We start from the raw sequence: 230,686 nt of genomic DNA, 5'->3' as shown, positions 1-230,686 counted from the left end.
TTATGAGAAATATTTAGAAACCGATGGCCGTCAAACCTTAACGATGCACAAGGATACAATTAAGGAATCTTTAGATGAGCTCGAGTTTTCTTCAAAGCGCTTTGAAACCATTGCAGCTTTCTTAAGCTTCATTGATTCACTGCGAAATAAATATGAACAATTAGCAAAAGCAAACGAACACACACTCTCAAATGCAGTATCACTCATGTCCATTCACCAAGCAAAAGGACTGGAATTCCCTGCTGTCTTCTTTATTGGCGCTTCAGAAACAATTATTCCTCATGGCTTCTCCTTATCAGCTGATGAGAAAAGTGATTTAATTTATGAAAAGGGCAAAGGAAAGCAAAAGGTTGCTGCAGCAATTGAAGAGGAGCGCCGCCTTTGTTATGTGGCTATGACAAGAGCAATAAATGAACTTTACGTAAGTTCACCTTGTGAATATCGCGGGAAAACGATAGGAGTTTCAAGGTTTATTTTAGAAGCCTTTCAAACAAAGCCAGTTATTTCTAAACAGGAAAATTTAAATGAAGTCCCGATATTAAGCTGTACAAATCAGCACTGCAACGGTTGGATGAAAATTACTTCTAATCATCACAGCATCCAAGAAAGAGCTTGTCCAATTTGCGGCGAAAAAATGGTGGAAAGTATAAAAAATGTGAAAGTTTAACCTTTATTTATGCTAAAAACAAAATAATCACAATAAAAATAAGCAGCTGAACATATTTTCAGCTGCTCTATCATTATCTATTTATGTATAGACTAAAATCCATTTTCTTTTAAACGATCAAATAACACCGATAATTTCTTTAATTTCTCCTCATCCATGACAGCCTGATTTTCAAGATCACTAATCATACTACTAATCACTTCAATCACATATTTTTGAGAAAACAATGAATCAATTAAAAGCTCTTTTTCTTCGTTTGATAGGCTAAAAGATTTTATAGATGACATTTTGCATTTCCCCTTCTCTTTAATTTCTTACTTCTATTGTACTGTCTATTATCACGAACGATAATAACTAAATTTTTTCCATTTTAACTTTCGATAATATTCAATTTGTGTATTGAAATGCATTGCAAATAAATCGGGATAGATGTCCAAACCAGTTTAGGCGGTCTGCATATTATAGTAAAAAAGGGGGTTAAGGCACATGAACATTATTCAGGAGGCAAAAAGGTGTTGGTTTTATATTTGCAAAGACTCTGATCAAAAAACACATATAAAACGCGTTATCTCCTTTCAAGTTGGCAAACACCCAGGAAAAATTACGATGCAAATTAGCGGCACATCAAATCAATTATCCTTTTCTGTCCCAGCCCTAGACTCTTATTTAATTATTTCAACAGAAGAACAAATAAAAAAACAAAATGTTCACTATTTATATGAAATCATTAAAATATTTGTTAAAAACACCCAAAAAGCATATACCCATACGAAAATAGTGAATAAATCACAAGATGAAGTCATTCAACAAATTGACCGGATTCTAGATCGTTATAATGATTATTTAATTTTATATGAATTATTTCATGATCAAAAGTATAAGCGTAAAGCAAACAAGCTGTTAAAACGAATTAAAGAAATTAACTTTTGTCTTCCATCATAAAAAATTGCGCTTAACCCTGAAATTTAATAATAAAAAGAGAAAATTCCGCGCGTGTCCATTTCGTTTTTAAATGATTATCATATTCTTTAGTGTAGGCATTTTTCTCACCATTTTTTAGAGGAGGAAAAACGTGTATAGACAACAAACTCATCATAATCATGACCCGCGGACTTTTTTCGGAGGCTTTGCTGGTGGTTTAGCAGGAGGATTGCTTGGTGATTTATTATTTCCAGGCTATGGGTATGGATATGGATATGGACCTGGATACGGCGGTTACGGCTACGGGTATGGACCTGGATATGGTTATGGACCTGGTTACGGTTATGGGCCTGGATATGGTTACGGGGGCTTTTACGGTCCTTTTGGTTACTAAGAAAAACAAGGCTGTGTTAATCAAGGCTGGTTAACTCAGCCTTGTTTTGTGAACCGTTAGTTTTTAATAAACATCCTATAAAAATTCGGCATCAAAACGATCGCTGTAAATTAAGTGAAAGCCGTCTACATAAATCAGCATTCTTCGTTTTCTTTGCTGTAAATTTCTGCTCATAACGTCTGCCTATGAATCATAAAAATGAAAATAAGGCTGTTAAAGGAGGAGAATTTCTTGTATTTTTTAAACCCTTCCTACGGTAAAGTCTCACTAGACGATATAAATGAGCATATTAAAGCCTATTTAAAAGAAGATCCTAAAGCAACTTATAAAGTTGTTATCGGAACAGATTCAAAAACAACGCAAAAATGCAGCATTATCGTAACAGCATTCATTATTCACCGCGTTGGGAAAGGAGCAAGATTCTACTATCAAAAAGTAAAAAGCAAACCTTTAATAGATTTACGCTACCGCATTTACAAAGAAACAGAGCTAAGCTTAACAGTGATGGATCAATTAAAACAGCACGGCATTACCGACCTTCTTGCCGATTGGCCTATTGAAATTCATCTTGATGTAGGTCAGCAGGGTGAAACGCGTAAACTTATTCAAGAAGTGGTGGGATGGGTAACCTCTGTTGGCTATGTCGCTAAAATTAAACCAAACGCATATGGTGCAAGTGCTGTTGCTGATAAATATACAAGGTAATAAAATATTTATTATAATCGAGGGAATTTCCTCGATTTTTGTTCGCTATAAGACTTTTTATCTAAATTTTCATAATAGTTCGACATAACAACCTTTATTTTGTATAATAAACAAGACAATTACTTATTTATAAAGGAGGAGCTTATGAACAACACCGAACTTCTGACTGATTATTTAAAGGAAGAATTTCCAATGTTGCAAGAAGGTTTACTCCATCTAAATTATTCTCCTCATCTTCTTAACATCCAAATAAAAGACGATGAACACTCTAATACCGCGTTACAAAGAGCCGATACGATTTTTAAAACGCTCCATACTAAAGCAGACGACATTTTTGTAGTCGTCAATTTTCATCTTCCCGTTCAAATGACAAAACAAGAACTATGCACAAAAGTTGATTGGGCTGATATCTTTAAAAACCAGCGCTGTCTAAATCGGCTTGAACTTATTGAAAAGCCCTACGATCATTCAGAAACATCCAACTTAAAGACATTTCAATACTGTGTAACCTGCCAAGTTTCTTCTATTCGTTATCAACGACTCATTGAACACATTGTAAATCAAAATCCCACTCTCCAGAAGGATGGGTATATGGAATGTTTCTTTATCCATCCTACAAAACATATCATTATGCATATATGGAATCCAGAAAAATTAACTGTGAGCGCCAATCAAAAGCGCTCCTTAAAAAAGCTTGAGAAAAATTACAACGATTGGATTGCTGCTGGCACAACTGATGAATTAAAAACAAAGCAAAAGATCGTCTAATTAATTGAAAGCGGTTAACTAGTTGGAAAATAACTAGTTAACCGCTTTTTTGATGGTAGAAAGTCTATATGCTAAAACTAAGTGCAAAAATGACATCTTCTTATCTTTTCACCAAAAAATCTGTATAATAAAGTTATATTTAAGTTAGTAAGGAGTCTATTTTATGCTTAACAATCGTACAGAAACTGAACAAGCACTTCATATGTTTCGCGTGTTTTCTCGTGCTTATCAAAGCATTAGTGAGTATATTCAACGTGATATAAAATCTCACGACCTGCACCCTACTGAATTTGCAGTGCTTGAGCTTCTTTATCACCAAGGGCCACAGCCCCTCCAAAAAATTGGTTCAGCGATTCTTTTAGCAAGTGGAAGCATTACTTATGTTGTAGATAAACTTGAAAAAAATGGACTGTTAAGACGACAGCCATGCCCTAAAGACCGCCGTGTTACACATGCTGTCTTAACGGAAAAAGGTCAAACATTGATGGATCGTATTTTTCCTTTGCATGCTGAAGCGATCCAAAAAGGGTTAAGTGGTTTAAATTCTGAAGAAAAACAGCAAATTATTCTCTTATTAAAGAAATTAGGATTAACAACAAAAGAACTATTAAAATAAGAAGCCAAAGGGACAGTCCCTTTGGCTTCTTATTTCCATTCATCCATACCAAAATAACCGCTTGGTTTACTGCCATTCTCTGCAAATCTTTGTTCTTTAAAAGGGTTCGCTGTCATTGAGTAGCCCCGCTCTTCCCAGTAGCCTGGGTGATCTTCTTTCATAAATTCGATACCTGAAGCCCATTTTGTTCCTTTCCATAAATAAAATGAAGCAGGCGGAATGAAACGAAGCGGAAACCCATGCTTCGGTCGTATATTTGCCCAATCATGAGAGGAATCTTTCCAACGATAAACAAACAATGAATCGTTCCCCATTAATTCTTTTAAAGGTAAATTTGCAGAATAGCCAAAGCGATTACCATTTAAGTAACCATAAATACGTACGTACTTAATATCATCACTCAACTCTACAAATTTTAAAAATTCACGAAATGCAATGCCCTCAAATGTTGTGTCAAACTTTGACCATGTTGTCACACAATGCATATCCACAGTTGAAATTGTTTTAGGAAGGTTCATGACTTCTTCATAAGATAATGTTACTTCCTTTTTAATATCACCAAACAACTTAAACGTCCATGCTTCTTCTTCAAATTTATAAACATCGCCTTCATGAAGAATTGGCCATTTATTTGTTTCAATTTGTCCTGGAGGTAAAACTTTTGACATTCTTCTTATTCACTCCTGTTTCAATTAAACTTTAAAAGGTTGCAATTCATGCTTATCAATCTTATCATAAAAGCATCTTTCAATCAGTTAATTATTTTTAAAGGAGCTTGATAACCATGCATCAACAATTTTCTGTCGCTTTTTTTGAAGAAAGCTTACGTCTTCATATTGAACGTAATAAAGATATTTTGTCCAAACTCGAGGCCATAAACGGCTATTATCGTTCAATTGTTTCTACACTTATTAGTGACAACTTAACGAAAAACTCAGAAATTGTAAAACGAATCCGCAATTTAGAAGAAGCTTATCATAATATTAAAAACAGCAGCGGTAATTAAAACTGCCAAAAAAATTATTTTATTATTTTTTTGTTAAGTATTGCAATTTCCCTATTAACTCCTTTATTCTTAAGCCAAGCCCTATTATAAAGGAGTAAACCTATGACTGAAATTCTTTTAATTTTATTATTGCAGCTAATTTATGTTCCTGTATATACACTTCGAATTATATTTGTCGTAAAAAATATGAGCGGCACTGCTTCATTACTTGGATTCGTAGAAGCTTTAATTTATGTTTTTGGGTTAGCGCTTGTTTTTAGCGGCGATCAAAGTATACTCGGTATGATTGTTTATGCAGGTGGATTTGCTGTTGGAATTATGATTGGTGGTTATATTGAAGGAAAACTTGCTATCGGCTATACAACATTAGTTGTAAATTTAGTAAGTAAAAATGAAGAACTCATTACCCGCCTAAGAAACGAAGGGTTTGGCGTTACCGTATTTGTAGGTGAAGGCAGAGACAGTGAGCGCTATCAGCTTGATATTTTAACAAAACGAAATCGGGAAGAAGAACTGTTTGAGATGATTGAGCAGTATGAACCACGCGCTTTCATTATTTCTTATGAAGCACGTAAATTTAAAGGCGGCTACTTAGTAAAAGCAATGAAAAAAAGAATGAAAAAACAAAAAGAATCAAATCCTCAATCCTCCTAAAATAATAAAAAAGATGAACCATTGAATGGTTCATCTTTTTTATTATTTTAATAAGCTGTCATAAAGTTTTTTATATTTCTCGGAAGAAGATTTCCAGCTAAAATCTTTATTCATTGCTCTCCACACAAGATCTGACCAAGCTGCTTTATCTTCGTGATATAATGCTACCGCCTGCTCAATTGTATAAAGCATGTCATGAGCGTTATAGTTTGCAAAACTAAAGCCTACACCTTCATTTGTATATTTATTATACGGCTGGACTGTATCTTTTAAACCGCCTGTTTCCCGAACGATCGGTAAACTGCCGTAGCGAAGTGCTAACAGTTGACTAATACCGCATGGCTCAAATTGGGATGGCATTAAAAACAGATCAGACGCCGCATAAAGTTTACGAGCTAAGCCTTCATCAAAGTAAATTTGTGCAGAACATTTATCAGCATGATGCCATGCCGCTTCTTTTAAGCGATCTTCATACTCCTTTTCTCCAGTACCAAGGACGACAAATTGTAAATCTAACTCTAATATTTCATGAAGAACATACAGAATTAAATCAATTCCTTTTTGGTCGGTTAATCGTGTAATTAATGCAACCATTGGCTTCGTTTCATCTACAGGAAGACCAATCCTTTCCTGAAGGGCACATTTATTCACAAGTTTTTCTTCATAAGAATATTTCGTATAATTGGAAAATAAATTAGCATCTGTTTCTGGACTATAAAGGTCATAATCAACACCATTTACAATTCCATGGAGTTCATGACTTCTTTTTCGCAATAAGCCATCAAGATTCTCTCCATAATACGGCATTTTAATTTCTTCTGCATAGGTTGGACTAACGGTCGTAATAATGTCTGAGTATACTAATCCTGCTTTCATAAAGCTTACATTTCCATGAAACTCAAGACCATCAGCATGGAAATAGAGCTCGCTTAAATCTAATAAATCATGAAGAATCTCCTTTGGAAAAACTCCTTGATAGCGGAGATTATGTACTGTAAACATCGTTTTAATGCCTTGATAATCCGGATGATTTCGATAGTGGGCTTTCATTAACACACTAATCATTCCAGTTTGCCAGTCATGACAATGAATAATATCGGGCTTTTCATTTAAATGAGGCAGTGCTTCAAGAACGGCTCGGCAGAAATATGCATAGCGCTCTCCATCATCATAAAATCCGTATACACCGTCTCCACGCTTGAAATAATATTCGTTATCAATAAAATAAAATGTAATTCCTTCATGCTCTAAATATTCAATTCCACAAAACTGTTCCCGCCATCCAACTGGAACCGTAATACTTGTTTTATGAATCATTTTTTCTTTAAATTGCTCTGGTATATTTTCATACTTAGGTAAAATAACTTGAGCCTTTACACCTTGTTTTTTTAATTCTTTTGGCAGTGCTCCGATTACATCAGCAAGTCCCCCGGTTTTTAGAAAGGGGACTGCTTCCGATGCTGCAAATAATACATTCATTCCAAACGCTCCTCTAATTTAAAGATGACTCGATTTTGCAATAACAGTTGGTGTCTCTTCTCCTTTTAAAATACGTTCTCTTGCTATTTTTACATCTTTATCAAGAATAACGTTTTCTAAAACAGCGCCCTCACCAATTTCTCCTTTTTGCATAATAATACTGTTTCGTACCACAGCGCCTTTGTGTACTTTTACTCCTCTAAATAAAATACTATTTTCAACTTTCCCCTCAATCATACAACCATTTGCAATAAGGGAGTTTACTACTTTTGAATCTTTTAAATATTTAGCAGGAGGCTCATGTTTGACTTTTGTATAAATAAAACCGCGATTATAAAATAATTGCTGAAGCACATTTGCATCTAATAAATCCATACTATGTTTATAGAAGCTATCAACAGAATAAATAAATGGCATATAGCCTTTAAAATGAAAACCGCGGACATTATAACGACTTAAATTGGCACGAATGGCATCTGTTACAAAATCGTATTTTCCTTGTTCAAATGTTTCTTTCATTAACTCAATAAACAATGATTTCTTCATTAAATATGTATGAAGAAAAACATTATCTCCTTGTTTAACGGTTTGATCAAGATGAATGTTTTGTACGCGTTCACTTTCATCAACATCAAGCGCATGATAAACAGCTGTCTCTTCTTGAGTATAATCTTTGTATACTAACGTTATATCTGCATTTTGTTCTTTATGTTCTTCCAACGCATGTCTAAAATCAATATTCCAAACAGTGCTTCCTTGTGTAACAAGCACATATTCTTCTTTACTGCGCTCAAAATACGGAAGATGTTCATGAAAATGCTGAATATCTCCCTTATAAGCTTCATTTGAATCATGAGGAGGCAAAATAAATAATCCATCTTTTTGACGATCTAAATCCCATTCCTTTCCTGATCCTAAATGATCAAGAAGGGAACGATATTTTTTTGTAGCAAACACCCCTACATTATGAACACCTGAATTCACAAAACTTGATAGGGTAAAATCAATTAAGCGATAACGTCCGCCAAACGGTACAGAAGCTGCACATCGATGTTTTGTTAAATCTTCCAGCAAATCTTTCTCATTTCCTAGATTAATAACTCCCATTAACTGATCCATCAAACGATCTCCTTTCCATCCTGTAAACATTCTCTATGTTAGTATTAATGGTTAATAACGTGCGCATCTGATCCAATTCGAAGATCTTCACCAATTAATGTGATTTCACCGGAATCATCCCCAATGACCGCTCCGTCTTCAATAACTGTTCCACTTGCAATAATCGCTTTCTTAATCGTTACATTTGCTCCAATTTTAACGTCTGGCATAATAATAGACTCTTGTATGTTTGAGCCAAGTCCAACATGTACACCATAAAACAGTACTGAATTTTCTACATCTCCATAAACAACGCATCCTTCGTTAATAAGAGAACGCTTAATATTTGCTTTTGATGCAATATATTGAGGTGGCTGATTTGGATTAACAGAGTAAATCTTCCAAAGAGGATCGTTAATGTCTAACTCTGGATTTTCACTTAAGAGATCCATATGGGCTTCCCATAAGCTTTTAACTGTTCCTACGTCTTTCCAATACCCTTCAAATTCATAAGCATACAGCTTTTTATCGTTGTTAAGCATCGCAGGAATAATGTCTTTTCCAAAGTCTTTTGAAGAAAGCTCATTCTGTTCATCTTCTAGTAAAAATTGCTTTAACACTTTCCAATTGAAAATATAAATACCCATTGATGCAAGATTTGATTTAGGATTTGCTGGCTTTTCTTCAAAATCCGTAATTTTTTTCGTATCATTTGTATGCATTAAACCAAAACGGCTCGCTTCATCCCACGGCACTTCTAATACTGCAATCGTCGCATCTGCGCCTTTTTCTTTATGATAATCAAGCATTTTAGAATAATCCATTTTATAAATATGGTCACCAGAAATAACAAGGACATATTCAGGATCATATTGATCGATGTAGTAGGCATTTTGATAGATTGCATTTGCTGTGCCTTTATACCATTCTCCGCCCTTTTGTCCTTGATATGGCGGCAATACGGAAACACCGCCATGTTTACGATCTAAATCCCAAGCGCTTCCAATACCAATATAAGAATTTAAAATATATGGTTGGTATTGTGTAAGCACGCCTACAGTATCTATTCCTGAATTGCTGCAGTTACTTAAAGTAAAATCAATAATTCGATACTTCCCTCCAAAAGGAACAGCTGGTTTGGCTAATTTTATTGTTAAGTCTTTTAATCTTGTACCTTGTCCTCCAGCTAATAACATTGCAATCATTTCTTTTTTAAACATTATGTCGACTCCTTTCTTGTGCGTTTCTTAGAAGTTTTTGTAACTTTTTTTAAAATCGTAACAGCAAGAGGAGGTATTTTTACGGAAGCGCTGTATGGTTGGTTATTATACGGCTCTTTTTCCACTTTAATTTTCCCTTCGTTTAACTGTCCAGATCCCCCAAATCTCTCAGCGTCACTATTAAATACTTCTTCATAAAAACCTTGTGTAGGAACACCAATGCGGTAATCATAATAAACCTGTGGTGAAAAGTTGCAAACGACCACACAATAATCGCCTTTTCGTTTTCCTCTTCTAATAAAGGTCACAACATTTTGTGAATGGTCGTCAGGATTAATCCATTCAAATCCTTCCGGCTCATGATCAAGGCGCCATAAACTTCTTGTTTCTTTATAAAACGCATTTAATTCCTTCACATAATCAAACATTTTCTTATGCATGTCATAATCAAAAAGCATCCAATCTAATTCTGTGAGGTCTTTCCATTCATCAAACTGACCAAACTCTCCGCCCATAAAAAGCAGCTTTTTACCTGGATGTGCCATCATATAACCGTACAATGCTCGTAAGTTAGCAAACTTTTGCCAATAGTCACCTGGCATTTTATTCAATAAAGAACGCTTTCCATGAACCACTTCATCATGTGAAAATGGCAAAATATAATTTTCTGAGAATGCGTATAAAAATGAAAAAGTTACTAAGTTGTGATGAGAACCGCGATGGATTGTATCTGTCTCCATATAGCGAAGCATGTCATTCATCCAGCCCATGTTCCATTTGTAATTAAATCCGAGTCCGCCAATGTCAGTAGGTGCACTAACATTCGGCCATGCCGTTGACTCTTCAGCAATCATTAAAGAATGAGGATGTTCAGCAAAAACAGCTTTGTTTAAATTTTTTATAAATTCAATAGCTTCTAAGTTCTCGAAACCACCAAACTTGTTTTTAACAACATATTGATTATTTGCTTCATGATTTAAATAAATCATAGAAGACACCGCATCTACACGTAAGCCGTCAATATGATAGACATCCATCCAAAAAAGCGCATTCGAAATTAAGAAACTAACAACTTCCGGTTTGCTGTAATCAAAACTGTACGTTCCCCAATTTACTCGTTCAGCAATGCGTTCATCAGTTGGTTCGTAAAGAGGCGTACCATCAAACTTTCCTAATCCATGAGCATCTTTACAAAAGTGTGCCGGTACCCAATCTAAAATAACCCCAATTTCTTTTTCATGGCATTTATCCACGAAATACATAAAATCTTGCGGTGTTCCATATCGACTTGTTACAGAATAAAATCCAGTCACTTGATATCCCCATGAACGGTCAAAAGGATGTTCAAGAATTGGCAGAATCTCAATATGTGTATAGCCTAAATCAGCTGCATAATCAACAAGTTCATCAGCGAGTTCTCGATACGTGTAAAACTCACCATCAGGCTTCTTTTTCCAAGAACCTAAATGCACTTCATAAACAAGCATTGGCTGATGATAAATGTCTTCTTTTTTCTTTTTGGCAAACCATTTTGAATCATTCCACTCATAACCTTCTAAGCTGCACACAACAGAAGCTGTGTTTGGGCGTAATTCAGAATAAAAAGCATATGGATCTGCTTTTAATGTTACCTCCCCATGCGGTGTATGAATTTCATACTTATACAGCTCTCCCTCTTGAAGCTCTGGAATAAACAATGTCCAAACCCCAGACTGTTCAACCGGTTTCATTGGATGGCTGTTTCCATTCCAATGATTAAAGTTTCCTACTACAGAAACTCGCTTCGCATGTGGAGCCCAAACAGAAAATCTTACACCTTTTCTTTCCTTTTCTTCCACTATATGAGCACCGAGCATTTTATAACTGTGAAAAAGATTTCCCTCATGAAAAAGGTAAATATCATGATCACTAGGAACTGATACTTGCACCATTTGTACCTCACTTCTATCTATTTTTGTATTTTTGAATATGACATATAATACATATTCTCTATAAGTCCCTTTCGACAAAAACTCTTTTAAAACCTTTATATTTTTAATATTACCACTATTTTTTCTTCGACATTTTCTTGCATTTTCACACAACAAAAAACCTTCCTCAGTTAATTTAAGGAAGGTTTTTTCCGCATCTAAACGAATAATCGTTTATTTTGTTTTATTTTGTCATATTATTTTTAGGGTTTAGGAAACAGAAAACTCAAGATCTTGCACACGTTCATGTAGTAAATAAGTCATTGCAACGGCCCAAGCAAGTGGAGTATTTCCATTTGGTTTATCCGTTCCCCCGATATAAAGCTCAGGAACTTCTCCATTTTCGGGTAATATCTGTTCTGTTTTCTTCCAATATTCAAGCACTTTATCGTTTGTACCTAATTCACTGTAGCATAATCCTAACCATGGAAAACCAAAACACCATTCTGCTTCACTGCCGTTATTGTAGTATTGATCATTTTCATAACGAATACAGCCGTATTTTCGTTCAAGCTTTGTTGTCACACGATTTAATATTTGCTGTGCTGTTTTTCTTGAAACAACATGATAAGGATATATTAATGAAAGAAGCGCTAAATCGGCATCTTTCGTTTGACTTTCTCTTGGCAGCAAGAATCGAAGCGTTTCTTCTCCTTTTCGAATAATATGCTGTGGAACCACTACAAGCATCTTTACTGCCTTTAATCCTGCGACACATGCTCCTACGCTTGATGCATGCAGTTCAAGGTTTTCTTCCCACATCCCATTATCTTCATCCTGCCAATACTGCACACATTCTAAATAGTACACAAGTTTTTGTACAATTTCTAAATCCTTTTGATCGCGGATCATTTTTTTTCCATGGCGGACGCCTTCCCCGACACCCCATAAAAAGATACCGATTGCATCATGCTGTGCATGACCCCACTCTACATGGATTTCTGTTAAGTTTTTAGAATAGCGGGCATGAATGTGTTCATAAAGATATTCCGGCTTTTGTTTTGTATGAATGTCTATTTTCCATTCATAACGCTTTAATAAATCAAATAAGGCGTAATACGCTTCTTCATAGCGGCCGCATGATGATGTTAAATAAGGAATAACTGTATAACAGACATCGCGAATCCATACATAATCATAATCTTTTGATCGACTAGCCGTATACGCTCCATTTGAAAGTCTCATTGTATCTAATACATTTAATAATTTTTCCCCATCCATTTACCTCACCTCTTCTGTTTTTAATTTTATACCCAGATTTTTAAGTTTTTAAGCCGTGAAGAATAAAAAAAGAAGAAATCATATATGGTATATATTTCCTATTTCTAACAATATATTGAAATTCCTCTTTTTTTGTAACTACTGAAAACTTTTTTCTACAAATAATATGATTTTATTAAGGTATTCTTCAGGATTTTCATTATAAGATCCAATATGCTCTGTTCCAGGAGTCATCCAAAGTTCTGTATGAGGTGAATTGGAAACTTTATAGATCTCTTCACTATTTGTGGACGGAATTTTATTATCGTCTTTTGTATGAATTAATAATAATGGTCTCTCTCCAAGGTTCTGAACTGCTTCAATAGGACGAACTTGATCCATATCAATTCCTGTTAATAAAGGCATTTCAGCCATAATAAGCGGTGTAAATGGAAATGCAGGGAGCCCGCTCCAAACAGGAAGATTATCTTCTAAATAGGAACGTAAATCTGAAAATGGTGAATCAGCCACTACCGCTTTTACTTCTGATACGTCAGGGGCAGTAATTAATGAAACAACAGCACCCATTGAATAACCAATGAAAATCACTTCTTCATAGCCTTCTGTTTTCAAAAAATTAACTGCAGCTAATAAATCCGCCTTTTCAAAATGACCAACACTCGTTACCGTTCCTTCTGATTCACCTGAATTTTGAAAGTCAAATAATAAAGATGGAATTCCCTTGTCATAGAGAGCCTTTGCAGTTGGAAGAGCCGCTTCAATATTTGAACGGTTATCCGCATAACCATGAGCAAAAATAACAATCTTCTTTTTATTTTCAGTAGGGATTAGCCATCCTTTTAGAAGAATATTATCACGCTCACTATGAAACTCAATTTCTTCATATGTAAGGTCAAATGACTCTGGACGTACCTCAATAAGTTCTCTTTCCGGATGTGTTAAAGACCACCCTACAACAGCTGCAATACTTGGAATGCTGACGAAAACTAGTACAGCAATTGTAAGCATGATCGCTTTAATTGGTAACCGCCGCTTTTGTTTTGTTACAATAGGTGTTTGATTAACCAATGAACATCTTCCTTTCTTCATAAAACTTTGTCTATTAATATATTAAGAAGTTCATAATTTTAGTATAACTTGATCCCTCTCACTAAACATCTAAAAATGATGAAAAAAAGAAGCATGCATCACGGCATCCTTCTTTTCGTTCCATATTAATCAGCAGTCATTTCAAGATCATCAATTCGTTTTTCAACATATTGCGTATCTTTGCGCGCATTAAATCTTTCTGCTTTTTCAATTTTTACAGCAATACTGTAATCCGGAATTCCCGCAAATTTTTCATATCTCCCTTTTGGCAGAAGAAAGTTTCCTTCTGGGAAATGCAGACCAAGATTTCCTTTTACAATGTCAGCAAATTTCGCTTTCCCTTGGAAGACGCCAAATTGGTTATAAACCACAACACTTTCTCCTTCTTGAATGCTTAACTTCTTAGCGTCTTCTGGATGCATTAAAACAGCATCTCTTTCAGCACCATTAAACGGATCAATTTCGTTATAAATCATTGAATTAAACTGTTTACCGCGTCTCGTTGTAAGATAAAAATCGCCATCTTTTTTATTTAAATCTGGAATTTCAACTGGAATTAAATTACCTTTTCCATCTGGAGTTGGACAAACGCCGTCTTCACATAACCACGCACCGCCCCACTGGAAGACATCTCCCTGTTTTTCAAGGTGCTGGACACCATCATAATCTGGGTTGGCTTTCCCTATTTCATCACGAATTGCTTGACCGTCTTTAAAATCAACTAAATGTGCGGTTTCTGGTTTTACACGCTTAGCAAGGTCAATGTAAATTTTCCATTCCGCACGTGCTTCTTCAATTCTATTTTTATTTCCTTCAATTTCAGGTGAGAAATACACCATACGCTCTGTTGACGTACTTGTTCCTCCACCATCCTGCTCATAGCGCGTTTGCGCCGGCAGAACGATCACAGCTTCCTTCGCATCGACTAATGTGGATGTATTAAAAATAATATCTTGGTGGACACGAATTTCTAATGCTGAAAGAGCTTTTTCAATGTAATCAGGATTTGGCATCGTTTCTAAGAAATTACCGCCGCTCATATAGTAAAGCTTTAATTTTCGTTCATGATCATCTGGCAGCATCGCATTTTCAATGGTTACTCCTACAATATCTCCCTGCCATTTTGGAAGCTTAAAGCCCCACAGCTTTTCGATGCGTTTCACATTTGCTTCATCCCAACCGCCGCCTGGTAGTACAAATGGATCAGCTCCCATTTCACCACTGCCCTGCACACTGGAGTGACCACGAAACGGCATTAACCCATTATGTTCCCTCCCAAGATAGCCGCGAAGTAAAGCAAGATTCGCTACTTGTGAAATGTTATCTGTTGCAAAGGAATGCATCGTTAACCCTAATGCCCATGCGAAAACAGCATTTTTACTGTTTGCAAGCAGTTCAGCTAACTCGATTATTCTTTCTTTTGCAATCCCTGATGACGTTATAATTTCATCCCAAGAATGCGCTTGAACTGCTGCTTTTAATTCCTCATAACCATTGACATGTTCTTGAACAAATTGATGATTAATAGCAGAACCGTGCTTTTTTTCTTCCATTTCAAACCAATACTTCATAATGCCGTGCATAAAGGCGATATCGCCGCCAATATTAATTTGATAGAAATCATCCGCAATTTTTGTACCAAATAAAGCTGATTCTGCATTAGACGGAATCCAATATTTATCCATTGCAGGTTCTCTATACGGATTAATAACAATAATTTTTGTACCTTTTTTCTTTGCCGCTAACATGTATTTTGTTGAAACAGGCGAAGCATTCGAAGCGACACTTCCCCAAAATAAAAGAACATCTGTCCCAATCCAATCTTTATAGTTTGCCGTAGAAGCGCCTACTCCAATCGAACGTTTAAGAGCTGTTTTACTTGGAGAGTGACAAATTCTTGAGGCATTATCAACATGATTCGTTCCAAGAAAACGGGACACCTTTCCTGCCACATAATACGACTCATTCGTAATTCCTCGTGATGTTAAATAAAAAGCATATTGTTTAGGATCTAACTTTTTCATCTTTTCAGCTATGATATCCATTGCATCGTCCCAGCTAATTCGAGAAAACTTTCTTTCGCCAGGTCTGCGAATGAGTGGATATGGAATACGTCCTAATTCACGTAGTTCAGAACTTGAATACTTGCGCAGTTTATCAATATCAGCGTGAACCACTTCTTCTTTCATAGCAGGCATTGTATTTAAACGAAGCACATTTAATCGGGTCGTACAAACGTGCGGTCCTGCTAATGTTTGATCATATAATCCTGAAACCCCTAGTGCACAGCCATCACAAACACCTTTTGTAATAATACGTGTCGCATATCCTAAATTATCACGGTTTTTCCAAGCAATCTTTGCGGTATCTCGAAAATGATGCGGCTTTATCTTTCCAAGACCAAATGGTACCTTGCTTACCCAATGTTCTGGAGACGGAACTTTTGATATTTTAATAGGTCCTGTATGCTTTGTTTTCCCCATTTTCATCACCTTTCTTTTATTAAAATTAGAAAAACCACCGAAGGCACATTTCTCCATAAAGAAATGCAGCCTGCGGTGGTTAGTCTTGAGCAGGGTCGCTGCTAAGTGCCAATCCACTATTTATTCTCTTACCTACAATCTTACTAATTTTTCTTGAATTTCTCTTCAAGATTCTCATCAAATATAAAAATTGACATTGCAAAATCTTTTTCAATATTAATATCTACATATAAGTCTAGAAATTTTGCACCGAGAAGCTCTTCCATTTCAACTGGATGATTTTTTTGGTAAATATTTTTAACCATTTCTGTACGCGCTGATCGGAGCATGTGTTTTCCATCATTTTCTGTTGCAATAAACTTCTCAACAGGAGATAAATTCCCTTCCATTTCGCATATTGCCCAATTTTTACAAAATGTTGTGCTTACTTTACTTGGCCCTTTCCCCATATACTGCTTTCGAAAGGAGCGAACTAAATTACTAAATTCTGCTTCATACTTATTCATCTTATAACAACCTTCTTCATTTTTGACCGGTAACAGGATCGCTATTCCGTATCAAAAAATATCAACAGTGTTTATTATTTAAAAAAATAATATCATGAAAGCGAATACACAACAATACTTTATATCTATTTCTTTAAATCCCCTTTTTCTTTCTACTTGTCTAATCTAGAAATATATGTTTAAGATAATATTAATCTATTAAGTATCAAAACGTAATTGCCATGATAATAAGAAAGGATGAACAGAATGGCAAAACCAATAACAAGCGAACAATCGATTATACGTTACGATGGTACGACACTCATTCATGGGAATGATCATATTGCCGTTGAATTTCCGCTTACGATTATGCTGAATGGTGAAGAATTTGCTACAATGGTTTGTACACCTGAAAATTTAGAAGACATGGTTATTGGTTTTCTCGCCTCTGAAGGAATCATCCGTTTTTATCATAAAGAAGTGAAATCATTAACTATTGATGAAAATCGTGGGTTTGCCTATGTAGAATTATATAAAAAACCAATGCTTAATGAACGATTGTACACAAAACGGTTTATCGGTTCATGCTGCGGAAAAAGCAGACAAGGATTTTATTTTCAAAATGACGTTCGCACCGCTAAAACATCGTCAGCAAAAACAATACTTTCAGCACAAAACTGTCTTGCGTTAATGAAGGAAATGCAAAACAACAGCACTGTATTTAAAGATACAGGCGGTGTTCATAATGCGGCCCTTTGTGACAGCGAAAAAATGCTGATCACCCGCACTGATATTGGTCGTCATAATGCGTTAGACAAATTGTACGGACACTGCCTGATCAAGCAAATTTCTGTTCGTGATAAAATTCTTGCCTTCAGCGGCAGAATTTCATCTGAAGTTTTATTAAAAGCTTCAAAAATCGGGGTTGGTATTATGCTGTCAAAATCTGCACCAACGGACCTCGCTTTAAAAATTGCTGATGAATTGAACATTACGACAGTTGGATTTATTCGTGATAATAAAATGAATATTTATACCCATCCCGAGAGAATTGTTTAAACCGAAATATAATTAGTGTTCTCTATTCTCTACTAATAGGAAGGAGATCCATTGATGGAAACTATGAATAATAAAGTCATTGATAAATTAAAAAGACCTCTCCGTGACTTAAGGATTTCTGTAACTGATCGATGTAATTTTCGCTGTCACTACTGCATGCCGGCAGAAATATTTGGACCAGACTTCGAGTTTTTAAAGAAAAGTAAACTGTTAACATTTGAAGAAATCACACGACTTGTTCAGCTGTTTGTTAAGCAAGTTGGAGTCAAAAAAATTCGTATTACCGGTGGAGAGCCGCTGATGCGTAAAGATTTGCATAAGTTAATCCAGCAAATGAATGACATTGAAGGTATTGAAGATATTGCGATGACAACAAATGGAGTATTGCTTCCAAAATATGCTACCCAATTAAAAGAGGCTGGGCTGCAGCGTGTGACAGTGAGCCTAGATAGCTTAGATGACGAAAAGTTCGGAAAGATTAATGGACGCGGTATCGGCATACAACCTGTTCTTGATGGCATTAATGCTGCGGAAAATGCAGGAATGAAAGTAAAAATTAATATGGTTGTCCAAAAGGGCGTTAATGAGCAAGATATTCTTCCAATGGCGCGCTTTTTTCGAGGAACAGGACATATTTTGCGATTTATTGAATATATGGATGTTGGAAACTCTAACGGCTGGAAGCTTGATGAAGTATTTCCGAAAAAAGAAATTATTACTCGCATTCATAAGGAAATGCCGCTTGAGCCAATTGATCCAAATTACCGCGGGGAAGTTGCAGCACGTTACCGTTATAAAGGAACAGACGAAGAAATTGGCATTATTTCTTCTGTAACGGACGCTTTTTGTTCAACATGCAACCGCGCTCGTCTGTCCGCGGAAGGAAAACTTTACACATGTTTATTTTCTGCAAAAGGTCATGATTTACGAGAACCTCTTCGCAGCGGAGCAAGTGATAAAGAAATGATCGACCTTATTCAAAACATTTGGCACACACGCGATGACCGCTATTCCGAAGAACGATTAAACAATACGAACATACAGCGTCCTAAAGTAGAAATGTCCCATATCGGTGGATAATCGTGCTGATGCTTGGATGTCATGTTCTATTTATAAACCAATAAAAGCGCCTAAGCATGAAAGAAGCTTAGGCGCTTTTATTGGCTTGTGTTTGCTGATAGGTTTCGTATTTCTCCTTATCAACATAACGATCAAACCCTTTTTGAACAAGTTCATCCCATGATAATTCAAATAAGTTGAATGTTATTACATCTCCATGTACACTCATTTTTCTTTCTCCTTTCCTTATTAAATTAAAGTATAATCTTTTTTAACTGACAGCATTCTTTGCATCGATGAACATGTACTTTATTGTGATTTGAACTGATATAAGCTCCTTGAAATTCATACTCATGCCCGCCTTCCAAATAACACATAAACTTTTCGATCCAATTCATTTATAACCACTCCTCTTTCAGTTAATTTTTGAAAAGCTCTGACTTGTTTAAAGAAATAATATCATTCATATTTTTTCTTTTCTATTTTTTGGTAAGGATTTCTACCATAAAAATTTTCTCTACGTTTCCCACATCCTAATTCTTTATGCTATAATATATCGAAAAAATTTTTTATTGAATTTGCGGAGGGAAACAAAACTAATGAGTCATTTTCGAGATCATCGTTTACAATTACATTTAGAAAAAAATAAAAATCGTGCACGTTTATTAATCAGCTGCGCAGACCAACCAGGAATCGTTGCTGCGGTCTCAAGCTACTTATCAGAGCAAGGAGCAAATATTGTAGAATCCAATCAATATACAACAGATCCAGAAGGCGGAATGTTTTTTTTACGTATCGAGTTTGAATGCGAGCATTTATCTTCTAAAAAAGAACAATTAGAAAATGAATTCACTTCTATTTCTAACAAGTTTGAAATGGATTGGAAAATCGCTTATGCAGATGAACTAAAACGCATGGCAATCTTCGTTTCAAAAGGTGAACACTGCTTACTTGAACTCTTATGGCAGTGGCAAGCAGGCGACTTAATTGCTGATATTCCACTTGTAATAAGTAACCACCCTGATTTACGGGAAACTGTTGAATCACTTGGCATTCCTTTCTATCATATTCCTGTTACAAAAGAAACGAAAAAAGAAGCAGAACAAAAACAAATTGAATTAGTAAAGAAATATAATATTGATGTGGTTGTTCTTGCTCGTTACATGCAAATTCTTTCTGCTGAATTTGTAAAGGAAATGCCCTATCGTATTATTAATATTCACCACTCATTCTTACCTGCCTTTATCGGGGCACGCCCGTATGAACGCGCTTATGAACGCGGCGTTAAACTAATTGGCGCAACTTCCCATTATGTGACAAACGATTTAGATGAAGGACCAATTATTGAACAAGACATTGAACGTGTCAACCATAAAGACAATGCTGAGGATTTAAAACGTATTGGTCGAACTATTGAACGTAATGTATTAGCTCGCGCTGTTTCTTGGCATCTTCAAGATCGCGTCCTTGTCTATTCCAATAAAACGGTTGTATTTGAATAAAAGCTAATTAGAAGGGGGCAAACCGCCTATCTACTTTTTATATTTTCAAAATGGCTATTTCCCTATTTTGAAAAGCTTAAAACTTGTTATTTCAAAAAAATTTATACTTAACAAAAATCCTCACCGTTCAGCTTGAACAGTGAGGATTTCTTCTTTATGATTCTTTTATATAGGTTGCGCCGTCTTTTTGAGACACTTTTCCTTCTTTCATCAATCGTCCCATGGCACGTTTAAAAGCAGCTTTACTCATATGAAACGTCTCTTTAATAGCTTCTGGCTCTGTTTTATCCCAATAAGGAATTTTTCCGCCATTCTCCTCTATAAACGCATAAATTCTTTCAGCATCATCCCCTAAACGTTCCTGTTTACGAGGAAGCAGTGATACGTTGACACTGCGATCTTCTTTGACTTCAATAATCCGTCCTTGAATTTTTCCACCTAAACGAGGTTCTTGATCCCACTCGCTTTTATGAACAAATCCCATAATACCATCTTCTGATATGAAAAAGGAACCTTCTCCCATCGCTTCATAAACAGTACCTGTTATATCTTTATTAAACATCTCTTCTTCAGCATCACGAGAAATTTCAATGATTTGCTCGTGACCAGCAAGCTTTGCAAACAATCTTCCTTTTTTATCAAGGATTAACGTACAATAAAGCCAGTCTCCTTCTTCCGGCCATAACCCATATACTTTGGGAAGTTCATCAAGCGATACTAACATATCTTTTTTAATCCCAATATCTACAAAAACACCAAGTTTTCTTTTTTTGCTTACAACTTGTACCCATTTATATATGTCAAGGCTAATTGTCGGTATGGTCATTGTTGCAGCAAGACGTCCTTGATGATCTTGATAAAGAAATACTTCAATTGTCTCTTCTTCGGCCAATGGACGTTCTATTTCAGATTTATGAAGTAAAACATCTTCTGTTCCATTTGTTAAAAAATAACCAAACTCCGCCTCACGATCTACCGTAAGTGAAACGACCGTCCCTGCTTGTAATTTCATGCTTTCCCTTCTTTCTCACTCAATACTAATTCTTCTTTATAATTTTTACTTTATCATATTTCCTCATTCAATATTGCCATAACTGGAAAAATGTTAATACACAGAAAACATTTCAATTTTTTTGAATCTTGACACTATTAAAGGGTCAAAAACACCAGAAATTGTTCCTATCCTGTAAATTGGCAAATAGTAATATTTTGATTGTAATTTACCAAACATACATTCATCCAATTATGAGAAAACTTCTTATTCAGGAAGGAGAGAGGATGTATGATTAATGAAAAACAATTAAAAGAACAATGGGTAAATGATTACCTTGATTTATATCGTTTTGCAAAAGAAATTGGTGATCAGGATTGGCAACAGGAACTTTCAACAAAATTATCGAACAGTGAGACATTTGTTACAAAAGAAACTCATGAAATTATTCAGGCTGACCTCCAGCAATCTTTTGATGAAATCGATAACGAAATTGCGGCTCTTTATTATCAGTTAAATGCGCTACACAGCCAACACGAAAAAGAAAAACTTCGAGAGCAGGTCTGGCATTTAAAGATTAAACGCGCTTCATTAATGCAGCAGCTTCGTGCAATGAGCTCTGATGCAAATGATCAGTTTTTTATTATTCGATTTTATTTATAAAAGTAAAATGTGCAGCTCTAAGACTGCACATTTTACTATTTCAAGCAAGATAAGATTCTTTAATTTGAGGATTGTGAAGCAAAGCATTCGCATCATCTGTTAGCGTAATCATTCCTGTTTGAATGACATATCCTCGATGAGCAATTTGCAGAGCTTGATAGGCGTTTTGTTCTACTAATAAAATCGTCATGCCTTCTTTGTTTAATGCTTGAATAATTTCAAAAATTTGTTCTACCAATATCGGAGCAAGACCCATCGAAGGCTCATCAAGCAGTAAAATTTTCGGATTCATCATTAACGCTCTGCCAATTGCGAGCATTTGTTGTTCTCCGCCGCTCATCGTACCGGCCTTTTGATCAAGCCGCTCTTTTAATCGAGGAAAATATTGAAAGGCCATTTCTATTCTGTCTTTTACTTTTTTTTTGCTTCGTAAAGAGAATCCTCCCATTTCTAAGTTTTCTTTAACAGTTAAACGCGGGAATATTTTCCTTCCTTCAGGTACATGTGCAAGTCCCCTGAGCGCTAATAGGTGGGGAGAATCATGGATAATTTCGTTTCCCTCATATAAAATAGAGCCTGCTTTTTTACCAACATGACCGCAAATTGTTTTTAATGCTGTGGATTTCCCAGCACCATTTGAACCAATTAAAGTGACGATTTCTCCTCGATTTACATGAAGAGAAATCCCCTTTAAAGCATGAATTCCATCATAATAAGTGTGGACATTAATAAGTTCAAGCAGATTCATTTACTTCTCACCTTCTTCAACAAAATGATGCCTTTCTTTTCCGAGGTAAGCTTCAATCACTTTTGCATTTGTCCGGATTTCTTCTGCTGTTCCTTCTGCAATCTTCTCGCCATGATCTAAAACGATAATATGTTCTGAAAGATTCATTACTAATTTCATGTCATGTTCAATTAACAAAATGGTTATATTAAGTTCATCACGCACTTTACGAATTAAATCCGTTAAGTCTCTCGTTTCTTTTGGATTCATCCCTGCTGCGGGTTCATCCAAAAGAAGAAGATCTGGTTTAGAAGCAAGTGCACGAGCAATCTCTAAACGTCTCTGTGCTCCGTAGGAAAGGTTTTGCGCTGTTTCATTTAAAAGAGAAGACAACCCTACATACTCAAGCAGTTGAAAAGCTTTAATTTGCGCCAGTTTTTCTTCCTTTTTTACGTATGGAAAGGAAAATAAAATGCCAAAAAGGTTTGCAGATAAATGAGGATGCATACCAATCATTACATTATCTAGTACGGTGAGGTTTTTAAATAAACGAATGTTTTGAAACGTTCTTGAAACACCAAGAGCCGCTATTCGATTTGTCCTTAAACCGCTGTACGATTTACCATCTAAGAGCATTGTTCCTTGATCAGGTTTATAAATTCCCGTAATCACATTAAAAAAGGTTGTTTTGCCACCACCATTAGGACCAATTACAGCGGTGATCGAATCCTTTTTCACAACGACATTAATATTTTTCACAGCAACAAGTCCACCAAATTTTTTCGTCAAATTGTTAATTTCAAGAAGAGAATTTTCTGTTTTCGGATCATTCTGATTTTTGTTCCCTGTTTCTAAGTTCTGAGTTTTATTACTTTGTTCCCTTAAATTCTTTTCATTCACAAAGTTCTTTTTGGCAGGAATTAACCCATATGGCTTGTATAGGGTGAAGCCGACTAAAATCATTCCGAAAATAAATCGCTGCATTTTGGCTGGAGCAAGCGCATTAGGAAAAGCGATACTTCCTTCCATGCTTAAATGATTCAACCAATTTGTTAGCTCCGTTAAGACTTGCAGATTTAAAGTCGTCACAACTGCCGCTCCTAAAATAACACCAGGGACGCTCCCCATTCCGCCTAAAAGCACCATAACAAGAATGGTAATTGATTCCAATAATGTAAAGCTTGTTGGATCAATGAATGTTTGTTTTGCAGCAAATACAACGCCCATCATGCCAGAAAATGAAGCCCCAATCGCGAATGCAGTTAGCTTTGTGAGCACTAAAGGAATTCCCATTGCTTGAGCTGCAATTTCATCTTCTCTTACCGCTTTAAACGATCTTCCTAAACGAGAATGCTCTACTCGGATAACAGAAAAAATAACAGCTGCCAAAATCATAAGCACAATATAGTAATATTGATTAGGATATAAAAACGTCATGCCAAATAAGGCAGGTGGTTGAATCGAAGAAAGTCCCATCGCACCATTTGTGATATTTACAGGTTTTTCTAAATTATTAAATACAATTCGAATAATCTCGCCAAAGCCAAGCGTAACAATTGCAAGATAATCTCCTTTTACTCTTAATACCGGTAACCCTAACAATACACCAAATAACGCAGCAGCAAAGCAGCCGATGATAATAAAAAACCAAAAGCTTCCCCCTGAAAGCGGATAGCTGCCAAACGGCATAAATTCCATTGCTTGACTTGTTGCAAAAATTCCATACGTATAAGCTCCAATCGCAAAAAACGCAACAAAACCTAAATCTAATAACCCCGCAAAGCCAACAACAATATTTAAACCAAGTCCCATTGCCACATAAATACCTACTTGTGAAGCTACTTCCATATAAGATTGATAGCCAGGTCCCCCGCTGGCTGAAGCGGGTAAAATAAACACAAGGATAGCGAGCGCTGTACTCCATTTCCATCGATTCGGTATGCTTGTATAATAAAGAAGCAGTAACGAGAACAGCATTAATAAAAAGGCAAGAACAGATTTTTGTGAAAAATAGAGAGTGCAGCTAGTTATAACAAGATAACCAATAAGAAGAAACCATTGGAAAACACCATTTTCTTTAATATTCTCCATTATCTTTTTCACATTTTCCACCTACACCTTCTCTATAGCCGCTTTTCCAAAAAGTCCTTCAGGTTTAAAAGTTAGCACGATAATAAGAATCGCAAATGCAAATACATCTTTATATTCAGCACCTACCATTCCATTTGTTAATAAACCTAAATTAGCTGCTGCAAACATTTCGATTAACCCGAGCAGAATTCCCCCAAACATCGCACCGCGTATATTGCCAATTCCACCTAATACAGCTGCTGTAAAAGCTTTTAAACCAAGAATAAACCCAACATAAGGATCAATGGTTCCATATTGCTGTGCAAACAACACACCTGTTGCTCCACCTAATGCCGAGCCGATAAAGAAGGTTAATGTAACTACTTTATTGACATTCACCCCCATTAAAGAAGCGGTCTCAGGATCCTGTGCAACAGCGCGCATCGCCATTCCCCATTTTGTCTTATTTACAAAAAAATCAAGACCAATCATCATCAACAGCGTACACCCTAATAAAATGATTGTTGTTGCTTTAAAATAGATATCCGTAAAACCGCTAAAAATAGATGACACAGTTAATGTTAGCTGCTCATCATATAAAGTCGGCCCTGTTAAGATATAGATGCCGCGCTTTAATTCCGTTATAAATCGAACAATATCTTGTAAAAGAAAAGAAATGCCGATTGCTGAAATTAACGGAATTAACCTCGGTAAATGACGAAGCGGGCGGTATGCAACACGCTCAATTGCTACTCCCATAATCCCGGTAGATAAACTGGCAATGACTAATACAGCGAACAAAGTAAACCAAACAGGAAACATCTGAAGCCATCCCCATGTTTGGCTTGTTATTAAAACAGCTGTTCCAATAAACGCCCCTGTCATAAATATTTCACCATGTGCAAAGTTAATAAGCTCTAAAATGCCGTATACCATCGTATAACCAAGAGCGACGACAGCATACACAGCTCCTAATGTTAAACCATCAAATAATACTTGCGGTAAGGTGTGCAGGATCGACTCTATCATAAATTCCTTGCCTCACTTTATTTAATAGGATAAGAAAAGCGCAAGCGCCTTGCTCACCCCCGACAAGCAAATGTTCTTACGACGAAAAGGTGCTTTTTTTCCTTTACGGCGTAAGGTTATTTGACTCGAGGAGGTAGACGCTGGAGCTAGACATCAAAACTTATACTTTCTTATTCTTTTAAAGAGAAAAAAGGTAATCCCTCTAGGTCATACCTTTTTCCTATACAGCAAGACTTTACTTTGTCACTTCTCCTACTTGTTCTCCTGGATATGTCGGTGTATCAAATTTAAAGATATATACTTTTGCATATTTGTTATCCCCTTTTTCATCAAAACCTACTTTTGTAACGACTCCTTCATAGTTTTGGGTTGCTCGTACTGTGCTGCTTACTTGTTCTCTTGTCGGTAAACTACCATTATTATCCTCGATTGCTTTTTCTATCCCTGCTAACATAACGCCCATTGCATCATATCCGTACGCAGAATATGACTCAACATTTTTACCAAACTTTTCTTTATAGCTTTCTGCAAAGTTCACCCCTGCTTCAATTTTTGATACATCTGCCGCCACAGACGTATAGTAAGTATTTGAAATCTTATCTCCTGCTATTTCTACCATTGTCGAGGAGTCAATGCCGTCCCCACCCATAAATGGGACACTAATATTTTTCTCACGAGCTTGTTTGACTAACAATCCACCTTCTGAGTACATACCTCCAAAATAAATAAGGTCTGGCTTTTTGGAAAGCACCTGATTCAACACACCATTAAAGTCTTTTTCACCAACCGTAATGCCTTCATAGCCAACAATTTCTGCACCCAACTCTTCTGCTGAACTTTTAAACGCTTCTGCCAGTCCTTGACCATATGCTGTTTTATCTTGAATGACAAAAATCTTCTTTGCACTTAATTCATTTACAGCAAAATCCGCCCCGGCTGGACCCTGAAAGTCATCACGTGCTACAATGCGATTTACAACAGCTAAACCGCGATCTGTAAAGTCGGTTGCTGTACTTGCTGGTGAAATCATTGCAATATTATACTTCTGATAGGTTTCTGATGAAGGAATAGATACACCTGAATTAAGATGACCAATTACACCAAGGATCGCCGTATCTGCTGCAATCATTTGGGCATTTGCTACCCCTTTTTTAGGATCTGCTTGATCATCATACGGAACGAGCTCAAGCTTATAGCCAAGTTCCTCAAATTTCTTCTTGTTTTCTTCTAATTTTAGCTGTGCACCAAGCTTAATCGCTTCCCCTAGCGTCGCAATACTACCTGATAATGGACTTGCTGCCGCAACTTTAATAACAGTTGGACTAGACGAAGAGGCAGAGTCCCCATCAGAAGAGGCTGGTTGATTACTCTTACTACTTGTACATCCTGCCAACACACCAAAAACTAAAACGACCAACATAAGAATGCAAAAAAGCTTTTTAGACATGAAATTCACGTCCCCCTTTTAAGATGAAATTTTTACAACAAAACTATAAATATCTCTCGGATGATCCAAGAAGTATTTATTAAAGGTAACGAGCTATGTAGTTTTAAATAAAAAGTTTTAAAAACCAATAATCCCTTTAAACACATTTAATATATTTATAGCTTTATTAAATAATTCCAACTTAATTAAAATTTAGTGGATAACCTAAAAATTATCTATATTATGGCTAGAAAACCTCTCATACTATCTTCCTACAAGCAATTTTTTTCTTTTAAATAAATAAAAAGCCGCTTAAAATCAAGCGGCTTTTATCAGCATTTACTTTTTCAAATTTCGATAGACACGATCTGCTTCAAATAAGATTCGCTCTTCATCGAGCGTTGTGCATTCTCCATTTTGCACGAGTGCTTTTCCTTTTACATACACATCACATACATCACTGCCTGACGCTGCATAAACGAGATGGGAAACAACATGCTCTTTCGGCTGAAGGTGTGGTTGATTTGTTGGATCAATTGTTATAAAGTCTGCCTGTTTGCCAACTTCAAGCGAACCCACTTCAGGAAGACGAATTGCTTGTGCCCCGTCTTTTGTCGCAAGTCTTAGCACAGTCTCAGCCGGCATTTTTGTTGAATCTTCTTTTGCCCCTTTTTGTAACAGTGCTGCAATGCGAAGCTCTTGAAACATGTCAAAATTATTATTTGACGCCACACTGTCTGTTGCAATTCCAACCATTATCCCATTAGTAAGCATCGCTGTAACATCGGCAATTCCTGAACCGAGCTTTAAATTACTAATTGGATTATGCGCTACCGCAACATTGTATTTTGCCAGTGTTTCCCGCTCTTCTTGAGTGAGATGAACACCATGTGCAATAATTGTCGGCTGATTAAATATACCCAATGATTCTAAGTGAGCAACTGGACGCTTTCCATAATCGTCAACATTTTTTTGAACTTCTTGTGCTGTTTCTGATAAGTGAATATGAACCGGAATTTGATAGTCTGCCGCAAGTTTTGCTGCTTCTTGAAGCATGTCTGGTGAACACGTATATGGACTGTGCGGGGCAGCCATTGTTGTCATGCGTCCATCAAATTCATTTCGCCACGTTTTCGCAAATTCTCTCGCTTTGCGCACATTTTCTTTTTGTTCTTCTTCTGTTCCAAAACTAAATAATGTTTGTGAAAAAATAGAACGAATACCAGCTTCACCAATAACACGCGCCACTTCATCTGCGTCAATGCCAATTGGATTGAACATATCTGAAAAAGTTGTTGTACCGGATTTTAACATTTCTACAAGTCCAAGCGCTGTACTCCATTTTGCTGTTTCGGTTGTATACTGCTGCTCCATTGGCCAAATTCTCGTTTCAAGCCAAGGCTTTAACTGCATATCGTCGCCAATGCCGCGCAAAATGGTCATTAAAATGTGACTGTGCGTATTTACCAGTCCTGGAAGAACCCATTTTCCTTTTAAATCAACAGTATGCTCTGCTGATTGTTGATCAAAATCTTCAACAGAACCTACATGAATAATTTTCCCATCTTCTACAACGAGAACACCATGATGAATAACTGTATTATGATCATCTATTGTTACAATTGTACCGTTAAGATAAGCTGTTTTCATATTTGACGTCCTTTCTCTCAATAATTATTTAATCTATCACGGTTTGAAACATGAAAGCAACTTAATTGCCAGTAGTGCTATTTTTCTTATAATTTAAACAATAAGCCATTTTTTTCTAATTGTGCTATACTTTTAAAAAATACATAATGACATGATGAGAAAGGAATGGAAAAGATGAATAAAGAAGTTCCTGAAAGTAAAAGTGTCAATGAATCACGCACGGTGAAATCAGGTTTTGTCCTTCCCTCTGCTACTAATAACTACCATACAATGTTTGGAGGAAAATTATTGGAAATGATTGATGAAGTTGCCGCTATTTCTGCAACACGACATGCGCGCATGGTTGCTGTGACAGCATCAATTGACTCAGTCGATTTTTTATATCCAATTAAAGAAGGAAACGGAATCTGCTTAGAGTCTTTTGTAAGTTGGACACATAATACATCAATGGAAGTATTCGTAAAAGTAATCTCAGAAGATCTTTTTAGCGGAGAACGAAAAGTTTGTACAACCGCATTTGTAACATTTGTAGCGTTAGGTGAAAATAAAAAACCGATTGCTGTTCCAAAGGTTATTCCAGAAACAGAAGAAGAAATTGCTCTTCATGAAAGCGCACCATTCCGTGCAAAAGCACGAAAAGAACGTCGAGAAAAAAGCCGACAGCTCGCTAACAACTCTGGTATTAAAAAACCGTGGGAATAAACGTTATTAATAAAAACTTTTATCGTAAAGTGCTGACTTTTCATTACGTGTCAGCACTTTTATTTTTATAAAAATACAATAAAATGATTATATATACATAAAAACAACGTGTTAAATATTTATAATTATATTATATCAGCTATTATCAGAATATTTGAATGAATAAAAATACGACCAACTCCATTGACGAGCGCCAAATTCTCCTATAATCTATTTAGTAGAGATTATTTTTATAGAACGGAGGAGACCATGTACAAGCTGATTAAACAACTGCTGTTCGTCTTTGTTGGCCTTGTTCTTACTTCGCTCGGCATTAAAATACTTGCTGTAAGCCATTTAACGTTTGGCGGCACAGCAGGGATTGCAACAATTTTAACGTTTGTTACCGAGTACTCGTGGGGAATATGGTTTTTTATCGCAAACCTACCTTTTTTCTTTATTTCCTTTCAAGAACTCGGAAAATGGTTTTCAATTTCAAGTTTATTGTCGATTACCGGCATTTCATTAGTTAGAGAAATTTTCGATCAATTTCTCATCTTCCCTGAATTAAATATGATTGTTTCATCTATTATTGCCGGCACATTAATTGGAATCGGTGTGACATTTGTTTTAAATAACGGTTCTTCACTCGGAGGCATTCATATTTTAGCGCTATACATGGACAAGAAATTTCAAATTAACCGTGGAGTAGTAATTTTCATCTGTGATGGACTAATTATTCTTGCCGCTGCAATGATGGTTGGCTGGCAGCGCGCGTTTATTTCGATTATTTGTATTACAATTGCTAGTACAATTATCGGTCGTTATAAAAAATCACCAATTAAAGAAATGGAAACAACAGATTCTTCTGTATCCCTTCAAAATGCGAGCAGCTCTTAAATTCTAAAGAGGATTCCCAAAAGGGTATCCTCTTTTTTATTAGGAAGTAAACAGCTTCACTAATGCTTGTGTCCCGCTGTTCTCCTCCCCAGTTTCTGCTAGTTTTTCATAAAGTGATTTTGAAAGTTCCAGTCCTGGTGTCATAAGGTCCATTTCTTTTGCAGCTTCTAAGGCAATCGTCATATCTTTAATAAAATGTTTTACATAAAAACCTGGTGAAAAATCTTCATTAAGCATTCGAGGTGCAAGATTGCTTAATGACCAGCTTCCCGCTGCACCAAATTCAATGCTTTTTAATACCATTCTAGGATCAAGTCCCGCTTTCTCTGCATACACAATCGCTTCACAAACACCAATCATATTAGAAGCGATCGCAATTTGATTACACATTTTTGTATGCTGACCAGAAGATGCTCCTCCCTGGAGGACAATATTTTCTCCCATTACCTCTAAAACTGGCTTTACATCTTCAAACGCTTCTTCATCGCCGCCAACCATAATTGTTAGACGGCCTTCTTTAGCACCAATATCCCCTCCTGAAACCGGAGCATCAAAAGCATGCAAGCCTTTCTCTTTTGCCTTCTCATAAATTTTCTTTGCAAGAGATGGCTTGGAAGTGGTCATGTCAATTAAATATGTACCGTTTTTTGCATTTTCAATAATTCCATTTTTATTAAAATACACTTCCTCAACATCTTTTGGATAACCAACCATCGTAATGATGACATTTGCCTTTTTGGCGGCACCTGCTGCTGTTTCAGCCCATTCTGCTCCTTCTTTTATAACCTCCTCTGCTTTTTCTTTTGTACGCGTATAAACAATAACATGATAACCTTTTTTCATTAAATTTCTTACCATACTTTTTCCCATTACACCGATACCTATAAAACTAATTGTTGTATGTTGAGTGTCCATCCCTTTTTCAATCCCTTCTATATAACGTTTACATGTTAAATTTTACTAACGTTTTTAGTAGAAGTCCATTGATAAGGTTTAATAGCAAACAACAAAAAAACGCGATGATGCTCACCGCGTTTTTTCACTTTAATAAAAATAAGGGAAGAAAAACCTTCTAAGTCTAAAGAATGGGAAACGAAACCTTCTAAACCGACGGAATCTGCGTGGGAAACCATGACCATAACCGCCGCCATAACCACCGCCGTAGCCGCCACCGTAGCCACCACCATAGCCACCACCGTAGCCGCCGTAACCACCGCCAGGACCATAACCTCCATAGCCACCACCATAGCCGCCATACTGTCTTACATCATCGTCTTCTCTCTCCATATCCCCAACCGGTATTAGTACATAAACATGGTCCTTTTCAACCTTGTCAATAATTCCGTCATAACGCTGTCCGTCTTTTGTTTCTAAAGTCATCATATAATACATATGCTTTTTGCACATATCATGCATATGCTCTGAGCTCATGTCCTGTGTTTGGTCATAAGGCATCCCCATTTGGCCTTGTGAATAGTCATTGTGATGCACAATATCGCCTCCTTTACACCTTTATGATATTCACCTAGACTTTTTTGGTTACTTATCCTTATAAATCATCTAAAAAACATAGAAACAATATTATTGTTCTATAATCACCTTTCAACAAAATTCACTTTATTTAAGTTCTTTTGTTAAATACATGTGGATTAAATGGAAAACTTCCAGTCGCAAATCTTCCCGCTCATTAAACAGCTGATGCCTTCCCTCTTTAAGAAGTGATAAAATTGTACCCGGGAACTTTTTTGCAATAAATTGAATGTTATATCTCCAATCAACTGTTTGATCTTTTTCTCCTTGAATAATGAATAATTGTGTATTTGATCGTGAGGCTATTTGTATTTTTTTATTCCATTTTATTAAGGCATCCAGCCACTTTAAAGGGATACCATCATATTGCAAGGGATCTTGTTTTATAAAAGTTTGATGATCTTTATTGCTTGAGTTTAACCGATATTTCCTTTTTACTTCTTTTAGAAAGGGTTTTATTATGTAGAAACCAACTTTTGTTAAGGGCCATAAGTGCGACCGAACAAGCGGTGCGGCTAAGATCACTTTGTTAAAAGAATGAGTATTTGACCTTAAAAGATAGTCTACTGCAACGGCGGCACCAGTACTGTGAGCAATGACAGAACAAGGCTCTGAATATAGTGCTTCCGTTTTATTTATAACCGCTTGAAATGTTTGGACATATTCTTCAAAAGACTGAATAACTGCTGTTGGACCGCTTGATAATCCATGCCCCTTTAAATCATAGGTTACAATGCGGTAATTTTTCTTTAGTAAAAACAAAATAAGGTGCTTTAATGTGCCAACATGATCAAAGTAACCGTGCAGTAAGTAAATGGTTCCTATACATTTTTCAGGTGCATATACTTGCATCATCGTCTCTGAGCCATTCACTTTCAGCACACCAAAATGATAATTGACGGTTTGAAAGGGAAGCTTATAATACTGTAAATAATATTTTAAATCCTCACTTAACAAGGATGGATTTTGTAAATCAATTTCCTCATTATATGTTGATAACCGTTTAATAACATTTTTTATCCTTTGTCTCTCTTTCACAGACCATACCCCTTATTTCAATTTCTTTCATTCATCTTTTTTCATAAACAGCTTCATATCCCAAAAGTTAATATTGGAATATTATAGAAAAACATACAAACAAACATTAACATACTTCCTTCATCACAAGACATACTAACTTGTAAAGTCTACTTGTTGGAGGTGAACTATTTGCCATATGCAGCGATCCATGGTGATATGCCCCTTTATTATGAGGTAAGAGGGAAAGGCATACCCATACTTTTTATCCATCCCCCTGCCATGGGCCATGTTACATTTAAAAAACAAGCACCACTAGCTGAACACTGTCAAGTTATTACATTTGACATGAGGGGACATGGCAGCAGCGGCACAACAAATGAGAAAATTACAATAAAGCTTCTCGCCGATGATATTCTCGCTTTATTAGATCATTTATCTATTGAAAAAGCTGTGCTGTTTGGTTATTCAAACGGCGGTTCAATCGCACAGGAGTTTGTTCTTTCGTATCCCGAACGGTCACAAGGATTAATTCTTTGCGGAGGCTTTTCTGAAGTAAACAGCTTTCTTCTCTATCAAGAATTTCTGCTTGGCATTGCCACTGCAAAACTAAAGGGCTTAACATTGCTCGGAAAAATTCTCTCAAAAGCCCATTGTGCAGAAAAAGATTTTAAAAAAGAGCTTGAATCCTCTGTTAAAAAAACAAATCCAGCTGTGCTTTATCAAATGTATACGAAAGGACTTTCTTATAATTGTACGAAACGCCTCTCACAAATAGATGTACCGCTTCTGTTAATTTATGGTGCCATGGATTTCTATGTTCACCATTATAAAAACCTTTTTTTGCAAGCAGTAAAAAAAACGGATGTTGTTTATGTTAGTAAAGCGAGACACCAAGTACCAACAAGACATTATCATGAATGCAACAAAATTATTGAAGGCTATATAAAATCCCATTTTAAAGGAGTTAATAATACTATGCATTCTAATCATTCAACACAACCTTTCCGTACTGAATCATCTGGACAAACACCGGACGGTCATCCAGCCTTTCGTGTATATATGAACGAAACACTTGTTGCTGAAGTTCGCGGAAAGGACCCTTTAAATCAAACTATTATCCCAATGAGGGAATTGAACGATCAACAAGAAGATCAATTTCATCAATTTCTCGTTTCCATTAGTTCAAGAAAAGGGAATTATAATGCTTAATTAATAACCTTAAAAGGCTTTTCATCAATGATGAAAAGCCTTTTAACTATACTTGCTCTTCTAACTCTGCAGCAGGCACTACTCTAATATTTCCAGGATTCGCCTTTTCATAAACGCTGACAGACTCATTTTGTTCATTACAGTTTTTCATCCAGATTGATACTCCATGATAGGTTACATCGATTTCTTTAGGTGAGGCAATAATTTGTTTGGCGCGATGAATATCCATAACGTTTTTTATGCTCCTTTTTACTGTTTTTCTTATTGTTCGTTATGAAATCACCCTTTATACCTCTCAAACTTCTAATTTTCCGATGAAGTTAACGCAGCAGTCGGAAGATGGACATCAATGGTTGTTCCTTCATTTACTTTACTCGTAATATGAATGGTTCCTTGATGGTCCTCAATAATTTTATAGCTCACCATTAAACCTAAACCTGTTCCATTTTCCTTTGTTGTGTAAAACGGTTCACCAAGTTTTTTTATTATATTTTCTGGTATCCCCTCACCTTGGTCGATTACTCTTATTAATATACGATTAGATGATGTTTCCTTAATATGTACAGAGATTTCACCACCGCTTGGCATTGCTTCAATTGCATTTTTTAACACATTAATAAAAACTTGCTTTATTTGGTTTTCTTCACATCTTACAGGTGGTAAACCGCTGTCCATTTTTGCCGTAATTTTAATATTATTCATAATGGCTTGTGTATCAAGAAGGGTAATCACTTCTTCGATAATGGGTGTAATCCGTTTCTCTTTAAAGCTTAATACTTGTGGCTTTGAAAGGATTAAAAGCTCACTAACAATAAAATTAATCCGATCAAGCTCAGAAAGCATAATTTGAAAATACCGATCATTGCCAACTTGATTTGCCTGCATCATTTGAATAAACCCTTTTATAGAAGTAAGTGGATTACGAATTTCATGAGCTACCCCTGCGGCGAGTTCGCCAACAACCGACAGTTTTTCTGAACGCCGAATCACTTCTTCATTTTTCTTTTGTGCCGTAATATCTTTTACAACCGCATATACTCCTTCGACACTGTTATTTACAACAATCGGGATATGTTCCACCTCAAGATCAATCACGTGACCTTCTTTATGGTTCATTTGTATTTCATAATGACTCGGCTGTCCCATCACTGCTTTATTAAAGTAATGCATGACCTTTTTAGCATAATGGTGCGGAAAAAGAGCCTTTGGAGTGATTTTTTGGAAATATTCTTGCGTATATCCTGTTACTTTTTCAATCGCTTTATTTACTTGAGTAATTCTTCCTTTTGTATCTATGGCACATACTAAATCAGGATGTTGTTCAAACAATGATTTATAACGCTGTTTGCTTTCTTCTAAATGCGCTTCTGCCTTTTTTCGGTCTGTAATATCCCTTCCTAGGACTAATAATCCCTTTCGCTCATGATTATCATAGTATAAGGGAACTTTAATCACATCAAATACTTTTGTTTGTCCATTTGGCTGCGGTACGGTCTCTTCACAGCGAGTAATTGCTCCATACCTCCATGTTTCTTCATCTGATATTTGACAATACAGAAGGGTTTCTTTATAAAATGATACATATTCACTTAATTCTGTATCTGTTTTTCCTTCATAATCTACACCTTCAAGTCCAAATACACTTAAACCAAAAGGATTTGCTGTGACCCATCTTCCTTTTCCATCTTTAAAACAAACAAAGTCAGGCATCGCATTAATTAATGTATGAAGCTGACTTTCTCGCTGCTCTAACGCTTCTTGGGCATTTCGGTGCTCTGTGATATCAATGGCAACACCACTTGTTTTCCAAAGCTTCCCTTCCTCATTGAAAAGAGGGGTACCAAAGTCTTGAATCCATCTTATTTGACCATCCTTGCGAACGATACGAAATTCCCCATAACTCGTTTTTCCTGATAACAAATTACGGCGAATGCTGTCAATAACATGTTGATCTTCGGGATACAGCACTTTTTTCCATAAGCTAGGATCTTCACTAAATTCCTTGCGTGTATAACCGTACAGTTCTTCAATTCCTGCTGAAACAGACATTGTTTTATTTTCTTTTTCATTCCAAGACCAAATCGCTACATTTTTATTATCTAGAATGAAATCAAGTTCTGATTTTGCTGCTTGCAGTTCTTTTATCTGTAAAGTTTTATTGTCATAACTCTTTCCAAATTGCCAAGCAATAACTAAAAAAAATAGTGACATGACAACTTGAGAAAGAGTAATGGTTTCCTCTCCTATGTAAATCGAATATGTATAAAATAGTTCAAGAACAAAAACAAATCCTGTTCCGAATACTCTCCCCATATATCTCATTTTAAATTCCCCTATATCTGCTTTTTAACAAGTATATAATGGAAAAGATTTATTTGAAAGGTTACTTTTAACAAGAATTTAATATTCTGCTGTCTATATAATAAAAAACCACTACTCTTATATAGATGAGCAGTGGTTAACCAAATAATTATTGAGGCTTTGGATAATTTAAATCCCAAATAACTCCATAAAAATCTTTTACTTTCGCAAATCTCGCACCCCAGAATGTATCCTGAAGTTCCATTAAGATCGTCCCTTTTTCTTTCAATCCATCATACAATTGTTGAATTTCTTCTTCACTTTCCATTTCGAGTGCTAATGAAATGTTATTTCCAACTGCAACAGATTGATTTAAAAACGCATCCGACACCATAAAAAATAGATCGTCTTTTTTAAACTGGGCATGCATGATTAACTCATCGGCTTCTGGAGGAGTTGGGTAATCAGCTTCACCAAACGTTTGAACAACCAACACTTCTCCTTTAAATACTTCCTTATAGAATTCTAATGCTTCTTTTGCATTCCCATTAAAAGTTAGATAAGGCGTTGCTTGGTTTTTCATTCTTAACACTCCTCTTCAATTTTTAGTTATTATGTAAATCATTAACAAAAAACAGCATTTAATAAAACGCTACCAGCAAATTTATTATATAATAGTTTTCCTCTTAATTCAAACATATGTTTGGTTTCAAGGACAAAAAATAAGATCTCTCATTCAGAGAAATCTTATTTTAAAAATGGAGCATAACGGGTTCGAACCGATGACCTCTTCACTGCCAGCGAAGCGCTCTCCCAGCTGAGCTAATGCCCCGTGTTATTAAGAATATTGTAATTGGAGATTTCATTTATGTCAACGATTTCATTATTGTTAATGTGTTTAACATTTTGACAAACTGGAAATATACAAAACAAGACACTTTTTAAAGGAGGCAATAGGCATGCCTTATGATTCCTTAGAAGACCTTCCTGATCGCGTAAAAGACGACCTTCCTCACCATGCTCAAGAAATTTATAAAGAAGCATTTAATTCCGCTTCAAAACAATATAACAAAGAAGCAACCGCCCATAAAGTAGCATGGAGCGCTGTAGAAAAGAAGTATACGAAAAACAACAATGATAATTGGGTTAAAAAGTAAATAAAAACAAGGAGGATGACTTATGTTCGTCACCCTCCTTATTATCATTATTGTTCTTTGTTCACAAGCAATTGTTCTCGTGTTTTTTCAGCTGCTTCAACCATGACGCGAAGTGCTGCAATTGTTTCTTCCTTACCTCGTGTTTTTAAACCGCAATCTGGATTAATCCAAAACTGTTTTGGATCAAGTACTTGAAGAGCGCGATCAATATTTCTTGTTAGTTCCTCAAGCTTCGGTACACGTGGGCTGTGAATATCATAAACGCCAAGACCAATTTCTTTATCATACGTGTTCTTTTCAAACGCATCAATCAATTCACCATGGCTTCTCGATGTTTCAATCGAAATCACATCGGCATCCAATGCTTTAATCGCATTAATAATGTCTTCAAAATTGGAATAACACATATGCGTATGAATTTGTGTATCATTTTTCACCGATGCTGTTGAAAGTTTAAAAGCATATACAGCAGCATTCAAATAAGCATCCCACTTTTCACGTTTTAAAGGCAGTCCTTCCCGAATAGCCGGCTCATCGACTTGGATCATCCGAATATTGTTTTCCTCAAGTGCTTCTACTTCTTTTCGAAGTGCCAGGGCAATTTGATTGGCTACATCCATTCGTTTCATATCGTCACGTACAAATGACCAATTTAAAATTGTAACAGGGCCTGTAAGCATTCCTTTAACAGGCTTATTCGTTAATGACTGGGCATAGACGGTTTCTTTTACTGTCATTGGTTCTTTAAATGAAACATCTCCGTAAATAAGCGGCGGCTTTACGCAGCGCGATCCGTATGATTGCACCCAACCAAACTTTGTGAATTGAAAGCCAGCTAGTTTTTCTCCAAAAAATTCAACCATATCTGTTCGTTCAAACTCTCCATGCACATAAACATCAAGACCAATTTCTTCTTGAATGGTAACCCATTCTTTCGTTTCTTCCTCAATATATTTCTCATATTGCCGATCGGTTAACTCACCTTTACGCCATTTTAAACGCTGTTGACGTACTTCTTTTGTCTGTGGAAAACTGCCAATTGTTGTTGTTGGAAGAAGCGGCAGTTGAAACGCTTCTGCTTGAAGCGGCTGACGTACGGCAAACGGCGCATTACGATCTGCTTTATATTCACGTAAGTTTTGAATTGCTTCCTGTACTTCAGCATTATTACGAAACGATGATTCGTTTAATGCCTGAACAGCCTCTTTGCTGGCTGTTAATGCTGCTTGGACTGTTTCTTTTCCATCATTTAATCCTTTTGTAAGAATCGCAATTTCATTTAATTTTTCATCAGCAAATGATAAAGCATCTTTTAAAACTGAATGCAGTGCTTCTTCACTTTTAACAGTTACCGGAACATGAAGTAAACTTGATGACGGTTGAACGATTAGACGCTCAGCTGAAACAATCTCCGTAATCTCCTCAAGAATAGAAAGCTTATTAGGAAGATTTGCACGCCATACATTACGCCCATCAATAATTCCTGCAGCAAGTACTTTATCTTGCGGAAAACCAAATTTTTTCACAGCTTCTAAATTTTCACCATTATCATGGACAAAATCTAGTCCAATACCAGCAGCAGGAAGGGAAATCACTTCTTCATAATGATCAATGCTTTCAAAATAAGTTTGGAGAAGAATTTTCACCTGTGGTGCAGCGTCATGTAATGATTGATAAACACTTTTAAATAATGCAATCTCTTCTGTTGAAAGCGTCGTTCCTAAAATCGGCTCATCAACTTGTACCCACTGAACACCTTCTTCTTGAAGTTCTTTTAAAATTCGTCCATAAAGTGGGACAAATTTAGAGACAATTTCTTTAAACTCGTTGTCTTGATAACCTTTTGATAGTTTAACAAATGTAATTGGTCCTAAAATAACAGGCTTTCCTTCAATGTTAAGCTTTGCTTTTGCTTCTTTATAAAACTGAAGCGGGCGATTTTCAACTAAATTTGGTACTGCCCCTTCTAGTTCTGGCACAATATAATGATAGTTTGTATTAAACCATTTTGTCATTTCAGAGGCTACTGCTTCTTTATTGCCTCTTGCCATATTAAAATATGTTTCAAGAGACACTGCTCCACCGCTGTAGTTAAAACGATTTGGCACTAAACCAAACATAACAGCTGTATCCAGGACATGATCATATAAACTAAAGTCACCAACTGGAATAAGATCAATCCCCTGTTCTTTCTGTTTTTTAAGGTGAGAAAGGCGAATTTCTTCAATTTGTGATAGAAACGCTTCTTTTTCTAATTTCCCTCCCCAAAATTGTTCAAGAGCCTTTTTCCACTCTCTCTTTTCACCAATTCTTGGGTATCCAATATTTGAACTTTTTACTTTACTCATTCTTTTTCACTCCTTATATCTTTTTAAATTATTTTTTATGCCCAACAAAAAAACCTCTCTTTTCATAGAAAAGAGAGGTTTATGCCCATAGTTAACTAGAGTTGAGACAGTCTTGTATCCTCAACATGCATTCCTCACTCCTCCCTATATCCCCGTAGGGTCAAAAGCGCATACAGCAGGCAGGTCTCCTGACTTAGGTTCAATGCCGCTTATTCCTTCCCATTTCAAAATGAAACAGTGGTTTCTTCATAAGCTGCTCCCCATTACAGTGGCGGGACCGTGCCGGATTTTCACCGAACTTCCCTTTTAAGCTGCGTAAAATAACGCACAGCACCTTGCTGCATTTCGTATAAAGTTTTAAAAAATCAAAAGCCTCTCTATTTAACAATAGAGAGGCATTCATTACCGAATGGATTCCTCTCTTATTTTCCAAAGCAAATCGCTTTTGCTGGAATTAGCACCTTTTCAAGACGTTCTGCTGAATGGTTGCCGGGCTTCATAGGGCCAGTCCCTCCGCCGCTCTTAATAAGAGTGTTTGATAGTTTCTAATGTTTTGAATTTAATAGCAATACTATCACCCCTTAAATAGATTGTCAAACAAATTTTTTTAAAAATTAGTTTTTTGTAACTCTTCGTTCAATGGAATAAGCAATATTTTCAATCGCTTTACTGATTGTAAAAGAATAATCAGGGAATAATAAGAGTAGTTACAGGGTATTATCGTACTTTGGAGGTATTTGTATATGCTTTATTTTAAAAAAGGATTTCCATCATATTTTCGTTTCCCTGTGTTAGTTCAGTTAATGTTCATTATTTCTTTTATTATTATTATTTCTGGAATTGCAATTTACTTTATTGAACCATCTACCTTTCCGACGATTTTTGATGGCATTTGGTGGGCACTTGTGACAGCTTCAACCGTTGGGTATGGTGATCTTGTCCCAGAATCAACAAAAGGCAGAATGTTAACCTTTGTGTTAATCTTATTAGGCGGCGGATTTGTAACTTTTTATATGGCAAAGCTCGCCTCAACTGCAGTCGAAAGTCAGTCTCAATTTATGCAGGGAACACTTGCTTTTAAGAAGGAAAAGCACTTAATTATTGTGGGATGGAATCAGCGGGCAAGAGAAATCATTCATCATTTAAATCAACTGCCAACAGCTTTATCTGTGGTACTTATTGATGAAACAGTTAAAAAGCATCCTACTACTCACGATATTCATTTTATTAAGGGAAATGCAAGTGAAGATAGGATTTTAGAGCTTGCCAATGCAAAAGAAGCGGCAATGATCCTCATTACCGCTGATCAGCACCATGATGAAAAGCAAGCAGATATGAAATCTATTTTAACACTTCTTGCGGTGAAAGGGATCAACCCTAACATATACAGTATTGTTGAAGTATTAACATCAGAACAAATTAACAACTGTCGACGCGCTGGTGCCAATGAAATTATTGAAACAACAAACCTTGCAAGCTTAGTAATGATGAACAGCTTATTTTCGCACGGCATTTCGAGTACATTATTTGATATTTTAAACTATTTAGAAGGCAACAAGCTTCATTATGTGCGTGTTAAAGAGAAAGAGCCATATAGCCTTTTTCAAGAAGCAAGTGCTGCTTTAGTAAAAAAAAATATTATTTTGCTCGGTATAAAGCGCGGCGAACAGCTTTATATCAATCCATCTCCTTCATTAAAAATTAAAGAAGGAGATCAATATATTGTTATCTCTAATTAAGTTAACAAAACATCTTCAAGCTCTTTTACAAGTGCTTGCCCATTATCAATCCATTCTTTTGGAAAGGTAGCATCTTTATCAACCGGCTCTGAAAACTGATCAATACTAGCAGTTACATTGCTAACATCTACATGATCGTCTAAGCCTCGGTTATATTTATGTGAAAGTAGAAACGGCTCTTTTAATTCAACCACAGCTCCATTTTTATCAAGCTGTCCGTCAACGGCCGTAAAGGGTACACGTAAAAACAAATAACTGCCTGTATCAGCCATTTTATAATCAAAATAGCCGTGATCATAATCCCAATTCGAGCCAATGTCATACCCAAGCGGCTTCAGTTTTTCTTCTAATTCTTGAAGCTGTCTTTGTAATCCAGTAACTTTTGATTCAATTGCAATCATTACAACTCCCCCTCAAATTATCTTACTGTTAGCTTTTCCAACTTAAAAAAAATTAAGCAAAAAAAGATCAGCGCAAGTGCGCTGATCTTTTCCAATTATTTCTCTAAACGTTTTTCTAGTTCTGCTTTTTTCTCTTCAAAGCCTGGTTTTCCTAAAAGAGCAAACATATTTACTTTATACGCTTCAACGCCTGGTTGATCAAACGGATTTACACCGAGTAAATAGCCGCTTACTGCGCATGCTTTTTCAAAGAAGTAAACAAGATAACCGAATTGATATTCAGAAAGCTCAGGAATGTTTACAATTAAGTTCGGCACACCGCCGTCTGTATGTGCAAGCATTGTTCCTTGGAACGCTTTTTTGTTTACAAAATCCATCGTTTCACCAGCTAAGTAATTCAGTGTATCAAGGTTTTGCTCATCTTCTTCGATTTTAATTTCTTCACGTACATTTTCTACGTTAAGAACCGTTTCGAATAAATCGCGGCGGCCTTCTTGTACGTATTGACCCATAGAGTGAAGATCGGTTGAAAAATCAACGGATGCAGGATAAAGCCCTTTGCCATCTTTCCCTTCACTTTCACCAAATAACTGCTTCCACCACTCTGAGAAATAGTGAAGTGCAGGCTCATAGTTCACAAGAAGTTCAATTGTTTTTCCTTTATTGTAAAGCACGTTTCGCACTGCTGCATATTGATAAGCAGGATTTTCAGCTAAATTAGGGTTGTTAAAATCATTCATTGCAGCGGCAGCACCCTGCATCATTGCTTCAATATCAATACCTGTTACGGCAATCGGAAGTAATCCTACTGCTGTTAGAACTGAATAACGACCCCCAACATCATCAGGAATAACAAACGACTCATAGCCTTCTTCATTTGCTAATGTTTTTAATGCACCTTTTTCTTGATCAGTTGTTGCAAAAATACGTTTTCTCGCTTCTTCGACGCCGTACTTTTCTTCTAAAAACTTGCGGAAAATACGAAACGCAATCGCAGGCTCTGTCGTTGTACCTGATTTTGAAATTACGTTAACAGACACATCTTTTCCTTCAAGTAATGCAAACAAATCTTTTACATAAGTAGAAGAGATATTTTGTCCTACAAAGAATACTTGCGGATTTTTACGCTCATCTTTGTTTAGTAAATTGTAGAAGTTATGATTTAACATTTCAATTGCAGCGCGTGCCCCTAAATAAGAGCCGCCAATTCCAACAACAAGTAACACATCAGAATCGGATTTAATTTTTTCCGCTGCTTTTTGAATGCGTGCAAATTCTTCTTTGTCATAGTTTTCCGGTAAATCAATCCAACCTAAGAAGTCATTTCCTGCACCAGTTTTGTTATGTAACGCTTCATGCGCCGCCTTTACAGCATCTTGAAGATATGTTACTTCATGCTCGCCGAAAAACGACAAGGCTTTTGAATAATCAAAGCTAACTTTTTGTGTCATGATTGTCCCTCCATTTTTACTTATAATCAGGCATCGCAATTAAGATGCTCTGACAATTAATTAATTAATTAATTAATTGTACCCCACTATTTACTTTAACGAATGCCTTTTCATTAATCAAGTGAGCAAACGCCATGTAAGCGAATACATTAAATATTTTTAAAATTTTTAATAAATTGTTCATAATAACGTATTAACAGTATTAATAAAAGAAACTGTCTCAGTAGGGTCTGTCCCCCTCAAGCCTGTCCAATATATAATGGTTCTTCCCAAATAGTAACCGATATATTGAGTGAGGAGGATCTGACCCTGTGCTTTTGAGACAGCTCCTTACAATTATTATAATGACATTTTTAAAATTTTAATCACATTGTCACGATTTAATGTTTTAAAATTACCAAATTCGCCACGAGCCATGGCACGATCTGCTATTACATCAAGCTTGGACTCATCAATATCATAGTCTGCTAAGCGGTTAGGCGCACCAAGGCTTGACCAAAATGCACTTAGTTTTTCAATTCCTTCAAGAGCGACTTCACGATCTGATTTCCCAGCTTCCTCAACATTAAATACACGGACTGCAAGCTGTTTAAATTTCGCTGGATTTTCATCAAGAGCATGCTTCATCCAGTTTGGATATAAAATTGCCAGTCCACCCGCATGCGGAATATCATATACAGCTGATACTGCATGCTCAATGTTATGACTTGCCCAGTCACCGCGTAAACCCATTTGTAAAAAACCATTTAAGGCAATTGTACCGCTGTAAAGGACCGTTTCACGAAGCTCATAATTCTCAAGATCATTAAGAAGCTTTGGCGCAGCTTCCATAACCGTTAACAAAACAGATTCAGCCATCCGTTCCTGCAGCGGTGTATTCGTCGTTTTATGAAAATATTGTTCCAAAACATGTGTCATCATATCAACAATACCATATACAGTATGATTTTTTGGAACTGTAAAGGTGTACACAGGATCTAATATTGAAAATTTCGGGAATAAAAGCGGATGTCCCCAACCATATTTTTCATTTGTTTCCCAATTTGTAATAACCGCTCCTGAATTCATCTCAGAGCCTGTCGCAGCAAGGGTGAGCACAGTTCCAATTAGAGCCGCATCCTTTGGAATTTCTTTCTTTGTAATAAGCTCCCATACATCGCCATCATACTTTGCCCCAGCTGCAATTGATTTCGTACAATCGATTACACTTCCGCCGCCAACAGCAAGAATAAAATCAATATTTTCTCTTTTGCAAATTTCTACACCTTTTCTTACAGTTGTTAAACGCGGATTTGGTTCTACTCCTGAAAGCTCAAACACATTTTTATTTAATTTATGTAAATGTTCCATAACCTCGTCATATAAACCATTTCGTTTAATGCTTCCGCCGCCGTAAACAACGAGAATGTTTTCTCCATAATGGACAAGTTCTTCTTGAAGCGATTCAAGCTGACCTTTTCCGAAAATTAATTTCGTTGGATTTTGAAATGTGAAATTTTCCACTTTTATCACCTTTCATTTTAAATATTCTGTTACAAACTATATTAAAGCTTTTATACAGTCGTTATTATCTCCCATTTATTTCGGAAAATAAAGCAATAAGACTTATAAAAAGTTTGAATAAAATGAGAAGGGGAATGAAAAAATAAGAACGTAATGATTTTCTACTATAAGGAGGGTTCTATCTATATGAGCACATTACAGCGAATTGCATTAGCACTCGTGATTATCGGTGCCATCAATTGGGGCTTAATTGGTTTTTTCCAATTTGACCTTGTTGCAGCTATATTCGGCGGACAAAATGCTGCGTTAGCACGAATTGTTTATGGATTAGTTGGATTAAGCGGTCTTTATTGTTTAACACTTCTTTTTAAACCATCCGTTGAACTTGAAGAAGGAACAGAGCCACGGGGAGTACGGTAATTAAAGCGATTGCTGCTGAAAATAAACGGATTCCCTTTAAATCAAGCTTACCTTTTAACACCATAAAAAAGAAGACAGCAAAGATGCTGCCTTCTTTTTTATGGTTATTTTTTCAAACGCTTGTTAATTTGTGCTTGACGTTCGTTTGATTCTTTTAACCAATCTTTTAATTTATCTTCAAGTGTATTAAAACCTTGCGGGGCAGCATTTGTGCTTGCTGCTTTAGGAGCAGGCTTTGGACGTCTTGGTTTTTCTTCACGTTTCGGCGCTTCTTGTGTTGCGCGAATAGATAAAGAAATTTTCCCTGAATCTTGGTTTACATCCAGAATTTTAACCTTTACTTCATCTCCTACAGATAAATGTTCGTTAATATCTTTAACGTAGCTATGTGAAATTTCGGAAATATGCACTAATCCTTGTTTTTGATCATCAAGTGCAACAAAAGCACCGAACGGCTTAATGCCTGTTACTTTACCTTCTACAATATTTCCAGCTTCATAATTACCCATCAAAACACTCCCAACTATTTTTTAACTTTGTTATTATAACATAGAAATGACTATTAGACAAAAAAGATCAAATTGTCAAGTATTGAAATTTATTACATGAGGCATTTTTCTTATATATCATTTCCCATTTCTTCATAAAAATAAAACACATCCCCTGTTTAAGAAATGTGTTTTATAAAATAATTATTCCTCCCAAACCATTTGATTGAGAATATAATTAGTACGCCCTTCTAATGCTTCCCCTACTTCCGGCACATACTGAACAGTAAGAATATAAATTTGATTATGGTGAGTAAAAAGCGAAATCCATCCGTTAATTACTTTGTTCGCCTGTCTTGTTGTAAATTCATATTCAATTTCTGATAAATAAAATTCATCATGCTGAGGCTTCTTTGTAAGCTGGCTGCTTCCATATGCTGCTTCAACGTAATTCGCCGCAGACTCAATAGACGGTTCTAGATGATTAGGTAAAAGCTGAAAACGAATAAAGGTATTTTTTTGAGACACTTCATTAAAATCAGCAAAAAACGTCACACTTTTTTCTTGTTCAGTACTTTCGACGCCTACTATCATGTCATCAGGATAATACGTTGAAAAACCAAGCTCTTCATTCTTATAGAGATGAAAAGTTTTCTGCTCTGGTATTCCTTCAATTTGAATGGTATCTACTTTTATTAGAGGGCGATCTGTTTCAGCAATATCATATTGATGTGCCTTAGGAGGGGCTAGTTCTGTTTGCATCGTATTTTCTTTTGCTTCATTTTTCTGAGATGCCGCTTCCTCTTCTGTCCATTCTAAACTTTCATTTGCAAATTGATCTGTGTTAGAAAACATGGTATTCATTATTAAAAGTACGCCTATACATATTGCCGCTGCAGTACCGCCAATCCTGAACCACTTTTTCTTGTGAGAGATTTTATGAATGCTTTCCATTGTTTCTTTTTCAGCTATTTCTTTTGTAATTTTATCTATTGAAGAAAAGGACGGCATTTCATGATAGGACGACTTTAACTTTTTCATGCGTTTTTCAAATTGTTGTTCATCAGACATCATGCTGCTCTCCTTCCCTTTTCTCAATTTTTTGCTTTAATTTCGCTTTTCCGCGCGAAATGCGTGTTTTTACAGTTGAAAGAGGAATATTTAATATTTCTGCTATTTCTTCCTGTTTTTTTTCATGAAAATAAAACAATACAATTGGTATTCTATACTTTTCGTCCATCTTTTGAATGATAGTATGTAGCATACGATCTTCTTCATCCTTTATAATTTCTGGTTCGATCGCTTCATAACCCTCCACTGGCTGTTTAAACAATTTAAACAGTTTTCTTTGAGTTGATTGTTTCTTTTTAAAGCTATCACGACACACATTTAACGTAATTTTATATAACCATGTTGTAAAGGTTGTTCCATTATATTGATGCAAAAAACGATAAATACGAATAAAGACTTCTTGCGCAATATCTTCAATATCGTTTGGAGAAGCACCAATTTGATAGGCAAATCTCTCTGTAACTGATGCATATTGTTCAACGAGAGCTCGAAATGCATCAGCATCCCCCTTTTTTGCCATTGCAATTAGCTCTTCCTCACTCATGAGTGTTCCGCCCCTTCCCTTTATATAACTTTACCTTCTAAAGAAGAGTTTCAATTCCCCCTAAAATATTGTATCACTGCCGTAAAGGACACGGCTTCATGACATACTATTCTTTCTACTTATACGTTATCCTCTTTATAAAAAACGTTAAGAAAATCTAAAGAAGTGATTGCTTTTAAAAGCAATCACTTCTTTAGATTCGTACACTACATTTACACTCATAACTTTTATTTTTTCTTTTTGCTATGTATAAAATTATAAATGAGGGGAATAATGCTAACAGCTGTTTAGCAAATTCCCCCTTTTTATTGTGTGAAGATAAAGTCCAGCGGGACTTTATCTTCCTTTTTTATTGCTTTACATACTTTTGTACAAATCGGCCCATTCGTTTAATCGCTTCTTGAAGTTCTTCAAGCGATCTTGCATACGAACACCTTATATGTCCTTCTCCGCCGCTTCCAAACACACTACCCGGTACAACTGCGACGCGTTCTTCTTCTAAAAGACGCTCTGCAAATTCATCGGATGTTAAACCTGTTGCCCGAATCGATGGAAAAGCATAAAAAGCTCCTCCTGGAGTATGGCATTCTAATCCTATTTCCCGACAAGCTTTTACAAAGTAGTTACGGCGCTGTCTATAGCTGCGAATCATTTTCTGTACATCATCAAGTCCATTCGTTAACGCTTCTAATGCCCCGTACTGAGCCATTGTCGGTGCACACATCATTGTATATTGATGAATTTTCAGCATGGCTTGCAAAAAGACTTGTGGACCCGCCACATAACCGAGACGCCATCCCGTCATTGCAAAAGCCTTTGAAAAACCAGAAATTAAAATCGTCCGCTCCCGCATCTCTGGAATACGCGCGATGCTGTAATGTTCGTGGTCATACGATAATTCTGCATAAATTTCATCAGATAACACAATTAAATCATGTTTCTCTATAATACGAGCAATTTGTTCAAGCTCTTCTTTTGTCATCGTTGCCCCTGTTGGGTTGCTTGGAAAACAAAGTAAAATGGCTTTCGTTTTATTTGTAATCGCTCTTTCAAGCATATCAGGCATTAACTTAAAATTGTTTTCATGAGAAGTTGGTACCGGAACAGGTACACCTCCTGCAAGTGAGACTGTTGGTGCATACGCTACAAAGCTTGGTTCCACGACCAATACCTCGTCGCCAGGGTTTAAAATCGCTCGAAAAGAAAGATCAATAGCTTGACTTGCTCCTACAGTTACAAGCAGTTCTGTTTTTGGGTCATAGGCAGTTTGAAACTTGCTTTCTAAGTACTGTGAGATTGCCTCACGCAGTTCAAGAAGTCCGGCGTTTGCTGTATAGGCCGTGTACCCCTGCTCCATTGATGCAAGACTTGCTTCGCACACATTCCAAGGTGTCACAAAGTCTGGTTCCCCTACCCCAAGTGAGATGACATTCTCCATTTGTGATGCTAAATCAAAAAACTTTCTTATTCCTGAAGGCTTAATTTCTTGTGCCACTTTTGATAAATAATTTTTTTGTGCTGTTTGTTCTGTTCTCATGGTGACACCACAATACGTTTATCTTTTTTAGTTGGCTCAAAAATAATGCCGTCATGCTTATATTTTTTCAATAAAAAGTGTGTTGTTGTAGAAAGCACAGAATCAAGCGTTGATAGCTTATCAGATACAAATGATGCAACCTCAGTCATTGTTTTTCCTTCAATTTGGACTGAAAGATCATATGCTCCTGACATTAAATAAACAGCTTTCACTTCAGGAAAACGATAAATCCGCTCTGCTACTTCATCAAAACCTACTCCTCGCTTCGGTGCTACTTTCACATCAATCATCGCTGTCACACCTTCTGCAATTGGGGCTTTACTCCAGTTTATAACCGCTGAATAGCCTAAAATAACATTTTTCTCTTCTAAAGATTGGATTAATTTTTGAACCTCTTCCACTGATAAATCAACCATCTTAGCAATAGTCTGAATATCAATACGTCCATTTCTTTCTAAAATTTCTAACACTTCAATCTCTTTTTCACCCATTCTTTTTCCTCCTTTTAGAAAATAAACAGTATCATTATGTTGAGTCATGATTTTATAAAGTTGTTTTTTATTATCTCTTTTTATTTTGTATTTTTAAAATAAAAAGCATTTTACAGTACATTATAGCAAAGATTGGCGGTTTCGTTAGTAGGAATTATCATTGATCTTTTCAATAATTTCTTGCTTTATCTTTTTTAAAAAAGGGAAAACTAACCGAAAACAGTTCAACGGAGTGACAGTTATGGTAATAAATGAAAAAGATCTTTATTCACAAGGCTTGCGAATAAATGTGCAAAATGTAGATGTTTATTATGAAAAATATGATCATCCCTATCAAAAAAACAAACCTACATTTTTAATGATACACGGTTTTCTTTCCTCAACATTTAGTTTTCGCAAACTGCTTCCATTTTTAATAAGCGAATACTCAGCTATCTCACTTGATTTACCTGGTTTTGGAAAGACAGAAAAATCAACAAAATTTATTTATTCTTATCAAAACTACGGTAAGCTTGTTGTCGATTTTATAAAACAGCTGAAGTTAAAAAACGTTATTATTGTAGGACATTCCATGGGCGGTCAAATTGCACTTCAAGTTGCTAAACAAGCACCTGAACTTGTAAAAAAGTGTATCTTAATCGGGGCTTCAAGTTATTTAAAACGAGCGAAACGTGTTGCTGTTTATTCCTCTTATATCCCATTTGTAACTTGGTTTATGAAGAGATGGTTTGAAAAAAAAGATGTAAAAGAAAATTTGCTTACTGTGGTGCATAATAAAAACCTTGTCGATGACGAGCTCATTCAAGGATACAGCAAGCCTTTTGAAGATAAACATTTTCTTGATTGTATGATTCGTCTGCTTCGTCATCGTGAAGGAGATCTTTCTTCAGAAGAATTACAAAAAATAAATACACCTTGTCTGCTTATATGGGGCAAAGAAGACAAGGTTGTCCCTGTAAACATTGGTCAAAAACTTGTTCATGATTTGCAGCATGCCGAACTTAAAATATATGAAAAAACGGGTCATCTCGTTTGTGAAGAAAAACCTGAACGCCTCTATAAAGACATCCTTTCCTTTATTTAATTTTCAACACGCAATGATCCAAGATAGAGAATATCTGCAGGCGGCTTTTCAATGTAATGAAATTGTGTTGGAAAGCCTGCTTCTTTTTGTTTCACGTACGTTCTTTCTGTAATCGGTCTTGGTCTTGACCAAGTAATGGATTCAGGGTTTTGCCAAGAGTCATGCGTAATAAGCTCTTGTTTAAAATAATAACGATTCCCGCTCGGATATTCTTCACAAATGTATCTTACAGTATGACGACTATGCATGTTCCCAACTCCTTTATAAAAAATAACTTCCACTATTTTCTCCGATTGCATATAAAATCATACCTTTTAACCTTTATTAAAGGAATACTCTATTAGCGAGCTCTGTTGATTACTTCTTTTTTGTATAAAAATAGCATTGTTGTCTCATCATAAAAATAGCAAAAAAGGAAGAACGGTGAGACAGGTTATGAAAAAAAAGCTTTTTTCTCGTTCAGCTGAACGAGAAAAAGAAACGATTCCTAATTTTATTGCAGAATTAAAGAAATCAGCTGACTTTCTTTGCTATCTCAATCATACAAGTTTAAACCCATATATGATTTGTTATTATCGCCCCCTTATAGATGGGGAGATTGTCCATCGTGATGTTCTTCCTCATTTTAATAGGGATTTATTAAAAACAATAAAAGAGCTTAAAAGTAAGCTTTCAATTGAAAATGTGAAAATTTCACAAGACCCTAATGAAATGAGAGAAAAACTGCTTCAAGGTTATATTCTCTTACAGCTTATAAGCGACGAGGAGAATTATTTACTAGTTCCTGCGCCGCTGCATAAAGAACGGCAAGTATCTCTTCCAGAAGTAGAATTTAGTGTTGTCGGGCCAAAAGAAGCGTTTGTAGAATCTCTGGATGCGAATTTAAATTTAATACGCAAACGACTTCCCACCCCTCAATTAAAAGTAAAAGAAATTGAAATCGGGAGTTTATCTAGTACAAAAGTAGCTATTTTGTACATGGAAGAGATTACAAACGATCAATATGTAGAAACACTTTCTCAACGGCTAGAAAGTGTTGAATTTGACCAAGTGATCGATAGTTCCTATTTAACGCAGATGATTGAAGACAACAGTCGTTCTCTTTTTCCGCAATTGATTGATACAGAACGTCCCGACCGTGTGGCTGCATCACTTGCTGAAGGGAAAGTTACTTTTCTTGTTGATGGCTCTCCCCACGCTGTAACAGGACCAACAACATTAGTGGAATTTTTTTCAGCGTTTGAAGATTATTTTTTATCATGGCATATTGCCTCTTTCTTTCGTCTTGTCAGAATATTTGCTGTATCATTTTCTATTTTTGCAACACCTGTTTATGTTGCCGTTATTACCTATCATTATGAACTCATTCCAAAAGATTTGTTAGGAACACTCGTGTCTTCAAGAAGTCAAATTCCTTTTCCGCCCGTATTAGAAGCAATCTTTCTCGAAATCACCATTGAGCTGCTGCGCGAGGCCGGAGCCCGCCTTCCAACAAAAGTCGGACAAACAATCGGGATCGTAGGCGGGATCGTTATTGGAACGGCTTCTGTAGAAGCTGGATTAACGAGCAATGTATTGCTCATTATTGTCGCATTATCAGCACTTGGGTCATTTACAACACCTGTCTATCGGATGGGTAATACGATTCGAATTTTACGGTTTCCATTTATAATATTTGCACAGTTTTGGGGCCTATTAGGAATTATGATTTGTACTTGTTTTGTATTAACGCATTTATTGCGGCTAACGTCTTTAGGAAGCCCTTATATGGCACCTATTTATCCGCCAAGAATACCTGATTTAAAAGATGCCTTATTTCGCCTGCCGTTTTCTAGACAATCATTACGACCAATGCAGCTTCGAACCAAAAATCCTGTGCGCTTTAACGTAAAGCGTGATAAACAAAATAAAGATATCGATGAATAAAGAGAGGTGAGACCGATGCCGACTGCAGTAAAAGAGGAACTCCTTATTTCCCCATTCCTTGCATTTTTTATTGTTCATTCCATTCAGCTCGGTGTCGGTATATTAGGGTTTCAACGTCATATTGCCGAAATAGCAGGATATGATGGATGGATTTCTGTTTTACTTGCAGGCATTACAATCCATCTTGTCGTTTGGATCATGTACCAACTTCTTAACGACCATCAAAATGATCTCATGCTCATTCATGAAAACATATTTGGTAAATGGATTGGTAAGCTGTTTAGCTTTGTATTTATGATTTATTTTATCTTTATTGCCCTTACCGTTTTGCGTACCTATCTTGAAGTGATTCAAGTTTGGCTTTTCCCTCAACTAAATATGTGGACATTTAGCTTGATCTTTCTCATCCTTGCCTATTACATTGTGTCATCCGGTTTTCGAGTCGTAGCTGGGATTTGTTTTCTCGGTGTCATTCTCCCGATGGGATTGCTCGTTACCCTTTTATTTCCATTACAGCACGGTCATTTCGCAAATCTTTTCCCGGTGTTGGATCATCCCTTTTCAGCGATCCTCGGCGCCACAAAAGAAATGGTCCTTAGTTATTTAGGATTTGAAGTATTGCTAATTGTTTATCCGTTTTTAAAAAATCCAGAGAAATCACGAAAGTGGACCCATTATGGAGCTGCCTTTACAACTTTTATCTACTTAGTTGTCACCCTCGTGACATACACATTTTACAGCGAAGGACAGCTAGCGCAAACCATTTGGCCAACCTTAACGCTTTGGAAAATTGTATCGTTTCCATTTTTAGAGCGTTTTGAATATATCGGGATTTCAATATGGGCGATTGTTGTTTTACCAAACATTTGTTTAGCATTATGGGGAGCTTCTAGAATTGGTAAAGTTATTTTTTCGATTAAACAGCGAACAATTGCATTAATTCTTCTTCCAATTATTTATGTTAGTAATAATTTATTAACATCAAGGGAAGCGATTGATATGGTCAACAGCAACTTTGCGAAAGTAAGCTTTTACTTAATTTACTGCTACATCCCTATATTATTAATATTGCAGTGGATTGTTAATAAAGTGAGGAAGAAAGCATGAAAAAGTTTCTTATTATGTTAGCTGCCTGCTTTTTATTAAGCGGTTGTGTAGAAGAAGAAATTATTGATGACATTCAATTAATGTTCGCTGTCGCCTATGACCCCGGGGAAGATGGAAAAATTAAAGGAACGGTCTCCACCCCAATCTTCACACCAGACCAAAAAGTGAAGACAGAAACATATTCAAACAGCGCTCATACAAGTAAAGGAATTAATTCAAAGATCAACTCAGAATCACCAGAACCAGTTGTAAGCGGCAAAGTAATGGTTGTTATTTTCAACAAGGAACTTGCTGCAAAAGGTCTGATCCATCTTGTTGACACCCTGCAGCGTGACCCGAGCATTGGCCGACATGTCCATCTCGCTGTATCTGAAGGAGAAGCGGCACCGCTGCTTGAATCAGAATATACGACAACAGACAGTACAGGCATGTATTTATCAAATATCATTGATCAAAATATTAAGTATCATCTCCTTCCAAAAACAAATTTACATACCTTTTTGTATCAATATTTTGGCAAAGGAATAGATCCTTATTTACCAATTATCAAAAAACACGGGGAGCACAATCACGCTCTTATTGAAGGACTTGCCTTATTCAACGATGAAAAATTTGTTGATAAACTTGAATATAAATACATGTTTACGTTCCAGGCATTGGCAGGTGAATTTAAAGATGGTTATTATGAATTAGTTTTGAAAAACGATCACGCCGCAACAATCTTTCCAATTGACTCTGATATTAATTACCATATTAACAACGTAAACAATATTCCTGAAATTGTAATTGATATTGAATTAAAAGGCATTATTTCAGAATATACAGAGGCCAAAATAACTAAAGAAACATTAAAAAAAATCGAAACAGAACTAGAGGAGAAACTCCAAAAGCAGTCTAAATTATTAATTGATAAATTTCAAAAATTAAATGTAGATCCGCTTGGATTAGGTCATATTGTTAAAAGTAAAACAAGGAATTGGAAAGAAGAGGATTGGAAAAACGTTTATCCTGAGGCAAGCATTAAAGTAAAAATAAAAACTAAAATAATTGAATCAGGTGTGGTGAGATAAAAATTATACAAAAGTGACTTTATCAGATCATTTCAATAATCATAAAAAAGGCTGTCTCATTCGGCACTACCCGCTTGAGACAGCCAGATTATTTTTTATGATAATTCACATTCTTGACCTTTAATTATGAGAAGCTCTCCTGCAATACGGCTGCATTCTTTCATTGGTATTAATTGTTCAAATGAATACTCATAGATACGCTGAATTGTTTCGGCAAGCTCTTTTACAGAATCGAGTTCATGAACGGCCTGCAGCACATCAACATGTTCTGTTTCATAAGTACCTTCTCCTAAATGAAACGGATCCCACTGATTTAATACGTCTAATAACTGCAAATTTGTTTTTTGAATAGGATTCACTTTCTTTCACCCTCTTTACACTAGACTGCTCGTTCTATTTTATCATGATTTTTTTAAAAACAGCATTTACAAAATACCAATTACATCTAAAAACACAATGACAATGATAACAGGAATCACATAACGAATTAACAAAAACCAGAGTGAAAACAAGCGAAGACGATTTGATGCACCCTTTGTAATTTCCTGCAGTAATGTTTTTTTAGAAATGCGGCGCGGCACAAAAATAGCGATTAACAATGCACCAATTGGCATTAAAATATTGCTTACTAAATAGTCAGCTAAATCAAAAATTGTTTTTTCGAACAATGTAATCTCACCTAATATACCAAACGAAAGGGCCGCTGGTATGCCTACAAGAAAGATAATGAACCCAGAAACCCAAGTTACTTTCACACGCTTTTCATTATTTCCACGAGCTAATGAGGAAACAATAATTTCAAGCATGGAAAACGCTGATGTTAAAGTTGCAAATAAAAATAAACCTAAAAAGATCATAAGAAATATAAAGCCAAACGGCATTTGTTGAAAAACAGCCGGAAGTACGATAAATAAAAGCCCCGGTCCACCCGCTGGTTCAAATCCGAATGAAAAAACAGCTGGAAAAATAGCAAGCCCTGCTAATAATGAAATAAATACATTCATGACAACGATTGAGAATGCAGATCGTGTTAAATCTTCTGTTTTTGATAAATAAGAGCTGTATGTGACCATCACAGATACGCCAACACTAAGCGCAAAAAATGATTGTCCCATTGCAAACAAAATACTTTCAGAAGATAACACGGAAAAATCAGGCTTTAAGAAAAACGACACACCCGCTAAGGCGTCCTCTAATGTTAATGAACGGACAATTAATATTATAAACGCAATAAATAAGGCAGGCATCATATAACGACTTGCTGTTTCAATTCCTCTTTGAATTCCTTTTGCCACAACAACCATCACAATGATCATAAAACTAAACTGCCCTATCACAGCATACACTGGGTGTGAAATTAGCATACCAAACAATGCTTCATAATCTTGCCCTGTTAAATTCCCAGTAATTCCGTAACCAATATATAATAAAATCCAACCGCCCACAACGCTGTAAAAAGATAATAGTATAAAACAAGTAACAACCCCAAGTCGTCCAATAAGATGCCAACTTGTACCGGGAGCGATGGCCTTATACGCAGAAATGGCTTCCTTTTGTGTGCTTCGTCCAATAATAAATTCAGCTAATAATAAAGGAAGTCCTACAAGAAGGGTAAATAAGATGAAAATAAGGAAAAAGGCTCCTCCTCCGCTGTTTCCTGCTACATAAGGAAACTTCCATATTGCTCCAAGTCCAATTGCTGAACCTGCAGCAGCTAATATAAATCCTATCTTTGATGTCCACTGCTCTCGTTGATCCATTATTTCTCTCCTTTATTTTTCACTTCATAAAAAATAACGCTGCTTTTGTACAGCATCTAAAAAATAAATGTACTAGGAACCTTGTTAAAAGTAAAGACAACTTTATAAAAAAAGAAGGAGCTTCGTGTGAAGTCCTTCTTTTTTGATGCTTAATTTACTTTTTCAACAACAATATGAGCCTCTGTTAAATCGACTTTAATTGTTTTTACATGTTCTTCATCTAAAATTAAGTCTGTAATACCATCTTCTACCTTTTCTTGGATCACACGGCGAAGTGGGCGGGCACCGAAGCGCTCATCATAGCCAAGTTCAGCAAGCTTTGCTTTAGCAGCTTCTGTGATTTCTAGTGTAATCTCTACTTCTTCAAGCTTTTCTTCTACTTCTGCAATCATCAAATCAACAATTTGAATGAGATCTTCTTGGACGAGATGATTAAATGAAACAATGGCATCAAAACGATTTAAAAACTCCGGCTTAAAGTAACTGCTTAATGATTCAAGTGTTGTCACTGCTTCCGTTTTTTCTTGACCGAAACCTACTTTTACTTTCTTTTCAGCAACACCTGCATTACTCGTCATAATAATCACCGTATCTTTAAAGCTAACGGTACGTCCTTGACTATCTGTTAAACGACCATCCTCCATAATTTGCAGGAACATGTGCTGTACGTCAGGGTGCGCCTTTTCAATTTCATCTAATAAAATAATGCTGTATGGGTTACGGCGCACTCTTTCTGTAAGCTGACCAGCTTCTTCATGACCTACATATCCTGGAGGTGACCCAATAATTTTTGAAACAGCATGCTTTTCCATATATTCACTCATATCAAGACGAACGAGTGAATCTTTACTACCAAATAGTTCTTCGGCAAGACATTTTGTGAGCTCTGTTTTACCAACACCAGTTGGTCCGACAAACAAGAATGAACCAATTGGACGTGTTTTCGCTTTTAGTCCTGCGCGGCTGCGGCGAATTGCTTTTGCCACCGTTTGAACCGCTTTTTCCTGACCAATCACATGAGCTGATAAGCGCTCCGCAAAATTTTTCATTTTTGCTTGTTCATCCTGCTGTAATTTACGAACAGGAATAGTTGTTTTTTCTTCAATAAGAAGCTGAATATCTTCTACTGTAACAACTGGCTTTTCAACGTTTGCTGCTTCTGTTAGCTTTTCTTCAAGCTGTAATTCTTTTTGTCTTAATTTAGCTGCTTTTTCATAGTCTTCCTGCTCAGCAGCTTTTTGCTTTTGCTTCTCAATTTCTGAAAGCTGCTTTTGAATTTCTTCTTCATCTGAATAAGATAGCGTTAAATTAAGTTTAGCGCCTGCTTCATCTAATAAATCAATCGCTTTATCTGGTAAGAAACGATCTTGAATGTAGCGCTGTGAAAGAGTAACACATGCTTTAATCGTTTCTTCGTCATACTGCACACCGTGATATTGTTCATATTTTTCCTTTAAACCATTTAAAATTTTAATCGCATCATTAGCAGTCGGCTCATGAACGATAATTGGCTGGAAGCGGCGCTCTAATGCGGCATCTTTTTCAATCATGCGGTACTCTTTTAATGTTGTTGCCCCAATGACTTGTAATTCTCCGCGTGCGAGAGCCGGCTTTAAAATATTTCCTGCATCCATTGATCCTTCAGCAGAACCTGCACCGACAAGCTGATGAATTTCGTCTACAAATAAAATGACATTTTTACGTTTTTGGAGCTCGCTAATTAACCCTTTCATGCGCTCTTCAAATTGACCGCGAACACCTGTATTCGCTACAAGTGAGGCCACATCAAGCAAATAAACTTCTTTGTTTACTAATTTTGAAGGTACGTTTCCTTCTGCAATTTTTAAGGCAAGTCCCTCTGCAATCGCTGTTTTACCAACACCAGGCTCACCTATTAAAACAGGGTTGTTTTTATTGCGGCGATTTAATGTCTCAATCACGCGCTTCACTTCTTTATCTCGACCAATAACAGGATCAATTAACCCCGCTTTTGCAGCATCCGTTAGGTTACGGCCAAGCTGATCTAACAGTCCGCTGTGACCATTTTTCCCTTTATGTTGACTTTGATTATTGACAGCATCTTGATTCATTTGATCAAAGAAAGAACCAAATGCTGAGTTAGAATCAAAGAAATTAAATCCTGCTGGGTGATTCATTTCTTGACGAATTTCATTATAACAATTCTCACAAAGATTTAGCTTTTGTTTATTATGATTAATTTGAATATTCATTTGAATAGAAGCAGGGTTGAGTTGACACTTTTGACATTGCATCATAAATTCCTCCCTTTATAAATCTATAATAAAAGTTCAGTCTTTATTTGACTTTGACTATCTTTGACTAACTTTGTCTTTATTATACTCTGACCTTATTTGACTTTCAAGTGTTTTGTTTAAAAAATTAAAAAAAGCCTGCTGACAATCATGTCAACAGACTTTCATTTAAATAAAATAGCCAAGCAGTAAGCCTACAGCAGCGAGAAAACCAAACGATGTATGAGTTTGTGCTGTTGCTTTCATCGCCGGCATCATTTCAATCGGCTTCTTTTTACCTACAAATCCTTTTACTGCTTCCACAGCCTTTGAGATGCTTAAAAAAGAAAGAAGTAAAAATGGTGTGGAAGAAACAAAAAGAATCATCCCAATAATCCAAAGGTAAGAAACGATAAACATTCCTGCTAAAAAGTGAATCGAGTGATGATGACCAAGTAAGATTGCAATCGTGCGTCGGCCGCTTCGTTTATCTCCTTCTAAATCACGAATATTATTTGCGGTTAAAATCGCCCCGCATAAGATCGAGATTGGTATCGAAATTAAAATACTTTCAAGCGTAATCGTCCCTGTTTGAATATAAAAAGCAATTAAAATAATAATAAGTCCCATAAACAGCCCTGCAACTAATTCACCAAATGGAGAATAAGCAATTGGATACGGTCCTCCTGTATAAAAGTAGCCTGCTGCCATGGAAATAATTCCGACAGCGCCAATCCACCAGCTGCTGTTTATACAAATATAAATTCCTAAAGCAAGTGCTGATGCAAAGAAAATAAAAGCAAGCTTTAAAATAAATTTTGCATCAATTCCTTCGCGAACAATAGCTCCTCCAATTCCTACAGATTCAGCTGTATCTAACCCTCTTTTATAATCGTAATACTCATTAAACATGTTTGTCGCTGATTGAATCAATAAAGAAGCAATTAACATCGCAGCAAAGAGCAGCCAATTAACTTCACCAAGCTCTAAGGCAAGTGCTGTCCCAATTACTACCGGAATAAATGCCGCTGTTAGTGTATGAGGGCGTAACAGCTTCCACCATACCTGCCAGCTTGTTTTTGGATATTTACTACCTTCCATAAGCTCCTGCATAACGGTACTCCTTTCCTATCATATAAAATTGTTACAATGTACCTGTTCACCTTACTGTATCTATTGTCGAAATTTGCATAAAATGAAGAAAAGCGCAAGTAAATTTTATAATTTTACGCAACTTCAAATAACATTACAAGTGTAAATAATAAAGCAAGACAGTTATACAGGTCGGATATTAGCTATTCTAAGTTTAGAAAAATAGCGATGTCATGTCAATCGTTTCCTAAGCTGAATGAAATTGTGAACGATAGAAAAACAAGCTTTTTTCAAACTGTTTTTAAAAATATCATTCACATGCTTGTTTATTGACAATTAAAGACATGAAGGTGTATCTTTGAATAGCTTAGGCTAATTTATGATGCCTATAGTGTATGGAATGAACGTGGGGGGAAATATTGTGGTTGGCATTCAACAACATGAGCTGCATAACCTGCTTGTTCAAGGAGTTGAACGAGCGTGCAAACAAAATACAACTGTCCTTGTCAGTCATACGATAGAAGTAAAAACACCTGTTCATCCATTCTCTTTTTTCACTTCGGGATCTCATTATAAAGGAAGTCGTTCTTTCTGGTCTGATCCTACAGGAGAATTTCAACTCGTTGGTCTTGGAACGTGCATCGCATTGAACTCAAACTTCAGCAAGCGTTTTCGAGGTGTTGAAAAAGAATGGAAGGAACTGCTTCAATCTAGTATTATTCATGCACCAAATAATGAACCAGGAACAGGACCGACATTAATTGGTGGTTTTTCATTTGATCCTTTAAAACCAAAAACTGAACTTTGGCGCTGTTTTCCTGATACACGCATGACATTGCCAACATTTATGCTAACAGTAAACAAAGAAAAAACATGGCTGACGATAAACGCCTTGCTTGACGAAGAAAATCATCCAAGTACGATCGCAAATCAGTTAATGAAAGAACAAGAAATGCTTTTAAAAAATACAGACATTACTCTTCCTGAACCTGCACCGTTTTATATAGAAGAAATTGTTCCTCAAGAATGGATGCGTACTGTTGAAAAGACAGCAAAGCAAATTCAAGAAGGAATCATCGAAAAACTTGTTCTAGCTCGAGAAGTAAGGATTCACTCAGAAGAAGTCCTATCTGCGGAAAGTATTTTATTTACTCTCTATCACCAGCAGCCACAAAGTTACTTATTTGCTTTTGAAAGTGAAAATGATTGCTTTTTAGGTGCCTCACCTGAACGATTAGTCAAACGAGAAGGTGATCGTTTTCTTTCTACATGCTTAGCAGGATCCATTCGCCGCGGTGTTTCAAAAGAAGAAGATATTCAATTAGGGGAATCGCTTTTAAACGATGAAAAAAACCGCCATGAACATCAATTAGTTGTTGATATGATTAAAGAAGCAATGGTTGCTGTTTGTGAAGAGGTGTATGCACCAACTGAGCCTATTTTATATAAAGCAAGAGATATTCAACATCTTTATACTCCTGTTACAGCTAAAGCAGACAACCACTCTCTGCTCGCGGTTGTCGAACAGCTCCATCCAACACCTGCGCTTGGCGGGTATCCGCAGAAAGAAGCTGTGAAAAAGTTACGAGAAATGGAAAAGTTAGACCGCGGCTGGTATGCAGGACCTATCGGATGGATCGATTATAGACAAGATGGAGAATTTGCTGTGGCAATACGCTCCGGTCTTCTCCAAGGCAAGGAAGCTTCTCTTTTTGCCGGATGTGGAATTGTCGGAGATTCCGATCCTCTCAGCGAATATAAAGAAACACAAATTAAACTTCAGCCAATGCTCTCTGCATTAAGGGGGAATCATTCATGACGATGCAAGACACACTTGCAGCTTACGGAGGCGCCTTTGTCGATGAACTCGTTCACAGCGGCATAACTCATGTCGTGATCAGCCCAGGATCACGTTCCACTCCACTTGCCTTATTAATGTCTGCTCATCCGTCTCTCAATGTATGGATGCATATTGATGAGCGTTCTGCAGGCTTTTTTGCGTTAGGAATCGCCAAAGCAAAAAATGAGGCTGTGGCTCTTTTATGTACATCAGGAACAGCGGCAGCAAATTATTATCCAGCTGTTATTGAAGCCCACTATGATCGAGTTCCACTGTTGGTCATAACGGCAGATCGCCCGCATGAACTGCGTGATGTTGGAGCACCGCAAGCAATTCATCAAGTTGATTTATTTGGTAAATACCCAAAATGGTTTGCAGATATGTCTCTTCCTGAAGAAAGCAGTCATATGATAATCTATGCACGAAAAATGGCAGCACGAGCAGCGGCAGCAACTTTAACAGCACCTGCTGGACCTGTTCATTTAAATTTTCCATTTCGCGAACCGTTAATACCAAACTTAGCGCTCCCCTCTTTATGGGAAAATGGCCGTCAAAAGAGGCAGCAATATACAACCGTTTTAGAAGGAAAAAATTCACTTTCCAACTATCAGTTTGACCAACTCATGAAAGAAATAAACGGAAAGTGCGGATTAATTGTATGCGGACCCGATTATAACAATCAATATATCCAGGCAGTCACAGCGCTTTCTGAAACACTAAAATTTCCGATTCTTGCTGACCCTCTTTCACAACTTCGAAGTGGATCGCATGATAAACGTTGGGTCATTGAGAGTTATGACGCCTTTTTAAAAGAAGAAACCGTATCAACAACTCTAAAACCAGAAGTGATTATACGCTTTGGTGCCATGCCTGTTTCAAAAGCATTTCTTTTATATATAAAGAAACACCCGGCATGTCGTCAAATTATTGTAGATGAAGGAAAAGGATGGAGAGAGCCGACTTTACTTGCTTCAGAGATGATTTATACAAATCCTGAAACATTTTGTGAGGGGTTAATTGAAAGTATCCATAAAAATGAAAATGGACAAGCACAAAGTACAAATTGGGGACAACAGTGGCTTTCGATAAATGAAAAAGCAAAAGAAGTCCTGGAGCTCAAAAGTGAAACTAACCTTTTTTTTGAAGGACAAGTATTTCCTGAGCTTACAAAACTTCTTCCACCTAACAGCACATTGTTTGTAGGAAACAGTATGCCTGTAAGAGATCTTGATACATTCTTTCTTACAAATGAGTTAAATGTCCGTACAATGGCAAACCGCGGCGCAAATGGCATTGATGGCATTATTTCAAGCGCTCTTGGAGCAAGCACAAATGGCGAGCCGCTCGTTCTTGTAATTGGCGATTTATCTTTTTATCATGATTTAAACGGCCTGTTAGCCGCCAAACTTCATGAATTAACTATTACGATTATTGTTCTTAACAATGATGGCGGCGGTATTTTTTCTTTCTTACCGCAATCAAAAGAAAGCGAGCACTTTGAAAAACTATTTGGCACACCAATTGGGCTTGATTTTGAACACACGGTTACGATGTATAACGGAAACTTCACTCGAGTTTCTTCGTGGGAAGATTTTAGAAGTGTTGTTAAAGAAAGCCTGAGCGGAAAAGGACTAAATGTCATTGAAGTACCAACAGATCGAAATGACAATGCCGTTAAACATCATGAAATTTGGGAAGCTGTAAAAAAAGCTGCAAAAAGCACTTTATTAGGAGCTGAAAATTCATGATTGTAACATTAAACGATGTTTCGTATTATGTTGAAATTGAAGGAGAGGGACCTCCTCTCCTTCTTCTTCATGGCTTTACCGGCAGTCTTCAAACATGGGCTCCTTTTCTTCCAATGCTGACGAAAAAACATAAAGTTATTACAATTGATATTATCGGTCATGGACTTTCTCAATCTCCAGAAAACGCAGCACGTTATACAATGGAAAATGTTTCAGCCGATCTTCTTTCATTATTAAATCAGCTTGAAATTGAAAAGATCAATATAGTTGGCTATTCAATGGGAGGACGTCTTGCTTTATATTTTGCGCACAAATACCCTGAACGTGTAAACAAATTGATCCTAGAAAGCAGCTCCCCTGGATTAGAAACAAAGGAAGAGCAGGAGACCCGTGTCAAACAGGATGAAACCTTAGCGAATTTTATTAAAGAAAACGGCATTAAAGCATTTGTGGAAAAATGGGAAAACATTCCCCTTTTTAACACTCAAAAAGCATTACCTGACAAAGTTCAGGACAAGCTAAGAAAAGAACGTTTAAACAATAATATAGTTGGACTTGCAAACAGCCTGCAGGGAATGGGTACAGGAATTCAGCCCTCTCTTTGGGACAAACTTTCTTCATTGGAGATACCTATTCTTCTCGTCGTGGGAGAAAAAGATGAAAAATTTTGTGTCATTGCAGAAAAAATGAAAAATCTGCTCCAAAATGCTCAAATTAAAAAAATTTCACAGGCAGGACATGCAATTCATCTAGAATCTCCACAAACTTTTGTTACAATAATAGTGGACTATTTACATACAGTGTCCTAGTTTTTAATGATTAAAAGGAGGAAATCAATATGGCAGTTGAATGGAAAGCAGAACGCCGCTATGATGAGATTTTATATGAAACATATAACGGCATTGCAAAAATTACAATTAATCGTCCGGAAGTGCATAATGCCTTCACCCCAAAAACAGTACACGAACTAATTGATGCATTTGCATATGCGCGTGACGATTCAGAAGTTGGCGTTATTATTTTAACAGGTGCAGGCGGAAAAGCATTCTGCTCCGGCGGCGACCAAAAAGTACGCGGTCACGGCGGATATGTAGGCGATGATCAAATCCCTCGCTTAAACGTACTTGATTTACAGCGTTTAATTCGTACGGTTCCAAAACCAGTTATCGCCATGGTTGCAGGTTACGCAATTGGCGGCGGTCATGTCCTTCATGTTATATGTGACTTAACGATTGCTGCTGATAACGCAGTATTCGGCCAAACTGGTCCTAAAGTAGGAAGCTTTGACGCAGGATATGGTGCAGGTTATTTAGCGCGTATCGTTGGCCATAAAAAGGCGCGTGAAATTTGGTTCTTATGCCGTCAATACAATGCCGAAGAAGCACTTAAGATGGGACTTGTTAACACAGTTGTACCGCTTGAAAAACTTGAAGAAGAAACCATTCAGTGGGCAGAAGAAATGCTTGAAAAAAGTCCAACAGCTCTTCGCTTCTTAAAAGCATCCTTTAATGCTGATACAGACGGTCTTGCTGGTCTTCAGCAGTTCGGTGGTGACGCAACACTTCTTTACTATACAACAGATGAAGCAAAAGAAGGCCGCGACGCGTTTAAAGAAAAGCGTAAACCGGATTTCAAACAGTTCCCGCGTTTTCCTTAAATCGAAATGATAGAATCTATAACCAGTCAGCTTGATGAACCATTCATCAAGCTGATTTTGTCTATAAGGAGAGATTTTTTATGCCAGAAACAATTCCTAATTGGCTTTATAAACGTGCATCGGCCACACCAAACCGAATTGCTCTTCGTACAGAGAATGAATCATGGACCTTTAAAAAACTCGATGAACGCGCTCAAACTTTCGCTAAACAATTTGCATCAATTGGTATTAAAAAAGGAGATTTTACGGCTCTTCTTGTTGAAAACAGCATTCAGACAGCAGCAATTATTCATGCCCTTCAATATCTCGGTGCTGTAATCGTACCGCTTAACAATCGATTAACACCTAATGAACTAATTTTTCAATTAAAAGATTGTCAGGCAGATCTTCTATTTTACGATCAATCATTTTCTGAATCAGTAAAAACAATTTCTAAAGATCTTCCTGAACTAAAACTCACAACTTATGAAACGTTAACAAGCTTAGTCCCTCTTGAAGTACCATTACAAACGGAAATTTTATTAGATGATCTTCATACGATTATGTATACATCAGGAACAACAGGTAAACCAAAAGGAGTCATGCTTACATACGGTAACCATTGGTGGAGCGCTGTTAACTCATCCTTAAACTTGGGTCTTCATGAAAATGATTGCTGGCTTTGTGCTGTCCCACTGTTTCATATGAGCGGATTGTCGATTTTAATTCGCGGTGTCATCTACGGCAGTTCGGTCATTATTCACGAACGCTTTGAAGCTCAAAAAGTAAATGCAGCGATTATTAATGAAAGAGTTACTATTGTTTCTGTTGTCAGCGCCATGCTTTCAAAGATGCTTTATACTCTCGATCAAAGCTATCCTAAAACATTTCGCTGTGCGCTGTTAGGTGGTGGTCCCGCTCCACTGCCGCTTCTTGAAGTTTGTAAAGAGAAAAATATACCTGTTTATCAAACATACGGGATGACCGAAACGGCTTCACAAGTTGTCACACTATCTTCTGAATATATGTTAGCAAAGCTCGGTTCTGCCGGAAAGCCGCTGTTTACAAATGAATTAAAAATTGAGAAAGATAAAAAAGCTGCTTCACCAAACGAAATTGGGGAGATTGTCGTAAAAGGCCCTACGATTACAAAAGGCTATTTAAATCGAGAAGGTGCTACAAAGGAAGCGATCCAAAACGGCTGGCTTTATACAGGGGATTTAGGCTATTTAGATGAAGAAGGCTTTTTATATGTAATTGATCGGAGAAGTGATTTAATTATTTCAGGCGGAGAAAATATTTATCCGGCTGAAATTGAAGCCGTTCTTTTATCACATCCACATGTTTTGGAAGCCGGTGTTACTGGATTGAAGGATGATCAATGGGGACAGGTTCCAATCGGATTTATTGTTTCAAAAACCAATACATTATCTGAAGAAGAGTTAATCTCATACTGCTCCGAAAGATTAGCGCGCTACAAAGTACCAAAAAAGATTTACTTTGTAAAAGAACTTCCTAGGAATGCTTCAAACAAATTGTTGCGACGAGAGCTGTTACCACTTCTTCCAATGACATAAGGCGGTGAAACATGGAAATTAAACAAATTATCCTGCATCATATTCAAATGCCGCTCGTCTCCCCTTTTACAACAAGTTACGGGGAAACAACGGACAGAGATTTTATTATCGTTGAAATGATTGATGAGAACGGAATTGTTGGCTGGGGAGAATGTGCTGCTTTCGCTTCGCCATGGTATACAGAAGAAACGGTTAAAACAGCTTGGCATATGATGGAAGACTTTTTAATTCCACTTTTATTTAAGACGAATATTGATCACCCTAATGAGTTAACAACACTCTTCTCACCCATTCGCCGCAACAACATGGCAAAAGCCGCGCTGGAAGAAGCTGTATGGGATTTATACGCCAAGCGCCGCAATATTACTCTTGCATCAGCACTTGGAGGAAACAAAGCTCAAATTGAAGTTGGTGCCGCAATTGGTATTCAGTCTTCTACAGATGCACTGATTGATAAAATTGAAGATTATCTTTCTGAAGGCTATAAACGTATTAAAATTAAAATTAAACCAAGTTATGATGTGGAACAAGTTGAGGTTATCCGAAAACATTTTCCTGACCTTCCGCTTATGGCTGACGCAAACTCTGCTTATACGTTAAACGATATAGACGCTTTAAAGGAACTTGATCACTATCATTTAATGATGATTGAACAACCTTTGAGCGTGGATGATATCGTTGATCACGCCAAACTTCAGAAGGCAATAAAAACACCTATCTGTTTAGATGAAAGCATTACATCGTTTGATGATGCGAGAAAAGCGATTGAGTTAAACAGCTGTAAAGTGATAAACCTTAAAATTGGCAGACTTGGCGGAATTAGTGAAACGATTAAAATTCATGATTACTGCCGCGATCACGATATTGCCGTGTGGTGCGGCGGCATGCTTGAGTCAGGAATTGGACGCGCACATAATATCGCTCTTACAACCCTTGAGCATTTTACACTGCCTGGAGATACGTCAGGTTCAGCACGCTACTGGCATAAAGATATTATTGAACCAGAAGTTGTAGTAAAGAATGGTCTGATTGATGTACCAACAGCTCCCGGGATTGGATTTGAAGTGAAGCGTAATGAATTAACAAGGGTAACACTTTATCAAAAAACATTTACAAATTAATTGTTATTATAAATACTCTTCCAACCGCTTCAATTGGGTTGGAAGAGTGTTTGTTTTTATTGTACGGAAATTTTCGATCTGTTACCTTCAAAACTTGGCAGCCAATCCCCATGCGCTTCCATTAAATCATCACACATTGCCACAATCTCATCTAACGATAATTCAGCAGCCGTATGCGGATCGAGCATCGCCGCTTGATAAACAGCCTCTTTTTTTCTCGTCACAGCAGCTTCGATTGTTAACAGCTGTGTATTAATATTAGTGCGGTTAAGGGCTGCAAGCTGCTCCGGAAGATCGCCAACATAACAAGGCGTAATTCCGCTTCTATCCGCTACACATGGTACTTCAACAACTGCTTTTTCTGGAAGATTGCTAATTAATCGGCCTGTATTTAAGACATTGCCGCCAAACTTAAATGGTGCATTTGTCTCAATTGCTTCGATAATTCTTGAACCGTATTCTTTTGAGCGTTCATGTGTTAATTGGTTATTATGAACAACTTGTTCTCTCATTTCCTCCCAATTGGCAATTTGCTCAATACAGCGGCGTGGATATTCATCAAGTGGAATATTGAACTTTTCAATAAGTTCTGGATACTTTGATTTAATGAAATAAGGATGATATTCAGCATTATGCTCAGAAGATTCCGTTACATAATAACCGAACTTATCCATTAATTCAAAACGAATCATGTCATTATGCTTTGATTGCTGCTTTTCTTTTGCCCGTCTTTTAATTTCCGGGTATAAGTCTTTGCCATCTCGTTTTACTTCTAAAAGCCATGCCATGTGATTAATTCCCGCGATTTTTTCCTCTATACCATCTGCGTTCATCCCAAGTGATGCAAATAAATCTTTCGTACAAACTTGTACACTATGACACAATCCAACTGTTTTTACATTCGTATGATGAAGCATTGATCCTGTTAAGACTGCCATTGGATTTGTATAATTTAAAAACCATGCATCAGGGCAAACCTCTTCTATATCTTTCGCAAAATCAAATAAGACAGGAATGGTTCGAAGTGAACGAAAAATGCCGCCAATCCCAACCGTATCGGCAATTGTTTGACGAAGACCATATTTTTTTGGAATTTCAAAATCAATTACCGTGCTTGGCTTATAGCCGCCTACTTGAATCGCATTGATAACATATTTAGCACCTCTTAATGCTTCTTTACGATCTCCATATGCTTTAATTTTTATACTGCTTTTAAAATTGTTTTTTAAATTAATTAACATATTTTCCGAGTCTTTCAAGCGCTGTTCATTAATGTCATAGAGTGCAAATTCAAAACCTTGTAATGCGGGCACCAGCATACAATCCCCAAGCACATTTTTTGCAAAGATCGTACTTCCTGCTCCAAGAAACGTAATTTTAGACATATCATTTCCTCCTTATAAGTAATAAATTGTTTTTGAGATCTAAGAATAAGATTATTCTATTTATTCATATTTCTCTGTTATAACTATAATAAATCGCTTACAATATAATAACAACGGTAATATAGTGTTATTGGAGGGTAATATATTGTCTTACACAAAAGGTGACATAAGTTTCGGAAACTACGGATTTCGTTTTTCAGAACAACCTGAAAACAATCTTGCAAATATATGGTCAATTGGCTTAGAAAAACAAACTTCTACTGCTTATAACTGGAATGGGTTAAAACGAAAAGAGTTAGGAGTGTGTGTCTTTCAATACACCCTCTCTGGAAAGGGAACGTTAGAAATCGAAGGTCAATCATATCCTTTAACAAAAGGACAAGCTTTTTTAGTAACAATTCCAAGCGAGCATCATTACTTTCTCCCTGAAGATAGTGAAGAATGGGAATTTATTTTTATTACACTTACCGGAAAAGAAGCTTTTAGATGTTGGGAGTTTATTAACAGAAAAGCAGGACCTGTCGTTACCTTGTCACCACATTCGACTGTTATTCAACTTCTTATCAATCTCTATAGAGAAACAAGTATGAAACAGCTTAAGGATGGTTATACAGCTTCAGCAAAAGCCTATGAATTTATTATGGAATGCTATCGGTTTGCTAAAAATATTGAAAAGGTTGAACATGCCATTCCTGACAATATAATGAGGGCGATTACTTATATGAATACACATTATCATGAGCAAATTACATTAAATGATATTGCAGAAAAAGTTGAACTGTCGAGGTTTTACTTTATAAAGCAATTTCGTAAACACTTTAATATGACCCCTCTTCACTATTTAACAAAAGTAAGAATGGAAAAAGCAGTTGAACTACTGCGACAAACTGATTTTTCTATTGAAGAAGTTGCTCTTAAAACCGGTTATTCTAACGGCAATTACTTTAATAAAGTTTTTCGAAAAGCTGTCGGAACTTCAGCAGGTCAATTTCGGGAAGGAAAAGATATTGTACCGATTGATCACTTAATCATTGATTAAGATATTTTTAAGGAAATCTAAAAAAGAGAGCAGTGATTTTAACTCATCATTGCTCTCTTGCATGTTATTGTTGATTTAAGGTATCCGTAAACTTCTCAAATGCTGCTATTCCGCTTTCATTACGTTTAAATACACCAGCATGTTCAAGCACCTGCGAGAACTTTAATCCTACTTCTTCTTTCACGATTTGCTCTGCATTTGAACCATTGAGATCAGCATATTTTCCTTTTATCTCTTTTGCCCACTCTAAATGCTTGACGATCTCTTCATGTTTTTCAATTTCTTCTGCAGCATTTTCTTTTACAAGCAGTTCTGAAAGCTTCTTTAATTCTTCTTTTAGGCGTCCAGGCAGTACTGCAAGTCCCATTACTTCAATTAAGCCGATATTTTCTTTCTTAATATGATGCACTTCATGATGCGGGTGGAAAATACCAAGCGGATGTTCATCATTTGTACGATTGTTTCTTAGAACAAGGTCAAATTCAAATTTACCATCGCGCTTTCTAGAAATCGGTGTTACCGTATTATGCGGCTCATCGCCTGAATAAGCGAGTACATTAACCCTTTCATCACTGTAGCCTTTCCATGTTTCATAGATAAAGTTTGCTGCTTCAACAAGTTCAGCGCGATCTTCGCTTTGCAGGCGGATCACAGACATCGGCCACTTTACAATGCCGCCTGTTACATGAGGAAAGGCATTAACTATAAACTCTTTTTCAATTTCAGCTTTTGCCATCGGAAAATCATGACTTCCGCCTTGGAAATGATCATGACTTAAAATCGAACCGCCAACAATCGGCAAATCAGCATTTGAACCAAGAAAATAGTGCGGAAATTTTTCAACAAACTCTAATAAACGCTCGAATGTTTGTTTTGAAATTTTCATCGGCTCATGCTCACCTAAAAAGACGATACAGTGCTCATTATAATAAACATATGGAGAGTATTGTAAAAACCATTGTCTATTTGTTAATTCTACAGGTATAATGCGGTGGTTTTGGCGGGCTGGATGATTGACTCTTCCCGCATATCCGACATTTTCTTTACAGAGTAAACATTTAGGGTAAGAGCTTTGTTTGGCTGTTTTTGCTGCCGCAATTTCTTTCGGATCTTTTTCAGGCTTTGATAAGTTAATCGTAATTTCTAAATCCCCATATTCAGTTGGCGCAACCCAATGTTCATTTTTGGCGATTCGATCTTGACGAATATAATGGGTGTTCTTAGAGAATTCATAAAAGTCTTTTGTCGCTTGTTCCGGTCCTGGGTTTTCATACGTTTCATAAAAGTTACGAATAATTTCCGATGGTTTTGAGACAAAACAACTCATAATCTTTGTATCCAGTAAATCTCGGTATGTGACCGTATTGTCTTCTAATCGACCGTTTTCAAAAGCCCATTCTAAAATATGTTCTAACGGTTCAACAGGAGAATCTAAACTTTCGTCTTTTATCTCAACTTTTTCATAATCATCTAAACGAAGCACTTCTAAAATTGCATTTCGTGTATAATCAACATCCCATTTGCCGATTAAATTGTTTTTTAATCCATATTGAAGCAAACGTTCAATTTCTGTATAAACACTTGCCATCCTTACTCACTCCCATCTCCTTTAAACATGGACAGAGCTGCCTATAAAAAACAGCTATTTTTACTTATTTATTAAGAGCTTTCATAATTTTATTGCAAGACATACAAACGATTAACAGAGGGCCCTTCTGCTGGTGAAGAGACGTGACAACTTTATGACTGCATGTATTCATTAAGATTTAATCTCACATTCTCTTTAGTTGTACTGCTTTGATTGATAACCGCTTGGATGATTAACGTGCCAATTCCATGCATGCGTTACGATTGTTTCTAAATCTGGATACTGCGGATTCCAACCAAGCTCATTTTTCGCTTTTTCCGATGAGGCAATTAAAACAGCCGGATCACCAGCACGTCTTGGTCCAATGACAGCTTTAATTTCTTTTTGTGTAACAGTGCGGCATGTTTCAATCACTTCTTTTACAGAAAAGCCTTTTTCATTTCCTAAGTTGTATACGCCGCTTTCATTCGTTTCTTCAAGCTTTTTAAGCGCTAAGTAATGTGCCTGCGCAAGATCTAAAACATGAATATAGTCACGAATACAAGAGCCGTCTTCTGTTTGATAGTCATCACCAAAAATACTTACATGCTCACGCTGACCGAGTGCAGCCTGGAGAACAATTGGGATAAGATGACTTTCTGGTGTATGATCTTCGCCAATTCGCCCTTGTGGATCTGCTCCGGCTGCATTAAAATAGCGTAAGCAAACGGATTTTAGTCCATACGCATCATTAGACCAGCGCAGCATTTTTTCAATTGCAAGCTTTGTTTCTCCATAAGGATTTGTTGGAAGCGTTGGATCACTTTCTTGAATTGGAATGGATGTCGGTTCACCGTACGTTGCCGCTGTTGAAGAAAAGACGATTTTCTTCACATTATTTTTCACCATGCTTTTAACGAGCTGATAGGAACCAAGTACATTATTATCATAATACTCAAGCGGTTTTTCAACGCTTTCGCCAACGAGAGAGTTTGCCGCAAAGTGAATGACTGCATCAATGGTATGCTTTGAAAAAATATTATCTAACAGCTTTTCATCGCGAAGATCTCCCTCATAAAGCGGCACACCTAACACAGCTTTCTTATGTCCTTTTTGAAGATTATCTAAAACAATAACGTCCTCACCTTGTTCTTTTAAATAAAGAACCGTATGACTTCCGATATAACCTGCTCCACCAGTTACAAGAATTGTCATTACACGATCACTCCTTTTAATTCTTTTACACCGTCACCGATATCACAAATATAAAATGTCGGTGTTAATCCTGTTTGTTTTTCATAGTCCTCTTTTACAGAATCTTTAAATGTTTTAACCGCATCCTCACGAACAATACTTACCGTACAGCCGCCAAACCCTGCACCTGTCATGCGTGTTCCAACACATCCTTCAACTTGGCGCTGCAGCATAAATAAAACATCTAATTCTTTGCCTGTTACTTCATAGTCAAATTGTAAAGATTCATGAGACGCTTTCATCAGTTCACCGAATTCACGAAGGTTGCTGTGGTTTAATGCTTCTTTTGCTTTTACAACGCGTTCGTTTTCAGTTACAATGTGACGAACGCGGCGTTTAATTATATCGCTTTCAAATTTAGACTCAATTTCATTAAACATTTCAACCGTTAGCTCACTTAAATTTTGAAGCGATGAATAAACAGTTTGCGCAGTTTTTAATCCTTCTTCACATTCATCGCGGCGTTCATTATACTTTGAATCGGCAAGACCGCGGCGTTTATTTGTGTTTGTAATGACAATTTTATAATTTGGGAGCGCCAAGCGAACTTTTTCCGTTTCTAATGTCGCACAGTTTAGGAAAAGCGCATGATCTTTCTCACCAAAACCAACGGCAAACTGATCCATAATCCCGCTGTTCACACCAATAAATGTATTTTCCATCCGCTGTACAGCAAGCGCTAAATCGACTCTTTTAATTGAATGATTAAAAAGCTCAGTTAATCCGTAAGCGGTTGTCATGCCAATTGAAGCTGATGATGATAAGCCAGCACCGTTTGGCAGTGTACCATGATAAAGAATATCTGCTCCTGTAAGGTTTACATTTAAAGCTGCCAGTTCTTTAATTATCCCTTTTGGATAATTGCCCCAATCATCTTCCTCTTTATATACTAACTCTTCTAATGAAAAGGAAACTTTTTGTTCAAAATTTGTGCTTCCAAGATAAAACATCTTGTCTTTACGCGGTCTTACTACCATATACGTTCCCATTGTTAGCGCGGCTGGAAATACATAGCCTCCATTGTAGTCTGTATGTTCACCAATTAAATTCACGCGGCCGGGCGCGAAGAAGATTCTTATTTTTTCAGCACTTTCTGAAAAACGAGCAAGAAATTCTTTAATTAATCGTTGTTCCATCTGATTCTCTCCCCTTTTTTAACGATCTTATTTACTTAATTAATTTAATTAATTTATTATTACTAGTTTACACCTTTCTATAAAAGGACTCAATAGAAAATTCTAAAAAATAATGGCATTTAAGTGGAGCTGCATGATCTCCTCGCTCCACTTAAACCCTCTTTATCCTATTAAACTTCTAATGCTTCTTCTGTTCGCTTATGAGAAATCACTTCTGTTTGAACAGCTTTAAGCTTAAATACTTGTGAAGTAAAATCACCCGTTTCCTCGTGTTCATGAGGTACAGAACCAGAAAACTCATTTTCCAGCTGAAGACCAGCATTCATAAGTTCGTCTCCAAAATTTGTTTGATTTCTACCTTCTATTTGATATTCATAGTTTGTATTCAGCCCTTTTAATAGCAAGCGCCTAAAACCTGGATTGGGTCTTGCTAATACTTGATAACAGCCGACTAGTGCTTCTGTTTGATCTTTAGAAACAACCATCCAGCTCGTTACATTACCGTCTCCTTCAAACGGGCTTTCAAGACGATAGAAGGTACCGTTTTGAATGACTTCTCGATTTTTCTTATAAAAGTCAATTTGTACTTTTACAGTTTTCTTTTCTTCTTCTGTCATTTTTGTTACATCAAGCTCATAACCAAACATTCCAAAGTAAGCAGTATTGCCGCGTGTTTCAAGACTTGTAATACGGCGCACTTGATGGTTCGGTACAGCTGATACGTGTGCTCCCATTGTGCTTAATGGATAAACGATTGATGTACCGTATTGAATTTTTAATCGTTCCACTGCATCGGTATCATCACTCGTCCACGTTTGCGGTGTATAATAGATCATACCAGGATCAAAGCGAGCTCCTCCACTTGCGCATGATTCAAACAAGATGTGTGGAAACTTACTTGTTAAACGCTCATATAAGTCATACACGCCAAGAATATAACGGTGTGCCACTTCACTTTGACGTTCTGCAGGAAGTGCTGCTGAGCCGATTTCTGTCATATAACGGTTCATATCCCATTTCACGTAAGAAATCGGCGCCTCTTCCAACACCTTTTCCATCATTTCGTAAATATAGTCCACCACTTCTTTTCGAGAAAAATCAAGAACATATTGATTTCGTCCATGTGATTGTCTGCGGTTTGGAACATGAATGAGCCAATCCGGATGCTCTTTATAAAGCTCACTTATTTTTGATACCATCTCAGGCTCAAACCATAGGCCAAATTGAAGTCCAAGTTCATTAATTTTCCTTGCAAGTGATCCAAGTCCATTTGAAAGCTTAATTTTATCAACAAACCAATCACCTAACGACGTTGTATCATCATCGCGCTTACCGAACCAGCCATCATCTAAAACAAATAATTCAACACCTAAATCTTTTGCTTCTTTTGCAATTTCAAGAATCTTTGCTTCATTAAAATCAAAGTATGTTGCTTCCCAGTTGTTAATTAATACGGGTCTTATTTTATCCCGCCATTCTCCTCTTGCAAGTCTTGTACGATATAATTGGTGATAGGTTTGACTCATTCCATTCAACCCTTGGTCAGAGTAAACCATTACAACTTCAGGTGTTTGAAAAGATTCACCGCTTTCGAGAAGCCAATTAAAATCAAAGGGGTTAATTCCCATCGTAACACGCGCTATATTATAATGGTCAACTTCAACTTGTGCTAAGAAATTACCGCTGTATACAAAACTAAAACTGTACACTTCTCCTTGATTTTCGGCTGCATCTTTTCGTTTTAAAGCAAGAAATGGGTTTTGCTGACTGCTGCTTGCTCCTCTTGCACTTGAAATACTTTGAATACCTGTTTCAAGTGCTCTTGTTTTCACATGACGCTCACGTGCCCATGCCCCCGAAAGATGGACCATATCAAAGTCGGCATCAGAGAAATCGACATTTGCACTCATTGCTCTTGTAAGATTTAATTTCTCTTGACCCTTATTCATAAATTTTGCACTTCGAGTAATAACGTTCATGTTTTCATAGACTGTATAATAAAGTGCGATTTCAGCATTCATAACAGAATCATATAATGTTACTTCTAATGTCACTGCTTCTTCATTGTTTTCAACATATGTCGCTGGAAGACCGGCTAATTTCGGTTTTCCGTTAAAGATACGATGGTTTCTATATTCAAAATTTGTCGTACGGCTGCCATTCTCTTGAAGAATTTGATAAGCCGGCTCACGGAAATCTGTCGTTCCATATGAAGGAAATTCCTGTTTTAATACATCAAGGGAAAATTCTAAATCCCCTTCATAAACACATGACGTCAATGATCTTGCCTGCATTTTTACAAGATGGGCAAACGACTCACGATGACGAATTTTCTTTCCGTAATAAAGATGACCTAACTGATTGTTCTTTAATACGGTAAAAATATAGCTTACATTCTTCGCCTGTAAATGAAACTCTTGGGTTTGTTCATTATAAAAAATCGCCATGTTCTACTTCCTCCCTATCCATTTCCTCTATTTCTGAAAACCAGATTTACTATATTTTTGTAAATGTTAATTAATTTAATTAACCTTTAACTGATCCAGAAGATAATCCAGCGATGAAATATTTCTGTAAAAACAGGAATAAAATCGTCATCGGCAGCATGGCCATTAATGCAGCAGCGGCAACCAAACTAAGGTTATTTTGATTCTGGCCAAAGAAACTTGCTAAAGCAACTGTAATAGTTTGCATCTCTTTATCTTGAAGGAAGAAAATTGCAAACTGATAATCATTCCAAATAAATACACAAGCAATAATTAAAACAGAGGCTGTCACAGGTTTTAATAGTGGAAAAACAATTTTGAAAAAGGTACCTAATGTACTTGCTCCATCAATTCGGGCTGCTTCCTCTAACTCTTTTGGGATGGTTGAACGGATAAAACCTGCATACAAAAAAATTGTCAGCGGCATGAATGCTGCCACATTATTAAGAATTGCAATGTCATAAGTATTCATCATTCCCATGTTTACAACCATTTTATATAAGGGAACTAATGCAGTTAATGGCGGAATAATCATTATGGCAATAAACAGGAAATAAACGAACTTATTTAACTTTGTTTGGCGGCGAGCCAATGGGTATGCTGCCATTGAACCTAACATGATTAATAACACGGCAGAAACAACAGTTATAATGATTGTGTTTATAAACGCACTGCCTAAGCTGGCTTTCTCCCAAGCCTCTGTAAAATTTGTTAAACTAAAATAATCTGGAAATGCCCATTTTGAACTAAAATCACCTTTTGCTTTTAAAGAAGTTGTAATTAAAATATAAAATGGTACGATATGAAATAATGTCACGACCGCAGCCAATATTGTTAACAATTGTTTTTTCTTTTTAGAAAGATGATCCATTAGGCTTCAATCTCCTTCCGCTTAAAGTAAACAAGAGCAGATAAACTAATTACTAGTATGATAAGTGCCATGAATATCCCCTGAGTTGCTGCATAGCCTGCATCCTGCCTTTTAAAATAAAGATCATACATAAATGTTGACATTGACTGAGAGGCATTACCTGGTCCTCCGCCAGTAAGGGCAAGAATAACATCAAATAATTTCAAACCGCCAATAATGTTTAATACCATATTGATTGTAATAGAAGGCATTAACAATGGAAATGTAATGTTTTTAAACTGCTGCACAGCACTTGCTCCATCAAGCTGTGCTGCTTCATAAAAATCTTTTGAAATACTTTGCAGTCCCGCTAAATAAATAATCATTGCAATTCCTACATATTGATACGTATTAACAAATACAATAATCCACGCATTAAACTCTGGATTGCCTAGTGCATTGATTTTATCAAATCCAAGGAAAAGTAAAAGATCATTTAATGCCCCTCCTTGATAGGCAAAGAAAAAGTACCAAATATACCCCATGATCAATGGACTAATAATAACTGGAAGATAAATGATTGTTCTTGTGAGGGCTTTCATTTTAATGCTTTGATTTAATAATAAAGCATAAAGTAATCCAACAATATTTTGAAAAATAGTACTTCCAATTCCGTAAAGAAGCGTATTTTTAACAACAAGCCAAGTAGTAGGGTCGGTAAACAATCTTTTATATTGGTCAAAGCCAATCCAATCATAAGATTGAGAAAAACCGTTCCAGTTTGTGAATGAAATTTTTATACCGTTAAGAAATGGATATAAAATGAATAATGAAACAACGACTAATCCCGGGAGATACATCCACCAAAGGGAAGATTCTTTTTTAGCTTTTAGCTTCGGACTCTTTTTTGAGAGGGAAAGCTTTTCTTTTCTTACTAACTCGCTCATATTTTCAACTCCTATATTTAGACATTGAGAGCTTTATGAAAGAAGGGCAGAGGCTAACCTACCTGCCCTTTTAGAGTATTTTAGTTACTTGAAATCATTGACTTCTTAATCGTTTGTACTCTTCTTCCATTTTCTTAGATAATTGTTCTGGTGTTAGAGTATCCGCTAACAATTCTTGGCCCGTTGTAGCCATCACATCCCACATACCGCTTGGTAGATAAACACGGTCAAAATATGGCTGTACTTTAACCTCTTCAAAATTTTCATAGTATTTAGAATAATAAGTGTCTGCTTCTGCATTTTTTAAACCTGTTGGTGATGATGTTCCTTCTGCAATCTCCTTTGCAACCTCCGGCTGTGCAAGGAATTCAATGAATTTTTTCGCTTCTTCAAGATGCTCTGAATCTTTCCAAGCAGCCAGCGTAAAGCGTTCTCCTCCAATCCAACTTGGCTGATCACCTTCATGAACAGCAGGTACCGGCATTGTTCCTACCTTAACTTCAGGATTTAATTCTGTCGCATCTGGACCAAGTGATCCACCTACAAATGTGAAACCGATCTTATTTTGTGCCATTAATTCTGGTGCTTGTGATAATTTTGCTGTTAATACATCTTCATTCAATAATCGTTTTTCCTGCATTTCTTTCATTTTCTCAGCTAGCAGCGTATAATTAGACCAATCAAATGAACCATCAAGCAGCTGCTCACCATGACTGTTTTCTTTATCAGTAATTAATAACGGTGTTGCCATCTCATCAAAAATTTGTGCAATTGTCCAGTTATCACCGCCTGGGATCCAAAGTGGAACAACGTCGCCATTACTTTTTTCTTTAATTGTTTCTAGTGCTGTCATCAATCCGTCTAACGTTGTTGGCGGTTCAATGCCGTATTCCTCTAGAAGATTCGCATTATAGCTAATACCGTCTTTTGCTTGATTTAATGGATAAGCATATACTTTACCCTGCTCATCTTTCAAAATAGCATCTAAGGCTGGATCAAGATTCTCTACCCAATCCATATCTTTTAAATCTGCTGTATATTCACCATATCGAAGCTGTGACCAACCATGTGTATCGAATAAATCCGGCATATCATTTGCAGCCATTTTTACACGCAGCATATCTTCATAGCCTCCACCAGGCAAGTTCGCTTCAATATTAATATCTGGATTCTCTTCTTCAAATTTAGCAATGGCACTTTCGAACGCTTTCTTTTCACCTTCATTAGACATTGTCGAAAAAAGTGATAGTGTAACTTGTCCATCTGCATTTCCAGCTCCATCTCCTGATGTCTTACTACGACTGCATCCTGCAGCAAATGCAGATATAATTAAAAGAAGCGTTAATAAACTAATTAATTTCTTCATACTGCTCCTCCTTTAATTTATTAATTTAATTTACTAATAGAAGGTATGATTAAAGCTCGAAAACAAACAGAAATAAACCTTTTTTCTTGTGAATAAAATAAGATTATTTTATAATATAATTTGAAATTTAGTTCCTTTTATCAAGGGAACTCTTTGAAACTTAAGAAGCTCTAGAGAAGTTTAGTGACCACCAATCACTATCTAACCTTTCCTATAAAGGGAAAACAATCTAGGGCTTTTTAAACTTTTTTAACTTCCCCTGTCTTTTCATACAACCTATCCAACCTGCTAAGTAATCCCCCCCTTACTAATACTTATGTAAAACCGCTGCGCTTTCTTGCCAGCTCATCACCTCCTTAAAGTGATACATATTATCAAGGGTTAAAATTGAAATTGCTAACATATTTAAGAAAGAATAAGTAATTCCTTAGGAGATCTCATTCTGTAAAGATGTTTTAACTTCTTTCTTATTTTTAACCCCACAGCTTTCCCGAATAACAAGCTCTGTAGGAACAGTAACTTTTAATGGAACTTTTCTACCATTAATTCTATCTAATAATAACTGCACACCCATTCTTCCCATTTGTTCTGTATGAACTTTTACCGTTGTTAATGGTGTAATTGAAAATTTCGCCATTTCAACATCATTAAAGCTTACAATCGCTACATCTTGAGGAACGCGAAAATCAGATTCTTGTAAAGCCCGCATAGCTCCGATTGCCATTGAATCACTACTAATAAAAAATGCTTCAGGAAGATCACCCTGCTCTATTGCTTTCTTCATCAGCTCATATCCTTGTGACATCGTATACTCACCAATAAATACATCATTTGAATCATAAATCTCTGCCTTTTCCATAACCATTTCAAATGTTGTTTGACGCTTATCTTCAATTAATAGAGTATTAGTTGGAAAGTGCTCCCTTTCTCTTCCACCGATATAACCGATACGTTTATATCCAAGTGTCAATAAATGTTCTAGAGCACGTTTTGTTGCTTTTTCAAAGTCAACTGTAACCGAATCGTATTTGTCCTCATCTGGTGAATAGTTCACAAAAACAACATTATCTAAGCACGTGCTAACCTTATTTAAAGTATCAATACTAATCCCGCCTACTACAATTAAACCGTCTAAATCATTAACCACTTGATCATAGTTAGTATTCGTTAATCGAATTACTTTATTTGTAAAAACTCCTCGATTTAAAAATTCATTCTCAATTCCCTGTCTAATCGATGAAAAATACGGATCATCTAATCCATCCACTTCCTCTTCTAATGACTGAACAAGAACAACCCCTACTCTTGGACTTTTAATGCTTGAAATTTTTTGTTCAACTCGGCGTTTTCGCACAGTTTTATATCTTAATTCTTGTGCAGCATTTAAAATACGCTGACGAGTTTCTCCGGTAACTGAAAGGGTGTGATCATTATTTAAAACTCTGGATACCGTGGCAGCTGAGACATTGGAACGAACAGCTATATCTTTAATTGTGGCCATCATCATTACCCCACTATTTTCAATTTATTTCAAAACAACTTAATTTCTTTTATTTACTAAATATTTACCTCTTAATTTGAATAATAACAAATAAATAAAGCGCTTGCAATAATTTTTAAATTTTTTAATAATTAAAAAATAACTTTATACTACTAATATTCCTTTAAACACTAACTGTTATGATACTTATGTATAGAGATTAAAAAAACACATAGGAAATGAAAACCAATCCTCTTAACTTTTTATCGTATTTTTTATTAAGTAAATATTTACTTGATTTTTACTTCGGATAGTATCTGCTGTTAACGTGAATACTTTAAAAGAAGAATCCTTATAATAATAAGCATGAAAAAAGATTTCGGTTGAAGTAGGTGGGGAAAATGGATTTTCTAGGCGCTACAACAGAATTGGTTATTGGATTTCTTGCATTGTTAGTGATGACAAAAGTGCTGGGTAAAACACAAATTACTCAAATTACACCATTCGATTTTATTTCTGCTCTCATTTTAGGAGAATTAGTCGGAAATGGCATCTACGATAAAGAAGTCTCAGTACTTATTATCCTCTACGCAATCGTTCTTTGGGGTTCAATGATTTATATTGTTGAAATGATTACACAAAAATTCCGCGGGGCTAGAGCAGCACTTGAAGGAAAGCCTTCTATCGTTATTCGTAATGGAAAAGTTGATCGTGAGCAATTAAAAAACAATAAACTTGATATTAATCAAATGCAGCATTTACTGCGACAAAAAGACATCTTCTCAGTCCGAGAAGTAGAATACGCCATTCTTGAAACAGATGGGACAATTAGTGTGTTAAGAAAATCAAAATATGAAAATCCTACAAATGAAGATTTAAAAATAGCTGAAAAGCCTGTTTACCTACCTGTTACATTAATTAGCGACGGAGAAATTGATTATGAAAACTTACAAAAAGCAGGGTTTAATGACACATGGCTTCATAAGAAATTAAAGGAACATAAAATTGACCATCCCGAAGAAGTTCTTTATGCGGAATGGAAAGAAGATGAAGGATTATACTTAACGAAAATCAAATCTTGAAAAAGCCGCAATGTTTTTCCTTAACATCGCGGCTTTTCTTTATTCAATGGATTTGTGAACGCCTAAATGATCCAATATTTCTCTGAGCTCCTCAGCGGCCCGTTCAATTCCTTTAAAATATGTTTCACTAGGGCACTCTTGTAAATAAGTGTATTTTTCGATAAAGTCATTTAATACCTTTCGCGCTTCAGGTGAGGCGTGTAAATAATAAGGTGATAAAGCTGCACAAATAACGGTAAAACCACCTCTTTGTTTTTGAATGTAATCAGCATCAATCACTCCGCCTAATCCACCGCTTTCTTTCATGTTAATTGCTCTTCTCGCTACAACTTCTAACTTTAAGGCAATCTGCTGACCAAACATGTTCACAACTCCCTCCTTTACAAATTTTTTCGTTAAAATGTCCCTATTCCCTTCCGTTAAAAATAAAAAACGTCCATTTCAATTAATTTTCCTTCTTTCGAAAAGGTGTACAGCAGGTACTAAATATATGTAACAGGCCAGGTTAACTGTCTTACACATTAAAAAAAGCTGCTTCACAAATAAGGAAGCAGCAAAAACCAAGTTTTTATTTAAATCATTATTTACATGATAGAAGGATAGAGCTTATGGAGATAATTGATCAGACTTTTTCATAAATTCATCTTCAAACTTCTCAATTTGTTTTGTTTCATTGTTCATTCCTCTTGCCATACTATATCCAGCTGCTGCACCAATTCCTACCCCTAATAGAGAAAGCATAGTGCCTGTTCCCCAATTATTATTTCGTTTTCGAAACATTTTTGTCATTCCATTTGCCACTTTTAACCCTCCCTTAGTACAAGAATTATTCAAAAGCTGTATAACGGTTTTATGCTCTGAACAGTAGTTAGTGTACGAAAAATTTATGTTTCTCATCCAAGTAAACTGCTTCCAAAAATTTTTTATGATTTTTTAAAAATTAATGATTATTCCTTCAAAAAATTGTCATACTAATTAAAGCAACGTTAAATTCCCAAATTTCGGAGGTAAAAAATGAATAAAAAGTTATTGCTTACTTTATTTGCAGCTCTCTTCTCTTTTAGTATTCTTACAGGATGTAACGGCGCTGAAGAAGATGATGATGTAAATAATGGTGTAGAAGAAGAAATGGAAGAAGAAACAGATGTCATTGAAGAAGAGCCTGCAATGGATGAAGAAGAGCCTGCAATGGATGAAGAAGAGCCTGATTTAACAGAGGAGCCTTCTGAGGAGATGCAAGAAGAAGAAAATATGGATGAACAAGAGCCTGATTTAACAGAAGAACCTTCTGAAGAACACCAAGATTATGAATAAAATCCTGCGAATTCGCAGGATTTTTTTTATTTTTCAAACAAATTCATTGCATTTTATGAGATAATATATTAAGATTGCTAAAAATTGTCTTTTTTCAAAAAAGGCATAGAGGGGGAGTCACTGGTGGAAGTTAACCCAAGAGATATTATTGAAACAAAAGATGGATTAATCGGAGAAGTTATTTCCGTGTTAAACAACACAGTCGTTGCAAACATATCCCTAACCCCAAACATTGAAAAATTAGGCATCGAGCATATGAATCAAGTTTTTCATCACAAAGAATTTAAGGTTATTAAAAAGTCGTCCTAATGTATAAGGGACTGTCTCAAAAGCATAGAGTCAGACCCTCCCCGCCTCATATATAGTATACGTTTTATAAAACGGATCTATATCTTGTATGAGGTTGTGGGGGGGCCAGACCCTAATGAGACACCCCCTTACGCTTTTTTATATTTGTCTTTAAAAAGTGAGATAATAATAGTAAAGAACACTTTTAAAATCAACATGTAAGGAGCGATCATCGTGAATAATTATATAAACGGGCAAATTCTTTCCGGAAAAATTGACTATAACAAAGAAGAGTTTATTGTTGATCAAATTAAAATGATTTCCACAGCATCCGTTATAAACGAATTTCAACTCCATAAAATTTACAATCAACTTTCTCATTTAGAAAATGAAGAATCGTTTGTATTAACAGTAAATGACCAATTCCCTCTAAAGCTAAATGCAGAAGAAATTGACCTTTTAAAATCAGAAATAGAACATATTCAATCATTGTTGGGGTAACGTTTATTTATACTTCCCAGCCATCACCCCACATCCATGCCCATTCAATAAATCGAACAGCACTAAGTTTTTCTTCTAAGTTCTCTAAACAGTAACTATGACCACAATACCATTTACCTAGATTCACCATATGAAGAATTTCATGTTCATTCATTACTTTTCCACAGCCATCACAGTGAATTTGCATAACAAATCTCCCCGTTATTTTAGTGTGGTACTATCTTATTTAATGGGGACGAGGATTATGCATCATGTTAGTCCCAGCTAAATCGCTCTTCTTTAAAAGGATCACCATACATATGATAACCATTTCTTTCCCAAAAACCCGGTGTATTTGATGCTGCAAATTCAATGCCGCGCAGCCATTTTGCACTTTTCCAAAAATAAAGATGCGGCACAACAGCCCTAAGCGGAAAGCCATGCTCAGGGGTTAACCGCTCTCCGCTGTGCGAATGAGCAAGAAGAGAAGTTTCTCTTAGAAAATCCTCGATCGGCAAATTTGTTGTCCACCCTTCTTCTGCATGAAGAATTACATAATTCGCTTCTGGCAAAAGACTCATGTCCTCTATAAGCGCTTTAACAGAGACCCCCTCCCATACATTATCGAACTTTGACCAACCTGTTACACAATGAATGTCATTTCGAACCTGAATTTGCGGATAATTCATTAATTCATTAAACGTTAGCTCTTTATTTTGTTGAACACAGCCAAAAATTTTAAGATCCCACTTCTCAAGTGATTTATAGTAAGGAACATTCCCGTGATGAAGAACAGGCCACCCTTCTGTTAAACGTTGATTTGGTGGAAGACGATCATTATTTTTCTCTTTTCTTTTACTGCCAAAAAACATAACTCTCACCTCTTTTCCCATCATCTATTTTTTCTTTTATATCTTTCCTGTTTTCACCATTATAAACCATAAAAAGAGGCTGATTCTATAAAACCAGCCTCTTTTTAATCACATTTATAATATAATAGCAGCAAGCCAACCAAAAAGAATAAGCGGAATATTGTAATGAATAAATGTTGGTACACACGTATCCCAAATATGATTGTGCTGTCCATCAGCATTTAATCCAGCAGTCGGACCTAGCGTACTATCTGATGCCGGGGAACCTGCATCACCAAGTGCTGCCGCTGTTCCGACAAGCGCAATAGTTGCCATTGGACTAAAGCCTATTTCCACTGCAAGCGGTACATAAATCGTTGCGATAATTGGAATTGTTGAAAATGAGGAACCAATCCCCATTGTAATAAACAGTCCAATAACAAGCATTAGGATGGCAGCAAGGCTTTTATTCTCTCCAATAATGGCCGCAGCCTGCTCAACTAATAAATCAACATGCCCTGTTTCACGAAGCACGGATGCAAATCCCGAAGCTGCAATCATGACAAAACCGATAAATGCCATCATCTTCATGCCGTCCGTTAAAATCTCTTCTGACTCACGAACTTTCATGGCCCCACTGAAATAAATAATAATAATACCTGCTAAAGCTCCAATAATCATTGAATCTGTCTGAAGCTGCACAACAAGTGTCGCAGCAACTGCAAGAAGAGCGAAAAGAATGGATCTTGGTGTATACGAAACCGTTTTTTGTTCTGTTGTTAACTCTATATTTTCATAGCTTCTTTCTTTACGATATGTAAAGAAAACGGCAACTAGTAAACCAACAACCATTCCAGCTGTCGGAAGCAGCATAGCTGTTGGAATTTGCGATAACTCAACGACTAGTCCGCTATCTGCCATATTCGATTGTAAGATTTCATGAAAAATCTTCCCAAAACCAACTGGAAGTAAAATATAAGGCGCAGTTAAACCAAACGTAATCACGGCTGCCACTGCACGACGATCCATTTTCAATTCATTTAACACTTTTAATAAAGGCGGAATTAAAATCGGAATAAAAGCAATATGCACGGGAATAACATTTTGTGAAAAACACGAAATGATTAATAATATAAATAAAAGCAGCACTTTTGATAATGTTTTTTTATGGGATTCACCTTTCTTTGTTAACATCTTAACAGCATAGTCAACCATTAAATTCGGTAATCCTGTTTTTGAAACAGCAACTGCAAACCCACCTAATAACGCATAACTTAGTGCAACGACAGCACCGCCTCCAAGCCCGCTGCTAAATACTTCAATGGTATTTGTTAAACTTAACTCACCTACAAGTCCGCCTACTATTGCTCCTACAACAAGAGCAAGAACGACATGTATACGCATTAAGCTTAAAATAAGCATTACTAATACGGCAATCAATACTGCATTCATTTTATTGAAACCTCCAAAATCCTTTAGTTTGATAAATTGATAAATTATTAAAGACTCAATAAAATTATCATGCAATAATAAAGGTGTCAATATAATAAGCAATAGTCAGAATTGCGCCTGTTTTAAGATAGTAAAAAAAGCGATCGACTCAACGAATGAATCGATCACTTTTATTGTCTAGGAGAAGGTTAGCGCTAATTCAGCTAGCGTTCGTACCATTACTCCTGTACCGCCTTTTGGATTTAAATCTGAAGATCGTTTTGTATAGGAAGGTCCTGCAATGTCTAGATGAACCCATGGGGTGACGCCGGCAAATTCACCTAAAAAGAGTCCTGCTGTAATGGCGCCTGCTGGTCGCCCTGGTGAATTGTTTAAATCAGCAATACTGCTTGACTTCACCATTTTTTTATAGAAATCAAAGCTTGGCAAAAGCCACATATATTCTCCTGCCACTTCAGCTGATTTTTCCACTTTTTCGTACCATTCTTTATTGTTTGTTAAGGCCCCTGTTGTTGATTCTCCAAGGGCAATAACAGCAGCTCCTGTAAGTGTTGCAACATCAACTAAATAATTCGCACCAAGCTGTTTTGCATATGTAATTCCGTCAGCTAAAATAAGTCGTCCTTCTGCATCAGTATTTAATACTTCAATGGTTTTGCCGCTTAACGATGTAATAACATCCCCCGGCTTTAAAGCGCTGCCGTTAATTAAATTTTCGGCAGTTGGAATAACCGCAAGAAGATTGATTTCCGGTTTTAACTTCCCAATCACATCCATTGCTCCGAGCACCGCTGCGGCCCCTCCCATATCACTTTTCATATCAATCATGCCTTCACGCGTTTTAATGCTTAGTCCACCGGAGTCATATGTAACACCTTTTCCGACAAAGCTGACAACTTGATTCCATTCTTTACGTCCTTGGTATTTCAAGACAATCATTTTTGGAGGCTGATCTGTTCCTTGATTAACAGCAAGAAGCGCCCCCATACCTAGCTTTTCCATCTCTTCTTTTTCAAGAATTTCAATTTCCATCTCATACTTTTCAGCAATTTCTTGTGCATAATCCGCTAAATCGGTTGGTGTTAATAAATTAGCGGGAATATTAACAAGGGTACGCGCAAAATTCGTTCCCTCTCCATACGCCGCTCCTTTTTTTAACCCTTGTTTAAGATCTTCTTTATTTTGCTTACTATAAATCGTTACTTGTTCAAGCTTTTTTATAAGACGATTATCTTTCTCTTTATAATCAGCAAACCGATAAGACGCTAATAAAATTGATTCCGCTATTGCTTTTGAAAGGTGTTTTGTACGATTGAGATGATTTTCTTGAAAAGAATCGAAGAGAAGAGACATTTCTTCTATTTCATCGTTATATAATACTTTTGTAAGCTTTCCAAATACTTGAGATATCCGTTCTGCTGTTAACTGCTGCTTCTTTCCTAATCCAACAAAATAAATTCGTTTTGCACCTATTTTTCCTAATGTATGCACTTTTGAAACAGTTTTAAATTCTGCTCGCACCTCTCCATCGCGTAAATATTCGGTCACATACCCATCAAGAAGCGCATCAATTTCTTCAGCAACGCCTGACAGTTTCTTTTGATCTTGATAGAGACCAATGACAAGTGCTTCCGTTTTCAGTGACCATTCAATACTTTCTTTGATTGTAAACAATTCAAACACCTCAATTTCTCTTTTCATTAGAATTTAAATAAAGAATAAGAGAAGGCAGCAAAGGAAGCTCCTTTACCTCTTCAAATGGAACCATTTCTATATGCTGTGGTATAATAAGAAGGCAATTTTCAATAAATTCTAAACAGTCGGCAACGTCTATTCCCCAAAAAGACGGTCGATAAGGAGCTAAATACCGATAAGCCGTATTCATCATTAAGCGAGCTCCTTTTACATTTCCATAACTATAATGATATAAGGCAACACTCATTTGCAGGAGACCTTTCAAAAATAGGTTACTTTTGTTTGTCATCCATATTTCTTCTAACAGATCATGACATGTATAATAATTTCCTTCATTAAATTGAACAAAAAATTCATAGTATTCGATGGGATACGGAAATTTACTCATGTTCATCTCCTCCGCTTTTATCATATCATATTTACGGTTAACAACGATAACAGCAGGGTAATCCATGGATATAGAGCAAATTCTAATAGAAAGGAAGAAGATACTGTATAATGGAGCTATTTACTAATTTCCCACTTTGGGCCGCATTAGCGGGGATTTTTTTAGCACAATTTTTAAAAGTACCAATTACGTTTATCGCAACAAGAAAAATGGACTGGTCGCTCTTAAACAGTACAGGAGGGATGCCAAGTTCTCACTCTGCTGCAGTAACTGGACTTGCAACAGGTGTAGCACTTGAAGAAGGATTAGCTTCTCCCATCTTCGCCGTAGCTGTTGTATTTGCCGTTATTGTAATGTTTGATTCAACAGGGGTACGCCGCCAAACAGGAGAACAAGCCATTGTCATTAATCGATTAATTGCTGATTTTAATTATTTTGTCGAAGAAGCAAAAGCTTGGCAAAAAAAAGAAGAACGCGAGAAACAAAAAGAATTAAAAGAACTACTCGGTCATCAACCCATTGAAGTATTGGTCGGGGGGTTACTCGGCATTATTTTCACACTGCTTCTTCATTATTTTTTCCGAATATAGATTTATATCCCCTGTGTTGATTGAAAGCATTTGAACAAAGCAGCACATCTCTCTATTCAGCAGTAAAAAATGATTCTATGGCAAACACCAGCTTAAGTATTACATAAGTTTGCACACTTCATTTATCCTGATTTTTTGCCTCTTTAATGAATGACAGAAGCTCAATGATCACCTGATCATTGAGCTTCTGTTTGTAAATATTGCTGGCGAAAGACCTGCATGGATTCCTCTTCATTTAAGGCAAGCAGTTCCTCTTCATTAAGCCTTCCTTCTCCTTGCTCAACAAGATAAACAGTTACTTCCCTTTTCCCCCAATTTGTATACACATCTTTTACAGTATTAAAATACAAATCAATTTTATTTCCTTTAATAGCAGAACCTGTATCAGCTACTACACCATACCCATAACCTGGAATAAACAAAATGGTTCCAATCGGAAAAATCGTCGGATCAGCAGCAATCGTTGAATACAAATCTCTTCGCACCTTAACACCAGAATAGGTGATGCCGTAAGCAGGGTGAGAAGGAGCTTTTCCTGTCGATTCCACACCTGCCGTATAGCCTGTTGCTATAACAGTATGTTTCGGGTACTGTTCCCAATCAACAGACTCTTCAAGTGTGACAGGTCCTACATTCACTTCTTCAGCATATACTTTGTTCTTCAAGCTTATGATGGATTGTTCTTTATTTAGCCGCTCACCTTGTTTAAAGGGTAATTGTTCTGAGACCCATTCTGATAAATCTCTTATTTCGACACCAGTAATAGCAGTATAAGTCGTTAATAGGGCAATGAAAAATAAGAAACTCATCAAGGTTCTGCGCATAATTGTTTTAACAATTTCCATCCTTTCACTCCCTTCATTGACTAATCCTTTCCTAAAAGAAAAAGATTTATTCAAAAAGGTCGTGAAAAGGAAAAAAGCGAAAAGTGCCTGGGTATTGGCAACAAGCGTTTTAATTTTTTACATAGAAGGCGCCTTTTGCCTTCGTAGTGGAAAATAAAATGACTCGAGCCAATGGCACTTGCAGCTGGACAATAAAAAAGCGCAAGCGACTTGTTCACCAAAATTTAGACTTTCTCAACTAAAAAAAGACCTCCTTATTCGGAAGTCTTTCTAAAACATTTGATATCCTCTCACGCGAAGTGCGCGAATAGCAATTCCAGCCACAACAGCACCTAATAAACCACAGCTTAAAATAAGAACATCAGCAGCAGCTAAAGCTAGAAAGCGTTCTCCAAGTGCCGAAAAAGATTGACCGGGATTTACAAAATATTCATAAAAGCGAATTTTATCAATAATCATAATGACAACGACCGGGTAAATAACAGCCATTATCCATGTTGAACGCAGCAGCATATTTAACAAGAAGCCGATTCCAAAAAATAATACAATGAACAAAAACATTGATATGATTAATTGTGGAAGCTGCATGTTTTCACCCCCATATCAATGTTAGTTTACTCGATTCCAAAAACCTCGTCAACGGCTTAAAGAGGACAATTCCTTCTATTTTGTGACCTTTTACCATTTGCTGCATATCATACATAAACTGCGCACTTCTCATGTAAAAAATATAAAAAGAAAAAAACAAACCCACTGGCATGTTTTATTAGATCAGTTTATACGTTTTTTCCAGTTCCTTCACAGTTGGCACATGTTTCTGATCCTCCTAAAATCAGCTGAAAATAACCTTTTCCTTCACAATATGGACAAGCCTCTGTTTTTAATTGTTTTTTCTCTTTTACCGTCAATCCAATCTCACCTCTATTTATATATTTTAAAATATTCTGAAAATATATTATCAAAATCGTCTGGAATTGAAAAGGATTAATAGGAATCATTATGGTTCATGTAAGCGAATACATATTATTTTTTCTTCTGTTTACTTACTTTTTAGAATTTTTAAACATTATTGGACAAAATAAAAGAGTAAAGGAAAAAACCTTTACTCTTTTACACATTAAAATAATTTTAATTTACCTTTTTTAAGCACTAAGCTAGGTCCGCCAAGAAGGAATAAATAGCGATTATCAATGATTTTCTTCATTGCTGACGCAGTACCACCATATAAGTGTTTGTTTCCTACTTTACCAATCGCTTCGCCTTTACCAAGAGATGCTACTGTACCTTTTGATGAGTAGTTGAACGACTCAAGGTGACCGCCGCGAATTAACGCAAGTAAGTTGTGTGAACATGTGTAAGACTGTTGAATTGCAATTTGCGCTGTTGGCGGATATGGACGATCGATTTCTTCATTAATAATTAACGCACAGTCTCCGACAACGAATACATTGTCAAAGCCAGGAGCACGAAGATCTTTTTCTACTTTGATACGTCCGCGCATTGCTTCAAATCCAGACTTTTCTAAGATAGAGTTCCCGCGTACTCCACCAGTCCAAACAACTGTATTTGCCTTAATTTCTTCAAGCTGATCATCTTTACTTAATACAACGCCATCTTCTTTACATTCTTTAATCATTGTACCAAGCTTAAATTCAATTCCTTTGCTTTCAAGCAATGTTTTTGCATAATCAACAAGCTCTTGATCAAAACCAGGAAGAATGGTTGGCGCTGCTTCAACATTAATAACGCGAACTTTTTCACGATCAATATCAAATTCATGACAAAGCTCAGGAACACGGTCAGCTAATTCACCAATAAATTCAATTCCAGAGAAACCTGCACCACCAACAATAAATGTTAAGCGCTCTTCTTGTTTTTCTTTATCGTTATTATAGCTTGCAAATTGATATTCAATATGCTCACGAATTTTACGAACAGAGTTAACACTGCGAATACTGAATGCATTTTCCTTTAACCCTTTGATACCAAAAGTTTCAGGCTCAAAACCAAGTCCAATTACTAAGTAATCGTATGTTAATTCGCCATTTTTAAGAATAACTTTTTGCTCATCCTTCTTAATTTCAACAACTGTATCCTGCACAAACTTCACTTTGTTTTTGTCGATTACATCTTCAATCGCGATACGTGTACGATCATGATGAAGCGTTCCTGCTGCTGGTTCATGCAGCCATGTTGTTTGATAATGATAATTGTGCTTGTTTACAAGCGTTACTTCCGCTTCGTTTGCCCCCATTTGTTTTTGGAGACGAGTAGCGGTCATCATTCCGCCATAACCTGCACCTAAGATAACAATTTTTGGAGTACTCACTACACTCACACCCACCTATTCATTTTTTTAAACATTAGTATTCCCCTAAGGCTGAAAGAAAACCTACAAAGATTGTTACGTTTTTCACGTTCTTTGCTAAAAAAAAACACACCTACACCAAAAGACGTTAGACAACAATAAATTATATAATAATGTACACACTCAATATTATTCCTTTTGCTCGTATTTTTCAACCCTCTTTTAAAAAAATTGCAGGGATAGGTAATGTAATGACGAATTTATTTAAAGGTATGGCATGCTGTCAGTGAAATTTTTCTGTTCTCTCTGTTATTTAAAGGATAAATATTCAGACACCCTTACTTATAATAGAAACAACTATAATTTGCAGATGGAGGTATAAGAACTGTGAATAAACAAGATGTATTTGATATTACCATTATCGGCGGAGGCCCAGTTGGTCTATTTACTGCTTTTTACGGCGGAATGCGCCAAATGAAAGTAAAAATTATTGAAAGTATGCCGCAGCTAGGAGGACAGCTCTCTGCATTATATCCTGAAAAATACATATATGATGTTGCCGGCTTTCCAAAAATACTTGCTCAAGAACTTGTTAACAACTTAAAAAAACAAGCGATGCAATTTAATCCAACAGTTGTACTAGAACAATCCGTTCAACTAGTTGAAAAAGGTGAAGGCGTTTTCAAATTAACATCAAATACAAATGATATTCACTATACAAAAGCTGTTATCATTACTGCGGGCGTTGGTGCTTTTCAACCTCGCCGCATTGAAACAGATAATGCCGGGCAATATGAAAATAAAAACCTTCATTATTTTGTAAATGATTTAAATGCATTTGCTGGTAAACGTGTCGTTGTACTCGGTGGAGGAGATTCTGCGGTTGACTGGGCACTAATGCTTGAACCGATCGCTAAGGAAGTCACACTCGTTCACCGCCGCGATAAATTTCGCGCCCATGAGCACAGCGTTGAAAACTTAATGAATTCTAAAGTGAACGTAAAAACTTCTTATAATGTAAAAGAAATTATTGGTAATAATCATAAAATAGAAAAAGTGGTTCTTCAGGAAGTAAAAGGAAAAGAGCAAGAAACAATGGAAATTGACGATTTACTCGTTAACTACGGCTTTGTTTCTTCGCTTGGACCTATTAAAGATTGGGGCTTAGATATTCAAAAAAATTGTATTGTGGTGAACTCCAAAATGGAAACAAATATAAAAGGCGTTTATGCAGCAGGAGATATTGCCACATATGAAGGAAAAGTTAAATTAATTGCCTCAGGCTTTGGGGAAGCGCCGACTGCTGTTAATAATGCGAAAGCACTCATTGATCCAAAAGCTCGCGTGCAGCCGCTTCATAGTACAAGCTTGTTTTAAAATTTCTTTCTTATCTAAATAAATAAGAGCTGTGGTAAAATTTCACCACAGCTCTTTCCTTCTACAAAAGGGCTGTTCTCTTTTACTTTAACACTCTTCAGGCGTACCTTCGTTCGTCGCTGTACGGAAAGATGAACCACAGCCGCAGTTTGCGATGGCGTTTGGATTTTCAATTGTAAATCCTCCACCCATCATATTTTGTTGATAATCAATAACAGTACCTTTTACAATTAATGCGCTGTCCGCATCAATAAGAACTTTTAACCCCTGCTGCTCAACTGTTGTATCATCTTCTTTTACTTCATTATCAAATCCCATTCCATAAGAAAGACCGCTGCACCCTCCGCCTTTAATGGAAAAGCGAAGATAAACATCACTTACACCTTCTGCTTGCATCATTTCTTTAATGCGGTTTCCCGCTGATTCCGTAATGGTGATCATACTATCTCACCCTCCAATTCAAAAAGTCACTTATCTATAGTATACAAATCTAGGCATCTTATCTCAAGGAAAACACTTAAAGCGCATAGGAGGTGCTGAATTAAGAAATACCTTCAAAAAGGAAACACTAGCTCTGCTCCTGAAGCTGTTTTTTCAATAATATATTATGCAGCTTATCAAGCTCTTGACTGTACTTTAATACATCTGGATGGTCCATACCTAAAAGCATTGCTGTACGGATCATTTTTTTACGCAAACGTTCAAATTCCTGAAGATTGATTTTAAAATTTTCACAGCTGTCTACGTTTTGCAAACAAATCATCTGATCCCTCCCTGCTTTAAGGTATAAGAACACTTTCATTTTACAGTTTTATGTAACCTTTTACAATTATTAACGCTTTATATACACTTCCATTATTTAGCTTATCTAAAAAAACGAGCCAATTTGACTCGTTTTATATATAGTATGTTCCTGTACAAATCGTTTCAGCAGCACCTGTCATTAACACATTGCCTTTTTCCGTCCAGCGAATGGTTAAATCTCCTCCTGCTAAATGGACAATGATATCTTCATCTCGTTTCGCTCTTTTATTTAATACTGCGGCAACTGCTGCGGCACAGGCACCCGTTCCGCATGCTTGAGTCACTCCAGAGCCGCGCTCCCATACACGAAAATGAAGTTCTGTCTCATTAACAACCTCAACAAATTCAACATTTACTCCTTCAGGAAAAAGCTCATGTTTCTCCAATTTTGGTCCGACACTTGTCACAGGAGCCTGTTCAATTTCTTCAACAAACGTAATAATATGAGGATTCCCCATCGAAACACCTGTAAATGCAAAACTTCCTTCATCAATTGTCAGCACTTCATTTAAAACCGTTTCCTCATCTCGATCCTTCATCGGCAGCTCTTTTCGCTTTAAACGCGGTTCCCCCATATCAATAAGGACATTGCTTACAATCCCATTTTCCACAAAAACTTGCGCGTAAACAAGACCGCCCAATGTTTCAATATGAAAACCTGTTTCCTTTACCATTCCATGTTCGTATACATATTTTGCCACACACCGTAAGCCGTTTCCACAGTTTTTCCCTTCAGAGCCGTCACTATTAAAAATACGCATTTTTACTGGTGCTGATTCAGAAGGACAAATTAAAATCATCCCATCAGAACCAATTCCTGTATTTCGATCTGATACTTTCTGTGCAAGCTCTGGCATTTCCTCTTCATGCAATGTTTCTTCAAACATATTTACGTAAATATAACAATTTCCTAATCCATGCATTTTCGTAAAACGCAGCTCTCTCATCTTTTTTCATCCTTTTTCCTATTATTTTGCAGCTCTAAGTGCTTCTGTTGTCCAAAAGTAATCATCATCAGCTTTTATAATTGTCATTTTCTGATGGCAGCAAGGCATAATTAAAATGGTTTTAATTTCTTCTTTTGCTTTTTCAAAGTCTCTTTCTTTCATTCCAGTTAGTACATTTTCTTCGCAACAATAAGGACATTGATGTAAATAAATATCCCCCATTACTTTTTCATATGGCCATGTATGATCAAATGAATACATCAAACAGCCCCCTTTTTTAGCAGTTACATTTTTAAATCCTAACGCTACTTTTTTAAATATAATAACATTTTTCTCTTATAACACAATAAAAAAAAAAGAGCCTTCCTATTTATCGGAAGACCCTTTATCCCTAACTTAACTTAAATTAACATACCAGCGATTGCTGCACTTAAAAGGTTTGCAAGCGTTCCTGCCAGAATGGCCCGTACTCCAAAACGTGCAATATCGTTACGTCTGTTCGGCGCAAGACCGCCAAGACCACCTAATAAAATCGCTAATGATGAAAGATTGGCAAATCCACAAAGCGCAAAACTAACGACTGCAACTGTTTTGTCAGATAAGTTAGCAATTTCAGGAGCAAATGATGAGTAAGCTACAAACTCATTTAGAACAAGTTTTTGACCAATAAAGTTACCTGCTTGTACAGCTTCTGCCCACGGAACACCAATTACGAATGCAAGTGGTGCAAACAAGTATCCAAGAATATCCTGAAGCGTAATCGCGAGACCGAACCAACCGCCAATTCCACCTAAAATACCGTTTAAAAGAGCGATTAAAGCAATAAATGCAAGTAACATTGCCCCAACGTTCAACGCTAGGCGCAAGCCATCGGAAGCACCACGTGCGGCTGCATCAATGACATTAACTGTTTCAGCATCTTTTTCCATTTTAATTTCATCAGATGTTTCAGATTTTTCCGTTTCCGGCATAATCATTTTTGCCATAATCAATCCTGCAGGCGCAGCCATAAAGCTTGCTGCAAGTAAATATGGAAGAGGTATGCCTAATAGAGAATAACCAACTAATACAGAACCGGCTACAGAAGCAAGTCCACCAGTCATAACCGCAAACAATTCAGAATTTGTCATTTTATCAATATAAGGACGTATAACAAGTGGTGCTTCTGTTTGACCCACGAAAATGTTTGCTGCTGCTGAAAGTGATTCCGATTTACTTGTACCAAGCATCCATGATAAGCCGCCGCCTAAAATGCGAATAATCCACTGCATAATGCCTAAATAATATAAAACCGAAATTAAAGAAGAAAAGAAAATAATAATCGTTAATACTTGAAAGGCAAATACAAATCCAATTCCTTCTGCTGCGAACAGTCCTCCAAATAAGAAGTTAACTCCTTCTCCGGCATAGTTAATAACGTTTTGAACGGCTAGAGATGCACTTTCTAACGCTTCTTTTCCTTTTTCCCATTTTAATACAATAAATCCAAATAAAAGTTGAATAACAAGGCCTACAAGAATTGTTCTTAAATTAATTGCTTTACGGTTTGTTGAAAATAAAAAGGCAATTGCAAAAATAACAAAAATACCTAATAGTCCCCAAATGATGTTCAAGATTAACACCCCTATTTCAAATGATTTCACAAGACAATCGACAGTAATTATACCCTTTCAAGCCTTATAGTAACCGCTTACTTTTATTTAAAAATGATGTCAGACGTCTGTCATAAGACCCGAGATTAATCATAACAGATTTCATTAAAAAAGCAAGAGATTTGTCGAAAGTTTTTTTAAAAAACATGAAAATTAACGAAAATCATGCTCTTCTTCCTTTAATATCACTCTTATTTTTTAAAACATACTTCCTAAAATACAATTGGATTTCATTTAAAAAATTATGCTTTTGCGCAGTCTATTAAACATGGAAGCACAAAAAATAGCGCTGCTTTTCAACAGCACTATTTGTGTATTTAAAACATTGGATTTTCTTCGAGATAATCAATAATGTTATCATAAAGTTCCTCGGGCGTTTCACCTGAGACTAGCTCACCATTTACAAGTGCATATGGATTTTGATAACATTCCCCGCAGCTTCCTAAACATCCATATTCAATGACATCTAAATTAGGATCCTTTTCAAGTTTTTCTCTTGTGCGCTGCGAGCCGCTCGCTAAGTTACTAATACAAAACTCAATAATTGGCCTCATTACTCTCACCTCTTATTCATCCTGTTCATATCCTATCGTTTTCTAGTACAACCGTCAACCAAATTAATTTTTTATAAAAGGCTCTCTTTCTTCCACCTTCCACAATCTCTATTAATTTTTGTTGTAAATTTAGAGGAGATCGTCTATACTTTAACTGACCACGGTCAGTTAAAGTATGATCAACTTTTAAAGTCGTAAAAGGAGATACATATATTGAAACGGGCAGATCGCAAGAAACAAACAAAACAAAAGATTTTAAAAGCCGCGCTTACCCTTTTTCGGGAAAAAGGGTTTAACAATACAACAGTGCAGGAAATTACTAAAAAAGCAAACGTCGCAAAAGGAACTTTTTTTAATCATTTTCCAACCAAAAAGTCAATTATGATTGAACTTGCTCAAGAGCGCATTGATACCGCGCTTGAGTTATTAGAAAAAGGGTTTATTGTGACCATGCCGATTCAAAAACAAATCGAATCCCTGCTTAATCATTTATTTGCATACTATCATATTGATTATTCATTAACAGAACAAATGTGGAAACAAGTTATTAAAAACGATGAAGCGTTCCACAAGCTTTGGGGTATTCTAATTCATAGAGGAATACAACGAGGCGAGTTTTATGACAATCTTGATTTTACAACATGGTGTGACATTTTAAATAGTCATGTTTATTATATTTTATCCACTTCAACAGAAGCGAAAACAAAGCAGCGCTTTATCAGTGAAATAACACGTTTAATTTCTTCTTCACTGGAAGCGATTGCAATCAAAAGGGGGAACAATTCAATGGAAAAACTCGTTTTACTCGGTGGCGGTTATGGAGGAATGCGTATTATGCAAAAGCTCCTTGATAAAAATCTTCCTGATCATGTTCAAATTACACTTATTGATCGTTTACCATATCATTGTTTAAAAACAGAATATTACGCTTTAGCAGCGGGAACTGCATCTGATCAACATATCCGAGTCTCATTCCCTGATGATCCGCGCTTGATGATCAAGTATGGAGAGATTACAAAAATTGATCTTAATCAAAAGCAAGTGCTGTTAAAAGAAGATGAACCTGTTGATTATGATAAGCTTATTATTGGACTGGGCTGTGAAGATAAGTATCATAATGTTCCTGGAGCAGATGAATATACACTCAGCATTCAAACAATTGATGCTTCAAGAGAAACATATCAAGCATTAAACAACGCTAAACCGGAAGCCATAATTGGCATTGTCGGCGGAGGATTAAGCGGCATTGAGCTTGCAAGTGAACTTCACGAAAGTCGTCCGGATTTAAAGATTAAATTATTTGATCGAGGCGAATCCATTTTATCGATGTTTCCAAGACGTCTTGGCAGCTATGTTCAAAATTGGTTTATTGAGCGTGGTGTTGAAATTTATAACCGTTCAAATATTACAAAAGTTGAAGAAAACACACTTTTCAATCATGACGAAGCCGTTTATTGCGATAAGATTGTATGGACAGCTGGTATTCAAGCCAATCGTATTGTTCGCGAAATGGATGTAGAAAAAGACAACAGCGGACGTGTTGTTTTAAATAAGCACCACCAAGTTCCGAAGTATGAAGACGTCTATGTTGTCGGTGACTGTGCCAGCCTGCCTCATGCACCAAGTGCACAATTAGCAGAGGAACAAGGAGAACAAATTGCGTTAGTTCTTCAAAAAACGTGGAATAATGAGGCGCTTCCTGAGCTTCCGGAAATTAAGTTAAAAGGCGTCCTCGGTTCACTTGGAAAAAAACATGGTTTTGGAGTAATGGCAAACCGCCCGCTGACAGGACGAGTGCCGCGTTTGTTAAAATCCGGAATTCTTTGGATGTACAAAAACCACAGCGGGTAAAAGAAAAGCAGAGGGGGAATAGGCCCCGCAGCTGGACATTAAGAAAAGCATCCTGTGCGTGAAACTAAACAATAAGAGATGTCACCCTTTAACGTGTACATCTCTTATTGTTTTCATTTATTCATTCTGTTGGTTTATAGCCGTATTGTTCCATCACCTTATAAATATCTTTTAACCGCGGATTGCCTTCTGCAATAATCTCTCCCTTTATAACAACAATTGGATAAAATAACTCTTCTTCAATAACGCGTTCTGCAAATACTTTTTCCACTTCATCAGTTGGATTAAAAATATCTACATACCGAACGACACAGGGCTGATCTTTATATTTTCTCTCTAAGGCAGCTGTTAGCCATTCTGTCGTTTCTTTTGAAGAAGGTAAATTGACACAACTTGCACAGCGCTGTTCCGCTCCATACACTAAAATTTCTACTTCTTGAATTCCCATGTTCCCTCTCCTTTACAATTTCAGCTGTACTACAGCAAATGCACATTTTTTACCATTTATTAAAAACATGAGCTTAACGGATAGATTTTTTATCTTATAACCATTATAATATAGAATAGAAAGGAGTCGATATACATGACTGAACAAGTACAAGATAATATGCATGAACAAGTACAAGAAGTGCTTGAAAAATTGCGTCCATTCTTACTTCGCGATGGCGGAGATGTTGAGTTAGTAGACATCGAAGACGGAATTGTAAAAGTTCGTCTAATGGGAGCTTGCGGAAGCTGCCCAAGCTCTACAATCACATTAAAAGCAGGTATTGAACGCGCACTTCTTGAAGAAGTACCTGGCGTAAAAGAAATTGAGCAAGTATTCTAATTTAAACCATTTCGTGTTTTAAACACGTTAAAAAGGGTGCCCTTTAAGGGTCACCCTTTTTTACTTTCCACAATCTTTTTATTCTGCTGCTGCACTCGTTACTACACCGTTCGAATCAGGAACAACCACATCACATAAGTATTCAGGAAATTCGTTTCTTAAGCTTTCGGCCGCTTTTTCTCCCTGCCCTTTTTCGACAAAACAAATGACTGTAGGACCAGCACCGCTTAATACAACACCATAGACACCAAGTTCTTTACTGTATGCTACAATGTCTTTTAAAGCGGGAACAAGCTTCATTCGGTAAGGCTGATGGAATAAATCACGTTCCATCATTTTACCAGCTGTTTTCCAATCATTTGTAAGCATTGCTGCAACAAGCACGTTACTAATCCCACTTCCTTCTACCGCTTCTTTATATGGAAGGGAATCTGGAAGTACACTGCGTGCTTCGCTTGTTTTTAATTCATGCGAAGGAATCATAACGACCATTTCAATGTCGGGCTGACCAACTGAAATAACATTCGTTTCTTCCTCGCTATGACTTGCAATAATGAGTCCTCCGTACACAGATGGTGAAACGTTATCTGGATGACCTTCAAACAGGCTGCCATAACGCGCTTTTTGCGTTTTTGTAAGATCAAGCTCTAACAAATAGTCAGCAAGCTCAATTCCTGCTATAATCGCTGCTGCACTGCTCCCAAGTCCACGCGCTACCGGGAGCTCGCTTGTCATGTGAATATGACAAGGAGGTAATTCTTTACCTGCATCTTTTGCAACAACTTCAGCTGCTTGGTAAATTAAATTTTCTTTCCCTTTTGGAAGATTTTCAAGTCCCGGTGTAGATGATTCAATGTGCCACTGCTCTGCTCTACTTACCTCTAATATTAAATAACGATTCACAGCTAAGCCGATTGAATCAAAGCCCGGTCCTAAATTGGATGTACTGCCGGGAACTTTAATTAAAATTTTTTCGCTGCTCATTGGCGTACACAACCTTTTAACTTTTCAAGAAAGACTGCTTCATCATTTGGAATAACAGTTGGCTTTGCTTCAATAATATCCATCGCTGTCGTCGGATCTTTTAAGCCGTTTCCAGTTAGAATCGCTACAACTTTTGAACCTTTTTTAATTTCACCAGATTCAATTTGCTTCTTCACACCTGCAATTGAAGCGGCTGATCCAGGCTCAGCAAAAATTCCTTCTTTTCCTGTTAACAGCTGATAAGCTTCTAAAATTTCTGCATCTGTTACCTCATCAATTTTACCACCGGATTCATTTGCTGCATTTACAGCTAAATTCCAGCTTGCAGGATTTCCAATTCGAATCGCAGTGGCAATCGTTTCTGGGTTTTCAATTACTTGATTGCGTACAATCGCCGCTGCTCCTTCTGCTTCAAATCCGCGCATTTCAGGAAGTTTTGTTCCTTTTTTCTCATGATATTCTTTGAAACCTTTCCAGTAAGCAGAAATGTTTCCAGCATTACCGACAGGAATTGCCAGCACATCCGGTGCCTCTCCTAATTGGTCACACACTTCAAATGCACCTGTTTTTTGTCCTTCTAATCGATAAGGGTTTACAGAATTCACAAGAGAAATGGGTTCTGTTTCACTGATTTTTCGCACCATCTGTAATGCTTGATCAAAGTTTCCTTCAATTGCATAAATTTCAGCACCTAAGATCATCGCCTGGGCAAGCTTACCTAAGGCAATTTTCCCATCAGGAATTACAATAATTGTTTTCATTCCAGCCCGTGTTCCATAAGCTGCTGCCGCCGCTGAAGTATTTCCTGTAGAAGCACAAATAATTGCTTCACTGCCCTCTTCTTTTGCTTTTGCAACAGCCATTACCATCCCACGGTCTTTGAATGATCCTGTTGGGTTGGCACCTTCATATTTTGCATATAATTCAACGCCCCACTCCTCAGATAATCTTACAAGAGGGATAAGCGGTGTGTTTCCTTCATTAAGGGATAACATAGGTGTTTGATCTGTAACAGGTAGAAAATCTTTATATTGGTGTAATAACCCTTTCCACAACATATCTTATTATTCTCCTTCCACACGGTAGTGGCTTTTTACTTCAAAGACTACATCAAGATCTCTTAAACGATTATATACTTGATTATAATCCTTTTTGCTTGCATTGTGTGTTACCATGACAACTTCTGCCATATCTTTATCTTTTACAGGCTGCTGAATAAGCTGTTCTAAGCTAATATTATGCTCTGCAAATAGAGATGAAATTTTTGTAAATGCTCCCGCTTCATCCTTTACATAGAAGCGCAAGAAGTATTTCGCTTGAATTTCTTCATCTGCTTTTAACTCACGCTCAAACTGCGGACTTACAATCGTCTTTCCATTTACGCCTAAACGCATGTTTCTTACTACCGCTACGAGATCCGAAACAACAGATGTTGCCGTTGGAAGCTGTCCTGCTCCCGGTCCGTAGAACATCGTTTCTCCCACTGCTTCCCCGTAAACATAAACAGCATTGTATTCATCGTTTACAGCAGCAAGCGGATGACTGTTTGGAAGAAGTGTCGGCTGTACGCTTAGTTCTACCCTTCCATTATCACGTTGTGCAATACCAATCAACTTAATTGTGTAACCAAGCTGTTTGCTGTATTCAATATCTTCAAGATCAACTTGTGAAATTCCTTTTACTGATACATCTTCTAATGTAAGCGGCATTGAAAAGCCTAACGTACCGAGAATCACCATTTTACGAGCTGCATCTAAGCCTTCTACATCAGATGTTGGATCTGCTTCTGCAAAACCGAGCTCTTGTGCTTCTTTTAATACATCATCATAAGCTCCTTCACCTTTACTCATTTTCGTTAAGATGAAGTTTGTTGTGCCGTTCACAATCCCCATCATTTTTGTAATGCGGTCAGAAGCTAGTCCGTCCACTAAACCGCGTAAAATTGGAATACCGCCAGCCACACTTGCTTCATAATAAATGTCACAACCATTTTCATTTGCTGCCGCTAAAAGTTCATGACCATGAAGAGCCATTAAATCTTTATTTGCAGTTACAACGTGCTTCTTATTGCTTAATGCTTTTAAAATATAACTTTTGGCAAGATCGATCCCGCCAATTACTTCAATTACAACATCAATATTTGGATTATCAACGATTTCTTCTGCATTTGTCGTTAATAATGATTCATCAACTTCAACTTGACGTGCTTTATCTAAACTTTTCACTAAAATTTTTTCAACATGCACCGGGCAGCCCACTTTATGCTGCAGTTCTTCTTGGTTTGCTTCAATCATTCGTACAACACCGCTGCCGACAGTTCCTAATCCTAATAATCCTACTGATACTTTTTCAATCATCTTCTCACACTCCTTGTGTTTCTCCTAAAAAAACATGTGTCTTTTTATAGTGGACATAATTGTTGTTACGAAACATTATAGTAAGCTTTCGCCCATATGACAAGAGATATTTTCATATAATTCATAATTATAATGTTTTTCATCGTATTAAAATAGCTTTAACCTTCTGAAAATTAATGATACTAGTTTATGCGGCGGTGTTGATAAGGTTTGTTTTCTGATCACTCATACCTTCTCATTTTCTCATAAACTACTCATTTACTCAATAACAGTAAAAATATTTTGAAGATTAAAAAACGCCATTTACTCCAATAGTTGTCAGCTTCTCTAATTTCCCTTTTGATCTTATTAACAAATAATTAGAATATTTTCACAAACTATCCAACAAAAAAGCAGCATTATGTTGCTGCTTTTTTTGTTAACCATTCAACTTTTGGAAGGGACGTTAACTGCGAGAAATGGTGCTGTAATTTTTTAAGTGCTTCCTCCATTTCACCCGTTCTTTCTAGTAATTCATTCATTTTTTTCGCATACCACTGCTTTTGTTTATCTTCCTTGCTTGAATAATACCCTTCTATATATTCCACATAATACAGCGGGAAAAGCAGCCGACTAAACAAGAGACGATACTCTTTTGAAGTTAACGGTGATCGCTTTGTATAGCGGTGGATCATTCTCATACTCTTGTCAAAAGAGTTAGCTTTCAAAAGGGTTGGTCGAATATATTCAGCAAGATCTCTCATTGGATGATCAATAAGCCAATGAAAAGGTAATTTAAGGCGTTGATTCAGCTGAGGAATGAAGAGCCAACTCTGTTCATGAAAGCGATGATGGGCAATTGTTAAGTCTTGGCCCTGAATCCACCCCTGTTCAATTTGAGTATCAACAAAATATTGAATCGCATTTTCAGCAAGTCCTTGAAAATAAGAAAAAGATTGCAAACATACCTCGTCAAACACTGCTTTCTTTTCCTGTTTTGATACTTCTTCTGTTAACCAGTGCTCTAATTGATCAATTCTTGTTTCCCATCGTTTATTCCATGGCAGGTAGCTGTTTTTTTCAATTCCTCTATATCCTTTTCCTCTCTCGTGAAAAAGTGCAAGCTGCTCAGCTAAGCTGTTATGCTGTCTAGCTTCTGAAAACTGACAGTGAAGCAGCACTGCTTTTTTTCCCTCAATTGTTGTAACAGCTTGTTGACGGTTACTTAAATAAACAAGCGCTGCGTTTCGTTCCCCTTTATATTGAAGATGACTGCCAATCATTTTCCACTCTTCAATGATTGGTTTTGAAACGTGATCTGCTGGAACAATGATAAATACTCCTTTATTTGTTACAGCCGCCTCATAACCTGCAAGTCGAAAACGACCTCCAGCAGACAGCCCATAATGCTTATATATATCGTGAATAAACACACTCCTCACTCCTAAGACCATTTGTAATAGTTTATGTATGAATAATCTAGGCGTTCATCCAAGTATCTAGATTCACCTTAAGAATTCGATATCGAAACATGGACATATTAATTTTGAGTGATTCATTCTAAGAATCATTTCTTATTAAAGAGCGATCAATTCCTAAAAAAATTTCATACTTTTACCTATATCTGCATATATTAATGAGAGATTATTTTCTTCTTTTTGAGCAAATTTTTGTTTATAGGAAGAAAAATTACAAATAAAAGTTGGGTGAACGTGACGTGGGACAAAAAAAAGAAGATCCTGTTGCACAAACTGCGTTAACATGGTTAAAGGAGAGAGGCGTTAAAATAGATGACATTGCCGATCTTGTCTATTTTCTTCAAGTAAAATACCATCCAAATTTAACGTTAGATATGTGTCGTGAAAATGTAGAACGAGTGCTTTCAAAACGTGAAGTGCAAAATGCTATTTTAACAGGCATACAACTTGATCGTCTTGCTGAAAAAGGATTACTAGATCCTCCTCTTGAAGATATTGTTAAAAGAGATGAAGGATTGTATGGAGTCGATGAAATTATTGCCTTTTCAATCGTTAATGTTTACGGCTCTATCGGTTTTACAAATTATGGATATATCGATAAGCAAAAACCCGGTATTTTAGAACGTTTAAATGATAAATCAAGCGGAGAATGTCATACCTTTCTAGATGATATTGTCGGGGCAATTGCTGCTGCGGCTTCCAGTCGATTAGCTCATCGCGAGGCTGGGCAAGAGTAAGGGTGAGCATCATTGGTTAACTGTGACAAATTAAAAGAAGCTGCTTTTTTGCAGCTTCTTTTTTATGATTAAATATCCCAGTCCGCTAAAGAATCTACCGCATGGGTTGGCTTCACGTCTACTTCTTCAATATGCTCCTTTGTTGTTACTCCTGTATAAACAAGCAGCGTGTCAATACCGCCGCGAATCCCTGCTAAAATATCTGTATGATAATTGTCGCCAACCATTACTGTTTCTGATTTTGGTGTGCCGATTTTTTCTAAAGCTTGATTTACGATAATCGATTCCGGTTTCCCAATAAAAATTGGCGTCACTCCTGTTGATACAGAAACAACCGATGTAATCGCACCATTTCCAGGCATAAACCCTCTTTCAGTCGGGAGGGCTACATCTCCATTTGTTGAAATAAATGTTGCTCCTGCACGCACTGCTAAACACGCTTTTGCAAGTTTTTCATATGTTACTTCACGGTCAAGACCAACAATGACATAATCAGGATGATCATCTGTAATCGTCATTCCTTGTTGTGTAATAGCACTTCGGATTCCTTCCCCGCCAACAATATAAACAGAAGCATTTTCTTTTTGCTCTCTTAAAAAGCTTGCTGTTGCCATACTTGTTGTAAATACATGTTCCTCTGTCGCAGGCACGCCAAATTCACGAAGATGTTCTGCTACCTGTTCAGGTGTTTTCGAAGAGTTGTTTGTTACAAATAAATAAGGAATTCCCTCTTCCTCAAGGCGTTTCACAAAAGCAACAGCACTTTCAATACTTTCTGTACCGCGGTACATTGTACCATCTAAATCAATTAAATACCCTTTATACTTTTTCAACTTTTCTCTCTCCTTTTATGTAACGTTTCTCTCCAAGAAATCATATAGTACCACTCTATAGTATATCAAATCATTTTAACGCTTTCCGCTATTAACGAGTAAAACTTTTTAAAATCAGGCTTTACTCCAACGCGCAAAACTAAAAGGGGGTGCCTCAATAGGGTCTGACCCCCCACAACCTCATACAAGCTGTAGATGCTTTTTATAAATCGCATACTATATATGAGGCGGGGAGGGTCTGACTCTATGCTTTTGAGACAGCCCCTTTTAATTTTTATTTTGTTTAATAATATAACGACAGTTGTCGCCGCCTTTTGCCATACATGTAACACGGTCTACATCATTTGTACCGAGAACTCTTTGAAAAAGCGAAAGTTCACATGCACATGCTTTTTGATACGCATTTGCAACTTGCGAAATAGGACAGTTAAACTCTTTTAACAGATACGTATCCTGATCCTGCTTTTCCCATTCCACCATATAGCCATTTTCGTTTTGAATAACTGCAAGTTCTGCTACTTTTTCTTCAAATGTTTTGCCTTCCATACGCTGACTGTATGCTTTATTTAAACGATCCTCTCTTCGTTCAAAGAGCTTATCAATCGTTTCTTCTCCACTTATTTCCTCTAAATCCTTTAAAAATTCTAAGGTTAAAGCTGAATACTTGCGTGGAAATAATTCATCACCTGCTTTTGTAAGGTGATACACATAAAGCGGTCTTCCCATCGCCTGTCGAACAAGCGTTGTCTCAACTAAATGGTCACGTTCTAATGTATTTAAATGACGACGAACAGCCATTTCTGTTACACTAAGCTGCAAAGCCATCTCTGTAACTGTCATACGAGCTTCTTTCTTTAACAGCGCTAAAATTTGATCGCGTGTTGAGGTGGTTTTTTGTACCATATGCTTCACCATCCTTTCCACTATTGTAGCTTATTTTTACAGTATCGTAAATTTCTAAACAAAAATGTTTAAAAATTACCAACTGTAATAAGAAAAGCGCAAGGCGCCCGATTATCGGCGACAAGCACAAGGCAAGACGGCTAGAAGATTGCTTTTTATCTTCTGGACGGATTGATTTGTGACCTCGAGCCGATGGTGCCTGGAGCTGGACAATAAGAAAAGCGCAAGCGCCTTGCTCACCCCCGACAAGCAAATGTTCTTACGACGAAAAGGCGCTTTTTGCCTTTACGCCGTAAGGTTATTTGACTCGAGGGGGTAGGTGCTGAAGCTGGACAATAAGAAAGGACGATTCATGCCTTATTCAGTTGGCATAAATGCAGAAACAGGACCTAACTCTTCGTCTAAATAGCGGCGAACCTGCTTTGTAAATAAACCAATGACCTCATAACTGTTTGCAAGCACATCGTATAATTGATCAGCCTCAATTTCTGTGTAAGATTGAACAAGCATTTTACGATAGGCAATAACTTCTTTAAGCCGAGCTGATTCATTACGATTAATCACATTTTCATCAAGTAAAATATCAATAATATCTTCATAACTTCCAGGATCACGCATAATAAACCCATCAATAATATCATTTCCGACATCAATGATTGCTTCAATAACAACTTGAGCAAGACGTTCGAGTGCTAACTTTTCAACATGTTTCTGCCAAGAAGGTTGTTTCTGAAAGACGGCTAAACATTCTTCTATGTAAGAAAGATGTTTTTCAATGTTTTTTCGATCAACAAAATACATGTTCCCATCACCTGCTTTTTTAGAAATGTGTAAGTGATATGTAAGAGAATTTTTTAGGTGAATCCCCTTTCATTATCTTGTTTAATTTTATAATATAGTAACACAGCAGAACAATGATTTGATACAATCAAACAAAGAAGGACATAAAAAAGGAGTGGTATCATGGCTGAGCGTTTTTATCTTTATGATGAAACAGATGAAACACGCACACGATTTGTAAGCTTTATGGGTGAAAATCATCGTTTTGATTTAGGTATTCTTCAAACAGATCGCCATTATGGTAAATCAATTGTTTTTGACATTCAGAGCGGACGATTTGCGATTATTGGTCGAGACGATCTTGAAGAGCCCGGATACTTAGAGCACGCCTTTCAGCTTAATGAAGAGGACGCCGAAGAACTGCGAGAATTTTTAGAAGAAGTGATTACTGTTTAAGCCTTCTAAAGCTTTAGCCTGCATTAAAATCGCCTTTTAGGGACACGTTACAACTTAAAGGATCTTTCCTTTTTGAATGAGCTTCTAAAGAAAGGCGGTTTTTTTTATGCCCGAAGAAAAAAATAACAAATCAGAAAAAGAATATAACGATTTCGCTGTTGTTGAAACGATGCATAATTATGTGCTTCCAGAAGACTTACCTGAAGGACCTTATGGCTCACCTATTAACCGTAAACTTGGTAAATCAACACCGTTTGACGAAGATCAACGTTATTACAGCGCCTTTAATTATGAAAATAAAACACTTCATGAAGGATTACCTCGTCAAGACCCAGGATCGCATCCAACACACGATAATCCGAATGAAAGCGATGAAGCTCCTTATGATGATGTTTCACCTAAATAAGAAAAGCACAAGGCGCCCGATTATCGGCGACAAGCACAAGGCAAGATGGCTGGAAGGTTGCTTTTTATCTTCTGGACGGATTGACTTGTGACCTCGAGCCGGTGGCGCCTGAAGCTGGACACCACATTTTATAATTTCTTATCTTTTAAACAAATCTTTCCCCTCTTATTAAGATGGGGAAGGTTTGTTTTGTGATTTCTTATTTTTCACTTTTTTAATCACAAAAAATGCGCAGCCAAAGTTACAATATTCGTATACATACTCAGACAATGAGCTGATTTTCGTATCATATGTGGCTTTTGGATGAGTATCTTCAAAAAAGCCTTTTAAACGAAGCTGATTATAACCCCAATCGCCAATAATATAATCATATTTCGTTAAAATATCACTGTATCTCGCTTTAAATTCTTCTTCGTTCCAACCTTCTTTAAAATTTTCAACTAATTCATACTGATTTCCTTGTACAACAATCATGGACGGCTTCCACCTTTATACGTAATTTCCATTCACACCTTCTAGTTTACCACATTTCTTTCTCTTTCCCGAGCCAACAATTGTAAAAATAAAAACCTTTGAGTTGGTCATCCTAACGATATGGGGGTGACATTTAAAATGAAAAAGTGGTTTCTTGCGGCTGCAGCTGCTTTTATGATAACAGGCTGTCAAGCAGATAATAACGGAGATACAGCATATGATAATGATCTTGGAATGCGAAATGTGTCAGATACAGATTCCTACAACTTTGCAGATAAAACGACCCAAAAATTAATACCAAATCAAGATACGGATCAATTTGGATATGTGCGCCTGCAAAAAAATGAAAACGACAGCACACAGCAAGGTGTAATTGGTGCTATTGATCGAGATGCTGTGGCAGACATGATTACCCGTATGGCCGTTAACCTGCCAAATGTAAATGAAGCGGCAACACTTGTTACGGATGATAAGGTATTAATCGGCTACCAAACAGATGCAGAAGGACGCTTTGAAACAGCCGATCAAGTTAAGAAAACAGCGCTTTCTGTTATTCCGCGCTACTATCATGTTTACGTATCAGACGATGATACTGTTATTTCTGATATCGAACGCTTTCAAAACTTAACAACTCGTACGAACAATATCGATAGCTATCTGCAGTCTACTATCCAAAAAATGAAACAATCGCCTCAAGGGGAAAAAGTAAGCGACGGAGAAAACCCAAATGGTGTGATGGATGGAGAAACAGATGAAGGTAAGATGACGGAAGATTCAAATACAATGCAATAAACACAACGAAATAGAGATTGACTTATTAAAGAATGCACCTTTTTAACAAGGGGACATCCTCTCTTTTAAGTCAATCTCTTTCAAATTAGCTTATTAATTAATTTGCTTTTACATTTTTATTTGCTGCGTTAACCTGCTCATCCGCATGATAAGAAGAGCGCACTAATGGACCTGCTTCACAATGACTGAAGCCTTTTGAGAGCGCAATTTCTTTTAATTCAGCAAACTCTTCTGGACTCCAATATTTTTGCACCTTTAAATGACGCTTTGTTGGCTGCAAATATTGACCAATCGTCATAATGTCTACATTATTTGCACGAAGGTCATCCATTGTTTCAATAATTTCTTCTTTTGTTTCACCTAAACCAATCATAATACTAGATTTTGTCGGAATGGATGGATTCATTTCTTTGGCACGGCGCAAAAATTCAAGTGAACGCTCATAAGTTGCACGTGCGCGAACTCTTGGTGTTAAACGTTTAACAGTCTCAATATTATGATTTAAAATGTCTGGCTTTGCATCCATTAATGTTTTTAAATCTTCATAATTCCCATTCATGTCAGAAGGCAATACTTCAATACTGCAAAGTGGATTGCGTTTTCTTACTTCACGAACCGTTTCTGCAAAAATTTGCGCGCCGCCATCCTTTAAATCATCACGAGCAACCGCTGTTATAACCGCGTGCTTTAATCCCATTTGCTCAACAGATTCTGCTACACGCTCTGGCTCCTGCAGGTCAAGTTCTGTTGGTAGTCCTGTTTTAACCGCACAAAAACGGCATGCACGCGTACATACACTTCCTAAAATCATAAAAGTTGCTGTTTTTCTCACTGCCCAGCATTCATGAATATTCGGACATCTTGCTTCTTCACAGACCGTATGTAATTTTTTTTCGCGCATCATTTTTTTTAGGCCTGTATAATTCTCATTTGTATTTAATTTAATTTTTAACCATTCGGGCTTACGTAAGTATTCTTCTTTTTTAGCCATCTCGCTCACTCCAATACGATACTGTCTATTACTTATTATAATGATGATCAGCGAATCATCAAAGTGAAAAGTTTTCTAAAAACAGTGGTTTGTTATGTTCGATTCATATGTCAATGTAACACACTTTACGCTATTTCGCCACAAAAGCATGCTTCTAAAAAATTTCCAGCAATTATTTGTCATGTTTTTCAAGAGCAACACTCAAACTATGGATAAGTGAAATGAAAGGAGTGCTTTGGTTGAAGAAATTACTGTTCTTCTTTGCTTTTTTACTAACCCTTTCCCCACTTCAAAACGTTCGTGCTTCTGAAGCCGATACTTATAAAGAGCGCATGAATTTATATCATAAGATGGAAGCAGCTTCACAAATCCCTTGGTATATCTTTGCTGGTATTGACCAATATGAACTCAATGTAAGACGTACCCGCAATGACTTACCCCACGAAAAAGGCCATATTGGGATTTATTTCTCACCACGACAATGGGTTGGTCCGCTAAATCCAGATTTAAATGATACAAATTCATTAACAATTAACACATTCGGGGGAATAGGGCGTGACGGTAATGGAGATGGAAAAGCAGACCGTGAAAATGATGAAGATATTTTATATACATTTGCCCATCATTTAGAGCAGTACGGCACAAAAATGGAAGATCTTAAAATTGGATTATGGGACTATTATCATCGTGATCAAGCGGTTAGTATTATTATGAATAACGCTAAAATTTATAAGCATTTTGGAAAGCTTGCCTTAACAGAGCGTGCCTTTCCAGTCGCCCTAAAAGCAAACTACAGTTATCGTAATACATGGGGAGATAGAAGAGGATGGGGAGGTTTGCGCATCCATGAAGGAACTGATATTTTTGCAAATCATGGCGTTTCGGTGAAAGCAACGACATACGGCGTGGTAGAAATGAAAGGCTGGAACCGATACGGCGGGTGGCGAATCGGAATTAGGGATTTAAATAATGTGTATCATTACTTCGCTCACTTAAACGGGTTTGAAAAAAATATTGCAAAAGGAACAATTGTAAAACCTGGAGATGTAATTGGATATGTAGGAAGCTCAGGATACGGTCCTCCTGGCACCTCTGGAAAATTCCCACCACATCTTCATTACGGCATGTACCGTGATAACGGCTATAAAGAATGGTCATTTGATCCATATCCTTCTTTAAGAGCATGGGAACGAGAAGAAAAGCAAAGGCTCCGCAAAAAATAAAAAGAGATGACTCAAATGAGTCATCTCTTTTTAAATTATCCTTTTTGTTTTGATACACGCACTGCATTTAAAATACTTGCAGCAAGACCTCCCCAGATAATGACCATACCAGCAAGCATCATTACGATTGCACTTCCACTCATATTAGCTTACCTCCTTATCATTTGCTGCAGTGCTTTTATTCCATTTTACTAATGAAAGAATTATCCCAACAACAACCGCTCCTGCAGCAACCATCCAGCCTGATTGAATAATAAATGCTGTTTCATATCCTTCATAATTTTCAGCGATGTTCTGCTTAATTAAATCAAACATCATATATCCTAATACAACCGGTGTAATCACAGATAAACAAATATTCCACCAACCGCCAAGACGAATATCAGAAATACCGTTTGCATGTTCTTTAAGATCTGGAAGCTTTCTTAATACCCATGCAATAACAACTACTTCAACTAGTCCTGCTAATGCAACACCAAATTGATTAATAAAATAATCTGCCACATCTAAGAAAAATAAGCCGCCTTGAGTTGCATAAGTTACCGAGACAATTGCTGCAAAACCACCACCGAAAAGAACGGCTTTTGTACGAGAAATATTAAATTTCTCTGTTAACGCTGCAACATATGTTTCGACAATTGAAATCAATGAAGAAAGACCAGCAAGAACAAGTGATGCAAAAAATAAGAAACCAAATAAACTGTTTAAGGCAGGAAACTCATTAATAATTTGCGGAAAGACAACAAAAGCAAGTCCTACTCCACCTGTTACAACCTCTTTTACAGGAACACCTTGTGATGTTGCCATGAACCCTAATGCACTAAATACGCCAATACCTGCTAATAATTCAAATCCAGAGTTACTAAACCCTGTAATAAACGCATTGTTTGTAATATCAGACTTTTTAGGAAGATAACTTGAATAAGTAATCATAATCGCAAAACCAATTGATAAACTAAAGAAAATTTGTCCGTAAGCAGCTACCCATACTTTACCGTTGGAAATTTGCGACCAGTCCGGTTTGAAGAATGCTTCTAATCCTGCTGCTGCACCTTCTAAGGTAAGAGCTCGTACAACAATAATAAAGAATAATACAACTAATGTTGGAATGAAAATTTTATTCGCTCGTTCAATCCCTTTTTTAACACCCTTTAATAACACAGCTAACGCAATAACCCACACGATAATAAGTGGAATAAATACACCCGGTACAAGACCTCCAAAGTCACCAGGAACTCCTCCACTAGCAATATCCACTCGATTTAAGTAATTGCTCATTAAAAATGTACCAGTATCTTCTCCCCATGATAATTTTAACGAGAAAATACTATAAGACATTGCCCAACCAATAATAACAGCATAATAAGTAGAAATAACAAATGAAATGGCAACCTGCCACCAGCCGATCCATTCTGTTTTACGATTTAAGCGAGAGAATGCCAACGGCGCTGAACCTCTATATCTATGTCCCATTGTAAACTCTAAAATTAAAAGCGGAATTCCTGCTGTTAACAGCGCAAATAAATAGGGAATAAAAAACGCCCCTCCCCCATTTTCATATGCTGTGGCAGGAAAGCGCCAAATGTTTCCTAACCCGATTGCGGAACCAACAGCAGCTAAAATAAAGCCTGCCCGCGTTCCAAATTGTGCACGATTCTCCATTGAATCTTCCTCCTTTTTTTGTTTGCTCAATATAATTTTATAAAGAGAGAATCTTTATGGTACACCTTCCAGAAAAAGGTTTTTAAATTTTATCTTTTTTCTGACTATTTTGTATATTTACAGGTGCTACGTTAAATAGTATATATCGATCGTAAACCTCTGTCAAAGCATTATTTGCATTTTCCTTTAAAAATTGTCGAATTATGCGTGGTAATTAATGGAGGTACTGTTATATCAGAAAAACAGCTCAAGCATTTGCTTGAGCTGCTTCAATTTAAACAACTGCTGTTTTATTTTTTGTAATAAAAATAAAGATCGTAAGCAGAACGAGCGCAGAAAGAAGAGCAGCTAATACACTGCCTGTAAAACCTAACACAAGATAGCCAATTGCTGAAATAACTGCAGCAGCAGCTGTATATGGAAGCTGTGTCATTACGTGATCAATATGATGACTGCCCGCTCCGGTAGAGGAAAGAATCGTTGTATCTGAAATTGGTGAGCAGTGATCCCCAAACACAGAACCCGCTAATACTGCTGCCATTACAGGAAGCAGCATTGTAATATCCGCTGCTGCTGCAATGTCCGCTGCAATCGGAAGCATGATTCCAAACGTTCCCCAAGACGTTCCAGTAGCAAATGCCATAAATCCAGCAATAATAAATAATAAAAACGGCAAATAAGCAATGTTAATATGTTCGTTTACAAGACCTGCTAAATATTTACCTGTACCGAGACCAGAGATGATTTCAATTAATGTCCATGCAAAAAACAAAATATAAATAGCAGGAAGCATTGATTTAATGCCGCTCCACAATCCTTTTCCAAAGCTACCGGCTGACATTCCTTTTGTTAAAAAGATGACAATCGTTACAGCTAAACCGACTAAGCCGCCATATAATAATGATGCCGCAACGTCTGTATTTTCAAAAATACTTAAAATCGTCGCAGTACCTTCTGTATTTTGCGCGCCTGTTATCATCATAAACGCCACTGTCGCAGCGATTAATGCAAGAATCGGTAAAACAAGATCACGCACTTTCCCGTTTGAACTTTCCGGAAGATCAGATGTTTCACCCGGCACTTCGCCTTTTTGCGGATCTAATACTTCTCCAGTTTTTACAGCACGTTCTTCATGAGTTTTCATTGAACCGAGATTAATATTATAAAGCGCTGCTGCAACCACAAGAATCATTGCAATAATGGCATATAAATTCATTGGAATCATTGTCATAAATGCGGACAGTGCACTTATTTCAGTTACGCCATGCGTCGCTAAAAGCCCGCCAATAATCGCAATAATATACGCCCCCCAGCTCGAAATGGGAGAAATAATACAAATCGGTGCGGCTGTTGAATCAATTAAATAAGCAAGCTTTGCACGTGAAACGCGGTGACGGTCTGTTAACGGGCGGCTCACATTTCCAACAGCTAAGCTGTTAAAATAATCATCAATAAAAATAATAATACCTAGTAAAATCGTTATTAACTGCGCCCCTACACGTGTTTTCACACGCTTCATTGCCCACTCACCGAATGCACGGCTTCCACCAGCCATTGAAATAAGTGATGTAATCATTCCTAAAAGCAGTAAAAAGAAAATAATATATATATTCCACGTATTTAAGCTGCCGTCTGAAATGATAATTCCTTTTACAATCTCGTAAATTTGTAAGGCACTATCCCCTACACTGTATTGATTAATCATTAATGCGCCAACGATAATTCCAATGCCTAATGATAATAACACTTTTCGTGTAACCATTACCATGATAAGCGCTAAAATCGGCGGAATTAATGATAATGCTGAATGCTCCATTTTTTCCCTCCTATTTTTTATTAAACTCTTAATTTGTCTTTCGAACACACAAAAAAGCGATGATAGGAAAATTACCTATCATCGCTTTTAATAAGCAATGTTGGCAACGTCTATCACGATAAGTAGTTCTCCACCACAAGCAAAGCTTCCTCTTGCAGTGACAGTGTTATTCCTATTCGGCAATAACCCCAACAGCAGTCACGTGACAGTGAACCCTGTTTCGGCACTGTTCCCTTTTCATGTTGATCACCGTTGTCATCCTCACAACATGTACTTATGAACACTGCTCCTCTACCCCATCATGGGATAAGTTGGACAAATTATTTTATTGATTATTATTTTAACAGAACGTTTTTTTGATTTCAAACAAATTTTCTTACTGTTCCACTTCCGATAAAAACCTAAAATAAAGATATTTAATCTTTATAAATTTCTGTTATTTCTGAAATTTGAATACCTATACATTATATCGATAAAATACTCAATTAACTTTTATAGATGGAGGCGGGGCCGTCCCTCCTTGGCCTTGATAATAAACATCTGGTACCTTTCCTGGTAAAAACAAATCCCCTACCCTTACCGTCGTAGAGATTGGAGCTGTTTTAGTCGAAAACGGAAGTACTAAATTGACGTCAACACTCAAATTTAGCAGAACTTCTAAATATGTGTTATTTATTCCAACTGATGTAGCTTTTGTTTCCATGCCTGATTGCACATCACCAATAAATTGAAAGCGTATTGGCACTAATGGTCCTAAATTTGATAATAGAGCGTTATTTGTTGCTGCTCCTAACGGGATCCAATAAATCAGCCCGGTGCCGGATTCTGTTTCCTCAAACTCAAGTTCAAGATCTTCAGATTCTAAAAAGGCTTTTAACTCGTCTAAATTCCCCTCTTCAATTAAATCTAAATGTTTTTGAACACGATTTGTCGCTTCAGATAAAATTCGATTATTTACTTGTTGATTAAAGCTAAACCCTACTTGATCGGAACCTTCAATTCGATGAGTAATAATTAACTCACTCATATCCATATCCTCTGAGACTACTTTTTTGGAGATCGCATCATTAATCGCTTTCTCTGCAATTTGGCGCGTTTTTGTTTCTGCATATCTCATCAATGTTGGTTCAATTCCTTTTTCAACAATCCACAATCCCTGCACCGTTAAAACTGCAAAGATAAAAAATGACAAAACAAACACATGCCGAAATGGAAGCGGCCCTCTCCGTCGACGAAGGCGCTTAAATTTTCGAACCAAAGAAAAACCCCCCTTTATGTATCTATATGCATAAAAGGAGGTTGTATCGCTTAATTTATTTTTATGTTTTATTTTAAAAAAGCAGTGTTAAAGCATTTTTAACAGAGCTTCTTTTCCTTTCATACCAATTGTAATTCCTAACGCTTCCGCTTCAAGAGTCACGGACTCAAGCGGTGCTTCTAACAGCTGTTCAATGGAGCGGACACCTACCGCTCGACCTGCAATGATTTTTCGATCACTAAGTTTTTCATTTAACAGTGCAACATCCAGCGCCCCGCACATAATATAGCCTTTTTCACTGCTAACGGATAAAAAATTTGTTTTTGGCAGCTTCACAGATACAGCGGTAAATGAAAACCCTTCAATCATGATCGGGGTGATTGAAATCATTCGACCTTCACTCCTTTCTAATCACTTTATATGTATGTGATTAGCAGGTGAAGGGATACTAATTTTTACTCAAGGTCGTTTTCATAAACTTCCACGCCAATATTTCACGAAGCATTTCTGGCAAATAATATGTTTTATCCTTTGCATGGGCAATAGAAGGATACAAATGTCCAAATGTAAACATATCAACAGTTGCTACATCATATATTTTATCAGCATTAATTGGTTTGCCAAGCACAGAGATAGAAGATGCATGAAGAAGGCCATCTTCAAGTCGTTCTGCTTTTACTTCAATCCCATCGTAAATCATTGCACCCATCATTTCCCCACGGAATCCAAATCCCTTTACTTGTAAGTTCACCATTTCATCTGTTAATGCTTGTAAAATGATTTCCTTTAATTCACTGCCTTTTAATTTTACTTTACATGGATTAATTGGGTGCGGACATACACGATGCAGGTCCTCTTTCGTTACAATTCCTTTTGGTAAAGACTTGAGCAAAAGACCAGCATTCACCATTGAGATTTCTGCCCCACACCATTCTTTTACACTTTGGGCAAGAAGCTTCGTAAAAGGAGACGGCTCCTTCCATGACACTTCAAGGGGTTCTTCTAATGCAATAACTGTTTCCTTTAGAGCGTCTTGTCCTTTTTTCGTCCATTTTTTAACTAATTCTTCTGTTTGCCCATCATTTTTTATCGATTCAACTGCCACACATGCCGCCTCACAGGAGACAAGCTGCTTTAAGGATGTATCATAACTCATTGTTACTTCTCCTACATAAAAGCCAAATTTCCCAGCCTGTGCAATAAGTGTACCTTTTACATTCTTTCCATGCTGCAGAACATGATGCGTATGTCCACCTAAAATCACATCAATCCCTTCTAACTTTTCAGCAATCTGCAGGTCATCGTAATAACCTAGATGGGAAAGCAGAATTACAATATCCGCCTGCTTTCTTACTTCCTGAATTAAACTAGGAAGCAGTTCAAAAGGATCAACAGCTTTCCATCTAAGCATTTTATAAAACGCGGAAAATGGAATCGTTGCTCCTATAACTCCTACTTTAATTCCATTGTTTAAATGGTGAATTTCATAAGGTTTAGCCCAAGCTGGACGTTCTCCATTTTCATAAAATAAATTTGCTAAAAGAACGTTAAATTTTGCATCTTTATACAGAGAATCTAAATCTTCTGTCGGAAAGGTAATTCCTTCATTATTTCCTATCGTCACATTATCGTATCCTGCTTCATTTAACAAAGCAACATTTCCTGCTCCTTTTGTACCTTCTGTTAATACATGCGCTCGATCAGCATGATCACCAATATCAAATAAAAGCATATCTTCTTTCTGCAGGTTATGAAGCTTTCGCTGCTGTTTTATATACGAAACTACCTTTGGCCAATTCCCCAAGTAACTATGTAAATCGTTTGTATGATAAACATGAATTTTTTCTAGGGACATCGGTTTTCCCCCTTTCTTAATTCATGAATCCTTGCCATATTAAGCGAACCCCGACAAGCATTAACAATCCTCTTAAAATTTTTACAACCGTATCATCCGCAAGTTTTTCATTTAAATAAGCCCCAAATTTTCCGCCAAACCAAGCCCCAGGAATTAAAGCACAAACATACAGCCAGTGTACATTCCCTAAACGAATATGAGCAATCGAACCAACAAGCGCTGATAAAAATACAAGAAACATACTCGTGGCTATCGCAACAGACGTCGGAAAGCCAAATAACAACAGCATGACCGGCACCATTAACGAACCACCGCCAATGCCAAACAACCCAGAAAGAACGCCCACAAAAAAGGCTATGAAAACAGCAAGAACTGCGGAATAACGATACGTATACTCTCTACCTTCTTCATCTTTAAAAGAATGAACTTTCCCTATTGACAGCTTTAGCGGCTTTAAGTGTCCCCTTATCATTAATAATAAAGAAATAAAAATCATAAATCCGCCGAAATAAATAGAAAAACCTTGAAAGCTAATGGTTTTATTAATAAGAGCTCCTATATATGCTCCAGGTCCACTGCCTATAAAAAAAATAATCCCGCTGTAAACATCCACCTTTTTTTGTTTTAAATACGCTAATGTGGAAGAAAGCCCTGTTACAATTAAGATAATAATAGATATGCCAACAATAATTTGCGGACTTAAAGAAGGGAAAAAGGGCGTGTAATAACTAAACAGAAGAAGTGAAGGCACAACAATAATGCCTCCCCCAAGACCAACTAAACTGCCAATCGTCCCTCCAAAAAACCCTATTATTACAAGTATGACCCAATCCATCAAATCTTTCCTCTCTTATTAAGAAAAGTGCAAGGCTCCTGCTATCGGCTTGTGACCTCGAGCCGATGGCGCCTGGAGCTAGACACAAAACCTTATACTCTTTCCTTCTTAAAAAAGACCAAGTTGTCTCGGGGAAAGATCATCATAATCCAACCCTAACAACTCAATCATTTCTTTGGCATTGTCTGCTGCATCGCCGCCTGAATTGTTATTGAATAACACATAAACATCTTTTGATTGCTTTTCAAGTGCTTTTAAATTCGCTGCCCATTCTTTTAATTCTGCTGTTGAATAGCGGTATAAATAGCGAACTTCCCGCCAATCATTTCGACTTCTTCCCTGTTTATTCCACCCATGAACATTACGTCCATGTAATCGAACAAGTGTCATCTCTTTATTTGTTGCTTCAAGAACCGTAGGGATTGATCCAACTCCTGCCTGAGGCTCATCACAGACACTATGTATCCAATTCTCTTCTTTCATAAAAGCTAATGTTCTTTCTTTAAATTTTGGATGAAACCATGATTGATGGCGAAATTCGAGCGCAAGCGGTAATCCTTTATACTTGCTGCGAATATAACGCAGCATCTCTACATTCTCTTTTTTACAATCAAACCAAGGCGGAAATTGAAAAAGAACCATTTGTAATTTACCGACTTCAAGAACTGGCTGCAATGATTCTAAAAACGCATCAAACATTTCCTCTTTATTTTCAAAAGGGTTCTCATTTCGATCATGCCCTGTCATTCCTTGATATGCTTTAATTACAAATCGAAAACTGTCAGGTGTTTCTTTTACCCATTTTTCAAAATTCCGCTTCGGCTGCACCGCATAAAAAGAAGAATCAACTTCAACAATCGGAAAATAGCCGCTGTAGAGAGGCAATTTATCACTTGCTTTCACAGAAGAAGGATACAAAGAATAATGGTCACCCCATCCTGTTAATCCAATATAAATCATACATGAACTCCTTTTCAATTTTATCCGTAATTATATTTTGGAACGTTTATACGTAAATAGCAAGCAATGTTTTCCCTGTTATTTAACGAAATTCCAAAAGAATTCCCTCAAATGAAACAGAAGTTATGGAAAGAATATTTTTGGTCTCAAAGCTATTGTTTACTAACCGTCGGTGGGGCACCATTGGATATTCTAAAACAGTATATTGAAACGCAAGGGCAAAAATGATGGAGGTGATGACAATGTTGTTGAATCAAAAATATGAAATCTATCCAACAGGAGAACAAAAACAACTGTTAGACCGTTGGCTCCAGTATTGTCGTCAAACCTATAACTCTGCTCTGCTGGACAAGCAGCGTAAATACCATCAATCAAAAGAATCTTATACACGTGAGGATATGCAAAAACAACTAAAGTTGGATAAAAAGAAATACCCATTTCTAAAAGAAGTTCCCTCTCAACCATTGCAGGAAGTTTTTCTACGTCTAAAAAAAGCTTTTGATAGTTTCTTTCGTAAGGATACAAAATACCCAAAACTAAAAACGTACAAAGACTATAACAGCATGACTTTTCCACAGTTTGGATTCAATAACAAAGGACATAGATATGCAATGTCATTTACTGATAGCGGCAAGTTATACAATAAGAAATTAGGAGAAATAAGTATTCTGCTTCATCGTCCATTAGAAGGCACCATTAAACAGCTTATCCTTAAACGTCAGGGGGAAAAGTGGTACGCCATTTTTTGTGTCGAAAGACAGGCATTACCACTGTCTATTGATCAGACGAACGCGATCGGCATTGATGTGGGACTAAATAAGTATGTCGTTCTTTCGAATGGATTGGAGTACGAAAATCCAAGATTTCTTCGAAAAAAAGAAAAACAGCTTAAGAAAGCACAATGCAAACTCTCCAAGCGAAAAAAAGGGTCTGCAAACTACATCAAACAAGTCCAACTTGTTCGGAAGCTTCACGAGAAAGTCGCAAATCAACGACGTGATTTTCTCCATAAATTAAGCTATAACTTCTCAAAAAGCTATTCGGTTATCACTGTTGAGAATCTTAACATCCGCAACATGGTAAGAAACAGAAAATTATCGAAATCCATTTCTGATGCTGGCTGGGGGGTGTTTAGAAATATGCTAGCTTATAAATGTGAGAAGTATGGTGGGGCATTTATCAAGGTAGAACCCCACTACACGTCACAAGACTGTTCTTCCTGCGGGGAACGTGTAAAGAAATCTCTTTCTATACGTACTCATATTTGTACAAAGTGTACAACAGTATTGGACCGAGACTACAATGCAAGTCTAAATATTCTCAAAAAAGGATTAGAACAGCTCCTTGTGACAAACTGAATGACTCAAACTGTAGGGCAAGGTTATGTCCGAACAGTATAATCTTCGCCTGTGGAGACCGTATAAGACATACTGGGGCACCCCGCTATGCAATGGTCAATGAAGCAGGAAGCCCCTTCTTCAATCAGACCGTTAGGTTGATAAGGAGGGGTTATTCACTAAATAAAACGTCAGATGCAAGAGATTCATTCCTTTTGAAAGTACATTTAAAATCATTAACCTTATTTAGCAATTTTATATAAAAAAGAAGCGAATCCCCTGGATTCGCTTCTTTTGTTTAGGTTCTCTTAACCAATCGAACCTTCCATTTCGAACTTGATAAGACGGTTCATTTCTACCGCATATTCCATTGGAAGTTCTTTTGTAAACGGCTCGATAAAGCCCATTACAATCATTTCTGTTGCTTCTTGCTCAGAAACCCCGCGGCTCATCAAGTAAAACAACTGCTCTTCAGATACTTTAGAAACTTTCGCTTCGTGTTCAAGTGAAATATTTTCATTTAAAATTTCATTGTACGGAATTGTGTCAGATGTTGATTGATTATCCATAATCAATGTGTCACATTCCACATTTGAACGAGAGCCTGACGCTTTACGTCCAAAGTGTACAATACCGCGGTACGTTACTTTACCACCGTGTTTTGAAATCGATTTTGATACAATCGTTGAAGATGTATTAGGTGCTAAATGAATCATTTTCGCGCCAGCATCTTGGTGCTGCCCTTTCCCTGCAATTGCAATTGAAAGTGTTAATCCACGTGCACCTTCACCTTTTAAAATAACAGCAGGATATTTCATTGTTAGTTTCGAACCGATATTTCCATCAATCCATTCCATTGTTGCGTTTTCTTCTGCAACAGCACGTTTCGTTACAAGATTGTAAACGTTATTTGCCCAGTTTTGGATTGTTGTATAACGACAGTATGCATCTTTTTTAATCACAATTTCAACAACGGCACTGTGAAGCGAGTTCGTTGTATAAACTGGTGCTGTACAGCCTTCTACATAGTGTACAGATGCGCCTTCATCAACAATAATTAATGTACGCTCAAACTGCCCCATGTTTTCCGAGTTAATACGGAAGTATGCTTGAAGTGGCGTTTCACATTTCACACCTTTTGGTACGTAAATAAATGAACCACCAGACCATACTGCAGAGTTTAAAGCAGAGAATTTGTTATCTGTTGGTGGAATCACTTTACCAAAATGTTCTCTAAAAATATCTTCATTTTCTTTAAGAGCCGTATCCGTATCTTTAAAGACAATACCCATTTCTTCAAGATCTTCCTGCATATTATGATAAACAACTTCTGATTCATACTGCGCCGAAACACCTGCTAAATATTTTTGCTCTGCTTCAGGAATTCCAAGCTTATCAAACGTTGCTTTAATTTCTTCAGGTACTTCATCCCAAGAACGCTCAGACTTTTCCGATGGTTTTACGTAATACGTAATTTCATCAAAATTAAGATCGTTTAGGTCTCCGCCCCATTGAGGCATTGGCATTTCATAAAATTTCTCGAGTGATTTTAAACGGAATTCAAGCATCCATTCCGGTTCTTTTTTCATACGAGAAATTTCTTCTACAATTTCTTTTGTTAATCCGCGCTTAGAGCGGAAAATGGATACGTCTTTATCAGCAAAGCCATATTTATAATCGCCGATTTCAGGCATTTTTTTTGCCATTGGTAAATCTCCTCCTTGACATATAATGTCACCGAATTGCCTGCGCCTTCACTACTGTCTTATAATTAGCTCGCTTATCGCCAATCAGAAAAGCAGCTTCCCATCGTTACTTACTATCCGTTTCTTTTAAGCCTTTCTCCATGGCCTTCCAAGCAAGTGTTGCACATTTAATACGAGCAGGAAATTTCGCCACTCCTTGCAGTGCTTCAATATCCCCTAAATCATACTGATCAGGATCATATTCTTTCCCCTGCATCATATCCGAAAACAGTTGTGAAAGGTTTAATGCATCTTCTATTTGTAATCCTTTAATCGCTTCAGTCATCATTGATGCAGAGGAAAGACTGATGGAACAGCCCTCTCCAGTAAACTTGGCATTTGTTACTTTGCCATCTTCAACTTGTAAGTGGAGTTGAATCCGATCTCCACAAGTTGGATTATTCATATTAATTGTTAACGCATCTTCTGTTAACTCACCGCGATTACGAGGACTTTTATAATGGTCCATGATCACTTGGCGATACAATTGATCAAGATTATTAAAAGACATCAGAAAAATACTCCTTTGTTTTTTGTAGTCCTTTAACGAGAACATCAATTTCTTCTTTCGTATTATATAAATAAAAACTTGCTCGAGCTGTTGATGATACATCGAGCCATTTCATTAATGGCTGTGCACAATGATGCCCGGCACGAACGGCAATTCCTTCTGCATCAAGTACAGTTGCCACGTCATGGGGATGAACTTCTTCTAAATTGAACGTAACAAGCCCTGCTCGTTCTTTTGGTCCATAAATCGTCATGCCCTCAACTTCACTCAAACGTTCTAATGCGTATTGTGCTAATTCATGTTCATGGCGAGCAATATTTTCTAAGCCGATGTCTTCTAAGAAATCAATCGCTGCTCCAAGTCCAATTGCACCTGCAATAATTGGCGTACCACCTTCAAATTTCCAAGGAAGCTCTTTCCAAGTAGATTCATATAATCCTACAAAGTCAATCATTTCACCGCCGAATTCAACAGGTTCCATATTATTAAGAAGTTCACGCTTACCATATAGTACCCCTATTCCTGTTGGACCACACATTTTGTGAGCTGAAAAAGCATAAAAGTCACAATTAAGGTCTTGGACATCTATTTTCATATGTGGGGTACTTTGAGCACCATCGACAAGCATAACCCCACCGTGCTTATGGGCAATTTGGGCAATCTCTTTGACTGGATTAATTACTCCTAATACGTTCGAAACATGCATTACAGCAACAATTTTCGTGTTAGCTGTTATCGTACTTTTCACATCTTCAAGAGAAATGCTGCCGTCCTTTTGAAGTGGAATATATTTTAACGCTGCGCCAGTTGCTTTTGCGAGCTGCTGCCATGGAATAATGTTGCTGTGATGTTCCATAGGCGTAATCACAATTTCATCACCTTCGCTTAAATTAGCACGGCCATAACTTGCTGCAACTGTATTAATAGCAGTTGTTGTTCCCCTTGTGAAAATAACTTCTTCTGCAGATGACGCATTAATAAAGCGGCGAATCTTTTCACGAGCCCCTTCATACCCATCTGTTGCTTTCGTACCTAGTGTATGAACACCGCGGTGCACATTTGAGTTATATTCTTTATAGTATGTTTCTAATGTCTCAATGACCTGTATGGGTTTTTGGGATGTCGCAGCACTATCAAGATAAACAAGCGGATTACCGTTTACTTGCTGATCAAGAATGGGAAACAGCTTACGTATCTCTTGGACATTCATTAGTTTACTTTCCTTTCAATAACCTCTACAAGAGCCTTCTGCACTCCTTCAATTGGAAGCTGGTTTACAACAGGCGCTAAGAAACCATGAATCACTAATCGCTCTGCTTCTTTTTTCGAAATGCCGCGGCTCATTAAATAGAAAATTTGCAGTGGATCTACACGACCAACAGATGCTGCATGACCAGCTGTTACATCATCTTCATCAATAAGAAGAATCGGATTCGCATCTCCGCGTGCTTTATCACTCAGCATAAGAACGCGTTCTGTTTGTTCACCATTTGCTTTTGTTGCCCCATGTTCAATTTTACTAATGCCGTTAAAGATTGCACTAGCACTGTCTTTCATTACACCATGGGAAAGCATTTGACCATCAGAATGCTTGCCATGCTGATTGACACGAATAACAAAATTCAGTTTTTGATCGCCGCGCCCAATTGCAACTGTTTTTGAATCAGCCATTGACGCTTCACCAATTAATTCTGTTGTGTTATCAGAGTAAGTGTTACCGTCATTCATCTGCCCTAATGCCCAGTCAATTTTACCGTTTCGTGCAACATGACCGCTTCGGTTTACATATGTTGTTACACCTTTTGCAAAGTTATCGACTGCCCCAAATAAGACACGAGCATTTTCACCAGCAAATACTTCTGCAACGATATTTGCAGCAGATTGCTTCTCATTGCTGTATGATAAATAGTTTTCAATATATGTGACAGAGCTGTTGTCTTCGGCAGCGACAATGACATGATTAAAAAGTCCAGCTTCCGGATCTTCCTGCCAATAAACGGCTTGAAGCGGCACTTCTACATTTACATTCTTTGGTACATAAACAAATGTACCACCGTTTAATAACGCAGCATGAAGTGCAGTTAAACGATGTTCATCTACTTTTACAGCATCTGCCATAAAATATTTTTGCAAAAGATCACTGTGTTCTTTTGCTGCTGTATGAATATCAGTAAAAATAACACCTTGTGATTTTAAATCTTCAGATAGGCTTTCATAAGCAAGACTTGCATCACGGTGCACTAGCACATTCCCTGCTTGCTCATCTTTTCCAATTAGACTTTTAATGTCTTCAGGAAGCTCTGAAAGATCTGTTAATGGCTTTGCTTCAACCTGATGCTTAAATGAAGTAAAGTTCCAGTTATCAATTTTTGTTTTTTCCGGCTTCGGCATTGGAAGTTCTGTAGAGAGTTCCAATGCACGCAGACGAAGTTCTAACAGCCACTGGGGCTCATTGCGTTTTTGTGAAAATTCGCGAACATACTCGCTGTCGAATGCAAGCTTCGTTTCAACTGACATAGTTATCCTCCTTACTGCTTACGCTTGTTGTTCTTGACCTACAGTTTCATCTTCGATTCCTAGCTCTTCTTTTACCCAGTCATAGCCTTCTGCTTCTAAACGCTGTGCAAGTTCAGGACCGCCTGATTTTACAATACGTCCCTGCATCATCACGTGCACTTTATCTGGTTTGATGTAGTTTAATAAACGTTGATAGTGTGTAATAATTAATCCTGAAAACTCTTCGCCGCGCATTTCGTTGAATCCTTTTGCAACTACTTTTAATGCGTCAATATCAAGGCCTGAGTCGATTTCATCGAGAATCGCTAATTTAGGTTCAAGCATAAGAAGTTGAAGAATTTCATTACGTTTTTTCTCACCGCCAGAGAATCCTTCATTTAAATAACGCTGTGCAAATGACTCATCCATTTCAAGCATACCCATTTGCTTATCTAATGTACGAATAAATTTCATTAAAGAAATTTCATCACCTTCTTCCCGACGCGCATTAATCGCTGAACGCAAGAAGTCTGCATTTGTTACTCCCGTTACTTCACTTGGATACTGCATCGCAAGGAATAAACCTGCTTTTGCACGCTCATCTACTTCCATTTCAAGTAAATCTTCACCATTAAAAGTTACCGTACCTTTTGTAATTTCATACTTTGGATGTCCCATTAACGCAGAAGCTAATGTTGATTTACCTGTTCCGTTTGGTCCCATGATGGCATGAATTTCGCCACCTTTAATTTCAAGGTTAAAACCTTTAACAATTTCTTTATCTTCAATAGAAATGCTAAGATTTTCGATCTTTAAGTGTGGTGCTGACATATTAAATACCTCCAATGACTTATTCTAGATTGTCGTTCATTTATAATGATGAACACTATATTTGTCTCTAGTTTATTCTCAATCTATTCTCATTCCAATCTTATAACAAATAAAAAGAATTATCAAGAAACGGAGAGTGATCTTTGAATAACTTTTAAATAAAAACCAATTCTAAAACTCCCCTCATATTTCTGATATGAACTTTATTAATTTGAGCGTTCTGTTGAAAAAAAATTCTAACCATTCTGATGTTAAATATAAAAAAACCAGCCTAGTGACTGGTTTTTTACTTATTATTATAATGAACTTAGCCAACAATCTTTTGATCTTGATTTTGAACTAATGCTAAACTTTGCAAATAATCTCGCTGTCTTGCTTCTTCAACACGCATACGCGTCTGTAAGCACCGGCTGTATTGTGCATAACATACTCCATGTGATTGGTACATCGCCTTTTCCATGTCCGCCGTATAATATAATTGAAGCGAGTGGATAATGAATCAATCCTTTCAATTGATGTAATTTGTTTTACATGTAATACTTTATCACCCGCTGTAAAATCAAGCAATTTCTGAATTGTTAGATAATCTCTCATAATTTATTTTCTAAACCGATCTGCCCCTCCCACCTAATTCATTCCTTTTATTTTAGCTTTTTACAGCGTTTTACTAACCTGTCCTTATTCTGAACTTTCATATAATTCTTCATAAAAAACACCAAAACTATCCCATAATTCTTCAAGCTGTTCAAGACGTTTCTTTACTTTTGACTGCTCAGAACGCGTAACACCGGTAATTAGGGCATTTACAATACTTTGTGGAGCAGCAAACGAATCAATAAATGAGTTAATCTCTACTGCTGTATACAGGCTGTAGTCTCCTAACGCTGTTAACGGGGATTTTGCATGGTCGGTAATTACTAACGTCTTCGCCCCCTTGTCTTTTACATACCTTAGCAAATCAACAGTTCGCTTTGTATAACGGGAAAAACCAAACCCAATCACTAAATCATCTTCTGTAATTCCCAGCAAATGCTCGGATACCCCATCCGCCTGACGAATGAGTTCAACATTTTGAAGCACAAGATCCAAATAGAATTCTAAGTAAGTACCTAAGCTTTGTGTACTGCGGTAGGCAATAATATAAATACGCTTTGCCTTAATAATTTCATAAATCGCTTTTTGAAACGTATCAGGGTCAATTAAATCCAGTGTATCCTTTATATTTTGAATATCGTCTGATAATACTTCTTTCCAGACATTCTGCGGCTTTTCATTTTGATCTGTAGTTTGAATAAATTTTTCTGCTGAGGTCCATTTTCGTTTCATTGCCTCTTGAAGATTGCGCTGTAAATCCGGGTACCCATTATAACCTAAAAAAACAGCAAATCGGATCACTGTTGCTTCTCCAACACCTGCATTTCGTGCCAGTTTAGAAGCAGTTAGAAATGGAGCACTTTCCGGGTGTTCCAATAAATAAACAGCAATTTTCTTTTGCGATTTGCTCATTTTCTCCTTTTTCTTAGCCATACGTTCATATACTTCATGCTCAGTCATTGTATTTCACCCTCATTCATTAATAAACCTTTATCTCAACCAATCATACAATTTTTAAATATAGAAGAGCCCATTTAAAAAACCCCATTCATTTCCTTCATTATAATGGTAACGATTTCATTTTCAGACAATTTTAAAATTTGAAAAATGAATATTTTATTTCATGATAATATAAGTCCCTACTATTGTGAAGCATTACCTTCATTATTATCTTAAATCTTATAAAAAGCACCCTTAAAAAAAGGGTGCTTTTTATAAGATTTAATGTTGTATACTGCTTAAGTCATGAATTGCTTCTTGAACAAGGGTGACAGCTTGACTCATTGCTGCTCCCCCGCCAAATGCTCCCGTTACACCGACAGCTTCAAGAATTTCTTTCTCACTGCATCCTTGATCTAAACAGCCTTTTGTATGATAAATAATACAGTATTCATCTTGAGCATAAATACCGATTCCCAGTGCAATAAGGTGCTTTTGTTTTTTAGAAAGCTCACCTTCTTTAAAACATGCTTCTGTAAAAGCATTAAATTTTTCAGCAATGGCCGGCATTTTTTGAGTAAAAAGTCCAAGTCCCTCTTTATAATCATGTAAGGCTGCTTCGGTAAGATTTCTCGGTTCTGCATGATGTTCCATTTTCATCATACTCCTTCTTTAAAGATTTCGAATTTAGTATGAGTTATATTTAAAACAACTATCCTAAAAAGTAAAAAAGAGCAGTCATCTCAATGACTGCTCTCGCTCTCTTATTATTTAGTTACAGGCACAACTGACCCGTTATACTCTTCATTAATAAAGTTTTGGATTTCTTCTGAACGAAGCACTTCCACTAATGTTTGGATTGCTTCATTGTTTTCATCACCTTCATTAACTGTAATGATGTTTACATATGGGTTATTTTCTGGTGACTCAATTGCGATTGGATCTTCACTTGGGTTTAAGCCAGCATCTAATGCATAGTTTGCATTAATTAATACAGCATCCCCTTCATTGTTTTCATAAATTTTAGGAAGAAGGCCTGCATCCACTTCAGCTTCAAACTGTAAATTTTTAGGATTTTCTACAATGTCACCAATTTGAGCTGCTGATTTTTCAACGCCTTCTTTTAACTTAATTAATCCTTTTTCTTCAAGCATTGATAAAATACGGCCATGATCTGAAACAGAGTTACTCATAATAATTGTGGCACCTTCAGGCAATTCTTCTAAGCTTTTATACTTTTGAGAATATACACCGATTGGTTCAATATGAATGCCGCCCGCATTTACAAATTTGTAGTCTTCATTTTCCTTCATTTGTAATTCCATATAAGGAACCGTTTGGAAATAGTTTGCATCCAATTCTCCATCAGCTAATGCTTTGTTCGGTAAAATATAATCTTGGAATGTTACAATCTCAAGTTCGATCCCTTTTTCTTCTAAAAGAGGTTTTGCTTCTTCTAAAACTTCAGCATGGGGTACATTTGTAGCACCGACAACTAATTTTGTTGTTTCTCCTTCAGCTTGTTCACCTTCACCAGTATTTTCAACTTCATTTTGCTGACCGCATGCTGCAAGTACTAAAACAAGCAGTAATGCAAGTAAACTTACTAACTTTTTCATTCATTATTCCTCCTTAAATTTATCTTTTATCTAACTTTTGTGTTGCAAAGTCTCCAAGCCATTGGAGAATGAACACAAGAAGTAAAATCACAACAGTTGCAATAAACGTGACGTCAGGATTACTTCGTTGAAATCCTTCTAAATAAGCAAGGTTGCCAAGTCCTCCTGCTCCAACAACACCCGCCATTGCCGTGTAACCAACAAGGGCAATCGCCGTTACAGTAATCCCTGAAATGAGAGCAGGCATGGATTCTGGAAGCAATACTTTAGAGATAATGTGCCAAGTTGTCGCCCCCATTGATTGAGCGGCTTCAATAACACCTTTATCAATCTCCCTTAATGCAATTTCAACCATTCTTGCATAAAACGGCGCCGCTCCAATGATTAAAGCTGGAAGTGCCGCGTTTGCTCCAAGCATTGTGCCAACCATGAACTTTGTAAACGGGATTAGTAAAATAATTAAAATAATAAATGGAATCGAGCGAAAGACGTTTACAACAGCTGCGACAATTTTGTTAATTGTTTTGTTTTCCCATAGGTTTCCCCGTGATGTTAAAAATAACAACAATCCAAGAATAATTCCAAGTATAAATGTTGCGAATACAGAAATGGCTGTCATATAAATCGTTTCTACCGTTGCTTCCCATAATTTTTCAACTTTTAAGTTTGGAAATAGTTCACTAAGCATGGTTGATCACCTCCACTTCTACGCCTGAATTTTTAATAAAGGTAATCCCTTCATCAATGACTGTTTCTTTTCCGTCAAGCTGGATAAACAAAGTCCCGTATGCGCCATTTTTTGTTTGCGATACTTTCCCCTGCAAAATATTCACCTCAAGATCAAACTGTCGAATTAACTTTGTAATAACCGGAGATTTTGCAATACCACCGACAAATGTTAAGCGAATAATTTGTCCGTTCGGCGTTTGTTTAATTAAATGCTCAATTGTTTCTTGTGTTTCTTCAGGCTCTGTCACTTGTTTAATAAAGTCTTGCGTAATTGCAGCCTTTGGTTGACGAAACACTTCAAGAACGGGTCCTTGTTCAACGACTTGTCCGTTTTCCATAACAGCAACACGGTGACAAATCTTCCGAATAACGTGCATTTCATGTGTAATTAATACAATTGTAAGACCGAGCTTTTCATTAATTTCAACAAGTAAGTTTAAAATCGAATCGGTTGTTTTTGGATCAAGTGCAGACGTTGCTTCATCGCAAAGTAACACTTTTGGATTATTAGCAAGTGCTCTTGCAATGCCAACACGCTGTTTTTGTCCGCCGCTAAGCTGTGATGGATAAGAATCACCGCGCCCCTCAAGTCCTACTAATTTAATTAACTCTTCAACCCGCTTTTCACGCTCTTGTTTTGAAACGCCCGCTATTTCAAGCGGAAAGGCAATATTTTCTTTTACTGTACGGGACCACAATAAATTAAAATGCTGAAAAATCATACTAATTTCTTGTCTTGCTGCTCGCAGTTCTTTTCCATTTAAGCTTGAAAGATTTTTCCCTGCTACTGAAACCGTTCCAGAAGAAGGCCGTTCAAGCATATTAAGCATGCGAATTAATGTACTTTTCCCCGCACCGCTGTATCCTATAATGCCAAAAATCTCACCTTTTTCAATTGTAAGGTTTACATTATCTACAGCTTGTACAGGTCCATTTTTTGTTTGGAAAACTTTTTGTATGTGATCGAGAATGATCATTTTATTCCACTTCCTTTAAATAATGGTACTGCACCGACTAAACAATCTATTGACTATAGTTATTAAATTAAAAAATTAACTAAAAAACCTTTCTACACAAATGAGCAGAAAGGTTTATTGGATAATCCCTTTCTCTCATCTCCCAAAACAACAAAAGCTGTTTTGCAGGAATTGGCACCTTTTCAAACATTGTTTGACGGTTGCCGGGCTTCACAGGGCCAGTCCCTCCACCTCTCTTAATAAGAGTCAAGCATATGAAATATTTACTTTATCTTAGTACAGATTGCATTGTAGCATGCTTAAAATAATAGTGTCAATTAAAAGTTTTTTTAGAATATCTTTTAAAAATTCCGTCAATTCAGAAATATCCTGTAATTTAAATATTTATTTTCAAACAAACGTTTATTTAATCATTAAAAAATCTATTTTACCCTAATATACTTTCCAAAGACAAAGGAAAAGAACAGGAAAATTCCTGCTCTTTTAAAAATATTTGTTCATTATTAAGCTTATGAAGCCGTTTTGCGAACAGCTTTCATAATCGCACTTAAAATGAAGACAAATAAAATCGCGCCGATAAGGGCTGGAATAATTGCAAAGTCAGCAACAGTAGGCCCCCAACTTCCAAGAATTAAACTGCCTAACCATGCCCCAATAAAGCCGGCGATAATGTTTCCGATAATCCCTCCAGGAATATCCTTACCTACAATAAGTCCAGCAATCCATCCGATAATCCCGCCGATAATGAGTGACCATAAGAAAGACAACATACTTGCTCTCCTCCTTTTAAATTTTCATTTACTTTTTGCTTACAAGTTTATTACCCCTAATTTTCATCCTTAAACCTAGGCACTTTGTCGCAAAATGCAAAAAGCACCCGCACATACGGATGCATGTTATTAATATTTCATTTGCTGAGACGAATCTTTTCCCTTACCAAGCAGTTCAAAACTTTTTTATTAAGTTTCAATCATGCTACACTAAATAACGATGAAAGGATGAGGGAAAATGAAAGTACCAGATTTTTCACTGCGTCATGCGAAAACAAATGAAATCGTATCTCTTTCTGATTTTAAGGGAAGAAAAATAATGATTACTTTTTGGGTCTCTTGGTGTCCAGACTGCTTACAGGACCTTCCACAAAAAAATCAATTTTATCAGTCACTTTCAACCGAAGAACTTGCTTTTATAACGATTAATGTGACCGGCAGAGAGGGAAATTCACGGGCGGGAATCGATTTAATGAAACTGGCTTCGTTTAATTTTCCTGTTTTACTAGATGAGGGGACAAAAATATATGATGCATTCGGATGTACAAGCGTTCCGACAACCATTCTTTTAAATGAGTATCATGAAATTGTAAACACGTTTGATGACAAAGCATCCTTTTTAGATATTTTAACTGGATTAAGCAAATTGATGTGACGAATTAAGCTGCTGCATTCGAAATTTAGTGAGTAAAAAAAGAGCTTCGACCTGAAGTAAATCCCGATAACGACCTTCCACAGAGAGGTCGTTTCTTTTTTTCATGAGCAGCAGCTTGTCCTCTCCAAACAGCAGTTGTTTAAGCGCTTCTTTAGAGCCAGTAATCGTAACATTTGCATCCGAGAATTGAAGCTCTTCTATTTTCAACTGCCCTTGGAAAATTGCCAATCCTATTTGTTTTTCTTCACACTTGAATAGAAGATTTAATTCTTTTTGGGCATATAATGGTAAAAGGTGAGGAGCAATGTTTACAGCTTCAATAAACTGATGCACGATTTCCTCAATCATTTTCACCCCCCTTATTTATTAGAATTTTCTGTCATTTATCACTCTAATATTCTAGAGAATTACTTCATTTCCTTTTATTTTCAAATAAAAAAAGCAAAATGTCTCCATTTTATGGTTTACATTTTGCTTTTTAAGGAATATATTTATTAACTATTCATTTCTCTCAATTTTATTCGATTCATCTTCCTCAAGATATTCCATTTCTTGATCGTTGTCATCATCGCCTTTTTCAATGACAACTTGCTTGTCATTTGCTTTAAGTGCTGCTTGCTTTTCTACTTCTTCAATGGACTTATAAATAGATTCCACTTTATTGTTTCCTGAAGAATGATTTACAGAGTGATCAGAGTTGTTCTTCACTTCTTCTTTTTGTTTAAGTGTGTCTTCCCCAGCTGAATCGCTTACTGACTCTTCTGTCGCTTTAATGTCTTTCTCTTTCAGGATTTCAATATTTTCAAGGTCTTCCTCAACTTCGGGGCTAGATTCCTCATTCCCACTGCTTTCATTTGCACTTGAAGGTGATGCTTCATTGACCGCTGTCACAACATGATGATTGTTTGAAATTTTAACACGGAGCTCATCATAAGATAAATCTTGAATATCTTTAATTGATAAAACATTTTCTTGATCAAGTGTTTCTTCATATAAAGCATATTTTCCAAAAGATACGCCATGCTGATTAGCAGTTTCTCTTTTTTCAGGAGCGGTTTCAAGCATTGTAACTTGGATTTCATCAGCCAGCACAACAGGATCAGTTTCTACAGTTGATAACACTTCTGCTAATGACTCTTTTAAATTATTTTGAGTGCTGTTTGCCTCTACAGCCGTTGCAATTAACATATTTTCATAAGCATTAAAATAGCCGTTATCTTTAAAACGCTGTATTAAATCCTTTGAAAAATCTGCAAGTGGTATATACTTTACTATCTCGTCCTCATTAAACAGACTTTGTCCATCTTCGTTTAAATGACGAACAGTTATAACTTCCAGTTCCTGATTTACACCCACTTCAATGCTTGGATTAATATCAAAGCTAACATATGCTGCAACGGCATCATTATGCTGAAATGGAAAGATACTGCTTACAAATAAAAGAAGCACAACTAAAGCTGCCGCTGCAGCAGATAATGAAGGAATAATCCATGTTTTTATTCGTTTCGCTGGTGTAAAAGACGCTGTATCTATTTCTTGTCCAATCAAGAGATTCTGTTTCTTTTTAATAGAAATCGTTTCAAATGACCCGTCTTTTGTTAGAATAATAGCCTTATGCTTTTGCACTTCGACAACGATTCCGCGTTTTGTCACCAGTTAGTTTCCCCCCCTCTATTTATATTTAGTATTCAATATACGCCTTTAAGGACTGAAAATCGCCCAAATGAATTAGCGCAATCGCTATTATATATTTTCGATTTCGTTCGATCGTTTTACGACTGCAGGAAACCATTGTTAACAAATCTTTTGTAGGAAGCTGTTTTTTTTGCAATAAATAAGCTGAAAACTCGGCGTTTTCTGCAATCATTTTTGCAATTTGTTTTGCATTTTCCCGCGCATCAATATGTTTTGGACATTGTTTGCTTAATACTTTAAAAGATATTCCAAATTTCGAAAGCATTTTTTCGTATTCCTCAATTTCATACATTCGATGCTCAATTTGCTGTTGTTCTTCATAACTGTTAAGCGCGGCTCTTTGTTCTGCATACGACTCTTCTAATCTACCTTCTTCATCTTCCTCTTCTGCTTGCAAATATACATAGCGATTTTGACGTGTTTCTTTGCGTATATGATCAATAACTCTACGGCGAATAACTAAATCAGCAAATGTTAAAAATCGACTCCCTTGTCCCAACTGATATTGATCAATCGCCTCATTAAAAGCATACAATGCGACACTAAATTCGTCCATCGTTTGATCTATATAACGATTGCAAACTTTCGAAGTAACCTTTTTTATAAACGGCTGATAATCTTCAATAAATTCATTTCTTAACTGTTGATTGCCTCTTTGTATTTCAAGAACTTTATCTTCAAGGGTTTCAGTTTTTTGTTTTTTATTATTAATAATGATTGATTTTAATTGTAATGATGCCATAATTTACACCTCGCTCTTTCATACGTTCACTGCTTGAACATCCGGGTTGAGGTTCTGCAGGTGAGTTTCTACTGTTTTAAAATTAAAAATAACGCTTCTAAGGAATTACTCTTATAGTTATAACATGATAACTAGTTTTGTAGAGAATACAATTTCATGACAAATTTACTACGTATTTAATGTTTGTAATAAGATTGTATTATTACAAGATATTTTTAACATAATTTCTTGAAACTGTTAGAAATTTCTCTTAATCCCCAGCAGTCCTAAGTACTTTTACCCAAATTAGATTTATAGTTAACCTCTTTTTTTAAAACATCCATTAAACTACTAAAAATGACGACTCTCGCTAGTAATAATACGAGAATCGCCATAAATAAGTTTCAATTATTTTTTTGCCCATAAACCCCTAAGCTTGAATATAAATGTTCAACTGACTGAAAACGAAACATCTTCTCCTTTAATTTGCCATGATGAAAAACCATTAAACAAGGTACACTCATAATTTGGTATTTTTCAGCTGCTTTTGGCATTATATTTAAATTACATGCTGCAGCAGGAAAAGGAAGCTGGAGTGTTTCTAATACAACGTCTAACATACGCCCAGCGAGCTTACACGTTCCACATAAGGGTGTATAAAAAAAGACAATGACAGGTTCTTCAGCTGTAAGAAGTTCCTTAAATCTCTCTTCACTTACTTCTTGTAACATCCACTTTTCATTCCTTCATTCGCTTATTTTAGCATAGTTTATTCAATAGAATAAACATCAAAATGAGCGTCACTTAAAATTTTTGCTAAATAAAAAAGAGGAGTTTCAGCTACTTGCCGATATTTCTTAGGCACTTCCAAATGAGTTGCGGTTGGAAGTTCACGAATTAATTGTTTGCGGAGCTTTTCTCCTGCTTCATCCGCATCTACTAAAATATAGACATCCTGACCTTCAATGGAGTCAACAAGTTCATCCAGCTTCTCTCTACCAATCGTTCCGTAGGTTGTAATAATCTCAACAGGTTCTTTTAATACACGCTCAAGTTGATTACGGTCTGTTTTTCCCTCGACGATGATTACTTTATTCACAAAAATCATACAATCGCTCCTCAGCCGTTTCTTGTAATAAACATTGTGTCTAACTACCTTTTAAAAGATGATGTATAAAGAGTTTATGTTACTTTCCTAAATATATCAAACGTTTTTGTTACAGATTTTCCGAACGAGAAAGCCCACGCAGGGCGTAGCCCGTCTTTAGACGTGGGATGATAGTGAGGTCAAATACGAAGTACCACTGATAAACCAAAGGTTTGTGGTGCTTCAAGTATTTGAAAATTCACTTTTTTTATTTATGATCGTTGTAGTTTATTGGATATACTGATAAAATTATCTATATGAATAAATATAGAAGAACGCATACAACCGTTTCGTTATTAAATTATCATTTTGTTTTTTGTCCTCGTTATAGAAGGAAAATCTTTCTTCGTGCTGATGTAGAGGAACGTTTTAAAGAGTGGGTGCAGGCAGTGTGTAAGGAACTGCAAATACAAATTATCGCTATTGAATGTGATAAGGATCATACGCATCTATTTCTTAATGCACTCCCTTCACTAAGTCCTGCGGATATCATGGCAAAAATTAAAGGAGTGACCTCTAGAAAATTGCGTGAAGAATTTCCCCACCTCGCGCATTTGCAGAGTTTGTGGACACGTTCCTATTTCGTTTCTACCGCAGGAAATGTATCAAGTGAAACGATTAAACGATATGTTGAAAATCAGAAGAAAAGAAATTAGAAAGGAGTTGAAGCCGATGGCAAGAACGAGTAAAGCAACTTATACCATTGAATTCCCTTTGTCCATTCCTGTTTGGCAGCAGCATCGTTTGGAAAAGAAATTCAAGATTGCTCGAATGGTCTATAATTCTTGTCTAGGTGAAGCTCTAAAACGACATAAAGCAGTAAAAATGGATAAGCAGTATCGTGCATGGCTTCGAGAATCGAAGTCGAAAGAACGTGATCAACAACTAGCAGCGATTCGTTTAGCTTATGGCTTTTCTGAATATGGTTTGCACCATTTTGTGAAGTCTGTTCAACGTAAATTTAAAGAACATATTGGTAGTTTTGAGGCGCAAAAATTGGCTACGAGAGCGTTTCAAGCCGTTGAAAAACTACACTATGGAAAAGCGAAGAACGTTCATTTTAAATCTTGGAAAGATGATATTTCAGTAGAAAATAAATCAAATACCACTGGTTTGAGATATCAAGATGGCTGCATTCTTTGGGGCAATCAGCCAACAAAGAAAAATCCTAAACCTAAGAGCTGGATATGTATGCCAATTGCCCCAAAAGCCAATGATGCCTATGCCCATTTAGCTTTAATGGATCGAACAAAGTATGTACGCCTCTTAAAGCGTGACGTTCGCGGGAAGGTTCGCTACTTTGTTCAGCTCATTCAAGAAGGATATCCCCCAACAAAACACAACCGTAAAATAGCGGATGATGAAACAAAACGTGTCGGGCTTGATATCGGTCCATCCACAATTGCCATTAGTAGTGAAAAGGCAGTAGAACTTCGGGAGCTTGCGCCAGGATGCAGCATGGATGGAAAGGAACTAAAGCGGATCCAACGAAAAATGGATCGATCAAAACGGACAACGCACCCTCATCATTTCGACGAAAATGGAAGGATTAAAAAGGGTCGATTGACTTGGAACTACTCCAACCGATACGAAAAGCTGCGTCAAAAACGTAAGGAACTCTATCGAAAGATTCGGGTTAAACGAAAGATGTCACACGAAAAATTAGCGAATGATATTCTATCTATGGGTTCTGATATAAGAGTTGAAACAATGAGGTTTCAATCCCTTCAAAAACGCAGTAAGAAAACAACTCGAAACAAGAAGAATGGAAAGATGAACTGCAAGAAAAGGTTCGGTCAATCACTCGCTAACCATGCCCCAGCGATGCTCCTAACCATCATTGACCGAAAACTTGGCTATCAAGGAAGAGTTGTTAAGAAAATAGATACCTACGCTGCAAAAGCAAGTCAGTTCAATCATATAACAGGTGAATACACGAAGAAACAGCTGTCGGAACGTTGGAATGATGTTGGCATGTTTCGGATTCAACGAGATTTATATAGTGCCTTTTTGATCGAAAACACAAATGAAACGCTCAATTCCGTTGATGTGGATTTATGCAGTGCACAATGGGATCGTTTTGTTGAACTGCATCACCGTGAGATTGCAAGGCTAAAACAATCAGCAGGTAAAACATTGCGCTGGTTTGTCGCATAAAACGAAATGCTTGGTCGTGACAACGCCCAAGAGAAAGCGGAACGATAAACACACAAGGAGTCCTTAAGGGCTTGCTTGGAGAAGTGTCTTGCTGCACGCAATACGTCCGTTAATGTTCTAGGAGAAAGCACACCAGTACTTTGGTAGAAACTCTTCCGATAAGGAAAGATAAGGGTACCATTGAGAAGTGTGCCAGATACTAAGTATTCACTGTATCCTAGAACCCCACTGCTTTAGCTGTGGGAGTTGTCAGAAACTTTTATTAAATAAAAGTTTGATATTAAAATAGGTTCGTATTAGTTGAAGTTAAGGTATCTAAAAACGCCTGAAGGTTATAATGACCCTTCAGGCGTTTACAATTTATTCATCATATTAGATAAGGCAATATGTATGAATTAGTCTTCTTGGTTAATCATTTCTTCATATTGTTCAGCTGTCATAAGCTTTTCAATCTCAGAAACATCACTTGGTTCTATCACAATCATCCATGCTTTTTCATATGGTGATTCATTTACAAACTCTGGGCTGTCATCAAGATCTTCGTTAATTTCAACAACTTTTCCATTGATTGGTGCATAGAGCTCTGATACCGTTTTAACAGATTCAACACTTCCAAACGGCTCATCTGCTTCTATCTCATCTCCTACTTCTGGAAGTTCAACAAATACGATGTCTCCTAGCTCAGATTGCGCAAAGTCTGTAATGCCAATGCGGACTTTGTCTCCTTCAACTTTTACCCATTCGTGCTCGTCTGAATAACGTAATTCTTTTGGTATGTTCATGTTAATCCCTCCAAGTTTTTGTTGTTGAATGCTTTGTTCCCAAAATCAGTATTTTATAATTCATATAATATTATATGAATTATAGTTCAGCAACAGCATTTCTCAAAAGATAAGAAAGCATAAAATTAGGTGTCCAGCTTCAGCGCCTATCCCTTCGAGTCAAATAACCTTACGACGTAAAGGTAAAAAACACCTTTTCGTCGTAAGAACATTTGCTTGTCAGGGGTGAACAAGGCGCTTGCGCTTTTCTTATTTCCATGTGCTGTCAAAGGTTTCTTCTTTAAAGCCAACTGTGATCTTTTCACTATCTGTGACAATCGGCCGCTTAATCAGCATACCATCAGATGCAAGCAGGTCCAACATTTCCTCTTCAGAAGCTGTTTTAAGCTTGTCTTTTAACCCTAACTCGCGATACTTTTGTCCGCTTGTATTAAAAAACTTTTTTAATTCTAACCCGCTTTTTTCATAAAAATCTTTTAACGCTTCTTTTGAAGGCGGGTTTTCAACAATATGTACAGGTTCAAATGCAATGTGATGTTCTTCAAGCCATTTTTTTGCTTTGCGGCATGTTCCGCATTTTGGATACCAATAAAACGTTAGTCCCATCAGCTCACTTCCTTTCTGAACAGTCTACCCCCTTATTATAGCTTACAAACTTGTTTATGATAAGGAACTTAACTATAAGAAAGGGAGCCAACTTCTAGAATCGGCTCCTTTACAGATATCTTTTTTAACATATATATCGTTCAGCTTCAAAAATTTTGTTGGCAATTTTCCGTTTTTTTTCAATAACATTAATCGGAGTATGTCTAGTTAACTTTCGAAGGGCAGATAAAACAATTCGGAGCATATCTCCTTGTTCGATTGTTAGAATCGACTCTTTTGCATGTGCTTCAATACGGTTAAAAGCTTCTTGGCAACATACTTCTGTTAAAAGAATTTTTTGTTTATTTTTTTCAATTCCTGTTTTTGCAATGGCTTTCTCACTTCTTAAAACCGCTGATTCCATTGCATAAATTTCGCTGACAATATCAGCAATGTTCACAAGAATTTCTTGTTCTTTCTCAAGATTCTTTCCGTATTTTTGAACCGCTGATCCTGCGATTAATAGAAAAATCTTTTTGGCCATTTTGACAAGATATTTTTCCTGAGCAAGCGGCCTATCTTCCACTTCTTCCGGCATAAGCATCACCAGTTCCTCCTGCAGCTTTTCTGCTTTTTCAATAAGCGGAAGTTCTCCTTTCATCGCTTTTTTAAGCAGTGTTCCCGGTACGAGAAGACGATTAATTTCATTAGTTCCTTCAAAAATACGATTAATTCGTGAATCACGATACATATTTTCTACTTCATATTCTGCCATAAATCCATAACCACCATGAATTTGCACAGCTTCATCGACCACATAATCAAGTATTTCCGTTGCAAAAAATTTATTTAATGAACATTCCACCGCATATTCAGCAATCGCTTTAGCAATTTCTTTTCCATCGTTTTGCTTTTCTTCTGAAAGGTTGCCGAGTCTTTCTTCAAATAAGCCTACTGTTCGATATACAGAGCTTTCAGCGGCATAAGTTTGAACCGCCATCTCAGCAAGCTTCTCGCCAATAAGCGGAAATTTCGCAATTGGTGTATTAAACTGCTTGCGCTCATTTGCGTAAACTGACGAAAGTTCAATGGCGCGCTTTGCTGCACCAACTGTTCCAATCGCTAGTTTATAGCGGCCAACATTTAAAATATTGAAGGCAATAACATGTCCTCTGCCAACTTCACCTAATACATTTTCTTTCGGAACGTTTACTTCATCTAAAATAAGCGTGCGAGTTGATGAACCTTTAATGCCCATTTTCTTTTCCTCTGGTCCTGTTGAAACGCCTTCAAAATCGCGTTCTACAATAAATGCACTAAAATGCTCGCCAGCTACTTTTGCATAAACGATAAAAATATCAGCAAACGCTGAATTTGTAATCCACTGTTTTTCACCATTTAAAACATAATGGGTTCCTTCTTTATTTAATACTGCCGTTGTTTTCGCACCAAGCGCATCCGAGCCTGAACCTGGTTCTGTTAACGCATAGGCTGCAATTTTTTCCCCTGAAGCAAGTGCAGGTAAGTATGTTTGTTTTTGTGCTTCTGTACCAAAAAACACAATTGGCAGTGAGCCAATTCCAACATGAGCACCAAAACTAAGCGAAAAAGAGCGCGCTCTTGAAAATTTTTCAGTAATTAATGACGAGCTGATTTTATCTAGACCAAGTCCACCATAAGCCTCGGGAACATCTGCACCTAACAAGCCCAATTCCCCTGCTTTTGTTAACAAATTTCTTGAAAGATGAAATTGGTGTTCTTCAATTTGATCTAAAACAGGGACAACTTCTCTTATAATAAAGTCTTCTGTTGTTTTTCCAATCATCCTATGTTCTTCTGTAAAATCTTCTGGGGTATAGATACGTTCTGATTTTATATCTTCTACTAAAAAACTGCCGCCTTTTAACGGCTCATCTGTTTGATATGACACACACGCTTCCCCCTTTACAAAAGTTCGAAAACTCCCGCCGCTCCCATACCGCCGCCAATACACATCGTTACTAAGCCAAACTGCTCGCCTCGCCGCTTCATCTCATGTAGAAGTGTTATTGTTAGCTTTGTTCCTGTACAGCCAAGCGGATGACCAAGCGCAATCGCACCTCCGTTTACATTTACTTTATTACGATCAAGGTTAAGTTCTCGAATTACCTGCAAGCACTGCGAGGCAAACGCTTCATTTAATTCAATTACACCAATATCGCTTAGAGAAAGACCTGCTAATTGAAGGGCTTTTGGGACAGCTTCAACAGGACCAATCCCCATTATTTCTGGCGGAACACCTGCAACCGCGAATGATCGGAATTTCGCAAGTGGAGTTAATCCTTCCGCTTTTGCTTTTTCATGGTCCATAACGAGTACAGCAGCTGCTCCATCACTCATTTGGGAAGCATTTCCCGCTGTCACACTTCCGTTAGTTGAAAAGGCCGGACGTAGGTTTGCGAGTATTTCTAATGAGGTATTTTCTCTTATTCCTTCATCTTCTGAGAAAGAAATCACTTCTTCCTGAAAGTGATTTTTTTCATTTATATACCGTTTCTTGACTTCAACCGGGACAATTTCCTCTGTAAACTTCCCTTCCTTCACCGCTTTTGCTGCGCGTTTATGACTTTCGACTGCATATGCATCTTGCTCTTCACGACTCAGCCCAAATCTTCTGGCAACTTCTTCGGCTGTATAGCCCATTCCCATATAATATTCCGGCGTATTTTCAACAATTTGAGCATTCAACCGCATCACATGACCACCCATTGGCAGTAAGCTCATCGATTCTGCACCGCCAGCTAAAACGGTTTTTGCCTGCCCGAGCATAATTCGTTCAGCCGCATAGGCAATGCTTTGTAAACCTGATGAACAGTAGCGGTTAATTGTAATCGCAGGCACAGTGTGAGGAAGACCCGCCAGAACACCGATATTACGTGCCATATTCAGTCCCTGCTCAGCTTCGGGAGCAGCACAGCCGATAATAAGATCATCAATTTCTCCGTCATATTCTCCTGCGCGCTTTAATGTTTCTTTTACAGCAACCGCGCCAAGGTCATCAGGTCTCGTGTTGGCAAGTGTTCCTTTATTTGCTTTCCCAACCGGTGTTCTTGCACCTGAAACTATCACTGCTTCTCTCAACGTTTCCTTCACCTCTCTTCGTTAATTTCGAAGCGGTTTTCCATTTACAAGCATATACTGCATCCGCTCTTGCGTTTTCGGTTCACCAATCAGACTTAAAAAGGCTTCCCGTTCAAGATCAAGTAAGTATTGTTCCTCTACAAATGTACCGTATGCCACTTTACCGCCCGCAATTACGTAAGCTAGCTTTTTAGCAATCTTCATATCATGATCACTAATATATCCGCCGTATTTCATCGATTGGGCTCCCATCAGCATGGCTGCATAACCACTTTCGCCGACAACTTGAATTTTCTTCGACTGCCGCGGCTGAAAGTTTTGATTATAAAGCTGAAGCACTTTTTGTTTTGCATCATATAAAAGGCTGTCATTATTTATCGTAATGCCGTCACTTTCTCTTAAAAATCCATTTTTTCTTGCTTCTTGAGCGGAGGATGAAACTTTCGCCATCGCAATTTGTTCAAACGTTTTATTCGCAATCCTTTGTAAATCAAGGTTTATTCCATGCGGAAGCCCTTCACTCATTCTCATATAAAGCTCTTTATTTCCCCCACCGCCCGGAATGAGTCCAACGCCTACTTCTACTAAACCAATATACGTTTCAAAAGATGCCTGCATGCCTACTGCCGGAAGACAAACTTCTGTTCCGCCGCCTAATGTCATACCAAACGGCGCGGCAACAACAGGTTTTTTCGCATAACGAATGCGTGACATTGTTCTTTGAAACATTTTAATCATAAAATCAATTTCAAAATAGTTGTCATCTTGTGCTTCCATAAGCATCAAAGCAAGGTTCGCTCCAACACAAAAATTTTTTCCCTGATTGCCGATTACAAGCCCTGCATAGCCTTGTTCTATTTCATCAATCGCCGCATTAATCATCTGTAAAATATCGATGCCAATCGCATTACTTTTTGAGTGAAATTCTAAACAAAGCACCCCATCTTCAAGATCAACAAGACTTGCACCGCTGTTTTTCTTTAAAACAGGCGTTTGTTTTTTTAAGGTAGAAAGACGAATTACCTTTTTGTTTTCCGCAATTGGCACATACTTACCATGGTGATAATACGATCGTTCCCCTTCAGCTTCTGAATAAAAAGAAAAAAAGCCCGCCGCAAGCATTTCTTCAATCCATTCCGGCACTTCTTCTCCTGCTTCTTTCATTTTTCTTACAGCTTTTTCAACACCCACAGCATCCCAGATTTCAAACGGTCCAAGCTCCCAACCGAATCCCCATTTCATTGCTTGATCGATCGCATAAATGCTGTCTGAAATTTCATATGCTTTTTCCGCTGAAAATAATAAAACTGCCTTTGTCATTTCCCATAAAAATGTTCCTGCGCGGTCCCCGCTGTAAAGAAGTGTTCTTAGTTTTTCAGAAGTAGATTTCATTCGTTTTGCCGCTTCCATTGAGGGCGTTTTCATTTTTTTCTTTCTTTCATATTGGAGGGAAGAAATATTAAGTTCAAAAATTTCACTGCCATCTTTGGTTTTCTTCTTTAAATAAAATCCCTGCCCTGATTTACTGCCAAGCCAGCTCTTTTCAGCCATTTTTTTCATAAATTCAGGTACTTTAAACATCTCTTTTTCTTTTCCATCTACTTGGTCGAAAACATTATTAGCGACATGAATAAATGTATCGAGACCCACAACATCTAACGTACGAAATGTAGCACTCTTCGGCCTTCCTATTAATGGACCCGTCATATCATCTACTTCGCCAATTGTATAGCCGCCTTTTATCATTTCCTGTACAGCCGCTAAGAGGCCATATGTTCCAATACGATTGGCAATAAAGTTTGGCGTATCTTTTGCAAGTACCGCCCCTTTGCCGAGTACCTCTTCTACAAATTTATGCATGGTCGTCACAATTTCAGGTTTTGTATCCTTTGTTGGAATCAGTTCAAGCAATTTTAAATAACGAGGAGGATTAAAAAAATGCGTTCCGAGGAAATGCTGTTTAAAATCTTCTGATCGATCTTCAGCCATTTTCTTTATTGAAATACCTGATGTATTTGAACTAACAATGGTTCCTTGTCTGCGATAGCGGTCAACCTGCTCAAAAATTTTTTTCTTAATCTCAAGTTTTTCGACCACAACTTCAATAATCCAATCCGCCTCATGAAGACGCTGCACATCATCTTCAAAGTTGCCAATCTCAATAAGACTGCTGTTTTCTTTTACGGCAAGCGAAGCCGGCTTTTGTTTTAATAACCTTTGTTTTGCTTCATTTCCGATTCGATTGCGCACGATTTTGTCTTCTAATGTCAATCCTTTTGCCTTTTCTTCATTCGTTAATGCCTTTGGAACCATATCTAAAAGCAGCACTGGGATTCCTATATTCGCCAAGTGTGCCGCAATGCCTGAGCCCATAACTCCTGAACCTAACACGGCTGCTTTATAAATTTGAACTGCCATCGTCCTCCCCCTTTTTATAAATAAGCACTCATTCATTTTATGTACAAAAAAAGAAAGACATTCTTCTATATTTAATATGCGGCATCCTTACTGTTTAACTGTCCGAATCACTAAAAAAATGAGGAGTTTATCTCCTCATTTTCCAAATACTCCTTTTAGTACAAACGTTACATTAGCAGGTCTTTCAGCGAGACGGCGCATGAAGTAACCATACCAATCTTTTCCATAGGGGATGTAAACCCGCATTCGATAGCCTTCTTCCGCCAACTGAAGCTGACGTTCCACACAAATTCCATACAGCATTTGAAATTCAAATTGATCATGTGGAATATCATGCTCTTTAATAAGTTGTTTTGTATAGTCAATAATGGCGTCATCGTGGGTGGCAACTGCCGTATAATTTCCATTTAACAAGTGGGCTTTGATCATTTTTTTAAAAGAGCTGTCAACATCATCTTTCTTTGGAAAAGCAACTTCTTTCGGCTCTTTATAAGCCCCTTTTACAAGTCTTAAATTAGGGTTGTAATCCTTCAAATCGTGAATATCCCCTAATGAACGATACAAATAAGCCTGAATAACCGTCCCAACACAATCAAAGTCTTTTCGAAGTTCTTTAAATAAGTCTAATGTTGCTTGACAGCGCGGTTCATCTTCCATATCAATGGTTACAAAAACATTATGCTTTTGCGCTTCTCGTAAAATGTTCCGCATGTTTTCTAACGCAAGTTCTTGATCAATATCTAATCCAAGGGATGTTAATTTCAATGAAAGCTGTGAATTTAAATTTTCTCTGCGGATGGTTTGAACAGCTTTAATACAGTGATCAACCATTTCCTTTGTTTCTTGTTTCGTTGTAATAAATTCACCAAGATGATCAATTGTTGCGTCAAGTCCTTTTTCATTTAGTTCTCGAATTACATTGACTGTACTTTCAAGTGAGGCTCCTGCTACAAAACGTCCTGCTCCAAAACGAAGTCCGTATTTTTTTGCTAATGTTGTACACACTTTGTTTTTCCCTAAAAATAAAAATACATTTCGCATCATTTGTTCCATCGCGAACACGCTCCAATGTTCAATAATTTTTTTACCAATTAGCAAATCTAATAGTTGATTTTCATACCGATACATTCGTAAATTTTTAGTTAAAGAAAATAATTTGCATGTTTTTAGACCTATTTCATCAAACTACCCATAAGCCTGTTTACTTTCAGGCATGAGCATATAAGGAGGTTCCAATATGAATCAACAGCAAATAAATCAACAGTCCGCACAGCAAACAATGCCGCAGCCGCCAAATGTTGTTTCAACCAAAGATGAAATGTACATTACCGATATGCTTTCATGGAATTTATTAACAATGAAGAAAGCACATTTTTTTGCGATGCACTGCCAAGATCAAGAAATCAAAACAGCCCTCGAACAAGCAGGTCAAATGCATCAACGCCATTATGAAAAAATTTTGTCGCATCTTCAGCCTGCAGGCATCAATAAACAACTTCAACAATAAGTTCTACAACTATTTACGAGGGAGGTATTTTAATGAACCAAAGTAAAATTCAGAATCAAGAAACAATGATCCCAAAAACACCGCAGATGAATGATCGTGATTTGATCAATGATATGCTTGCCACTGAAAAGTATTTAACTGCTTCTTACAGCACAGCATTAAATGAAGCAAGTCATGAACAGCTTTATCGGGATTTATCAGCTGTTTTTAACGAAACACAAGATTGTCAACGTCATTTATACAATTTAATGTTCCAAAAAGGTTGGTACAGTCTTGATGCAGCACAAGATCAAAAATTACAGCAATCTTATCAGCAGTTTTCCGGTTATACAAACCAATTCCCATACAATACAAATATGAAACAATAACAAAAAACGCCACTAGTTAGCACTTACGTTAAGATAGACAAAAAGAACATTACAAAAAAACGCCAACTCTTTATCGGTTGGCGTTTCTGTGTTGATTCTCTTTATTTAGTTCTTTCATTTATTCTGTCGGCCACATTGATTGATGGTACGACATATCCCAAAACATATACTCATAGCGGCTCGTGTTTACAAATATTTCTTCAAGACGAGAAAGCTCTGCTTCTAATTTCCCTTCTGCAAGTTCATCTAATAATCCAATTAACCAAGCCGCAAGTTCGCCAAATTCTTCAGAAGAATACATTTGCACCCACTCCCCGTAAAACTCATGTGAAAGGGCGCCGTTTAGTTTACTAAGTTCTTTTCCAATTTCCGAATAGCTCCACATACATGGTAAAAGGCTTGCGACAAGTTCTGCCAATGAACCGTTTTGACCAACATGAAGCATATAATGAGAATAAGCAAGCGTAATTGGCGAAGCTTGTGCATTTTCAAGTTCTGCTTCTAAAATTCCAAACTTCTTTGCATATTCACGGTGCAGAGCCATTTCTTCATTTAATGTCGCGTCTAAAAGCTTAGCAAACTGCCCCATTGTTTTTAAATCATTTGCTTTAATGGCACCAATCCCAAACAGCTTTGCATAATCGATTAAAAACAAATAATCTTGAATCATGTAAAAGCGAAACTTATCTTGATCAAGGGTTCCATGTCCAATTCCTTGAACAAACGGATGATCATGACTTTTTTTCCAAATGGGCATCACTTTTTTATGAAGACGTTCTGTAAATCTCATTGTTCATTCTCCTCTACTATTTTTCTGTATGACACCAGTTGTAAATAAACGATGTCAGTACTTTTGTAAATTGAATTAGTTCTTTAATTGAGACACTTTCATTGACCGCATGAGCATTTTCTAAATCACCAGGTCCATAAATAACAGTTGGAATTCCTGCATCACCAAGCCAACCGCCATCTGTGACAGTCGGCGACATGCCAATTTTAGGAGATTCGCTCAGCACATTTTCATGAGCCGCTGCTAACGCTTTTGTTCCAGAATGGTCTGGATCAATGTCAAGTGATGGGAAAATTTCACCGCGTTCTTCAATCATTGAGGTACCGCCCCATTTAAATGTTGGCGGATGCTCGCGAAGCCACGGATCTGCTTTTGCAAGCTGCAAAAGATGGTCTTCCACTTCTTTGGCAACCTCATCATGATTTTCATTTGGATAAAAATGAACGGTTACCCATAGACGGCATTCATCTGCTATAAATGCAGCATGACGCCCTCCCTCTATAACTGCTGGATTGATTGTATTCATTCCCGCCGGAAAACCTGGATATGATTTTGTCACAGCCCAATGCCGTTCAAGCTCCTGCAGTCCTTGAATCATTTTTGTCATCTTTTCAATCGCGCTTGCCCCGTGCAAACCTCCGCCCGCATGAATCATTTTTCTTCGTGTGGCATCATGATAGGTTTGCGGACTTTTAATTGTAATCCAACCTGTAATTACGCCGCCTTGGCCTTGAATATGTAATTCACTCGTATCGACAACAACAGCATAATCGGCTGTATAGCCTCTTTCACAGCACTGAAGTGTCCCCGCTTCCCCCACTTCCTCGCCAATAACAGATTGAAACGTAAGATCTCCCGGAAGTGTTAAGCCGGCTTCTTTTAATAGTTTAACTGCAAATAACGCTCCGGCTAACCCGCCTTTCATATCCGCTGTACCTCGTCCGTACATACGTCCATCCCGAATAAACGGATCAAATGGACTTTTCTCCCAGTTCGAATGGTTATCAACTTCTGCAACATCAATGTGACCATTAATAATTAAACTTTTATATTGTTCTGAGCTGCTGCCTTTTAATACACCAACAACATTCGGATCATTTGGATAAACATCCCATTGATCAATGGAGAAATCTAGTTCTTTTAAATAGCCGGCAATAAAATCTTGTGCTTCTTTTGTATTGCGTGCCGGCGGACTTGGTGTTTCAAAACGAATTAACGTCTTTAACAGGTTAAGCAGCTCTTCCTGTCTTTCATCAATACTTTTAATAACATGATGCAGTTGTTCGTTCACATAAATCCCCCTCTAGCCAACTTCAAATTAGTTCGTGGACCCCATGTTTTTATATTGAATTTTATTGTGTATCTAACTATAATAAAAAACGCTTCTACTATAAGTAGAAGCGGCTATCGTTAAATAGTTATCGGGGCCAACTTCCACTTTCCTACGCTAGCTTTACCTAGATCAGGTCAAAGGGTTAAGGCAGCTCACCTCTCTCAGCTTAAAAGCACCCCTAGTGGTAAAAATTTATGAAATTATTATCCACCTTTAGTCTAACATTTTTTATAAAATTAACAACATTCATTCAGGAAAAGTCACAAGAAGAAACACGCAGCTAAAACACTTTCCTAAGATCAATTTTTTTCCATTTCGTCAAAAAAACTACTCAATAAAACTCCTCTTTATGTTAAGATGAAACCAAAGAGAAACTATTAAATTACTTTTTATAAACCCTGTTAGAAAGGCGCGTCATAAATGGATCAAAACGAGAAAAAAAAGAAGAAAAAACAGCTTCCCATGCGGCTTAATGTTTTATTTTTAACTGTATTTATCCTTTTTTCTGCCCTTATCCTTCGTCTTGGCATTGTGCAAATTGTTGAAGGGGATATGTATGAGCAGCAAACAGAAGAAACAGAAAATATCGTCACAAAAAGTGATACACCACGCGGGAAAATATTTGATGAGATGGGAAATATTATTGTTGATAACAGTCCCGTTTTTAACTTAACATATACAGCTCTTCAAACAGATTCTCATGCAAAGAAACTTGAAATTGCTGAAAAACTGGCAAAAATGATTGATAAAGATACTAGTAAAATTACAGAACGCGATAAAAAAGATTTCTATATTATCACGCGCGGGCAGCAAACATTAGTCGATCAAAAGTTCACAGCGCAAGAACTAGAAGAAATTAAGAGTAAACATGAAGAAGTAAAAGATGCTGATAGAGAAATTTACACCTTATTATTAGAACGAATTACAGAAAAAGACTTAGCCGAGATTGCAGATAACGAACTGGAAATTCTAGCAATTAAACGAGAAATGGATCGCGGTTTTGCGTTAAGCCCACAAGTTATTAAAGAAGATCTTAATAAAAAAGAAATTGCCGTTATAAGTGAAAATTTAAGTGAACTAAGCGGCATTGATATTCATGCAGATGCAGCCCGCATTTCTCCTTATGAAGATTCTGTCGCTGCCATCATTGGAACAACAAAGCAAATCCCAAAAGAACAGCAGGATTTCTATGCCGTTCGGGGGTATGACTTAAATGATTATGTTGGAACAAGTGGATTAGAACTTCAATATGAAACACTGTTAAATGGTGTAAAAGAAAAGAAAAAATACATTACAAATAAATCCGGCGAACCGATTAGTGAACCAGAAATACTAGCAGGCGAAAGCGGGAAAGATCTTGTTTTAACCCTTAATATGCAGTTTCAACAGCAGCTTGAACAAGCAGTAGAACAAGAAATTTTAAAATTTCGCGGTGCAGGTGTTGATAGTGCTTATGCAGTTGTACTTGATGCACGAACTGGCGGAGTTCTTGCAATGGTTGGGAAAAAATATGAGGGCGGCACATTTAAAAATGAAATGTACGGCACATACCTTTATGCATTCCGACCTGGTTCTTCTATTAAAGGAGCAACGATTTTAACAGGTTATGAACATGAAGTGTTAAGCACTGGTGAAGTGATTTACGACAGACCGCTTCACTTCGGGGGTACTACGATAAAAAAATCATATGGCGGTCGGTCACTTGGACATATAAATGATATTAAAGCACTAGAACGCTCTTCAAATATCTATATGGACTATATCGGCATGCGTATTGCCGGTTTTGACTTTGATCGTTATCAATGTACGATTCAAAATTGCACGAGTGAAACAAACTTAGAGATTGCCATTAATAAAATGCGCAGTTCCTTTCAACAATTTGGGCTTGGGGCGCCAACTGGTCTTGATCTTCCATATGAATCAATTGGTTATAACAGCGGAAAACCGAATGCCATCGGTCACCCAATGGACTTTTCCATCGGACAGTTTGATACGTATACACCGATGCAGCTTGCACAATATGCTTCAACAATCGCAAATAACGGCTATCGTCTGCAGGTTCACCTCTTAAAAGAAGTGCGCGAATCACGTCCAGATGAAGAGCTTGGCAAACTATTATATCGTTTTGAACCAACTGTATTAAATCAAATTAAAGTGGATCAAAAATACATTGATCGAGTGAAACAAGGATTTTATCAAGTAACCCACGGCTCCCAAGGAACAGCAACAGCTTTAAGAAGTTATCCTGTTGCAGGTAAAACAGGAACAGCACAGGAAGAAAAAAACGGGAGACCAGTAGTGAATGAAGTCTTTATCGGTTATTCGCCATATGATAATCCTGAAATTTCCTTTTCGATTATGGTTCCAAAGATGCATACAGAGGTGCCCGTTAATAGAACGATTGCTGAGCATGTGTTAAAGATTTATGAAAACTTAAAAACGACCCCTTATGAAGTAAACAGTGGGATAGACAATAAAGAAACGCAAAAAATTGAAGAAGTGGAAGAAACAGGGGAAGAATTACAATAAAAGAAAGAGGTTGACTGATCAGTCAACCTCTTTCCTTTACTCATTTTTTAATGTAAACACCGTTAGCTCGGGTACACATAAAAAGCGGTATGGCTCTCGCGTTGTCCCAATTCCACGGTTTACATAGAGCTGCATCGCACTTTCCCCCACACTGTACATTCCGTCATAATATTTTTTAGCAAGCGGAGGTGTGACTAACGGTCCTATAAACGGAAGTTGAACTTGTCCGCCGTGGCTATGTCCTGAAAGCTGAACATCTACTGCATAGCGTGCTACATTATCTGCAATATCAGGTTCATGTGCCATTACGATCACATAATCTTCTACGGACAAAGAAGATAATGTTTGATGGAGATCAGGTCTTCCAAGCATCGCATCATCAATTCCTGCTAAAATAAGCCTTTCTCCACTTTTTTCAATCGTACTCGTTTCATTCATCAACAGCTTAAAATCGGCATGTTCCATAATTTTGCGATATGTTTCTGTTCCATACCCACCATGATCATGATTGCCATAAATCGAAAATTTGCCAAGCGGAGCGGAAAGCTGTCCTAAAATAGAAGAAATCTTCCTTAACGGCTTATAATCTTGGGGCGAATCAATTAAATCCCCTGTAAATAAAATAAGATCAGGTTTTAGGCTGTTTATTTCTTCTACTAAGCCTTGAAACTGTGTAAGCGTATAGTTATGACCTAAATGAATGTCACTAAACTGAACAATTGTAAAACCATCAAATGCGCTTGGAATTTTAGGTGACCTTAATTCGAGGTTATTAATCGTTAACCACTTTGTCTCAATATGGCGCGCATAATAATAACCAAAACTTCCTGCAAAGATTGTGCTCATTATTGTATACAAACTGCGCTTTAGAAAGGTACGCCTGGAAACTTTTTCTTCATTCATATTCTAACCTACCTAATTTACTAAATCTCTCGTATCTTCTAATATAACGTATAACATCCAAAATGGCTTTATGTTTTTAAATTTGTAAAGACAATGTAAAACGACTTCTTAAATTTCTGCTTTCCATAAAATATATACCTTTTACTTTATGTCTAACATTCCTCTATGTATGATTTTCTTGTAGGAAACGTCTTTATGATCAAGAATTAATCTCTTTAAAGGAGGCGTGGAGATGAGAATCTTTTTATTTTTATTAATGAGTTTTTTACTTTTTGGCTGTGCTGCAAAAGAAGAGCCATCAAAAGTGTCCGAACAAGAAGCCATAAATAATGAAGTTGTGGTTCTGGCGCAAAACTTAAAAATACCATGGGAAATTGAAAAGGTTGAGGAAACATTCTATCTTCCAGAACGCGGCGGGAAAATCATCACCATTAAAGGTGTCACAGGAAAGCGAGACAACGTGATTACAACAAAAGAAATCGTCTCAGAAGGAGAAGGCGGGCTTCTTGGTTTAGCGTTAGCACCTGACTTTATTAATTCTAGACAAGCTTATATTTACCATACGTACCGAAAAAATGGTGAAATACTAAACAGAGTCATCCTTGCTGAACAAACGGAAGACGGCTGGCAGGAAAAAACAGAACTGCTTAACGAAATACCTGGTTCTATGATTCATAATGGCGGCAGAATTGCGATTGGTCCTGATCAAAAGCTTTATATTACAACTGGTGATGGCGCAAAGCCTGAACGGGCACAGCAGCTAACTAGTCTTGGCGGGAAAATTTTAAGAATGAATCTTGATGGCTCCATTCCAACTGATAATCCTTTTGTAAATTCTTATGTGTACTCCTATGGTCACCGCAATCCCCAAGGCCTCGCATGGGATGAAGGCGGACAACTATACGCTTCAGAGCATGGTCCTTCAGGAGAATTTGGTCAAGAGGCGCATGATGAAATTAATTTAGTGAAGCCGGGGAAAAATTACGGCTGGCCGCTTGTTATTGGCGATCAAACGAAAGAAGGGCTGGAAACGCCGCTTTTTCATTCAGGAAATGATACATGGGCCCCCGCAGGAATCGCCTATAAAGACGGGGCCTTATATGTAACAGAACTACGCGGTTCAAAGCTAAGACGCTTTGATTTAGAAACAGGGGAACAATCTATTGTCTTAGAAGGGTTTGGCAGATTGCGAGCTATTTTAATTAGTGATGGCTACGCTTATATCGTCACAAGTAACCGCGACGGACGCGGCAGCCCTGCTCCGGAAGATGATCGCCTTATGAAGATTTCACTTCCATAAGAAAGGGACTGTCTCTATGCTTTTGAGACAGTCCCTTTCCTTTTTTCTTTACCGAAACCACTAACTATATGTTTTGAAGCTTTTGACGTTCATTCTTTATATATTTTTTTATTTATTGAGAGACTGCTGGATACTTGACAGAATGCTTGCGATCAATATACGCAAAAATAAACATGCCAATGCTTCCAACTAACGCTAAACAACTTAATGTTTGATAAAGCATCGTTCCATTAAAGTAATCCATTACAATACCGCCGCCTAATGATCCAATAATGCCTGACAGCCCAAAAAACACGGAAATGAATAAAAGCTGTCCCGTTCCCTGCAGCTCTTCAGGAACAAGCTGTGAGACAAACTCCATTGCCGCAACATACATAACAGCAAACGTGATTCCATGTGCAGCTTGAAACAGAATAATGTCGCCAGGGTTATTCGCCCCTGCAAATAAAAACCATCGCAATGTATAAAGAATACCGGATATGATAATAAACGTTAAAACATGAAAACGTCGAAACCAAATGGCACTTAATGCAAAAATAAGCGCTTCACTAGCAACGCCAACAAACCAAGCCCAGCCAATTAATGATTCCTTTCCACCAAGTTCTACAACATAAAGTCCAACAAAGCTGTCATTTGTACGATGGGTAATCGTAATAAACATAATAAGCGCGAGAAAGGTAAGCAAACGCTTATTTCCAACTAACTTAAGCGCATCTCCGGAAGTGACTGGTTTACTATGACTTGTCTTAATATCTGAAAGCTTCCAGCAGACGAAAAAGGCAACCAATGCATATGCCGCAAAAGGGAAAAACATGTTTTCAACGCCAATGATTGAAAGAATTTGTCCGCCAACAAGCGCGGTTAAAGCAAAGCCAATTGATCCCCATGTGCGAATGCTTCCAAATGAAACTCCCGCTTGTCTTGATGTTTTTTGAGCTAAACTGTCTCCAAGTGCTCCGATCGGTGACATAAAATAAAAAAGACAGGCCCCCATTATCATATAGGCCACAAATGTATTCATTTGAAAAAATATCGCACTTGTTACTAACAGCCCGATTAAACAAATTAAAATCATCCGCTTGACGGTATTATATTTATCACTCATATAACCCCAAAACGGCTGTGAAAGTATGGCTGCAAAAGGACCAATCGCAAGCAGCAATCCAATCTTAGAACCTGATAAACCTTGATTTTGAAAATAAACTGGTAAAAAACCAATGATAATATTAACAGCCGAATGAAAGAAAAATAAAAACATCCCTAAATACAATACAGGTCGATGTTTCACTGCCGCTCATCTCCCTTTCTACTAATTCTTTTCCTAACCTTACCTATCTTAGCGCCTTCTCTATAAAATAACCAGAGAGAGAGTCGATCTAAATTGTAAAATCTCGACCTACAGATCTTCAGAAAACGCTATCATCTAATAAACGGCAATTATCTATCATTTACCTTAAAAATTTATTATCAAAACATGGCGTGTTGATTTTCAACCATAAAAAGAGCATACAGCTGTTTCCTGTATGCGAGTGAATTATTTAATTTATAATTTACGAAAATGCATCTGACACCATGGATCTTCTATAACATCCGCTACATTTGAAGCAATCATATGCTGTTCACCGTCTTCATCAGTCGTTAACCAATTATTATCCTCATCTTTAAATACTGGATAAACAAATCCCTTTTTAAATAAGATAGATGACGGGAGTTTTTCAATATAATCGTAGGTGACTCGAGCATGTACATCACTAATGCATTGTAATAACTCCATTACGATCCCTCACTTTCCTTCTCTTATACATTTTGCCACATGTTTAGCAAATCGAAAAGTATTATGAATGCTGCTGCACTCCTACTACTGACCACATCATTTTATTCAATTCTTCTTTATTAAAAACCCTATGTGAAAGAGTTTCAACTATTTGTTCACTAATCGCTATCTCTTGTTCAATAAATTTATTTATCATGTCATTGAAAGGAACTATTTCAGACATACCCTTTTTCTTTATGAAAATAAGGTTATTAATGTTTTCATAAAATTTTTTCGGAAGATTACTCCCCTCGATCAACTCAAGAAAAGATGTCGGAGGCGGAGCAGAAAACTCACGAATCCATTTAATACATAAGATTGAACGAAGCACATATAAATAATGCTTTACAGACACCATTTCTTTCCCTTCTATATATTTCTTGCAATTTTGTTTTGTCATATTCAAATAGTGATACGTAAGCTTTTTTAATGAACAGCATTCGATCGCCAAATCACGGCATCTCCACGCAAACTCACCTTTTTCTAAATAAACAATAGGAGAAAACAGCCATTCAATAAAAGAAGGATTTGTATTTTGAAATAACCTCATTGCTTTCAATAAATCCCACCCATGCACCTCCAGTGTTTCATCAACTTTTTTATCAATTACTTCTGTTACCTGATCAACAGATAGGTACTTCTTTAACGGATAATAATAAATAAACCGCACATCATAATCACTCGTTTCAGAAGCAAAGCCGAACGCTCTGCTGCCCCCATCTGCTGCATAGATTATTTTTACACCGTATTGAACTTCTATTTCCGCTAACCTTTTCTTCACCCATTCACCCATTATCACTCTTCCCTTCCTCTTTATTATTTAACTCCTTCTAAACGCTCATTTTTACCATTTTCATCTTCTATTATTACCCTATTTTTCTTGGAAACGTTTCATTTTATAGAATAATTAAATTTTTCTGAAAAAATAGTTGTGTTTTCCTAAAATAGATAGTAGAATAATTTTCATCTTCTAAAAATAGATAAAAAATGAAACAAGTAATTGAAAGGGGCGAAAAAAATGATCACATTTGCTGCAGCCATTGCACTACTAATCGTAGGCTATACAGTATATTCTAAGGTGGTTGAACGAATTTTCGGCATTGATGATCATCGTACTACCCCTGCATACACAAAAAGTGACGGTCTTGATTATATGCCGATGAGTTGGTGGAAAGGAAGCTTAATCCAACTTTTAAATATTGCAGGACTTGGTCCAATTTTCGGTGCGATTATGGGTGCATTGTATGGACCCATTACATTTATTTGGATTGTCATAGGATCAATTTTTGCAGGAGCTGTACATGATTATTTTTCAGGAATGCTTTCACTTCGTCATGGCGGAGAACAATATCCAACACTCGTTGGACGTTATTTAGGAAAAGGTGTAAAACTGATTATTAATATTATCTCACTCGTATTAATGATTCTTGTGGCAGCCGCTTTTACATCAGGACCTGCACAATTAATTGCACAAATTACACCACTAAGTTTTACAGTAGCATTAGTTCTTATTTTTGCTTATTTTATTATTGCAGCAGTTTTACCTATTAATCGTGTTATCGGGAAAATTTATCCAATATTCGGTGCCATTCTTATTTTTATGGCTGTTGCGATTGGAATCGGACTATTTTCCCAAGGAGAACCTATTCCAAATTTAACAGTTGAAAACCTTCATCCTCAGGAACTACCCATTTGGCCGCTGTTAATGGTCACAGTATCCTGTGGAGCGATTTCAGGTTTTCACAGTACGCAAAGTCCAATTATCGCTCGTACGATGAAAAAAGAATCAGACGGACGAAAAATATTTTACGGTGCAATGATCGCTGAAGCTGTTATTGCTATGATTTGGGCGGCTGCTGGGATGACGTTCTTTGGAAGTACCGGTGGACTGCAAGAAGCGTTAGCAGCTGGAGGACCTGGTGGGGTTGTAAATGAAATTTCCACTTCATTATTAGGTGTTTTAGGCGGGGTACTTGCAATCTTAGGTGTTATTATTTTACCTATTACAACAGGGGATACGGCCCTTCGCTCTTCAAGAATGATTTTTGTGGAGTTATTAAGCGGATTTGGAAACTTCGAAGGAAAATCAAAAAATCTACTGCTTTCTATTCCTGTCATTGTATTTACTTTTTTATTAACACAGCTTGATTATTCTTTCTTATGGCGCTATGTTGGTTGGACAAACCAAGTTGTCGCAACAGCCATGCTTTGGACAGGAGCGATGTACCTATTACAAAATAATAAGTTTCATTGGATTTGCGGAGTCCCCGGTCTGTTTATGACAGGTGTAATCAGCACGTATATTTTCTATGCGCCAGAAGGATTCTCCCTTCCATATGAAACGTCACTTACAATTGGAACAGTTCTTACACTGATTACCTTTGTTTGGTATGTAAATCAAATTCGCAAAGCAAAGTTAAAAGAAATGCCGCAAACGACTGCAGCGTAATAATTTAAACTATTACTTAGAGGTTAGCTCATGAACCTCCCCCACTTACCTACGGTTGAAGTGGGGGTTTCTAATGTTTCTCAATGGCTCTTAAACCTTTTAAGTTCCATTAAGCTTAACACTAGTGGAGTTGACACAGCGGCGTGCTGAAAACGCCCAACCCCTCTATACCGTTTGTCATGTTTTCCATGCATTCGGTACTTCTTTTAGACAATTTTTGATTGCGGATGCCATACATGAATGGTTTCTTTATGAAAAATCGCTGCTTCTTTTAAACGTAAAAACGCTTTTTTCAAAATGTTTGCAGCTCCGTTTACATCGGCATTGATGATGAAGCCAGCTTTTGAACGATACAACCCTCTTTTGATCCGTTTTCCGGAAAACATCTTCTTTGACTCGCATTCCCCATAAGTTGGAATCTCATCTCCGTCCAAGAAGCTCGCTTTGGACGTATACGATTCTTCGGTTACGATCACCTTGATTCCCTGTTCCTTCGCTTTGTATTGAATCATACGAATGAACAAACTGTGCGGAATGCTTACAAACGATTGATTGTTACATTTCCCGATGGTTGAGGACTGCTTCCAATCGTTGTTTTTGCCGATAATGATCGTATCAATGTTCTCTTCTTGGGCATGCTTCACAATATAAAAACTGATCTTATGAAAAAGATCTTTTAGTTTTTGATGCCTGATTTGGTGAAGCTTTTCCAAGCGTTTTGACGTAAAAGGCCCTTCGTTTGGCTGCTTTCCCCGTCTTAAAATGCCAAGATAATGAGCTTTCATTTTGTTATAATACTGATTAATGGATTTGACATGCTTGCCCTTGACTAATACAGGTCTGCTTCCCGTATTCGTCACCATGGTCGCAAGGTTGTCAATTCCTAGATCAATCGCCATTAAACGGTTGATCTCTTGACATTCTTCCTTTTTCAAAGGGATGTCCATCACTAATTCAACGACATATTGTCCGTATTTAGGAATGACCCGAACTTGTGTCAGCTTTCCTTCCCCAGCTCCCAGTTTTCCAATGTTTAAGCGTTCCTTTGTTTTAGGAAACTTTAAAAACTTCTTTTCTTTGATCACACAATCTTGATTTGTAAACAGCACTTCTTTTTCCTGAGCACGGCTGTACGCAGGAATTCTCGGTCTTCCTTTGTATTTAGCCGGTTTTTTCTTATACTCTTTTAAACTCGAAAAAAAAGATTTCCAGTTCTGAAAAACGGTTTTCATAATCGATTGACTTGTTTGCGTAGGAAGGGAACGATAATCGTTTTGAGCGGTCTCTTTAAATAAACAATCTAAGAAGTTGTAATCCACATAAGGATGTGCGTTCGAAGGGGCTTCAAATACATAACAGGTGACTTCTTTTTGCAGCGGTTGAAGTTCTTTTTCCTACGTCAAACCTGTATACACTTGTCGGATGTAAAAGTTGGTGGTGTTGGTCATGTTTTTAGCATTCTGGGCCATTTCTTTAAAATAAGGATACATCCGATGTCCTTTTTTAATCCAGATTTGATGCGTTTTATAATGTGGTGCTTTTCCTTTTCCATGATTTCACCCCCTTTAAGATCATTATACCAAACATTTGTTCTTAAATGAAGGTTCAGGAAGCTTTTTCTAAAAAACAAGGAATAAGACCTATGAAGACCTGTCCATTCACCCCTCCTTATCGTTTTCACGCTTGAAGAAGGGGTACTCTGGACATCCTTGATAGAGTTAACCTCTATTGTTTTGAGCTTTTACATAATAGGGTATACCGTAGTATATAATGATTGGTAAAGGAGTCGATAAAATGGAATGGATTTTATACGGAAGTATTGCCCTTATTGTTCTCGCCATTGTTTTCCTTGCTGTTAAAGCTGTGCAGGTGTTAAAAGAAACAAAACCAACATTAGAAAAACTGCAATCCACTTCCAACAATATTCAAGCACAAATTGACGATGTTAATAAAGAAACAACTGAACTACAACAGCGAACAACAACACTGAGCGAAGATGTAAATCAAAAAAAAGCGGCCGTTCAATTTACGATAACGTCTGCGAAAGAAATTGGTGAAAGTCTAAAAGAAATCAAATCAGAAGTACAAATGAAACTGCCAATCAATCAAAATGAGCGGGCCTAACAGCACCGCTCATTTTTGATAACTTACTACTCCTTCTAAATCGTAATCATTCTATTTACAAATCGTAACGATTACGATATAATTCCTAAGTACTCAGCAGACGAAATGGAAGGAGGTAAAAAATGAAAAAAATAACACCCATTATAATCGCTATTATTCTTACTTTATTAGTACTTTTGACAGCTTGCGGCAGCAATACTGAAACACCAACTACTTCCTCGAATAATAAAGAAAACAAGACACTAAAAATTTATACAACCTTATTTCCTATTGAAGATTTCACTAAAAAAATTGGCGGTGAACATGTAGAGGTTACAAATATTATTCCAGTTGGCGCTGATGCCCATTCGTTTGAACCAACACCTAAAACAATGGTAAATATCGCAAAAGGTGATGCCTTTATTTATAACGGGGCCGGAATGGAAGGATATGTTGAATCTATTACACAATCCCTTCAAAATGAAAAAGTAGTCTTTGTAGAAGCTTCTCAAGGAATTGAATTAATAGAATTTAACGAAGAACATGATGAGCATGAGGAAGAAAACCACGAGGAACATGGAGAGCATGATATGCATTTATGGTTAGATCCTATTCGTGCCATTACACTTGCAGATACTATTAAACAAACTCTTATTGAGTTAAAACCTGAAGCAAAAGAGGATTTTGAAGAAAACTTTACTCGTTTAAAACAAGAGCTTGAAACATTAGATCAAGAGTTTGCGAACATGGTAGAAGAAGCCCCGAATCATACTTTTATCGTTTCTCATGCTGCATTTGGTTATTGGACAGATCGCTATGACTTACAACAAATTGGTATTTCCGGCTTGTCACCATCAAATGAACCTTCACAAAAACAATTGCAAGAAATGATTGAATATGCCAACGAATACAACATTCAATATGTCCTGTTTGAACAAAATGTAACCTCAAAAGTGGCAAAAGCGCTTAAAAATGAAATTGGAGCCGATGCACTGCAGCTCCATGATATATCTGTATTAACAGAGGAAGATGTTAAAAACAAGGAAGATTATTTCAGCCTGATGCGCAGCAATATTGAAACACTGCGCACAGCCCTTCAATAATAAAAACTGGACTTCTCTTTAAAGCGAAGTCCAGTTTTTATTATTTACGATTATTATCCAAGCATTTCGATTTCATATTTTGAATACAGTCGATTATAAATATGTTCAATCTCATCGTCTGTCATATACATCAATTTTTCGTGACCAAATCCTCGTGTTTTTTCAATAAATTGAATCATATTTTTACGTTCTTGACGGCTCATTTTCATTCCTCCTTTTATTGTTTACCCGTTCTGTATTAATACAGTTTATTATATTTAATTATATTATATAACAGAAAAAGAAAAATGCAACCGTTTTTTTCTGAAAATTTTAAAATAGGCAGCTGTCTAGACAGCTGCCTACCGTTTAGTAATCTTTTCGAATTTCCCTTACAACATGTCCAAGCTCTGGCACAATTAATTTTGTCATGGCAAGACGAACAGCACCACTTGAGCCCGGCATTGCAAAAATGGCCGTGCTTTCTGAAACCCCTCCAATTGCGCGGCTTAAAATTGCAGCAGAACCAATATCCTCCGTATAACTCAACATTCGAAACAGTTCACCAAAACCGACAATTTCTTTATCAAGCATCGGTTGAATGGTTTCAATTGTTACATCACGCTTCGCAATTCCTGTACCACCGTTTAAAAGAATAACCTCTACTTCATTTGAAGCAACACCTGCTTCAACCGCTTCTTTTATTTCTGCCTGTTCATCTTTTACAATCTCATAAGCAGAAATAGAAAAACCTCCTTCTTCAAGCAATTGCTGAATAAGATTTCCACTTTTATCCGTTTCCTTTGTTCTCGTATCACTAATGGTAATCACTTTACACTTTACAATTTTTGGTGCTTCTTTCTTATGTTCTTGAACACTCATGGATCATCCCCCTCTGTCTCTTGCCCCTATACACTCAAACTTAATTTACAGAAATCGTGTGCTGCAATGTCGAACTCCCAAAGTAAGCTTATATTCAACATCTAAAGAACAATTAACTCTTAAACTACTTTTAAATTAGTTACACTTAGTTTAACAATAATGATTACGATTTACAAAGCGAAATTTGTCGAAAAAGTTAATAATTTCTTAACAAAATTTATATTACCTTAAAAAAATAAGATAAAATGAGTATATATGAGAATTAATGCTTTGTTAACGCTTTCTTTGTTTTTGTTTCCGTTTTCATAAAGTTTGATAAATTGTCACAAAATATAACATAATAGAGAAGTGATGAAATTAAAAGATTCAGAAAATTTTTATGATTAATAACAACAAGATACATACAACCCGCTTCTATTTTAAGCATCAATGAACCGCACACAAACCAAAATCAACCTTTTTAGGAGGGCTTTAGCGTGAAGTCTTTTTACCACTATCTCACTGTTGAAGAATTACAAGCTTGTTACAACAAGGTACAAAACATTATTGAAAAAGGATTTATGGTTGTTGGTATGCAGCAGGAACTTTCACTCATTGAAGAAGCTGCCGAAGCAAGAGGAATTGAATTATAAAACTGCTTAAAAAGCATGATGCACTGTGTAAAGACAACTTGCCGTTTTGTGTTTTACTAGTGCAGCATGCTTTTTTTATATTCTTCTGTTCTAAAAGGACGACTTCCAAAACATAGCAAATAACCTTATAATAGTTTTATATACTCAAATAAACTAGGTATGGTATATGGATAATTTATGGAAAAGGAAGAGTGGTATGAATAAAAACTGGTGGAAAGAAAGTGTTGTCTATCAAATTTATCCGCGAAGCTTCAAAGACTCAAATGGCGATGGAATTGGCGACTTAAACGGTATTATTTCAAAGCTTGATTATTTAAAAGATTTAGGAATTGATATGATTTGGGTATGCCCTATTTATAAGTCTCCTAATGATGACAACGGCTATGATATTAGCGATTATCAAGACATTATGGATGAGTTTGGAACAATGGAAGAATTTGATCAGCTGCTTGAAGAGGTTCATAAACGTGATATGAAGTTAATTATGGACTTAGTTGTTAACCACACTTCTGATGAACACCCATGGTTTGTTGAATCACGTCAGTCAAAAGAAAATCGATATCGTGACTACTATATTTGGAGTGACGGCAAAGACGGCAAAGACGGCAAAGAACCAAACAATTGGGAGTCCATTTTCAGCGGATCAGCATGGCAGTATGATGAAGCAACGAATCAATATTACATGCATGTTTTCTCAAAAAAACAGCCTGATTTAAACTGGGAAAATGAAAGCGTTCGACAAGACATTTATCAAATGATTAATTGGTGGCTTGATAAAGGAATTGACGGTTTCCGTGTTGATGCCATTTCTCATATTAAAAAAGCAACAGGATTTCCCGATATGCCAAATCCTCATGGACGAAAATATGTTCCTTCGTTTGCAGGACATATGAACCAACCAGGCATTCATACTTTTTTAGAAGAGTTAAAAGAAAAAACATTTGCTAACTATGATATTATGACAGTCGGCGAGGCAAATGGTGTATCAATTGAAGATGTAGAAAAATGGGTAGGCGAAAAAGACGGGAAATTTAATATGATTTTCCAATTTGAACATATGGGACTCTGGGATTATGAAGATACAGAGGGTACGTTTGACATTGTCCGCTTTAAAGATATTTTATCAAAATGGCAAAAAGGCCTAGAGAACCGAGGTTGGAATGCCCTTTATTTAGAAAACCATGATCAACCTCGCTCCGTATCACAGTTTGGAAATGATACAACATATTTAACGGAGTCTGCAAAAGCGCTGGCAGCTTGTTATTTCTTTATGCAGGGAACACCTTATATTTATCAAGGACAGGAAATTGGTATGACGAATGTCCAGTTTCCATCCATTGAAGACTACCGTGATGTCGGGATTAAAAACTTATACCGAGAATGGAAAGCAGAAGGTAAATCAGACGAGGAAATTATGAAAGTTATTTGGAAGCGTACGCGCGACAATTCTCGTACACCGATGCAGTGGACAAATGAATCATATGGCGGTTTTTCTTCACATGAACCTTGGATTGGCGTAAATCCTAACTACAAAGAAATTAATGCTGCCGCCCAACAAAATGATCCACATTCTATTTTAAATTTCTATAAAAAAATGATTAAGATCCGCAAAGAAAATGATGTATTTGTATACGGCACTTATGATTTAATTGATCGAGATAATGAACAAGTTTACACATATACAAGAACACTAGAAAATCAAAAAGCAGTCGTGATGTGTAATTTAACGGAAAACAATGCTTTTTGTGAATTAAATAATCTTTCTTTAGAAAATAGTAAATTGCTTATTTCAAACTATAAAGTTAACTCTTTTGACACCTCTGCGCAATCGCTTGAACTTAAGCCCTTTGAAACACGAGTTTACCTTGTCCATCAAGCGTAAAGATTCTCATCATAAGTTACATTCACACAATGCGCTGACATTGTTGTCAGCGCATCTTTATTACTCTTTTTTATCTATTTTTCTACCTTGAGTTTGAAACTGCCGGATATTTATTTTAACCTTAATGTTAATTGGCACTTCGCTAAACCGTTCATCCCAGTTTTCCTTCACCTTTTCCCATTCTTTCGGATATTGAATACGAAGCTGTTCGCGAAATCCGGTTACATCAACGTGAAATTCTTTTTGCGTTTTTTCCAATCCTTTTTTAATTAAATGGTTTACCTCATTTTCAATTGCTTTCTCAGCTTTGTTAAGAAATTCGTTTTTAAATGCATCACTATAAAGCACCCAATCTTCACTTAAACGGCCTTCCGATTCAACTGTTACATTGAAAGATATGTCATCTTTCTCTACTTTTGTTTTAATTTTACTTTTAATATCAGCAATCTCATATAAAATCGATTCACCTGTTTCTTTATCAATTCCCTCTATTACTCCACCAATCCCTTCACCTAAAAGCCAGTTTAGACCGGTTACTTCTTCCTTGTTCAGCAGCCCAACTATCTTCTTTTCTTTGCCGCTAATTACAGCTGCACCAGTCAGTCTTGTTTCTTCACCTTCTGTTGCAACGAGGTACTGCATTAAAAAGCTTGACTCTGCTGACAGCTTCTCCGATAAATCTCCGACTGTTAATGGTTGTGCAGCTCTTAACATTTTTTCACCCACATTTTCTGATAAAGCAAGAAACTTTAATGCAGGGATTTGATCTTTAGTCGGTTCAATTTCAAGCATATCTTTTGCCTTTCCGTTTGCAATAATCATATGTATCGTCCGGCGAACATCATGATCACGAAAAAAAAGCTAAGCAGCTGCAGCATATTTACAGAACGTGCTGCATCTTCCCCAATCATTATAACTTTTAAATGAGCATAACTTGGGGAGCGGCTTGTCATATTAGACGTTTCAACAACTCCTTCAAACAATGTGCTTTCTTCAAGAGTAAGATTATCAAAAGGTTTCTTATCAGCAGACCCTCCTCCTGTTTTTTCTCCAGCAATCACTCCTGGTACAACAAATTGATTCGTAAAAATTAAGGAAGGTCTCTTACGCTCTTCAAGTTTTTCTTCCTTTATATCAATCCCTACACCTACTACAAGACCAATATTCTCGATTTCTTGTCGCCCCCAGCAACCTGTTAATAACATGAGAGAAAACGAGACTAGGATACCGGCTTTTTTATTCATGTCTGTTTCTCCTCACTAAAGCAGCTACCCATAATACACATGGAAATATTACTGCTACAACTATATCCATATAACCAAGATAATCCCCTAATTTAAAAACGCTATTAATATTCTCAGGGTACATCGCTCCAATATACATACATGGTAAAAGGCCATAAATAAAATAATTGATCTTTTGTTTAAATATTTGACTGAGCCCAAGGGCAGCAAGATAAAACGAGATAACAAATGTTGTATACGTTGTCAAAATCCACAACATAATGAAAAAGGTTTCAAACCGTTCAAAGAAAAAACCTTTTAATTCAATCGATTTTACTAACTCCATTGTTGGCCATGTTAAAAGCTTTGTTTCTGTTACAGTTAAAGCACCAATAACCGTAACAATCATTGCTAAATAAAAAATAATCATGATGCTAACACCAATAAAAACAGCTTTTTGCGCTTTATTCGGCTCTTTCATAAAAGCTGTTAAAATTAACATCACCTCAACACCTAAATAAGAAAGCGCCATCGGCTCTAATCCCTTGGCAACCGGCATGATCCCTTGTCCCAACACAGGACGAAGATTATCAAGCTCAACATTTCCCACACTTAAAGCAATAATTAGAAAGAAAAAAAACGCCATGACCGGAAAGTACAATTCAAATAAACGAACAATGGAATTAATTCCTCCGAAAACTAGGTATGCCCCAACACTTATAAAAATAATAACCGTTACTTCAATTGGAGTTTGATCCATTAAATAAGTACGAGTTACTTCCGCCATTGCCCGTGCTTCAAATGCTGCTAATAAAGTGTAATAGACAATTACAAAGAAACCTAAGATCCGTCCAAGAAAGCTTCCTGTTAATAATTGACTATATTCATAAAATGTTTTACCGGGAAACTTCTGACTTAACTTTACGATCACATATCCTACAACAATCGCAATGAGCCCCCCAATGATCGTACTAATCCATATGTCTGGTGTTCCTACTGCTTCGGCGCCCGCTCGAGGCATCGTAATAATGCCAATGCCGATAATTGCTGCAGCAACAGTAACAGCTGCTTGTGATAAAGTAATTTGATCTTTTGGATGAGTAATCATTACCCTTTTCCTCCATACTGCTTCGTCATTCGTTTGCGGTCTTTTGTTTTCAACATTTCCGGCCGTTTCTTCATCATTGTTAACGGCATTCGAATAAGAGAATCTTTCCAATCGCTTGGGCAATATGGAACAAATGGTGCAAGATAGTTGACGCCAAAACTTTTTAACTTTACAAGATGAATACTAATCATTAAGTAAGTCATGACAATACCATATAATCCTAAAAATGCCGCTGCAAGAATCATTCCAAATCGTAAAATTCGAATCGCAATTCCTAATCCATATTGCGGCAAAGCAAATGATGAAATGGCCGTTAACGCAACAACAATTACCATCATCGGACTAACAAGCCCTGCAGTTACAGCTGCTTCACCAATGACAAGACCTCCAACAATTCCGATTGTTTGACCAATTGGCTTTGGAAGGCGAACCCCTGCCTCTCGTAATAGTTCAATTGTAACTTCCATCAGAAGCGCTTCAAAAATAGAAGGGAAAGGAACTCCTTCACGGCTGGCTGCAATCGAAATCACAAGATTTGTTGGAATTAATCCTTGGTGATAAGAAATTAAGGCAACATAAAGCGAAGGCGCAGATAATGATATAAAAATGGCTCCAAAACGCATAAGACGAATTAACGAACTTACAAACCAGCGTTCATAATAATCTTCGGGACTATGAAGCAATGATGAAAACGTAACGGGAGCCATCAGTACAAATGGAGTATTATCAATCAAAATAGCAACTCGTCCTTCTAATAAACAGGCAGCTACTTTATCTGGACGCTCCGTCATTTGGATTTGGGGAAATGGTGAAAGCGGATCATCTTCAATTAACTGCTCAACAATTCCTGATTCTAATACATTATCAATATTAATTTGTTCGATACGCCGCTTTACCTCATTCACAAGTTTTCCGTTTGTAATTCCCTTCATATAAACAACCATTACATCCGTTTTTGAACGCTGTCCCAATTTATAAGGAACCATTGTAAGGTTTGGATCACGAATTCGCCGACGAATGAGCCCTGTGTTAAAGATTAATGTTTCCACAAATCCATCACGCGGACCCCTAACAAGTGCTTCTGTAGTTGGTTCCTCAATGCTTCTCGTTTCCCATCCAGGAGCGATAAGAATTAAAACATCGCGAGTTCCATCAATAAATAAAGCGATATTTCCTGACAATATGTTTAAAAGACATTCATCCAACGTCTGAACGTCTTTCACTTTACTAATTGTAATTGCATAATTTTTAATGTTTTCTTTTATTAAAGAGCCCGCTTTTAAAACATCAATATTTTCATTTGCTGCTGAAAGATCAAGCATTGTTGATTTCATAATTTGTTCATTAATCGTCTCTTTATCGACAAGTCCACTAATATAAACAAGTGCAGCATTTACACCTAGACTTGCAATTTTAAATTCTCTTATCACAACATCTGGGCTTTGGCCAATCGATTGTTTAATAATGTTTAAATTATCAGCCAAAAGATTTGTCAATTCAGCTGTATAGCTTTCTAAATGTATATGGCTTTTTTTATTACTTTGTTGATTGCTTTGTTTATGGCTTTCTTTCGTTTTATTCCATCGAAACATCTCACTTCCTGCCTTCTAACTTTGGATTTTACCGCGCAACCATTTTGAAATTTTAGCAATACTTAGTGGAATAAAAAATGCAAATAATGCACCTAACCAAATATCCCAATTCGGTATATAAAACATCAAATTTTCCAATTCTTTTCACCTATCTTTAATATGAACAAAAATGGGAAAAGTATGTAGGGAAATAAATTGATTGTTAATGTTAGAAAAGCAGACAAAATAAAAGCTCACCGTTACGCCCGTTAGGTGACGCCGGTCAGCTTTTATCTTTTATAGATTCAAGCCTTTACAGCTTGATCAACGATCTTATAAATTGCATGGGCGACCCCATTTTCATCATTTGTAAGGGTAGTCATGCTACATAATGCTTTAATATCTTCCTTGGCGTTACCCATCGCAACACTCACACCTGCTTTTTGAAACATCGACACATCATTATAACTGTCTCCAACCGCTATCGTTTCTTTAAGCGGAATGTTTAGAGATTCTGCCAGCATTTCTAACGCGTTTCCTTTTGATGCTTCTTTATGTTCAAGCTCAAAATTATGATCTGCTGAAGAAACAAGTGTAAAATGATTATATTGTTTAAAGTGCTTCCATCCAGCCGTTCGCTTTTCCCCATCAAATGAAAAAGCTAAAATGTTATAAACTTCAGCATGAGTGTTTAAAATATCTTGATAGCCATCCACAAAGGCGAAACCTGTTTGACTGTATTGTTTTTTGGCCGCTTCATGAAGTGCTGCTTCATTAATGTTCGGATTCGCGCTTTTTAAGCGGTCAATTTCAATCTTCATGATGTCACGACTGTTTTGAGGCGTATAAATCGCTTTCTCTGTAAATACTTCATAATAAAACTCATTTTCTTCAAGCCACTTTAAACTCATTTCTACATCACTTCTCTCCATCGGAATGGAACGAAGCGGTTTTCCTTTTTCTGAATGAAGAGCAGCTCCATTTGCGCTAATCACTTTTATAGAAGAAAGTCCTGCCCTGTCACAAATTCGGCAAACATCAAAATAAGCTCTCCCCGTTGCAATGACAACTTCGATTCCTTGAGTGCGCGCATAATTCACTGCCTTTATGTTTTCTTGACTGATTTCGCTGTGATGATTTAAAAGCGTCCCATCTAAATCAATGGCAATCAATTTCATTGTAATGGTCTCCTTTTTATTTAATCGAAAGCAAACAATACGTCTACTTCATACTCCTCTAATACTTTTAGAAACGATTCATCTGGTTCTTGATCTGTAATAATTACATCGATTTGTGATAGCTTAGCAAAAGTAAATAAAGCATTATTTTCAAACTTTGAAGCATCAGCAAGCACAATTACCTGCTCTGCCTGCTCAATCATCTTTTTCTTAATAAAACCATCTTCCTCATGAGCGATCATAAGACCTCTTTCTGTAATCCCTACAACGCCGATAAATGCTTTATTAACGTTATAAGCATTGAGCTTTTCCAGAGTTCCCGCTCCATATAAAAAGCGGTGCTCTTTATTTAGCTGTCCTCCTAATAAGTGAATATCAACCCCAGACTTGTTTGATAGAATATCTGCTTGATTAATTGAATTTGTAATAACTGAACAGTCCGTGTTAATAAACTCCGCACAAGCCTGCACGGTTGTTGAAGTGTCCATAATAATGTTGTCTCCATCTTTTATTAAAGATGCCGCTAGTTTTCCAATTGCCTTCTTTTCTTTAGACACATAACGAAGACGGTCTTGATAATTTTTTATTTCCTTTTTTAAAGTTGGCAGCATTGCCCCGCCGCGTGTTCGAATAATCATTTCCTGTTCTTCAAGTTTTACAAGATCACGTCTTGCCGTATCACGGGACACATTAAATTTCTCACAAATTTGCTCAACACTAATTTTTTTATGTTCTTTTAAATATTGAATAATTGCTAATAGTCGTTCCTGCTGATACAAAACCATCACTTCCACTATTTGTATTTCACTGATTATTATAAGTAGTTATAAGTAATAAATCAAGTTTTTATAAGTTTTTTGTTAAAATAAAATTATTATGCTTATTTATACAAAAAATTAGGAGTTTTAGTCTATAAATTAGATGTTTGCTTCACCTTCTATCGGGAATGTTACTTATAGACTAAAAAAATAGAAAAGAGGAGTGTTAAGATGAATAAGAAGAATTTGCTATTATCTATCCCACTTGGAGCAGGACTATTATTAGCAGGCTGCGGCGATACAGAAACTGAAGACCCTGTAACAGAGGATGTAGAAATGGAAGAAGATATCGGTGAAGAAGGCACTCTAGAACCAGATGCGGAAGAGCCAGATTTAGATGAAGAACCTTCTGAAGATCCAGGAGGCAACCTCGGCTCTGATGAAGATGAACCAGATTTAGATGAAGAGCCTTCTGAAGATCCACAAGATACTGAAGGCGGCGATGAAGTAGAACCAGATGTTGATGAGGAACCTTCTGAAGAAGAAAACAATTAATAGATAAATAGACGGCTGTCTTTAGGCAGCCGTCTTATTACTTCTATTAAGATTTTTTATTTTTACGAGCATCAATTAATACAGCGCTTACAATAATAACTCCTTTTAAAATTTGCTGCCAGTAAGACGATACGCTTAATAAATCAAGTCCATTATTCAGAACACCGATAATTAACGCACCAATAACCGTTCCTGCAATTGTTCCGACACCACCGGCTAAACTTGTTCCACCGATAACCGCTGCCGCGATTGCATCTAACTCAAACATAACCCCCATACTCGGCTGACCAACACTAATTCGCGCTGTTAACATCATTCCGGCAATCGCAGATAAGATACCTGCGTACGTATAAATCATAATTTTGTAACGATCGACGTTAATTCCACAAATTCTTGCTGCTTGTTCATTGCCGCCAATCGCATATGTGTACTTACCAAACTTTGTTTTACTTAACATTAAGTGAGAAATGATTCCAACTGCAATGAACACAATAATCGGGAATGGGATACCTAGAATTTCGCCTTTTCCAAGAAATAAGAAAGATTCAGATAAGTTCGGAATCGGTCTTCCATCACTATATAATAACGCTAAACCACGAGCTGCAATCATCATACCTAGTGTTGTAATAAACGCAGGAATCTTTCCTTTCGCTGTTACAGCCCCGTTAATAAAACCTGCTGCTGCACCAAGACCAATACCAATTAAAATGGTTACAACTAATGGATATTCTCCTGGGTGGGCAAAACTTGCTGTGACAATGGATACGAGGGCTATCAATGAACCTGAAGATAAATCAATTCCCGTTGTAATAATAATCATTGTAACACCCATTGCGACAATACCAATAAACGAAATTTGACGAACAACGTTTAATAGATTTTGAGTTGTAAGAAACGCATCTGATAGAAAGGACATCACAACCATCATTGCGATGAGAACGAATAGAATGCCATACTTACTCAGAATTTGAGGCCCTTTTTCTTTCCAATCAATTTTATTGCCTTTAGCGCCAACGCTTGTTGCCGGACTGCCAACTGGATTGTTCATCTTAAAACCTCCTTATAATTTTAGAAATCGTTTTTTTAACTGTAAGCCACTTCTAATACTTTTTCTTGATTTGCTTCTCCTCTGCTTAACTCGCCCTTTTTCTTTCCTTCATGCATAACCATGACCCGGTCACTCATTCCTAATACTTCCGGCATCTCAGAGGAAATCATGATGATTGCTTTTCCTTCTTGTGCTAACTTAGACATTAATTTATGAATTTCTGATTTCGCTCCGACATCAACGCCTCTTGTAGGTTCATCTAAAATTAAAATATCAGGATCATTCAACAGCCATCTTGCCAGCAATACTTTCTGCTGATTTCCACCGCTTAAATTCATAATCAACTGGTTAATATGAGGTGTTTTAATATTTAAGCGCTTTACCTGTTCATTGCATGTTTCCTTAACTTGCTTACTTTTAAGAAATCCAAAATTTAAAAACTGATTGATATTGGAAGTAATCATATTATCACGAATAGAAATCGGCAGAAATGCCCCTGTTAATTTTCGATCTTCCGTTAATAACGCCACTTTATGCTTAATGGCATGCTGCGGAGATTTCATGTCGACCTTTTTTCCATGAATGTGAATTTCACCAGAATCAGGCGGGTCAATACCAAAAATACTTTCAATGACTTCCGTTCTTCCCGAACCCATTAACCCTGCAATCCCCAAAATTTCCCCTTTTCTTACTTCAAAGCTAACATCTTTAAATTTTCCTTCACGCGATAAATTTTTAACGGCTAAGGCCACTTCCCCAATTTCAGCCTCTTCTTTATGGAAAACCTGCTTAATTTCCCTTCCAACCATCATTTGAATTAATGTATCCGAATCAATGTCTTTCGCTTCTTTTGTTCCAATATATTGCCCGTCTCTAAATACAGTAAGATCGTCACAAATTTCAAAAATTTCATCCATTTTATGTGAAATATAGATAATGGAAACGCCTTTTGCTTTTAAGGAACGTATAATTTCGAATAATTGCTCAACTTCTTTCTCAGTAATTGCTGAAGTCGGTTCATCCATAATAATTAAATCAGCATTATATGATACGGCAGTAGCGATCTCCACCATCTGCATATTCGCAATACTTAAATCCTTCATTTTTGTATTTGGATCAATGTTAATCTCTAACTTCTCAAATAACTCCCTCGAATCTTCAACCATTTTCTTGCTGTTCACCCAACCTGTTTTACTAATCATTGGTTCTCTTCCTAAGTAAATATTTTCTGCAACCGTCATATGAGGCACCGGGCTTAACTCTTGATGAATCATTGAAATGCCATTTTTTAATGCATCTTTCGTACCCGATAATTTCAATTCTTGTCCTTTAAACTTGATCGTGCCGGCAGTTGGCGTATAAATACCGAAAATAATTTTCATCAGTGTTGATTTTCCCGCACCATTTTCCCCCATTAAACCGTGAACCGTTCCTTTTCTAATCTTAAGCTGAATATTATCTAACGCTTTTACCCCTGGGAATTCCTTTGTAATGTTTTCTAATTCCAAAATATAATTTGTACTCACCGGATCCCACCTCTTTCACCTTTTATGAAGGAGGACAATCATGCCCTCCTTCTTATTTCAGTACTTCAGATCACTTTTCCCACTTCGCAATATACTCGTCCACATTTTCCTCTGTTACAAGCTCAAAAGGAATGTTGATAAAGTTATTATCTAACTTTTCTCCGTTTACTGCTTTTACTGCTGCTTCAATTGCCCCTTTCCCTTGACCATACGCATCTTGGAAAGCAGTAATATTTAACTTCCCATCTTTTACATACTGCAGTGCATCAATTGTTCCATCAATACCAGCAATCACTTTTCCTTCAAGCTGACCAGCTGCTTCAAGAGCCATAATTGCACCAATTGCCATTTCATCATTGTTTGCTACAATGGCATCAATTTGATCACCAGCTTGAATCCAGTTTTCCATAACTGTCATTCCTAAAGCACGTTGATAATCACCTGTTTGTTCACGTACAAGCTTCATATCTGGATTTTCCGCAAGAACATCTTTATTTCCCTGTGTTCTTTTTACTACAGATTCTTGACCTAACGTACCGTTCATAATGGCAACGTTTCCTTTTCCACCTAATAGCTCCACTACTTTTTCCATCTGAATCGTACCAGCTTCAAGAGATTCGGAACCAACATATGCGTAAATATTCTTCATAACCTCTTCATCAGGCTGTCTGTTAACAACAACAACAGGAATACCGGCTTCGTTTGCTGCATCTACCATTGGTCCTAATGAGTCTGTTTCAACTGGATTAATTAAAATCGCATCCACTTGCTGAACGATAAATGTTTCAACTTGTGAAAATTGTTTACCAGCATCATTTTTCGCATCGACCATGATTACTTCTACATTATCATTTTGCTCATCGTATTCTGTGATTCCATCGTATAAGTAAGACAACCATTTATCATCAAATACCGGCATTGCTGCACCAATTTTAATTTGGTCTTTTCCTTCGCCACTACCTGCTGTTTCATCTGAGCCGCATGCAGCAAGTAAGCCGATAAGTAAAATCGCCATCATAAAGCAGTTGATTATTTTTTTTAGTTTCATCATAAAATCCCCCTTGATTTTTTTACTAACAACCTACGTACAATGACCAACACATAAGAGAGTTCATTTTTATTTCCCCTTATAAGACTTAAGGTAACGCTTACATTTTTATCATAAGGCCTTTGTTCTAAGTTAAAAAAAACATTTTGTTTTATGACAGCGATTACATCTGTTAGTATAGAAATTTTTTCTCAACCCCCAATTTTTATTTAAAATGGTGTTTACCCTATGCCAAGGCGGTAAGGTGAAAAATATGGGTTATCGATTACCCTTTCAACCTGTTTATATCTTACTCTATATTCAATCGTCTTTCAATACTTTTTTCAGAAAAATTATCATATTATGATAATTCAGATAATTAAACCCTCTAATCAGCTTGGAATTCTTTTATTTTAGAGGTCAGTCTTCGATTATGATATGTACTAAAATAAGAGCCTCTAAAAATAAAGCGATTACATTTATTTGATTATTGGGTTAATAGGGCTAACAAATAGGGTGAAAAGATAAAGAAGGGTAATCGATAACCTTTATTTATATTCTACTCGCTGTTTAATATAATTTCAACACTTTTCAAAAAATAACCGCTCACTTACCTTTTCTGTTTCAACAGGGTAATTCCTTAAATTATATAATTATTACGTTTTTCATCTCATATTGCTTTTTAAATAAGTAGAAAATAACTAAATAAGAAATTTCCTTCAGCTAAATGAGAGAAAAAGTTTTCGATTACCCTGTCTTGCTGGTTTCATTTTCTTTCAACGCTGTATTTCTCATTCTCCAAACATCACTTAAAAATTCACTTTATAAAATTCGTTTGCACAGCTTTATTTACTGGTGCTGTTGTTTGACGAATCACAAGGTCTGGAATCATTGAAATACGCTGCGTAATTTTATTGTTTTTTTCAATTTTCTGAACTAATATATCCATCGCTTGCTTTGCTAACTCATCAAGAGGCATAGTAACTGTTGATAGTGGAGGATCTACAATTCTAGACATCATTGTATTATCAAACCCAATAATAGATAGTTCTGTTGGGATCAAAATACCTTGCGCCTTAGCTGCCTGCATTGTTCCAATGGCTAATACATCATTACATCCAAAGATAGCGGTTGGCTTCTCTTCCTTGCTAAGTAATTTCTCAGCCTGTATTTGTGCTCCTTCAAGTGTAGAATCACACGTAACAATTAAGCGGTCATCCACAGAAACGCCTTTATCAGCACATGCTTGGCGGTATCCTCTTATTCGCTCTTCACTACTTGTATGCTCCTCTGCAATGACACCAATTTTCTTATGACCTAAAGATAATAAATGTTCACCTACTTGATAGCCGCCTAAATAGTCATCAACGATCACACTATCAATACTATATTCTATTTTTGGATTATTAAAAAAAACAAGCGGAACTTTTTCTTTAATTAACTGTTTAAGAGTTGTTTCATTTTTAAAAAGAGAAGCAATAATAAAGCCATCAACACTTTTTTGTCTTAAAAGGGTAAGGTGCTTTTCTTCTCGTTCGCGATCATTTCCTGTACTGCACATTACAATACTAAATCCTAGTTTCTGGCCATATTCTTCTATATACTTCATATATTGCGCATAAATAGGGTTATCAATATCAGGAATTAAAAGGGCTATTGTATAGGTTGATTTTCCTTTCATCGCAGAAGCAAGCATGCTCGGGCGATAATTAAGATCATCCATAATTTTCATGATTTTTTTGCGCGTTTTTTCACTTATTCTTCCTTTATTGTTTATTACTTTTGAAACAGTCGTTGCCGATACCCCAGCTTCCTTTGCTATATCATAGATTGTTGTTTTCATCTCACCACGCTCTTTCTCCTCTTCTTATTTTTAAAAAGCTTTCTATAATCTTTATATGCTAAATATTATATCACAGGTTTTTTTCCGTCACACTTACATGATGATCTAGCTTAAAAAAATAAAAAAGCATAAGCTCCTCTTATTAGGGAAACTTATGCTTTCAGCTCTATAAAATAAAAATTCCACCAAGTTTATGTATTTGGTGGAGACGGTGGGAGTCGAACCCACGTCCAGAAATGTCGATACTTAAGCGTCTACGAGCGTAGTCAACATATTAGCAATTCGCGAACGCTTCGGCCTGCTGACGGGCTTCTACGCAGCTAGTCTGATTAATCTCTTCCTTCATCCTCAGACGGTGGAATCCGGCGTAGCCCACTTAGAGTGAGTCCCTTACCCTACCACATGGGCGATGGAGGGAGGAACCGCTAGCATGCTTACGCAGCTAAAGCGAAGTTGTTGTTTTCTTTGCCAGTTATAGGCTTTGGCGTTTTAACGAGCTCGCCGACTCGGCTCGCAACTCAAGCTCGATTCACCCCTGTCGAATCCGTAACGTCCCCATATAGGAAAATGTTCGGATGAATCTAAGCTTAATTGCTTGTAACAGCAATATTTAATTAACGTTATGTGTTTATTATAGCAGGAGAACATTAAGATTTCAAATGGTAATTTATTACTTTTGGCGATCACGAAAGGCACGTTCGATTTCACGTTTGGCATCTTTTTGTTTTAATGATTCACGCTTATCGTAATTTTTCTTACCTTTTGCAATACCAATTAACACCTTTGCTACACCATTTTTAATGTACATTTTTAAAGGTACTAACGAATAGCCGGCTTCTTTTGTAATTCCAATTAACTTACTGATTTCACCACGATGAAGCAATAGTTTACGTGTTCGCAGTGGATCGTGATTGTAACGATTGCCTTGTTCGTAAGGGCTAATATGCATATTATGAAGGAACACTTCACCGTTTTCAACACGTGCAAAAGAATCTTTAAAGTTTACCCGGCGTGCACGAATCGATTTAATTTCTGTTCCCTGCAGCACAATGCCTGCTTCAAGCGTGTCTTCAATAAAAAAATCATGACTAGCTTTTCGATTTTGTGCAATCACATTTCCATCACCTTTTGGCATCACGAATCCCTCTCTTTCAACGACATATTTAATTGTAACAAAAATAGTCAAATAAAGTCAAGAAGCCTCTACGAAGAGGCCTCTTTATCTTTAAATTATTTAGCTGTCTTATTTACGCTTCTTTTTCTTTTTCTTTTTTGAAACGTTATAGTAAAACGGCTTTTTCTTTTTAGATTTATCTTTTTCGTCCTGTCCGCTGTCTCCTAAAGATAAACCATTGCGGTTATTTTTTTTACGGTTGTTTCGTCTTCCTGAACCTGAGCCAGCATTGATTACTTTTGGTGCTTCTTTTGCGGTACGCTTCCGATTTCCTTTCATACCGACAATTTCAAAATCAATGGAACGCTCATCAACATTTACGTTAATGACGCGAATTCTAATTTCGTCTCCAATGCGGAACACATTGCCTGTCCGCTCCCCAATCATCGCATAATGTCGCTCATCATAACGATAATAGTCGTCTGTTAAATAGCTAACATGAACAAGCCCTTCAATTGTATTAGGGAGTTCAACGAATAAACCAAAGTTTGTAACCCCGTTTATCATTCCGTCAAATTCTTGTCCAATTTTATCTTCCATATACTCAGCTTTTTTCAAGTCATCTGTTTCACGTTCCGCATCAACAGCGCGGCGCTCGCGTTCAGATGAATGACTAGCAATTTCAGGAAGCTTTTCATTCCATTCTGCTTGTGTGTTTTGGTCCACTTTCTTTTCAAATAAATATGTGCGAATTAAACGATGCACAATTAAGTCAGGATAACGGCGAATTGGCGATGTAAAGTGCGTATAGTATTCTGTTGATAATCCAAAGTGTCCTAAACTTTTTGGATCGTACTTTGCCTGCTGCATCGAGCGAAGCATAACCGTGCTAATAACAACTTCCTCAGGCTCGCCCTGCACTTCTTCTAAAAGCTTTTGAAGTGCTCGTGGATGAACGTTATTTGCGCTTCCTTTGACGATATAGCCAAAGTTTGTAATAAATTCAAAAAACTTTGCAAGCTTTTCCTCTTTTGGATCTTCATGAATACGATATATAAACGGAATATCCATATGATGAAAATGCTCAGCAACCGTTTCATTTGCAGCAAGCATAAATTCTTCAATTAATCTTTCTGCAACTGAACGTTCACGAATGACCACATCTGTTGGGTTACTGCCCTCATCAACAAGTACCTTTGCTTCTTTAAAATCAAAGTCAATGGCACCGCGATTCATTCGTTTGCGTCTTAAAATATCGGCAAGCTCTCCCATTAAATCAAAAAATGAAACGAGTGATTTGTATCGTTCAAGTACTTCTTCATCTTCTCGCTCTAAAATCTTTCTTACATCGGTATACGTCATCCGCTCGGTCGTTTTAATGACACTAGGGAAAATATCATGATTAACAACTTCCCCTTGAGCTGTCATTTCCATTTCACAAGAAATCGTTAACCGATCCACTTTTGGATTTAAACTGCAGATCCCATTTGATAAACGATGCGGAATCATTGGAATAACACGATCTACAAGATACACACTTGTGCCGCGCTCTAATGCTTCTACATCGATAGGTGATCCCTCTTTTACATAATGGGTGACATCAGCGATATGCACACCGAGCAGGTAGTTGCCGTTCTCAAGCTTTTTCACATGTACGGCATCATCTAAATCTTTTGCATCTGCTCCATCAATTGTGACGATTGTTTCATTACGAAGATCACGACGTCCTTCTATATCTTTTGGGTCAATAATATCCGGTGTGTTATGTGCTTGTTCGAGTGCTTTAACTGGGAATTCACGCGGCAGACCATGTTTGTAAATAATCGAGAGAATGTCGACGCCAGGATCATTTTTATGACCAAGAATTTGAAGTACTTCTCCTTCTGCACTCATTTTCCCTTCTGGGTATTTTGTAATTTTCACCACAACTTTATGCCCGTCTACCGCCCCATTAGCAGCACTTTTTGGAATAAAAATATCATTAGCAATCCGTTTATCATCAGCGACAACAAAGCCAAAATGTTTGCTGTCAGAATATGTACCCACTGTTTCAGTAACTCCGCGTTCAATAATACGAATCACTGTTCCTTCTGGTCTTGTTCCTGATGATTTTGGATGCAAACGAACAAGTACTGTATCTCCGTTCATTGCACCACCTAAATCGGATTGCGTTACATAAATATCACTGCCGAGATCTTCTTCAGGAATAATAAACGCAAAACCTTTTGCATGTCCCTGCACACGACCTTTTACAAGGTTCATCCGCTCTGGCACTCCGTAACGATTGCTTCTCGTACGTACAATTAAACCTTCCTCTTCCATATAATTTAACGTTTTAACAAATTCTTTAAACTCACTCGAATCCTCAAGTCCAAATACTTCTTCAAGTTCATGAATCGTAAGCGGTTTATACGCATCTTCTTTCATAAACGAAAGAATCTGATCAATTTTTTGTTGATTCAATTTACATGCACCTCCTTATATTTCATTCCTTTATCTTTTACTTAATTCGACCAGTCAAGGCTTTCAAGAAACTGATAAATATCTTCATGAAGCTGTTCCTTTTCCTTACTGAGCGTAATAACATGTGTAGAGTTTTCATACCATTTTATATGCTTATTATCTGATTCCACATTATTGTAAATAATATTGGCACTGTCTGTATTAATCATTTCATCATGACGGGCCTGCACGACAAATGTCGGTGTATAAATCATATCAATGTTATCCCGTACATCGGAAATAAGGTTTTGAAGATCCTTAATCATTCCTGTTGGAGATTTTTTAAATTCCTCAAGTTCTGCTGCAATTTGCTCTTCTGATTTCTTTTCACGCTTTTTATATTCGGTCGCATATTCAACAATACCCGCAAACATCGTTTCTTCACTTTTAATATACATGGGAGCACACATAGGTACGATACCCTTTACATTAGAAGTGTAACCCAATTTTAAGGAAAAAACCCCTCCAAGCGATAATCCGCATATGGCAATTTCATCATGACCCATTTCCTGCAGTGTTTGAAACCCTTTCTGAACATCTTCCCACCAATCTTCTGGTCCATAATGGATAAGCTCTTCGGGTGGTACACCATGTCCTTTATACTGTGGGGCATGAGATGTATAACCTTTATCCTGGAGAAAACGCCCGAGCATGCGAACATCGGCAGAACTTCCTGTAAAACCGTGCAGCAGTAATACAGCACGCTTACCTCCTTGAAATGTAAATGGTTTTGGGGCAACAAGTTTCATAATGAATTCTCCTCCTACTACAATTCGTGTTAATAGTATTAACAACCAAACTTATCATATTAAGGTTTATATTGGTAATTTATGTAGAGATAAAGAAAACAGCAGGCGATTTCCTGCTGTTTGTATGTCTCATGTTAAATAAAATAAGCAACTGCAATTGTAAACACAAAAAATAATACAGCAAGTACAACTGTTATACGATGAAGCACCGCATCGATACCGCGTGCTTTTTGTTTGCCAAAAAGCTGCTCCGCGCCACCGGAAATAGAACCAGATAAACCAGCACTTTTACCAGATTGTAAAAGAACAAGTGTAATAAGTCCAATACATACAATAATTAATAACGTAACAGCAGCAACATACATGGTGTTAACCTCCTTTAAAACGCATTCCAATACTTTTAATGTACCACATTAAAAGTAAGATAATCAACTAAGAAATGCGGAAGCTGCCTGTTTATCGGCGACCAGCATAAGGCGAGACGGCTGGAAGATTGCTTTGCTTTTTAATCTTCTGGCCGAATTGACTTATGACTCGAGCCGATGGCAGCTGAAGCTGGACATAAAGAAATGCGGAATCTGACCGTTTATCGCCGACTAACATAAGACGAAAAATCCTTTTAAAGGGGTTTCGCTTATAGTTCGAATCACTGGCCTTTACTGCTAGAAATAAAAAACAAATCCCCTTTGGTTCGGGGCGCAAAGGGGATTTTGTCTTACTTATTTAGATAAGTTATAGAATGCTTTTTTACCAGCATATTGTGCAACATTTGCAAGCTCGTCTTCGATGCGAAGTAATTGGTTATATTTCGCAACACGGTCTGTACGAGATGGTGCACCTGTTTTAATTTGACCAGCGTTTGTCGCAACAGCGATGTCAGCGATTGTGCTGTCTTCTGTTTCACCAGAACGGTGAGAGATAACTGCTGTGTAACCAGCGCGTTTAGCCATTTCGATTGCATCAAATGTTTCAGTTAATGTACCGATTTGGTTAACTTTAATAAGGATCGAGTTACTGATTCCTTTTTCAATACCTTCAGAAAGCTTTTTCGTGTTTGTTACGAATAAGTCGTCACCAACAAGCTGTACTTTATCGCCAAGACGCTCAGTTAATAGCTTATGACCATCCCAGTCATTTTCGTCTAAACCGTCTTCGATTGAAACGATTGGGTATTTAGAGCAAAGCTCTTCATAGAATGCAACCATTTCTTCAGACGTACGAATAACACCTTCACCTTTGAAGTGGTATTTGCCGTCTTCTTTGTTGTAAAGCTCAGAAGATGCAACGTCCATTGCAAGCATAACTTCTTCACCAGGCTTGTAGCCAGCTTTTTCGATTGCTTCAATAATTGTTTGAAGCGCTTCTTCATTAGAAGAAAGGTTCGGTGCAAATCCACCTTCGTCACCTACAGCTGTGTTGTAGCCTTTGTCTTTTAATACAGATTTAAGGCTGTGGAAAATTTCCGCACCTGTACGTAACGCTTCTTTGAATGTTGGAGAACCAACAGGCATTACCATGAATTCTTGAATGTCTACGTTGTTATCAGCATGCTCACCACCGTTAACAATGTTCATCATTGGTGTTGGTAATGTTTTTGCGTTAAATCCGCCTAAGTACATGTATAAAGGAAGGTCTAGTGCTTCTGCTGCTGCACGAGCAGTTGCCATTGATACGCCAAGAATCGCGTTCGCACCTAATTTACCTTTGTTTTCAGTACCGTCAAGCTCGATTAATAGTTGGTCAATACCAACTTGATCTAATGCATTTTCACCGATTAATGCTGGAGCGATAATTTCATTTACGTTTTCAACAGCTTTAAGAACACCTTTACCTAGGTAGCGCTCTTTATCGCCATCACGAAGTTCAACTGCTTCATATTCACCAGTAGAAGCACCACTTGGTACTAATGCGCGACCGAGTGCGCCGCTTTCTAATACAACTTCAACTTCAACAGTTGGGTTACCGCGAGAATCTAGTACTTCACGACCATATACATCAGCAATAATTGTCATAGCTTATTTCATCTCCTTAATTTTTATCATTATTTTTTAAAAGGTTATTTTTTAATTAACGATTTACCTGTCATTTCTTTTGGCTGTTCTGCACCAAGAAGGGCAAGTACTGTCGGGGATAAGTCAGCTAAAATGCCATCTTCTCTTAGCGTAACGCCTTCTTCTGTCACAATAACAGGAACAGGGTTTGTTGTATGAGCTGTCATCGGAGTGCCCTCAGGTGTAATTACCTCATCAGCATTTCCGTGATCAGCTGTAATAATTGCTTTTCCGCCTTTTTCAAGCAGTTTATCAACAACGCGGCCAAGACATTCATCAACTACTTCTACTGCTTTAATTGTTGGCTCAAGCATACCAGAGTGACCTACCATATCCGGATTTGCAAAGTTTAAAATAATAGCATCATGTTTGTCTGCCTCAATTTCGTTCACTAAAGCATCTGTTACTTCATAAGCACTCATTTCCGGTTTCAGATCGTATGTTGCGACTTTCGGGGAGTCAATCAAAATACGCTCTTCACCAGGAAATTCCTGTTCACGTCCGCCGCTGAAGAAAAATGTTACGTGCGGGTATTTTTCTGTTTCAGCGATGCGAAGCTGCTTGTAACCTTGCTGAGAAAGTACTTCACCTAATGTATTATCTAAGTTTGTTGGTTTAAATGCGACTTCCCCTTTTACTGTTTCACTAAACTGCGTTAAACATACGAAGTGAACATTTTTTGGATAGTCACCGCGCTCAAATCCTCTAAAGTCTTCATTTGTGAATACTTGAGAAATTTGAATGGCACGATCAGGACGGAAATTTGCAAAAATCACAGCGTCATTGTCTTCCACTGTTGCAACTGGGCTTCCATCTTCTTTCGTAATAACAGATGGAATGACGAACTCATCATAGATGTCGTTATTATAAGAATCTTCTACTACAGCGGTCGGATCACTATAGCTTGGTCCTTCACCTAACGCAATCGCACGATAAGATTTTTCAACGCGTTCCCAGCGCTTGTCGCGGTCCATTGAATAATAACGACCGGCAATTGTTGCAATTTCTCCTACTCCTACTTCGGCAAGTTTATCTTTTGTTTGTTCAATAAATTGTTTTGCCGTTTGCGGACCCACATCGCGTCCGTCTAAAAAGCCGTGTATGTAGACACGTTCAACGTTTTCACGCTTTGCCATTTCTAACAGTGCAAAAATATGATCAATATGACTATGGATCCCACCATTTGATAATAAACCAAAAATATGAAGATTTGAGTTTTTATCTTTCACATGATCCATTGCTTCTTTAAAGGTTTGATTTTCAAAAAAATCTCCTTCGCGAATTGACAAGTTTACGCGCGTTAAACTTTGGTAAACGATACGGCCGGCACCAATGTTTAAGTGACCAACTTCAGAATTCCCCATTTGACCTTCTGGAAGTCCTACCGCTTCACCACTAGCCGTTAGCTGTGCATGAGGGAATTTGTTCCAATAACGATCAAAATTAGGCTTCTTAGCTTGACTAACCGCATTCCCTTTTTCTTCTTTACGGCATGCGAAACCGTCAAGAATAATTAATGCTACGGGTTGTTTAGCCATTGTTAACAGCCTCCAACAATTGTAGGAAAGATTGCGGCTCTAAGCTTGCACCGCCAACAAGTGCACCATCAATGTCAGATTGCTCTAGTAATTCTTTAATATTGTCAGGCTTTACACTGCCTCCGTACTGAATACGGATTGCGTCAGCTGTTTCTTGAGAAAACTGTTCAGCAAGTACTGTACGAATATACGCACATACTTCATTTGCCTGCTCACTTGAAGCTGTTTTACCAGTTCCAATTGCCCAAATCGGCTCATAAGCAACAACTGTTTGTTTTGCTTGCTCTTCAGATAGACCTGCTAAGCCTTTTTCTACCTGCTCTTTTACAACTTCTTTTGTGCGATCTTCTTCACGCTCTTCAAGTGTTTCACCAACACAAACAATTGGTGTTAATCCGTGTTTGAACGCTGCGTGTGTTTTTTGATTTACTGTTTCATCTGTTTCAGCAAACAATTCACGACGCTCTGAGTGACCGATTACAACATAGTCAACAGCAAGATCTTTTAATGCAGCAGGGCTGATTTCTCCAGTAAATGCACCGCTTTCTTCCCAGTGCATATTTTGTGCGCCAACTTTTAATGCACTGCCTTTTGTATCATTGACAAGTGCATCTAAAAATAGTGCAGGAGCACATACAACAGAATCTACTTTATCTTCCGCTGGGATTTGTCCTTTTACTTCTTCTACAAACCCTTTTGCTTCTGAAAGTGTTTTGTTCATTTTCCAGTTACCAGCAATAATTGGTTTACGCATAATGACTCTCCACCCTTTCCAATAAAATCATTGCTTCTAATAAGAAACCTTGTTATATTAATACGCTGTGCTTATTTATCATCAAGTGCAACAACGCCAGGAAGCTGCTTGCCTTCCATAAACTCTAATGAAGCACCGCCGCCAGTTGAAATGTGATCCATTTTATCAGCTAAATCGAATTTCTCTACAGCTGCTGCAGAGTCACCGCCGCCGATTACTGTGTATCCTTCTGTTTCTGCTAGAGCTTGTCCAACTGCTTTTGTACCATTTGCAAATGTATCAAGTTCAAATACACCCATAGGTCCGTTCCAAATAACAAGCTTCGATTCAGCCACAACTTTACGGTATGTTTCGCATGTTTTTGGACCGATATCTAATGCTTCCCAATCAGAAGGGATTTCTGAAATGGATACTTCTTTTGTGTTTGCATCGTTAGAGAAATCATCTGCAACGATTACATCTTCAGGAATGTAAAGATTCACACCGTTTGCTTTTGCTTTTTCCATAAAAGATTTTGCAAGCTCAATTTTGTCTTCTTCAAGAAGTGAGTTCCCAACATCATGACCTAATGCTTTTACAAATGTGTAAGCAAGACCGCCGCCGATAATTAAATGATCCACTTTTTCAAGTAAGCTTTCGATAACACCGATCTTATCTTTTACTTTTGCACCACCGATAATCGCTGTAAACGGACGATCCGGATCAGATAATGCTTTACCTAATACATCAAGCTCTTTTTCCATAAGGAAACCAGCGACACTTGGCAGGTGTTCTGCAATGCCAGCAGTGGAAGCATGAGCACGGTGTGCGGCACCAAACGCATCATTTACATATACATCTGCAAGTGCTGCAAATTCTTTTGAAAGCTCTGCATCATTTTTCTCTTCACCTGGATAGAAGCGAACATTTTCAAGAAGTAGGACATCGCCATCGTTTAAATCAGCAACTGCTTTGTTTACTTCTTCACCGTAAGCTTCATCTGTTTTTGTGACAACTTGTCCTAATAATTCGCTTAAACGCTTTGCAACAGGATCAAGACGTAACTCATCAACAGCTTCACCTTTTGGACGACCTAAGTGACTTGCTAAGATTACTTTTGCACCTTGTTCAGTTAAGTACTGAATTGTCGGAAGTGCTGCGCGGATACGCGTGTCGTCTGTGACGTTACCTTCAGACATCGGTACGTTAAAATCAACACGGCAAAACACTTTTTTACCTTTTAGTTCAATGTCACGAACTGTTTTCTTGTTCATTGCTTAGCCTCCTATCCTTTAACGAGCAAAAAGTAGGTCAAATCGCTATAATTTGACAATATAACTTTACCATAAGACAAGCAAAAGAGGGGTAAAAATTACCCCTTTTGCTATTTATTTATTATAAACCTTTTTTCGCAATATAATTAACAAGGTCAACTACACGGTTAGAGTAACCAGTTTCGTTGTCATACCAAGAAACAACTTTAACCATGTTACCTTCCATAACCATTGTAGATAATGCATCAATTGTAGAAGAGCTTGTGTTACCGTTGTAGTCAGTTGATACAAGCGGCTCTTCGCTGTAAGAAAGCACGCCTTTTAATGGACCTTCAGCAGCTTCTTTTAACGCGTTGTTTACATCGTCAACTGTTACTTCTTTATCTAATTCAGCAACAAGGTCAACTAATGATACGTTTGGAGTTGGAACACGCATTGCCATACCGTTTAATTTACCTTTTAATTCAGGTAATACTAGTGAAACTGCTTTTGCTGCACCCGTTGTTGTTGGGATGATGTTTTCAGCAGCCGCACGCGCACGACGGTAATCTTTATGTGGAAGATCAAGAATTTGCTGATCATTTGTATAAGAGTGAACTGTTGTCATCATACCACGACGAACACCGAAAGTATCGTTTAATACTTTAGCAAATGGTGCTAAACAGTTAGTTGTACAAGAAGCGTTAGAAAGAACATGGTGGTTAGCTGGATCATACTTGTCTTCGTTAACACCCATTACTACTGTAATATCTTCGTCAGATGCAGGAGCTGAGATAACAACTTTCTTCGCGCCAGCTTCTAAGTGTTTCGCTGCGTCAGCACGCTTTGTAAAGAAACCAGTTGATTCTACAACTACTTCTACACCAAGCTCGCCCCAAGTTAATTGAGCAGGGTCACGCTGAGAAAGCACTTGAATTTCTTGACCATTTACTACTAAGTTTGTACCGTCAGTAGAAACTTCTACGCTTAAACGACCGTGTACAGTGTCATATTTTAAAAGGTGAGCAAGCATGTTTGCATCAGTTAAATCGTTGATTGCTACTACTTCTACCTCAGGGTTGTTTAATGCTGCACGAAATACGTTACGTCCAATACGACCAAAACCATTAATACCTATTTTTGTTGCCATGAAAAATTCCTCCTTCAATGATTTAAAAATGTTGGTTTATAAGGGTTATATAATTATGGGATTACTCCCGTAATAACGCTTTTGCTGCACCTTCGTCTGTGACGAGTATGCTTTTTGGGCCGCGCTTCATGTAAGCATCAATTGCATTTGCTTTTGATGTTCCTCCAGCGACTGCAATAACTGTTTCACATTTTTCCAAATCATCAAGCTGCAGACCGATTGTTTTTACTTTGTGGACGACTTTTCCTTCTTGATCAAAGTAATAACCAAACGCTTCGGCTACTGCTTCACTTTCAGCAATTTTATCCTGCACTTTTTGTGATGATTTTCTGCGCACTGCCATTGTATTAGCTTCACCAATCCCATGGATAACCATGCGAGCCGATTGAATTAATTCCAGTCTTTCTTTCACATTTGGTTCTGCAATTAGTGACTGATAGGCTTCTTCGCTTAATTGATCGGGAACATGAAGCAGGCGGTAATCGCCCATGGCTTTACTTGCCATTTTTGCACAAATTGTATTTGCTTGATTTTCCACTTGTTCTCCTAAACCGCCTCGTGCTGGAACAAATAAAAGTTCAAGCCGCGGTTCTGGCGTCATCATTTCAGCAACAGCTGCAAGCGTAGTGCCTCCTGTTACTGCAATTACTGCTTGATTCTTGAGTCTTGCTTTTAAAATCGCAACAGCAAATCGGCCCATTTCTTTTTTTACCCATGATGCCTCATCACTATCCCCTGGCACAACGATTACTTCAGATAATTGCAATCGCTTTTTTAGTGCTTCTTCGAGTGCCTTTAATCCCGATATTTCTTTCATCACTTCTTCTAAATGATGAAAAAGATAATTGCCTTCTTTTGTAAGCGACATTCCTTGCGGCGCAATGTCAAGAAGCCCCTGTTCTTTTAAAAAAGAAACTTCGCTGCGCAGCACCCGCTCAGTAATATCAAGGCTGGAAGCTAAACTTCTGCGTCCAATCGGTTCCATAAGTCGAATGTACTGAAGGATACGATAGCGCTTGGTCATCACATCAAAGAGATCGGGCACTAGTTTTTTTTGCACATTTAGTAACGATCGCATCAAGCCTTCTCCTTCACGACCTTTTTTCCAATGACCAGACATGCATAACTTATTTTTAAGAAATACTATCCTAAGAAAAGTATGCTATGCATAATTCGGGACGTTTAAAGTCCCGTAGAGACATTTTTTGTCCCTGTTAAGTAAAAAAAAGATCTCTTACGTTGTTTATTCTATCAGTTGTGCGCAGCTGTGGCAACAAAAATTACTTTATTTTTAAAAGTAAACGCTTTCTTACAGTATTTTCTGAAATTATTCCCTCATCAAGGACTTCATCATTCCTTACAATGACTGGTATCCGGATTTGATACTCTTCTAATAATGCATCATCTTTATAAATATCGACTTCTTTTATTGAAAGAGGGATCTCTTTATTTATCTTATGCAAAACCCCCTTTGCCTGTTCACACAATGAACAGTTTTCTTTCGAATATAGAATAACCTCAATGGATTTCATTTATTCAAGCTCCGTTCTATTATTTGATTGCCTTCCTTTCGGCGAGAAAACACCGAAAACTTATTTTATTGTAATAAAAATAGAAGGATCCTGCACCTTCTTTTACAGGATCATTCGGTAGTTTTATCGATAACGCTTTCTTTTCGATGAAGCTGGGATATTCATTTCTTCTCGATACTTGGCGACTGTTCGCCTTGATACAGTAAGTCCTTTCTCTTCTTTTAAAAGCTGGGCAATCTTTTGATCGGAAAGCGGTTTTTGTTTATTTTCTGTATTAACCAGCTCTTTAATGTGCAGCTTTACGGTTGAGGAAGACGCGTCATCACCTGTTTCTGAAGAAAGTTTTGAAGTGAAAAATTCTTTTAATTCATACACTCCTTTTGGTGTTTGCACAACTTTATGCTTTGTCGCGCGGCTCACTGTCGATTCATGCACATCAATTTCATCGGCAATTTCTTTCATTGTAAGAGGCTTTAAATAAAGAGGTCCTTTTTCTAGAAAATCTTTTTGTTTATTTATAATGGTTTCAGTGATTTTTAAAAGTGTTAATCGTCTCTGTTCAATGCTTTTAATTAACCACATCATCTTTTGATACTTATCATGCATATAAGAGGCTGCTTCATCTTTTTTTGTTTGGGTGAGCATATATTGATATTGTTTATTAAGCTGAATTTTCGGAAGCAAATAATCATTAACCGAAACAACATATTCTCCTTCAATCTTTTCTACAGTAATATCTGGAACAAGATAGCGCGGTGTATCCCCGCCAAATGATGACCCTGGCTTAGGATCAAGTGAGCAAACAAGGTCAGCGACAGCTTGAATGTCTTGGAGTGTCACATCGTATTTCTTTGAGAGTTCTTTCCACTTTTTTTCTGCCAGAAGCGTAAGATCTTCTATTATAATTCGTTCTGCTAATTCATTATCCGCAGCAACATGATAGAGCTGAAAAAGCAAACATTCTTTTAAAGTACGCGCCCCTACTCCCGGAGGATCAAAATGCATTAAACGGTTATGCGCTCGTTCCATATCGTTTAAAGAAACGTTAAGGGATGCTGCCGCTTCTTCAAAACTTACCGTTAAATAACCAGCATCATTCACATTTTCAACAAGATAAAGGAGATTTTTGCGTTCTTGGCCTTTAATTTTTAAAAAACGAACCTGCTGCATCAAATGTGTATGCAAATCATCCTCACGATGACTAATAAAATCAAAAGGGCTGGGCGTTTGATCTCCCTCATATGGCCTTGCATCATAACTTGGCTCACTCGCTGTAAATGATGGTTCATATGTTTGTTTTTCTTCCCATGTTGAATCTTTTAATTCAACTAATGGATTTTCAAGCGCTTGTTCTTTAATAAAATTTGAGAGTTCAAGCGTGGAATATTGCAAAATCGTAATTGCTTGACGTAACTCAGTAGTCATTACTAATTTTTGTGTTTGTTTTTGAAACAAGCCTAATTCCATGTAAAACTCCCCCTCATTTTTATTTTACTATAAGTAATGAAGAGATGATATTGAATTCTTCTATGAAAAATAAAGCCAATTTTTACGTTAAAAATCTCTCTTGCAATTTTTATTTATGTTTCATATAATAGGATTGTTGCTCTTAATAATGCGCTCGTAGCTCAGTTGGATAGAGCGGTGGTTTCCGGTACCACGTCTGTCGGGGGTTCGAATCCCTCCGAGCGCGCCAATTGTATGATGCTGTTTTTCACCATAATTTGCAGCACAAAGAGACATAAAAACAGAACTAAATAAAATTCGCGGCGATATTTTCACAACCTATATGTGTAAATTATCATATGCCGGATCATTGTTTGAAATTACATAATCGTTGTCGATATAACGAAAGAGAAAACCTCCATCTGATAAAAAATCAGATCGGAGGTTTTTTGTTTCCACTTTAAAATCACTTTTATTATAGAAGTAATTAAGTTATTTACGCGGTGTCTCTGAATACGTATAAACAGCCGAACCACCTTTTTCTGCTCGACCAGAAAAGTGCATAAAATCTTTTTGAGCTGTTAATTGAGTCCGAAAAAATAAAAAGTCTTCTTTGCCTACTCTATATTCTTCAATCGATCCATTTCTTAATTCATCAAGAATCACGTGTGCTTCTTGTTCCGTCATCTTTTCCACCTCCGCCCATATTATAGCATGCTTTTTTTCCAGCGCCTTTTCATAGGCATGATATAAAAATCAAACATGAATTTCTATTATAAGGTCAAACTAATGATGGGGCTAACCGCTCCAAATTTTATACATGATGGAGGGCACAGCATGACAAATCGCGGCGGTTATCGCAAAACAAAAAATCGTAAAGCACCGAATGCTGATTACTTTAGAGAAGAGTATGGCAGGAACTTAGGAAGCGAGTATAATAAAGCAAATAAAGCAGAACAAATTAAAGAGCATTAACTGCAAAGAAGGCGTGTGCAGTCATTCAACTGCACACGCCCTCCCTTTTCAGCTTCTTATCTTTTCTACACCTCAATGGTTAAATTACATAAAAACAATGTTACAATAAAGATATGAATGAAAGAGAGGATGAGAAATATGGATTTAAACAAACCATCTGTTGAAAATGCAGCCTTTATGGTTGAAGAAATTCAAAAAAAATTAAGAGTTGTGAATATGGGTGTTATTAAATCAACTCATTTCAGAGAAGAACAATATGAAGAACTAAAAGATGTTTATGATTATGTGATGAAAAAAGAATCATTTAGTGTAAATGAAATGGACGGCATTTTAGAAGAATTAAAACAACTTCGCAACGCATAAAAAAGAGGACAATCCTCTTTTTTCTTTTTAACACCATATAAATTTGGTTTAAAACCAAAAGATATGGGAATTATGAATATGGTGCCGTTCGGAATTTTTTATACATAAAAAATTAAGGAAGAAACAAAAAACGACAGTTTCTCTAAAAGGATTTTCCGTTTATCACTTGAATAATATATAATAGACAAGCAAGAGTTTTTATTTGACCTATATTGACCAAATAGGTATGATGGAAATACATACAGACCATTTGCTTTATGTAAAAGAATGATAAAGATTGATAAGGGAGGACAAAAACATGAATTTAATTCCTACAGTTATTGAACAAACAAATCGTGGTGAACGCGCCTATGACATTTACTCTCGTCTTTTAAAAGACCGCATTATTATGTTAGGCAGTGCAATTGATGATAATGTCGCAAACTCTATTGTGGCACAATTACTTTTCTTAGCTGCAGAAGATCCAGAGAAGGATATTTCAATTTATATTAACAGCCCTGGTGGTTCCATTACAGCAGGTATGGCTATTTATGATACAATGCAGCACATTAAACCACAAGTATCAACAATTTGTGTTGGTATGGCAGCTTCAATGGGAGCGTTCCTACTTTCTGCAGGAGCACCTGGCAAACGTTTTGCTCTTCCGAACAGTGAAGTAATGATTCACCAGCCATTAGGCGGTACACAAGGTCAAGCAGCAGATATTGAAATTCATGCGCGCCGCATTATCCAAATGCGTGAAAAGCTAAATAAAATTATGGCTGAACGTTCAGGTCAACCACTTGAAGTAATCGCTCGTGATACAGATCGCGATAACTTTATGTCAGCTGAAGCTGCAAAAGAATACGGTCTAGTTGACCACGTACTTTATGATGAATCACAAAAATAATAAGAAAAGCGTAAGGCACCTGCTTATCGACGACAAGCATAAGACAAAACGTCCAGAAGGTTGTCTTTTACCTTCTGGACGGATTGGCTTATGACCTCGAGCCGATGGCACCTGGAGCTGGATAATAAGAAAAGTTTCAGACGCCCGCTTATCGACGGCTGAAACTAGACAGAAAATGTCTCTTTTCTTTATAAAAAAACTCTCTCACAACGTGAGAGAGTTTTTTTTATGCATCATTACTCATAAAGGCAGTAAGCGCTTCGAGTGCATCGCTTTCATCTTTTCCATCCGTAATTAGAGTAACTGTGGACTCTGAAGAAATAGCAAGACTCATAATTCCCATAATGCTTTTTGCATTTACTTTTTTACCATCTTTTTCAATAAAAACATCTGAATTAAAGCGGTTTGCTTCTTGCACAAATAATGCAGCTGGTCTAGCTTGTAAACCTGTTTTTAATTTTACAACCACATCTTTTTCAATCACTAGTATATTCCTCCCTCATTGTAATTAAATAAACAACTAGTAAACGCTATCATGTATGTTCTAAAATTCGTTTAGGACAGCGGCTGTCCTAGACGAATTTTGTTGGCAATTTCATCTATCTTACGGAGACGATGGTTAATCCCGGATTTACTAATTTGTCCGCTTTCCACCATTTCTCCTAACTCCTTCAATGTTACATCCTGATGTTTAACGCGAAGCTCTGCAATTTCTCTTAACTTGTCAGGCAAAATTTCAAGGCCAACTTCTCGCTGAATTAATTTAATGTTTTCGACTTGACGCATTGCTGCTCCTACTGTCTTATTTAAATTGGCTGTTTCACAATTAACCAGACGATTTACGGAATTACGCATATCTTTCATAATTCGTACATCTTCAAAATAAAGCAGGGCACGGTGAGCACCAATAATGTTTAAAAACTCAGTAATTTTTTCGCCTTCTTTTAAATAAATAATATACCCTTTTTTACGCTCAAGCATTTTTGCGTTTAACCCAAAACTGTTCACTAACTCACAAAGTGAAGCGGTGTGCTCCTCATACATTGAAAAGATCTCTAGATGATAAGAAGTTTCAGGATGATTGATTGAGCCTCCCGCTAGAAAAGCACCGCGTAAATAGGAGCGTTTGCAGCACGTTTTTCTAATTAATTCATCATTAATTTTCCGTGTAAAGGCAAAGTGCTCATCAATAATTTTTAATGTCTCAAGCAGTTCTCTCGCTCGATCGGCTAAGCGGACAATGTAAACATTATTTTTCTTAAGGCGCATTTTCTTTCGCACAAGCAGTTCAACGTGATAAGAATCCATCTGCTTAATGAGCGTATAAATTCTCCTTGCAATGGCCGCATTCTCTGTTGGTATGTTTAATATAAGCTGATTGCTGCCAAATGAAATAGAACCGTTCATACGAATCAGTGCTGCCAGTTCCGCTTTTGTACAGCAAGGTTTGATCTCGAGCTGTGTTAGCTCTTTTTTTGTTTCGGCTGCAAATGACACACCATTTCACCCCCCTTTATACCCGCAGGGGCTTTTTATTTTCCCTCTGCTTTTACATCATGTTGTTTGTTCCGAAGAAGTTGGAATAAGCGAGAGCAGAATTTTTGAAACTTTTCTTGCATTATGTCGAATTAATAGATTATCATATTGAATTATTTTATCACTAATCACTTCAAAACCAAAGGATTTAAGCCGCCCTTCATCATAAACAATAGGCTTTGCTCCTTCTAATGCATAGCGATCGGAAACTTCTTTCGGAACACTGGACGCGTTTACAACAATCGTATCGATTAATTGAGCGCCAACATGGTCAATTATGGCCTGCACATGATCAGAAGCGGTATAGTCTTCTGTTTCTCCAGGTTGTGTCATCACATTACATATATACACTTTTTTCGCCTTTGCCATTCGTACCGCTTCACTAATTTTTGGAACAAGCAAATTCGGCAGTAAACTTGTATACAAACTGCCAGGTCCTAAAACAATTAAATCTGCTTCCCGAATCGCTTGTAATGTTTCAAACAGCGGTTCAACTTCTTCTGGGCTTAAAAAAACCCGTTTAATAATTTTGTTTGATTGGGGGATTTTGGACTCCCCTACAACAATCGATCCATCTTCCATCTCTGCTTTTAATACGATGCTTTGATTTGCTGCAGGCAGTACTTTTCCTTTTACATTTAACACACGACTAAGCTCGCGAATGGCGGTTACAAAGTCACCCGTAATATCTGTCATCGCTGCCAAAAGTAAATTTCCAAGCGAATGTCCTGAAAGTCCGCTGCCATTTTTAAAACGATGCTGCATGACAGCTTCTAATAAAGGCTCCACCGTAGAAAGTGCGGTTAATACATTTCGAACATCGCCTGGAGGAGGAATATGAAATTCATCCCGCAGGCGACCAGAACTTCCCCCATCATCTGCAACAGTGACAATCGCTGTAATATCCACATGGAAGCGTTTTAATCCTCGAAGCAGAACCGAAAGCCCTGTTCCCCCTCCTATGACAACAATTTTCGGCTGGGTTTCTTTCATGTATGCCTTCCTTTCTCAACATCTCGGTGCGTAGTATGGGTCCGATATTCCTCAGCAAATTGTTTTCCTAAATACTCAGCTAATGTAACAGAACGGTGTTTCCCTCCGGTACAACCAATCGCAACAACGAGTTGGCTTTTCCCTTCCCGCTTGTATTGAGGAAGCATAAAGGAGAGGAGTTCTGATAATTTTTCAATAAACTGCTGTGTTTCTGACCATTTTAGGACGTAAGAAGATACTTCTTCATCAAGACCTGTTTTGGGACGCATATGGTCAATATAATGCGGATTAGGAAGAAAGCGTACATCAAAAACAAGATCCGCATCAATTGGAATGCCATATTTAAAACCAAATGACATCACATTGACGGTAAACGGATGTTTTGTTTGAAATGTAAAACGCTCAATAATCTTTTCTCTTAACTGCACCGGTTTTAAATCTGTTGTATCAATAACCTGCTGAGCGCGGCCTTTTAATTCTTCCAGGATTTCACGTTCAAGCTTAATGCCTTCTAACGGAAGTCCCTCAGGCGAAAGAGGATGAGATCTTCTTGTTTCTTTATAACGGCGGACAAGACCAGAATCTTTGGCATCTAAAAATAAAATTTGTACCTTTATATGCTCATTTGTTGTTAATTCATCAATCACTTTAAAAGAATCGTCAAAAAAGTCGCGCCCTCTTAAATCCATTACAAGCGCTACTTTATCAAGACGCCCTTGCGATTCATTTATTAACTCGACAAACTTTGGTACAAGTGCAGGCGGTAAATTATCCACACAGAAAAAGCCGAGGTCTTCTAAACTTTGCATCGCGACGGTTTTTCCTGCACCGCTCATTCCAGTAATAATGACCATCTGCGTCTCTTTTTGTTCTGTCATTATTTCCTCTCCCCCTTTTTACAATCAAGCTTATGATGGATCTAATCGATAAGCTAACAGCTGAAAATCAGGTGTATAGGTAAACGTCCCAAAGATAATTCCCGTTCCTTTTAACACATAATCAAGAATATGATGATCGCCAGGTGCCATCGGCAGTTCTCCAATGGCATTTGTAGGTTGCCATGCTACTTTTCCTTCCTCCGATTCATCTAAGGCGTCGCCATCAAATTCATCTGCATAAAACGTAAACATCATCCACTCTGATACAACTTTTTCATTTTCTTTTATAATAAATGTAAAAATCCCTTTTAATGTCGGGTTTTTTAAATAAATACCTGTTTCTTCTCGAAATTCTCTTGTTACAGAGTCCTTTACTGACTCTCCAGGTTCCATTTTGCCGCCTGGTGCAACCCACCATCCACGCCTAGGTTTCTGAAGCAGTAAAACTTGATTACCCTTTTTTAAAATACAGTTTGTTACTCGCTGCACAAGCGTCACCTCTGCATTAAGTATACTATGATTTAGATTCCCTCACAATAAACATAGCTATTAATTATAGTATATATTCGACAAAAATCTCCTTAACCCCTTTAAGGAAAGATTCAATTATTTTTTAAAACCCACAAAAAAATAGCACAGGATCTACCTGTGCTAATAAAGCTATATAAAATAAAAGGGGGTCAATTTCGCTTTCATTATAACTTACTTCTATTTCAAAATGATTACAGATGTGTTAATATCAAATGACTTTTTTGTAATTTTTGTTAATTAACATCTTTTTTATTTATTATGACTTAAGGCTAAGCTTTTCTTTTAAGTTTTCAATATAGTGCTGTGCCGATTGTGCGGCAATACTGCCATCACCTGTTGCTGTTACAATTTGACGAAGCGTTTTTTCACGTACATCGCCAGCACCAAAAATACCAGCAATTTTCGTTTCCATTTTTTCATTTGTTTCGATATAACCTGATTCATTTGTAATTCCTAAGTTTTTAACCGCTTGATTTAACGGAATCATCCCGATGTAGATAAATACACCCTCTGTTTTAAATTCTTGTTCTTCTCCTGTTTCCGTATGAACAAGTGTGACGCTGCCCACTTTGCCATCTTTATCATTAATTTCTTTTACAGTATGATTCCAAATGAAATCCACTTTCTCATTTTCAAATGCGCGCTTTTGAAGAATTTTTTGTGCACGCAGTTCTTCACGGCGGTGAACAATCGTGACTTTTGAGGCAAAGCGTGTTAAATAAACACCTTCTTCTACAGCAGAGTCGCCGCCGCCAACCACAACAAGCTCTTTCCCTTTAAAGAAAGCACCGTCACATACAGCACAGTAAGAAACACCGCGCCCGCCGAGTTCTTTTTCTCCCGGCACACCGATTTTCTTATATTCAGCACCCGTACTTACAATCACTGCACGTGCTTTATATTCTTTATTTCCAGCAACAACCGTTTTGTATTCTTCCCCATCAATAATCTCTTTAATATCTCCATATTGATATTCCGCACCAAATTTCTTGGCATGTTCAAACATTTTATTTGAAAGATCTGGACCTAAAATATGGTCGAATCCTGGATAGTTTTCCACATCTTCTGTGTTCGCCATTTGTCCGCCTGGAATTCCTCTTTCAATCATTAATGTACTTAAATTTGCACGTGATGTGTAAACCGCTGCAGTTAACCCTGCTGGTCCCGCTCCCGCAATAATGACATCATAAATTTTTTCTTCACTCACCAATGTTCACTCCTTTATTAACATCTACTAAATAAAAGTATCATTTTCTAAATAAAAAAGCACGTTTCAATTTATCCTGTTTTTGTTTAGTTTATCTGTTTTTATCCTATAAAATACTGAATAAGAAGTCTATGAAATTGCTCACAAAAAAGCGAAAGAAGCCATTTCGCGCGTTTTCAACGGATGTTAAAAGCAGATATTTTAAGTTTCCCTTGGCTGCAAATAATAAAACTTCTTGAAAAGTCTGTCTGCAGAAAACAACAAGGGGGTGTCTCATTAGGATCAGACCCCCCACAACCTCCTATAAGATATAGATACGTTTTATAAAACGTATCCTATATATGAGGCGGGGAGGGTCAGACTCTATGCTTTTGAGACAGCCCCTTGTTGTTTCATTGTTCATTTTCGATAATTTGCTGCAGTTGTTTCACATATTTCGAAATCGTCACAGGGGAAAGCTCATATTCTTTTGCAAGCTTTTTTTGAGAAATAGGATCAGCGTATTGTTTTCGCCACGCATACTCACCCGCTGCTGCCCATGCGTTCGTGTTTTGAAGGGGCATGTTTTCTAAACGAGCATATCCAAACAGCTTTAACCAGATACACGTCATTACTTGCTCTAATTCTAAAGCAGAAAATCGTTTTGCAAGCTTATCTTTTATATCAACAGCATGATGAATAAAAGCGGGAAGCTCTTCTTTTGCTTTATACAGGATGCTGTTTGCCTTTTCTTTCACAACGACTGTTTCGTGTGGATGTATTTCAAGCATTGTAAAAGCGGCAACCTCTTTTAATAAAAGAGGTTCTTCTCTATTTTCACAAAACTGTTTTAACATTTCATAATCTTTTGCTTTTCCACTGTCGCGAAGTAGAAAGAGCTGAAGTACTTTCGCTTCTGTTTCTTTTCTCACATCTTCAAGCGATTGTTCCCCATAAGGGTGCTGGGAAAAGGTTGCGCTTTGCTCATGAAGGTGCTCAGGATGGAGTGTTCCTTTTTCTAAACGTGCTAAACACTCTTCTGCAATTTGATTGTGTGGGTCAATTTCTTTAAGTCGCTTCCACTCCCTTTTCGCTTGTGCTTTGCGCCCTGTCATAAAGGCTGAAACCGCAAACCAATGATAAAAGCTCGGTTCCCACTCAAATCCATATTTTTTTAGTTTTGTAAGCCTTGCATAAGCAATTTCATGCTCTCCAAGCATCCCAAATGTACTCGCAAGCTTATAGCGGTGCTCTAAATGGGTCGGATACACTTTTTTCAAACGCTCGGCAAGTATTCCGCTTTTTTCATCCATTTTTAAAAAATGATAAAAGAGCGCCGCATTACATAACGCGTGCAAATTCCCAGGGTTTTCTGTTAATACTTCCTTTAATACACTTAATGCTTCCTCCGATTGTCCCGAATAAAAATAAGCAAGTGCTAAGTTATTATAGGCAGCCCAAAAAGTTGGATGTTCTGCCGTCATCTTTTCGAGAAGGGAAATCGCGCTATAAAAATCTCCTGATTCAAGGCGCTTTCTCGCTTGTTCATGCTGGTGGATAATTTCCTCTTCGTAATCAACGAGCGGTGATTCGATTTCTTCTCCTTCAAATGTTTCTTCAATAAACCATAGAAGCTCTTCTAAATCTTCCGCAAATTCACCATCCGGATCCTTTGTTAAATATAAATTTGCCTGCTTTTCAGCTTCATCAAACATACCGAGATGTGCATAATTATTTGCAATAAAAAAATGACATTCACTCATGTCAGGGTCAATCTCTTGCATAATTTTTTCAAACCATTCGTTTGACTCAATGTATTCACCAAGTTCAGCCTGCACGGCTGCAAGCTGACATATATAGGCTGCTTCATGCGGTTCTAGCTTAACCGCACGCTGCAAGTATTTTTTCGCTTTATGCAAATCACGCTTTTTATAAAAAGATAATGCGCGCTCAAAGTAATAGTCTCCACTCTGGATAAATGGAATCAACTGGCCGCTTTCGTTCGTTACTTTTTCTTTTTTCATGCTGGCCTCCATTTCATTTAATCATACCTTTGAAAGTATAACACATTTACAACATTTTCAACATCATGGACAAGGATATTTTCAAATCGCTCGTAAACAATATAGATAGACTTAACATTCCAAGATGGATATGTTGATTTTGACTCATTCGTGCGAAATTGTTCCTTTGTACACTTTCAACGAATGTTACAAGCAGGCAGGTTGACATCATGTAAATGAAAACGAGAATACTGGAGGATTTTCTATGAAAAAGATATTTTTATTTGCTATTATCGCTTCTTTCCTTACAATAACAGGCTGCAGCACTGAAGAACCTGCTGCAGGAGAAGGCGATATTCAATACGGTGAAAATAAACAATATGAAGAAAATGATACCGACCTTAAAAATGTAAAATATAATACAAAAGAAGAAAAAGCTAAACTAAAAGAAGAGAAATAAGCATATGCTTACTTCTCTTCTTTCGGTTTATGACGCTCTTCTAACACTTGTAACACATCATCAAGCGGCAGTTTTTGTTCACGAAGTAATACGAGCAGGTGATAAAGTAAATCAGCTACTTCCCACTTTAATTCTTCAGGATCGCGATTTTTTGCTGCAATAATCACTTCGCCAGCTTCTTCGCCAACCTTCTTTAAAATTTTATCAACACCTTTTTCAAATAAGTATGTTGTATAAGCCCCTTCAGGTCGTTCCGCTTCACGCTTAGCAATTACTGTTTCTAATTCGTTCACAATATCAAAGCGATTTTCCCTAACTGCCGCTTCTTCATTTAACAAAGACTTAGAAAAACAACTGTAGCTTCCTGTATGGCAAGCTGGACCACTCGGCGTTACTAACACAACAAGTGCGTCTTGATCACAATCATAGCGCATATCGACAATACGCTGTGTATTTCCTGAGGTTGCTCCTTTATGCCATAGCTCTTGACGAGAACGGCTGTAAAACCATGTTTCTTTTGTCTCTAATGATTTTGTGAGTGACTCTTCATTCATATAAGCAACGGTTAACACTTCTTTACTTGCTGCATCTTGAACAACCGCTGGAATTAAACCTTTTTCATCAAATTTTAGTTCATTTACGTTTATCATCGAATCGTCACCCCTTGTTTCTTTAAATAATCTTTTACAGCTGTAACAGACGTTTCTTTATAATGGAAAATTGACGCAGCTAATGCAGCATCCGCTTTTCCTTCTGTAAATGTGTCATAAAAATGCTCGGCATTTCCTGCACCGCCTGAAGCAATGACCGGTACAGAAGTTGCTTCGCTTACCGCTTTTGTTAAGGTATTATTAAAGCCTGTTTTCGAGCCGTCTTGATCCATACTTGTAAGTAAAATTTCTCCCGCGCCAAGACTTACCGCATGTTTTGCCCATTCGACAACTTCCCATTCTGTCGGCTTACGGCCGCCGTGTGTATAAACGCGCCAAGAATTCAACTCTTCATCGTATTTCGCATCAATCGCAACAACAATACATTGAGAGCCAAAATAGTCGGCACCTTCTTTAATAAGTTCGGGATTTAGAACCGCTGCTGTATTTACCGATACTTTATCAGCACCAGCGCGAAGCACGCGTTTCATATCTTCTAACGCGTTAATACCGCCGCCAACTGTAAAAGGAATCGCAAGTGTTGCCGCTACTTCACGAACAACATCAACCATTGTCTTCCGTCCTTCATGGGAAGCTGAAATATCTAAAAAGACAAGCTCATCTGCTCCTTCTTCATCGTAAAATGCGGCAAGCTCAACAGGATCACCGGCATCGCGAAGACCAACAAACTGAATGCCCTTTACAACGCGTCCTTCTTTTACATCTAAACAAGGAATAATTCGTTTTGTAAGCATTACACATTCACCTTTCTTAACGCATCAGAAAGTGAGAATTGGTTTGTATAAAGCGCCTTACCGACAATTGCACCGCCAACACCTTTCTCTTTGCTTTCAGAAAGCACTTCAAGGTCAGATAACTGACTAACACCGCCGGAAGCAATTACTTCTTTTCCCGTTGCTTCTGCAAGCTTAACAATTGCTTCAACATTTGGACCAGACAATGTACCGTCTTTTGAAATGTCTGTGAAAATAAACACTTCTGCCCCATGTTCTTTTAGTTCAAGCGCTAGCTCTTCTGCTGTTACTTCTGAAGTTTTTAACCAGCCTTCAACCGCCACATAGCCGTCACGTGCATCAATACCGATCGCAATTTTTTCACCATACTGTTTTAACATCTTTTTTACAAAGTCAGGATCTGAAATCGCACTGCTTCCTAAAATGACGCGGTCAACACCCTTCTCTAAGTAAAACGCCACATCTTCCTCATTACGGATTCCGCCGCCGATTTGCACTTTCGCAGGAAGCTCTTTTGCAACTTGAAGCACATATTCATGGTTGACACGTTTCCCTGCTTTCGCCCCGTCAAGATCGACCATGTGAATCCAGTCTGCTCCTTGTTCAACAAATTGTTTCGCCATATCAAACGGTGAGTCACCGTAAACTGTTTCTTGATTATAATCGCCCTGCAGTAATCGAACACACTTACCACCGCGCATATCAATCGCTGGATAGATTGTAAATGACATTATTTTTTGCCCCTTTCAGCACTGCTTATTTTCCTTCAATAAAATCTGCATAGTTTTGTAAAATCGCAAGACCGGTTTTACTGCTTTTTTCAGGGTGAAATTGTGTACCGAAAACATTTTCACGTCCAACAACCGCCGGCACTTTAACATCATAATAATCAGCACTTGCAAGTGTGACATCCACATTCTTCGTCTTAACAACGTACGAGTGCACAAAGTATACGTAATCTTCTTTTAAGCCTTTTAAAAGAACAGAACTCGGATCATTGAAATGCAAATAATTCCAACCCATATGTGGCACTTTATACGCTTCACCGTCTTGTGTCGCCCCCGAGAAGCGCTCGACACGTCCCGGTAAAAAACCAAATCCTTTTGAAAAGCCATTTTCTTCGCTTTCTTCAAATAACAGCTGCATGCCAAGGCAAATACCAAGAAGCGGCTTTCCTTCTGCGACATAGTCTTCAACAAACTGTTTTAATCCTGTAAACTCTAATGCTTCAACAGCGTCTTTAAATGCTCCTACACCTGGTAAAATTAATCCTTTCGCTTCTTTTAATTCTTCTGGGTTATCGGACAGAACATAGTCATAATTTAAACGTTCAAGTGCTTTACTAACACTGTGAAGATTGCCCATTCCGTAATCAACAATGCCGATCATTTATAACATCCCCTTTGTGGAAGGCACACCTTTAACGCGAGGATCAATGCTTGTTGCTTCATCAAGCGCACGTCCTAATGCTTTAAATACTGCTTCAATAATATGATGCGTGTTGTGGCCGTAATGAACGATAACATGAAGGTTCATACGTGCTTCAAGTGCTAATTTCCATAAAAATTCATGCACATTTTCTGTATCAAATGTGCCTACTTTTTGACTTGGAAGTTCGCCGCGAAACTCAAGGTGCGGGCGGTTGCTTAAGTCAACAACAACTTGCGCAAGCGCCTCATCCATCGGTACAAATGCACTACCATATCGTTTAATTCCCTTTTTATCGCCAAGCGCTTCTTTTAACGCATGTCCAAGACAAATGCCGATATCTTCTGTTGTATGATGATCATCAATTTCTGTATCACCGTTTGCAGCAATATTTAAATCAAACTGCCCGTGCTTGCGAAAAAGATCAAGCATATGGGTCATAAATGGAACTCCTGTTTCAAGCTCTCCTTGTCCTTCACCATCTATGTTTAATGAAAGCTTTATTTGCGTTTCATTTGTATTGCGTTCAATCGATGCTTCACGTGTCATTTCTTCTTCTCCTCCACTAATCGTACTTCAACCGCTCTTGCGTGTGCTTCAAGACCTTCTAATCTAGCAAGGGTGGCAATTTTATAGCCATTTTCGTCAATCGCTTTTTTGCTGTAAGAAATAATGCTTGATTTCTTTTGAAAATCATCCACATTTAATGGACTTGAAAAACGCGCTGTGCCGTTTGTCGGCAGCACATGATTTGGTCCTGCAAAATAGTCGCCAACAGGTTCTGAGCTGTATGGTCCTAAGAAAATTGCGCCTGCATGTCGAATATCGCTAAGAATACTCATCGGGTCCTCAATAATCACTTCTAAATGCTCAGGGGCCAGTTCATTGACTACTTTTATCGCTTCTTCTAGGTCTTTCGTTACGTAAGCCGCTCCGTAATCACGAATCGATGCTGCAGCAATTTCTTTTCGCGGTAATGTTTCAAGCTGACGGTTTACTTCTTCTGCTGCTTCTTCAGCAAGTTTTTGCGAAGGCGTTACAAGTACAGCTGAGGCACGCATATCATGTTCTGCTTGTGATAATAAATCGGCTGCAACAGCATCCGCTTTTGCTGTTTCATCTGCGAGCACAACAATTTCACTCGGTCCTGCAATCATATCAATATCAACGTGTCCGAACACTTCACGCTTTGCGAGTGCCACATAAATATTTCCGGGTCCAACGATTTTATCAACAGGCTGAATCGTTTCCGTTCCATACGCAAGGGCCGCAACCCCTTGGGCACCGCCAACTTTATAAATTTCGGTTACGCCAACTTCACGAGCGGCAACGAGTACACCCGCCGGCAGTGTTCCTTCCTTTGAAGGAGGTGAAACCATCACAATTCGTTCAACACCTGCTGCTTGAGCCGGCAGAACATTCATCAGAACAGACGAAGGATAGGCAGCCGTCCCCCCTGGTACGTAAACACCAACTGAATCAAGCGGGGTGATTTTTTGACCAAGCATGGTGCCGTCTGGATTTGTTGTAAACCACGAGTTGCGCTTTTGTTTTTCATGAAAATCACGAATATTGGACGCCGCTTCACGAATATAACCAACAAGTTCTTCATCGATAAGTTGATACGCCTTTTCAAATTCTTCTTCGGTTACTTTTAAAGAAGAAAGATTCACACCGTCAAACTTTTCAGTAAATTGATAAAGAGCAGTGTCACCTTCTGCTTTGACGCGCTCGATAATTTCTAAAACTGCTTCTCTTTGGGAGTCTGTTCCCTGCTCGATATCGCGTTTTAAGGAAACTGTGTTCTCTACAGCAAGTATTTTCATGATGCATCTTCTCCTTCAATCAGTACCGATAAACGGTCAACCATATCGTCAATTTCTGTTGACTTCATGCGGTAGCTTGCTGGATTGACAATAAGACGGGAAGTAATATCCACAATATGCTCAAGTTCGACAAGACCATTTTCTTTTAACGTTCGGCCTGTTGAAACAATATCAACGATGCGATCAGCTAAGCCAATTAACGGTGCAAGCTCAATTGATCCGTTCAATTTAATAATTTCAACCTGCTCGCCCTGTTCGCGGAAATATTTTGAAGCAACGGTTGGATATTTCGTCGCGACTTTCGGGGCAACATCTTGAATTTTTGTATTCGGAAGCCCTGCCACCGCTAAGTAACATTCACTAATTTTAAGATCAAGCACTTCATACACGTCACGCTCTTCTTCAAGCATAACATCTTTTCCGGCAATTCCGATATCCGCCACACCATGTTCAACATATGTAGGAACATCCATCGGCTTCGCTAAAATAAAACGCATATTTTCCTGTTTAATATCAAGAATTAATTTTCTTGAATCATCAAATTCCGGCGGCAAATCATAACCTGCCTTTCGCAGCAGCTCAACGGCCTCAATAAAAATACGTCCTTTTGGCATTGCAATTGTTAACTGCTCTTTCATGATGTGACCCCCTTGCCTGCTTTCCCAATACAATAAACGACTTCTGAAAACCGCTCTGTTACTGCATCTAAATCGCCGATACCGGTAAGATCTTGAAGCACAACGCGTTCTCCTTCGCGGCGCTTTTTAGCAGCAAGATCAATCGCTTCAGAACGGCGCTCTGGACTAAAGATGACACACGTAATTTCCGGCTCTTCTTCTGTCATGCCAAGTGCTTCAATTAAATGATCTAACCGAATCCCAAACCCTGTTGCCTGCGCCGGGCGGTTAAATTTTTCTAACAGCTGATCATAGCGACCGCCGCCGCTTAACGCATAGCCAAGATTGCTTCCATATGCTTCAAACACAATCCCTGTATAGTAATTAATATGACGAACAAGTGTAAAATCAATTTTCACATGATCAGTGACACCGTAGCTTTCAAGCACATCCCAAAGTGCTGCCAGCTGTTCAATCGTTCCGTCACGATCACTTTCACCAAAAACTTCATACGCTTTTGCAATCGCATCTTTCCCGCCGCGAAGCTCTAATAATGAGAGTAAACGGCGCTTATCAATAGAAGAAAGCTGCAAACTTTTTACATGCTGTTTAAAACCAACATAATTGCGCTCATATAAATAGCGGCGCAAAATATCCGCGCGCTCCTGATTGCCGACAATATCAACAAATAATGAATTAATAAAGCCAACATGTCCGATTGCAACTTGAAAATCTTTTAAGCCTGTTTCTTTAAAGATCGAGACCATTAAGCTGATTACTTCAGCATCGGCACTGCCTGTTCCATCACCAATTAACTCAACACCAATTTGCTCATACTCGGCAGGACGACCGCCTTCACGCTGCTGGGCGCGAAATAACTGCGTGTCATACGCAAGGCGAAGCGGGTATGTTACTTCTTTTAAGCTTGAACCTGCCACCCGGGCGATTGGCGCTGTCATATCCGGTCTTAAGACAAGTGTTTTCCCCTGCTGATCCAAAAGCTTAAACAGCTGCTGCTCAAGTGTTGATGAAGCTGACCCAACTGTATCGTAATATTCAAGTGTTGGTGTTTGAATAAATTGATAACCCCAGCTTTGAATCACACGTTCAATTTTATTGCGAATTTTTTTCTTTGTTTCATATAGTAAAGGAAGCGTATCACGCATACCTAAAGGTTTTTCAAATACGAATGGTTTTGACACGACTCGTTCACTCCTCTGCACTTTAGTTCGCTAATGTGCTACCAAAATAAAGAACTTTATTAGTAGTCTACACGTCATTTTCATCACCGTCAACCGAAACTATGTAAAAATTTTGACAAACTTATCAATATCTAAATACTACCATAAAAGCTAATATAGAAAATAAGAAACAAGGGGATGTCTCAAAAGCATAGAGCCCGACTCTCCCCGCCTCATATATAGTATGCGATTTATAAAACGCATCTACACCTTGTGTGAGGTTATGGGGGGCAGACCCTATTGAGACAACCCCTTATGTTTACTCCGTTTTTCCATTTCTTCTTTCGTATAAATAACTCTCATTGGATTACCGCCAACAAAGGCGCCAGGAGGGACATCTTTATGAACGAGCGAGCCTGCTGAAACAACAGCCCCATCTCCAATTGTTACCCCTGGTAAAATCGTGCTGTTCGCACCGATCATTACTTCATTTCCAACCACAACATCACCGAGACGATATTCATTTATTAAATATTCATGGGTAAGAATGGTCGTATTATAGCCGATAATCGTATTTTTCCCAATTGTAATTCGCTCAGGAAACATGATATCCATCATCACCATAAGCGCTACCGCAGTGTGATCGCCAATTTTCATCTTTAAAAATTTCCGATACAACACATTTTTTACCGATACAAATGGCATGTAGCGCGCAATTTGAATAATGGTAAAGTTTTTCATTACTTTAAAAAAGGATACGGTTTTGTAAATCTGCCAAAGCGAGTTCGTTCCTTTGACCGGATAACGCTCCGTATTTCTCACTTCACACTTGCTCCAACAATATCAAGTAAATCAGGCATCGTTTCAAGCATATAGTCAGGATTAAACTCAGCTAAAAAGTCCTTTCCTTTTATTGTCCAGACCACAGCAGCGGTTTTTACATTCGCATTTTTCCCACCTTTAATATCATACTGACTATCGCCAACCATCATCGTTTCTTCTGGTTTAGCACCAAGCTTCTCCATTGCCTGCTGCAGCGGCTCAGGGTGAGGTTTTGCGTTTTTAACATCATCAAGTGTGACAACCACATCAAAAAATTGATCAAGTTTTGTCAGCTTTAATCCCATTTCAACGGTATTGCGCATTTTTGTTGTAACAATTCCTAATTTATAACCTCGTTTATGAAGGATTTCAATTGTTTGAAAAACACCTTCATATTCTGTTACTAATAAATCGTGATTTGCAATATTATGCTCCCGATAGGTTGCCACCATATCGTCTGCCCCTTCTTTATTCATACGGGCAAAGCTTTCATAAAGCGGCTCACCAATAAATCCTACAATATCATCGCGGCCATACTCGCCAGGATAATAGTGATTGAGCGTATGAGTAAATGAAGCGATAATTAAATCATTGGTATTAATTAATGTCCCGTCTAGATCAAATAAAATTGTATTAATGGTCATAAGCTGTTTCCTTTCGTTGATAGTTTAGCTTCTTTTTTCCAATACGGTTCCACACAAATGCGACAACAATTGTTAATAAAATTGCAGCAACGAGCCGAACTAAAAGGAGCGGCCAGACTGGAATGCCAAGTGGAATAAATAATAATGTATCCTCGACAACCGCATGACAAGCAACGAGGAAAATAAATGCTAAATACAAGTCTTTTTTTGACACATTATCTTCTTTTGCCGCCTGTATCATCACACCTGCTCCAAATGCTAATCCAAAAAATAAGCCTGCCGCAAGTGTTGTCGATGTATTTTCACGCATCCCGAGCATTTTTGTAACAGGTGCCATCCACCTTGAAAACACATCCAGCCAAGAAAGGTCTTTTAAAATTTGGATAAAGATCATTAGTGGAATGACAATTATCGCAAGCTGAAGCACACCTAAACCGGCTTTTTCAGCTCCCTGTACGATCATATTCCCCCATCCGTTTACTTCATCATTATTTTGTGAAATAAAACCGTACTTTGCAAGCTCACTGCCGCCCTTCCAAACTAGATGAATAAAGAAGGCAGATATAACCGCTAGTCCAATTCTTACCGCCATCACAATCCATATTTTCACGCCAACTTTTGCAGCAACCGTTGATTCAATGAAAAGGTTATGAGAAAACGACAGCATCACCGCTAAAATAAATACATGTTTTACGGTTAAATCAAGCGTTAAAATCGCACCGATCGCCGCATAAATGTTTAAAAAATTACCGATTACAAGCGGAATCGCCGCTTCACCAGGAAGACCAATCCACTTCATTAAAGGTGTCAGGATTGAAATAAACCAACCTAAAATAGGCGTATATTGAAGCATCGTTACAACTAATGTAACAGGAAAAATAACTTTTCCTAAATCCCACGTTGTCTTAAGCCCGACTAAAAAGCCTTTTTTCAATGTTCCTACCATGTGAGAGGCTCCTCTCTTTCTTATTAAAGGTCTTTGTATCGCTTAGCTGCTTTTCCTGACAAACGGCGATACAAAATTAAGACAACAGCTAAACCAATAAGGACAATTGAAATAAACTGCGCCATTCGCAATGTTTCTGTCAGCATTAAACTGTCTGTACGAAGTCCTTCAATAAAAAAGCGGCCAATTGAATACCAAATCACATACGTTAAAAACAGCTCTCCCCGCCGTAAGTTTGCTTTTCTCAGCAGTAAAAGCCCTACAAAACCAATGATATTCCAAAGCGATTCATATAAAAAAGTTGGATGATAGTATGTGCCATCAATATACATTTGGTTAATAATAAACTCAGGAAGGTTTAAACTTTCTAAAAATTCGCGTGATACCGGTCCACCGTGGGCTTCTTGGTTCATAAAATTCCCCCAACGACCAATTGCCTGCCCTAAAATAATACTAGGGGCTGCAATATCAGCAATTTTCCAAAACGATAATCCTCGTTTTTTCGCAAATACAACCGCCGTGACAACAGAGCCAATTAATGCGCCGTGAATGGCAATGCCGCCTTCCCAAATTTTAATAATATCAGCTGGGTTGTCTTTATAATGACTCCAGCTAAACAGTACATAATAAAATCTTGCTGAAAGAATCGCAATTGGCACGGCCCACATTACAAGATCAACAAATGTGTCTTTTTTTAAGCCGAGGCGTTCACTTTCACGAACTGCAAGCCATAACCCTAGAAGAGCGCCTGTGGCAATAATAACGCCATACCAATACACGGTAAGCGGCCCTAGTTCAAGTGCTGTGCGGTCAAGTGGTTGAACCATCGCAAGCTCCATACTTCCCACTCCTATTCTGTATCTTATCTCTTAAAATAAATCATGTTCTGTTTCATCTTCAATCACATGTGTTAAGCGCTCTGAGAACTGCTGTGCAGCATTCATTCCCATTCGTTTTAAACGGAAGTTCATCGAAGCGACTTCAATGATAACGGCTAAGTTACGACCAGGGCGCACTGGAATCGTTAGTTTTGTAACATCTGTATCAATAATTCTCATTCGATCTTCTTCTAAGCCAAGACGATCATATACTTTCTTTGAATCCCAAAGTTCGAGATTAATAACGAGTGAGATTTTTTTGTAGTTGCGAATCGCTCCCGCCCCAAATAGTGTCATTACATTAATAATGCCTAGGCCACGAATTTCTAATAAATGTTGAATCAGTTCAGGCGCACTGCCAACGAGTGTATCTTCCTGTTCTTGACGAATTTCAACTGAATCATCAGCAACTAAACGATGCCCGCGCTTAACAAGTTCTAATGCTGTTTCACTTTTCCCAACACCGCTTGATCCTGTAATTAATACACCAACCCCATATATATCAACAAGCACCCCGTGAATCGCTGTCATCGGCGCTAAACGGCTTTCTAAATAGTTTGTAATACGGCTTGATAAACGCGTTGTTGTAACACTTGAACGCATAATCGGTACACCTGTTTTGCGAGAGGCTTCAATTAATTCTTCAGGAACAATTAAGTCACGAGAAACGACAATACCTGGTGTTTCATCTGTACAAAGCTTCTCCAGACGCTCTTTGCGCTGATCAGCAGAAATGTTCTCTAAAAACGATAACTCCGTCTTTCCTAACAGCTGCAGACGATCGGCAGGATAATAAGTAAAAAAACCAGCCATTTCAAGTCCCGGACGTGAAATATCACTCGTTACGATTGGGCGATGAAGACCCTCTTCTCCGTGAACAAGCTCTAAATTAAATTTATCTACTAAATCTTTCGTGCGTACTTTTGCCATGTTTGTTTCTCCCTTCAAGATCGGTAATATACTCAAAAAGCACCTAAATCCTATTTTAACAAATTTTTTCTCTCTTCCCCATTTTTTATCAAAGGGAATTTATAAAGAATTTATTTTTTTAATAACGATCGATTTTGTTTTGTATAACATATTTATCTTTTAAATGCTAATTAATCTCTTTTTCGTCTAAATAAAACCTTATTACGAATAAACGACACTTATCAAAGAACTTTTTTATAAAAAAACAAAAAAAATTTAGAAAATAATTAAAAAAGTATAACACATTTAAAAATATATGTTATATTATATAAAACACATACATATTGTTGGGGGGAAAATCAGATGATGCAATATCGTTACATTCGTTGGTTTCATGAAATTGGAAAAGAAGATATTCCACTTGTTGGAGGAAAAGGAGCAAACTTAGGAGAGCTTACTCAAAAAAGCGTCAATGTTCCGCCTGGATTTTGCGTAACAGCTGAAGCTTACAGCGAGTTTATTAAAGAACGCGAGCTTGATGGAACCATTATCAATCTCATTGAAAGCATAGATTTAGAAAACAATGATGAACTGCAAACGAAAAGTGCGCAAATTCGTGAGTTGATTCATAAAACAGATATTTTAGAAACAATTGAAAAGGAAATTCGCGAGGCGTATGCACAGTTTAGTCGTCATGTTGGACTTAGCGATCCTTTTGTGGCGATCCGCAGTTCAGCAACAGCTGAAGATTTACCTGAAGCCTCATTTGCAGGTCAGCAGGATACGTATTTAGAAATTAACGGCATTACTGAAGTCCTTCACCATATAAAAAAATGTTGGGCATCCCTTTGGACAGCACGTGCTATTTACTACCGTGAAAATCAAGGATTTAATCATTTTGATGTTTCGTTAAGCGCCGTTGTTCAAAAAATGGTAAACAGCGAAAAAGCTGGCGTTCTCTTTACCGCAAACCCGATTACAAATGAACGCAATGAAATGATGATTAACGCAAGCTGGGGGTTAGGTGAAGCTGTTGTTTCTGGAATTGTTACACCTGATGAATACATTGTTGATAAAAAGCGGTTAAAGATTGTCGAAAAGCATATCGCTGAAAAAAATACACTTGTTGTAAAGAAACAAAATACAGTTGGAACAGCTGAAGTTGCTGTAAAAGAGTATCTCGGTCAAGCGCAGGTAAGTGCCCAATGTTTATCAGAAAGAGAAATTATTCACCTTTCCAAAAGCGGTATTCGCATTGAAGAATTATACAATGCCCCGCAGGATATCGAATGGGCATTAGATGCTGATACGAAAGAATTGTACATTTTGCAGGCACGCCCGATTACAACATTAAAGGAGGAAAAGAAAGAAATGGCTCAACAAGTTGAAACAGAACGCATTATGCTCGTTCGTGGTCTTGCAGCATCTCCTGGTACCGGAAGCGGAAAAGTAAGAAAAATAAAAGATATTACCGAAATTTCGCTCGTTCAAGAAGGCGATATTCTCGTAACAATTATGACAAACCCAGATATGATTCCAGCGATGAAAAAAGCGGCAGCCGTTGTAACAGATGAAGGCGGACGCACATGTCATGCGGCAATCGTTTCACGCGAGCTTGGTATTCCTTGTATTGTTGGCTCAAATACAGCAACACATGTATTAGAAGATGGAATGGACGTAACCGTGGATGCAACCCGCGGGGTAGTGTATAGAGGAACGATTATGCAGGAAGAGAAAAAAGAAGCAAGTTCTCACGTACAACCACAGCAGGCAGTTGATGAAGCAATGCTCCACCAGCTCGCACCAATTACAGGAACGAAAGTATACATGAACCTTGGTGAGCCGGATATGATTGGGAAATACAAAAACTTTCCATTTGATGGAATCGGTTTAATGCGCACTGAATTTATTTTCTCAAATCTTGTTGGCGCCCATCCGATGTACCTTTTAAAAACAGGGCAAGGCAATGTGCTTGTTGAGAAAATGGCAGAAGGAATTACAAAGGTTGCCCAAGAGATTTACCCGAAACCAATCGTTGTGCGCTTAAGCGATTTCCGTTCCAATGAATTTCGCGGCTTAACAGGCGGAGATGAAGTCGAACCGATTGAAGCCAATCCAATGATCGGCTGGCGCGGTGTTTCTCGCTACATTTCACCGGAATACGAAGAAGGCTTCCGCTTAGAATGCCAAGCGATTAAAAAAGTTCGTGACGAATACGGTTTAACAAATGTGTGGACGATGCTTCCATTCGTACGAACAACATGGGAAGTAGAAAAAGTAAAGAAGATTATGGCAGAAGAAGGTCTTGTTCAGGACAATTCCTTTAAAATTTGGATTATGGCAGAAGTACCGTCTGTTATTTTCGCTGCAGAAGAATTTGCGCAGCTTGTCGATGGCTTCAGCATCGGCAGCAATGATTTAACGCAATTAATTCTTGGCTCTGATCGTGATTCTGGTATTTTAAACAGCATGGGTTATTTTGATGAGCGCAACATTTCAGTGAAGCGCGCGATTAAAATGTTAATCAAAGGTGCTCATAAACACGGTAAAACCGTTTCAATTTGCGGTCAAGGTCCATCGCTCTACCCTGAATTTACTGAATTCCTCGTTCAAGAGGGAATCGACAGCGTCAGCATTAATCCTGATACAGTCGCCTACACAAGACGACTCGTTGCCTCTGTTGAACAGCGGTTAATTTTAAATAAAATGCGTAATCTTTAATACAAAAAGTAACAAGCAGACTCAGATGAGTCTGCTTGTTATTTTTTACCACGCTTTTCAATTTCCTGTGAAACGACAAAGGCAAGGTCATCGTTGCCAAACAGGGAAAGCACACCAAGAACAGTTTGATCAGCAATCTCGCCTGCTTCTTCTTTTGGTACAGTTAATTCAAGTGTTTTATGAAGAGCGAGATTATTACCTTGATCCGGATAAGCCTTTTTATATGTTTCAAGCGGATCTAGCTCATTGTTTATACACCACTGGGCAAATACTAAGATCATCATATTTTCATCCTGCTGATAGTTTTGAATGACTTTTTCTTCTATATCCTTTTTATTCATGGAGTTTCTTCCCTTCTCGTTTTAAAAAGATTACCTCTTTGATTTATTTTGAAACGGTTCAATAATCACCTTTTGAATCATTACGTTTAACAGGCTGATAATAATTGATGCTAATACAGCACTAGCAAAGCTGTCAATCACAAACATATCTCCCATTACTGCGGCTGTTAACATGAGGGTAACTGCATTAATGACAATTAGGAAGAGCCCAAGCGTTAAGAACGTAATAGGGAGTGTTAATAAGACAAGAATTGGTTTTACGAGAATGTTCATGACCGATAAAATCATACTTGCCAGGATGGCCGCTGTGACACTTTCTAAGTAAAATGAATCTAAATATCCAGCCACAACAATTAAGACAAGGCTGTTAACGAGAAGGGAAACAATCCAATTTCGAAGCATTATTTTACAACTTCACTTTCATTTGGGATAACAAACATTCCGATCACATAGAGAATGGCTACTGGAAATAATCCTGTTAAAAAGAGCGCGATGATTAGTCCAATTCGAATAAGTGTTGGATCAATATGAAAGTAGTGACCTAATCCCCCGCTTATTCCTGCAATCTTTCGGTTTGTTTCAGAACGAACTAACTTTTTCATGTTTAATAAATCCCCTTTAGTATAAGTTTTTCACTGAAATCGAGCCTGCTTTTGAATTTGCTGTAATAGTAATTTGCTTTTCGAATTCTTTGTTGGCGTAAAACTTCAGGAAACGGGCAGCCATTTCTTTTTTCTCTTCTTCTATTTCAAATGACGATAATTCACATGAAAGAGCGCCAACCGCTGACTTTAACTCACCGTCTACTCGAAATTTTTCAGGTACACAAACATTCACGCTTCCTGTCATTGATTTCACATTCACAATCCCATCATGTTTCATCTCAATGATAATCGCTCCATTTAATGACTCTGCCTCAATTTCTTTAAAACAGCCTGCTGCTTTAATTGCGCCATTTACCGTTTCCAATTCAACTTTATGAAAAACACTATCCTCTACTTCCAATGCACCATTGGCAGTTTCAAAATTCCCTTCATGACTTTTAATATTTGTAAAGGCAAGATTTCCATTGACTGTTTTAATTTTCAGCTTTTCCACATTCATATTTTTCCCTGACACATGACCATTAAACATTTTCACAGCAATGGTCTCATAAACCTTCATCGGTATGAAGATAGTTGCTGCTGCTTTTATTTCTGCTTCATGACATATAAACGATAAGCTGTTATTTTTTACAGAAACAACGGCTTCTCGTAAAAACTTTTGCCGTGCTTCTTTACTGTTCGTTACTTTATAAACTTTTGCCTTACAATCAATTTGGACATGCGCCTGCTCCCAAGGTACAAAGTGAACGTCCCCATTTTTTAATGAAACATGAAGATCTTGAAGGTCTTTCACTTCTTGATGAAAAATATGATTTACAGCTTCTGACGGGCCGAAGTTAAAATCAAGATCCACATCTTTAATTTTTTGCACTAAACTGCCGAGAAACTGTGTTACTTTCGAAACAGAGGAGGATTGTTTATAGGATTCTGTTTTTTCTTTCTTAGATTCCATATCAATGTAAGTGGACAAGCTGCTTACTGGTTCTTCATCTTTCAGCGCTTCTTTCTCCCCAACCGCTTTTAACAAACGCTCTGCTTCTTCCACACTAATCTTTCCGTCTTCCACCATCTTTAAAATCATCTTCTTTTCATCGCTCATCTGATCCACTCCTTTTTAGCGCATTAAAATTCGAATACCTTGGACAATATTCCAAATCGTAATAATTAATGATAATAAACCAAACAAAACAAAGGTAGTAATTACAGCAATTCCAAAGAAATCTGCTGCTCCTGAGAAGATTCCTATAATAAGCAGGACAACTGCTAAAAATGGCACAAGATGTGATAAAAGCGAACGCTTCGCATGATCTTTTACAAACGTATCTGTTGCGACAAACCAAACGATAATTGGCAGTAAAAATGGTGCAAAAAAAACGCTGAAATAACAAAGGGATGCTAATATCTTTTCAGTTGACATTGTAATCAATCTCCTTCAATGGTTTCTGTTCTTATTTACGAAGAGAGATTATGAAAGGTTTCAAAAATTTCTGTTGAAACAAATGTCTTTTCCACATGGACAAATAAGGGGTGTTTGTCTTTTTGCGGGGTCAGACCCCTATAAGGAAAAAAATAGATCCCTCATTAAAGGGATCCATTTTTCACACTGATTGCATTTCATTTAATTTTTCTTCCATCCGTTTTTGATCGCGCTCTAACACTGGTGCAAGGTAGCGTCCTGTATGAGAGGCTTTTACTTTTGTGACCTCTCCTGGTGTACCGGCTGCAACAATTTGGCCGCCTTTATCGCCACCTTCTGGACCGAGGTCGATTAAGTAGTCAGCTGTTTTAATGACATCAAGATTATGTTCAATGACAAGAACAGAATCACCATTCTCAACAAGGCGCTGCAGGACGACTAAGAGACGTGAGATATCGTCAACGTGAAGACCAGTTGTTGGTTCATCTAAAATGTAGAGCGTTTTTCCTGTTGAGCGGCGGTACAGCTGACTGGCAAGCTTGACACGCTGTGCTTCTCCACCAGACAGCGTTGTTGCCGGCTGTCCGAGTGTAATATAGCTTAGTCCGACATCAAACAATGTTTGCAGCTTTCGCTTAATACGCGGAATGTTTTCAAAGAAAGTTAATGCTTCTTCAACCGTCATTCCTAAAATATCAGCAATGTTTTTTCCTTTATACATCACTTCCAATGTTTCGCGGTTATAGCGTTTGCCGTGACATACTTCACATGGAACATAGACGTCAGGCAGGAAGTGCATTTCAATTTTAATAATCCCATCACCGCGGCATGCTTCACAACGGCCGCCCTTTACGTTAAAGCTGAAACGGCCTTTTTTGTAGCCGCGTACTTTCGCCTCATTTGTTTGCGCGAATACATCGCGAATGTCATCAAACACGCCTGTATATGTGGCTGGATTTGAACGCGGTGTACGACCGATCGGTGATTGATCAATATCAATTACCTTATCTAAATGTTCTAAGCCTTTAATTTCCTTATGCTCACCAGGTTTTTCTTTTGATTTATGAAGCGTTTGTGACAGCTTCTTAAAAAGGATTTCATTAATCAGCGTACTTTTTCCCGAACCTGACACCCCTGTTACACACGTAAAGATGCCGAGTGGGATTTTTGCATTCACATGCTTTAAGTTGTTTTCAGCCGCACCGATAATTTCAATAAAACGATCGGTTGTTTCTCTTCGCTTATCTGGAAGCGGAATAAACTTTTTCCCTGATAAATATTGTCCTGTTAAGGAGTTATTATCATTCATAATTTCTTCCGGCGTTCCTTGAGCAGTAATTTGACCGCCATGAGCACCTGCTCCCGGTCCAATATCAATTAAATAGTCGGCCGCCATCATCGTATCGTCATCATGTTCAACAACGATTAACGTATTGCCAAGATCGCGCATTTCTTCTAACGTTGAAATTAAGCGGTCATTGTCGCGCTGGTGAAGACCAATGGAAGGCTCATCAAGCACATATAACACACCCGTTAAACGTGAACCAACTTGCGTAGCAAGACGAATTCGCTGCGCTTCTCCGCCTGAGAGCGTACCAGCCGAACGGCTTAGTGTTAAATAATCTAACCCAACATTGACAAGAAAACGAAGACGATCGCAAATTTCTTTAAAAATCATCCGGCCAATCTGCATTTCTTTATCTGTCAGTGTGACACTTTCAAAAAACTCGAGCGCTTCTTGAACAGATAGCGCGGTTATCTCACCAATATGTTTATCATTCACTTTAACAGCAAGCGCTTCTTTTTTCAGGCGGTGCCCTTTACATGTTGGACAAGGCTTTTGTGCCATATATCCTTCCATCTGTTCGCGAATGTAATCAGAACTCGTCTCACGATAGCGTCGTTCAACATTGGCGACGACTCCTTCAAATGGAATATGATTTTCACGCACCTGTCCAAAATCATTTTCGTAGCGGAAATAAATTTTTTCACCGTTTGAACCAAACAACAGTTTATCCATTTGATGTTTTGGCAGTTCGTTTACCGGTACATCCATATCAATCCCAAAATGATCAGCAGCACTTTTTAAAAGCTGTGGATAATATTGCGAACTTGTCGGCTCCCATACAGCAATTGCATGATTATTTAATGATTTCTCCCAATCAGGAATCACTAAATCTAAATCTACTTCAAGTTTTGTTCCAAGGCCGTCACAAGCCGAGCATGCTCCAAATGGGCTGTTAAATGAAAAGAGACGCGGTTCAAGATCACCGATTGTAAATCCGCAGTAAGGACAAGCATGCTGCTGATTAAAAAGGAGCTCTTCTTCTCCAATCACATCAACAATGACACGACCTTCCGCAAGATTTAACGCTGTTTCAAGCGAATCAGCAAGACGTGATGAAATCCCATCTTTTACAACAATTCGGTCCACCATTACTTCAATTGAATGTTTTTTATTTTTTTCAAGCTGAAACTCTTCTGAGACATCGCGCACTTCGCCATCTACACGAACCCGCACATACCCCTGCTTTTTAATCATTTCAAATACTTTTACATGCTCCCCTTTTCTTCCTGACACAACCGGTGCTAAAATTTGCAGCTTCGTTCGCTCAGGATAGTCTAAAATACGATCAACCATTTGTTCAATCGTCTGTGAAGTAATTTCCACACCATGACGGGGACAAATTGGACGACCAACACGCGCATATAAAAGGCGTAAATAGTCGTAAATTTCAGTTACAGTTCCGACTGTCGAGCGTGGATTGCGGCTTGTTGTTTTTTGATCAATGGAAATCGCAGGCGACAGCCCTTCAATTGCATCAACATCCGGCTTGTCCATTTGCCCTAAAAATTGGCGGGCATAAGCAGACAGCGACTCGACATAACGGCGCTGTCCTTCCGCATAAATCGTATCAAACGCGAGAGAAGATTTTCCTGATCCTGATAAACCAGTTAACACAACAAGCTGATCTCTCGGAATGGATACATCAACATTTTTCAAATTATGAGCACGTGCTCCTTTGACGACGATTGCTTTATTCTTCATGGTTTCGTCATCCTTCCGCTTTGAATTCTAGTAAAATATCTCGAAGCTCCGCTGCGCGTTCAAAGTTAAGCTGGCGCGCTGCTTCTTTCATTTCATTTTCCATCTCTTCAATTGTTTTTTGACGTTCAGACTTTGTCATCTGTTTCAGAGACTTCTGTACATTGTAGGCTGTATTGTCTTCCGCTGCTTTTGTGGCGCGAATCAGCTCTGGTACAGATTTTTGAATTGTCATCGGCGTAATGCCGTGCTGTTTATTGTAAGACTCCTGCATTTCACGACGGCGCTTCGTTTCGGAAATGGCTATGTCCATTGACTTTGTTATTTTATCGGCATACATAATCACATGACCATTGGCATTTCGTGCGGCCCGGCCAATTGTTTGGATAAGCGAGCGTTCTGAGCGTAAAAACCCTTCTTTATCAGCATCAAGAATTGTAACGAGTGATACTTCTGGAAGATCGAGGCCTTCTCGCAGTAAATTAATACCTATTAATACGTCAAACACACCGAGCCTGAGATCACGAATAATTTCAATTCGCTCTAATGTTTTTATTTCAGAGTGCAGATAACGCACTTTAATATCCATTTCTAACAAATAATCCGTTAAGTCTTCTGACATCTTTTTCGTTAACGTTGTTACAAGCACACGCTCATTTTTAGCGACCCGCTCATGAATTTCATCGAGCAAGTCATCAATTTGTCCTTCAATTGGCCGAACATCAATCGTTGGATCTAATAATCCTGTTGGACGAATGATTTGTTCTACCACTTCCGGACAGTTTTCAAGCTCATAAGGTCCAGGTGTTGCCGATACGTAAACGAGCTGATGCGATTTTTCTTCAAACTCCGCAAATGTTAACGGACGGTTATCTTTTGCAGATGGAAGGCGGAAGCCGTGATCAACAAGCACCTGCTTTCTCGCTTGATCTCCATTATACATTCCACGAATTTGCGGCAGTGTAACGTGGGATTCATCAATAATAACTAAATAATCATCTGGAAAATAATCTAAAAGTGTATACGGCGTTGATCCTGCTTCACGTAATGTTAGATGGCGTGAATAGTTTTCAATCCCGGAACAAAATCCCATTTCCGCCATCATTTCAAGATCATAACGGGTACGCTGTTCAAGACGCTGTGCTTCAAGAAGCTTTCCAGCCTCATGCAGTTCTTTTAAACGCTCTTCAAGTTCTTCTTCAATTCGTTTAATCGCCACTTTCATTTTCTCTTCCCGTGTTACGAAGTGTGAAGCTGGGAAAATTGCCACATGATCGCGTTCCCCGAGTATTTCTCCTGTTAACGCATCAATTTCTGTAATCCGATCAATTTCATCACCGAAAAACTCAACACGAATACAATGTTCATCACGTGATGCTGGAAAAATTTCAACAATATCACCGCGGACGCGAAATGTTCCGCGTACAAAGTTAATATCATTTCTTGAATACTGTACATCAACAAGATTACGAAGCAGGCCATCGCGATCTTTTTCCATTCCGCTTCGAAGCGATACAACGAGCTCGCGGTATTCTTCTGGTGATCCTAACCCGTATATACACGAAACACTGGCAATAATGATCACATCATTGCGCTCAAACAAGGAACTTGTTGCCGAGTGGCGCAGTTTATCAATTTCATCGTTAATGCTTGCGTCTTTTTCAATAAATGTATCGCTTTGCGGAATATATGCTTCTGGTTGATAGTAGTCATAATAGCTGACAAAATATTCGACTGCATTATTTGGAAAAAACTCTTTAAATTCACTATATAGTTGGCCCGCTAATGTTTTGTTATGTGCAATAATTAGCGTCGGCTTATTTACTTCTTTAATGACATTTGACATCGTAAACGTTTTTCCGGTACCTGTTGCACCTAGAAGCGTTTGATGCCGTTTGCCGTTTTTTACTCCTTGGATAAGTTTTTCAATCGCCTTTGGCTGATCGCCTTGAGGAGAATAATTCGAAACGAGTTCAAATGGTTTATTCAAGACAGACATCCCCCGTTCTTCTTTTTCGTATGACTCATTATAACATGGGAATACTCATGATTGGTAAGAAAACGAACTGATATTCCCTTTTTTATTTACCTCATTACTTCCTTTCTTCCCTTTTTAATCGAAATCTAAAATGATTAAAAAAAAGCTTTTGGAAAGTGTCTAAGTAACTTTAACTCCGACGTGTAAAATCCCCTCATTGTTAAACAATATCAACTAAAAAAGAGCCATCCCTTCTTAAACAAAAGAAAGACAGCTCTTATCAATAAATCTACATTTATTTACGTTTTAATTTTTTCTCGATTCTAATACTGAAATAAAAGCCTACAATCACTGAGACAAGCGCAATCATTTGAATAGAAAGAGAGCGGTGAAAGCCGTCAAATACAGCAGTCAGCAGCACAAGTGATAACACAATCCCTACGTATTTATTGTAGGTAATCCGCGTAAAAAAAAGCGGTAAAAGGGCGCCAACCGCTATCGCTACCAAAATCTCACTCATTGTTGGCAGGCCCCTTTCTCTTAACCAACTCTTTTGCCATTTTTTAAATCCTCACTTACAAATAATAATCCCAGCTCATGATGTTCGTTATCAAATAATGAGCGGTTTTCAAAACGAATTTCCCCTTGCTCATCCAACACCTCAAGCTTACAAAACGCACCATTTAACTGAAGAGATTGATAAAACTCTTCAGGGCTTTTTACGCGCTGACCGTTTACTTTATGAATAATTTCTCCAATTTTTAAATTCATATTTGCAGCAGGTGTGTACGGTAAAATGCCTAAAATCATTAATCCATTGTTCCGATTTGTAAAATAGGCAGGTGCATCCCGATCTTTCAAGCGCCATTTTAACCCTATAAAAATTCTTATCGCAATAGTTAGCCATAATCCAACCATCGCAAAAATTGAACTGTTTATAAAGAACGTGATCACCACAGCGGTGAGAAAGGCAACCGTTCCAAGAGTAATGACCTTTTTCCCCATTTCTTTTACCGCTCTTTCAGGAACGGTATGACGCACGATTTGCTTAAAACCAATCGCAAATGGAATACAAAGCATACTTACACTTCCAACTTCAGTGAAAAGCGGCCACCAATTTAGACGCTCAACCGCTGTCCCCGGTACGAGAAAGAAAATTGGCAAAAGCCATAATCTGCTTACATCATGTGCCCCGATTAGTTTGCCGCGCTTTCCCTTTAACAGTCTTGGTGACGTACGCTTTTTGGCCTGAAAATAAATTAACAGCCCCTCTGCTAGGATGAGTACGCTTAATAAAAAGAAGACACTTTCTGCAGATGTTTCTTGAAAACCGCTTGTTAGCTTCTTCAAAAATCCGTTTGACGGGTTTACCATTTCAAGCACATATCCTGCAATCATTGTAAAAGCAATCACTAAACTTGGCGACACAGCTTGAATTTGTAGAGACAGACTTAACAAAAAAGCACAGATTGACAAAAGCATTAAGAAACTGTTAGACATAAAAAAGCCTAAAATTAAAAAGAGAAGCGATACAAGCATCCCTGCCGCAAAGCCAGGCAGAATGGCATACAGCAGTTCAAAATGCCGATCAAATACACGTACATTAAAAACAGCACGCTCTTTCTTTACACGTTTTAATCCAAGAAAAAAAGATAATATTAAAAAACCATAAAATAAGGGATGAAAAAATAAAGCGATAAACCCTTTCACAAATGCTATTAACAGCGATTCAACCATTATACATCCTCCAAATTCAAAAAATCAAAAGGAATCGTAGAAACTCATTTATTTTACCATAAGAAAAGTCGAAACGGACGGATTCCACTAAAATGAAATGAAACATTAAATTTATTAGTAAAAATTACCTACAAAAAAAGATCCGCAGAAAAAAATCCTACGGAATCCATTTCGACATTTTCACTTGTCATCCTGCTAGAACTTTCACTTTACGAGAAGTTCTACAGCCTTTTGCAGCTGAATATCATTTTCTTTATTACGAACTTCTTCAATAATAAGTTCCTGCAGCTTTCCAGCCGTTTTTTCATCAATCTTCCCTGTTACTGATAATTCATTTTTCTCTTGAAAAGCTTGAACCGCTTCTTCCGTTTGTTTGCTGAAATAACCATCTGTTCGTCCTGTGTCAAACCCAAGGCCTTTCAGCATAAGCTGGGCGCTTTGAATTTGCTCATTATTCATATCATAACCAAGCGGCTCTTCTTCCACTGTTAACGGATTAGCATAAAAGTAATCTGGCTGCTGTACTTCCACTGTTGGAGCAATACCTTCTTGATGAATCCAATTACCGTCTGGTGTTAACCACTTAAACATCGTAAGCTTCAAATTACTTCCATCGCCCATTTCAATCGTTTGCTGAACGGTTCCCTTACCAAATGATTTTTCACCAACAAGATCATATCCGCCAGCTTCTTTTAACGCACCAGCTAAAATCTCAGAAGCAGATGCACTGCCGCGGTCAATTAGGCCAACAATTGGATATGGTTTCTTTTCCTCATTTGCAGAAAAATAACGCTCTTTCTTTCCGTCTCGATCTTCAATTTGCACAAATGGTTTATCTTTTGGAATTAGCAGTTTGGAAATCGCATCAACACTCTCAAGGTAACCACCAGGATTACCGCGGACATCAATGACAAGTCCATCCATTCCTTGCTGTTCTAAATCCTTTAATGCCGCTTGAAAATCTTTTGCTGTATCACTTGAAAATGAAGTAATTTCAATCACACCAATTTTCTTTCCATCGCTTTGAAGGAGATCAGAATAAACGGTTTCAATCGGAATTTGGTCACGCGTCACATCTACTTTAATGACGTCTGACGCACCTGGACGTTCAATTCCAAGCGTAACCACCGTGCCTTTTTCTCCACGAATTTTTAATACAGCTTCATATAAGTCAAGTTTTTCAGTGCTTTCACCATTAATCGTAATAATTTGATCGTTTGGCTTTAAGCCTGATCGCTCGGCAGGTGAATCTTTAAACGGTGCGACAATTGTAACTCGTCCATTTCGCATCGTTACTTCTGCTCCAATTCCTTCAAAAGAAGAATCTAATGAGTTCATAAACTCTTCCGCTGTTTTTTCATCCATATAAACCGAATAAGGATCTTCCAATACATCAACCATTCCTTGAATGGCACCTTCAAGCAGTTTTTCTTCCCCAATTTCTTTGACATAGCGCTCGGAAATATAGTTATACGTTTTTTCGAGCTTCTCAAACTCTTCATTGACAGCTTCTCGTTTAGCCCCATTGTCTTGAGATGTTCCATTTTTCGCTAGTTCAAACGAAGGCTTGTCATTCATGAAAGAAAGACCAAAGTATGCAGCGCCTGCGCCAACTAAAAGGGAAAGGACCATGAGAAGGCTTACCACTTTTGCGCTTAGTCTCATTTTTGTTCACCTCATTTTTCTTTGCAGGAAAAGGCACCACACCATCAAGATGTGATGCCTTTTCATTTATTTTACTATATGAAAAGCTTGTTTACATTATGTTTGGTATTTTGGAGCAGAAACTTGCCTTATGGTAAATATCTTAACGGATCAACAGAATTTGATTTTGCCGCATTCCATCCCCCAAGATGAAGTTCAAAATGAAGGTGCTGCCCATAGGAATTGCCTGTGTTGCCCATATAACCAAGCATCTGTCCTTGACTAACACGCTGACCGTAAGAAACATTTAAACTTCTCATATGTGCATAAACGGTTGTATAGTTTTGCCCGTTAATATTATGCGCAATATAGACAACATTACCATAACTTGATGAATATTCAGCACGAATAACCGTACCACCCGCTGCTGCAACAATTGGAACTGTTCCACCTGCTGCAATATCAGCACCGGCATGCAGTGTTCCCCAACGGCTTCCATAGCCAGAACTCACATAACCGTTTGCCGGCCAAATAAATGTACTTGACCCAGATGGTTTTGGAGCTGGAGCTGGAGTACTGCTGGTATTGCTGCTGCTTTGTGAATTGCTGGCATTACTAGTATTACTGCTGCTTTGCTGCTTTGCTGCTTCTTCGCTTGCGGCACGAGCTGCTGCTTCTTCACGTGCACGACGTTCTGCTTCTTCGCGTGCAAGCCGTTCTGCTTCTGCTTTTTCTTCTTTAAACGCTGCTTCTTGAGCTGCAAGAAGCTGTTCTGCGTTTTCTAATTCTTCAACATGTGAATGCAGTTCACCTTCTTGTTTTTCTAAACTTTCCATTAACGTTTGTTTTTCAGCCATTTGACTGTTTAACTGCTGTTTTAATCCTTCTAACTCTTTAAGCTTTACTTCAAGCGCCGCAAGCTCTTCTTCTACTTCTACTTTTTTCTCTTCTAATGAAAGCTTGTCCGCTTTATGCTCCTCTAAAATGGTGCGATCTTGTTCTGCAATGACATTCAATGCAGAAACCCGTTCAACAAAGTCCCCAAAGTCTTTTGCACCTAACAATACATCTAAATAGCTAACAGCGCCATTTTCATACATGGCACGCACCCGATCTTTTAAAAGGGCGTCACGCTCTGCAATACGCTCCTTTAAAATCGTGATTTCTTGCTTCAACTCTTCAATATGCTGATTTGTTTCATCGATTTCTGCTTGCTTTTTATCGAGCTTATCATTTGTGTCCATTACCGCTGTATCTAAACGTTTAATTTCACTTTCAACATGCTCTTGTTCTTCTTGAATTTTTGTAATTTCCTCTTTTGATTGCTGCTGTTCTTGTTGATTTTGTTCCTGCTGCTTTTGTACTTCTTCAATTTTTTGGTCAATTGATGCCGCCGCAGCTGAACGGACATCACCAATTGGTAGAACCCCGCTAAACGTTAAAGCTGCTGTTAGCGTGATTACCGCTGCCTTCCGCTTCACAAAAACGCCTCCCCTTAACTATATCCCTTCAACAAATCTCTGTTTGGATGTCAAATTCTTAAGTTTAATCTATCTACCTGCTACACTCTTAAAAACTTTCTAATTGAAACAATACTTCCCCATACGCCAATAAAGGCGCCAATGAACATTAATAAGCCAGATAATTGATAAATAAACGGTGTGACTGGAAGTAACTCTAAGAAAAACACACTCAGTTTATCGTTAAATTGATTATATAAGTAAATATAAGCTGTAATAATGATCGTAATCGGAATAAATGATCCTAATACCCCTAACAGCAAGCCTTCAACAAAAAACGGACCGCGAATAAAGGAATTGGTTGCACCTACAAGTTTCATAATTTCAATTTCTTTACGACGAGCGACAATTGTAAGCTTAATTGTATTAGCAATTAAAAACATTGCCGTAAAAATCAGCCCAATAATAAAGATAAGACCTATATTTCGCGCTGTATTTATCACTTTAAACAACCGTTCAATCGTTTCTTTCCCATATTGAGCGGAATTGACATGCTCAAGCTTTTCAATTTGCGAAGCCACTTCCATTGTGTCTTGTGGATTTGCCGTTTTTACGATAAAAACATCTGGAAGTGGATTTTCTCCTTCAAGAGATGAAAATACTTTTCCTTCATCTCCTAAGCTTTCAATTAGTTCTTTCAAGCCTTGTTCTTTTGGCTGAAAGGTTACCTGTTCTACTTTGCTAAGAGCTTCAATTTTTTTCTGTAAAGCTGCTGTATCTTCAGGCGTTGTCGCTAAATCAACATGAACACGAATTTCCACACTTTCTTCAAGCTGCTCACTCACCGCATTTAAGTTCATTAAAATGACTAAAAATGCGCCAACTAATAATAATGTGATCGTAACCGCACTTACTGAAGCAAAGGTCATCCAGCCATTTCGACCAATATTTTTTAAGCCTTCTTTTCCATGACGAACAAACGTTTTAGCTTTCATAGCCGTATTCACCTCGATATTCGTCACGAACAATCTTGCCGTCATCGACGGCAATGACTCTTTTTTTGATCGTATTTACAATTTCTTTACTGTGTGTTGCCATCAGCACAGTTGTACCTCGATTGCTAACCTGCTCTAACACTTCCATAATTCCCCATGATGTATCAGGATCAAGATTTCCCGTCGGCTCATCTGCAATAAGAACAGCCGGATTATTAACAATTGCACGTGCAATCGATATACGCTGCTGCTCTCCGCCAGAAAGTTCGTCTGGTAAAAAACGCGCTTTATTCTTGAGCTGTACCAAATCTAATACATCCATGACACGGCGGCGAATTTTTGAATTGCTTTCTTCAATTACTTCAAGCGCAAATGCGACATTTTCATAAACCGTAAGCTTTGGAAGGAGCTTAAAATCTTGAAACACAACTCCAATTTTACGACGAATTTGTGGAATATGACGCTCTTTTAACTGCGCTAAATTGACACCATCTACATACACAGCGCCTTTTGTTGGTTTTTCTTCTCGATATATTAATTTAATAAATGTTGTCTTACCAGCACCACTTGGCCCTACAACATAGACAAATTCACCTTTTCGAATTTTTATATTTATTCCATTTAAAGCCTTTACTCCATTAGGGTAAGACTTGTAAACATCTTTCATTTCAATCACAATTCATCACTTCCTACCCTTCTCATTTCGATGTCCCTTTCAATGTGCTGTTTCATCTTGTTACTTTTGAAGGTTCAACTTAGTACCTCAATCATTATAACATTCAATTTCGTCAATTTGAGACAAAAAAATATTACATTTTCATTTCAATCTTCACAAAAAAAGAGGCTTTCTTCTTAAAATGTCAAAAGAAATCCCACAATTTCAACATATAAAAGTGTCTCTTTTTCTAAAGCTTCCTGAAAATAATTTTTCTATGTAGCTTTTATATTGAAAGTTTATTATTAAAAAAAGAGGCTGGGACAAAACCCTAGTCTGAAAACCTAAAAAGCATGTGAAATTTTACGCTCAGTAAAATTTCACATGCTTTTATTTTTTTCATAATAAAAAGGACATCTTCTGATAAAATTTAAGTACCCCTACCAAAATTTAAACCAGAAAGAAGTGTCCTTATGTTTAAAGATTATAACACGAATCAATTGATTTTACCTTTAGATTTAGAAGTGAAATTACAAAAGAATGATATTGCCTTTTCTATTGATCATTTAGTGGAAAGTATCCCACAAGAAGCGCTGGAACCATTTCTTCGAAATACAGGCTGTCCTGCCTATCATCCACGAATGATGTTAAAAATTATTTTATGCGCTTATACGCAATCCGTCTTTTCAGGTCGTAAAATTGAAGCACTTTTAAAAGACAGTATTCGTATGATGTGGCTGGCTCAAGGTTACGAACCAA

Annotated in this window: 226 protein-coding genes, 2 tRNA genes, 1 other RNA gene, 7 pseudogenes and 5 riboswitches (1 of these 241 cut by a window edge); of the genes and pseudogenes, 64 read left to right on the top strand and 172 right to left on the bottom strand. The window is 37.4% G+C overall.

The window, feature by feature from the left end:
* On the top strand, positions 1–667 hold the final stretch of the coding sequence (locus tag DS031_RS01155; protein ID WP_113804091.1) for a UvrD-helicase domain-containing protein. Its footprint begins 1,547 nt before the window's first position; the window shows 667 of its 2,214 coding nt (coding positions 1,548–2,214); the start codon falls outside the window, past its left edge; its stop codon occupies positions 665–667.
* 92 nt (positions 668–759) lie between these two features.
* On the opposite strand, the gene abbA is transcribed toward DS031_RS01155, so the two are convergent.
* Positions 760–954, bottom strand: coding sequence for an antirepressor AbbA (gene abbA, locus DS031_RS01150; RefSeq protein ID WP_113804090.1), 195 nt, complete (start codon positions 952–954; stop codon positions 760–762).
* A gap of 199 nt (positions 955–1,153) precedes the next feature.
* On the opposite strand from abbA, the gene DS031_RS01145 reads away from it, so the two are divergent.
* The 5 genes from DS031_RS01145 to DS031_RS01125 all read left to right on the top strand — a co-directional run bounded on the left by DS031_RS01145 (position 1,154) and on the right by DS031_RS01125 (position 4,071).
* Positions 1,154–1,609 (top strand): hypothetical protein, encoded by a 456-nt coding sequence (locus tag DS031_RS01145; protein WP_113804089.1) that lies wholly within the window; start codon positions 1,154–1,156, stop codon positions 1,607–1,609.
* A gap of 130 nt (positions 1,610–1,739) precedes the next feature.
* The gene (locus DS031_RS01140) at positions 1,740–1,982 is read left to right on the top strand and encodes a hypothetical protein (RefSeq protein ID WP_113804088.1); all 243 of its coding nucleotides are present in this window, start codon (positions 1,740–1,742) and stop codon (positions 1,980–1,982) included.
* Between the two features lie 231 nt (positions 1,983–2,213).
* Positions 2,214–2,687 (top strand): ribonuclease H-like YkuK family protein, encoded by a 474-nt coding sequence (locus DS031_RS01135; RefSeq protein WP_113804087.1) that lies wholly within the window; start codon positions 2,214–2,216, stop codon positions 2,685–2,687.
* Positions 2,688–2,831: 144 nt separating this feature from the next.
* Positions 2,832–3,455 carry a DUF3885 domain-containing protein gene (locus tag DS031_RS01130; RefSeq protein WP_113804086.1) on the top strand — a complete coding sequence of 208 codons (624 nt, stop codon included), beginning with the start codon at positions 2,832–2,834 and terminating at the stop codon, positions 3,453–3,455.
* A gap of 163 nt (positions 3,456–3,618) precedes the next feature.
* Positions 3,619–4,071, top strand: a complete 453-nt coding sequence (locus DS031_RS01125) for a MarR family winged helix-turn-helix transcriptional regulator (RefSeq protein ID WP_113804085.1) — start codon at positions 3,619–3,621, stop codon at positions 4,069–4,071.
* Positions 4,072–4,100: 29 nt separating this feature from the next.
* On the opposite strand, the gene DS031_RS01120 is transcribed toward DS031_RS01125, so the two are convergent.
* On the bottom strand, positions 4,101–4,739 hold the full coding sequence (locus tag DS031_RS01120) for a molybdopterin-dependent oxidoreductase (RefSeq protein WP_113804084.1): 639 nt from the start codon (positions 4,737–4,739) through the stop codon (positions 4,101–4,103).
* Positions 4,740–4,855: 116 nt separating this feature from the next.
* On the opposite strand from DS031_RS01120, the gene yvfG reads away from it, so the two are divergent.
* Entirely contained in the window at positions 4,856–5,077 is a 222-nt protein-coding gene (yvfG, locus tag DS031_RS01115) for a protein YvfG (protein WP_113804083.1), read from the top strand.
* Positions 5,078–5,179: 102 nt separating this feature from the next.
* Positions 5,180–5,731 (top strand): DUF2179 domain-containing protein, encoded by a 552-nt coding sequence (locus DS031_RS01110; RefSeq protein ID WP_113804082.1) that lies wholly within the window; start codon positions 5,180–5,182, stop codon positions 5,729–5,731.
* 42 nt (positions 5,732–5,773) lie between these two features.
* Here DS031_RS01110 and glgA read toward each other — a convergent pair whose 3' ends face one another.
* The 8 genes from glgA to DS031_RS01070 form a co-directional block, all read right to left on the bottom strand.
* Positions 5,774–7,210 (bottom strand): glycogen synthase GlgA, encoded by a 1,437-nt coding sequence (gene glgA, locus DS031_RS01105; protein ID WP_113804081.1) that lies wholly within the window; start codon positions 7,208–7,210, stop codon positions 5,774–5,776.
* Between the two features lie 18 nt (positions 7,211–7,228).
* The gene (gene glgD / locus DS031_RS01100; RefSeq protein WP_113804080.1) at positions 7,229–8,329 is read right to left on the bottom strand and encodes a glucose-1-phosphate adenylyltransferase subunit GlgD; all 1,101 of its coding nucleotides are present in this window, start codon (positions 8,327–8,329) and stop codon (positions 7,229–7,231) included.
* 44 nt (positions 8,330–8,373) lie between these two features.
* A complete protein-coding gene (locus tag DS031_RS01095) occupies positions 8,374–9,528 on the bottom strand; it encodes a glucose-1-phosphate adenylyltransferase (protein WP_113804079.1) in 1,155 nt (384 codons plus the stop codon).
* On the bottom strand, positions 9,528–11,459 hold the full coding sequence (glgB, locus tag DS031_RS01090; RefSeq protein WP_113804078.1) for a 1,4-alpha-glucan branching protein GlgB: 1,932 nt from the start codon (positions 11,457–11,459) through the stop codon (positions 9,528–9,530). Before glgB ends, DS031_RS01095 begins: the two co-directional genes overlap by 1 nt.
* Before the next feature lie 249 nt (positions 11,460–11,708).
* Positions 11,709–12,719, bottom strand: coding sequence for a glycoside hydrolase family 15 protein (locus DS031_RS01085; protein ID WP_113804077.1), 1,011 nt, complete (start codon positions 12,717–12,719; stop codon positions 11,709–11,711).
* Positions 12,720–12,857: 138 nt separating this feature from the next.
* Positions 12,858–13,787, bottom strand: a complete 930-nt coding sequence (locus DS031_RS01080; protein ID WP_245947138.1) for an alpha/beta hydrolase — start codon at positions 13,785–13,787, stop codon at positions 12,858–12,860.
* A gap of 146 nt (positions 13,788–13,933) precedes the next feature.
* On the bottom strand, positions 13,934–16,291 hold the full coding sequence (locus DS031_RS01075) for an FdhF/YdeP family oxidoreductase (protein ID WP_113804076.1): 2,358 nt from the start codon (positions 16,289–16,291) through the stop codon (positions 13,934–13,936).
* Between the two features lie 143 nt (positions 16,292–16,434).
* Complete coding sequence (locus DS031_RS01070; RefSeq protein ID WP_113804075.1) at positions 16,435–16,797, bottom strand: Na-translocating system protein MpsC family protein; 363 nt, start codon at positions 16,795–16,797, stop codon at positions 16,435–16,437.
* A 246-nt stretch (positions 16,798–17,043) separates the two neighbouring features.
* Here DS031_RS01070 and fdhD point away from each other — a divergent pair, with 246 nt between their 5' ends.
* The gene (gene fdhD / locus DS031_RS01065) at positions 17,044–17,835 is read left to right on the top strand and encodes a formate dehydrogenase accessory sulfurtransferase FdhD (protein WP_113804074.1); all 792 of its coding nucleotides are present in this window, start codon (positions 17,044–17,046) and stop codon (positions 17,833–17,835) included.
* 63 nt (positions 17,836–17,898) lie between these two features.
* A complete protein-coding gene (moaA, locus tag DS031_RS01060; RefSeq protein WP_113804328.1) occupies positions 17,899–18,915 on the top strand; it encodes a GTP 3',8-cyclase MoaA in 1,017 nt (338 codons plus the stop codon).
* A gap of 67 nt (positions 18,916–18,982) precedes the next feature.
* Here moaA and DS031_RS23420 read toward each other — a convergent pair whose 3' ends face one another.
* Entirely contained in the window at positions 18,983–19,123 is a 141-nt protein-coding gene (locus DS031_RS23420) for a hypothetical protein (protein ID WP_181832950.1), read from the bottom strand.
* A 370-nt stretch (positions 19,124–19,493) separates the two neighbouring features.
* On the opposite strand from DS031_RS23420, the gene purU reads away from it, so the two are divergent.
* On the top strand, positions 19,494–20,396 hold the full coding sequence (gene purU, locus DS031_RS01055) for a formyltetrahydrofolate deformylase (protein ID WP_113804073.1): 903 nt from the start codon (positions 19,494–19,496) through the stop codon (positions 20,394–20,396).
* A 154-nt stretch (positions 20,397–20,550) separates the two neighbouring features.
* Here purU and DS031_RS01050 read toward each other — a convergent pair whose 3' ends face one another.
* Positions 20,551–21,408 (bottom strand): CvfB family protein, encoded by an 858-nt coding sequence (locus DS031_RS01050; protein WP_113804072.1) that lies wholly within the window; start codon positions 21,406–21,408, stop codon positions 20,551–20,553.
* A gap of 270 nt (positions 21,409–21,678) precedes the next feature.
* Here DS031_RS01050 and DS031_RS01045 point away from each other — a divergent pair, with 270 nt between their 5' ends.
* Complete coding sequence (locus DS031_RS01045) at positions 21,679–22,050, top strand: hypothetical protein (RefSeq protein ID WP_113804071.1); 372 nt, start codon at positions 21,679–21,681, stop codon at positions 22,048–22,050.
* Positions 22,051–22,090: 40 nt separating this feature from the next.
* Here the strand turns inward: DS031_RS01045 and DS031_RS01040 are convergent, their stop codons facing one another.
* The 6 genes and pseudogenes from DS031_RS01040 to DS031_RS01020 form a co-directional block, all read right to left on the bottom strand.
* On the bottom strand, positions 22,091–22,798 hold the full coding sequence (locus DS031_RS01040) for an ABC transporter ATP-binding protein (RefSeq protein ID WP_113804070.1): 708 nt from the start codon (positions 22,796–22,798) through the stop codon (positions 22,091–22,093).
* On the bottom strand, positions 22,799–23,575 hold the full coding sequence (locus DS031_RS23990; protein WP_245947153.1) for an ABC transporter ATP-binding protein: 777 nt from the start codon (positions 23,573–23,575) through the stop codon (positions 22,799–22,801).
* Positions 23,576–23,629: 54 nt separating this feature from the next.
* A pseudogene (locus DS031_RS23930) lies at positions 23,630–24,880 on the bottom strand (branched-chain amino acid ABC transporter permease); the annotation flags it as partial.
* Positions 24,881–24,889: 9 nt separating this feature from the next.
* Positions 24,890–25,876: a branched-chain amino acid ABC transporter permease gene (locus DS031_RS01030; protein WP_113804068.1), complete on the bottom strand. Its 987-nt coding sequence runs from the start codon at positions 25,874–25,876 to the stop codon at positions 24,890–24,892.
* Positions 25,877–26,111: 235 nt separating this feature from the next.
* Entirely contained in the window at positions 26,112–27,323 is a 1,212-nt protein-coding gene (locus DS031_RS01025; RefSeq protein ID WP_113804067.1) for a branched-chain amino acid ABC transporter substrate-binding protein, read from the bottom strand.
* Positions 27,324–27,641: 318 nt separating this feature from the next.
* Entirely contained in the window at positions 27,642–28,952 is a 1,311-nt protein-coding gene (locus tag DS031_RS01020) for an amidohydrolase family protein (RefSeq protein WP_113804066.1), read from the bottom strand.
* Between the two features lie 174 nt (positions 28,953–29,126).
* Here DS031_RS01020 and DS031_RS01015 point away from each other — a divergent pair, with 174 nt between their 5' ends.
* Together DS031_RS01015 and DS031_RS01010 are read left to right on the top strand one after the other, a co-directional pair.
* Positions 29,127–29,654 carry an acyl-CoA thioesterase gene (locus DS031_RS01015; protein ID WP_113804065.1) on the top strand — a complete coding sequence of 176 codons (528 nt, stop codon included), beginning with the start codon at positions 29,127–29,129 and terminating at the stop codon, positions 29,652–29,654.
* Between the two features lie 249 nt (positions 29,655–29,903).
* Entirely contained in the window at positions 29,904–30,533 is a 630-nt protein-coding gene (locus DS031_RS01010) for a YitT family protein (protein WP_113804064.1), read from the top strand.
* Between the two features lie 39 nt (positions 30,534–30,572).
* Here the strand turns inward: DS031_RS01010 and DS031_RS01005 are convergent, their stop codons facing one another.
* From DS031_RS01005 to DS031_RS00995, 3 genes and pseudogenes are all read right to left on the bottom strand, one after another.
* Entirely contained in the window at positions 30,573–31,448 is an 876-nt protein-coding gene (locus tag DS031_RS01005; protein WP_113804063.1) for an NAD(P)-dependent oxidoreductase, read from the bottom strand.
* 210 nt (positions 31,449–31,658) lie between these two features.
* Positions 31,659–31,751: pseudogene (locus tag DS031_RS24605) on the bottom strand (hypothetical protein); the annotation flags it as partial.
* 399 nt (positions 31,752–32,150) lie between these two features.
* Positions 32,151–33,101 (bottom strand): alpha/beta hydrolase, encoded by a 951-nt coding sequence (locus tag DS031_RS00995; protein ID WP_113804062.1) that lies wholly within the window; start codon positions 33,099–33,101, stop codon positions 32,151–32,153.
* Positions 33,102–33,272: 171 nt separating this feature from the next.
* Between DS031_RS00995 and DS031_RS00990 the strand changes: the two genes are divergently transcribed.
* Positions 33,273–34,292, top strand: a complete 1,020-nt coding sequence (locus DS031_RS00990) for an alpha/beta fold hydrolase (RefSeq protein ID WP_113804061.1) — start codon at positions 33,273–33,275, stop codon at positions 34,290–34,292.
* 46 nt (positions 34,293–34,338) lie between these two features.
* On the opposite strand, the gene DS031_RS00985 is transcribed toward DS031_RS00990, so the two are convergent.
* The 4 genes from DS031_RS00985 to DS031_RS00970 all read right to left on the bottom strand — a co-directional run bounded on the left by DS031_RS00985 (position 34,339) and on the right by DS031_RS00970 (position 37,425).
* Entirely contained in the window at positions 34,339–34,521 is a 183-nt protein-coding gene (locus DS031_RS00985; protein ID WP_113804060.1) for an H-type small acid-soluble spore protein, read from the bottom strand.
* A gap of 74 nt (positions 34,522–34,595) precedes the next feature.
* The gene (locus DS031_RS00980) at positions 34,596–36,614 is read right to left on the bottom strand and encodes a PAS domain S-box protein (protein ID WP_113804059.1); all 2,019 of its coding nucleotides are present in this window, start codon (positions 36,612–36,614) and stop codon (positions 34,596–34,598) included.
* A 148-nt stretch (positions 36,615–36,762) separates the two neighbouring features.
* Positions 36,763–37,176: a VOC family protein gene (locus DS031_RS00975; RefSeq protein WP_113804058.1), complete on the bottom strand. Its 414-nt coding sequence runs from the start codon at positions 37,174–37,176 to the stop codon at positions 36,763–36,765.
* A 176-nt stretch (positions 37,177–37,352) separates the two neighbouring features.
* Positions 37,353–37,425: transfer RNA gene (locus DS031_RS00970), tRNA-Ala, on the bottom strand.
* Between the two features lie 127 nt (positions 37,426–37,552).
* On the opposite strand from DS031_RS00970, the gene DS031_RS00965 reads away from it, so the two are divergent.
* A complete protein-coding gene (locus tag DS031_RS00965) occupies positions 37,553–37,750 on the top strand; it encodes a ChaB family protein (protein ID WP_113804057.1) in 198 nt (65 codons plus the stop codon).
* A gap of 47 nt (positions 37,751–37,797) precedes the next feature.
* On the opposite strand, the gene metE is transcribed toward DS031_RS00965, so the two are convergent.
* The gene (metE, locus tag DS031_RS00960) at positions 37,798–40,098 is read right to left on the bottom strand and encodes a 5-methyltetrahydropteroyltriglutamate--homocysteine S-methyltransferase (RefSeq protein ID WP_113804056.1); all 2,301 of its coding nucleotides are present in this window, start codon (positions 40,096–40,098) and stop codon (positions 37,798–37,800) included.
* 161 nt (positions 40,099–40,259) lie between these two features.
* Positions 40,260–40,452, bottom strand: a riboswitch (cobalamin riboswitch).
* Positions 40,453–40,517: 65 nt separating this feature from the next.
* Positions 40,518–40,630: riboswitch (SAM riboswitch) on the bottom strand.
* A 211-nt stretch (positions 40,631–40,841) separates the two neighbouring features.
* On the opposite strand from metE, the gene DS031_RS00955 reads away from it, so the two are divergent.
* Positions 40,842–41,837, top strand: coding sequence for a potassium channel family protein (locus DS031_RS00955; protein WP_113804055.1), 996 nt, complete (start codon positions 40,842–40,844; stop codon positions 41,835–41,837).
* Here the strand turns inward: DS031_RS00955 and DS031_RS00950 are convergent.
* From DS031_RS00950 to DS031_RS00940, 3 genes are all read right to left on the bottom strand, one after another.
* Positions 41,834–42,238 (bottom strand): YugN-like family protein, encoded by a 405-nt coding sequence (locus DS031_RS00950; protein WP_113804054.1) that lies wholly within the window; start codon positions 42,236–42,238, stop codon positions 41,834–41,836. The genes DS031_RS00955 and DS031_RS00950 overlap by 4 nt on opposite strands.
* 95 nt (positions 42,239–42,333) lie before the next feature.
* Positions 42,334–43,689 (bottom strand): glucose-6-phosphate isomerase, encoded by a 1,356-nt coding sequence (locus DS031_RS00945; RefSeq protein WP_113804053.1) that lies wholly within the window; start codon positions 43,687–43,689, stop codon positions 42,334–42,336.
* Between the two features lie 339 nt (positions 43,690–44,028).
* A complete protein-coding gene (locus DS031_RS00940) occupies positions 44,029–45,192 on the bottom strand; it encodes an iron-containing alcohol dehydrogenase (RefSeq protein ID WP_113804052.1) in 1,164 nt (387 codons plus the stop codon).
* 186 nt (positions 45,193–45,378) lie between these two features.
* Here DS031_RS00940 and DS031_RS00935 point away from each other — a divergent pair, with 186 nt between their 5' ends.
* Positions 45,379–45,612, top strand: a complete 234-nt coding sequence (locus DS031_RS00935) for a DUF378 domain-containing protein (RefSeq protein WP_113804051.1) — start codon at positions 45,379–45,381, stop codon at positions 45,610–45,612.
* 104 nt (positions 45,613–45,716) lie between these two features.
* Here the strand turns inward: DS031_RS00935 and yugI are convergent, their stop codons facing one another.
* From yugI to DS031_RS00910, 5 genes are all read right to left on the bottom strand, one after another.
* Positions 45,717–46,121, bottom strand: a complete 405-nt coding sequence (gene yugI / locus DS031_RS00930; protein WP_113804050.1) for a S1 domain-containing post-transcriptional regulator GSP13 — start codon at positions 46,119–46,121, stop codon at positions 45,717–45,719.
* A 183-nt stretch (positions 46,122–46,304) separates the two neighbouring features.
* Entirely contained in the window at positions 46,305–47,171 is an 867-nt protein-coding gene (locus DS031_RS00925) for a hypothetical protein (RefSeq protein ID WP_113804049.1), read from the bottom strand.
* On the bottom strand, positions 47,164–47,715 hold the full coding sequence (locus DS031_RS00920) for an RNA polymerase sigma factor (RefSeq protein WP_113804048.1): 552 nt from the start codon (positions 47,713–47,715) through the stop codon (positions 47,164–47,166). The genes DS031_RS00925 and DS031_RS00920 overlap by 8 nt, the downstream gene beginning before the upstream one ends.
* 349 nt (positions 47,716–48,064) lie before the next feature.
* Positions 48,065–49,252, bottom strand: a complete 1,188-nt coding sequence (locus tag DS031_RS00915) for an aminotransferase (RefSeq protein WP_113804047.1) — start codon at positions 49,250–49,252, stop codon at positions 48,065–48,067.
* The gene (locus DS031_RS00910; RefSeq protein WP_113804046.1) at positions 49,249–49,743 is read right to left on the bottom strand and encodes an Lrp/AsnC family transcriptional regulator; all 495 of its coding nucleotides are present in this window, start codon (positions 49,741–49,743) and stop codon (positions 49,249–49,251) included. Before DS031_RS00910 ends, DS031_RS00915 begins: the two co-directional genes overlap by 4 nt.
* 241 nt (positions 49,744–49,984) lie before the next feature.
* Between DS031_RS00910 and DS031_RS00905 the strand changes: the two genes are divergently transcribed.
* Positions 49,985–50,827, top strand: a complete 843-nt coding sequence (locus DS031_RS00905; protein ID WP_113804045.1) for an alpha/beta hydrolase — start codon at positions 49,985–49,987, stop codon at positions 50,825–50,827.
* On the opposite strand, the gene DS031_RS00900 is transcribed toward DS031_RS00905, so the two are convergent.
* Positions 50,824–51,075, bottom strand: coding sequence for a hypothetical protein (locus DS031_RS00900; RefSeq protein WP_113804044.1), 252 nt, complete (start codon positions 51,073–51,075; stop codon positions 50,824–50,826). The genes DS031_RS00905 and DS031_RS00900 overlap by 4 nt on opposite strands.
* Before the next feature lie 187 nt (positions 51,076–51,262).
* Here DS031_RS00900 and DS031_RS00895 point away from each other — a divergent pair, with 187 nt between their 5' ends.
* From DS031_RS00895 to DS031_RS00885, 3 genes are read left to right on the top strand one after another with little or no spacing between them, the layout of a single operon-like run.
* The gene (locus DS031_RS00895; protein ID WP_113804043.1) at positions 51,263–52,753 is read left to right on the top strand and encodes a spore germination protein; all 1,491 of its coding nucleotides are present in this window, start codon (positions 51,263–51,265) and stop codon (positions 52,751–52,753) included.
* Positions 52,754–52,768: 15 nt separating this feature from the next.
* Entirely contained in the window at positions 52,769–53,860 is a 1,092-nt protein-coding gene (locus tag DS031_RS00890; RefSeq protein WP_113804042.1) for a spore germination protein, read from the top strand.
* The gene (locus tag DS031_RS00885) at positions 53,857–54,930 is read left to right on the top strand and encodes a Ger(x)C family spore germination protein (protein WP_113804041.1); all 1,074 of its coding nucleotides are present in this window, start codon (positions 53,857–53,859) and stop codon (positions 54,928–54,930) included. The genes DS031_RS00890 and DS031_RS00885 overlap by 4 nt, the downstream gene beginning before the upstream one ends.
* Before the next feature lie 95 nt (positions 54,931–55,025).
* Here the strand turns inward: DS031_RS00885 and DS031_RS00880 are convergent, their stop codons facing one another.
* From DS031_RS00880 to DS031_RS00865, 4 genes are all read right to left on the bottom strand, one after another.
* Positions 55,026–55,289, bottom strand: coding sequence for a DUF1871 family protein (locus DS031_RS00880; protein WP_113804040.1), 264 nt, complete (start codon positions 55,287–55,289; stop codon positions 55,026–55,028).
* 66 nt (positions 55,290–55,355) lie between these two features.
* Positions 55,356–56,690 (bottom strand): sodium-dependent transporter, encoded by a 1,335-nt coding sequence (locus tag DS031_RS00875; protein WP_113804039.1) that lies wholly within the window; start codon positions 56,688–56,690, stop codon positions 55,356–55,358.
* 149 nt (positions 56,691–56,839) lie between these two features.
* Positions 56,840–58,963, bottom strand: coding sequence for an ATP-dependent Clp protease ATP-binding subunit (locus tag DS031_RS00870; RefSeq protein WP_113804038.1), 2,124 nt, complete (start codon positions 58,961–58,963; stop codon positions 56,840–56,842).
* Between the two features lie 168 nt (positions 58,964–59,131).
* The gene (locus DS031_RS00865; RefSeq protein WP_113804037.1) at positions 59,132–60,055 is read right to left on the bottom strand and encodes a 1,4-dihydroxy-2-naphthoate polyprenyltransferase; all 924 of its coding nucleotides are present in this window, start codon (positions 60,053–60,055) and stop codon (positions 59,132–59,134) included.
* Positions 60,056–60,455: 400 nt separating this feature from the next.
* On the opposite strand from DS031_RS00865, the gene DS031_RS00860 reads away from it, so the two are divergent.
* From DS031_RS00860 to menC, 6 genes are all read left to right on the top strand, one after another.
* Positions 60,456–61,853, top strand: a complete 1,398-nt coding sequence (locus DS031_RS00860; protein WP_113804327.1) for an isochorismate synthase — start codon at positions 60,456–60,458, stop codon at positions 61,851–61,853.
* A gap of 2 nt (positions 61,854–61,855) precedes the next feature.
* Positions 61,856–63,622, top strand: coding sequence for a 2-succinyl-5-enolpyruvyl-6-hydroxy-3-cyclohexene-1-carboxylic-acid synthase (gene menD, locus DS031_RS00855; RefSeq protein ID WP_113804326.1), 1,767 nt, complete (start codon positions 61,856–61,858; stop codon positions 63,620–63,622).
* On the top strand, positions 63,619–64,431 hold the full coding sequence (gene menH, locus DS031_RS00850) for a 2-succinyl-6-hydroxy-2,4-cyclohexadiene-1-carboxylate synthase (RefSeq protein WP_113804036.1): 813 nt from the start codon (positions 63,619–63,621) through the stop codon (positions 64,429–64,431). Before menD ends, menH begins: the two co-directional genes overlap by 4 nt.
* Positions 64,432–64,460: 29 nt before the next feature.
* On the top strand, positions 64,461–65,279 hold the full coding sequence (menB, locus tag DS031_RS00845) for a 1,4-dihydroxy-2-naphthoyl-CoA synthase (protein WP_113804035.1): 819 nt from the start codon (positions 64,461–64,463) through the stop codon (positions 65,277–65,279).
* 80 nt (positions 65,280–65,359) lie between these two features.
* The gene (locus DS031_RS00840; RefSeq protein ID WP_113804034.1) at positions 65,360–66,835 is read left to right on the top strand and encodes an o-succinylbenzoate--CoA ligase; all 1,476 of its coding nucleotides are present in this window, start codon (positions 65,360–65,362) and stop codon (positions 66,833–66,835) included.
* Positions 66,836–66,846: 11 nt separating this feature from the next.
* Positions 66,847–67,956 carry an o-succinylbenzoate synthase gene (gene menC / locus DS031_RS00835; RefSeq protein ID WP_113804033.1) on the top strand — a complete coding sequence of 370 codons (1,110 nt, stop codon included), beginning with the start codon at positions 66,847–66,849 and terminating at the stop codon, positions 67,954–67,956.
* Between the two features lie 56 nt (positions 67,957–68,012).
* Here the strand turns inward: menC and melA are convergent, their stop codons facing one another.
* A complete protein-coding gene (gene melA / locus DS031_RS00830) occupies positions 68,013–69,341 on the bottom strand; it encodes an alpha-glucosidase/alpha-galactosidase (RefSeq protein ID WP_113804032.1) in 1,329 nt (442 codons plus the stop codon).
* A gap of 145 nt (positions 69,342–69,486) precedes the next feature.
* Here melA and DS031_RS00825 point away from each other — a divergent pair, with 145 nt between their 5' ends.
* The gene (locus DS031_RS00825) at positions 69,487–70,380 is read left to right on the top strand and encodes an AraC family transcriptional regulator (protein ID WP_181832948.1); all 894 of its coding nucleotides are present in this window, start codon (positions 69,487–69,489) and stop codon (positions 70,378–70,380) included.
* 64 nt (positions 70,381–70,444) lie between these two features.
* On the opposite strand, the gene galT is transcribed toward DS031_RS00825, so the two are convergent.
* From galT to DS031_RS00785, 8 genes are all read right to left on the bottom strand, one after another.
* Positions 70,445–71,968: a UDP-glucose--hexose-1-phosphate uridylyltransferase gene (gene galT / locus DS031_RS00820; protein ID WP_113804031.1), complete on the bottom strand. Its 1,524-nt coding sequence runs from the start codon at positions 71,966–71,968 to the stop codon at positions 70,445–70,447.
* 195 nt (positions 71,969–72,163) lie between these two features.
* Positions 72,164–73,162, bottom strand: coding sequence for a UDP-glucose 4-epimerase GalE (gene galE, locus DS031_RS00815; protein ID WP_113804030.1), 999 nt, complete (start codon positions 73,160–73,162; stop codon positions 72,164–72,166).
* Positions 73,162–74,337 carry a galactokinase gene (locus DS031_RS00810; RefSeq protein ID WP_113804029.1) on the bottom strand — a complete coding sequence of 392 codons (1,176 nt, stop codon included), beginning with the start codon at positions 74,335–74,337 and terminating at the stop codon, positions 73,162–73,164. Before DS031_RS00810 ends, galE begins: the two co-directional genes overlap by 1 nt.
* Before the next feature lie 170 nt (positions 74,338–74,507).
* Positions 74,508–76,784 (bottom strand): alpha-galactosidase, encoded by a 2,277-nt coding sequence (locus DS031_RS00805; RefSeq protein WP_113804028.1) that lies wholly within the window; start codon positions 76,782–76,784, stop codon positions 74,508–74,510.
* Between the two features lie 79 nt (positions 76,785–76,863).
* Positions 76,864–77,694, bottom strand: coding sequence for a carbohydrate ABC transporter permease (locus DS031_RS00800; protein WP_113804027.1), 831 nt, complete (start codon positions 77,692–77,694; stop codon positions 76,864–76,866).
* Positions 77,694–78,620, bottom strand: coding sequence for a carbohydrate ABC transporter permease (locus tag DS031_RS00795; RefSeq protein WP_113804026.1), 927 nt, complete (start codon positions 78,618–78,620; stop codon positions 77,694–77,696). The genes DS031_RS00800 and DS031_RS00795 overlap by 1 nt, the downstream gene beginning before the upstream one ends.
* 94 nt (positions 78,621–78,714) lie before the next feature.
* Positions 78,715–79,986 (bottom strand): ABC transporter substrate-binding protein, encoded by a 1,272-nt coding sequence (locus DS031_RS00790; protein WP_113804025.1) that lies wholly within the window; start codon positions 79,984–79,986, stop codon positions 78,715–78,717.
* A 427-nt stretch (positions 79,987–80,413) separates the two neighbouring features.
* Complete coding sequence (locus DS031_RS00785; protein WP_113804024.1) at positions 80,414–81,487, bottom strand: LacI family DNA-binding transcriptional regulator; 1,074 nt, start codon at positions 81,485–81,487, stop codon at positions 80,414–80,416.
* A 380-nt stretch (positions 81,488–81,867) separates the two neighbouring features.
* Here DS031_RS00785 and DS031_RS00780 point away from each other — a divergent pair, with 380 nt between their 5' ends.
* Positions 81,868–82,548 carry a DUF421 domain-containing protein gene (locus tag DS031_RS00780; RefSeq protein WP_113804023.1) on the top strand — a complete coding sequence of 227 codons (681 nt, stop codon included), beginning with the start codon at positions 81,868–81,870 and terminating at the stop codon, positions 82,546–82,548.
* A gap of 39 nt (positions 82,549–82,587) precedes the next feature.
* On the opposite strand, the gene DS031_RS00775 is transcribed toward DS031_RS00780, so the two are convergent.
* Positions 82,588–82,917, bottom strand: a complete 330-nt coding sequence (locus DS031_RS00775; protein ID WP_142675734.1) for a hypothetical protein — start codon at positions 82,915–82,917, stop codon at positions 82,588–82,590.
* A 237-nt stretch (positions 82,918–83,154) separates the two neighbouring features.
* Positions 83,155–83,349 carry a hypothetical protein gene (locus tag DS031_RS00770; RefSeq protein WP_113804021.1) on the bottom strand — a complete coding sequence of 65 codons (195 nt, stop codon included), beginning with the start codon at positions 83,347–83,349 and terminating at the stop codon, positions 83,155–83,157.
* A gap of 213 nt (positions 83,350–83,562) precedes the next feature.
* On the opposite strand from DS031_RS00770, the gene DS031_RS00765 reads away from it, so the two are divergent.
* The 3 genes from DS031_RS00765 (at position 83,563) to DS031_RS00755 (ending at position 84,651) form a co-directional block, all read left to right on the top strand.
* Complete coding sequence (locus DS031_RS00765; protein ID WP_113804020.1) at positions 83,563–83,862, top strand: hypothetical protein; 300 nt, start codon at positions 83,563–83,565, stop codon at positions 83,860–83,862.
* A gap of 123 nt (positions 83,863–83,985) precedes the next feature.
* Positions 83,986–84,171, top strand: a complete 186-nt coding sequence (locus DS031_RS00760) for a DUF2187 family protein (protein ID WP_181832947.1) — start codon at positions 83,986–83,988, stop codon at positions 84,169–84,171.
* A 213-nt stretch (positions 84,172–84,384) separates the two neighbouring features.
* Positions 84,385–84,651 carry a hypothetical protein gene (locus DS031_RS00755; RefSeq protein WP_113804018.1) on the top strand — a complete coding sequence of 89 codons (267 nt, stop codon included), beginning with the start codon at positions 84,385–84,387 and terminating at the stop codon, positions 84,649–84,651.
* A 7-nt stretch (positions 84,652–84,658) separates the two neighbouring features.
* Here DS031_RS00755 and DS031_RS00750 read toward each other — a convergent pair whose 3' ends face one another.
* From DS031_RS00750 to DS031_RS00730, 5 genes are all read right to left on the bottom strand, one after another.
* Positions 84,659–84,838, bottom strand: a complete 180-nt coding sequence (locus DS031_RS00750) for a hypothetical protein (protein ID WP_113804017.1) — start codon at positions 84,836–84,838, stop codon at positions 84,659–84,661.
* 67 nt (positions 84,839–84,905) lie between these two features.
* Entirely contained in the window at positions 84,906–85,502 is a 597-nt protein-coding gene (locus tag DS031_RS00745; RefSeq protein WP_113804016.1) for a sulfite oxidase-like oxidoreductase, read from the bottom strand.
* 114 nt (positions 85,503–85,616) lie between these two features.
* Entirely contained in the window at positions 85,617–86,933 is a 1,317-nt protein-coding gene (locus DS031_RS00740) for a Na+/H+ antiporter family protein (RefSeq protein ID WP_113804015.1), read from the bottom strand.
* Positions 86,934–87,110: 177 nt separating this feature from the next.
* Complete coding sequence (locus DS031_RS00735; RefSeq protein ID WP_245947151.1) at positions 87,111–88,607, bottom strand: leucyl aminopeptidase; 1,497 nt, start codon at positions 88,605–88,607, stop codon at positions 87,111–87,113.
* Between the two features lie 10 nt (positions 88,608–88,617).
* On the bottom strand, positions 88,618–89,016 hold the full coding sequence (locus DS031_RS00730; protein WP_113804013.1) for a DUF309 domain-containing protein: 399 nt from the start codon (positions 89,014–89,016) through the stop codon (positions 88,618–88,620).
* A 110-nt stretch (positions 89,017–89,126) separates the two neighbouring features.
* Between DS031_RS00730 and DS031_RS00725 the strand changes: the two genes are divergently transcribed.
* Positions 89,127–89,606 carry a divergent PAP2 family protein gene (locus DS031_RS00725; protein ID WP_113804012.1) on the top strand — a complete coding sequence of 160 codons (480 nt, stop codon included), beginning with the start codon at positions 89,127–89,129 and terminating at the stop codon, positions 89,604–89,606.
* Between the two features lie 176 nt (positions 89,607–89,782).
* Here DS031_RS00725 and DS031_RS00720 read toward each other — a convergent pair whose 3' ends face one another.
* The 4 genes from DS031_RS00720 to DS031_RS00710 form a co-directional block, all read right to left on the bottom strand.
* Positions 89,783–90,451: a 3D domain-containing protein gene (locus tag DS031_RS00720; RefSeq protein ID WP_113804011.1), complete on the bottom strand. Its 669-nt coding sequence runs from the start codon at positions 90,449–90,451 to the stop codon at positions 89,783–89,785.
* Positions 90,452–90,721: 270 nt separating this feature from the next.
* The gene (locus tag DS031_RS00715) at positions 90,722–91,039 is read right to left on the bottom strand and encodes a YuiB family protein (RefSeq protein WP_113804010.1); all 318 of its coding nucleotides are present in this window, start codon (positions 91,037–91,039) and stop codon (positions 90,722–90,724) included.
* 188 nt (positions 91,040–91,227) lie between these two features.
* Positions 91,228–91,359: a YuiA family protein gene (locus tag DS031_RS23985; protein WP_245947135.1), complete on the bottom strand. Its 132-nt coding sequence runs from the start codon at positions 91,357–91,359 to the stop codon at positions 91,228–91,230.
* A gap of 209 nt (positions 91,360–91,568) precedes the next feature.
* The gene (locus DS031_RS00710; RefSeq protein ID WP_113804009.1) at positions 91,569–92,780 is read right to left on the bottom strand and encodes an NAD(P)/FAD-dependent oxidoreductase; all 1,212 of its coding nucleotides are present in this window, start codon (positions 92,778–92,780) and stop codon (positions 91,569–91,571) included.
* A gap of 366 nt (positions 92,781–93,146) precedes the next feature.
* On the opposite strand from DS031_RS00710, the gene DS031_RS00705 reads away from it, so the two are divergent.
* Positions 93,147–94,136, top strand: a complete 990-nt coding sequence (locus DS031_RS00705; protein ID WP_113804008.1) for an NAD(P)/FAD-dependent oxidoreductase — start codon at positions 93,147–93,149, stop codon at positions 94,134–94,136.
* Between the two features lie 87 nt (positions 94,137–94,223).
* On the opposite strand, the gene erpA is transcribed toward DS031_RS00705, so the two are convergent.
* From erpA to DS031_RS00675, 6 genes are all read right to left on the bottom strand, one after another.
* Positions 94,224–94,577: an iron-sulfur cluster insertion protein ErpA gene (erpA, locus tag DS031_RS00700; protein WP_113804007.1), complete on the bottom strand. Its 354-nt coding sequence runs from the start codon at positions 94,575–94,577 to the stop codon at positions 94,224–94,226.
* Positions 94,578–94,704: 127 nt separating this feature from the next.
* Positions 94,705–94,899, bottom strand: a complete 195-nt coding sequence (locus tag DS031_RS00695) for an aspartyl-phosphate phosphatase Spo0E family protein (protein ID WP_113804006.1) — start codon at positions 94,897–94,899, stop codon at positions 94,705–94,707.
* Positions 94,900–95,032: 133 nt separating this feature from the next.
* Entirely contained in the window at positions 95,033–95,887 is an 855-nt protein-coding gene (gene dapF, locus DS031_RS00690; RefSeq protein WP_113804005.1) for a diaminopimelate epimerase, read from the bottom strand.
* A gap of 21 nt (positions 95,888–95,908) precedes the next feature.
* Positions 95,909–96,148: a hypothetical protein gene (locus DS031_RS00685; protein WP_113804004.1), complete on the bottom strand. Its 240-nt coding sequence runs from the start codon at positions 96,146–96,148 to the stop codon at positions 95,909–95,911.
* Positions 96,149–96,288: 140 nt separating this feature from the next.
* Positions 96,289–97,500, bottom strand: coding sequence for a NupC/NupG family nucleoside CNT transporter (locus tag DS031_RS00680; RefSeq protein WP_113804003.1), 1,212 nt, complete (start codon positions 97,498–97,500; stop codon positions 96,289–96,291).
* A 356-nt stretch (positions 97,501–97,856) separates the two neighbouring features.
* Positions 97,857–98,093 carry a YuzB family protein gene (locus tag DS031_RS00675; RefSeq protein ID WP_113804002.1) on the bottom strand — a complete coding sequence of 79 codons (237 nt, stop codon included), beginning with the start codon at positions 98,091–98,093 and terminating at the stop codon, positions 97,857–97,859.
* A 213-nt stretch (positions 98,094–98,306) separates the two neighbouring features.
* Here DS031_RS00675 and DS031_RS00670 point away from each other — a divergent pair, with 213 nt between their 5' ends.
* Positions 98,307–99,944 (top strand): FAD-dependent oxidoreductase, encoded by a 1,638-nt coding sequence (locus DS031_RS00670; RefSeq protein ID WP_113804001.1) that lies wholly within the window; start codon positions 98,307–98,309, stop codon positions 99,942–99,944.
* Between the two features lie 121 nt (positions 99,945–100,065).
* Here DS031_RS00670 and DS031_RS00665 read toward each other — a convergent pair whose 3' ends face one another.
* Positions 100,066–100,392, bottom strand: a complete 327-nt coding sequence (locus tag DS031_RS00665) for a YuzD family protein (protein ID WP_113804000.1) — start codon at positions 100,390–100,392, stop codon at positions 100,066–100,068.
* A 159-nt stretch (positions 100,393–100,551) separates the two neighbouring features.
* Here DS031_RS00665 and DS031_RS00660 point away from each other — a divergent pair.
* Positions 100,552–100,773: pseudogene (locus DS031_RS00660) on the top strand (NifU family protein); the annotation flags it as partial.
* A gap of 78 nt (positions 100,774–100,851) precedes the next feature.
* On the opposite strand, the gene thrB reads toward DS031_RS00660, so the two are convergent.
* The 4 genes from thrB to yutH form a co-directional block, all read right to left on the bottom strand.
* Positions 100,852–101,757 (bottom strand): homoserine kinase, encoded by a 906-nt coding sequence (gene thrB, locus DS031_RS00655; protein ID WP_113803998.1) that lies wholly within the window; start codon positions 101,755–101,757, stop codon positions 100,852–100,854.
* Positions 101,754–102,812 carry a threonine synthase gene (gene thrC, locus DS031_RS00650; RefSeq protein WP_113804324.1) on the bottom strand — a complete coding sequence of 353 codons (1,059 nt, stop codon included), beginning with the start codon at positions 102,810–102,812 and terminating at the stop codon, positions 101,754–101,756. The genes thrB and thrC overlap by 4 nt, the downstream gene beginning before the upstream one ends.
* 9 nt (positions 102,813–102,821) lie before the next feature.
* Positions 102,822–104,114 (bottom strand): homoserine dehydrogenase, encoded by a 1,293-nt coding sequence (locus tag DS031_RS00645; protein ID WP_113803997.1) that lies wholly within the window; start codon positions 104,112–104,114, stop codon positions 102,822–102,824.
* Between the two features lie 398 nt (positions 104,115–104,512).
* A complete protein-coding gene (gene yutH / locus DS031_RS00640; protein WP_181832945.1) occupies positions 104,513–105,526 on the bottom strand; it encodes a spore coat putative kinase YutH in 1,014 nt (337 codons plus the stop codon).
* A 284-nt stretch (positions 105,527–105,810) separates the two neighbouring features.
* Between yutH and DS031_RS00635 the strand changes: the two genes are divergently transcribed.
* Positions 105,811–106,308, top strand: a complete 498-nt coding sequence (locus DS031_RS00635; protein WP_113803995.1) for a phosphatidylglycerophosphatase A family protein — start codon at positions 105,811–105,813, stop codon at positions 106,306–106,308.
* A gap of 68 nt (positions 106,309–106,376) precedes the next feature.
* Here the strand turns inward: DS031_RS00635 and DS031_RS00630 are convergent, their stop codons facing one another.
* From DS031_RS00630 to DS031_RS00620, 3 genes are all read right to left on the bottom strand, one after another.
* Positions 106,377–107,141, bottom strand: coding sequence for a TIGR01457 family HAD-type hydrolase (locus DS031_RS00630; RefSeq protein WP_113803994.1), 765 nt, complete (start codon positions 107,139–107,141; stop codon positions 106,377–106,379).
* Positions 107,142–107,408: 267 nt separating this feature from the next.
* On the bottom strand, positions 107,409–108,044 hold the full coding sequence (locus DS031_RS00625; RefSeq protein WP_113803993.1) for a helix-turn-helix transcriptional regulator: 636 nt from the start codon (positions 108,042–108,044) through the stop codon (positions 107,409–107,411).
* A 357-nt stretch (positions 108,045–108,401) separates the two neighbouring features.
* The gene (locus tag DS031_RS00620; protein WP_113803992.1) at positions 108,402–108,845 is read right to left on the bottom strand and encodes a DUF86 domain-containing protein; all 444 of its coding nucleotides are present in this window, start codon (positions 108,843–108,845) and stop codon (positions 108,402–108,404) included.
* Positions 108,846–109,007: 162 nt separating this feature from the next.
* Between DS031_RS00620 and DS031_RS00615 the strand changes: the two genes are divergently transcribed.
* Complete coding sequence (locus DS031_RS00615; RefSeq protein ID WP_113803991.1) at positions 109,008–109,280, top strand: DUF3055 domain-containing protein; 273 nt, start codon at positions 109,008–109,010, stop codon at positions 109,278–109,280.
* A 106-nt stretch (positions 109,281–109,386) separates the two neighbouring features.
* A complete protein-coding gene (locus DS031_RS00610; RefSeq protein WP_113803990.1) occupies positions 109,387–109,686 on the top strand; it encodes a hypothetical protein in 300 nt (99 codons plus the stop codon).
* 168 nt (positions 109,687–109,854) lie between these two features.
* Here DS031_RS00610 and DS031_RS00605 read toward each other — a convergent pair whose 3' ends face one another.
* Positions 109,855–110,160, bottom strand: a complete 306-nt coding sequence (locus tag DS031_RS00605) for a YutD family protein (protein ID WP_113803989.1) — start codon at positions 110,158–110,160, stop codon at positions 109,855–109,857.
* Positions 110,161–110,298: 138 nt separating this feature from the next.
* Here DS031_RS00605 and DS031_RS00600 point away from each other — a divergent pair, with 138 nt between their 5' ends.
* Positions 110,299–110,952 carry a YhcN/YlaJ family sporulation lipoprotein gene (locus DS031_RS00600; protein ID WP_113803988.1) on the top strand — a complete coding sequence of 218 codons (654 nt, stop codon included), beginning with the start codon at positions 110,299–110,301 and terminating at the stop codon, positions 110,950–110,952.
* A gap of 97 nt (positions 110,953–111,049) precedes the next feature.
* On the opposite strand, the gene lipA is transcribed toward DS031_RS00600, so the two are convergent.
* Positions 111,050–111,943 carry a lipoyl synthase gene (gene lipA, locus DS031_RS00595; RefSeq protein ID WP_113803987.1) on the bottom strand — a complete coding sequence of 298 codons (894 nt, stop codon included), beginning with the start codon at positions 111,941–111,943 and terminating at the stop codon, positions 111,050–111,052.
* Between the two features lie 221 nt (positions 111,944–112,164).
* Here lipA and DS031_RS00590 point away from each other — a divergent pair, with 221 nt between their 5' ends.
* Complete coding sequence (locus DS031_RS00590; RefSeq protein ID WP_113803986.1) at positions 112,165–113,166, top strand: M23 family metallopeptidase; 1,002 nt, start codon at positions 112,165–112,167, stop codon at positions 113,164–113,166.
* A gap of 35 nt (positions 113,167–113,201) precedes the next feature.
* Here DS031_RS00590 and DS031_RS00585 read toward each other — a convergent pair whose 3' ends face one another.
* The 8 genes from DS031_RS00585 to DS031_RS00550 all read right to left on the bottom strand — a co-directional run bounded on the left by DS031_RS00585 (position 113,202) and on the right by DS031_RS00550 (position 121,552).
* The gene (locus DS031_RS00585) at positions 113,202–113,309 is read right to left on the bottom strand and encodes a methionine/alanine import family NSS transporter small subunit (RefSeq protein ID WP_113803985.1); all 108 of its coding nucleotides are present in this window, start codon (positions 113,307–113,309) and stop codon (positions 113,202–113,204) included.
* Between the two features lies 1 nt (position 113,310).
* Positions 113,311–114,828: a sodium-dependent transporter gene (locus tag DS031_RS00580; protein ID WP_113803984.1), complete on the bottom strand. Its 1,518-nt coding sequence runs from the start codon at positions 114,826–114,828 to the stop codon at positions 113,311–113,313.
* A gap of 274 nt (positions 114,829–115,102) precedes the next feature.
* Positions 115,103–116,644, bottom strand: coding sequence for a Na+/H+ antiporter NhaC family protein (locus tag DS031_RS00575; RefSeq protein ID WP_113803983.1), 1,542 nt, complete (start codon positions 116,642–116,644; stop codon positions 115,103–115,105).
* A 115-nt stretch (positions 116,645–116,759) separates the two neighbouring features.
* Positions 116,760–116,946, bottom strand: a riboswitch (Lysine riboswitch).
* Between the two features lie 179 nt (positions 116,947–117,125).
* Positions 117,126–117,902 carry a sporulation protein YunB gene (gene yunB, locus DS031_RS00570; protein ID WP_113803982.1) on the bottom strand — a complete coding sequence of 259 codons (777 nt, stop codon included), beginning with the start codon at positions 117,900–117,902 and terminating at the stop codon, positions 117,126–117,128.
* A gap of 87 nt (positions 117,903–117,989) precedes the next feature.
* On the bottom strand, positions 117,990–118,292 hold the full coding sequence (locus DS031_RS00565; protein WP_113803981.1) for a YunC family protein: 303 nt from the start codon (positions 118,290–118,292) through the stop codon (positions 117,990–117,992).
* A gap of 58 nt (positions 118,293–118,350) precedes the next feature.
* Positions 118,351–119,757, bottom strand: a complete 1,407-nt coding sequence (locus DS031_RS00560) for a bifunctional metallophosphatase/5'-nucleotidase (RefSeq protein ID WP_113803980.1) — start codon at positions 119,755–119,757, stop codon at positions 118,351–118,353.
* A gap of 16 nt (positions 119,758–119,773) precedes the next feature.
* Positions 119,774–120,592 (bottom strand): sulfite exporter TauE/SafE family protein, encoded by an 819-nt coding sequence (locus DS031_RS00555; RefSeq protein WP_113803979.1) that lies wholly within the window; start codon positions 120,590–120,592, stop codon positions 119,774–119,776.
* A 108-nt stretch (positions 120,593–120,700) separates the two neighbouring features.
* Positions 120,701–121,552: a DUF72 domain-containing protein gene (locus tag DS031_RS00550; RefSeq protein WP_113803978.1), complete on the bottom strand. Its 852-nt coding sequence runs from the start codon at positions 121,550–121,552 to the stop codon at positions 120,701–120,703.
* Between the two features lie 90 nt (positions 121,553–121,642).
* On the opposite strand from DS031_RS00550, the pseudogene DS031_RS00545 reads away from it, so the two are divergent.
* Positions 121,643–121,780, top strand: a pseudogene (locus tag DS031_RS00545) (transposase); the annotation flags it as partial.
* Positions 121,781–121,788: 8 nt separating this feature from the next.
* Entirely contained in the window at positions 121,789–122,910 is a 1,122-nt protein-coding gene (locus DS031_RS00540; RefSeq protein WP_113804323.1) for an RNA-guided endonuclease InsQ/TnpB family protein, read from the top strand.
* A 287-nt stretch (positions 122,911–123,197) separates the two neighbouring features.
* On the opposite strand, the gene sufB is transcribed toward DS031_RS00540, so the two are convergent.
* From sufB to DS031_RS00485, 12 genes are all read right to left on the bottom strand, one after another.
* Positions 123,198–124,595, bottom strand: a complete 1,398-nt coding sequence (gene sufB / locus DS031_RS00535) for a Fe-S cluster assembly protein SufB (RefSeq protein WP_113803977.1) — start codon at positions 124,593–124,595, stop codon at positions 123,198–123,200.
* Between the two features lie 106 nt (positions 124,596–124,701).
* Positions 124,702–125,145: a Fe-S cluster assembly sulfur transfer protein SufU gene (gene sufU / locus DS031_RS00530; RefSeq protein ID WP_113803976.1), complete on the bottom strand. Its 444-nt coding sequence runs from the start codon at positions 125,143–125,145 to the stop codon at positions 124,702–124,704.
* Positions 125,135–126,355 (bottom strand): cysteine desulfurase, encoded by a 1,221-nt coding sequence (locus DS031_RS00525; RefSeq protein WP_113803975.1) that lies wholly within the window; start codon positions 126,353–126,355, stop codon positions 125,135–125,137. The genes sufU and DS031_RS00525 overlap by 11 nt, the downstream gene beginning before the upstream one ends.
* Positions 126,355–127,662, bottom strand: coding sequence for a Fe-S cluster assembly protein SufD (sufD, locus tag DS031_RS00520; RefSeq protein WP_113803974.1), 1,308 nt, complete (start codon positions 127,660–127,662; stop codon positions 126,355–126,357). The genes DS031_RS00525 and sufD overlap by 1 nt, the downstream gene beginning before the upstream one ends.
* 18 nt (positions 127,663–127,680) lie before the next feature.
* Positions 127,681–128,472, bottom strand: coding sequence for a Fe-S cluster assembly ATPase SufC (sufC, locus tag DS031_RS00515; RefSeq protein WP_113803973.1), 792 nt, complete (start codon positions 128,470–128,472; stop codon positions 127,681–127,683).
* A gap of 307 nt (positions 128,473–128,779) precedes the next feature.
* Positions 128,780–128,920, bottom strand: a complete 141-nt coding sequence (locus tag DS031_RS23410) for a YuzK family famiily protein (RefSeq protein ID WP_181832971.1) — start codon at positions 128,918–128,920, stop codon at positions 128,780–128,782.
* A 230-nt stretch (positions 128,921–129,150) separates the two neighbouring features.
* Positions 129,151–130,026, bottom strand: a complete 876-nt coding sequence (locus DS031_RS00510) for a MurR/RpiR family transcriptional regulator (RefSeq protein ID WP_113803972.1) — start codon at positions 130,024–130,026, stop codon at positions 129,151–129,153.
* A gap of 261 nt (positions 130,027–130,287) precedes the next feature.
* The gene (locus DS031_RS00505) at positions 130,288–130,659 is read right to left on the bottom strand and encodes a carboxymuconolactone decarboxylase family protein (RefSeq protein ID WP_113803971.1); all 372 of its coding nucleotides are present in this window, start codon (positions 130,657–130,659) and stop codon (positions 130,288–130,290) included.
* 113 nt (positions 130,660–130,772) lie between these two features.
* A complete protein-coding gene (locus tag DS031_RS00500; protein WP_113803970.1) occupies positions 130,773–131,624 on the bottom strand; it encodes a MetQ/NlpA family ABC transporter substrate-binding protein in 852 nt (283 codons plus the stop codon).
* Positions 131,625–131,643: 19 nt separating this feature from the next.
* Positions 131,644–132,312 (bottom strand): methionine ABC transporter permease, encoded by a 669-nt coding sequence (locus tag DS031_RS00495; protein WP_113803969.1) that lies wholly within the window; start codon positions 132,310–132,312, stop codon positions 131,644–131,646.
* Positions 132,305–133,330 carry a methionine ABC transporter ATP-binding protein gene (locus DS031_RS00490; RefSeq protein ID WP_113803968.1) on the bottom strand — a complete coding sequence of 342 codons (1,026 nt, stop codon included), beginning with the start codon at positions 133,328–133,330 and terminating at the stop codon, positions 132,305–132,307. Before DS031_RS00490 ends, DS031_RS00495 begins: the two co-directional genes overlap by 8 nt.
* 132 nt (positions 133,331–133,462) lie before the next feature.
* Positions 133,463–133,576: riboswitch (SAM riboswitch) on the bottom strand.
* Between the two features lie 263 nt (positions 133,577–133,839).
* Positions 133,840–134,100, bottom strand: a complete 261-nt coding sequence (locus DS031_RS00485; protein ID WP_113803967.1) for a GlsB/YeaQ/YmgE family stress response membrane protein — start codon at positions 134,098–134,100, stop codon at positions 133,840–133,842.
* A gap of 238 nt (positions 134,101–134,338) precedes the next feature.
* Here DS031_RS00485 and DS031_RS00480 point away from each other — a divergent pair, with 238 nt between their 5' ends.
* Positions 134,339–134,755: a TlpA family protein disulfide reductase gene (locus DS031_RS00480; protein WP_113803966.1), complete on the top strand. Its 417-nt coding sequence runs from the start codon at positions 134,339–134,341 to the stop codon at positions 134,753–134,755.
* On the opposite strand, the gene DS031_RS00475 is transcribed toward DS031_RS00480, so the two are convergent.
* From DS031_RS00475 to DS031_RS00455, 5 genes are all read right to left on the bottom strand, one after another.
* Positions 134,738–135,103, bottom strand: a complete 366-nt coding sequence (locus DS031_RS00475; RefSeq protein ID WP_113803965.1) for an SCP2 sterol-binding domain-containing protein — start codon at positions 135,101–135,103, stop codon at positions 134,738–134,740. The two genes, DS031_RS00480 and DS031_RS00475, sit on opposite strands and share 18 nt — an antisense overlap.
* Positions 135,104–135,253: 150 nt before the next feature.
* Complete coding sequence (locus DS031_RS00470) at positions 135,254–136,408, bottom strand: anti-sigma factor domain-containing protein (RefSeq protein ID WP_181832944.1); 1,155 nt, start codon at positions 136,406–136,408, stop codon at positions 135,254–135,256.
* Positions 136,409–136,436: 28 nt separating this feature from the next.
* On the bottom strand, positions 136,437–137,192 hold the full coding sequence (gene sigI / locus DS031_RS00465; protein WP_113803963.1) for an RNA polymerase sigma-I factor: 756 nt from the start codon (positions 137,190–137,192) through the stop codon (positions 136,437–136,439).
* 383 nt (positions 137,193–137,575) lie between these two features.
* Positions 137,576–137,902: a thioredoxin family protein gene (locus DS031_RS00460; RefSeq protein ID WP_113803962.1), complete on the bottom strand. Its 327-nt coding sequence runs from the start codon at positions 137,900–137,902 to the stop codon at positions 137,576–137,578.
* Between the two features lie 38 nt (positions 137,903–137,940).
* Positions 137,941–138,279 carry a toprim domain-containing protein gene (locus DS031_RS00455; RefSeq protein ID WP_113803961.1) on the bottom strand — a complete coding sequence of 113 codons (339 nt, stop codon included), beginning with the start codon at positions 138,277–138,279 and terminating at the stop codon, positions 137,941–137,943.
* Between the two features lie 296 nt (positions 138,280–138,575).
* On the opposite strand from DS031_RS00455, the gene tnpA reads away from it, so the two are divergent.
* Positions 138,576–138,974 carry an IS200/IS605 family transposase gene (gene tnpA / locus DS031_RS00450; protein WP_113803960.1) on the top strand — a complete coding sequence of 133 codons (399 nt, stop codon included), beginning with the start codon at positions 138,576–138,578 and terminating at the stop codon, positions 138,972–138,974.
* A 16-nt stretch (positions 138,975–138,990) separates the two neighbouring features.
* Positions 138,991–140,475, top strand: coding sequence for a hypothetical protein (locus DS031_RS00445; RefSeq protein ID WP_113803959.1), 1,485 nt, complete (start codon positions 138,991–138,993; stop codon positions 140,473–140,475).
* Positions 140,476–140,870: 395 nt separating this feature from the next.
* Here DS031_RS00445 and gcvH read toward each other — a convergent pair whose 3' ends face one another.
* From gcvH to DS031_RS00415, 6 genes are all read right to left on the bottom strand, one after another.
* Positions 140,871–141,257 carry a glycine cleavage system protein GcvH gene (gene gcvH, locus DS031_RS00440; protein ID WP_113803958.1) on the bottom strand — a complete coding sequence of 129 codons (387 nt, stop codon included), beginning with the start codon at positions 141,255–141,257 and terminating at the stop codon, positions 140,871–140,873.
* Positions 141,258–141,506: 249 nt separating this feature from the next.
* Positions 141,507–141,863 carry an arsenate reductase family protein gene (locus DS031_RS00435; protein WP_113803957.1) on the bottom strand — a complete coding sequence of 119 codons (357 nt, stop codon included), beginning with the start codon at positions 141,861–141,863 and terminating at the stop codon, positions 141,507–141,509.
* A gap of 124 nt (positions 141,864–141,987) precedes the next feature.
* Entirely contained in the window at positions 141,988–143,772 is a 1,785-nt protein-coding gene (locus DS031_RS00430; RefSeq protein WP_245947134.1) for an acyl-CoA dehydrogenase family protein, read from the bottom strand.
* A 14-nt stretch (positions 143,773–143,786) separates the two neighbouring features.
* A complete protein-coding gene (locus tag DS031_RS00425) occupies positions 143,787–144,962 on the bottom strand; it encodes an acetyl-CoA C-acetyltransferase (protein ID WP_113803956.1) in 1,176 nt (391 codons plus the stop codon).
* Between the two features lie 21 nt (positions 144,963–144,983).
* On the bottom strand, positions 144,984–147,380 hold the full coding sequence (locus tag DS031_RS00420) for a 3-hydroxyacyl-CoA dehydrogenase/enoyl-CoA hydratase family protein (RefSeq protein ID WP_113803955.1): 2,397 nt from the start codon (positions 147,378–147,380) through the stop codon (positions 144,984–144,986).
* 135 nt (positions 147,381–147,515) lie between these two features.
* Positions 147,516–148,433, bottom strand: a complete 918-nt coding sequence (locus DS031_RS00415; protein ID WP_113803954.1) for a proline dehydrogenase family protein — start codon at positions 148,431–148,433, stop codon at positions 147,516–147,518.
* Positions 148,434–148,617: 184 nt separating this feature from the next.
* On the opposite strand from DS031_RS00415, the gene DS031_RS00410 reads away from it, so the two are divergent.
* Both DS031_RS00410 and DS031_RS00405 read left to right on the top strand, forming a co-directional pair.
* Entirely contained in the window at positions 148,618–148,887 is a 270-nt protein-coding gene (locus DS031_RS00410) for a hypothetical protein (RefSeq protein ID WP_113803953.1), read from the top strand.
* Positions 148,888–148,919: 32 nt separating this feature from the next.
* Positions 148,920–149,255, top strand: coding sequence for a spore coat protein (locus tag DS031_RS00405; protein WP_113803952.1), 336 nt, complete (start codon positions 148,920–148,922; stop codon positions 149,253–149,255).
* A gap of 118 nt (positions 149,256–149,373) precedes the next feature.
* Here the strand turns inward: DS031_RS00405 and tenA are convergent, their stop codons facing one another.
* Both tenA and DS031_RS00395 read right to left on the bottom strand, forming a co-directional pair.
* A complete protein-coding gene (gene tenA / locus DS031_RS00400; RefSeq protein WP_113803951.1) occupies positions 149,374–150,045 on the bottom strand; it encodes a thiaminase II in 672 nt (223 codons plus the stop codon).
* Positions 150,046–150,061: 16 nt separating this feature from the next.
* The gene (locus DS031_RS00395) at positions 150,062–151,336 is read right to left on the bottom strand and encodes an acetylornithine deacetylase (RefSeq protein WP_113803950.1); all 1,275 of its coding nucleotides are present in this window, start codon (positions 151,334–151,336) and stop codon (positions 150,062–150,064) included.
* Between the two features lie 131 nt (positions 151,337–151,467).
* Positions 151,468–151,568, bottom strand: a riboswitch (TPP riboswitch).
* A gap of 230 nt (positions 151,569–151,798) precedes the next feature.
* On the opposite strand from DS031_RS00395, the gene DS031_RS00390 reads away from it, so the two are divergent.
* Positions 151,799–153,907 carry a penicillin-binding transpeptidase domain-containing protein gene (locus tag DS031_RS00390; RefSeq protein WP_113803949.1) on the top strand — a complete coding sequence of 703 codons (2,109 nt, stop codon included), beginning with the start codon at positions 151,799–151,801 and terminating at the stop codon, positions 153,905–153,907.
* Positions 153,908–153,943: 36 nt separating this feature from the next.
* Here DS031_RS00390 and DS031_RS00385 read toward each other — a convergent pair whose 3' ends face one another.
* A complete protein-coding gene (locus DS031_RS00385; protein ID WP_113803948.1) occupies positions 153,944–154,810 on the bottom strand; it encodes a metallophosphoesterase in 867 nt (288 codons plus the stop codon).
* Between the two features lie 232 nt (positions 154,811–155,042).
* Between DS031_RS00385 and DS031_RS00380 the strand changes: the two genes are divergently transcribed.
* The gene (locus tag DS031_RS00380) at positions 155,043–156,110 is read left to right on the top strand and encodes a PQQ-dependent sugar dehydrogenase (RefSeq protein WP_113803947.1); all 1,068 of its coding nucleotides are present in this window, start codon (positions 155,043–155,045) and stop codon (positions 156,108–156,110) included.
* Positions 156,111–156,222: 112 nt separating this feature from the next.
* Here DS031_RS00380 and DS031_RS00375 read toward each other — a convergent pair whose 3' ends face one another.
* The 3 genes from DS031_RS00375 to DS031_RS00365 form a co-directional block, all read right to left on the bottom strand.
* Positions 156,223–157,398, bottom strand: coding sequence for an MFS transporter (locus tag DS031_RS00375; protein WP_245947133.1), 1,176 nt, complete (start codon positions 157,396–157,398; stop codon positions 156,223–156,225).
* A gap of 255 nt (positions 157,399–157,653) precedes the next feature.
* The gene (locus tag DS031_RS00370; protein ID WP_113803946.1) at positions 157,654–157,884 is read right to left on the bottom strand and encodes an SH3 domain-containing protein; all 231 of its coding nucleotides are present in this window, start codon (positions 157,882–157,884) and stop codon (positions 157,654–157,656) included.
* Positions 157,885–157,945: 61 nt separating this feature from the next.
* Positions 157,946–158,716: a nucleotidyltransferase domain-containing protein gene (locus DS031_RS00365; RefSeq protein ID WP_113803945.1), complete on the bottom strand. Its 771-nt coding sequence runs from the start codon at positions 158,714–158,716 to the stop codon at positions 157,946–157,948.
* A gap of 225 nt (positions 158,717–158,941) precedes the next feature.
* Here DS031_RS00365 and DS031_RS00360 point away from each other — a divergent pair, with 225 nt between their 5' ends.
* Positions 158,942–160,372, top strand: coding sequence for a carbon starvation CstA family protein (locus tag DS031_RS00360; protein WP_113803944.1), 1,431 nt, complete (start codon positions 158,942–158,944; stop codon positions 160,370–160,372).
* A 287-nt stretch (positions 160,373–160,659) separates the two neighbouring features.
* Here the strand turns inward: DS031_RS00360 and DS031_RS00355 are convergent.
* Positions 160,660–161,862, bottom strand: a pseudogene (locus DS031_RS00355) (RNA-guided endonuclease InsQ/TnpB family protein); the annotation flags it as partial.
* 304 nt (positions 161,863–162,166) lie between these two features.
* Between DS031_RS00355 and DS031_RS00350 the strand changes: the two are divergent.
* Both DS031_RS00350 and DS031_RS00345 read left to right on the top strand, forming a co-directional pair.
* On the top strand, positions 162,167–162,496 hold the full coding sequence (locus DS031_RS00350) for a DUF948 domain-containing protein (RefSeq protein WP_181832943.1): 330 nt from the start codon (positions 162,167–162,169) through the stop codon (positions 162,494–162,496).
* A gap of 122 nt (positions 162,497–162,618) precedes the next feature.
* Positions 162,619–163,578 (top strand): metal ABC transporter solute-binding protein, Zn/Mn family, encoded by a 960-nt coding sequence (locus DS031_RS00345; protein ID WP_113803942.1) that lies wholly within the window; start codon positions 162,619–162,621, stop codon positions 163,576–163,578.
* 53 nt (positions 163,579–163,631) lie between these two features.
* On the opposite strand, the gene DS031_RS00340 is transcribed toward DS031_RS00345, so the two are convergent.
* Complete coding sequence (locus DS031_RS00340) at positions 163,632–163,781, bottom strand: BH0509 family protein (protein WP_113803941.1); 150 nt, start codon at positions 163,779–163,781, stop codon at positions 163,632–163,634.
* Positions 163,782–163,926: 145 nt separating this feature from the next.
* On the bottom strand, positions 163,927–164,439 hold the full coding sequence (locus DS031_RS00335; protein ID WP_113803940.1) for a MogA/MoaB family molybdenum cofactor biosynthesis protein: 513 nt from the start codon (positions 164,437–164,439) through the stop codon (positions 163,927–163,929).
* Between the two features lie 476 nt (positions 164,440–164,915).
* Between DS031_RS00335 and DS031_RS23405 the strand changes: the two genes are divergently transcribed.
* Together DS031_RS23405 and DS031_RS00325 are read left to right on the top strand one after the other, a co-directional pair.
* Positions 164,916–165,071: a hypothetical protein gene (locus DS031_RS23405; RefSeq protein ID WP_181832942.1), complete on the top strand. Its 156-nt coding sequence runs from the start codon at positions 164,916–164,918 to the stop codon at positions 165,069–165,071.
* A 196-nt stretch (positions 165,072–165,267) separates the two neighbouring features.
* A complete protein-coding gene (locus tag DS031_RS00325; RefSeq protein WP_113803938.1) occupies positions 165,268–166,953 on the top strand; it encodes a glycoside hydrolase family 13 protein in 1,686 nt (561 codons plus the stop codon).
* 60 nt (positions 166,954–167,013) lie between these two features.
* Here DS031_RS00325 and DS031_RS00320 read toward each other — a convergent pair.
* The 5 genes and pseudogenes from DS031_RS00320 to DS031_RS00295 form a co-directional block, all read right to left on the bottom strand.
* A pseudogene (locus tag DS031_RS00320) lies at positions 167,014–168,158 on the bottom strand (Ger(x)C family spore germination protein).
* Positions 168,159–168,189: 31 nt separating this feature from the next.
* The gene (locus DS031_RS00310; protein WP_113803935.1) at positions 168,190–169,284 is read right to left on the bottom strand and encodes a GerAB/ArcD/ProY family transporter; all 1,095 of its coding nucleotides are present in this window, start codon (positions 169,282–169,284) and stop codon (positions 168,190–168,192) included.
* On the bottom strand, positions 169,284–170,876 hold the full coding sequence (locus DS031_RS00305; protein WP_113803934.1) for a spore germination protein: 1,593 nt from the start codon (positions 170,874–170,876) through the stop codon (positions 169,284–169,286). The genes DS031_RS00310 and DS031_RS00305 overlap by 1 nt, the downstream gene beginning before the upstream one ends.
* 284 nt (positions 170,877–171,160) lie before the next feature.
* On the bottom strand, positions 171,161–172,033 hold the full coding sequence (locus tag DS031_RS00300; RefSeq protein WP_113803933.1) for a Cof-type HAD-IIB family hydrolase: 873 nt from the start codon (positions 172,031–172,033) through the stop codon (positions 171,161–171,163).
* A gap of 20 nt (positions 172,034–172,053) precedes the next feature.
* Complete coding sequence (locus DS031_RS00295; protein ID WP_113804320.1) at positions 172,054–172,812, bottom strand: DeoR/GlpR family DNA-binding transcription regulator; 759 nt, start codon at positions 172,810–172,812, stop codon at positions 172,054–172,056.
* Between the two features lie 210 nt (positions 172,813–173,022).
* On the opposite strand from DS031_RS00295, the gene DS031_RS00290 reads away from it, so the two are divergent.
* Complete coding sequence (locus DS031_RS00290; protein ID WP_113803932.1) at positions 173,023–173,346, top strand: hypothetical protein; 324 nt, start codon at positions 173,023–173,025, stop codon at positions 173,344–173,346.
* 46 nt (positions 173,347–173,392) lie between these two features.
* Here the strand turns inward: DS031_RS00290 and DS031_RS00285 are convergent, their stop codons facing one another.
* The 18 genes and pseudogenes from DS031_RS00285 to rpoN all read right to left on the bottom strand — a co-directional run bounded on the left by DS031_RS00285 (position 173,393) and on the right by rpoN (position 192,879).
* Positions 173,393–174,394: an ABC transporter permease gene (locus DS031_RS00285; protein WP_113803931.1), complete on the bottom strand. Its 1,002-nt coding sequence runs from the start codon at positions 174,392–174,394 to the stop codon at positions 173,393–173,395.
* A 35-nt stretch (positions 174,395–174,429) separates the two neighbouring features.
* Positions 174,430–175,920, bottom strand: a complete 1,491-nt coding sequence (locus DS031_RS00280) for a sugar ABC transporter ATP-binding protein (RefSeq protein ID WP_113803930.1) — start codon at positions 175,918–175,920, stop codon at positions 174,430–174,432.
* Between the two features lie 70 nt (positions 175,921–175,990).
* The gene (locus DS031_RS00275; protein ID WP_113803929.1) at positions 175,991–176,968 is read right to left on the bottom strand and encodes a sugar ABC transporter substrate-binding protein; all 978 of its coding nucleotides are present in this window, start codon (positions 176,966–176,968) and stop codon (positions 175,991–175,993) included.
* A 796-nt stretch (positions 176,969–177,764) separates the two neighbouring features.
* The gene (locus DS031_RS00270; RefSeq protein ID WP_281269087.1) at positions 177,765–178,628 is read right to left on the bottom strand and encodes a LacI family DNA-binding transcriptional regulator; all 864 of its coding nucleotides are present in this window, start codon (positions 178,626–178,628) and stop codon (positions 177,765–177,767) included.
* Positions 178,629–178,655: 27 nt separating this feature from the next.
* Positions 178,656–178,793: pseudogene (locus tag DS031_RS24380) on the bottom strand (LacI family DNA-binding transcriptional regulator); the annotation flags it as partial.
* 197 nt (positions 178,794–178,990) lie between these two features.
* Positions 178,991–179,347: a transfer-messenger RNA gene (gene ssrA / locus DS031_RS00265) on the bottom strand.
* Positions 179,348–179,460: 113 nt separating this feature from the next.
* Positions 179,461–179,925, bottom strand: coding sequence for an SsrA-binding protein SmpB (gene smpB, locus DS031_RS00260; protein ID WP_113804319.1), 465 nt, complete (start codon positions 179,923–179,925; stop codon positions 179,461–179,463).
* A 108-nt stretch (positions 179,926–180,033) separates the two neighbouring features.
* Positions 180,034–182,331 carry a ribonuclease R gene (gene rnr / locus DS031_RS00255; protein ID WP_245947148.1) on the bottom strand — a complete coding sequence of 766 codons (2,298 nt, stop codon included), beginning with the start codon at positions 182,329–182,331 and terminating at the stop codon, positions 180,034–180,036.
* 77 nt (positions 182,332–182,408) lie between these two features.
* Complete coding sequence (locus tag DS031_RS00250; RefSeq protein WP_113803926.1) at positions 182,409–183,155, bottom strand: alpha/beta hydrolase; 747 nt, start codon at positions 183,153–183,155, stop codon at positions 182,409–182,411.
* Positions 183,156–183,289: 134 nt separating this feature from the next.
* Positions 183,290–183,520 carry a preprotein translocase subunit SecG gene (secG, locus tag DS031_RS00245; RefSeq protein WP_113803925.1) on the bottom strand — a complete coding sequence of 77 codons (231 nt, stop codon included), beginning with the start codon at positions 183,518–183,520 and terminating at the stop codon, positions 183,290–183,292.
* 354 nt (positions 183,521–183,874) lie between these two features.
* Positions 183,875–185,167 carry a phosphopyruvate hydratase gene (gene eno, locus DS031_RS00240; protein WP_113803924.1) on the bottom strand — a complete coding sequence of 431 codons (1,293 nt, stop codon included), beginning with the start codon at positions 185,165–185,167 and terminating at the stop codon, positions 183,875–183,877.
* A gap of 44 nt (positions 185,168–185,211) precedes the next feature.
* A complete protein-coding gene (gene gpmI / locus DS031_RS00235) occupies positions 185,212–186,744 on the bottom strand; it encodes a 2,3-bisphosphoglycerate-independent phosphoglycerate mutase (RefSeq protein ID WP_113803923.1) in 1,533 nt (510 codons plus the stop codon).
* Positions 186,737–187,498 carry a triose-phosphate isomerase gene (gene tpiA, locus DS031_RS00230; protein WP_113803922.1) on the bottom strand — a complete coding sequence of 254 codons (762 nt, stop codon included), beginning with the start codon at positions 187,496–187,498 and terminating at the stop codon, positions 186,737–186,739. Before tpiA ends, gpmI begins: the two co-directional genes overlap by 8 nt.
* 71 nt (positions 187,499–187,569) lie before the next feature.
* Complete coding sequence (locus tag DS031_RS00225; RefSeq protein WP_113803921.1) at positions 187,570–188,751, bottom strand: phosphoglycerate kinase; 1,182 nt, start codon at positions 188,749–188,751, stop codon at positions 187,570–187,572.
* Positions 188,752–188,872: 121 nt separating this feature from the next.
* Positions 188,873–189,880, bottom strand: a complete 1,008-nt coding sequence (gap, locus tag DS031_RS00220) for a type I glyceraldehyde-3-phosphate dehydrogenase (RefSeq protein ID WP_113803920.1) — start codon at positions 189,878–189,880, stop codon at positions 188,873–188,875.
* A 61-nt stretch (positions 189,881–189,941) separates the two neighbouring features.
* Positions 189,942–190,958, bottom strand: a complete 1,017-nt coding sequence (locus DS031_RS00215) for a sugar-binding transcriptional regulator (protein WP_113803919.1) — start codon at positions 190,956–190,958, stop codon at positions 189,942–189,944.
* A gap of 202 nt (positions 190,959–191,160) precedes the next feature.
* Positions 191,161–191,412 carry a glutaredoxin family protein gene (locus DS031_RS00210; protein ID WP_245947130.1) on the bottom strand — a complete coding sequence of 84 codons (252 nt, stop codon included), beginning with the start codon at positions 191,410–191,412 and terminating at the stop codon, positions 191,161–191,163.
* A gap of 123 nt (positions 191,413–191,535) precedes the next feature.
* A complete protein-coding gene (gene rpoN / locus DS031_RS00205; RefSeq protein WP_113803918.1) occupies positions 191,536–192,879 on the bottom strand; it encodes an RNA polymerase factor sigma-54 in 1,344 nt (447 codons plus the stop codon).
* A gap of 150 nt (positions 192,880–193,029) precedes the next feature.
* Here rpoN and DS031_RS00200 point away from each other — a divergent pair.
* Positions 193,030–193,108 (top strand) — tRNA-Arg (locus DS031_RS00200).
* Between the two features lie 242 nt (positions 193,109–193,350).
* On the opposite strand, the gene DS031_RS00195 is transcribed toward DS031_RS00200, so the two are convergent.
* Complete coding sequence (locus tag DS031_RS00195) at positions 193,351–193,545, bottom strand: hypothetical protein (protein WP_113803917.1); 195 nt, start codon at positions 193,543–193,545, stop codon at positions 193,351–193,353.
* A gap of 150 nt (positions 193,546–193,695) precedes the next feature.
* Here DS031_RS00195 and DS031_RS23400 point away from each other — a divergent pair, with 150 nt between their 5' ends.
* From DS031_RS23400 to clpP, 3 genes are all read left to right on the top strand, one after another.
* Entirely contained in the window at positions 193,696–193,833 is a 138-nt protein-coding gene (locus tag DS031_RS23400; protein ID WP_181832941.1) for a hypothetical protein, read from the top strand.
* A 138-nt stretch (positions 193,834–193,971) separates the two neighbouring features.
* Entirely contained in the window at positions 193,972–194,196 is a 225-nt protein-coding gene (locus DS031_RS00190) for a DUF1128 domain-containing protein (protein ID WP_113803916.1), read from the top strand.
* Between the two features lie 298 nt (positions 194,197–194,494).
* Complete coding sequence (gene clpP / locus DS031_RS00185; RefSeq protein ID WP_113803915.1) at positions 194,495–195,085, top strand: ATP-dependent Clp endopeptidase proteolytic subunit ClpP; 591 nt, start codon at positions 194,495–194,497, stop codon at positions 195,083–195,085.
* A gap of 226 nt (positions 195,086–195,311) precedes the next feature.
* On the opposite strand, the gene DS031_RS00180 is transcribed toward clpP, so the two are convergent.
* From DS031_RS00180 to DS031_RS00150, 7 genes are all read right to left on the bottom strand, one after another.
* Positions 195,312–195,569, bottom strand: a complete 258-nt coding sequence (locus DS031_RS00180) for an HPr family phosphocarrier protein (RefSeq protein ID WP_113803914.1) — start codon at positions 195,567–195,569, stop codon at positions 195,312–195,314.
* A 71-nt stretch (positions 195,570–195,640) separates the two neighbouring features.
* Positions 195,641–196,582 (bottom strand): DNA-binding protein WhiA, encoded by a 942-nt coding sequence (gene whiA, locus DS031_RS00175; protein ID WP_113803913.1) that lies wholly within the window; start codon positions 196,580–196,582, stop codon positions 195,641–195,643.
* 57 nt (positions 196,583–196,639) lie between these two features.
* A complete protein-coding gene (locus DS031_RS00170) occupies positions 196,640–197,614 on the bottom strand; it encodes a gluconeogenesis factor YvcK family protein (protein ID WP_113803912.1) in 975 nt (324 codons plus the stop codon).
* Positions 197,611–198,492 (bottom strand): RNase adapter RapZ, encoded by an 882-nt coding sequence (gene rapZ, locus DS031_RS00165; protein WP_113803911.1) that lies wholly within the window; start codon positions 198,490–198,492, stop codon positions 197,611–197,613. The genes DS031_RS00170 and rapZ overlap by 4 nt, the downstream gene beginning before the upstream one ends.
* Positions 198,493–198,522: 30 nt before the next feature.
* Complete coding sequence (locus DS031_RS00160) at positions 198,523–198,981, bottom strand: 8-oxo-dGTP diphosphatase (protein ID WP_113803910.1); 459 nt, start codon at positions 198,979–198,981, stop codon at positions 198,523–198,525.
* A gap of 298 nt (positions 198,982–199,279) precedes the next feature.
* Positions 199,280–200,230 (bottom strand): thioredoxin-disulfide reductase, encoded by a 951-nt coding sequence (trxB, locus tag DS031_RS00155; protein ID WP_113803909.1) that lies wholly within the window; start codon positions 200,228–200,230, stop codon positions 199,280–199,282.
* A 392-nt stretch (positions 200,231–200,622) separates the two neighbouring features.
* A complete protein-coding gene (locus tag DS031_RS00150; RefSeq protein ID WP_181832940.1) occupies positions 200,623–202,233 on the bottom strand; it encodes a tetratricopeptide repeat protein in 1,611 nt (536 codons plus the stop codon).
* A 244-nt stretch (positions 202,234–202,477) separates the two neighbouring features.
* On the opposite strand from DS031_RS00150, the gene DS031_RS00145 reads away from it, so the two are divergent.
* Entirely contained in the window at positions 202,478–202,672 is a 195-nt protein-coding gene (locus tag DS031_RS00145) for a hypothetical protein (protein WP_113803907.1), read from the top strand.
* Positions 202,673–202,680: 8 nt separating this feature from the next.
* Here the strand turns inward: DS031_RS00145 and hisIE are convergent, their stop codons facing one another.
* The 13 genes from hisIE to hprK form a co-directional block, all read right to left on the bottom strand.
* Positions 202,681–203,322, bottom strand: a complete 642-nt coding sequence (gene hisIE, locus DS031_RS00140; RefSeq protein ID WP_181832939.1) for a bifunctional phosphoribosyl-AMP cyclohydrolase/phosphoribosyl-ATP diphosphatase HisIE — start codon at positions 203,320–203,322, stop codon at positions 202,681–202,683.
* A complete protein-coding gene (hisF, locus tag DS031_RS00135; protein WP_113803906.1) occupies positions 203,319–204,077 on the bottom strand; it encodes an imidazole glycerol phosphate synthase subunit HisF in 759 nt (252 codons plus the stop codon). The genes hisIE and hisF overlap by 4 nt, the downstream gene beginning before the upstream one ends.
* On the bottom strand, positions 204,077–204,811 hold the full coding sequence (gene hisA, locus DS031_RS00130) for a 1-(5-phosphoribosyl)-5-[(5-phosphoribosylamino)methylideneamino]imidazole-4-carboxamide isomerase (protein ID WP_113803905.1): 735 nt from the start codon (positions 204,809–204,811) through the stop codon (positions 204,077–204,079). Before hisA ends, hisF begins: the two co-directional genes overlap by 1 nt.
* Positions 204,812–204,833: 22 nt before the next feature.
* Positions 204,834–205,466, bottom strand: coding sequence for an imidazole glycerol phosphate synthase subunit HisH (hisH, locus tag DS031_RS00125; RefSeq protein ID WP_113803904.1), 633 nt, complete (start codon positions 205,464–205,466; stop codon positions 204,834–204,836).
* Positions 205,467–206,054 (bottom strand): imidazoleglycerol-phosphate dehydratase HisB, encoded by a 588-nt coding sequence (hisB, locus tag DS031_RS00120; protein ID WP_113803903.1) that lies wholly within the window; start codon positions 206,052–206,054, stop codon positions 205,467–205,469.
* A complete protein-coding gene (gene hisD, locus DS031_RS00115) occupies positions 206,051–207,331 on the bottom strand; it encodes a histidinol dehydrogenase (RefSeq protein ID WP_113803902.1) in 1,281 nt (426 codons plus the stop codon). Before hisD ends, hisB begins: the two co-directional genes overlap by 4 nt.
* Positions 207,328–207,969 (bottom strand): ATP phosphoribosyltransferase, encoded by a 642-nt coding sequence (hisG, locus tag DS031_RS00110; RefSeq protein WP_113803901.1) that lies wholly within the window; start codon positions 207,967–207,969, stop codon positions 207,328–207,330. The genes hisD and hisG overlap by 4 nt, the downstream gene beginning before the upstream one ends.
* Positions 207,966–209,150, bottom strand: a complete 1,185-nt coding sequence (locus tag DS031_RS00105; RefSeq protein ID WP_113803900.1) for an ATP phosphoribosyltransferase regulatory subunit — start codon at positions 209,148–209,150, stop codon at positions 207,966–207,968. Before DS031_RS00105 ends, hisG begins: the two co-directional genes overlap by 4 nt.
* Before the next feature lie 276 nt (positions 209,151–209,426).
* Complete coding sequence (locus tag DS031_RS00100; RefSeq protein WP_113803899.1) at positions 209,427–209,951, bottom strand: acyltransferase; 525 nt, start codon at positions 209,949–209,951, stop codon at positions 209,427–209,429.
* Positions 209,948–210,595 carry a pyrophosphatase PpaX gene (gene ppaX, locus DS031_RS00095; RefSeq protein ID WP_113803898.1) on the bottom strand — a complete coding sequence of 216 codons (648 nt, stop codon included), beginning with the start codon at positions 210,593–210,595 and terminating at the stop codon, positions 209,948–209,950. The genes DS031_RS00100 and ppaX overlap by 4 nt, the downstream gene beginning before the upstream one ends.
* A complete protein-coding gene (locus tag DS031_RS00090; RefSeq protein ID WP_113803897.1) occupies positions 210,585–211,541 on the bottom strand; it encodes a nucleoside recognition domain-containing protein in 957 nt (318 codons plus the stop codon). Before DS031_RS00090 ends, ppaX begins: the two co-directional genes overlap by 11 nt.
* 23 nt (positions 211,542–211,564) lie before the next feature.
* Positions 211,565–212,380 (bottom strand): prolipoprotein diacylglyceryl transferase, encoded by an 816-nt coding sequence (gene lgt, locus DS031_RS00085; RefSeq protein ID WP_113803896.1) that lies wholly within the window; start codon positions 212,378–212,380, stop codon positions 211,565–211,567.
* A 30-nt stretch (positions 212,381–212,410) separates the two neighbouring features.
* The gene (gene hprK / locus DS031_RS00080; RefSeq protein WP_113803895.1) at positions 212,411–213,349 is read right to left on the bottom strand and encodes an HPr(Ser) kinase/phosphatase; all 939 of its coding nucleotides are present in this window, start codon (positions 213,347–213,349) and stop codon (positions 212,411–212,413) included.
* A 342-nt stretch (positions 213,350–213,691) separates the two neighbouring features.
* Between hprK and ppsA the strand changes: the two genes are divergently transcribed.
* Positions 213,692–216,049 carry a phosphoenolpyruvate synthase gene (ppsA, locus tag DS031_RS00075; RefSeq protein ID WP_113803894.1) on the top strand — a complete coding sequence of 786 codons (2,358 nt, stop codon included), beginning with the start codon at positions 213,692–213,694 and terminating at the stop codon, positions 216,047–216,049.
* 38 nt (positions 216,050–216,087) lie between these two features.
* Here ppsA and DS031_RS00070 read toward each other — a convergent pair whose 3' ends face one another.
* From DS031_RS00070 to ftsE, 13 genes are all read right to left on the bottom strand, one after another.
* On the bottom strand, positions 216,088–216,390 hold the full coding sequence (locus DS031_RS00070; RefSeq protein ID WP_113803893.1) for a hypothetical protein: 303 nt from the start codon (positions 216,388–216,390) through the stop codon (positions 216,088–216,090).
* 30 nt (positions 216,391–216,420) lie between these two features.
* A complete protein-coding gene (locus DS031_RS00065; RefSeq protein ID WP_113803892.1) occupies positions 216,421–216,792 on the bottom strand; it encodes a phage holin family protein in 372 nt (123 codons plus the stop codon).
* The gene (locus DS031_RS00060) at positions 216,792–216,992 is read right to left on the bottom strand and encodes a PspC domain-containing protein (RefSeq protein ID WP_113803891.1); all 201 of its coding nucleotides are present in this window, start codon (positions 216,990–216,992) and stop codon (positions 216,792–216,794) included. Before DS031_RS00060 ends, DS031_RS00065 begins: the two co-directional genes overlap by 1 nt.
* Positions 216,993–217,008: 16 nt before the next feature.
* Positions 217,009–218,094, bottom strand: a complete 1,086-nt coding sequence (locus tag DS031_RS00055) for a DUF4097 family beta strand repeat-containing protein (RefSeq protein WP_113803890.1) — start codon at positions 218,092–218,094, stop codon at positions 217,009–217,011.
* 15 nt (positions 218,095–218,109) lie between these two features.
* Positions 218,110–218,412: a magnetosome magnetite crystal formation protein family gene (locus DS031_RS00050; RefSeq protein ID WP_113803889.1), complete on the bottom strand. Its 303-nt coding sequence runs from the start codon at positions 218,410–218,412 to the stop codon at positions 218,110–218,112.
* A 181-nt stretch (positions 218,413–218,593) separates the two neighbouring features.
* Positions 218,594–221,461, bottom strand: coding sequence for an excinuclease ABC subunit UvrA (gene uvrA / locus DS031_RS00045; RefSeq protein WP_113803888.1), 2,868 nt, complete (start codon positions 221,459–221,461; stop codon positions 218,594–218,596).
* 7 nt (positions 221,462–221,468) lie between these two features.
* Entirely contained in the window at positions 221,469–223,448 is a 1,980-nt protein-coding gene (gene uvrB / locus DS031_RS00040; protein WP_113804316.1) for an excinuclease ABC subunit UvrB, read from the bottom strand.
* A 283-nt stretch (positions 223,449–223,731) separates the two neighbouring features.
* A complete protein-coding gene (locus DS031_RS00035) occupies positions 223,732–223,956 on the bottom strand; it encodes a DUF2198 family protein (protein ID WP_113803887.1) in 225 nt (74 codons plus the stop codon).
* 20 nt (positions 223,957–223,976) lie between these two features.
* Positions 223,977–225,173 carry a PDZ domain-containing protein gene (locus tag DS031_RS00030; RefSeq protein ID WP_113803886.1) on the bottom strand — a complete coding sequence of 399 codons (1,197 nt, stop codon included), beginning with the start codon at positions 225,171–225,173 and terminating at the stop codon, positions 223,977–223,979.
* A gap of 204 nt (positions 225,174–225,377) precedes the next feature.
* Positions 225,378–226,838, bottom strand: a complete 1,461-nt coding sequence (locus DS031_RS00025) for a S41 family peptidase (RefSeq protein WP_245947128.1) — start codon at positions 226,836–226,838, stop codon at positions 225,378–225,380.
* Positions 226,839–226,966: 128 nt separating this feature from the next.
* On the bottom strand, positions 226,967–228,298 hold the full coding sequence (locus DS031_RS00020; protein WP_113803885.1) for a murein hydrolase activator EnvC family protein: 1,332 nt from the start codon (positions 228,296–228,298) through the stop codon (positions 226,967–226,969).
* Between the two features lie 80 nt (positions 228,299–228,378).
* Positions 228,379–229,272, bottom strand: coding sequence for a permease-like cell division protein FtsX (ftsX, locus tag DS031_RS00015; RefSeq protein WP_113803884.1), 894 nt, complete (start codon positions 229,270–229,272; stop codon positions 228,379–228,381).
* Complete coding sequence (gene ftsE / locus DS031_RS00010) at positions 229,262–229,948, bottom strand: cell division ATP-binding protein FtsE (protein WP_113803883.1); 687 nt, start codon at positions 229,946–229,948, stop codon at positions 229,262–229,264. The genes ftsX and ftsE overlap by 11 nt, the downstream gene beginning before the upstream one ends.
* A gap of 452 nt (positions 229,949–230,400) precedes the next feature.
* On the opposite strand from ftsE, the gene DS031_RS00005 reads away from it, so the two are divergent.
* The coding region (locus DS031_RS00005) for a transposase (protein WP_142675733.1) at positions 230,401–230,686 on the top strand (286 nt) is incomplete at its 3' end.

This window comes from Bacillus taeanensis (genome assembly GCF_003318295.1).
GTDB classification, from domain to species: Bacteria; Bacillota; Bacilli; order Bacillales; family UBA6769; genus Maribacillus; species Maribacillus taeanensis.
This window is presented reverse-complemented; position numbering and strand designations above follow the sequence as displayed.

Bases quoted from the DNA above. Each gene is read 5' to 3' on its own strand.
- abbA (WP_113804090.1), bottom strand. From the start codon at position 954: ATGTCATCTATAAAATCTTTTAGCCTATCAAACGAAGAAAAAGAGCTT.
- DS031_RS01145 (WP_113804089.1), top strand. From the start codon at position 1,154: ATGAACATTATTCAGGAGGCAAAAAGGTGTTGGTTTTATATTTGCAAA.
- DS031_RS01130 (WP_113804086.1), top strand. From the start codon at position 2,832: ATGAACAACACCGAACTTCTGACTGATTATTTAAAGGAAGAATTTCCA.
- DS031_RS01125 (WP_113804085.1), top strand. From the start codon at position 3,619: ATGCTTAACAATCGTACAGAAACTGAACAAGCACTTCATATGTTTCGC.
- DS031_RS01120 (WP_113804084.1), bottom strand. From the start codon at position 4,739: ATGTCAAAAGTTTTACCTCCAGGACAAATTGAAACAAATAAATGGCCA.
- yvfG (WP_113804083.1), top strand. From the start codon at position 4,856: ATGCATCAACAATTTTCTGTCGCTTTTTTTGAAGAAAGCTTACGTCTT.
- DS031_RS01110 (WP_113804082.1), top strand. From the start codon at position 5,180: ATGACTGAAATTCTTTTAATTTTATTATTGCAGCTAATTTATGTTCCT.
- glgA (WP_113804081.1), bottom strand. From the start codon at position 7,210: ATGAATGTATTATTTGCAGCATCGGAAGCAGTCCCCTTTCTAAAAACC.
- glgD (WP_113804080.1), bottom strand. From the start codon at position 8,329: ATGGATCAGTTAATGGGAGTTATTAATCTAGGAAATGAGAAAGATTTG.
- DS031_RS01095 (WP_113804079.1), bottom strand. From the start codon at position 9,528: ATGTTTAAAAAAGAAATGATTGCAATGTTATTAGCTGGAGGACAAGGT.
- glgB (WP_113804078.1), bottom strand. From the start codon at position 11,459: ATGGTGCAAGTATCAGTTCCTAGTGATCATGATATTTACCTTTTTCAT.
- DS031_RS01085 (WP_113804077.1), bottom strand. From the start codon at position 12,719: ATGGATGGGGAAAAATTATTAAATGTATTAGATACAATGAGACTTTCA.
- DS031_RS01075 (WP_113804076.1), bottom strand. From the start codon at position 16,291: ATGGGGAAAACAAAGCATACAGGACCTATTAAAATATCAAAAGTTCCG.
- DS031_RS01070 (WP_113804075.1), bottom strand. From the start codon at position 16,797: ATGAATAAGTATGAAGCAGAATTTAGTAATTTAGTTCGCTCCTTTCGA.
- fdhD (WP_113804074.1), top strand. From the start codon at position 17,044: ATGGCAAAACCAATAACAAGCGAACAATCGATTATACGTTACGATGGT.
- moaA (WP_113804328.1), top strand. From the start codon at position 17,899: ATGAATAATAAAGTCATTGATAAATTAAAAAGACCTCTCCGTGACTTA.
- DS031_RS23420 (WP_181832950.1), bottom strand. From the start codon at position 19,123: ATGAGTGTACATGGAGATGTAATAACATTCAACTTATTTGAATTATCA.
- purU (WP_113804073.1), top strand. From the start codon at position 19,494: ATGAGTCATTTTCGAGATCATCGTTTACAATTACATTTAGAAAAAAAT.
- DS031_RS01050 (WP_113804072.1), bottom strand. From the start codon at position 21,408: ATGAAATTACAAGCAGGGACGGTCGTTTCACTTACGGTAGATCGTGAG.
- DS031_RS01045 (WP_113804071.1), top strand. From the start codon at position 21,679: ATGATTAATGAAAAACAATTAAAAGAACAATGGGTAAATGATTACCTT.
- DS031_RS01040 (WP_113804070.1), bottom strand. From the start codon at position 22,798: ATGAATCTGCTTGAACTTATTAATGTCCACACTTATTATGATGGAATT.
- DS031_RS01030 (WP_113804068.1), bottom strand. From the start codon at position 25,876: ATGATAGAGTCGATCCTGCACACCTTACCGCAAGTATTATTTGATGGT.
- DS031_RS01025 (WP_113804067.1), bottom strand. From the start codon at position 27,323: ATGTCTAAAAAGCTTTTTTGCATTCTTATGTTGGTCGTTTTAGTTTTT.
- DS031_RS01020 (WP_113804066.1), bottom strand. From the start codon at position 28,952: ATGAAAACAGCTTATCTTAACGGTACAATTGTAACAATAGATGATCAT.
- DS031_RS01015 (WP_113804065.1), top strand. From the start codon at position 29,127: ATGAATAAAGAAGTTCCTGAAAGTAAAAGTGTCAATGAATCACGCACG.
- DS031_RS01010 (WP_113804064.1), top strand. From the start codon at position 29,904: ATGTACAAGCTGATTAAACAACTGCTGTTCGTCTTTGTTGGCCTTGTT.
- DS031_RS01005 (WP_113804063.1), bottom strand. From the start codon at position 31,448: ATGGACACTCAACATACAACAATTAGTTTTATAGGTATCGGTGTAATG.
- DS031_RS00985 (WP_113804060.1), bottom strand. From the start codon at position 34,521: ATGGATATTCATCGCGCCAAACAAATTATTGCCTCACCTAAAGAAATC.
- DS031_RS00980 (WP_113804059.1), bottom strand. From the start codon at position 36,614: ATGAGATATATGGGGAGAGTATTCGGAACAGGATTTGTTTTTGTTCTT.
- DS031_RS00975 (WP_113804058.1), bottom strand. From the start codon at position 37,176: ATGAAAAACCAAGCAACGCCTTATCTAACTTTTAATGGGAATGCAAAA.
- DS031_RS00965 (WP_113804057.1), top strand. From the start codon at position 37,553: ATGCCTTATGATTCCTTAGAAGACCTTCCTGATCGCGTAAAAGACGAC.
- metE (WP_113804056.1), bottom strand. From the start codon at position 40,098: ATGAGTAAAGTAAAAAGTTCAAATATTGGATACCCAAGAATTGGTGAA.
- DS031_RS00955 (WP_113804055.1), top strand. From the start codon at position 40,842: ATGCTTTATTTTAAAAAAGGATTTCCATCATATTTTCGTTTCCCTGTG.
- DS031_RS00950 (WP_113804054.1), bottom strand. From the start codon at position 42,238: ATGATTGCAATTGAATCAAAAGTTACTGGATTACAAAGACAGCTTCAA.
- DS031_RS00945 (WP_113804053.1), bottom strand. From the start codon at position 43,689: ATGACACAAAAAGTTAGCTTTGATTATTCAAAAGCCTTGTCGTTTTTC.
- DS031_RS00935 (WP_113804051.1), top strand. From the start codon at position 45,379: ATGAGCACATTACAGCGAATTGCATTAGCACTCGTGATTATCGGTGCC.
- yugI (WP_113804050.1), bottom strand. From the start codon at position 46,121: ATGGGTAATTATGAAGCTGGAAATATTGTAGAAGGTAAAGTAACAGGC.
- DS031_RS00925 (WP_113804049.1), bottom strand. From the start codon at position 47,171: ATGTCTGATGAACAACAATTTGAAAAACGCATGAAAAAGTTAAAGTCG.
- DS031_RS00920 (WP_113804048.1), bottom strand. From the start codon at position 47,715: ATGAGTGAGGAAGAGCTAATTGCAATGGCAAAAAAGGGGGATGCTGAT.
- DS031_RS00915 (WP_113804047.1), bottom strand. From the start codon at position 49,252: ATGAGAACAGAACAAACAGCACAAAAAAATTATTTATCAAAAGTGGCA.
- DS031_RS00910 (WP_113804046.1), bottom strand. From the start codon at position 49,743: ATGGGTGAAAAAGAGATTGAAGTGTTAGAAATTTTAGAAAGAAATGGA.
- DS031_RS00905 (WP_113804045.1), top strand. From the start codon at position 49,985: ATGGTAATAAATGAAAAAGATCTTTATTCACAAGGCTTGCGAATAAAT.
- DS031_RS00900 (WP_113804044.1), bottom strand. From the start codon at position 51,075: ATGCATAGTCGTCATACTGTAAGATACATTTGTGAAGAATATCCGAGC.
- DS031_RS00895 (WP_113804043.1), top strand. From the start codon at position 51,263: ATGAAAAAAAAGCTTTTTTCTCGTTCAGCTGAACGAGAAAAAGAAACG.
- DS031_RS00890 (WP_113804042.1), top strand. From the start codon at position 52,769: ATGCCGACTGCAGTAAAAGAGGAACTCCTTATTTCCCCATTCCTTGCA.
- DS031_RS00885 (WP_113804041.1), top strand. From the start codon at position 53,857: ATGAAAAAGTTTCTTATTATGTTAGCTGCCTGCTTTTTATTAAGCGGT.
- DS031_RS00875 (WP_113804039.1), bottom strand. From the start codon at position 56,690: ATGGATCAACGAGAGCAGTGGACATCAAAGATAGGATTTATATTAGCT.
- DS031_RS00870 (WP_113804038.1), bottom strand. From the start codon at position 58,963: ATGCAATGTCAAAAGTGTCAACTCAACCCTGCTTCTATTCAAATGAAT.
- DS031_RS00865 (WP_113804037.1), bottom strand. From the start codon at position 60,055: ATGCAGGAGCTTATGGAAGGTAGTAAATATCCAAAAACAAGCTGGCAG.
- menD (WP_113804326.1), top strand. From the start codon at position 61,856: ATGCAAGACACACTTGCAGCTTACGGAGGCGCCTTTGTCGATGAACTC.
- menH (WP_113804036.1), top strand. From the start codon at position 63,619: ATGATTGTAACATTAAACGATGTTTCGTATTATGTTGAAATTGAAGGA.
- menB (WP_113804035.1), top strand. From the start codon at position 64,461: ATGGCAGTTGAATGGAAAGCAGAACGCCGCTATGATGAGATTTTATAT.
- DS031_RS00840 (WP_113804034.1), top strand. From the start codon at position 65,360: ATGCCAGAAACAATTCCTAATTGGCTTTATAAACGTGCATCGGCCACA.
- menC (WP_113804033.1), top strand. From the start codon at position 66,847: ATGGAAATTAAACAAATTATCCTGCATCATATTCAAATGCCGCTCGTC.
- melA (WP_113804032.1), bottom strand. From the start codon at position 69,341: ATGTCTAAAATTACGTTTCTTGGAGCAGGAAGTACGATCTTTGCAAAA.
- galT (WP_113804031.1), bottom strand. From the start codon at position 71,968: ATGGCAAGTGTTTATACAGAAATTGAACGTTTGCTTCAATATGGATTA.
- galE (WP_113804030.1), bottom strand. From the start codon at position 73,162: ATGACAATTCTTGTAACTGGTGGAGCAGGTTATATCGGAAGTCATACG.
- DS031_RS00810 (WP_113804029.1), bottom strand. From the start codon at position 74,337: ATGGAACAACGATTAATTAAAGAATTTCTTGCTCGTTTTTCAGAAAGT.
- DS031_RS00805 (WP_113804028.1), bottom strand. From the start codon at position 76,784: ATGGCGATTTTTTATAATGAACAAACCCAAGAGTTTCATTTACAGGCG.
- DS031_RS00800 (WP_113804027.1), bottom strand. From the start codon at position 77,694: ATGGATCATCTTTCTAAAAAGAAAAAACAATTGTTAACAATATTGGCT.
- DS031_RS00795 (WP_113804026.1), bottom strand. From the start codon at position 78,620: ATGAGCGAGTTAGTAAGAAAAGAAAAGCTTTCCCTCTCAAAAAAGAGT.
- DS031_RS00790 (WP_113804025.1), bottom strand. From the start codon at position 79,986: ATGAAGAAATTAATTAGTTTATTAACGCTTCTTTTAATTATATCTGCA.
- DS031_RS00785 (WP_113804024.1), bottom strand. From the start codon at position 81,487: ATGGCCACAATTAAAGATATAGCTGTTCGTTCCAATGTCTCAGCTGCC.
- DS031_RS00780 (WP_113804023.1), top strand. From the start codon at position 81,868: ATGGATTTTCTAGGCGCTACAACAGAATTGGTTATTGGATTTCTTGCA.
- DS031_RS00765 (WP_113804020.1), top strand. From the start codon at position 83,563: ATGAATAAAAAGTTATTGCTTACTTTATTTGCAGCTCTCTTCTCTTTT.
- DS031_RS00750 (WP_113804017.1), bottom strand. From the start codon at position 84,838: ATGCAAATTCACTGTGATGGCTGTGGAAAAGTAATGAATGAACATGAA.
- DS031_RS00745 (WP_113804016.1), bottom strand. From the start codon at position 85,502: ATGTTTTTTGGCAGTAAAAGAAAAGAGAAAAATAATGATCGTCTTCCA.
- DS031_RS00740 (WP_113804015.1), bottom strand. From the start codon at position 86,933: ATGAATGCAGTATTGATTGCCGTATTAGTAATGCTTATTTTAAGCTTA.
- DS031_RS00730 (WP_113804013.1), bottom strand. From the start codon at position 89,016: ATGAGTAAATTTCCGTATCCCATCGAATACTATGAATTTTTTGTTCAA.
- DS031_RS00725 (WP_113804012.1), top strand. From the start codon at position 89,127: ATGGAGCTATTTACTAATTTCCCACTTTGGGCCGCATTAGCGGGGATT.
- DS031_RS00720 (WP_113804011.1), bottom strand. From the start codon at position 90,451: ATGGAAATTGTTAAAACAATTATGCGCAGAACCTTGATGAGTTTCTTA.
- DS031_RS00715 (WP_113804010.1), bottom strand. From the start codon at position 91,039: ATGCAGCTTCCACAATTAATCATATCAATGTTTTTGTTCATTGTATTA.
- erpA (WP_113804007.1), bottom strand. From the start codon at position 94,577: ATGATCACCATTACGGAATCAGCGGGAAACCGCATTAAAGAAATGATG.
- DS031_RS00695 (WP_113804006.1), bottom strand. From the start codon at position 94,899: ATGATTTGTTTGCAAAACGTAGACAGCTGTGAAAATTTTAAAATCAAT.
- dapF (WP_113804005.1), bottom strand. From the start codon at position 95,887: ATGAGAGAGCTGCGTTTTACGAAAATGCATGGATTAGGAAATTGTTAT.
- DS031_RS00685 (WP_113804004.1), bottom strand. From the start codon at position 96,148: ATGTATTCATTTGATCATACATGGCCATATGAAAAAGTAATGGGGGAT.
- DS031_RS00675 (WP_113804002.1), bottom strand. From the start codon at position 98,093: ATGAGGCCAATTATTGAGTTTTGTATTAGTAACTTAGCGAGCGGCTCG.
- DS031_RS00665 (WP_113804000.1), bottom strand. From the start codon at position 100,392: ATGGGAATTCAAGAAGTAGAAATTTTAGTGTATGGAGCGGAACAGCGC.
- thrB (WP_113803998.1), bottom strand. From the start codon at position 101,757: ATGAGCAGCGAAAAAATTTTAATTAAAGTTCCCGGCAGTACATCCAAT.
- DS031_RS00645 (WP_113803997.1), bottom strand. From the start codon at position 104,114: ATGATTGAAAAAGTATCAGTAGGATTATTAGGATTAGGAACTGTCGGC.
- DS031_RS00625 (WP_113803993.1), bottom strand. From the start codon at position 108,044: ATGGTACAAAAAACCACCTCAACACGCGATCAAATTTTAGCGCTGTTA.
- DS031_RS00620 (WP_113803992.1), bottom strand. From the start codon at position 108,845: ATGTATTTTGTTGATCGAAAAAACATTGAAAAACATCTTTCTTACATA.
- DS031_RS00615 (WP_113803991.1), top strand. From the start codon at position 109,008: ATGGCTGAGCGTTTTTATCTTTATGATGAAACAGATGAAACACGCACA.
- DS031_RS00610 (WP_113803990.1), top strand. From the start codon at position 109,387: ATGCCCGAAGAAAAAAATAACAAATCAGAAAAAGAATATAACGATTTC.
- DS031_RS00605 (WP_113803989.1), bottom strand. From the start codon at position 110,160: ATGATTGTTGTACAAGGAAATCAGTATGAATTAGTTGAAAATTTTAAA.
- DS031_RS00600 (WP_113803988.1), top strand. From the start codon at position 110,299: ATGAAAAAGTGGTTTCTTGCGGCTGCAGCTGCTTTTATGATAACAGGC.
- lipA (WP_113803987.1), bottom strand. From the start codon at position 111,943: ATGGCTAAAAAAGAAGAATACTTACGTAAGCCCGAATGGTTAAAAATT.
- DS031_RS00590 (WP_113803986.1), top strand. From the start codon at position 112,165: ATGAAAGGAGTGCTTTGGTTGAAGAAATTACTGTTCTTCTTTGCTTTT.
- DS031_RS00585 (WP_113803985.1), bottom strand. From the start codon at position 113,309: ATGAGTGGAAGTGCAATCGTAATGATGCTTGCTGGTATGGTCATTATC.
- DS031_RS00580 (WP_113803984.1), bottom strand. From the start codon at position 114,828: ATGGAGAATCGTGCACAATTTGGAACGCGGGCAGGCTTTATTTTAGCT.
- DS031_RS00575 (WP_113803983.1), bottom strand. From the start codon at position 116,644: ATGGAGCATTCAGCATTATCATTAATTCCGCCGATTTTAGCGCTTATC.
- DS031_RS00565 (WP_113803981.1), bottom strand. From the start codon at position 118,292: ATGATTTCAATCACCCCGATCATGATTGAAGGGTTTTCATTTACCGCT.
- DS031_RS00560 (WP_113803980.1), bottom strand. From the start codon at position 119,757: ATGTCCCTAGAAAAAATTCATGTTTATCATACAAACGATTTACATAGT.
- DS031_RS00555 (WP_113803979.1), bottom strand. From the start codon at position 120,592: ATGGATTGGGTCATACTTGTAATAATAGGGTTTTTTGGAGGGACGATT.
- DS031_RS00550 (WP_113803978.1), bottom strand. From the start codon at position 121,552: ATGATTTATATTGGATTAACAGGATGGGGTGACCATTATTCTTTGTAT.
- DS031_RS00540 (WP_113804323.1), top strand. From the start codon at position 121,789: ATGACAATGTTGTTGAATCAAAAATATGAAATCTATCCAACAGGAGAA.
- sufB (WP_113803977.1), bottom strand. From the start codon at position 124,595: ATGGCAAAAAAAATGCCTGAAATCGGCGATTATAAATATGGCTTTGCT.
- sufU (WP_113803976.1), bottom strand. From the start codon at position 125,145: ATGTCTTTTAATAATCTTGATCAATTGTATCGCCAAGTGATCATGGAC.
- DS031_RS00525 (WP_113803975.1), bottom strand. From the start codon at position 126,355: ATGAATGTCCAAGAGATACGTAAGCTGTTTCCCATTCTTGATCAGCAA.
- sufD (WP_113803974.1), bottom strand. From the start codon at position 127,662: ATGTCAGTTGAAACGAAGCTTGCATTCGACAGCGAGTATGTTCGCGAA.
- sufC (WP_113803973.1), bottom strand. From the start codon at position 128,472: ATGTCAGCACCACACTTAAAGATCGAAAATCTTAGCATTTCTATTGAA.
- DS031_RS23410 (WP_181832971.1), bottom strand. From the start codon at position 128,920: ATGTACCAATCACATGGAGTATGTTATGCACAATACAGCCGGTGCTTA.
- DS031_RS00510 (WP_113803972.1), bottom strand. From the start codon at position 130,026: ATGACTGAGCATGAAGTATATGAACGTATGGCTAAGAAAAAGGAGAAA.
- DS031_RS00505 (WP_113803971.1), bottom strand. From the start codon at position 130,659: ATGGAACATCATGCAGAACCGAGAAATCTTACCGAAGCAGCCTTACAT.
- DS031_RS00500 (WP_113803970.1), bottom strand. From the start codon at position 131,624: ATGAAAAAGTTAGTAAGTTTACTTGCATTACTGCTTGTTTTAGTACTT.
- DS031_RS00495 (WP_113803969.1), bottom strand. From the start codon at position 132,312: ATGCTTAGTGAACTATTTCCAAACTTAAAAGTTGAAAAATTATGGGAA.
- DS031_RS00490 (WP_113803968.1), bottom strand. From the start codon at position 133,330: ATGATCATTCTCGATCACATACAAAAAGTTTTCCAAACAAAAAATGGA.
- DS031_RS00485 (WP_113803967.1), bottom strand. From the start codon at position 134,100: ATGTTGTCTTTCTTATGGTCACTCATTATCGGCGGGATTATCGGATGG.
- DS031_RS00480 (WP_113803966.1), top strand. From the start codon at position 134,339: ATGAAAGTACCAGATTTTTCACTGCGTCATGCGAAAACAAATGAAATC.
- DS031_RS00475 (WP_113803965.1), bottom strand. From the start codon at position 135,103: ATGATTGAGGAAATCGTGCATCAGTTTATTGAAGCTGTAAACATTGCT.
- sigI (WP_113803963.1), bottom strand. From the start codon at position 137,192: ATGGCATCATTACAATTAAAATCAATCATTATTAATAATAAAAAACAA.
- DS031_RS00460 (WP_113803962.1), bottom strand. From the start codon at position 137,902: ATGTTACAAGAAGTAAGTGAAGAGAGATTTAAGGAACTTCTTACAGCT.
- DS031_RS00455 (WP_113803961.1), bottom strand. From the start codon at position 138,279: ATGATTTTTGTGAATAAAGTAATCATCGTCGAGGGAAAAACAGACCGT.
- tnpA (WP_113803960.1), top strand. From the start codon at position 138,576: ATGAATAAATATAGAAGAACGCATACAACCGTTTCGTTATTAAATTAT.
- DS031_RS00445 (WP_113803959.1), top strand. From the start codon at position 138,991: ATGGCAAGAACGAGTAAAGCAACTTATACCATTGAATTCCCTTTGTCC.
- gcvH (WP_113803958.1), bottom strand. From the start codon at position 141,257: ATGAACATACCAAAAGAATTACGTTATTCAGACGAGCACGAATGGGTA.
- DS031_RS00435 (WP_113803957.1), bottom strand. From the start codon at position 141,863: ATGGGACTAACGTTTTATTGGTATCCAAAATGCGGAACATGCCGCAAA.
- DS031_RS00420 (WP_113803955.1), bottom strand. From the start codon at position 147,380: ATGGCAGTTCAAATTTATAAAGCAGCCGTGTTAGGTTCAGGAGTTATG.
- DS031_RS00415 (WP_113803954.1), bottom strand. From the start codon at position 148,433: ATGGAACAAATGATGCGAAATGTATTTTTATTTTTAGGGAAAAACAAA.
- DS031_RS00410 (WP_113803953.1), top strand. From the start codon at position 148,618: ATGAATCAACAGCAAATAAATCAACAGTCCGCACAGCAAACAATGCCG.
- DS031_RS00405 (WP_113803952.1), top strand. From the start codon at position 148,920: ATGAACCAAAGTAAAATTCAGAATCAAGAAACAATGATCCCAAAAACA.
- tenA (WP_113803951.1), bottom strand. From the start codon at position 150,045: ATGAGATTTACAGAACGTCTTCATAAAAAAGTGATGCCCATTTGGAAA.
- DS031_RS00390 (WP_113803949.1), top strand. From the start codon at position 151,799: ATGGATCAAAACGAGAAAAAAAAGAAGAAAAAACAGCTTCCCATGCGG.
- DS031_RS00385 (WP_113803948.1), bottom strand. From the start codon at position 154,810: ATGAATGAAGAAAAAGTTTCCAGGCGTACCTTTCTAAAGCGCAGTTTG.
- DS031_RS00380 (WP_113803947.1), top strand. From the start codon at position 155,043: ATGAGAATCTTTTTATTTTTATTAATGAGTTTTTTACTTTTTGGCTGT.
- DS031_RS00370 (WP_113803946.1), bottom strand. From the start codon at position 157,884: ATGGAGTTATTACAATGCATTAGTGATGTACATGCTCGAGTCACCTAC.
- DS031_RS00365 (WP_113803945.1), bottom strand. From the start codon at position 158,716: ATGGGTGAATGGGTGAAGAAAAGGTTAGCGGAAATAGAAGTTCAATAC.
- DS031_RS00360 (WP_113803944.1), top strand. From the start codon at position 158,942: ATGATCACATTTGCTGCAGCCATTGCACTACTAATCGTAGGCTATACA.
- DS031_RS00350 (WP_181832943.1), top strand. From the start codon at position 162,167: ATGGAATGGATTTTATACGGAAGTATTGCCCTTATTGTTCTCGCCATT.
- DS031_RS00345 (WP_113803942.1), top strand. From the start codon at position 162,619: ATGAAAAAAATAACACCCATTATAATCGCTATTATTCTTACTTTATTA.
- DS031_RS00340 (WP_113803941.1), bottom strand. From the start codon at position 163,781: ATGAGCCGTCAAGAACGTAAAAATATGATTCAATTTATTGAAAAAACA.
- DS031_RS00335 (WP_113803940.1), bottom strand. From the start codon at position 164,439: ATGAGTGTTCAAGAACATAAGAAAGAAGCACCAAAAATTGTAAAGTGT.
- DS031_RS00325 (WP_113803938.1), top strand. From the start codon at position 165,268: ATGAATAAAAACTGGTGGAAAGAAAGTGTTGTCTATCAAATTTATCCG.
- DS031_RS00310 (WP_113803935.1), bottom strand. From the start codon at position 169,284: ATGATTACTCATCCAAAAGATCAAATTACTTTATCACAAGCAGCTGTT.
- DS031_RS00305 (WP_113803934.1), bottom strand. From the start codon at position 170,876: ATGTTTCGATGGAATAAAACGAAAGAAAGCCATAAACAAAGCAATCAA.
- DS031_RS00300 (WP_113803933.1), bottom strand. From the start codon at position 172,033: ATGAAATTGATTGCCATTGATTTAGATGGGACGCTTTTAAATCATCAC.
- DS031_RS00290 (WP_113803932.1), top strand. From the start codon at position 173,023: ATGAATAAGAAGAATTTGCTATTATCTATCCCACTTGGAGCAGGACTA.
- DS031_RS00285 (WP_113803931.1), bottom strand. From the start codon at position 174,394: ATGAACAATCCAGTTGGCAGTCCGGCAACAAGCGTTGGCGCTAAAGGC.
- DS031_RS00275 (WP_113803929.1), bottom strand. From the start codon at position 176,968: ATGAAACTAAAAAAAATAATCAACTGCTTTATGATGGCGATTTTACTT.
- DS031_RS00270 (WP_281269087.1), bottom strand. From the start codon at position 178,628: ATGAAAGGAAAATCAACCTATACAATAGCCCTTTTAATTCCTGATATT.
- smpB (WP_113804319.1), bottom strand. From the start codon at position 179,925: ATGCCAAAAGGTGATGGAAATGTGATTGCACAAAATCGAAAAGCTAGT.
- rnr (WP_245947148.1), bottom strand. From the start codon at position 182,331: ATGAAAGAAGATGCGTATAAACCGCTTACGATTCATGAACTTGAAGAA.
- DS031_RS00250 (WP_113803926.1), bottom strand. From the start codon at position 183,155: ATGAAACTTGTTGCCCCAAAACCATTTACATTTCAAGGAGGTAAGCGT.
- secG (WP_113803925.1), bottom strand. From the start codon at position 183,520: ATGTATGTTGCTGCTGTTACGTTATTAATTATTGTATGTATTGGACTT.
- eno (WP_113803924.1), bottom strand. From the start codon at position 185,167: ATGACAATTATTGCTGATGTATATGGTCGTGAAGTACTAGATTCTCGC.
- gpmI (WP_113803923.1), bottom strand. From the start codon at position 186,744: ATGGCTAAACAACCCGTAGCATTAATTATTCTTGACGGTTTCGCATGC.
- tpiA (WP_113803922.1), bottom strand. From the start codon at position 187,498: ATGCGTAAACCAATTATTGCTGGTAACTGGAAAATGAACAAAACACTT.
- DS031_RS00225 (WP_113803921.1), bottom strand. From the start codon at position 188,751: ATGAACAAGAAAACAGTTCGTGACATTGAACTAAAAGGTAAAAAAGTG.
- gap (WP_113803920.1), bottom strand. From the start codon at position 189,880: ATGGCAACAAAAATAGGTATTAATGGTTTTGGTCGTATTGGACGTAAC.
- DS031_RS00215 (WP_113803919.1), bottom strand. From the start codon at position 190,958: ATGCGATCGTTACTAAATGTGCAAAAAAAACTAGTGCCCGATCTCTTT.
- DS031_RS00210 (WP_245947130.1), bottom strand. From the start codon at position 191,412: ATGAAATCCATTGAGGTTATTCTATATTCGAAAGAAAACTGTTCATTG.
- rpoN (WP_113803918.1), bottom strand. From the start codon at position 192,879: ATGGAATTAGGCTTGTTTCAAAAACAAACACAAAAATTAGTAATGACT.
- DS031_RS00195 (WP_113803917.1), bottom strand. From the start codon at position 193,545: ATGACGGAACAAGAAGCACACGTGATTCTTGATGAATTAAGAAATGGA.
- DS031_RS23400 (WP_181832941.1), top strand. From the start codon at position 193,696: ATGACAAATCGCGGCGGTTATCGCAAAACAAAAAATCGTAAAGCACCG.
- DS031_RS00190 (WP_113803916.1), top strand. From the start codon at position 193,972: ATGGATTTAAACAAACCATCTGTTGAAAATGCAGCCTTTATGGTTGAA.
- clpP (WP_113803915.1), top strand. From the start codon at position 194,495: ATGAATTTAATTCCTACAGTTATTGAACAAACAAATCGTGGTGAACGC.
- DS031_RS00170 (WP_113803912.1), bottom strand. From the start codon at position 197,614: ATGAAAGAAACCCAGCCGAAAATTGTTGTCATAGGAGGGGGAACAGGG.
- rapZ (WP_113803911.1), bottom strand. From the start codon at position 198,492: ATGACAGAACAAAAAGAGACGCAGATGGTCATTATTACTGGAATGAGC.
- DS031_RS00150 (WP_181832940.1), bottom strand. From the start codon at position 202,233: ATGAAAAAAGAAAAAGTAACGAACGAAAGCGGCCAGTTGATTCCATTT.
- DS031_RS00145 (WP_113803907.1), top strand. From the start codon at position 202,478: ATGAAAAAGATATTTTTATTTGCTATTATCGCTTCTTTCCTTACAATA.
- hisIE (WP_181832939.1), bottom strand. From the start codon at position 203,322: ATGATAAACGTAAATGAACTAAAATTTGATGAAAAAGGTTTAATTCCA.
- hisF (WP_113803906.1), bottom strand. From the start codon at position 204,077: ATGCTTACAAAACGAATTATTCCTTGTTTAGATGTAAAAGAAGGACGC.
- hisH (WP_113803904.1), bottom strand. From the start codon at position 205,466: ATGATCGGCATTGTTGATTACGGAATGGGCAATCTTCACAGTGTTAGT.
- hisB (WP_113803903.1), bottom strand. From the start codon at position 206,054: ATGACACGTGAAGCATCGATTGAACGCAATACAAATGAAACGCAAATA.
- hisD (WP_113803902.1), bottom strand. From the start codon at position 207,331: ATGAAAATACTTGCTGTAGAGAACACAGTTTCCTTAAAACGCGATATC.
- hisG (WP_113803901.1), bottom strand. From the start codon at position 207,969: ATGAAAGAGCAGTTAACAATTGCAATGCCAAAAGGACGTATTTTTATT.
- ppaX (WP_113803898.1), bottom strand. From the start codon at position 210,595: ATGACCATTAATACAATTTTATTTGATCTAGACGGGACATTAATTAAT.
- DS031_RS00090 (WP_113803897.1), bottom strand. From the start codon at position 211,541: ATGGTAGGAACATTGAAAAAAGGCTTTTTAGTCGGGCTTAAGACAACG.
- lgt (WP_113803896.1), bottom strand. From the start codon at position 212,380: ATGGAGCTTGCGATGGTTCAACCACTTGACCGCACAGCACTTGAACTA.
- hprK (WP_113803895.1), bottom strand. From the start codon at position 213,349: ATGGCAAAAGTACGCACGAAAGATTTAGTAGATAAATTTAATTTAGAG.
- ppsA (WP_113803894.1), top strand. From the start codon at position 213,692: ATGATGCAATATCGTTACATTCGTTGGTTTCATGAAATTGGAAAAGAA.
- DS031_RS00070 (WP_113803893.1), bottom strand. From the start codon at position 216,390: ATGAATAAAAAGGATATAGAAGAAAAAGTCATTCAAAACTATCAGCAG.
- DS031_RS00065 (WP_113803892.1), bottom strand. From the start codon at position 216,792: ATGCTTCGAAATTGGATTGTTTCCCTTCTCGTTAACAGCCTTGTCTTA.
- DS031_RS00060 (WP_113803891.1), bottom strand. From the start codon at position 216,992: ATGAAAAAGTTAGTTCGTTCTGAAACAAACCGAAAGATTGCAGGAATA.
- DS031_RS00055 (WP_113803890.1), bottom strand. From the start codon at position 218,094: ATGAGCGATGAAAAGAAGATGATTTTAAAGATGGTGGAAGACGGAAAG.
- DS031_RS00050 (WP_113803889.1), bottom strand. From the start codon at position 218,412: ATGTCAACTGAAAAGATATTAGCATCCCTTTGTTATTTCAGCGTTTTT.
- uvrA (WP_113803888.1), bottom strand. From the start codon at position 221,461: ATGAAGAATAAAGCAATCGTCGTCAAAGGAGCACGTGCTCATAATTTG.
- DS031_RS00035 (WP_113803887.1), bottom strand. From the start codon at position 223,956: ATGAGTGAGATTTTGGTAGCGATAGCGGTTGGCGCCCTTTTACCGCTT.
- DS031_RS00030 (WP_113803886.1), bottom strand. From the start codon at position 225,173: ATGGTTGAATCGCTGTTAATAGCATTTGTGAAAGGGTTTATCGCTTTA.
- DS031_RS00025 (WP_245947128.1), bottom strand. From the start codon at position 226,838: ATGAGACTAAGCGCAAAAGTGGTAAGCCTTCTCATGGTCCTTTCCCTT.
- ftsX (WP_113803884.1), bottom strand. From the start codon at position 229,272: ATGAAAGCTAAAACGTTTGTTCGTCATGGAAAAGAAGGCTTAAAAAAT.